The 216,340-nt window shown below is 48.5% G+C and carries 168 protein-coding genes, 1 rRNA gene and 4 pseudogenes (1 of these 173 only partly in view); 83 read left to right on the top strand and 90 right to left on the bottom strand.

The genetic code is table 11. From position 1 onward, the window contains the following. Positions 1-52: 52 nt before the first annotated feature. Positions 53-1,585: ribosomal RNA gene (locus BFC17_RS18430) — 16S ribosomal RNA — on the bottom strand. Between the two features lie 622 nt (positions 1,586-2,207). Here BFC17_RS18430 and BFC17_RS18420 point away from each other — a divergent pair. After that, positions 2,208-2,693, top strand: a complete 486-nt coding sequence (locus tag BFC17_RS18420; protein ID WP_070177935.1) for an RNA recognition motif domain-containing protein — start codon at positions 2,208-2,210, stop codon at positions 2,691-2,693. 21 nt (positions 2,694-2,714) lie between these two features. Here the strand turns inward: BFC17_RS18420 and BFC17_RS18415 are convergent, their stop codons facing one another. Further along, positions 2,715-3,971 carry a DUF5610 domain-containing protein gene (locus BFC17_RS18415; RefSeq protein WP_070177934.1) on the bottom strand — a complete coding sequence of 419 codons (1,257 nt, stop codon included), beginning with the start codon at positions 3,969-3,971 and terminating at the stop codon, positions 2,715-2,717. Positions 3,972-4,118: 147 nt separating this feature from the next. On the opposite strand from BFC17_RS18415, the gene trmA reads away from it, so the two are divergent. Further along, on the top strand, positions 4,119-5,216 hold the full coding sequence (trmA, locus tag BFC17_RS18410; protein ID WP_070177933.1) for a tRNA (uridine(54)-C5)-methyltransferase TrmA: 1,098 nt from the start codon (positions 4,119-4,121) through the stop codon (positions 5,214-5,216). Between the two features lie 11 nt (positions 5,217-5,227). Here the strand turns inward: trmA and fabR are convergent, their stop codons facing one another. Then, positions 5,228-5,842 carry an HTH-type transcriptional repressor FabR gene (fabR, locus tag BFC17_RS18405; protein ID WP_070177932.1) on the bottom strand — a complete coding sequence of 205 codons (615 nt, stop codon included), beginning with the start codon at positions 5,840-5,842 and terminating at the stop codon, positions 5,228-5,230. Between the two features lie 119 nt (positions 5,843-5,961). Between fabR and BFC17_RS18400 the strand changes: the two genes are divergently transcribed. The 4 genes from BFC17_RS18400 (at position 5,962) to sthA (ending at position 12,973) form a co-directional block, all read left to right on the top strand. Further along, positions 5,962-7,089 (top strand): acyl-CoA desaturase, encoded by a 1,128-nt coding sequence (locus tag BFC17_RS18400; RefSeq protein WP_070177931.1) that lies wholly within the window; start codon positions 5,962-5,964, stop codon positions 7,087-7,089. A 215-nt stretch (positions 7,090-7,304) separates the two neighbouring features. Continuing rightward, positions 7,305-9,542 (top strand): EAL domain-containing protein, encoded by a 2,238-nt coding sequence (locus BFC17_RS18395; protein WP_070177930.1) that lies wholly within the window; start codon positions 7,305-7,307, stop codon positions 9,540-9,542. 115 nt (positions 9,543-9,657) lie between these two features. Continuing rightward, on the top strand, positions 9,658-11,409 hold the full coding sequence (locus BFC17_RS18390) for a sensor histidine kinase (protein WP_139142124.1): 1,752 nt from the start codon (positions 9,658-9,660) through the stop codon (positions 11,407-11,409). A gap of 136 nt (positions 11,410-11,545) precedes the next feature. Then, the gene (gene sthA / locus BFC17_RS18385; protein WP_070177928.1) at positions 11,546-12,973 is read left to right on the top strand and encodes a Si-specific NAD(P)(+) transhydrogenase; all 1,428 of its coding nucleotides are present in this window, start codon (positions 11,546-11,548) and stop codon (positions 12,971-12,973) included. A 93-nt stretch (positions 12,974-13,066) separates the two neighbouring features. Here sthA and BFC17_RS18380 read toward each other — a convergent pair whose 3' ends face one another. Next, positions 13,067-13,375: a hypothetical protein gene (locus BFC17_RS18380; protein ID WP_070177927.1), complete on the bottom strand. Its 309-nt coding sequence runs from the start codon at positions 13,373-13,375 to the stop codon at positions 13,067-13,069. A gap of 143 nt (positions 13,376-13,518) precedes the next feature. Then, a complete protein-coding gene (locus BFC17_RS18375) occupies positions 13,519-15,750 on the bottom strand; it encodes a two-component system response regulator (RefSeq protein WP_070177926.1) in 2,232 nt (743 codons plus the stop codon). A gap of 127 nt (positions 15,751-15,877) precedes the next feature. On the opposite strand from BFC17_RS18375, the gene BFC17_RS18370 reads away from it, so the two are divergent. After that, positions 15,878-16,780: a TIGR03899 family protein gene (locus BFC17_RS18370; protein WP_083271824.1), complete on the top strand. Its 903-nt coding sequence runs from the start codon at positions 15,878-15,880 to the stop codon at positions 16,778-16,780. 12 nt (positions 16,781-16,792) lie between these two features. Here the strand turns inward: BFC17_RS18370 and BFC17_RS18365 are convergent, their stop codons facing one another. The 19 genes from BFC17_RS18365 to BFC17_RS18280 form a co-directional block, all read right to left on the bottom strand. After that, complete coding sequence (locus BFC17_RS18365) at positions 16,793-17,542, bottom strand: phosphoadenylyl-sulfate reductase (protein WP_070177925.1); 750 nt, start codon at positions 17,540-17,542, stop codon at positions 16,793-16,795. Next, positions 17,535-19,247, bottom strand: coding sequence for an assimilatory sulfite reductase (NADPH) hemoprotein subunit (gene cysI / locus BFC17_RS18360; protein ID WP_070177924.1), 1,713 nt, complete (start codon positions 19,245-19,247; stop codon positions 17,535-17,537). The genes BFC17_RS18365 and cysI overlap by 8 nt, the downstream gene beginning before the upstream one ends. After that, positions 19,247-21,088: an assimilatory sulfite reductase (NADPH) flavoprotein subunit gene (locus tag BFC17_RS18355; protein WP_070177923.1), complete on the bottom strand. Its 1,842-nt coding sequence runs from the start codon at positions 21,086-21,088 to the stop codon at positions 19,247-19,249. The genes cysI and BFC17_RS18355 overlap by 1 nt, the downstream gene beginning before the upstream one ends. A 90-nt stretch (positions 21,089-21,178) precedes the next feature. Then, the gene (locus BFC17_RS18350; protein WP_070177922.1) at positions 21,179-21,937 is read right to left on the bottom strand and encodes a TIGR04219 family outer membrane beta-barrel protein; all 759 of its coding nucleotides are present in this window, start codon (positions 21,935-21,937) and stop codon (positions 21,179-21,181) included. A 3-nt stretch (positions 21,938-21,940) separates the two neighbouring features. Beyond that, positions 21,941-22,933 (bottom strand): DUF2333 family protein, encoded by a 993-nt coding sequence (locus tag BFC17_RS18345; RefSeq protein WP_070177921.1) that lies wholly within the window; start codon positions 22,931-22,933, stop codon positions 21,941-21,943. Positions 22,934-23,058: 125 nt separating this feature from the next. Continuing rightward, positions 23,059-23,385 carry a hypothetical protein gene (locus BFC17_RS18340; protein ID WP_070177920.1) on the bottom strand — a complete coding sequence of 109 codons (327 nt, stop codon included), beginning with the start codon at positions 23,383-23,385 and terminating at the stop codon, positions 23,059-23,061. After that, positions 23,385-23,588: a PspC domain-containing protein gene (locus tag BFC17_RS18335; protein WP_070177997.1), complete on the bottom strand. Its 204-nt coding sequence runs from the start codon at positions 23,586-23,588 to the stop codon at positions 23,385-23,387. The genes BFC17_RS18340 and BFC17_RS18335 overlap by 1 nt, the downstream gene beginning before the upstream one ends. Positions 23,589-23,648: 60 nt before the next feature. Next, positions 23,649-24,317, bottom strand: a complete 669-nt coding sequence (pspA, locus tag BFC17_RS18330) for a phage shock protein PspA (protein ID WP_070177919.1) — start codon at positions 24,315-24,317, stop codon at positions 23,649-23,651. Positions 24,318-24,885: 568 nt separating this feature from the next. Continuing rightward, a complete protein-coding gene (locus tag BFC17_RS18325) occupies positions 24,886-25,164 on the bottom strand; it encodes a hypothetical protein (RefSeq protein ID WP_070177918.1) in 279 nt (92 codons plus the stop codon). 532 nt (positions 25,165-25,696) lie between these two features. Beyond that, positions 25,697-25,975, bottom strand: coding sequence for a hypothetical protein (locus BFC17_RS18320; protein WP_070177917.1), 279 nt, complete (start codon positions 25,973-25,975; stop codon positions 25,697-25,699). Between the two features lie 187 nt (positions 25,976-26,162). Beyond that, on the bottom strand, positions 26,163-27,179 hold the full coding sequence (dusA, locus tag BFC17_RS18315) for a tRNA dihydrouridine(20/20a) synthase DusA (protein ID WP_373287139.1): 1,017 nt from the start codon (positions 27,177-27,179) through the stop codon (positions 26,163-26,165). A 232-nt stretch (positions 27,180-27,411) separates the two neighbouring features. Further along, positions 27,412-28,305 carry a DMT family transporter gene (locus BFC17_RS18310; protein WP_070177915.1) on the bottom strand — a complete coding sequence of 298 codons (894 nt, stop codon included), beginning with the start codon at positions 28,303-28,305 and terminating at the stop codon, positions 27,412-27,414. Positions 28,306-28,398: 93 nt separating this feature from the next. Further along, on the bottom strand, positions 28,399-30,672 hold the full coding sequence (locus BFC17_RS18305; protein WP_070177914.1) for a response regulator: 2,274 nt from the start codon (positions 30,670-30,672) through the stop codon (positions 28,399-28,401). Between the two features lie 18 nt (positions 30,673-30,690). Continuing rightward, positions 30,691-31,962, bottom strand: a complete 1,272-nt coding sequence (locus BFC17_RS18300; RefSeq protein ID WP_070177913.1) for an ABC transporter substrate-binding protein — start codon at positions 31,960-31,962, stop codon at positions 30,691-30,693. Between the two features lie 191 nt (positions 31,963-32,153). Further along, positions 32,154-33,644 (bottom strand): aldehyde dehydrogenase family protein, encoded by a 1,491-nt coding sequence (locus BFC17_RS18295; protein ID WP_070177912.1) that lies wholly within the window; start codon positions 33,642-33,644, stop codon positions 32,154-32,156. 25 nt (positions 33,645-33,669) lie between these two features. Beyond that, positions 33,670-35,346, bottom strand: coding sequence for a GMC family oxidoreductase (locus BFC17_RS18290; protein WP_070177911.1), 1,677 nt, complete (start codon positions 35,344-35,346; stop codon positions 33,670-33,672). 567 nt (positions 35,347-35,913) lie between these two features. Beyond that, positions 35,914-36,099 (bottom strand): hypothetical protein, encoded by a 186-nt coding sequence (locus BFC17_RS22455; RefSeq protein ID WP_139142123.1) that lies wholly within the window; start codon positions 36,097-36,099, stop codon positions 35,914-35,916. 81 nt (positions 36,100-36,180) lie between these two features. Next, positions 36,181-36,507: an MATE family efflux transporter gene (locus BFC17_RS18285; protein ID WP_083271823.1), complete on the bottom strand. Its 327-nt coding sequence runs from the start codon at positions 36,505-36,507 to the stop codon at positions 36,181-36,183. Beyond that, the gene (locus BFC17_RS18280) at positions 36,446-37,525 is read right to left on the bottom strand and encodes an FUSC family protein (RefSeq protein ID WP_070177996.1); all 1,080 of its coding nucleotides are present in this window, start codon (positions 37,523-37,525) and stop codon (positions 36,446-36,448) included. Before BFC17_RS18280 ends, BFC17_RS18285 begins: the two co-directional genes overlap by 62 nt. Positions 37,526-38,267: 742 nt before the next feature. On the opposite strand from BFC17_RS18280, the pseudogene BFC17_RS23005 reads away from it, so the two are divergent. From BFC17_RS23005 to BFC17_RS18255, 4 genes and pseudogenes are all read left to right on the top strand, one after another. After that, positions 38,268-40,064 (top strand): annotated as a pseudogene (locus tag BFC17_RS23005) (SUMF1/EgtB/PvdO family nonheme iron enzyme). A 170-nt stretch (positions 40,065-40,234) separates the two neighbouring features. Continuing rightward, positions 40,235-41,119, top strand: a complete 885-nt coding sequence (locus BFC17_RS18265; RefSeq protein WP_070177907.1) for an acyltransferase — start codon at positions 40,235-40,237, stop codon at positions 41,117-41,119. Positions 41,120-41,122: 3 nt separating this feature from the next. Then, positions 41,123-42,019 carry an acyltransferase gene (locus BFC17_RS18260; protein WP_070177906.1) on the top strand — a complete coding sequence of 299 codons (897 nt, stop codon included), beginning with the start codon at positions 41,123-41,125 and terminating at the stop codon, positions 42,017-42,019. Then, a complete protein-coding gene (locus BFC17_RS18255) occupies positions 42,020-43,327 on the top strand; it encodes a mechanosensitive ion channel family protein (protein ID WP_070177905.1) in 1,308 nt (435 codons plus the stop codon). It abuts the gene before it with no gap. Between the two features lie 68 nt (positions 43,328-43,395). Here the strand turns inward: BFC17_RS18255 and BFC17_RS18250 are convergent, their stop codons facing one another. Then, on the bottom strand, positions 43,396-43,587 hold the full coding sequence (locus tag BFC17_RS18250; RefSeq protein ID WP_070177904.1) for a hypothetical protein: 192 nt from the start codon (positions 43,585-43,587) through the stop codon (positions 43,396-43,398). 259 nt (positions 43,588-43,846) lie between these two features. Here BFC17_RS18250 and BFC17_RS18245 point away from each other — a divergent pair, with 259 nt between their 5' ends. After that, on the top strand, positions 43,847-44,650 hold the full coding sequence (locus BFC17_RS18245) for a YggN family protein (protein ID WP_083271820.1): 804 nt from the start codon (positions 43,847-43,849) through the stop codon (positions 44,648-44,650). Between the two features lie 59 nt (positions 44,651-44,709). Further along, positions 44,710-45,543, top strand: coding sequence for an NAD-dependent epimerase/dehydratase family protein (locus tag BFC17_RS18240; protein WP_070177902.1), 834 nt, complete (start codon positions 44,710-44,712; stop codon positions 45,541-45,543). A gap of 14 nt (positions 45,544-45,557) precedes the next feature. Here BFC17_RS18240 and BFC17_RS18235 read toward each other — a convergent pair whose 3' ends face one another. The 3 genes from BFC17_RS18235 to BFC17_RS18225 all read right to left on the bottom strand — a co-directional run bounded on the left by BFC17_RS18235 (position 45,558) and on the right by BFC17_RS18225 (position 48,295). Continuing rightward, on the bottom strand, positions 45,558-46,979 hold the full coding sequence (locus BFC17_RS18235) for a sodium-dependent transporter (RefSeq protein WP_070177901.1): 1,422 nt from the start codon (positions 46,977-46,979) through the stop codon (positions 45,558-45,560). A gap of 195 nt (positions 46,980-47,174) precedes the next feature. Continuing rightward, positions 47,175-47,891, bottom strand: a complete 717-nt coding sequence (locus tag BFC17_RS18230) for an SDR family NAD(P)-dependent oxidoreductase (protein ID WP_070177900.1) — start codon at positions 47,889-47,891, stop codon at positions 47,175-47,177. Next, a complete protein-coding gene (locus tag BFC17_RS18225; RefSeq protein ID WP_070177899.1) occupies positions 47,888-48,295 on the bottom strand; it encodes a thiol-disulfide oxidoreductase DCC family protein in 408 nt (135 codons plus the stop codon). Before BFC17_RS18225 ends, BFC17_RS18230 begins: the two co-directional genes overlap by 4 nt. 94 nt (positions 48,296-48,389) lie before the next feature. Here BFC17_RS18225 and msrA point away from each other — a divergent pair, with 94 nt between their 5' ends. Continuing rightward, positions 48,390-48,926: a peptide-methionine (S)-S-oxide reductase MsrA gene (gene msrA / locus BFC17_RS18220; protein WP_070177898.1), complete on the top strand. Its 537-nt coding sequence runs from the start codon at positions 48,390-48,392 to the stop codon at positions 48,924-48,926. A 47-nt stretch (positions 48,927-48,973) separates the two neighbouring features. Here the strand turns inward: msrA and BFC17_RS18215 are convergent, their stop codons facing one another. Beyond that, the gene (locus BFC17_RS18215) at positions 48,974-50,113 is read right to left on the bottom strand and encodes a hypothetical protein (protein ID WP_070177897.1); all 1,140 of its coding nucleotides are present in this window, start codon (positions 50,111-50,113) and stop codon (positions 48,974-48,976) included. A gap of 151 nt (positions 50,114-50,264) precedes the next feature. Between BFC17_RS18215 and BFC17_RS18210 the strand changes: the two genes are divergently transcribed. The 5 genes from BFC17_RS18210 (at position 50,265) to BFC17_RS18190 (ending at position 57,186) form a co-directional block, all read left to right on the top strand. Continuing rightward, positions 50,265-52,169 carry a DUF7800 domain-containing protein gene (locus BFC17_RS18210; protein ID WP_139142122.1) on the top strand — a complete coding sequence of 635 codons (1,905 nt, stop codon included), beginning with the start codon at positions 50,265-50,267 and terminating at the stop codon, positions 52,167-52,169. 3 nt (positions 52,170-52,172) lie between these two features. Beyond that, on the top strand, positions 52,173-52,715 hold the full coding sequence (fldB, locus tag BFC17_RS18205) for a flavodoxin FldB (protein WP_070177895.1): 543 nt from the start codon (positions 52,173-52,175) through the stop codon (positions 52,713-52,715). A gap of 32 nt (positions 52,716-52,747) precedes the next feature. Then, positions 52,748-53,779 (top strand): AraC family transcriptional regulator, encoded by a 1,032-nt coding sequence (locus BFC17_RS18200; RefSeq protein ID WP_070177894.1) that lies wholly within the window; start codon positions 52,748-52,750, stop codon positions 53,777-53,779. Positions 53,780-54,173: 394 nt separating this feature from the next. Continuing rightward, positions 54,174-56,195, top strand: coding sequence for an acyl-CoA dehydrogenase family protein (locus BFC17_RS18195; RefSeq protein WP_070177893.1), 2,022 nt, complete (start codon positions 54,174-54,176; stop codon positions 56,193-56,195). A gap of 37 nt (positions 56,196-56,232) precedes the next feature. After that, on the top strand, positions 56,233-57,186 hold the full coding sequence (locus tag BFC17_RS18190) for an alpha/beta fold hydrolase (protein WP_070177892.1): 954 nt from the start codon (positions 56,233-56,235) through the stop codon (positions 57,184-57,186). A gap of 87 nt (positions 57,187-57,273) precedes the next feature. Here the strand turns inward: BFC17_RS18190 and fadA are convergent, their stop codons facing one another. The 3 genes from fadA to BFC17_RS18175 are packed head-to-tail and all read right to left on the bottom strand — an operon-like array spanning position 57,274 to position 61,143. Continuing rightward, positions 57,274-58,455, bottom strand: a complete 1,182-nt coding sequence (gene fadA / locus BFC17_RS18185; protein WP_070177891.1) for an acetyl-CoA C-acyltransferase FadA — start codon at positions 58,453-58,455, stop codon at positions 57,274-57,276. A gap of 14 nt (positions 58,456-58,469) precedes the next feature. Beyond that, on the bottom strand, positions 58,470-60,629 hold the full coding sequence (gene fadB, locus BFC17_RS18180) for a fatty acid oxidation complex subunit alpha FadB (RefSeq protein WP_070177890.1): 2,160 nt from the start codon (positions 60,627-60,629) through the stop codon (positions 58,470-58,472). A gap of 58 nt (positions 60,630-60,687) precedes the next feature. Then, positions 60,688-61,143 carry a MarR family winged helix-turn-helix transcriptional regulator gene (locus tag BFC17_RS18175; RefSeq protein ID WP_070177889.1) on the bottom strand — a complete coding sequence of 152 codons (456 nt, stop codon included), beginning with the start codon at positions 61,141-61,143 and terminating at the stop codon, positions 60,688-60,690. 212 nt (positions 61,144-61,355) lie between these two features. On the opposite strand from BFC17_RS18175, the gene BFC17_RS18170 reads away from it, so the two are divergent. Together BFC17_RS18170 and BFC17_RS18165 are read left to right on the top strand one after the other, a co-directional pair. Beyond that, positions 61,356-62,813, top strand: coding sequence for an alpha/beta hydrolase domain-containing protein (locus tag BFC17_RS18170; RefSeq protein ID WP_070177888.1), 1,458 nt, complete (start codon positions 61,356-61,358; stop codon positions 62,811-62,813). 103 nt (positions 62,814-62,916) lie between these two features. Continuing rightward, positions 62,917-64,389 (top strand): serine hydrolase domain-containing protein, encoded by a 1,473-nt coding sequence (locus BFC17_RS18165; protein WP_083271819.1) that lies wholly within the window; start codon positions 62,917-62,919, stop codon positions 64,387-64,389. Between the two features lie 85 nt (positions 64,390-64,474). Here the strand turns inward: BFC17_RS18165 and BFC17_RS18160 are convergent, their stop codons facing one another. Next, on the bottom strand, positions 64,475-65,878 hold the full coding sequence (locus BFC17_RS18160; RefSeq protein WP_083271818.1) for a spinster family MFS transporter: 1,404 nt from the start codon (positions 65,876-65,878) through the stop codon (positions 64,475-64,477). Positions 65,879-66,112: 234 nt separating this feature from the next. Here BFC17_RS18160 and BFC17_RS18155 point away from each other — a divergent pair, with 234 nt between their 5' ends. The 5 genes from BFC17_RS18155 to BFC17_RS18135 all read left to right on the top strand — a co-directional run bounded on the left by BFC17_RS18155 (position 66,113) and on the right by BFC17_RS18135 (position 73,231). Next, positions 66,113-67,873, top strand: a complete 1,761-nt coding sequence (locus BFC17_RS18155; protein ID WP_070177886.1) for a CocE/NonD family hydrolase — start codon at positions 66,113-66,115, stop codon at positions 67,871-67,873. Then, the gene (locus BFC17_RS18150) at positions 67,873-68,928 is read left to right on the top strand and encodes an MBL fold metallo-hydrolase (RefSeq protein ID WP_070177885.1); all 1,056 of its coding nucleotides are present in this window, start codon (positions 67,873-67,875) and stop codon (positions 68,926-68,928) included. Before BFC17_RS18155 ends, BFC17_RS18150 begins: the two co-directional genes overlap by 1 nt. Positions 68,929-69,018: 90 nt before the next feature. Continuing rightward, positions 69,019-70,776, top strand: a complete 1,758-nt coding sequence (locus BFC17_RS18145) for an AMP-binding protein (RefSeq protein WP_070177884.1) — start codon at positions 69,019-69,021, stop codon at positions 70,774-70,776. Between the two features lie 20 nt (positions 70,777-70,796). Further along, positions 70,797-71,984 carry a 2-hydroxyacyl-CoA dehydratase subunit D gene (locus BFC17_RS18140; RefSeq protein WP_070177883.1) on the top strand — a complete coding sequence of 396 codons (1,188 nt, stop codon included), beginning with the start codon at positions 70,797-70,799 and terminating at the stop codon, positions 71,982-71,984. Next, complete coding sequence (locus BFC17_RS18135; RefSeq protein ID WP_070177882.1) at positions 71,984-73,231, top strand: 2-hydroxyacyl-CoA dehydratase family protein; 1,248 nt, start codon at positions 71,984-71,986, stop codon at positions 73,229-73,231. Before BFC17_RS18140 ends, BFC17_RS18135 begins: the two co-directional genes overlap by 1 nt. Positions 73,232-73,300: 69 nt before the next feature. On the opposite strand, the gene BFC17_RS18130 is transcribed toward BFC17_RS18135, so the two are convergent. The 5 genes from BFC17_RS18130 to BFC17_RS18110 all read right to left on the bottom strand — a co-directional run bounded on the left by BFC17_RS18130 (position 73,301) and on the right by BFC17_RS18110 (position 80,029). Then, positions 73,301-75,160, bottom strand: coding sequence for an AMP-binding protein (locus BFC17_RS18130; RefSeq protein WP_070177881.1), 1,860 nt, complete (start codon positions 75,158-75,160; stop codon positions 73,301-73,303). A 98-nt stretch (positions 75,161-75,258) separates the two neighbouring features. Beyond that, positions 75,259-76,494, bottom strand: a complete 1,236-nt coding sequence (locus BFC17_RS18125; RefSeq protein ID WP_070177880.1) for a CaiB/BaiF CoA transferase family protein — start codon at positions 76,492-76,494, stop codon at positions 75,259-75,261. After that, entirely contained in the window at positions 76,491-77,522 is a 1,032-nt protein-coding gene (locus tag BFC17_RS18120) for a CoA transferase (protein WP_070177879.1), read from the bottom strand. Before BFC17_RS18120 ends, BFC17_RS18125 begins: the two co-directional genes overlap by 4 nt. A 78-nt stretch (positions 77,523-77,600) precedes the next feature. After that, complete coding sequence (locus BFC17_RS18115; protein ID WP_083271816.1) at positions 77,601-78,905, bottom strand: 2-hydroxyacyl-CoA dehydratase family protein; 1,305 nt, start codon at positions 78,903-78,905, stop codon at positions 77,601-77,603. Further along, a complete protein-coding gene (locus tag BFC17_RS18110; RefSeq protein WP_070177878.1) occupies positions 78,902-80,029 on the bottom strand; it encodes a 2-hydroxyacyl-CoA dehydratase family protein in 1,128 nt (375 codons plus the stop codon). The genes BFC17_RS18115 and BFC17_RS18110 overlap by 4 nt, the downstream gene beginning before the upstream one ends. Before the next feature lie 368 nt (positions 80,030-80,397). Here BFC17_RS18110 and BFC17_RS18100 point away from each other — a divergent pair, with 368 nt between their 5' ends. The 7 genes from BFC17_RS18100 (at position 80,398) to BFC17_RS18070 (ending at position 88,557) form a co-directional block, all read left to right on the top strand. After that, on the top strand, positions 80,398-81,567 hold the full coding sequence (locus tag BFC17_RS18100; RefSeq protein ID WP_070177876.1) for a 2-hydroxyacyl-CoA dehydratase subunit D: 1,170 nt from the start codon (positions 80,398-80,400) through the stop codon (positions 81,565-81,567). Then, positions 81,564-82,760: a 2-hydroxyacyl-CoA dehydratase family protein gene (locus BFC17_RS18095; RefSeq protein ID WP_070177875.1), complete on the top strand. Its 1,197-nt coding sequence runs from the start codon at positions 81,564-81,566 to the stop codon at positions 82,758-82,760. The genes BFC17_RS18100 and BFC17_RS18095 overlap by 4 nt, the downstream gene beginning before the upstream one ends. Positions 82,761-83,216: 456 nt before the next feature. After that, the gene (locus tag BFC17_RS18090; RefSeq protein WP_070177874.1) at positions 83,217-84,362 is read left to right on the top strand and encodes a 2-hydroxyacyl-CoA dehydratase subunit D; all 1,146 of its coding nucleotides are present in this window, start codon (positions 83,217-83,219) and stop codon (positions 84,360-84,362) included. Positions 84,363-84,364: 2 nt separating this feature from the next. Continuing rightward, on the top strand, positions 84,365-85,708 hold the full coding sequence (locus BFC17_RS18085; protein WP_083271815.1) for a 2-hydroxyacyl-CoA dehydratase family protein: 1,344 nt from the start codon (positions 84,365-84,367) through the stop codon (positions 85,706-85,708). 13 nt (positions 85,709-85,721) lie between these two features. Beyond that, the gene (locus BFC17_RS18080) at positions 85,722-86,948 is read left to right on the top strand and encodes a CaiB/BaiF CoA transferase family protein (protein ID WP_070177873.1); all 1,227 of its coding nucleotides are present in this window, start codon (positions 85,722-85,724) and stop codon (positions 86,946-86,948) included. Further along, entirely contained in the window at positions 86,945-87,757 is an 813-nt protein-coding gene (locus tag BFC17_RS18075; protein WP_070177872.1) for a maleylpyruvate isomerase family mycothiol-dependent enzyme, read from the top strand. Before BFC17_RS18080 ends, BFC17_RS18075 begins: the two co-directional genes overlap by 4 nt. Beyond that, positions 87,754-88,557, top strand: a complete 804-nt coding sequence (locus tag BFC17_RS18070; RefSeq protein ID WP_070177871.1) for an SDR family oxidoreductase — start codon at positions 87,754-87,756, stop codon at positions 88,555-88,557. The genes BFC17_RS18075 and BFC17_RS18070 overlap by 4 nt, the downstream gene beginning before the upstream one ends. A gap of 141 nt (positions 88,558-88,698) precedes the next feature. On the opposite strand, the gene BFC17_RS18065 is transcribed toward BFC17_RS18070, so the two are convergent. Continuing rightward, positions 88,699-89,145 (bottom strand): MarR family winged helix-turn-helix transcriptional regulator, encoded by a 447-nt coding sequence (locus tag BFC17_RS18065; protein WP_070177870.1) that lies wholly within the window; start codon positions 89,143-89,145, stop codon positions 88,699-88,701. A gap of 703 nt (positions 89,146-89,848) precedes the next feature. Between BFC17_RS18065 and BFC17_RS18060 the strand changes: the two genes are divergently transcribed. Then, entirely contained in the window at positions 89,849-91,084 is a 1,236-nt protein-coding gene (locus BFC17_RS18060) for a CaiB/BaiF CoA transferase family protein (RefSeq protein WP_070177869.1), read from the top strand. A 1,226-nt stretch (positions 91,085-92,310) separates the two neighbouring features. Here BFC17_RS18060 and BFC17_RS18055 read toward each other — a convergent pair. After that, the gene (locus BFC17_RS18055) at positions 92,311-93,771 is read right to left on the bottom strand and encodes a spinster family MFS transporter (RefSeq protein ID WP_175439595.1); all 1,461 of its coding nucleotides are present in this window, start codon (positions 93,769-93,771) and stop codon (positions 92,311-92,313) included. 401 nt (positions 93,772-94,172) lie between these two features. Next, entirely contained in the window at positions 94,173-94,787 is a 615-nt protein-coding gene (locus BFC17_RS18050; protein ID WP_083271813.1) for a 2-hydroxychromene-2-carboxylate isomerase, read from the bottom strand. A gap of 1,029 nt (positions 94,788-95,816) precedes the next feature. Here BFC17_RS18050 and BFC17_RS18045 point away from each other — a divergent pair. From BFC17_RS18045 to BFC17_RS18015, 7 genes are all read left to right on the top strand, one after another. Beyond that, positions 95,817-98,522 carry a TonB-dependent receptor plug domain-containing protein gene (locus BFC17_RS18045; protein ID WP_070177868.1) on the top strand — a complete coding sequence of 902 codons (2,706 nt, stop codon included), beginning with the start codon at positions 95,817-95,819 and terminating at the stop codon, positions 98,520-98,522. A 58-nt stretch (positions 98,523-98,580) separates the two neighbouring features. Further along, on the top strand, positions 98,581-99,027 hold the full coding sequence (locus BFC17_RS18040) for a MarR family winged helix-turn-helix transcriptional regulator (protein ID WP_070177867.1): 447 nt from the start codon (positions 98,581-98,583) through the stop codon (positions 99,025-99,027). A gap of 552 nt (positions 99,028-99,579) precedes the next feature. Further along, the gene (locus tag BFC17_RS18035) at positions 99,580-100,026 is read left to right on the top strand and encodes a MarR family winged helix-turn-helix transcriptional regulator (RefSeq protein WP_083271812.1); all 447 of its coding nucleotides are present in this window, start codon (positions 99,580-99,582) and stop codon (positions 100,024-100,026) included. Between the two features lie 220 nt (positions 100,027-100,246). Further along, positions 100,247-102,973, top strand: a complete 2,727-nt coding sequence (locus BFC17_RS18030) for a TonB-dependent receptor plug domain-containing protein (protein ID WP_070177865.1) — start codon at positions 100,247-100,249, stop codon at positions 102,971-102,973. 214 nt (positions 102,974-103,187) lie between these two features. After that, a complete protein-coding gene (locus BFC17_RS18025) occupies positions 103,188-103,997 on the top strand; it encodes a CLCA_X family protein (RefSeq protein WP_070177864.1) in 810 nt (269 codons plus the stop codon). A gap of 228 nt (positions 103,998-104,225) precedes the next feature. After that, complete coding sequence (locus BFC17_RS22640; RefSeq protein WP_175439594.1) at positions 104,226-104,396, top strand: hypothetical protein; 171 nt, start codon at positions 104,226-104,228, stop codon at positions 104,394-104,396. Between the two features lie 135 nt (positions 104,397-104,531). Continuing rightward, complete coding sequence (locus BFC17_RS18015; protein ID WP_070177862.1) at positions 104,532-104,933, top strand: ExbD/TolR family protein; 402 nt, start codon at positions 104,532-104,534, stop codon at positions 104,931-104,933. 65 nt (positions 104,934-104,998) lie between these two features. On the opposite strand, the gene BFC17_RS18010 is transcribed toward BFC17_RS18015, so the two are convergent. Together BFC17_RS18010 and BFC17_RS18005 are read right to left on the bottom strand one after the other, a co-directional pair. After that, a complete protein-coding gene (locus tag BFC17_RS18010; protein WP_070177861.1) occupies positions 104,999-105,736 on the bottom strand; it encodes a tRNA1(Val) (adenine(37)-N6)-methyltransferase in 738 nt (245 codons plus the stop codon). Positions 105,737-105,741: 5 nt separating this feature from the next. Further along, entirely contained in the window at positions 105,742-106,374 is a 633-nt protein-coding gene (locus tag BFC17_RS18005; RefSeq protein ID WP_070177860.1) for an NAD-dependent epimerase/dehydratase family protein, read from the bottom strand. Positions 106,375-106,512: 138 nt separating this feature from the next. Here BFC17_RS18005 and BFC17_RS18000 point away from each other — a divergent pair, with 138 nt between their 5' ends. Beyond that, positions 106,513-108,717 carry a S9 family peptidase gene (locus BFC17_RS18000; RefSeq protein ID WP_070177859.1) on the top strand — a complete coding sequence of 735 codons (2,205 nt, stop codon included), beginning with the start codon at positions 106,513-106,515 and terminating at the stop codon, positions 108,715-108,717. 217 nt (positions 108,718-108,934) lie between these two features. After that, positions 108,935-110,788 (top strand): S8 family serine peptidase, encoded by a 1,854-nt coding sequence (locus BFC17_RS17995; protein WP_070177858.1) that lies wholly within the window; start codon positions 108,935-108,937, stop codon positions 110,786-110,788. 56 nt (positions 110,789-110,844) lie between these two features. Here BFC17_RS17995 and BFC17_RS17990 read toward each other — a convergent pair whose 3' ends face one another. After that, positions 110,845-111,066, bottom strand: coding sequence for a hypothetical protein (locus BFC17_RS17990; RefSeq protein WP_139142120.1), 222 nt, complete (start codon positions 111,064-111,066; stop codon positions 110,845-110,847). Positions 111,067-111,310: 244 nt separating this feature from the next. Here BFC17_RS17990 and BFC17_RS17985 point away from each other — a divergent pair, with 244 nt between their 5' ends. Further along, on the top strand, positions 111,311-111,955 hold the full coding sequence (locus tag BFC17_RS17985; protein WP_083271810.1) for an MBL fold metallo-hydrolase: 645 nt from the start codon (positions 111,311-111,313) through the stop codon (positions 111,953-111,955). A 2-nt stretch (positions 111,956-111,957) separates the two neighbouring features. Here the strand turns inward: BFC17_RS17985 and BFC17_RS17980 are convergent, their stop codons facing one another. Beyond that, positions 111,958-113,046, bottom strand: a complete 1,089-nt coding sequence (locus BFC17_RS17980) for an AraC family transcriptional regulator (RefSeq protein WP_070177855.1) — start codon at positions 113,044-113,046, stop codon at positions 111,958-111,960. 208 nt (positions 113,047-113,254) lie between these two features. On the opposite strand from BFC17_RS17980, the gene BFC17_RS17975 reads away from it, so the two are divergent. After that, positions 113,255-115,654 carry a TonB-dependent receptor gene (locus BFC17_RS17975; RefSeq protein WP_070177854.1) on the top strand — a complete coding sequence of 800 codons (2,400 nt, stop codon included), beginning with the start codon at positions 113,255-113,257 and terminating at the stop codon, positions 115,652-115,654. A gap of 148 nt (positions 115,655-115,802) precedes the next feature. On the opposite strand, the gene BFC17_RS17970 is transcribed toward BFC17_RS17975, so the two are convergent. The 5 genes and pseudogenes from BFC17_RS17970 to BFC17_RS17950 all read right to left on the bottom strand — a co-directional run bounded on the left by BFC17_RS17970 (position 115,803) and on the right by BFC17_RS17950 (position 123,636). Continuing rightward, complete coding sequence (locus BFC17_RS17970) at positions 115,803-117,977, bottom strand: M3 family metallopeptidase (RefSeq protein WP_070177853.1); 2,175 nt, start codon at positions 117,975-117,977, stop codon at positions 115,803-115,805. Positions 117,978-118,265: 288 nt separating this feature from the next. Continuing rightward, a complete protein-coding gene (locus tag BFC17_RS17965) occupies positions 118,266-119,174 on the bottom strand; it encodes a MipA/OmpV family protein (protein ID WP_070177852.1) in 909 nt (302 codons plus the stop codon). Between the two features lie 291 nt (positions 119,175-119,465). Beyond that, a pseudogene (locus BFC17_RS17960) lies at positions 119,466-119,984 on the bottom strand (flavin reductase family protein); the annotation flags it as partial. A 227-nt stretch (positions 119,985-120,211) separates the two neighbouring features. Next, a complete protein-coding gene (locus BFC17_RS17955) occupies positions 120,212-121,879 on the bottom strand; it encodes a long-chain-fatty-acid--CoA ligase (protein ID WP_070177850.1) in 1,668 nt (555 codons plus the stop codon). A 5-nt stretch (positions 121,880-121,884) separates the two neighbouring features. Then, positions 121,885-123,636, bottom strand: a complete 1,752-nt coding sequence (locus BFC17_RS17950) for an acyl-CoA dehydrogenase family protein (protein ID WP_070177849.1) — start codon at positions 123,634-123,636, stop codon at positions 121,885-121,887. A gap of 316 nt (positions 123,637-123,952) precedes the next feature. Between BFC17_RS17950 and BFC17_RS17945 the strand changes: the two genes are divergently transcribed. Together BFC17_RS17945 and BFC17_RS17940 are read left to right on the top strand one after the other, a co-directional pair. Then, on the top strand, positions 123,953-125,047 hold the full coding sequence (locus BFC17_RS17945; protein ID WP_070177848.1) for a PAS domain-containing sensor histidine kinase: 1,095 nt from the start codon (positions 123,953-123,955) through the stop codon (positions 125,045-125,047). Continuing rightward, on the top strand, positions 125,044-125,679 hold the full coding sequence (locus BFC17_RS17940; protein WP_070177847.1) for a response regulator: 636 nt from the start codon (positions 125,044-125,046) through the stop codon (positions 125,677-125,679). The genes BFC17_RS17945 and BFC17_RS17940 overlap by 4 nt, the downstream gene beginning before the upstream one ends. Positions 125,680-125,685: 6 nt before the next feature. On the opposite strand, the gene BFC17_RS17935 is transcribed toward BFC17_RS17940, so the two are convergent. Beyond that, positions 125,686-126,297 (bottom strand): TetR/AcrR family transcriptional regulator, encoded by a 612-nt coding sequence (locus BFC17_RS17935; RefSeq protein ID WP_070177846.1) that lies wholly within the window; start codon positions 126,295-126,297, stop codon positions 125,686-125,688. Positions 126,298-126,405: 108 nt separating this feature from the next. On the opposite strand from BFC17_RS17935, the gene BFC17_RS17930 reads away from it, so the two are divergent. Then, entirely contained in the window at positions 126,406-128,451 is a 2,046-nt protein-coding gene (locus tag BFC17_RS17930; protein ID WP_070177845.1) for an NADPH-dependent 2,4-dienoyl-CoA reductase, read from the top strand. Positions 128,452-128,510: 59 nt separating this feature from the next. On the opposite strand, the gene BFC17_RS17925 is transcribed toward BFC17_RS17930, so the two are convergent. Further along, entirely contained in the window at positions 128,511-129,527 is a 1,017-nt protein-coding gene (locus BFC17_RS17925; protein ID WP_070177844.1) for an alpha/beta fold hydrolase, read from the bottom strand. A gap of 191 nt (positions 129,528-129,718) precedes the next feature. On the opposite strand from BFC17_RS17925, the gene BFC17_RS17920 reads away from it, so the two are divergent. Continuing rightward, positions 129,719-130,084, top strand: a complete 366-nt coding sequence (locus tag BFC17_RS17920; RefSeq protein WP_070177843.1) for a nucleoside-diphosphate sugar epimerase/dehydratase — start codon at positions 129,719-129,721, stop codon at positions 130,082-130,084. Between the two features lie 52 nt (positions 130,085-130,136). On the opposite strand, the gene cysE is transcribed toward BFC17_RS17920, so the two are convergent. Beyond that, a complete protein-coding gene (gene cysE / locus BFC17_RS17915; RefSeq protein WP_070177842.1) occupies positions 130,137-130,952 on the bottom strand; it encodes a serine O-acetyltransferase in 816 nt (271 codons plus the stop codon). Positions 130,953-131,277: 325 nt separating this feature from the next. On the opposite strand from cysE, the gene uvrD reads away from it, so the two are divergent. The 5 genes from uvrD to BFC17_RS17890 all read left to right on the top strand — a co-directional run bounded on the left by uvrD (position 131,278) and on the right by BFC17_RS17890 (position 141,583). Further along, on the top strand, positions 131,278-133,446 hold the full coding sequence (gene uvrD, locus BFC17_RS17910; protein WP_070177841.1) for a DNA helicase II: 2,169 nt from the start codon (positions 131,278-131,280) through the stop codon (positions 133,444-133,446). A 9-nt stretch (positions 133,447-133,455) separates the two neighbouring features. Beyond that, positions 133,456-134,694: a GGDEF domain-containing protein gene (locus tag BFC17_RS17905; RefSeq protein WP_070177840.1), complete on the top strand. Its 1,239-nt coding sequence runs from the start codon at positions 133,456-133,458 to the stop codon at positions 134,692-134,694. A 193-nt stretch (positions 134,695-134,887) separates the two neighbouring features. Further along, entirely contained in the window at positions 134,888-136,966 is a 2,079-nt protein-coding gene (locus tag BFC17_RS17900; RefSeq protein ID WP_070177839.1) for a M13 family metallopeptidase, read from the top strand. Positions 136,967-138,169: 1,203 nt separating this feature from the next. Further along, a complete protein-coding gene (locus BFC17_RS17895; protein ID WP_070177838.1) occupies positions 138,170-140,401 on the top strand; it encodes an autotransporter outer membrane beta-barrel domain-containing protein in 2,232 nt (743 codons plus the stop codon). A 246-nt stretch (positions 140,402-140,647) separates the two neighbouring features. Beyond that, positions 140,648-141,583, top strand: coding sequence for a hypothetical protein (locus BFC17_RS17890; RefSeq protein WP_139142119.1), 936 nt, complete (start codon positions 140,648-140,650; stop codon positions 141,581-141,583). A 90-nt stretch (positions 141,584-141,673) separates the two neighbouring features. Here BFC17_RS17890 and rarD read toward each other — a convergent pair whose 3' ends face one another. Both rarD and BFC17_RS17880 read right to left on the bottom strand, forming a co-directional pair. After that, complete coding sequence (gene rarD / locus BFC17_RS17885; RefSeq protein WP_083271809.1) at positions 141,674-142,588, bottom strand: EamA family transporter RarD; 915 nt, start codon at positions 142,586-142,588, stop codon at positions 141,674-141,676. A gap of 15 nt (positions 142,589-142,603) precedes the next feature. Continuing rightward, entirely contained in the window at positions 142,604-143,941 is a 1,338-nt protein-coding gene (locus BFC17_RS17880) for a magnesium transporter (RefSeq protein WP_070177835.1), read from the bottom strand. Between BFC17_RS17880 and BFC17_RS22955 the strand changes: the two genes are divergently transcribed. Both BFC17_RS22955 and recQ read left to right on the top strand, forming a co-directional pair. Continuing rightward, positions 143,940-144,065, top strand: coding sequence for a hypothetical protein (locus tag BFC17_RS22955; protein ID WP_268235971.1), 126 nt, complete (start codon positions 143,940-143,942; stop codon positions 144,063-144,065). The genes BFC17_RS17880 and BFC17_RS22955 overlap by 2 nt on opposite strands. A 34-nt stretch (positions 144,066-144,099) precedes the next feature. Further along, positions 144,100-145,980, top strand: coding sequence for a DNA helicase RecQ (recQ, locus tag BFC17_RS17875; RefSeq protein WP_083271808.1), 1,881 nt, complete (start codon positions 144,100-144,102; stop codon positions 145,978-145,980). A gap of 6 nt (positions 145,981-145,986) precedes the next feature. Here the strand turns inward: recQ and BFC17_RS17870 are convergent, their stop codons facing one another. Both BFC17_RS17870 and BFC17_RS17865 read right to left on the bottom strand, forming a co-directional pair. After that, on the bottom strand, positions 145,987-146,664 hold the full coding sequence (locus BFC17_RS17870) for a glutathione S-transferase (RefSeq protein ID WP_070177834.1): 678 nt from the start codon (positions 146,662-146,664) through the stop codon (positions 145,987-145,989). Between the two features lie 118 nt (positions 146,665-146,782). Beyond that, positions 146,783-147,169: a MerC domain-containing protein gene (locus tag BFC17_RS17865; protein WP_070177833.1), complete on the bottom strand. Its 387-nt coding sequence runs from the start codon at positions 147,167-147,169 to the stop codon at positions 146,783-146,785. Between the two features lie 191 nt (positions 147,170-147,360). Here BFC17_RS17865 and BFC17_RS17860 point away from each other — a divergent pair, with 191 nt between their 5' ends. The 4 genes from BFC17_RS17860 to BFC17_RS17845 all read left to right on the top strand — a co-directional run bounded on the left by BFC17_RS17860 (position 147,361) and on the right by BFC17_RS17845 (position 151,334). Further along, complete coding sequence (locus BFC17_RS17860) at positions 147,361-148,773, top strand: protein adenylyltransferase SelO (RefSeq protein ID WP_070177832.1); 1,413 nt, start codon at positions 147,361-147,363, stop codon at positions 148,771-148,773. Beyond that, positions 148,761-149,105 (top strand): DUF3630 family protein, encoded by a 345-nt coding sequence (locus BFC17_RS17855; RefSeq protein WP_070177831.1) that lies wholly within the window; start codon positions 148,761-148,763, stop codon positions 149,103-149,105. Before BFC17_RS17860 ends, BFC17_RS17855 begins: the two co-directional genes overlap by 13 nt. Positions 149,106-149,259: 154 nt before the next feature. Further along, positions 149,260-149,880 (top strand): GTP cyclohydrolase II, encoded by a 621-nt coding sequence (gene ribA, locus BFC17_RS17850; protein WP_070177830.1) that lies wholly within the window; start codon positions 149,260-149,262, stop codon positions 149,878-149,880. 116 nt (positions 149,881-149,996) lie between these two features. Beyond that, positions 149,997-151,334 carry a DUF3300 domain-containing protein gene (locus BFC17_RS17845; RefSeq protein ID WP_070177829.1) on the top strand — a complete coding sequence of 446 codons (1,338 nt, stop codon included), beginning with the start codon at positions 149,997-149,999 and terminating at the stop codon, positions 151,332-151,334. Here BFC17_RS17845 and BFC17_RS17840 read toward each other — a convergent pair. Together BFC17_RS17840 and BFC17_RS17835 are read right to left on the bottom strand one after the other, a co-directional pair. After that, entirely contained in the window at positions 151,318-152,187 is an 870-nt protein-coding gene (locus tag BFC17_RS17840) for an ATP-grasp domain-containing protein (RefSeq protein WP_070177828.1), read from the bottom strand. The two genes, BFC17_RS17845 and BFC17_RS17840, sit on opposite strands and share 17 nt — an antisense overlap. 22 nt (positions 152,188-152,209) lie before the next feature. Then, positions 152,210-152,731, bottom strand: coding sequence for a hypothetical protein (locus BFC17_RS17835; RefSeq protein ID WP_070177827.1), 522 nt, complete (start codon positions 152,729-152,731; stop codon positions 152,210-152,212). A gap of 188 nt (positions 152,732-152,919) precedes the next feature. On the opposite strand from BFC17_RS17835, the gene BFC17_RS17830 reads away from it, so the two are divergent. The 5 genes from BFC17_RS17830 to BFC17_RS17810 all read left to right on the top strand — a co-directional run bounded on the left by BFC17_RS17830 (position 152,920) and on the right by BFC17_RS17810 (position 157,959). Next, positions 152,920-153,843, top strand: coding sequence for a bile acid:sodium symporter family protein (locus tag BFC17_RS17830; protein ID WP_070177826.1), 924 nt, complete (start codon positions 152,920-152,922; stop codon positions 153,841-153,843). A 133-nt stretch (positions 153,844-153,976) separates the two neighbouring features. Further along, complete coding sequence (locus tag BFC17_RS17825; RefSeq protein WP_070177825.1) at positions 153,977-154,855, top strand: mechanosensitive ion channel family protein; 879 nt, start codon at positions 153,977-153,979, stop codon at positions 154,853-154,855. Further along, positions 154,855-155,826 carry a zinc transporter ZntB gene (locus BFC17_RS17820; protein ID WP_070177824.1) on the top strand — a complete coding sequence of 324 codons (972 nt, stop codon included), beginning with the start codon at positions 154,855-154,857 and terminating at the stop codon, positions 155,824-155,826. The genes BFC17_RS17825 and BFC17_RS17820 overlap by 1 nt, the downstream gene beginning before the upstream one ends. Before the next feature lie 127 nt (positions 155,827-155,953). Then, positions 155,954-157,432 (top strand): methyl-accepting chemotaxis protein, encoded by a 1,479-nt coding sequence (locus BFC17_RS17815; RefSeq protein WP_070177823.1) that lies wholly within the window; start codon positions 155,954-155,956, stop codon positions 157,430-157,432. Then, positions 157,390-157,959, top strand: a complete 570-nt coding sequence (locus BFC17_RS17810) for a DUF6436 domain-containing protein (protein ID WP_139142118.1) — start codon at positions 157,390-157,392, stop codon at positions 157,957-157,959. Before BFC17_RS17815 ends, BFC17_RS17810 begins: the two co-directional genes overlap by 43 nt. An 11-nt stretch (positions 157,960-157,970) precedes the next feature. Here BFC17_RS17810 and BFC17_RS17805 read toward each other — a convergent pair whose 3' ends face one another. The 4 genes from BFC17_RS17805 to BFC17_RS17790 form a co-directional block, all read right to left on the bottom strand. Next, positions 157,971-158,903 carry a histone deacetylase family protein gene (locus tag BFC17_RS17805; RefSeq protein WP_070177821.1) on the bottom strand — a complete coding sequence of 311 codons (933 nt, stop codon included), beginning with the start codon at positions 158,901-158,903 and terminating at the stop codon, positions 157,971-157,973. Next, complete coding sequence (locus BFC17_RS17800) at positions 158,900-160,774, bottom strand: bifunctional acetyl-CoA hydrolase/transferase family protein/GNAT family N-acetyltransferase (protein ID WP_070177820.1); 1,875 nt, start codon at positions 160,772-160,774, stop codon at positions 158,900-158,902. The genes BFC17_RS17805 and BFC17_RS17800 overlap by 4 nt, the downstream gene beginning before the upstream one ends. A 209-nt stretch (positions 160,775-160,983) precedes the next feature. After that, complete coding sequence (locus BFC17_RS17795) at positions 160,984-164,115, bottom strand: efflux RND transporter permease subunit (RefSeq protein ID WP_070177819.1); 3,132 nt, start codon at positions 164,113-164,115, stop codon at positions 160,984-160,986. A gap of 33 nt (positions 164,116-164,148) precedes the next feature. Then, on the bottom strand, positions 164,149-165,285 hold the full coding sequence (locus BFC17_RS17790) for an efflux RND transporter periplasmic adaptor subunit (RefSeq protein WP_070177818.1): 1,137 nt from the start codon (positions 165,283-165,285) through the stop codon (positions 164,149-164,151). Between the two features lie 125 nt (positions 165,286-165,410). Here BFC17_RS17790 and BFC17_RS17785 point away from each other — a divergent pair, with 125 nt between their 5' ends. Continuing rightward, positions 165,411-166,019, top strand: a complete 609-nt coding sequence (locus BFC17_RS17785; RefSeq protein WP_070177817.1) for a TetR family transcriptional regulator — start codon at positions 165,411-165,413, stop codon at positions 166,017-166,019. Here the strand turns inward: BFC17_RS17785 and BFC17_RS17780 are convergent. The 4 genes from BFC17_RS17780 to BFC17_RS17765 all read right to left on the bottom strand — a co-directional run bounded on the left by BFC17_RS17780 (position 166,016) and on the right by BFC17_RS17765 (position 168,251). Continuing rightward, positions 166,016-166,465 carry a hypothetical protein gene (locus BFC17_RS17780; protein WP_070177816.1) on the bottom strand — a complete coding sequence of 150 codons (450 nt, stop codon included), beginning with the start codon at positions 166,463-166,465 and terminating at the stop codon, positions 166,016-166,018. The two genes, BFC17_RS17785 and BFC17_RS17780, sit on opposite strands and share 4 nt — an antisense overlap. A 65-nt stretch (positions 166,466-166,530) precedes the next feature. Further along, positions 166,531-167,094, bottom strand: coding sequence for a CBS domain-containing protein (locus BFC17_RS17775; RefSeq protein WP_070177815.1), 564 nt, complete (start codon positions 167,092-167,094; stop codon positions 166,531-166,533). Between the two features lie 71 nt (positions 167,095-167,165). Then, on the bottom strand, positions 167,166-167,474 hold the full coding sequence (locus BFC17_RS17770; RefSeq protein ID WP_070177814.1) for a hypothetical protein: 309 nt from the start codon (positions 167,472-167,474) through the stop codon (positions 167,166-167,168). A 204-nt stretch (positions 167,475-167,678) separates the two neighbouring features. After that, on the bottom strand, positions 167,679-168,251 hold the full coding sequence (locus tag BFC17_RS17765; RefSeq protein ID WP_070177813.1) for a YceI family protein: 573 nt from the start codon (positions 168,249-168,251) through the stop codon (positions 167,679-167,681). Positions 168,252-168,497: 246 nt separating this feature from the next. On the opposite strand from BFC17_RS17765, the gene BFC17_RS17760 reads away from it, so the two are divergent. After that, the gene (locus BFC17_RS17760; RefSeq protein WP_070177812.1) at positions 168,498-169,856 is read left to right on the top strand and encodes an 8-oxoguanine deaminase; all 1,359 of its coding nucleotides are present in this window, start codon (positions 168,498-168,500) and stop codon (positions 169,854-169,856) included. A 311-nt stretch (positions 169,857-170,167) separates the two neighbouring features. Here BFC17_RS17760 and BFC17_RS17755 read toward each other — a convergent pair whose 3' ends face one another. Continuing rightward, complete coding sequence (locus BFC17_RS17755; RefSeq protein ID WP_070177811.1) at positions 170,168-171,460, bottom strand: NAD(P)/FAD-dependent oxidoreductase; 1,293 nt, start codon at positions 171,458-171,460, stop codon at positions 170,168-170,170. 444 nt (positions 171,461-171,904) lie between these two features. Between BFC17_RS17755 and BFC17_RS17750 the strand changes: the two genes are divergently transcribed. The 8 genes from BFC17_RS17750 to BFC17_RS17715 all read left to right on the top strand — a co-directional run bounded on the left by BFC17_RS17750 (position 171,905) and on the right by BFC17_RS17715 (position 181,601). After that, on the top strand, positions 171,905-173,065 hold the full coding sequence (locus BFC17_RS17750) for a porin (RefSeq protein ID WP_070177810.1): 1,161 nt from the start codon (positions 171,905-171,907) through the stop codon (positions 173,063-173,065). A gap of 131 nt (positions 173,066-173,196) precedes the next feature. After that, entirely contained in the window at positions 173,197-174,714 is a 1,518-nt protein-coding gene (gene exaC, locus BFC17_RS17745) for an acetaldehyde dehydrogenase ExaC (protein ID WP_070177809.1), read from the top strand. A gap of 86 nt (positions 174,715-174,800) precedes the next feature. Continuing rightward, entirely contained in the window at positions 174,801-175,073 is a 273-nt protein-coding gene (locus tag BFC17_RS17740; protein ID WP_070177808.1) for a DUF4242 domain-containing protein, read from the top strand. 14 nt (positions 175,074-175,087) lie between these two features. Beyond that, on the top strand, positions 175,088-176,080 hold the full coding sequence (locus tag BFC17_RS17735; protein WP_139142117.1) for an ABC transporter substrate-binding protein: 993 nt from the start codon (positions 175,088-175,090) through the stop codon (positions 176,078-176,080). A 3-nt stretch (positions 176,081-176,083) separates the two neighbouring features. After that, positions 176,084-176,830: an ABC transporter permease gene (locus BFC17_RS17730; RefSeq protein WP_229680915.1), complete on the top strand. Its 747-nt coding sequence runs from the start codon at positions 176,084-176,086 to the stop codon at positions 176,828-176,830. Next, on the top strand, positions 176,821-177,552 hold the full coding sequence (locus BFC17_RS17725) for an ABC transporter ATP-binding protein (protein WP_070177806.1): 732 nt from the start codon (positions 176,821-176,823) through the stop codon (positions 177,550-177,552). The genes BFC17_RS17730 and BFC17_RS17725 overlap by 10 nt, the downstream gene beginning before the upstream one ends. Before the next feature lie 181 nt (positions 177,553-177,733). After that, a complete protein-coding gene (gene nosP / locus BFC17_RS17720) occupies positions 177,734-178,942 on the top strand; it encodes a nitric oxide-sensing protein NosP (RefSeq protein ID WP_070177805.1) in 1,209 nt (402 codons plus the stop codon). After that, entirely contained in the window at positions 178,911-181,601 is a 2,691-nt protein-coding gene (locus BFC17_RS17715) for a NahK/ErcS family hybrid sensor histidine kinase/response regulator (protein WP_070177804.1), read from the top strand. Before nosP ends, BFC17_RS17715 begins: the two co-directional genes overlap by 32 nt. Positions 181,602-181,612: 11 nt before the next feature. Here BFC17_RS17715 and BFC17_RS17710 read toward each other — a convergent pair whose 3' ends face one another. From BFC17_RS17710 to BFC17_RS17685, 6 genes are all read right to left on the bottom strand, one after another. Then, positions 181,613-182,020: a hypothetical protein gene (locus tag BFC17_RS17710; RefSeq protein WP_070177803.1), complete on the bottom strand. Its 408-nt coding sequence runs from the start codon at positions 182,018-182,020 to the stop codon at positions 181,613-181,615. A gap of 189 nt (positions 182,021-182,209) precedes the next feature. Next, positions 182,210-182,878 (bottom strand): response regulator, encoded by a 669-nt coding sequence (locus BFC17_RS17705; RefSeq protein ID WP_070177802.1) that lies wholly within the window; start codon positions 182,876-182,878, stop codon positions 182,210-182,212. Between the two features lie 110 nt (positions 182,879-182,988). Then, positions 182,989-183,780, bottom strand: a complete 792-nt coding sequence (locus BFC17_RS17700; RefSeq protein ID WP_070177801.1) for an ABC transporter permease — start codon at positions 183,778-183,780, stop codon at positions 182,989-182,991. Next, the gene (locus BFC17_RS17695) at positions 183,781-184,518 is read right to left on the bottom strand and encodes an ABC transporter ATP-binding protein (protein ID WP_070177800.1); all 738 of its coding nucleotides are present in this window, start codon (positions 184,516-184,518) and stop codon (positions 183,781-183,783) included. Continuing rightward, positions 184,515-185,471 carry a YVTN family beta-propeller repeat protein gene (locus BFC17_RS17690; RefSeq protein WP_070177799.1) on the bottom strand — a complete coding sequence of 319 codons (957 nt, stop codon included), beginning with the start codon at positions 185,469-185,471 and terminating at the stop codon, positions 184,515-184,517. The genes BFC17_RS17695 and BFC17_RS17690 overlap by 4 nt, the downstream gene beginning before the upstream one ends. 14 nt (positions 185,472-185,485) lie before the next feature. Beyond that, positions 185,486-186,535 carry an ABC transporter substrate-binding protein gene (locus tag BFC17_RS17685; protein WP_217494035.1) on the bottom strand — a complete coding sequence of 350 codons (1,050 nt, stop codon included), beginning with the start codon at positions 186,533-186,535 and terminating at the stop codon, positions 185,486-185,488. Between the two features lie 420 nt (positions 186,536-186,955). On the opposite strand from BFC17_RS17685, the gene pedF reads away from it, so the two are divergent. The 4 genes from pedF to BFC17_RS17665 all read left to right on the top strand — a co-directional run bounded on the left by pedF (position 186,956) and on the right by BFC17_RS17665 (position 192,626). Next, a complete protein-coding gene (gene pedF, locus BFC17_RS17680) occupies positions 186,956-187,402 on the top strand; it encodes a cytochrome c-550 PedF (RefSeq protein ID WP_070177988.1) in 447 nt (148 codons plus the stop codon). 20 nt (positions 187,403-187,422) lie between these two features. Next, positions 187,423-188,322, top strand: coding sequence for a substrate-binding periplasmic protein (locus tag BFC17_RS17675; RefSeq protein WP_070177797.1), 900 nt, complete (start codon positions 187,423-187,425; stop codon positions 188,320-188,322). A gap of 389 nt (positions 188,323-188,711) precedes the next feature. After that, a complete protein-coding gene (locus BFC17_RS17670) occupies positions 188,712-190,406 on the top strand; it encodes a PQQ-dependent methanol/ethanol family dehydrogenase (protein WP_070177987.1) in 1,695 nt (564 codons plus the stop codon). Between the two features lie 108 nt (positions 190,407-190,514). Further along, positions 190,515-192,626 (top strand): NosR/NirI family protein, encoded by a 2,112-nt coding sequence (locus BFC17_RS17665; RefSeq protein ID WP_070177796.1) that lies wholly within the window; start codon positions 190,515-190,517, stop codon positions 192,624-192,626. A gap of 28 nt (positions 192,627-192,654) precedes the next feature. Here BFC17_RS17665 and BFC17_RS17660 read toward each other — a convergent pair whose 3' ends face one another. The 8 genes from BFC17_RS17660 to BFC17_RS17625 all read right to left on the bottom strand — a co-directional run bounded on the left by BFC17_RS17660 (position 192,655) and on the right by BFC17_RS17625 (position 202,554). Beyond that, positions 192,655-193,668 carry a cytochrome-c peroxidase gene (locus BFC17_RS17660; protein WP_070177795.1) on the bottom strand — a complete coding sequence of 338 codons (1,014 nt, stop codon included), beginning with the start codon at positions 193,666-193,668 and terminating at the stop codon, positions 192,655-192,657. Positions 193,669-193,919: 251 nt separating this feature from the next. Further along, positions 193,920-194,207 (bottom strand): peptidylprolyl isomerase, encoded by a 288-nt coding sequence (locus tag BFC17_RS17655; protein ID WP_070177794.1) that lies wholly within the window; start codon positions 194,205-194,207, stop codon positions 193,920-193,922. Between the two features lie 53 nt (positions 194,208-194,260). Next, entirely contained in the window at positions 194,261-194,860 is a 600-nt protein-coding gene (locus BFC17_RS17650) for a pentapeptide repeat-containing protein (RefSeq protein ID WP_070177793.1), read from the bottom strand. A 23-nt stretch (positions 194,861-194,883) separates the two neighbouring features. Next, positions 194,884-196,146 carry a sensor histidine kinase gene (locus BFC17_RS17645; RefSeq protein ID WP_229680928.1) on the bottom strand — a complete coding sequence of 421 codons (1,263 nt, stop codon included), beginning with the start codon at positions 196,144-196,146 and terminating at the stop codon, positions 194,884-194,886. Between the two features lie 10 nt (positions 196,147-196,156). After that, the gene (locus BFC17_RS17640) at positions 196,157-196,831 is read right to left on the bottom strand and encodes a response regulator transcription factor (RefSeq protein WP_070177791.1); all 675 of its coding nucleotides are present in this window, start codon (positions 196,829-196,831) and stop codon (positions 196,157-196,159) included. After that, positions 196,809-199,973 carry an efflux RND transporter permease subunit gene (locus BFC17_RS17635; protein ID WP_070177790.1) on the bottom strand — a complete coding sequence of 1,055 codons (3,165 nt, stop codon included), beginning with the start codon at positions 199,971-199,973 and terminating at the stop codon, positions 196,809-196,811. Before BFC17_RS17635 ends, BFC17_RS17640 begins: the two co-directional genes overlap by 23 nt. After that, positions 199,973-201,190: an efflux RND transporter periplasmic adaptor subunit gene (locus BFC17_RS17630; RefSeq protein ID WP_070177789.1), complete on the bottom strand. Its 1,218-nt coding sequence runs from the start codon at positions 201,188-201,190 to the stop codon at positions 199,973-199,975. The genes BFC17_RS17635 and BFC17_RS17630 overlap by 1 nt, the downstream gene beginning before the upstream one ends. Further along, positions 201,187-202,554 (bottom strand): efflux transporter outer membrane subunit, encoded by a 1,368-nt coding sequence (locus tag BFC17_RS17625; RefSeq protein ID WP_070177788.1) that lies wholly within the window; start codon positions 202,552-202,554, stop codon positions 201,187-201,189. The genes BFC17_RS17630 and BFC17_RS17625 overlap by 4 nt, the downstream gene beginning before the upstream one ends. Before the next feature lie 214 nt (positions 202,555-202,768). Here BFC17_RS17625 and BFC17_RS17620 point away from each other — a divergent pair, with 214 nt between their 5' ends. Then, entirely contained in the window at positions 202,769-204,469 is a 1,701-nt protein-coding gene (locus tag BFC17_RS17620; RefSeq protein WP_175439593.1) for a GGDEF domain-containing protein, read from the top strand. On the opposite strand, the gene BFC17_RS17615 is transcribed toward BFC17_RS17620, so the two are convergent. Genes BFC17_RS17615 through BFC17_RS17605 form a run of 3 tightly spaced genes read right to left on the bottom strand, consistent with a single transcriptional unit; the run spans position 204,453 to position 207,074 of the window. Beyond that, complete coding sequence (locus BFC17_RS17615; protein WP_070177986.1) at positions 204,453-205,070, bottom strand: flavin reductase family protein; 618 nt, start codon at positions 205,068-205,070, stop codon at positions 204,453-204,455. The two genes, BFC17_RS17620 and BFC17_RS17615, sit on opposite strands and share 17 nt — an antisense overlap. A gap of 10 nt (positions 205,071-205,080) precedes the next feature. Next, positions 205,081-206,031 (bottom strand): hypothetical protein, encoded by a 951-nt coding sequence (locus tag BFC17_RS17610; RefSeq protein WP_070177786.1) that lies wholly within the window; start codon positions 206,029-206,031, stop codon positions 205,081-205,083. Then, positions 206,031-207,074, bottom strand: coding sequence for a 5'-methylthioadenosine/S-adenosylhomocysteine nucleosidase family protein (locus BFC17_RS17605; RefSeq protein ID WP_139142116.1), 1,044 nt, complete (start codon positions 207,072-207,074; stop codon positions 206,031-206,033). The genes BFC17_RS17610 and BFC17_RS17605 overlap by 1 nt, the downstream gene beginning before the upstream one ends. Positions 207,075-207,323: 249 nt before the next feature. Between BFC17_RS17605 and BFC17_RS17600 the strand changes: the two genes are divergently transcribed. Further along, complete coding sequence (locus BFC17_RS17600; RefSeq protein WP_070177785.1) at positions 207,324-207,767, top strand: Hsp20 family protein; 444 nt, start codon at positions 207,324-207,326, stop codon at positions 207,765-207,767. Between the two features lie 232 nt (positions 207,768-207,999). Here BFC17_RS17600 and BFC17_RS22330 read toward each other — a convergent pair. Then, a pseudogene (locus tag BFC17_RS22330) lies at positions 208,000-208,281 on the bottom strand (IS5/IS1182 family transposase); the annotation flags it as partial. A 73-nt stretch (positions 208,282-208,354) separates the two neighbouring features. Continuing rightward, positions 208,355-209,251, bottom strand: a complete 897-nt coding sequence (locus tag BFC17_RS17595; protein ID WP_070177784.1) for a LysR family transcriptional regulator — start codon at positions 209,249-209,251, stop codon at positions 208,355-208,357. 158 nt (positions 209,252-209,409) lie between these two features. Between BFC17_RS17595 and BFC17_RS17590 the strand changes: the two genes are divergently transcribed. Together BFC17_RS17590 and BFC17_RS17585 are read left to right on the top strand one after the other, a co-directional pair. Continuing rightward, positions 209,410-210,738 carry an aspartate aminotransferase family protein gene (locus tag BFC17_RS17590; protein WP_070177783.1) on the top strand — a complete coding sequence of 443 codons (1,329 nt, stop codon included), beginning with the start codon at positions 209,410-209,412 and terminating at the stop codon, positions 210,736-210,738. A 49-nt stretch (positions 210,739-210,787) separates the two neighbouring features. After that, on the top strand, positions 210,788-212,245 hold the full coding sequence (locus tag BFC17_RS17585; protein WP_070177782.1) for an alanine/glycine:cation symporter family protein: 1,458 nt from the start codon (positions 210,788-210,790) through the stop codon (positions 212,243-212,245). Between the two features lie 238 nt (positions 212,246-212,483). Here BFC17_RS17585 and BFC17_RS22190 read toward each other — a convergent pair. The 3 genes and pseudogenes from BFC17_RS22190 to BFC17_RS17565 all read right to left on the bottom strand — a co-directional run. After that, positions 212,484-212,893, bottom strand: a pseudogene (locus tag BFC17_RS22190) (IS5 family transposase); the annotation flags it as partial. 301 nt (positions 212,894-213,194) lie between these two features. Beyond that, a complete protein-coding gene (locus BFC17_RS17570) occupies positions 213,195-213,890 on the bottom strand; it encodes a Crp/Fnr family transcriptional regulator (protein WP_070177780.1) in 696 nt (231 codons plus the stop codon). Between the two features lie 455 nt (positions 213,891-214,345). Beyond that, a protein-coding gene (locus BFC17_RS17565) for a TonB-dependent receptor (RefSeq protein ID WP_070177779.1) crosses the window boundary here: on the bottom strand, positions 214,346-216,340 show its 3' portion. The gene runs 156 nt beyond the window's last position; the window shows 1,995 of its 2,151 coding nt (coding positions 157-2,151); its start codon lies beyond the right edge, outside the window — the gene reads right to left on this strand; it ends in the stop codon at positions 214,346-214,348.

Below are 216,340 nucleotides of genomic sequence, written 5' to 3'. Positions count from 1 at the left end.
ATAACAAAACAATCTGTGTAGGCACTACATCAAGTCGTCCAACGACTTTACGTAAGGAGGTGATCCAACCCCAGGTTCCCCTAGGGTTACCTTGTTACGACTTCACCCCAGTCATGAAACACAAAGTGGTAATCGTCCTCCCGAAGGTTAGACTAACTACTTCTTTTGCATCCCACTCCCATGGTGTGACGGGCGGTGTGTACAAGGCCCGGGAACGTATTCACCGCAGTATGCTGACCTGCGATTACTAGCGATTCCGACTTCATGGAGTCGAGTTGCAGACTCCAATCCGGACTACGACAAGCTTTAAGGGGTCCGCTCCACATCACTGTCTCGCTTCCCTCTGTACTTGCCATTGTAGCACGTGTGTAGCCCTACACGTAAGGGCCATGATGACTTGACGTCGTCCCCACCTTCCTCCGGTTTGTCACCGGCAGTCTCCTTAGAGTGCCCAACTAAATGATGGCAACTAAGGACAAGGGTTGCGCTCGTTGCGGGACTTAACCCAACATCTCACGACACGAGCTGACGACAGCCATGCAGCACCTGTGTCAGAGTTCCCGAAGGCACCAATCCATCTCTGGAAAGTTCTCTGCATGTCAAGTGTAGGTAAGGTTCTTCGCGTTGCATCGAATTAAACCACATGCTCCACCGCTTGTGCGGGCCCCCGTCAATTCATTTGAGTTTTAACCTTGCGGCCGTACTCCCCAGGCGGTCTACTTAGCGCGTTAGCTTCGCTACGCACGAATTAAATTCACACACAGCTAGTAGACAGCGTTTACGGTGTGGACTACCAGGGTATCTAATCCTGTTCGCTACCCACACTTTCGCACATGAGCGTCAGTCTTTGGCCAGGGAGCCGCCTTCGCCACTGATGTTCCTCCAGATATCTACGCATTTCACCGCTACACCTGGAATTCCACTCCCCTCTCCAAGACTCTAGTCTGCCAGTTCTAAATGACCATCCCAGGTTGAGCCCGGGGCTTTCACATCTAGCTTAACAAACCGCCTGCGTGCGCTTTACGCCCAGTAATTCCGATTAACGCTCGCACCCTCCGTATTACCGCGGCTGCTGGCACGGAGTTAGCCGGTGCTTCTTCTGTTGTTAACGTCACAGCTGGCAGGTATTAACTACCAACCTTTCCTCACAACTGAAAGTGCTTTACAACCCGAAGGCCTTCTTCACACACGCGGCATGGCTGCATCAGGGTTTCCCCCATTGTGCAATATTCCCCACTGCTGCCTCCCGTAGGAGTCTGGGCCGTGTCTCAGTCCCAGTGTGGCTGATCTTCCTCTCAGAACAGCTAGAGATCGTCGCCTTGGTAAGCCTTTACCTTACCAACTAGCTAATCTCACTTGGGCCTCTCTTTGCGCGGGAGCCGAAGCCCCCTTTGGTCCGAAGACATCATGCGGTATTAGCAGTCGTTTCCAACTGTTATCCCCCTCGCAAAGGCAAGTTCCCAAGCATTACTCACCCGTCCGCCACTCGTCAGCGATGTGCAAGCACATCCTGCTACCGTTCGACTTGCATGTGTTAGGCCTGCCGCCAGCGTTCAATCTGAGCCATGATCAAACTCTTCAATTAAATATATCGAAATTTTGAATTGTCGTTGTTGACACTCTTAATGAGTGCCCACACAGATTGTCTTGTTATAAATTGTTAAAGAACAGTGCAAAGCGTTGATTTAAGTTAACTTTGCGGCTTCAGGCTTTTCTGTTTAGCCCCGAAGCGGGATGCGCATATTACGCTTTTCGTTTTCGGTGTCAACCACTTTTTGAAACTTAATTTCGAAGAGCTGAAACTTAAAACCACATCAACGTTGTCGTTCAGACCTCGTTGAAGTGAGGCGCGCATTTTACGCTCTTGGCTTTCAGTGTCAATGCTTTTTTTGAAGTTTTTCAAACGTTGCATCTGGCTGGAAGCCGCTTCACATAAGGCTTTCGCATTATGCCGGTTGAGCCTGTTGGGCGTTCCCCGTTGAAGTGGGGCGCATTATAGAGAGAAGAGGATTTTGATCAAGCGTTTTTTTATGTTTTTAGTGCTTTTTTATCAAAACAACTTTCAAACGCTCATTTTTGCAGCAAAAGTCGTATTTAAAGTCATTCTTTTGTCTATACATGTGAATCAATATTGTTCATTTTGTTATAAATGAGTAAAATTTAAATGGCCGACCCTTTTTTTTCATAACAATTATTAAGGTAGCATTATGAAAGTCAGCTTAATGCAGTGTTTTTTAGTCAGTCTTGTTCTGGCTGTTTTAGGATTTATTATTACTCATCAGGTTTCTTTTGATGGGCAGGCGCCAGCGGTTGTTGCTTTATCTCTATTAATAAGCGGCATCGTCACACCATGGATAGCATCGTTAATTGGCACAAACAGCTCAACCAATTCTCAACCCTCCGAGACTTCCGTTCATTTATCTTCTGCAACTGCAGACAATGTCTCTACATTGTATGTGGGTAATTTGCCTTATAAGGCAAATGAAGCCGCGGTTAAAGCGTACTTTGAAGATCATATCCGGATTCAGTCAGTACGTTTAATGAAAGATAAGAAAACAGGAAAACGAAAAGGCTATGGTTTTATCGAGGTTATCGACGGTGATGTCGATGCCATTATTGGCCAGTTCAATGATTCGGTTTTTCAGGACCGGACCCTTAAGGTACGTCCGGCGAAAGATAAAATAGCTGAATAAAACAAAGGCCCCGTTCGGGGCCTATTCTGCTTCTTTCTTCATGGCGTTGATCCGGCCATTAAATAAGTGAAACCGATTAATAGCAGAAAGCACATCCGGCACGTGGACTTCTTTCATTTGATTAATCACGCCATTAACCAGCTCCAGATAACCCTCACCGTCTTTAAGTGTGGTATCAAGCAACTCATTTAGCGATTTAAGCTCATCCATGTACTCTTTTATCGGTCGCATGTATTGTTTGAGTTCGGATGAGTCACCATCACTCACTTCTTTATACGCCGAGATCTTTTCACTCAGTACCTGACGGCTATCCAGTCTTAATGCGAATCCAGCAAGCTCTTTGTCGTTATATCCAAGGTCTAATGCTTTATCCAGGGCACTATCCAAATCACCATCAAAAAATGATTTACTGACATCGGTGATTTGTTTAATTAAATCACTGATAGCGCCAACCTCATCTTTATCTAACTCGCCCTTAACCGAAAAGCTGATGCCACGGTACTCCGTAAACGCCATCGCTAACGATGTCTGGCTGGTAACGGATGTTTGTGCAGTTTCGACAGATTCGTTACCACTTACCGGTGCATTTGCTGCTGAAGCCGAGTACTGCTGCGCGGCGCTGTACTGATACTGCCGCGCCTGGCCAAAGTTTATCTCAACTTCATCGCCATCTCTGGTACGTATTTTTAATCCGGCGGATTGCGACTCGGCATATTGAGATGACAGAACAGCGCCTGCTTCCATAGTACCTCTGAAGGGAGATAATACTTCTTTCTCGATATTATCGATTCCTTCACCGATTGCTTGTTTACTATCGCGGATACCATCGGTTATCTGGGGATTCATAAACCCAGCCAAATCTTTTTCTGCCAGGGCTATTCCTTTGGCCACGCCGGAACGTGCCTGCCCCAACAGGTCGGTCAGCTTTTCTTCATCAGCACCGCTTTTTGCAGCACCGCGTACTACACTGCCAACAAATTTGAGTACATTCGTTGCGACTTCCCTGAAGTCAAAAGCCGATTTGTTTTCTTCTGCCTTATCATACCGTTCGTTATCAAAACGTCGCTCGCCAACCACGACTTCCTGTTCCAGAGAACTGACCATCACGGTACTGGCTACCCGGGTTTGTGAAACCGACACCTGGGTTGCCTGACTACTTTGTTGAAACTCACGCGCCTGGCGCAAGCCTTCTTGCTGAAGCTGCTTTTTAAGCGCGACATCGGGCTTTTCTACCGACGCCTGACCACCTTTAACAGCTGGAATTGATTCCAAAGCCATAATTAAATCCTCTCACACCTCACTACCGTTATCGGCAGCTAATGAGGATTGTTTAATTTTAATACATAATCAGGTAGTCGCCGGGTACATTGGAAGTTTTTTGAAAAGTCTCTACAATGCCGCAGCAAACGCGGTACGGGGAATAACATGAATACAGCATCATCAACAGAAGTCGCTTACCAGGCTCAGCTACAAACAAAAGTCGATACACTAGCGTCACTTTTAAGTCCGTTCTATCAACAGGATATGGATGTCTATCGCTCGCCTGTAGAACACTATCGCATGCGTGCGGAGTTCAGGGTGTGGCACGACGGCGATGATCTTTATTACATTATGTTTAATAAAGAAACCAAATCTCCTTACCGGGTAGATAGTTTCCCTGCCGCTTCTGAAACCATTAACACGCTGATGAGTCGCATTATCGAACTGGTGAAAATGTCTCCCGTGTTACGTAAAAAGCTTTTTCAGGTCGATTTTCTGAGTGGTTTATCGCAGGAATGCGTAATCAGTCTGCTATACCATCGCCAGTTAGATGACGAATGGCAAACTCAGGCAGCAGCGCTGCGTACCGAGTTGAATAAGGACTTTAAAGTCAGTGTGATTGGCCGCGCCCGCAAGCAAAAAGTTATCCTTGGTGAAGACTTTATTGTCGAAAAGCTCCCTGCCGACGGTAAAACTTTTCAGTTTAAGCATATCGAGAATAGCTTTACCCAGCCCAATGCTTATGTAAATACACATATGATTGAATGGGCGATTGCACAAAGTCAGGGACTGACGGGAGATTTACTGGAGCTTTACTGTGGAGCAGGTAATTTTTCAATTCCGTTAGCGGCGCACTTTGATCACGTGGTAGGTACAGAAATCGCAAAACCTTCGGTAGATGCTGCGCAATTTAATATTGCTATCAATAATATCGACAATGTCCAGATAGCCCGGCTATCGGCAGAAGAGTTTGTAGAAGCCCTCGCCGGTAAGCGCCAGTTCGAGCGCTTAAAAGGCATTAATCTCACCGATAAACAATTTAATACCGTTTTGGTCGATCCGCCTCGGGCAGGGCTGGATCCAGCAACTTGCAAAATGATTAGCCAGTTCGACAACATCATTTATATCTCCTGCAATCCGCATACGCTGGTAGATAATCTGCAGTCACTCTCCGAAACGCATACTGTTGCCAGAGCCGCGCTGTTTGATCAGTTCCCGTTTACCGATCATATGGAGTCTGGTGTTTTACTTAAGCGTAAGTAAGCACCAACTTTCTACTTGGAGTCTGGCATTATCTGCAAATACGCCAGACTGCCTAACTGAATAAAGCGCAGCTGGCGCTTAAGGCGTTCACTGATATCGTTTTTTAATATGGTGTCTGCTTCCAGCGCATCGGCACCGGCACTAAATACCAGTCGCACCATCGACTCGGCCTGCAACACCGCCACATCATGAGGAATACGCAGTTGTTCTATAATGTAGTCACTAAGTTCGTCGGTAAAATGTTGTATTTCGCGGGACACCGCTAATCGGTAGGCAGCAGAAGTGCCGGTGTGTTCCCTGAGTAACAGCCTGAAGACGTTGCTGTTGGCGGAAATAAATTCCATAAAGGTGTCTACAGAGGTATCTATCACACCGCCACCTGAAGCAATTCGGCGACGCGCCTGACGCATTAATTGCCGTAGCGCTAATCCGGCTTCATCCACCAGGGTTAAACCCAGTTCGTCCATATCTTTAAAATGACGATAAAAAGAAGTGGGCGCAATACCGGCTTCTCTTGCTACTTCTCGCAGGCTAATTGCCGACAAGGTGCGGTTTTCATTAAGTAATTGAAAAGCACCAGCAATTATATTCTGCCTGGTTTTTTGCTTTTGTTCCTGACGGCTCAATAGCAGTCCCTCTGGTCGCGGTTTAACTTATTCTTAAGGCTAATTCTAACGGTATTTTCCTTGCGAAACACCTCTTTTGCAGCTAAATTAGCGTACAGTTGTAAGCTGAGATGTAAATCATGAATAAGCCTCGTTTAATCGTTACCAATTTGCTGGTCTTTGTGGTGACCGGACTCATCGCACTGGTAGGAGCGCCACTATGGGCGGTCACATACGGATTTGATACCACAGAAATAATTACCACTGTTGTTCTGTTTTTTGTTACTGGCATGTCGATTACTGCCGGTTACCACCGTTTGTGGGCGCACAAAACCTATGACGCCCATCCGGTCGTTAAGGTGTTTTTGGCTATTGGTGGTGCCATGGCACTGCAAAACAGCATCTTGCACTGGTCTTCGGATCACCGTGTGCATCATCGCCACGTTGACGTGAACGACAAAGACCCCTATTCCGCCAAAAAAGGCTTTTGGTTTTCGCATATGGGCTGGATGCTACGTGAATACCAGGCAGACCGCTATGACGACTACAGCAACTGTAAAGACCTGCTGAAGGACAAAGTGGTTATGTGGCAACACAATCATTACCTTGCCATTATGCTCACCGCTAACTTTGGTATAACCGCGCTACTTGGCTGGATAAATGGTGATGTGTTAAGCATGGTTCTGCTTGCTGGCGTATTTCGTCTGGTAATGGTGCACCACGTAACCTTCTTTATTAACTCACTGGCGCATATCTGGGGCAGTCGCCCGTATACCGATACCAACACCGCACGGGATAATGGCTTTGTTGCCCTGTTTACCTTTGGTGAAGGCTACCACAATTATCATCATATATTTGAATACGACTACCGCAACGGAATTAAGTGGTATCAGTACGATCCAACCAAATGGTTAATTAAAGGGTTGTCGTACGTGGGATTAACCAAAAATCTGCGCACCTGCCCGGAAGAGCGCATCGAAAAAGCGCGGTTGGCAATGCAACTTAAATACGCTTCTCAGAAGGTATCAAAACACCCTAATGCTGAAGAAGTATTGCAGACACTGCACCACGAATATGATGTGTTAATGCAAAAAATGACAGATTACTACACCACTAAAAAGCGGATCATGGCGTTACGTAAAAAGCATTTGCTAAAAAGTGTTGAACGTCTTGAACTCGATTTTAAGTACAAAGAGCTTAAACAATCACTGCTGTTACAAAAAGAAAAATGGTTAAAGCTCAGTCAGATGGAGTTTGCGTTCCAATAAACCGTCTGCCTTCAGAGGGGCATCCAGGCCCCTCTTGTTAACCTCCTTCATTCCCTGCGCTCCCCGCTAAACTTGAAATTTTCAATTCTTCGGCAACACTAATAAGTAATACAAACGTTATTTATTACGACTCACATCCGCAGCAGTAATGGGTCCAGGGGTTACGTTAACTATAAGCTTGACTCATCACGTTTGCAGGAGGAGACGGAGACCTAATGACCGAGCTTTTTGAATTTAGCGGCGAGGAAAACACAACAATTTCTTCGGACAAAAGCTGGAAGATCCTCAGTGTAGAGGATAATCAACCCTATCAGGATGTCCTCGAACTGGCGCTTCACGGCATTACTTTTATGGGCCGCAAACTAGAGTTATTGCGCGCGTCTTCTGCGGCATCTGCGGCCACCATTTTATCCAAACGGCAAGATATCAGTCTTATTCTCCTTGATATCGTTATGGAAACCGACGACGCCGGCTTTTATCTCATTGATACCATCCGTAACGTGATTGGTGATGATATTGTGCGAATTGTCATCTTAACCGGACAGCCGGGAGTAAAGCCGCACGATAAAGCCATTAGCGAATATGATATTGCCGAGTACTGGAATAAAACCGACTTAAGTGCCGACAAGCTTAAAAGTGTCGTGATCAGCAACCTGCGTACCTGGCAAATGTCATACGAACTAAAGATTGCCCGTCGTGGCCTGCAAATGATTGTTGATGCATCACGAGCACTTACGGCTCGCCAGGACACCCAGGAGTTTGCCCACACCGTGTTAGAAGAAATATCCCGGGTGATTAACGTACCAAACTCAGGCGGAATCGTTTGCATTGTAAAATCCGGCATCGAAAGCATCCAACTCGCCCCGGTGGTCGCCGCGAGCAGTCATTTCAGAGACAAAATTAACGAACGCCTTGAAAGCGTTTTTGAATCCTACGACGCAAGTAAGAAGCAGCGATTACACAAGGCCGTGTTCTCTGCCTGGCAAAACCAGCAGCATTTTTTTGAAAGTGACTTTACCATGCTGTTTTTCGATACCAGCGAATACGACGGTATGCAGTACCTGATGCTGGTTGATTCCCCGCAAAGTCTGGACAGCAGCCACCTTAATTTACTGCAGGCGTTTGCCGAGAATATCAGCTCAGGTTTTGTCCATCAGGCACTGATGAGCAAACTGAATCAGTTAGCCTATCTGGATAGCCCTACGGGTATCTATAATCGAAACTGGCTGGCCAGAGAACTAAGCCAGCAATCTGCCTTTCATCTAAACAAAAGCTCACTGGTTCTCTTTCGACTACAAAATTACGAATCCACCGAGATGATTGCCGGTCACGATTATGCCACCAAGATGTTTAAAGCCTTCGCCGGGTTTATTAAACAAAAATTTGTGCATCATTACCTGCTTGGGGTATGGGACAGAGAGACCATCGCCTTAGTATTTACTTTGGATAAGAAGCCCACTGAAAATGAGTTAAATCTGATTCGGTCATCGACCATGGAAATGGACGACCTGGAGATTCAACTGCAATTTCATGTTGGCGTACTGGATTTTAAAGATACTCAGGAACTCAATCTCTCCGAGGTTCTGGTACTCGCAAATCTGGCATTAAGTAAAGCGCACCGTCGCGGGATTTATGTCTATCAATTCGACTCTGCCTTAATTCAACGCTTAGCATACCGGATGAAAATCCTCACCGAACTTAAAACTGCACTGGCTTCAGGCGAGCCTTTCTTTTTAGTATTACAGCCCAAAGTCAGTTTAACATCAGGCGAACCGATAGGGTTTGAAGCTTTGTTACGTTGGCGAATGGAAGATGATTCTTTATGCCCACCGTCTGAGTTTATCCCTATTGCCGAGGCATCCGGCCTGAGCCTGGAAATCTCTGAGATGGTGTTAAGCAAAACAATTCAAGCTATTAAACTGCTGAGTCAGGCAGGCTTTTTGTTACCGGTTTCGTTCAATCTCGCCAATAAAGATATTGCCAGCCCAAACATAGTAAACGATATTAACCGCTGCATTAATGAGCACGAAATCGACGCGACCCTGTTGGAAATAGAAGTGACAGAAACGCAGGCAACCGAAGACTACACAATGATCAATCCCATTCTGCGTGAAATGATTAGTCGGGGAGTCGGTGTCAGCATTGACGATTTTGGCACAGGATATTCCTCACTATCCCAGTTAGCCGATCTGGCCGCTACAACCATTAAGCTCGATCAGAAATTTGTTAACGATCTGTCTTGTGAAAACAACGAAAAAGCCTTGCATATCGTGCAGATGATCAGTCGTTTGGCTGAGCGCTTTCAGTTTAACCTCATTGCAGAAGGTGTTGAGACGGAACATCAGCGTCAGCTTCTTATTGATAATGGCTACAAATACGCACAAGGCTATTTGTTTGCCAAACCGATGCCACTGGATATGTTGGTAAACTGGCTTCAGTCTAACGATAAATAATTAGCAGAGGTTGCAATTGCAGATCCCCGCACGCTGGCGATATTTATCCGTTCTTTTTATTGTTTTTGTTTGTGTTCTGGTAGGTCATTTTACCTATCAGCAACACTATAACGACTTGAAACGACCGTTAGAAATTAAACAAAATGCCTTAACCGATCAAACCGCACTCCGGATCAATGCCAGATTAAGCCTGGTTGATACCCAAATCCGATTATTCAGGCACGAGCTGACATTACTCAATCCAGAACAATCAGAGCTGGAACAGGTCATGTTTTCGATGTTTCGTATTTACTCAGATTTGTTACAGGCACGCTGGATAGATTTAACCGGGAAAGAACAGGTCCGGGTAGACCGAACGCCCGATAACGAGGTAATAAAAGTTGCTACCGAAATGCTGCAAAATAAAAGTCGGCGCTATTACTTTACGGCGGGTATGGCACTCTCATGGGAGCAGGTTTTTATTTCTCAGATTGATCTTAATGTAGAGAACGGCCAGGTACAGAGACCTTTGCAACCCACATTAAGGGCTGTTATCAAGGCATCCTTACCCAGCATGGGGGAGGGATTACTGGTAATAAACTTTGATTTACGGTCGTTGCTGAGTCAACTTCAGGCACTTAATCAAGCAGATAATGAGCTACTCATCGGCGCCGGTGATTATCGTTGGATTGTTCATCCTGAGCCCGGCAAAACATGGCACGCAGACCTGGCTGAAAAGCGTGCTGATATTGTGACAGACTTACCTGAAATTGCCGCAAAGATAAAAGCCGGAAACCTGGTTCAGGGCGACGAACTTAATAATCAGCTATTCACTGTGCAAACTTTGCTAACTACCGCTAATAGTGAGGGCGGCCTGCAGGACATTCATATTATCGCCAGAACCCCTGCTGAATTGCTGCCAGCAGTAAAACGCCAGGCCATCGTTTTTGCTTCTATCATCACTTTTGTGACCGCATTAGGCGGACTAAGCATCCTTTACGCTTACTGGCGACACCTTACGCAACTGAACAAACTAAGTCAGTCTGTGCAAAACGAGCGAAATAATCTGCAACAGGCGCTGCAGAGACAATCCACTCTTATTGAAGAACTCGCCGAAGCAAAAAAATTGTCCTCACTGAGCGTAATGGTGGCAGGATTAGCACATGAGCTTAATACCCCGGTGGGTGCTACCCAACTGGCGCTTTCTAATCAGGAAAGGCTACTCGAAAAGCTCATTACGCAAAAGCAAACAGGTCTGACTAAAACGGCGTTTGAGAGTTTTCTGAGCGACTCGCAACAATCGCTGGAACAGGCTCAACATAATAATCGACGCGCCGTCGAACTTATACAGGGCTTTAAACGACTCACCTTTGAACGGGCCAATGACGAATTAAATACATTTAACGTAGGTCAACATCTCAACGATCTTTGCCATTCGATGAAGGGCTTACTGAAACGCAGTAATGTACGACTGGAATCCGATATTCCCGCTGACATTACCTTAACCGGTTATGCCGGGGCCTTTACTCAGATTGTGCAAATATGTATTTCCAATGCTATCGAACATGCATTTAAAGGCATGTCCGGCGCCTGCATTACCATTAAAAGCAAAGCGCAGAATGACAGAATACTGGTGACCATTGCTGATAATGGTGTGGGCATCGCTAGAGATGTGATGCCATTTATTTTTGATCCTTTCTATACCTCCCAACGCAATAATCAACATACCGGGCTTGGTTTACATATGGCTAAGGTCTGGCTGGAGGAAGCCTTTAACGGCACTATCAGCGTAGACTCAACACTCGGTAAGGGCACCGTGTTTACACTTTCATTTAACCAGTTAGACCAACTGGCCGCCGACATCAGAAAAGCCGGTTCTACAAATTAAACCGTTACGGGCTAACCGGTGAGCGGTAAAGATACCAGGACACATAGAAAAACCTAAACATATCAGTATTTTTTGCTACTATAATTTTTGATATCTCCCAATCATTCAAACAACCTACGTTGAATAGCGCATAATTATGACAACCAAGAAGAAAACAGCGAAACCAGCATATCAATTCGATGCGATTGTCATCGGAACCGGACCGGGTGGTGAAGGCGCAGCCATGCAGCTTGCCAAAGCCGGAAAGAAAGTGGCGGTTATAGAAAAATATCATGCGGTAGGTGGCGGTTGCACCCATTGGGGAACCATTCCATCCAAAGCGTTACGACACTCAGTGAGTCGTTTGATTGAGTATAATACAACGCCATTATTTGCTGATAATCACGTTTCACGTAACCTGACATTTTCAGACATCATGCAGCATGCCAGCGGTGTGATTAAAAGTCAGTCACGCTTACGTTCAACGTTTTATGATCGTAACCGTGTCACTCTTATTCATGGTGAAGCAAGTTTTATTGATGCGCACACCGTGGAAATTACCCGTAATGATGGTTCTAAAGAAATAATTACCGGTGAGAAAACCGCGATAGCGACAGGCTCGCGCCCGTACTGCCCGAAAGACATCGATTTTAATCATCCACGAATCTACAACTCAGATACCATCCTCAATCTTGATCATGAACCACAGTCGATCATTATTTATGGTGCCGGGGTTATTGGAACGGAATACGCCTCTATTTTTCGGGGTTTGGGTGTCAAAGTTGACCTGGTTAATATGCGCGACAGACTACTCTCATTTCTTGATGCCGAAATTTCAGATGCGCTGAGTTACCATTTGTGGAATAACGGCGTCGTTATCCGTCATACTGAAAGCTACAGCTCGGTTGAAGGACGAGAAGATTCCGTCATATTAAATCTGGAATCCGGCAAACGTATGCGGGCTGATTGCCTGCTGTTCGCCAATGGCAGAACCGGTAACACCGACATGCTAAATTTACAGAATGTTGGCCTTAAAGCGGACTCTCGCGGCCAGCTTAAAGTTAACCACAATTACCAAACCGAGGTAGATAACATCTATGCCATCGGTGACGTTATTGGTTACCCCAGTCTTGCCTCTGCGGCATATAACCAGGGGCGCTTTGCAGCCGAAGCTATGTTACACGGCAATGCCAACGCCCAATTGGTTGAAGATATCCCAACCGGAATTTACACCATCCCTGAGATCAGTTCGGTAGGTAAAAACGAACAGGAACTTACGCAACTTAAAATTCCTTACGAAGTAGGCCGCGCCCAGTTTAAGCATCTGGCCCGTGCCCAAATCGCATCAACCCAGGTGGGCAGTCTTAAGATCCTGTTCCATCGGGAGACCAAGGAGGTATTGGGGATTCATTGTTTTGGTGAGCGTGCATCAGAAATCGTCCACATCGGCCAGGCAATTATGCAACAGCAGGGCGGTGGCAATACCATCGAGTATTTTATTAATACGACCTTTAACTACCCCACCATGGCAGAAGCCTATCGGGTGGCGGCTCTGAATGGTTTAAACCGGGTGTTCAACGACTAAATCGTTGATACCCTGACCAGGCCAGGCAACCCCCATAACGAAAAAAACCGGAGAACATCTCCGGTTTTTGATATCAGCTGTTATTACTGACGGCTATTTTTGCTCTGTTGCATTACGAACGAGCAGTGCATCGCGGTGCGCGACGATATCGATAGTCATTTCTTCGACATTAAAAGTCATAGTTGCCATCGCATACTTGCTGCTGTTGGTGCCAGCAGCTTCAACAATATTCTGTTGTGCAGCCTGGAAGTCCATGTTGTTGCTGATTTTATCAACCATACATGTGCTATTTATTTCAAACGTCTTTGCATCCATACAAGAAAATGCTTTATCGCTACCTGTGTCCGCATGCGCCACACTAGCTCCAACAATAAGCAATGATGCTAATACAACTTTACGCATGAGAAAATCTCCTTTTGTTAACGATATGTTTACTGTACTGTATATCATGGCATTAAGCAAATGCTAAATCACAGCTTTATGACACTAATATGACACTATGTGAAACAAATCAAAAAAGATCAATTTTCTCGCAGGAATAGTAGTTATGCAGTTTCCCGCTCAGCAAGAAATTCCACAAGCTGAGTGAATGGCATGGGTTTGCCAAACAGGTAGCCCTGGGCTTCATCACAGCCGAGTTTAATCATAAAACTGGCCTGCTCACGTTTTTCTATACCTTCAGCGATAGTGGTAAGCCCCAGTTTTGTACCCAGCGTAACAATGGTTTCTGCAATAAATGCGGTTTCACCCGGGCGAATTTCGGCAACAAAAGAACGGTCTACCTTTAAACGATCCAGCGGTAACTTTTGCAAATAGCTCATCGACGAGAATCCGGTACCAAAGTCGTCAATAGCAATGGTAAAACCGTGTTGCTTAAGATCCGTCAACGCATCAATCACGATTTGCGGTTCATCCATCACCACACTTTCGGTGATCTCCAGTTCCAGTAAGTTAGGGCTTATGCCTGCTTTGGTGACTAATTGCTTAATACTGTCAACAAACTGAGGGTCTCGAAACTGCGGAATTGAAACATTTACGGCCACTCTTAATTTACTGTAGCCCAGTTTTGCCAACTCCTGAAGACGTCTGCAGGACTCTTCCACCACCCAGTAACCGATATCAACGATCAAGCCGGAATATTCGGCTAACGGCACAAACTCAGCAGGTGAGATGTAGCCACCATTGCCGTCCGGCCAGCGCAGCAAGCCCTCCATGCCGATGACATTTTCGCTGGATAAATCCACCTGTGGCTGAAACCACAGTTCCAGTTTGCGCGCCATAAAATCATTACGCAGGCGTCGAATCATATGCAGACGCCAGGTTGTTTGTTCTTCAATTTCCGGGGCAAAAAACTCAAAGTTGGTGGTGGGTATTTTCTTCGCCCGATTAAGGGCTATGTTAGTTCGCTTAAGAACATCCACACCAGCTTCGGGTTTACGGCCTAATACACAAAGGCCAATGGTCACGTTCAGCGGCATGGTGTTATCGCCAGCATTGAAAGGCTGTTGAAATGCCTGATTGATCAGTGCTGGGGTCACATCTTCCGCTTTACCAAAAATACCAAATACGTCAGCCGCAATTCGGCTTTTCTTCACTTCTACGCCAAAACATTGGTGCAGACGCCTGGCAACCGCTTTAAGCAATTCATTTCCGGCTTCCTGGCCAAGACCGTCATTAATATCGGAAAACTGATTAATATCTATCAGCGCAGCACAAAGCTGTTCTTTGCCATGATAGTTTTGTGGGTGGTCAAGGATATTGATAAATTCATTTCGGTTCGGCAATCGGGTTAACCAGTCCCTGAAGGCGGCATTGCGCAACTCATGAAACAGATTTACGTTTTCATAGCCAATGGAAATACTCGACAGAAATACTTCGAGCAGTTGTTTATCTAAGCCACTGATTTCGGTATGCAGGTTAAGGTACACCGCGGCTTCAAATCCGGAACTGTTTAAGTACAGCACCGACACTCCGCCTTCAAAAATGTGCTGTTTTAAGCGCAGGCAGCGCCCAACATTTTCGACAATAAATGTATTATGCAGTGACTCAATGCGTTCATTAATAAAGGGCGCATAATCCCCTGCCGCCCCTAACACATAGACGCCGTCGTCATCGCGGTCGATAACAGAGCCTGCCCGGGCACAGACAATACCTTCGGCTTCAAGCCCTATTAAGGAACTGATTTGCGTTACGATGCCTTCACAAAATCCTTTCACAGAATGTTCTTCGAGCAAATTAGACGCTGAATGAATAATTTTCTGTAAGCCAAGCCGGCTTTGGTTAATCGTTAAAATTTGTTGGTATGAACGTACCGATGAAATAACCGTGGTAAGCAGTTTGGCGCGGGTTAGCTCGGTTTTGGTTTTGTAGTCGTTAATGTCGTAGGTTTTTATCACCTCTTCTTCTGGAGCAAAACCGGGTTGCCCCGTGCGCAGGATAATCCTTGGCTCATGGTGATTTAAGGTTTCCCGAAGATACTGTACTACCGTCAGACCAGCATCATCGGTTTCCATCACAACATCTAACAAAATAATGGCAATATCACTGCCGTGCTCATTAAGCTTTGCTTTGGCTTCTTTGCCAGAATAGGCATGCAGGAAGTTAAGCTTGCGATCGTGAATTTCCAGGTCGGACAACGCCAGACGAGTTACAGTATGGATCTCTTCATCATCGTCTACGATTAAGATATTCCATTGTCTTTTATTTTTCTGCTCCAGTTCCTGATGGGTGTCTTCATCAAGAAATATCAGCTCATCGTTATCGTATTCCGCAGACATTTTGTGTGAGTTTTGACCAACGTAAAAGTATCCTACCGCTAATATACCGCTTTGCCTAGTAAACTTCCTTCACACTAAAGTAGAAACAGAGTATTTTTAGTTATGTGCTAAGTGGTAAAGTTATCGGATGAAAATACCTACGCAAACTTCGGCGCCTCAATGGGCCAGCGCAACCAGTAAAGAACGGAAGGCCGACAAACCTGCCGCTAAAACATCAGACTCGGCCAAACGACGCACAACTTCGCACAGCAGTTCAACACAGCAGCGAATCTCACACTGGTTTTCATCCATTGGTATTGAACAATCGGCGTTGGAATACCCCGCCCAGCAAAGTCAGCAACTGGCCTATTACCAGTCCCTTCGGGAACAAAAACGCTTAGCCAACTTACAGCAAATTATGTCGGTTGCCCTATCGGTATCAACCGGCGAACAAGCGCAGGAGCAAATAGACCCGGACTGGTTTCACTCGTTTATTTCTATGGCAGAAAACATCTACTCTTCGACCATGCAGGAGTTATGGGGAAAGATTCTGGCCGTCGAAGTGCAGCGCCCGGGCAGTTTTTCACTGCGCAGTTTAGAAACCCTTACCAAACTCACTCAGCGGGATGCCAGCTTGTTTAGCGTGGCCTGCCAGCTTGCATGCAGGCGAAACAATGATCCTGCACCAATAATCATAACCGGCTTTCATCAGCCTCCGGGGCTGCTCAACGCGCTGTTCAGCTCGCCATCTGCGCAAACGCAGTTAGGTCAGTTTGGTTTAACGTACACCGATCTACTGGCGTTGGGTGGAATGAAATTACTCTATTCAACCGAAATAGAAACCGGTTTAATGGAGAAAGGCACATCAATGGCCTTACGATTTGCTACTCAAAATGTGACAATGCAGGTGAAACACCGCAATCTTCTGATGACATACTACAAATTTACTACAGTGGGCAGTGAGTTAGCCCGTTTATTGCCGAAGCAAAATTCTCAGCCGTTTATTGAACACATCAAAACGGTGTTTACTCCACACTTTAGCGTGGAGTAAATCACTGACGCATCAGATACCGTCACCAAACTCATGCAGGCCACATTCGCGTTTAAGACCGAAGAAGCGGGTATCCTGCTCACTCATGCCTTCCTGCAACGATTGTGTCGTGTGCCAGTCGCCAATGGAGACATAGCCCTGGTCCCATAGCGGATGGTATGACAGACCATGCTCTTTAAGATAGTAATGCAGGTCTTTATTAGACCAGTCGATGATAGGGTACAACTTGAACTGCTTACCGGCACGTTGTAACACAGGCAAATGCTGACGCGTATCAGCCTGACTACGACGTAAACCCGCAAACCAGGTTTGTGCCCCGAGCTCTTTAAGCGCCCGTTGCATCGGCTCAACCTTGTTCATTTTGTTATAACGCTCGATGCCATCAATGCCCTGCTCCCACAGACGCCCGAATCTGGCTTCCTGCCAGGCTGGCGAGATATCCGCGCGATACACCAGTAGATTAAGCTTAAGCTGTTCTACCAATTCATCAACAAACTGGTAAGTTTCCGGAAATAAATACCCGGTATCGGTGAGTACCACCGGAATATCAGGTTTAGCACTGGTGAGCAAATGCAGCATTACCGCAGACTGTGCGCCAAAACTGGACGACACAATGTGATTACCCGGCAAATACTCCAGCGCCCAGCGGATACGCGCAGGCGTATCCAGCTTTTCCAGCACCTGATTAATCGTCGCCAGTTCCTCGTCGGTTGTCTCGAAGGTAACCGGCTGACGAATCGATTGGAGTTCGTGATCAGTCATAAAAATCCTGAGCGGAGTTGATCACCGGAGCAATCACGCCTGTGCGAACTACGAAATCGCCGAATGACTCATTCGCTTCACGCGAGCCGGCCCACTGGCCAAGAAGCTCGTCAAGGATCGCCATGATTTCCTGCTCGGTGATGTTTTCTTTAAACATACGAGGAATACGGGTCCCTTCGCGGTTACCACCTAAGTGCAGGTTGTAACGGCCCGGGCCTTTACCCACCAAACCGACTTCAGCCAGCATGGCGCGACCACAGCCGTTAGGACAACCGGTAACGCGGAAGATAACGCTGTCTTCACTTAAACCGTGTTTAGCCATCACTTCGTCAAGCTGATCGACTGCTCCCGGCAGGAAGCGCTCTGCTTCAGCCATCGCCAGCGGACAGGTTGGCAATGCAACGCAAGCCATCGAGTCCATGCGCTGTTTAGACACATCAGGCTGAATTAAACCGTGCTCACGAGCCAGCGCTTCAATCGCATCTTTCTGATCCGCAGGTACGCCAGCAACAATAAGATTCTGGTTAGCCGTCATGCGGAAATCACCCTGGTGAATCTTAGCGATTTCACGGCAACCGGTTTTCAGCGTTTTACCTGGGTAGTCCAGTATACGACCGTTCTCGATAAACAGCGTCAGGTGGAACTTACCGTCGATTCCTTCAACCCAGCCGATGCGATCGCCGCGGCTGGTAAATTCATAAGGTTTGCTCTCAGCAAACTTAACACCAGCGCGTTTTTCCACTTCTGCGCGGAAATTATCCACACCAACACGTTCAAGGGTGTACTTGGTTTTCGCATTCTTACGGTTAACCCGGTTACCCCAGTCCCGCTGCGTGGTCACAACAGCTTCGGCTACTGCCAGCGTGTGCTCCAGCGGAATAAAGCCAAAATCGTCGGCTTTACGCGGGAAAGTGGTTTTGTCGCCATGAGTCATGGCCAGGCCACCGCCCACTAATACGTTAAAGCCCACCAGCTTGCCGTTTTCAGCAATCGCCACAAAGTTCAGATCGTTAGCGTGAACGTCTACATCGTTCTGCGGCGGAATGACAACCGTAGTTTTAAACTTACGCGGCAGATAGGTATCACCTAAGATAGGTTCTTTATCCGTGGTTTCCAGCTTCTCGCCATTTAACCAGATTTCTGCATAGGCACGGGTTTTAGGCAGTAAGTGTTCACTAATCTTAGTAGCCCACTCGTAAGCCTGCTGATGTACTTCAGACTCAATCGGGTTTGAAGTACACAGTACGTTACGGTTAACGTCACCGGCGGTAGCGATTGAATCGATACCCACTGAGTTAAGCGTTTGGTGCATCAGTTTAATGTTCGGCTTTAACACGCCGTGAAACTGGAAAGTTTGACGGGTAGTTAAACGAATGCTGCCATACATGGTGTATTCATCGGCAAACTTGTCGATGGCCAGCCATTGTTCAGGATTACAAATACCGCCAGGCAAACGGGCACGCAGCATCACGTTATGCAGCGGCTCTAATTTTTGTTTGGTACGCTCGGCGCGAATATCGCGGTCGTCCTGCTGATACATGCCGTGAAAGCGGATCAACTGGAAGTTATCGGCAGTAAAACCACCGGTAAGCGGATCCTGAAGATCCTGCTCAATGGTACCGCGCAAATGGCGACTTTGTGCCTTAAGGCGTTCGTTGTCGGCCAGTTTGCCTTCAACAATAAAAGGAGACTTTGTATCGCTCATTAATAGACATCCTTCTGATATCGTTTTGCTTTGCGCAGTGCCAGTAAGTAAGCCTTGGCTTCTTCTTCGCTCTTACCACCGTGGGTTTTGAAGATCTCCAGCAGCGCACTTTCAACATCTTTTGCCATGTGGTTAGCATCGCCACACACATACAGGTGGGCACCTTCTTCTAACCATTCATAAACAGCCTTACCTTCTTCAAGCAGGCGATGCTGAACATAAATTTTGTCTTTCTGATCCCGTGAGAACGCCAGGCTAATTTTGCTAAGCAGACCACTTTTCACGTAGGCCTGAATTTCCAGCTGGTAAAGGAAATCCTGAGTGAAATTAGGGTTACCAAAAAATAACCAGTTTTTACCTTCGGCTTCCTGAGTATCACGTTCCTGCAAGAACGAGCGGAACGGTGCAATACCAGTACCCGGACCGATCATAATTACCGGTGTGTCAGGGTTTGCCGGTAAGCGGAAGTTATCATTAGGCTCAATAAACACCTCAACTTCACCGCCTTCTTCTAAACGCTCACACAAGTAGCCCGAAGCGCCGCCCTGATGGCGTTTGCCATAGGCGTCATAATCTACATGACCAATAGTCAGGTGCACTTCGTCTTCCACTTCTGATTGGCTTGATGCGATAGAGTACAAACGTGGTGTTAACGGACGACATGCCGCCGCAAACTGCTCAGCAGTCACCGGGTGTGGATGATCGCGCACGATATCGATGATTTGGCGATCGGCCAGATAATCACGCAAGGCCGCTTTGTCCTGCATTAATTTACCTAACGCCTCACAACCTGACGCCTGCTGGTAAGCCTTAACAAAGCCTGGATAGCTCAGCGTTAATTCCAGTTTATTGATCAGCGCGTCCTTAAATGAATGCTTATGACCGCCTACTTCCACTTCCTGATCGGCCGAAGCCTGAATGAGCGTGATGATTTCATCAGCCAGTGCCGCATCATTTTTAAACCATACACCCAGTGCATCACCTGCCTGGTAGGTGATACCTGAATCTTCCAGGCTGATTTCGATGTGACGGATGTCTTTTACTGAATCACGGCCGGTGATTTTTTGTGATGTCAGCAGTGTCGCCTGATAAGGCGCCTTTTTAGTGTAGGTTTGCGCAGCCGCAACCGCAGTCACTGCTGAGCCAGTTTGCATTGCAACAGCAGCAGAACCCACAGACGTGAAATCCTCTTTTAAGGTTTCGATCAGTTTCTCAACCCAGGCCTGGGCTTCTGCTTCGTAGTCAACATCACAGTCGACACGCGGCACTACTGCCTTGCCACCAAGCTTGGCTAAACGCTCGTCAAAGTCTTTACCGGTTTGGCAAAAGAATTCGTAGCTGGAATCACCTAACGACAATACTGCATACTTGAGTTTGTCGTTTTTCGGTGCCTTTTTACTACCAAGGAAGTCGTGCAACTCAATGGCATCATCAGGTGGCTCACCCTCACCATGGGTGCTGGCCACGATAGCCAGGTGAGTTTCAGCCTTTATCTGGCGCGGTTTGTAATCGGCCATGCTGACAAGCTTGCTGGAGTAACCAGCCGCTTCTACCTTGGCTTGTAAAGACTGTGCGATACCTTTAGCGTTACCCGTTTGAGAGCCAAACAGGATGGTTAGCACCGGTGCATCACCTGCTGGGGCTACTGCCGCTGCGGCAGCCTGGCCTTGCGGAAGTGCTTGTCCGGATGCCGCTAAACCAGCGATATAACCACTGACCCAGGTTAACTGCTGAGCATTTAGCCCAGAGATCGCCTGCGTGATCGCATTCCATTGTGGTTCACTCAGGATAGCTCCTGGCGCACCTATTGATGTAGTTGGGTTGTTAGAATTTGCTGACATAACTCATTAGCCTTATTTTCATACCATAAGGCTAAAGAGTTTTGTTTGTAACTGGAAAGAATTAAAATTACTTTTTTATATCTTAAAATACTAGAAGTGAATTTCAAGACCGGCAAACACGCCGTCAAAGCCCAGATCGGCGTAGATGTCGTCCAGATCTTCGATGTCGACACTGATGTCACGATAACCCACTTGCAGGGTCATATCGATAGCCAGATTCTCAACAAATGAATAAGTAATGGCTGCCTGAATGTCGCGCACCTCATGGCTGTCGAAAGACAGGTAGCTACCTTCAGCATAAACACCTAAACCAGTAAATGGCAGGCCAACCTGCACCCGGCTGTAGGCCATTGGGATGATGCCTTTAAAAGAAGCTTCGCCACTTTCGCCTGAATCCACGTCTTCAACATAGAAGGTACCGTCAATGTATTTACCGTTGATACCGATATCAAAGCTGACTAAATCGTTATCAAATATTTCGTAATACAAAATAATGTCTGCGCTATCAATGCTGGCATCGGTTAATAATGAAGTGTTCGCTTCATAAACCGTGCCTTCAAACTCAAAGGATGCACTGAGGTCTGTTACGCCATCGGTATCCAGTTGCAGGTAATTTACTTTTACGTTTGGTACCAGTGGCACAAAATGCTCGAAAGCAACGTAAACAGAGCCATTGGTTTTGCTGTCGAAATCAAAGTCAGCGGTACCTGCTGAGCTTTCCGAAAAACCGCCCGAAGTAGATGTGTTCCATCCCTGGGCGCCTGCATAAATACCGAGAAGCATATCGGCATGGGTTACCGGAGCAATACAAAGCGCCCCGATAGCGGCGGCAATTACACGTTTTTTCATCGTTTATCCTTGATTGAGTAATTCAGACAATTCAATTATGGCTGCATTTGCACGAGAAATATAGTTCGCCATGACTAACGAGTGATTAGCTAACATACCAAAGCCACTGCCATTTAAGATCATCGGGCTCCAAATAGTTTGCTGAGATGCTTCTAACTCTTTGATTATTTGTTGCAAACTCACTAATGCATTTTTATTTTCCAACACCCCGGAAAAATCCGCTTCAATTGCTTTTAATAAATGTAAAAGTGCCCACGTAGCGCCACGAGCCTCGTAAAACACGTTATCCAGCTGCCACCAGCTGGTACGGGTATGAACAGAATTTGGACGAGGAGTAGAATTAGACGCCGCTTTATCACCGGCCAGATCGGTATTTACCCGCTCCGATTCTACACTGGCACTTAAACGCTGGGACAGACTGCCTAAACGCTTTTCAACCTGTTTAAGGTATTCCCGCAGGTTATCGGCGCGGGTGTAAAACTGACTGTCACCTAAGGTTGGGTCGGCCAGTTCATCGCGATACTGAATTAAAAACTCAATAGCTTCGGAATATTGTGATTCGGCCGATGGAAATAGCCAGCTTCGGTTATCGATATTAAATTTGGGTTGGGCTTTAACCAAATGGGGGTTTTCAACAGACTGTGACTGAGATCGGCTAAAATCCTTACGCATGGACAATGACATATCCCGTACCATTTCCAGCGCACCAAACTCCCAACTGGGCATATTATCCAGAAAAACCGAAGGAGGCATCACATCGTTAGACAAATAACCACCAGGTTTATCCATTAAGGTACTGGCAACCGTAATCAGCGTGGTCGTTACCGTGTAACCCGGCACCGGCTGCGCATTGCTACTGATCATCTGGCTATGGGTATTTTCTTTTACATCAAAAGTATCTGGCTCAAAACTCCAGTAAAAACCCACCAGCCATAACAGCAGAAATAAAACCCCTACTAATGCACCGACGATTTTTACGTTCAAATACTGTTTCATAGTAATCCTTGTTAACGGTTGGCATTTCAGACAAACACCGGCCTTCGCTCTCAGTATGGCTTATTATGCTAAGTTGTTCATCTTGGAAAGTAAATCTGCGAATGGGATGGAGAGGGGGAACGCGCCTAGGCCGCGGCGCGATTTGATCTTCCCAGCAACAGCACTGCACCAACAATCAGTAAGACTGGCCAGAATATACCGATGCCGGCAAACACCAGTGAGCCCAGTATTGCAACAGCGGCGATGCCCAAAGCGGCGGCGATACTCATAGCAACCACAAAACCAATAACCACTAACAGTACTACAACACCGGCCATAATGATCCACTCTAACGTACCACTCACCAACTCATCTCCCATGACCAGGTGTAAATCAAACCAGTCGGATGCCACGCCGCCCAGTACCTTAGTCAGCACGATGGCAATCAGGATGGCAAGAATAAAGTTTTTCATTATGCTCTCCTTGGTAACAGGATCACCGCCGCGACATAAGCAGGCAGAGTAATCATTGGCATGAACACTAAACCTAAAGCTGCACCGGCGCGAACCCAAACCGGATCGATGTCAGCATAGCGGGCTACACCAGCACACACACCTGAAATAACCGCCCGGCTCAAATCTCTGGAAACACGTTTTTTTTCGTAGATAGTTTTCATGGCAAACTCCTGCTTATTTTGCTGTGATAATTTACTGCCCGCCTCTGCGGGCATGTCTGGTTAGGCTACTTGTTTCGCTTTAAGGGCAGCCAACTCATTTTCGATGGCATCGTCCTTTTCAAGGGCATCAAACTCTGCCTGTAATGAACTTTTTGTTGCACTGTCGGTAAGGTCGTAAGCCTCAACACGGGCTTCCAGCTCATCGACACGCTGTTCATAGTGATCAAAACGCCCCATAACACTTTCCAGTTTGTCGCTGTGTGTGGCCTGTTTAGCCTGCATGCGCACAACGGCAGAATCGCGGCGTATTGCCAGGGCCTTTTGCTTGGCTTTGGCTTCGTTTAACTTCTCGTTTAAACGCGCTGTATCATCCTGCACTTTAAGTAATGCTTCATCGATTACCGCCAGATGCTCCTGCAATTCAGCTTGCTTTGCCTCGATGCTCTTTTTCTCTTTCAGTGCCGCGCGGGCAAGATCATCTTTACCTTTAGTGACTGCCAGCTCTGCATTTACCTGCCAGTGAGCGGCGCGCTTTGCAAGGTTTTCAATTTGACGGTTGAGGTGTTTCTGTTCGGCTATATGCTTGGCTGCCAGGGTACGGATCTCAACCAGTGTTTCCTGCATTTCCTGAATAATCAGGCGAATCATCTTTTCTGGATCTTCTGCCTTATCCAGCAGCGCATTGATGTTTGATTGAATGATGTCGTTAATACGTGTGAACATTCCCATAATTAAATCTCCGATTGGCTATTCATTGTTAAACAAGTTATTTGTCTCTTGTCTAGATATAACAAATCGCGTGCCAATCAATAACACACTGAATTATAAAGATTTAATTCAATCCAATTTGAAATGAGTTATTATTAAAAGAGTTTAAAGCCAGATAGTGGCAGATTTGACCACTCATTTAGTTGTATTGACCACATCGAAAAATTGGGTGATGGCAGCTGCTATTTTTATTCGCAAGCCAGGTAGTTTGCTTAAAAGGAAAATCAGCATGTAAGACCGTCAATCAAAAAGGCAATCATGTCCGATATGACAGGGAATCACCTGCGTTTATGAGAAGATGGACCGAGAGTACTTTTGCGTTGCGCAAAAAAAAACAGGTAACTATTTATAGTTACCTGTACCTTCGAATTTGCCTTGCGGTGAGGTTCGGACGTTTAAAGCGAACCCGGTGTACGTATTTTCGTAGTGCAGCAGTGATGGCGGCAAATAAACCAACACTCATCAGCGGCAGCAAAACAACGTAACTCAGTAATAATGCATGGCTGAACATCATAGCCAGTGCAGCCCGTTACTCGCCGTCGGCCTGATTGTCTGCCGGCTTGTCAGCCTTGGCCAGGTCCTGCACAGACACTTTACCTACAGGCGCGTCATCCAGAGATAAATGGTAAGTCGCATTAGCAATGTTTTGCTGTACTTCACGGCTAATTTCCGCCTGGGTGATGGATACGGCATTGGCGATTAAGCTCGACATTAAACGTTCTACTGCATTTTCCTGGGCATTAGCCTGCGCACTAACAGACAGACCTAAAGCAACAAGTGAAGTAATGATGATTGGTTTAGTTTTCATGGTGTTTCCTCTATTAAGTTATACAAGTGATTTGTTGACTAATAGATAGCGAAAGCTGTGCCATTCTTTCAAATTATTTTAAGATACTGTTTTATATAAAATTTATTTAAATATCTGATTTTTAAATAACCCATAGCAAAATACACAAACTAATAGTTGGTCGATTTAACCACTCAAATAACAAATTTAACCAACTTCAAAAATCGGCGAATTAAGCCGACAGCTGGCCGGGTAACAAGATTGGTATTTGACGGGAATTTTAAAGAGAACTGGCACGGAAGTTTGCTAACCAATAGCACTGGGAGATGGCAGGAATGGATGATTTAACACATAAAAAAACAGGTAACGTTTGACGGTTACCTGTGCCTTCGGATTGGTCCTGTGGAGACCCGGGGTCTGATTGTACATCCCCTGATTTTGCAAATGTCTAATCGCGAGCCCTTAGCTGCACCACTGCCTGAACTGCGCCATGGTAAGACTGCGGCAAAACAAGTGAGTTGAGCGTGGCCGAACATCATAGCCAAAGCCCCTTTTACTCGCTTTCCACCTGCTCGCTTTGAGCCTTTTCAGTCGCAGCCAGTTCCTGAACAGATACTTTACCTACAGGCGCATCAGTTAATGAAAAGTGATGAGCAGCGTTAGCAATATTTTGTTGTACATCCAAGTTAATTTCGGCCTGTGTAGCAGATACCGCATTAGCAATCAGACTGGACATTAAACGTTCTACTGCTGAATCCTGCGCGTTTGCCTGAGCACTAACAGACAGACCTAAAGCAACAAGTGAAGTAATAATGATTGATTTGGTTTTCATGGTGATTCCTCTATTTAGTTGAACAAGTCATTTGTTGCATACTAGATAGCGAAACCTGTGCCATTCTTTCAAAAAATTTTAAGCGATTGATTATATTGGAATTTTTGAAAAGCGGCACGACAACCAAAAATTGTACAAAAATAGAACAAACTAACGAGTGGTTAAATTAACCACTCTTGTTGTGAAATTAACCAACATCCTTAGATTGGTACTCAATCGCCTTTTCCGCCGTTTCCTGCATTGCCGCCAGTGCGTTAGTAAGCAGATTAGGATCCGGGTTTTTACCGGTGCCATGCTGGCTGATATAACGGCGCCACACCCGGCCACCCGGTTGCCCCTGAAATAACCCGAGCATGTGTCGTGCAGCATGCCATGGTTTAAAATAAGGTGCGTCCTGACGTTCGATATAAGCCTGCATTAAACCCACGATCTCTGCACGGCTCGGAGTTGTTCTGTTATCGCTATAAAAACGATTATCCACATCGGCCAGAATATACGGATTCGAATAAACCTCGCGACCAATCATTACACCATCGACTTTTTCGAGATGAGCCGACGTTTGCTCCAGCGTTGTAATGCCGCCATTAATAGAGATATTCAGTTCCGGACGCTCGGCTTTTAACTGATAGACCCGTGCGTAATTTAACGGCGGAATGTCGCGGTTTTCCTTGGGGCTCAACCCTTGTAACCAGGCTTTTCGTGCATGCACAATGAAGGTATCACAACCAGCGCCAGCAACAATATCGATAAAGCGACTGAAATCTTCATATTCATCCATATCGTCAATACCAATCCGGCATTTTACCGTAACCGGAATATCAACCTCAGCCTGCATGGCCTTAACACAGTCGGCAACCACCTGAGGTTGCGCCATTAAACACGCACCAAAGCTGCCGTTTTTAACCCGATCAGAAGGACAACCAACGTTGATATTAACCTCGTCGTAGCCATATTCCTGAGACTTTACCGCGCAACGAGTCATATGCTCCGGGTCGCATCCTCCCAGTTGAACAGCAACAGGATGCTCCTCGCCGTTATAACCAAGGTAATCTCCCTTACCATATATAATCGCGCCCGTTGTCACCATCTCAGTGTAAAGCACGGTATGGCGAGAAATCAGGCGCAAGAAATAGCGGCAGTGTCTATCGGTCCAATCGAGCATTGGAGCGACAGACACTGAGCGGTTTAATGGGGAAAGGGACAAAATTTTTACCTTTATCAATTGATTAAAAAACTTACGCGCCCTGTTTAATTGATTTCGGCTAATCTAATGGGCAGATTGGCTTACAGCCAACCCGGTATTCTACTTACCTGCCAGCGAAAAACAAAGGCGCACCACATTTTTACAATCTGTTTTCGTACAATGTTACTAACGTTTTGAGGTTATTCTGATGGGGGTCATATCACAACGCCATCACTTCGCAATGCAAAAGTAATCACTCACAAACAGGCATTGCAGGCGTTACCGATTCCTTTTTTCTTCTGGCTTGCCCCAGCACCACACCAGAAAGAATGAGTCCGCAAGCCATGAGCTGCTGACTATTCAGGTTTTCATCCAGGATCAAATACGCGAAGCCAATAGCATAAACCGGTGTTAAGTTGCTGAAAATGGTTGCTTTGCTCAGCTCCATTTTAGCAACTGCCATGTTATACAGAAGATAAGCCCCCAGGGTAACGCAAACACCGAGAAATAAAATTGCATACATTGCCGGTCCGGGGTGAAAGTCTGGTACTCCCTGAGAAAAAGCCAGCGGCATAAAAAAGATCGAGCCGGAAAAAGCCTGAAGGGCTGTAAGTACTAATGGTGTGTAGCGCGTCGATAGTTTTTTGAGGCACAGGCAATATACCGCTGAGCAGGCCATCGCTATCAGCTCCAGGGTATTACCCAACAAGGGATTTAATGCATGTTCGTTAGCTTCTGCCGCCAGACTTAGCCAGATTAGGCCGCCGAAAGCTACGCCCAGGCCTAATTTTGCAGTAGATGCCATTCTCTCTTGCAGAAAGATATAGGCCAACACGGCTGCAATTGGCGGCAGCACCGCAGTAATCATGCCTGCTTGTGCAGCTGATGTGTACTGTAGCGCCATTGCCTCGAAGATGAAGTACAAACAAGGCTCCGCCAGTGACATCAGCAACAACAGTTTCCAGTCACCTTTTTTATACTTAAACTTATTCAATCCCTTCCACATTGCCAAAAAGCAGATACTGGCAATCAACATGCGCAAAAAGATAACCCACATTGGTGAATACTCTGCAAACGCGATTTTCAGGGCGATATAAGAACTGCCCCACAACATAGTGGCGACAAGTAGTAACAGAACAGGTAGCATAATTTTAAGGAAAGCATCTTTGTTAAAAACCTGGCAGATGCTATCAGAAAAGCCAGCGAACCCTGATATATTTTGTCACCTGAAAATAAGAATTTAAGCGCTGGTGAATTCAATGTAGCGGTTGAGAGCGGCGCTCAGCTCTTCCCGCAGCAGGGGTTTGCCAAGGAAGTCATTCATTCCTGCGTCCAGGCATTTTTGCCGATCCTCCAACATAACGTTAGCAGACAAGCCAATAATGTACTGCCTGTTTAACCGGTCATCTTCACGAATGGCTTTAGTTGCAGATATTCCATCCATTACCGGCATTTGCATGTCCATAAAAACAATATCAAACGCGCTGCTTTGCAAGGCATTTAAGGCTTCACGGCCATCCATTACACAGGTTACGGATTGTTGCTTAAGTGTGGCCAGTAAACTTTCGATAACCATCTGATTAATTTGGCTATCATCAACAATCAGTACCTTAAGCTGACGGTCTGGTATGAGTTCATCAACGGTTTGCAACACCGGATGTTCTGCGGCAGATTCAATAACTGGAGCCAGGGGTAAGCGAAGCGTAAAATAAAATGCCGCGCCCTCTCCCAGCCGACTGCTTATCTCCAGCTGAGTATTGAATAAATTCAGAATATTACTGGTGATTGCCAAACCGAGTCCGGTGCCACCAAAACTGCGAGTGATCGACGTATCAGCCTGAGTAAAAGCCTCTGTCAAAGAGTCAATTGCGGTAGATGGAATACCTATGCCGGTATCCCTAATTGTGATGGTGTAGGTAATGCTTTGCTCACTTCTGGCCTGCTCACTGATAATGACACTTACCGTGCCCTTTTCGGTGAATTTAATAGCATTGCTAAGCAGATTAATCATTACCTGTTTAAGCCTTAACTGGTCGCTCAATACTGTGGCTTGCAGGCTTCCCCTTGCGGGTAATTTCAGGGTTATGCCTTTTTGCTCAGCAACCGATGCAAACATGTTCTGCAACTCAAAGCAGATTTCATCAAGAGTAAAAGGCGCTGATTCCAACTCCACCTTGTGCGCTTCCAGTTTACTCAAATCAAGTATGTCGTTCAGAATGGCCAGTAAGCTTTTGCCCGATGAGTTGATTACGCCCAGCATTTCTCTTTGTTGGGGCGTTAGCTCGCTGTGCGAAAGCGTTTGCGCCATACCTAAAATGCCATTCATGGGTGTGCGGATTTCATGGCTCATGTTGGCCAGGAATTCAGATTTAATACGCGAGGTATTTTCTGCGTCGGTTTTGGCATCAATTAATCGTTGGCTCAGATCACGAAACTTAATAGCAGCCTGAGCAAGCAGACCAATTTCGTCGGGCCGCTGCCCACCGGCTACCGAAGCAGAAAAGTCCCCCTGAATAAATTGCTGAAAGGTATTGGCCAGACTTTTTATAGCCCGGGTAATATAAAAATGAAAAACTAACGCAAATAAAATACACAGCACAGCGGCTGCAATAAGCGAATTACCGAGCAGCTTATTATTCTCATTGGATAATTCGGTAATGTTTTGCTGCATCCGATTAAATTTGGTTGAGGTGTAATCGGTTAACTTATCAACCAGCGTGGTAAATTCAACGGCATCCCCGGCCATCACTACATTAACCAAAGCAGCATAGTTTCGATTTGCCTGTGTGGCTTTTTCAAAATTATTCTGGTAGTTCGTGGTAGCCTGAATAACCATTTCAGGCCACTCAGGATTTTGTTGTAAAAACGCTGCCGAGAGCTGCGCTGATATTCCCTCCATTGCGGCAATGTAAGTAACTACATTGCGGCGCTGACTGTATTCTTTATTCGACAAAAAGAGCGAAGCGGCATGATTTGCTTTGGCCCACAACGCCATGGATTCCAACAATAAGGCACGATCTCCTGAACCATTTGTTCTTTCCAGAGCCGAGGTTAACGTTAAATCAAAACTCTGGTAGGCCGCAGGCAATATCTTATTGGCAAAGTCAGATTTAATCTGGTATCGCTTGGGTAATACAGTCAGGTTTTCTTTGTAGCGAATCGTAAGAGAGAAAAGATCATCAATGATGCTCTTCATCTGCTCATCATCTGTCTGCTCGGTCAACTCCAACAGACGACGTTGAATAAGCTGATTATTATTAGTGAGTTTGTCAAAAATCGCCTTACTACCCGACACACCATACACTGATACATTTCGTTGCATCGACTCAACCGTCTTGTTGAGATCGAGCACATTCACATTGGTTCTGGCTATTTCTTCGGCACTGTTAACCTCTTCAAACAAAGCCTCAATGTCATTTTCGATGGTGTACAACAGAAACCCCACTAAAGCCAGGAGTAGCAGTAGCGCTACAACACTTTTGACTTCCAGGGAGTTCCTTGGGGCTATTTGCATGATTCAGGTTTCAGACAATCAGGCGATTAAAAATTCGTGCCAGCGATCCAGACTGTAGTCGTAGTTTGGCATCACCGTATTCCACACTGCAATGTTAGACAAGCGCTGTAAATAACTGCCGCCATGTCTCACTTCACCCGGTGCAACCGATACTTTGCCATCAGTTCCTGTAAGTGCTGCCTCTGCGGCTTTGCCAGCATACCAGTAACCCCATTCATCATCGGACATTAAATCCCGGCTGCGGCGGGGATTTGAAATGTAATAACCTTGCCTGGCAATAAATGCGCCGGGATAACCTGACAGCCACCAGTTCATATATTCATAGGCTGCGTCTTTTTCATGCCCTGTGGTTTGTGACGATAAACACATAACGCCATGCCAGGCGCGATAGCCCTCTTTCGGGGCAGCATAAATAACCGGAACACCTTCACCTTTACAGGCCGACACGCCTGGCGAAAACATGCTCTGTAAATGCACTCTTTGCTGAACCATAAAATCAACACTTTGTGGCACCGAAGTCCAGAAGCCGCCAAAATGCCCCTGCTGCTTTTTCTCAATCAAAATATCGAACAGCTGGTCAATTTCGCTGATGCTCAGATTACCAATATCCCTGAACTTCATCAGACCATTTGCCTGTGCCGCAAGGATTGCATCGAAAATACCAATTGTTGGTGCATTCACCAGACCAACTTTGCCTTTAAAGTCGTCTTTCAGCAGCCATCCCCATGACTCCGTACCATAAGGGGTGCCAGCAGGAATAAACTGAGTATTGTAACCAAAAGAATCCACATTATGGACGTAAGGCATAAAGGTAATTTTATCTGTCGGATTAGCACTCAGGCTACCATCGTCCTGAACGAAAAGGATTTTATTTGGCGCGTCGCCGGGAGCCACCGCCACATCGGGGTCTATACGCCCTTCTTTTGACAAACTGTTTATTTCTTTCCAGTAAGTTAACCTTTGCGTTTCTATAGGCTGAATCGCCCCTGCCTGCCAGAGGATGTTAATGGAGTCTGACCACTGTTCGTACAAATCAAAGGATTCCGGCGCGGCGGCGGCCTTTTGCAGGACCTTAGCGCTACCACCCGGCGAAAATTCTATATTGATACCGAGCTCCAGCATGGCCCGTTGGCGTAGTTCTTCCTGTAGCGTAACGTGGGTTCCGAGCACTCTGATAGTGACCCGGTTGCGGGCAAATACATAGGGGGCTTTAGCTACCAGCGCGCCTGTTGCGCCAGCAGACACTGCCCCTTTAATAAATCGGCGTCGGGACGAATTTAATGTAGACATAACACGAAAGCTTCCGGGTTGTATGTACAATCATATAACTACTGATTTTAGGCTACTTTCACGATTACGGTAGGAATTAACAGCAGGAATTGGTTTCAGGCTATTTTGGCTAGAATACAAATTTAAAACGCATAAAATAAAAAGCGCCCCGCGGCCAACTCCGGAGCGCCTTAACAATAAGATAAGTTACTTTAGTAGCGGATCATCACAGATTTGAGCTCGGTATAATCCTCGATAAAAGCAGAGCCGTACTCACGACCTATACCTGAACCTTTAGCACCACCAAAAGGTACGCCCGGGTCTACAATGGTGTGCATATTTACCCATACGGTTCCCGCTTCAACCTGTGGTACAAGACGCAGCGCTTTGGATAAATCATGGGTCCAGACAGATGCCGTTAAACCATAAGGACTATCGTTCATCTCCCGAATCAATTCTTCTTCAGTCTCATAGGTTGCCAGGGTCGCCACCGGCCCAAACACTTCCTCACGCCACGACGTACTCTCTAATGACTTAGGACGAATTACAGTAGGTTTAACAAAGTAACCAATGCGGTCGTAGGCTTCGCCCCCTACCACGAATCTGTCGCCTTCCTGTTTTGCAGTTGCAAAGGCTTCTAATACCTTGTTGTACTGATCTTCTGTCGCTACCGGACCAAATTGCGCATCTTCATCCATTGGATCACCCGCTTCTATGCCGGCAAGACGTTCGCGGATAGCCTCTTCCACCTCGTCAATCTGACTTGAGTGCACCAGAAAACGTTCTGCCGCCGCACAAATCTGCCCGGTATGCATAAAGCCCGCTTCAAACATGCCATCCACAATTTCCTGAACACTCATGTCTGGCAGGAAGCCTGCGGCATTTTTGCCACCCAGTTCCAAAGTGACATGTTTAAGATTGGCCTTCATGGCCTCTTCGGCAATGATCTGGCCTGTTCTCACCGATCCGGTTAGGGATACTTTGGCAATGCGTTTGTCAGGAATAATAATGTCACCAAGTTTGCCTGGCCCGTTAATCACGTTAAGTACACCATCGGGTAAACCGGCTTCTTTACCTAATTCTGCCACTCTTAACAGCGAAAAAGGCGTAGGTGATGCAGATTTAAGTAATGCGGTGTTTCCAGTCGCCAGTGCAGCGCCAAGTTTCCAGATTGGAATCATTACGGGAAAGTTCCAGGGTATGATGCCAAATACTACGCCGAGCGGCTCACGCAGTGTCATTGCAGTATATTTTTCACCATTGGCAGAAGCAATCGAAGGCGCCAGGGTCTGACCCGCTACCTTAGTTGCCCAGCCTGCATAGTAACGCAGAAACTGTGCAGCCCAGCCCACTTCAATCATTCGGGAAAGCGTTAAAAGTTTGCCCGATTGCAGGGTTTCAAGCTGCGCTATTTCTTCTCCGTGCTGTTCAATCAGGTCGGCAAACCGATACAAAATTCTTTCTTTTTCAGCCGGCAACGTTTGTGCCCAGGCGCCTTTAAAGGCGTTGTGAGAAGAAGCAATGGCTTCTTCTACTTCCTCGGGCGTGGCCCGGGCTACGGTGCCAATACGCTCACCATTAGCCGGGTTACGAATATCTTCGCGGTCTGTTGCCGAACCAGGAACGGCCTTACCGTTGATGAAGTGGCCTTGCTGGCGAGCAAGAAACGCTTTTACTGCAGGAAGTTGTTCTTTAATAGCCATTATGTCGTGTCCTTTTACGTTTTGATTATTCAACCGCTTCGACTGCGTTGGCAGTACCGCGGATGGTTGCAAGATTTTTCTTAACCAGCTCGACAATCGAATCAGTGGAAAGACCACAAATCAGGTCGCTGGCACGCTCTGCTATAGCAATGGTTGGTGCGTTGGTGTTACCCGACGGGATATGCGGCATAACCGAACTGTCGGCCACACGTAACCCTTTAACGCCATGCACTCGCAGCTCTGGGTCTACTACCGATGTGGCCGGATCCTGACCAATGCGGCAGGTGCCTACCGGGTGATACACCGTACGTGAGACTCGGCGTACATATTCTTCCAGACCCGCATCGTCATCGGCGGCACAAGCGGGGTTAAATATTTCCACCACGTGTTCAGCCAGAGCTGGTTGTTTAAAGAAATTAAGTGCCAGCTTCGTGGCTCTGATCTGCCCCTGAACGTCTTCTTCGTTTTCCAGGTAAGCAGCGCGAATGCGCGGTAGTTCAGCCGGATCCGATGAACGGATTTCTACTTCTCCGCGGGATTTTGGATGCAGATGGCCCGCTTTAATGGTGACACCATGGGTGTGGCCTTTTTGGTTGAGGTCCGGATCGTCCCAGGTATCCAGGATTGGCAAAAAGTGGAACTGCACATCGGGACGGCCCGAGCCGGTACTATCGATAAAAGCAAAAGCCTCCAGAATGGGCGAAGTTAGTACACCGGTCCGGGCAAATACCCATTCGATACCGTGGCGTAACGCCTTTAAGCCTTTGTCTTCGCCATACAAGGAAATCGGCTCCTTAATGGTGGCGTTAACCGACATATGCAGGTGATCGTGGAAGTTTTTACCCACAGGCAATTCGGCTTTTTGTTTGATGCCCGCTTTAGCAAGTACCGCTTTAGGGCCCACACCAGACAGCTGTAATACTTTGGCCGAACCGATAGCGCCAGCACTTACAATCACCTCTTTGCGAGCACTGACTGTTTTTTCATGTCCGTGCACTTTATACGTCACACCGGTAGCGCGGCCATTTTCAATTTCGATCCGACTGACCAGAGCGTTAAGCTGAAGCTTAAGGTTTTTGTCGTCGCGAACCTTTTTAAGATAAGTGCGCGAAGTCGATGCCCGTTCACCTTTGTGAGTAGTGGTCTGATAAAAGCCTACGCCTTCCATACGCGCACCGTTGTGGTCAACAATATAGTCGTAACCAGCTTGCTGGCCTGCTCGTACAAAGGCATCACTCATAGGATGACGATAGCGGTTTTCAGATACATACAAAGGGCCATGATTACCGTGATACTGGTTAGCCATGGCTTCATTGTTCTCGGCTTTTTTGAAATAGTGCATCATGGTGTCGCCATTCCAGCCAGTAGCGCCAAAGTCATTTTCCCAGGCGTCGTAGTCTGAACGTTGGCCGCGTACGTAAACCATACCGTTAATGGAAGAACCGCCACCCAGTACCCGGCCCTGCAGAACGTCCATAACGCGATTTTGCGTGTAAGGCTCTTGCTCCGCCTTATAAGGCCATGATTTTTTCGGGATTACCTGGGCCATGCCGCCAGGCGCTTTAATAAAAAGATTGTTGTCGTCGCCGCCGGCTTCAAGCAGCAGCACGGAGCCCTGGCCACGGGATAAAATATTGTAGGCAATTACGCAACCGGCTGAGCCAGCGCCAATGATGATGTAGTCACAAGAGTCTTTAGTCATTATTTCATTCCTTCGATGCGCCCGGGGCGCGGCCAATTAAGTAAAGTCTGAATGCCCTTAATCAGCGAGATGAGATACCCCGCGCGATAGCCTGACTAATTAAAATGTGTGCTATCTTCTGTCGGGTGGTCATTGCATTCGGCAATATTTAGTTGACTAGACAACTATAAATTTACCAGAACGCACAAAAGACATTGCATAGACAGTGCCGGGCGCAAAGGCTATACACATATAACAGCGCAAGGCAATTTCATTAACAGCAAAAAGGATTAAATAAATAACTGTTTTAAAAAGGAATTTACATCATAGAAAATGAGTATAGAAATTGCCTGAAAGGGGCGAAAAAAGATTGGCTTGGCGCCTTTTTTCCTCGCCGTCCTGTGCTGCTACTGCAAGTTACCGTGTAAAACTTTCAGGCTGTGTTCCCACATTGAGAAAATTATTCTAATCCAGCAAAAGAGGCGACAAATAAGCCAGCACCAGAAGGCATATGCGGTCAATATTGGTTAGTAGCAAACCTGAATCAACCCATCCGGGTAATTTATTTATGAGAAGCTGGCGGCGGATTTATTCGGGCTTCGGGTTTGAAGGCCGCGAGTCGCGACAAAGAATAGACTGGGTAGGGTCGGCACTGGCTGGCGCTTCAATAATCCGTCCGGCCGGCTCTTGATTACCGGCTTGTTGTACACGGGTAGTCGGTACAAAAGCGGATGTCTGACGCCAGTTTCCCCAAAAATAGTAGGATGTCGCCATTAACATGGTTGCTATAAAAGCAACCGGAAAGCTCCACCAGATGGCATCGCTGCCCAGTTCGGGCCTGAGTAGTTCGATGGTTCACAGACGCACCGGGTACAGCGAAATCGCCAGTATAATCATGGGCCAAACCACCTGCCCGGCCGCTCGCACCGTGCCAAACAATACCTGACTTATACCAAAGGCAATAAATCCCCAGGTGGCCAACTGAAAAATATGGCTGGCGATATCCATCGCATCACCTTTGTTTTCCAGAAAGATCCCCAGTGCCCAGCGATCGGTTAGCGTTAGCAGTGCTATCAGCCCGCCGGTCAGCAAAAAATTATAACCAATGCCAAACTGCGCCCTAATGCGCCTGTTGCCCCCGTGAGGCAGTACCCCGCAGTTGCGCCAGGAAGCGGCGATCATCCAGACTGGAAAACAACACCGCAATCACCATGCCGATACAAGCGCCCACAACGGTATCCAGCACTCTTTCTGGCACCATGGCCGCACTGGATACCCAGGGCGCAGCAAGGTGCATGGTTAATAACGCCATAGGAGCGATAAACATTTGTCCGAGCGCGTAATTGCTGCCAATAAAGATCTCCGTGAGCAGCTGAAAAATGCCAATCACACCAATAAGGGTCCAAATCGATGGTTCCTGAATTAGCAAAAACCAGGCAACAACGGCCCCTATGGTTGTACCCACCATCCGTTGCAACGCACGGTTCATGCTAAGGTGTAAATGAGCGCCCTGCATAACCGCCAGTGCGCCCATGGCTGCCCAGGCCGGATAGTGAGCCTGAAAACCATAACGCACCAGAAAAATGGCAAAGCAGGCGCCAATGGTTATGCGCAGTGCAGCCACCAGTCTATTGTGTAAAGGACGAATCTGCGCCGACGCCTCTTCTTCTTTCGGGACATGTCGCCAGATAGAAGTACAAAGACAAATAAACCAGCCCAGTAAAGCAGCCGCACCGGTCACCATGGTTCGGTCTACCACCTGCGGCCAGTTGGGTTCTGATCCTACACAAGCCCCGGCCGCAAAAACAAAAATCAGCGGTCCCGGCGCTCCCAGGGCGGTACTGCTACAGATAAACATTAACACCCCGCATACCACAGAAAGTAATCCCAGTTGCAAAGGCGCTGCCCATTCCAGGTAAGCAACCGATGACATAATAAATACCATACCGGTTTGTATCACAGCTGCCAGCAAGAGCATCCAGTGACGCTGCCAGTGCGAGGAGTGCCTTGCAAATAAAGCGATCAGCGCCCCTAAACCGGCAAAACCCACCATTTCAGACCACGGCGACAAGTAGGCCAGCGTTAACGCTATTACGGCTGTCAGCCCGGTTTGCAAGCCTGCCATAAAGTCGTTACGTAGAGACGGCTGAGGCGCCAGCTGAACACTTTCTTTAAACTGCTGAGGATGAACAAGATTCAAAAAAGCCCGCCAATGGCTGCTCGCAGTTGGATTGCCTGGTGTCGGGGCTTCGGCCCTGTTACTGCCCGCTTGGGTATTTCTGTTTGGGGTGGGATCGTACTTATCCATTGATTGATCACTTTGAAGGGGATTACGTCACGCACGAAGCGATGGTTTACGGCGCAAACATCAGGTGTTTGCTGACCGTAACTTAAAGCCCGTTTTCCCCCTTTTCAATGCTGCTCAGGATGTATATACAGATTTTCGGGATGTAGTGATTTTTACTCAAAACCACTTAAACTTTGTTTAAACAGGCAAGCTCAGTCTGCGATTGTATCCACCGCTTTTAAGCCAGAAAATGTTATTCCGGCCAACTCATATCACTCCACCTAGAGCCTGTTTTCTAACCAGCAGTTGTTGCATTGTGCAGTGATGCTGCTATTCTGACCTCGTGTGATCAAATTTTGACCACCCCAAACAACTCAACACGCTCGCGTACTATATCGGTCAGGTATTACCTGAAAGCAAAATTTACCGATGATTTTTGACAATGGATTGGCTGGCGGGATGCGTAAAACATCTCTCAAGAAAAACGTCTGACTACCTCATTAATGCAAGGCGCTACTCTCAATCCTAATTAAATGTCACGGTAATACATTCGTTTGCTGAGTGTTGTCAGAGGCTGAACCTGTAAAATTCACTATAAACATTCGGCGGGTTATTTCGTTATATACGTCCGGTGTTTTATTAAGTTGTTGTGCATATGCTGAAATTAAACATATTACTCACCTTAACCTTGTTTATTGCCCCGCTCTCTGTCTCTGAGCTTTTTGCTGCGACAGATGATGTCGATATCTCATCCCTTAAAGCGATCAAACTTTCTATTGTAAAAATGGAGCAGCAAAACAAAACGCTAAAAAGTAAGCTGTTTGATAAACAGGCCGAATACGTCGAGCTGGAAACCGCACTCAAAAAAATTAGCCGTGAGCAGGAAAGACTGGTTCTGGAATATAACGTGACTTCTAAACTGCTCGAACTGAACGAAAGCTATCAGGAAGTGCTTAACCGGCTACTCACCAGACAAGCCACAACAGCAAACGAGCTCAGATCCGCTAAACGTCACCTCGAAGAAAAACTCATTGATATAGAAAAACTCGCCAGCCTGATCGAGTTAAATGAAAGTCAAATCGACAATAATCAGTCGCAGTTTGAGGATGAACTCAAAATACTTATCGACACGACGGCCAGCACGATTGCAGCAGAAGGTATTAAACCTTTTACAGTTAACGTGGCCCATGAAGAAGTATGCGGCGCCGCCGAAACGCCAATTAGTTGCCAGGAACGGGGCATGATGGCCGCCAAGCGCAAGCTGGTTGAGAGTGCGGGGCTAAAAATTACTTCAGTAAGCCAGCTTGAGAACTTTGAAATTGTCAAAGACTCGGTTATTTCAGATGCCAGTCTGGAAATAAAAAACTTTAAGAGCGACTCAACGTTCGCCATTCAGAATGGCCAAATTGTTAATGTTCTTAAATTAGTCGGGGACGTCGTTGCAAAATCGCAAGGCAACATCGAACAATATGTTCTGGTGGCATCCAATATGATTAATGCAAAACTGCAAGACAGTGTTGCGGCTGAGCAGGCAAACACCCCAACAGTCGATACATCGTCTTCTGAAATAGCGCAAAACAACACTACTACGAAGCGGACCGGCCCTTCGCCAGCGCCCCAATCGGCAAAATCAACCAACTACGTAACACCAACTCCCCAAACGGCAACAGCAATTAACAACAATGACGTTCAGGTTACGTTGACAGATTCTTTTGAATCCGGTGATTCAACCATACCTAATTTCGTTGATATCGAAATTCAAAAGGCGGGTACGCCCGTTTCGCTTATTGTGAGTGATACAGAAATTACCGTCGCTCAGTTTTCTCAGTTCCAACAGGAAACCGGCTATACTACAGAGTCTGAATCTGCTTCTAAGTGCATGATCTATGATTATTCATCGAGAATATCGGTAACCGCAGATTCAACCCGTCCCGGTTACCCTATTTCTGATTCGCATCCTATTGTTTGCGTCTCTGTGATCGATGCCATTAACTATACAAAATAGTTATCTAAGAAACTGAAAGAAAATGTCAGGCTACCGACTATAGATGAATGGATGCTGCTGGCTTTACCCATGGAAGCGACCAAGCGGGAAAAATCCGAAGGTCTTTACACCAATTGCCTCTACGCCAATATTCGTGACAAAGCTTTTTCTGGCAATTTTGGCCAAACCTCACGTGAGCCCTGTAACGATGGCTCAATCCACCCTGAACCAGTTAAACAGAAAATTGCTAACCGTGTTGGCCTGTACAACATGTACGGTAATGTAAGGGAATGGACGCAATCCTGCATGAATGAAAATAATGCCAACCTGAAATTCTGCGATGATGTTTATATTGGCGGCAGCTCGGCTTATTACCGTTTTGATGCACATCGAAAAACCCGCGGCGGTGCCGATGCTACCGGCAGCGACTTGGGTTTCCGGGTCGTTATTGGCGAGCAGTCTCTCTAAGCGCCTTATCCTGCCAGCGTGTGCCGTAAAAAAGCGGCACTTCCGCCTTACCATACATTGCCACTTAGTGAAGTTTAACCTCATAGTTATCGGATTTTGCCGACATTTACGTTAAACTACCAACTGGTTAGACTTCTAGGGCAAGGACAGTTTTGAAAAACATTCCCGGTATGCTTAATGGTGCGGTGTCGGCATTTTTTTACGGGCTCAATACCTTTTTTTGGGTACCTTTAGTGCTCATATTAGCGGTATTTAAATTAATTATTCCTTTGCGCGCCTGGCGCACCTTTATGACCTACTTACTGGATGCTTGTGCTGTTGGCTGGATTAGCGTGAATAACCTGAATCAGCGTATGTTTAGCCGCACAAAACTGGAAGTCAGCGGGCTTGAAGGACTTTCCCGCAACGACTGGTACCTCGTGATCGCTAATCATCAGTCATGGGTCGATATTTTGCTGTTACAGCGCATTTTTAACCACCGTATTCCTTTTTTGAAGTTCTTTTTAAAACAGCAGCTTATATGGGTGCCGTTACTTGGCCTTGCGTGGTGGGCACTGGACTTTCCCTTTATGCGCCGCTACAGCAAATCGTTTCTGGCCAAACATCCGCATCTTAAAGGCAAAGATATGGAAACCACACAAAAGGCCTGCGAAAAGTTTAAATATAAACCAGCCAGCATTATGAATTTTGTGGAAGGCACGCGCTTTACACCGGCCAAACATGCCCGCCAGTCGTCACCGTTTAAACATCTGCTTAAGCCCAAGGCGGGCGGTATCGCTTTTGTATTAAATGCCATGGGCGGCCAGCTTCATCAGCTAATTGATGTCACCATTTACTATCCGTCGGGCACCCCGTCTTTTTGGGATTTTATCAGTGGTTCTGTGCAAAAAATTAAGTTGCATGTTGAAGTAAAACCCGTTCAGGGATTGTTTCCTGAAGACGTAAACATCATGGAATACTTTGAAAATCCAGAGCAACGTGTCCGTTTTCAAAAATGGCTCAATGAGCAGTGGCAGATAAAAGATCAGCGCTTAGAACAGTGGAAATCGGTGTAAACCATGTTAAGAGTAGTACTGGCACCACTAATTTTTATTGTGCATTTACCTTTGCAAGTAGCCAATCTGGCCCTGTGGGGAGGTCTGGTGATCTTGTTTGGCCTGGTGCGTATACTGCTTCCGGTGCCTGCCATCCAGCGTATGCTGGCACCGCTGATGAATACCTTCATGTTTTGCTTTGGTAAAGTGAGCCTGGCGCTGATCCGCTTATTTAACCCGGTGATTTTGGATTACCGGGTTAAGGGCAACCTTAGCAAAGACAGCTGGTATTTAATTGTAGCTAACCATTTAAGCTATCTGGACATTATTCTGCTGATCGAATTTGCCGCGTTTCGCATCCCCGCGCCTAAGTTCTTTTTAAAGCAGGAACTTATCTGGCTTCCTTTTGTCGGACTGGCTGCCTGGGCGCTGGAGATGCCTTTTATGCGCCGTTATTCGGCGGCCTACCTGCAAAAATTCCCCCATAAACGCGGTACCGACATCATCACCACCAAACGCTACTGCGAAAAATTCCGTCATCATCCCACAACGGTTATCAACTTTGTCGAAGGAACCCGCTACACGCCGGCTAAACATGCCAGTAAGAACAGCCCTTATCAAAGTCTGCTCCCCCCCAAAGCGGGCGGCATTGCTTTTACGCTGGCAACCATGGGCGAACTGTTTACCAATATCCTGGATGTTTCCCTGCTGTATCCTGACAACGAAAAACACCCGATGTTTGCTGCATTATCCGGCCAAATGCGACGAATCATTGTTGATGTCAATGTGATTGACATTCCGCAGGAGGCTATAGGCGATTATTATAACGACGCCGAATTCAGGACCGGGTTTCAGTACTGGGTCAATTCCCTTTGGCAAACAAAAGACTTCAATATCATCGGATTAAAAAAGGGTAATTAAATGGTCACAGCGGAAACGCTTCGTGAGAGTCTGGTGGAACTGCTCAAGCAGGTCGACACCAATGTCGTTTTAAATGGCTCCTTATACAACAGCTTTGCATTAATCCTGATTATCGTTCTGGCGATGAGTGGACTGTTGGTTAGCCGACTGGTACTTAACTCCGTTGTTTCCCGCTGGATCCTGAAAAGTAAAACCCACTGGGACGATGCCCTGCACAGCCACGGCTTCTTTAAACGCCTCATCCATTTAGCACCGGCACTCATTATGTTTGCCAGTACCCATGCGCTTTTAGTAACAGACAGTCTGCTTTACACTGTGCTGGTTAAAGCATCCTTACTGTATTTAATGGCTGTCGCCGCTTTGTCGGTCAGTGCGCTTCTTAATACCTTTGAAGACTGGTACAACTCAACGCCTTTTGCCTCTCAGGCATCCATCACCGGGTTTATTCAGGTAGCCAAACTCGTATTGTTTATTGTGCTGATGCTGCTGAGCGTTTCGCTTATCGTCGAGCGCAGTCCGCTGTTGCTGTTATCCGGGTTAACCGCCATCGCGGCAGTATTATTGCTGATTTTCCGGGACACTATTCTGGGCTTTGTCGCGGGCATTCAGATTACCGCGAATCGCCTGTTTACCAATGGCGACTGGATACAGGTCGACAAGTTTGGCGTTGACGGTGAAATCATCGAGCTTGGCCTGACCAACGTAAAGGTCAGAAACTGGGATAACACCATCTCCACCATCCCAACTTATTCGTTAACCAATGAAGCCATTAAAAATTGGCGGGGAATGCAGGAGTCCGGGGGCCGGCGAATCAAACGTGCAGTGTATATCGATATTCATTCGATTCACCTGTATGACGAGAAAAGCCTGCAAAAAGTGGCCAAAATCCGCTTTATTGCTGATTACATCCAAAGCAAAATCGAAGAGTTACAGCGCTATCATAAAGACCATTCCATTGATGAGGGCGACTTGCTAAACCGCCGCGCACTCACCAATATCGGTACCTTCCGCGCTTATTTAGAAGCCTACTTGCTTAAGCATCCCAAAATAAACCAGGACATGACGTTAATGGTCCGTCAGTTACCGCCAAACGAATTGGGCCTACCGCTGGAGATTTACTGTTTTTGTCGCGATAAATCCTGGGTGGCTTACGAAAAAGTCCAGGCGGATATCTTCGACCACATTATGGCGATGCTGCCGTTGTTTGATCTGCGTGCTTACCAGCGTGACAGCCACCTTGCGGCGCTGGCCGGCCCATCGGCACAACAGCGCGAGACGCCGGATACCCCGGAAGCCGTTAAAGACTAAACGGGTAACAATCGTCAGACACAAAAAAAGCGCTCTGTTGAGCGCTTTTTTTGTGTCTTTTTAGCAAGTTAGCTAATGAGATATACCATCAACAGGCTTACCACCAGGCCACTTACGCCCAGATAACCCATTTCGATACGCTCATGCAAAGCTGCACTGCCTTCTTTATTAGACATAAAGCCCATTACGATGCTGCTCATGCCTAAAGTAAATGCTACTAACGCAACACCAAATAAAATTGCATCAATCCAGTCACTCATAATCTTTACCCTATAAAAATTCTGCGCGTATTATGCACTAAGCAAATAAAAATGAACATGCGCAAAATCAATATTCCGATGAATAATGAACATGGTCAAATACGCTAATAATTAGTGTTACTTTAAAAACAATAGGCGAATCTATTCCAACAATGTCAGCACGAAAAACCTAACCTTTTGTTTTAATTAAATTTAACAAATTGGCCTGTGATTTGCGATAAGACATTCGTATTGTTAGAGCACCCTATCGAGGATTATTATGAAAATTGTTGCTGCATCACTGTTAATGACCACTGCCCTGATCGCTCAGCCTGCACTGGCCCATGTTGAAGTAGACAATCACTGCAATATGGAATTGCATGGCGAAATCACCTTTAATCACGGCGATCTCACCATCACCACCGACTCCGGTGAAACCGTACAAATCACTCCCGCTCATCAGCTCTTTGTTGACAGCCAGGCCGTGTCGTTAAATGCAGAGGAGCAACGCTGGGTATCAGACTATTACACCAGTATCGAAACCGCTATCCCGATGACTGTCGATATCGCTCGTGAGGGCGTAAAAATTGCCAGCTATGCGGTAACCGAAGTATTTACCGAACTGTTAGGTGCCGACAACGACCTCACCGAAGATTTCGACCAGTTGTTTACCGACCTTTCAAGCCAGATAGACGAACGCTTTTACGCTGCCGACGGCTCGTATAAGTTTGATAGCACAGGGCTGGACGGAGATTGGGCTGATGCCGCCTGGAGCCAGGAGTTTGACGATAAGGTGGAATCACTGATTGAGCGTTCAATGGGGCATATTTTAATGGCAATCGGCAGTGAAATGCTGTTTGGCGATGGTGATATGGATGCCTTTGCAAGCCGTATGGAAAACTTCGGTACCGCCATTGAAGAGCGTGTGGAAGGCCAGGCTGAAGCGTTGGAAGGTAAAGCAGACGAATTATGCACTGTGCTGGCCAAAGCCGACTATGCAGAAACACACATGCAGAAAAGCATCGCCGCGCTGTCTGGTCTGGACTTACTGGAAAGCAAAGGTAAATCGCCGCTTAAGCAGTAATACTGTTAACCGCTGTCGGGAATGCTACACTGGCGCAGAACTTATCACCGGTGACAGGTATGACAGCAAACCCCGATAAATTAGTGCTTTGTGGCTGTGGCTGGTTAGGTGGATACCTTGCCAGCCATTTTCGTTCAAAGTACACCATCTATGGCACTACTCGCAGCCAAGAGAAAACCCTTTCCCTCACAGAACAAGGCATCAATGCAATTCAATATACGCTGGGCGATGCGAGTGATGCACTGGCGGCTGTGGCTACAGGCAGTACCTTTGTACTTAATATTCCACCGGGCAGACGTAACACTGACTTATCGGATTTTACTCAGGCGGTAAAGCAACTCATCACCACCCTGTATCAGCAGGCACCGCCCAAACAGCTTATCTTTATCAGCACAACCTCGGTTTACGGCGAACAGGAAGGCGACATCACCACGGCAACGCCAGTTGCGCCCAATACCGCTTCGGGCCAGGCCCATGTGGAAATAGAACAGTTAATTAAAGATATCGCCCCGCAAACAGGCTACGTATTACGCTTGGCCGGTTTAACCGGGCCGGACCGCCACCCGGTTAACACCCTTGCCGGGCGCACGCTAAGCGGGGCCACCCAGGTAGTCAACCTGGTTCATATTAAAGATGTGGTGAGCGTGATTGAAGCAATGATGCAGCAACAGCCAGCAACAAAACTCTGGCAGCTGTGCAGTAATGACCACCCTATGCGCGGTGACTATTATCCACAAATGGCAAACAAACTGGGGCTGGATGAGGTTACCTTCACGGATGAACTCCGCCCTGATGCAGTGCCTTGTGGCAAAAGTATCAACCCGCAGGCAACCCTTTCAGGCCTGCAGATTGAGCTTGCTTACCCGTCGCCCTGGACGATGCTGCCGGCCTGACAGGCCGGCATGGGTTAGCCTATCAGGCTGACACCAAAGTACTTAAGCGCAACCGTATTAATAAAAATCACGGCCAGAATAAGCGGGATAAAAGTGCCTACCGAGATATCCACATAACGTTCAACCCAGCTGCCTTTATACGATGGGGCTCCCACCTGCAACGCCTGATTAAAGTTGTGTCGCTTCCAGCGATACATCACAAAAATACAAATCAACAGACCGTTAAGCGGCAGGATCGTGTCGTAAAACACGTCGTAAACCAAATCAAAAAAGGACTTGGGCGCATCAGCATAATTGGTAAATTCGGTAAGGAAAGGTACAAACCCAAAAGACAGCGCACATAACGCAGCAAACACGATTAGTAGCACACCCAGCACCACCAGAGATTTACGGCGACTGTAATCTTTCTCATCCATCAGTGCCGCAACGGGTACTTCAAAGATAGAAACTAGCGACGTAATGGCCGCAAAAAAGACCAGTAAAAAGAAGATACTGGCTACTACACTGGCGCCAACAAAGCCAATACTGGTTTGCAAAGCTAAGAAGATTTTAGGCAGAAACGAGAAAATCATCCCAATGGAAGACTCGCTTAATTCAGCCGGGTTGGTGTCTGGATTAAACGAGAAGATGGCCGGCAGAATCATCAGGCCGGCGGTAAAAGCGACTGCCGTGTCGGTTAACGCCACCAGCTTTGCCGAGTTAGGAATATCAGACTGGTTATCAATATAACTACCATAGGTAATCATAATCCCCATCCCCAGACTTAACGAAAAGAATGCCTGGGACAGCGCGCCATTAATCACCGACGCGTTGATTTTACTAAAGTCCGGGACCAGATAAAAACTGACGCCAGCCATCGCGTTGTCACGGGTCAGCACAAAAATCACCAGCAACACCAGCATGACAAACAAAGCAGGCATCAGCAGCTTAGCCGCTTTTTCAATCCCTTCTTTAACACCGCCTTGCAAAATGAGATACATTATCGCCAGCACCGCCGCCATGTAGGCAAAAATCACCGGCGAATTAATAAAGTTACCAAAGGTCTCGGGCTCGGCCAGCATTGCCAAATCGCCGCTCACGGCATAATACAGATAACCAAATATCCATACGGTGATCACCAGATAAAACACAGCAATCATAAAGGGGGTGATGATTGACAACCAACCGGCTATTTTCCATTTTGGTGAATTGTCGGTAAGTGCCGAGTAAGCACCTAACGGGTCTTTTTTAGCATGACGCCCCACCGACATTTCGGCCATCATTACGGGCAAACAAATAGCAAAGACAAAAATAGCGTACATCAATAAAAATGCACCACCACCGTTTTTTGCAGCCCCCACCGGAAATCCCACCAGATTACCAATACCAACCGCAGATCCAGCCGCGGCGAGAATAAAACCAAGGCGCGATCCGAACTGTTCTCTGGTCCCGCTCATATGAGTTCCTCTTGTCATTTTTATTGTTGTGTATTTTGCGATGATAAATTTGGCGCCGCTGACTTTACGTTTTTATTGTTTTAGACGATGAGACACAGACTAACGACCGAATTTTTCTAATGTGAATACTATCAATCCCATTAAAAAAAGTCTTGGATTTCGTTGGTTTCGGCTGGTGGCAGCGCAGTTTGGAAGCTACCAGGGGATAGTCAGGTTGGCCCAGTCCACAAAGTATGGACCGTGTTCAGCATTACAGGACTGGATAACCGCAACAAGTTGCTGCGCGGTAAACTGCGCGGTAAAGAGTTTTTCTGGTTTTACGTTACGCTGAAAAGGAGCCGACAACTGCGAATCTACGGTACCGGGATGATAACAAATCAGACTGGTGTGTTTTGCCCGGCGTTTGTATTCCACCGCCGCCGTTTTAACCAGCATGTTAAGCGCAGCTTTAGACGCCCGGTAACCATACCAGCCCCCCAGCCCGTTATCTTCGATACTCCCCACCCGCGCACTTAAAACAGTTAACGTAGAGGCTTCAGACGGAAAAAAGCCCACCAGGTGTTTAATCCATAGCATCGGCAACACGGTATTGACCTGAAAATAATGGTGCAGCGCCTCAGGTGAGACATCTTCCAGGCGTTTCTCGGGCTGAACCTGTTCATCATGCAAAATGCCAGTGGTACAAACCACATGATGAAAAACCAGGTCCTGACTTTTACACTCGTTCAGCCAGTTAACGATAGCGTCTTCACTGGTGGTATCCAGGCAAACGGGCTGCACTGCCGGCCAATCGTTAAAGGTTTGTTGTTGTCGCGAGACGGCAAACACCCGGGCATCGGGATAGGTATCCAGCATTTGCCCCACAACCGCTTTACCAATAGCGCCACTACTGCCGATCACTACAATGTTCATCGTTGTTTAAGCTCACACTGCTGGCAGCGTTTCTGCCCGGTAAGTAAATAAGAGATACGATACCGGTGTTTGGCAAACCACAAGTAAAACCGGTCAGCCAGTGGTTTCACCAAAGGCCAGCGAAGTGGCGCATACAGCCAGCCCTTGCCCACCAGTCGCCAGGCTTCGTAAGTGACATCAAGCCCGATAAGCATAGAGCCATCGGCGCGCATGGCGTGAATTCGATCGTTCAGTGCCTGCCAGTCAAGGGCTGGATAACGCTGGCTAAAATCGGCGGCCATAATATCTTCAAAACCAAGCTGCCCCTTTTCGTTAAGCCTTTTAAGATGACGCATCTCAATGGCACAAAGCGGGCAGCCACCGTCATAAAAAATGGTCAATTGTGGAGTTATTTTCGTATTCATGCAGGCTTATACGAACAATTTAATCACCCGGATGACTTGAAGTTCATTTAAAGCGCCACCACACTTCAGACAACACAAAATGCGGAGAATAACAATGACGACGACAGCTACAGCCACCCTCGCGGGAGGATGTTTTTGGTGTATTGAATCAGCCTTTAATCAGGTTCAGGGAATTGAACTCGCAACCTCTGGATATGCCGGTGGTCAGGTAGAATCACCAAGCTACGAAGCCGTTTGTAAAGGCGATACCGGTCATGCGGAAGTCGTTCGCCTGTCTTACTACCCTGATCAAATCAGCTATCGGGAAATTCTGGAAATCTTTTTTGCCTTGCACGATCCAACGCAATTGAATCGTCAGGGTAATGATGTGGGCACGCAGTATCGTAGCGCTGTGTTTTATCATGACGAACAGCAAAAAGCCGAAGCGCTGGCCATTATCCAGGAAATGACCGAAGAGAATGTGTGGCCGGATCCCATTGTGACCGAAGTCGTGCCTTTGTCAGCCTATTATCCGGCTGAAGACTACCATCAGTCGTATTTTAAAAATAACCCGCAAAATCAATATTGCGCAATGGTTGTTGCACCCAAGCTGGCTAAGTTTAAAAAGACCTTTGCCCAACGCTTGCGCTAATCAGGCCGGCGGATAAAAACGGGCTGGTCGTTGCCAGCCCGCCTATATCACTTAAACCAATCAGCTTGCAACGGCGTACTGAACAGCAGCGGCGCCATAGCTTCATAGCGTGCTTTGCTGGCCTCACACTGCAGATTTTTCATGTAGTTCACTTTCCATGGATCGTTAATCATCCATAGCGTACTGTCGATGACGGCCAGTCCCTCAATAGAGGCGTTATCCATTATCTCCTGCGCCGCACAGTTTTCGCTGTCGCCACCCGGTGCAGTAAATTGCATGGCAATTTTTTGAGTGGGCCGTTGCCCGGCTGCATCAATAATCCATAATTCGTTATCGTTACGCGCGGCAGCCAGTAAAAAGCCCGACGTTGCTCCTGCGGGCTGATAGTACTCCAATCCGTTAATAGGATGACGGCCACCTTCGAAAGACGGCACCGCTAACTCTGGCTCAGTTACCACGGCAAACTCACTGCTGTCCCAGAAGGTAGCATCGAGGTTGACCGAAAATATCCGCGGATTACCAATATTATCCCGCTCCAGGGCAATATACAGGGTGCGATTCTGGCCCAGTGCCATCCCTTCTATTCCATCATTAGGAAAATCGCCGACGGCGTATTCCAGCGGAAACTGCAAAGGGCGGACATGGGTCATGGTCGCGCTGCCATCAGTATGTTGCTGAATCCGCACCAGTAATGTGGGGTAATCGGTAGAACCGGTTGCTTCATAACGCTGCTGACAGCGATCGGACAACGCGCCGGTTCTGGTGGCATCTTCGGTCACCGTATAAAAAACACCCGGCTCATCGGGATCAGCCACCAGCGCTTCTAAATCCGGCTCGTCAGCCAGATACTGGGAAAAGCAGCTGCGGCGAACCCGACTCGCCATGTTCATGGCATCCGGGCGCGGCGCAAGCGTAGCAGAAGCCGGGTCAATTTGATGTAAGCGACGACGCTGAAAGTCCTTCGCGCTGCCGTCGGAAATGGTATAAAGCTTACCGTTAACCTGGGTCAGGCCGGAAGTTTGCGGGTCAACCATTACGCCGCCAGCAGCTTCGGAAATCCAAGTTCCCGCAACCACCAGTTCTTCAGGGGCCACGGCATTTTTCTGTTCGGCAGAGGGTTGTGGGTTATCTCCACAGGCGCTTAGTAAGCCAAGCGTAACCACACTTAACAGCCAGGCTGATTTCATCACAGTTCCAATCCTTAGTAATTTTTGCTTATCGTCGCTTACCCCTGCAAACGGGTCAAGCCCGTTGAGCTAACGGTGCACGCGGTTGAGCGCACTTGCCTGAACCCTTGCAGCACCGTATAGTCGTTCAGTAACCAATACAGGAGTCATTTTGAGTTCAGTTCCCCTTCCTCTTGTCATCGCAGGACCTATTTTACGCCATACTACCAGGGACAGTGTCACCCTGTGGGTTGTGACATCTGAGGCGGCGGATATTTCGGTATCTTTGCATCAGCAAAAGTCAGCTCTGGCCGCTACGGTGACCGACAGGATGGTTCAGGTTGGCCAACGGGCGTTTATCCATGTTGTCACCAGCACGCTACAGCAGTCACTGGAACCGGAACAACTTTACCAGTATCAGCTTGATTTTGGTGATCAGGCGCAGCAAACACGCTGGCTCGCTGAAGCTGAGCCGCTGGTTTATAGCGGCCAGTCAGATTTCAATTTTCGCGTACCGGGCACCTTGTCCAATGTGCTGCATGGCAGCTGCCGCAAGCCCCATCACCCGGCCAAAGACAGCCTGATTCGGGTGGACGAACTTATCGACAACGAAATAAAAGGCGGCCAAAAGCGGCCAGACCTGTTGCTGATGACCGGCGATCAAATATACGCCGATGATGTGGCAGGCCCGATGTTGCAGGCTATTCTACAGGTTATCAGTCGCCTCGGGCTTTTCCACGAGGAGCTGGAACAGGCTATAGTCAGTTCCACAGCGCAACTCGATGGTCACCCCTACTGTTACTATCATCGTCAGCAACTGTTACCTCAGGTAGCGACTAACACCGCCTTATCCAAACTGTTTTTTGCGGCAAAGAAAAAGCCGGTGTTTACTTCGGTAAACGCGCAAAACCACCTGATTGGCATGGCTGAGGTAATCGCTATGTACCTGCTGGTTTGGTCTGACTCGCTGTGGAACGACATTGAATTTGATGCCGGGGTAGCCGATCCTGCTCATCAGGCACAGTTTAATCGCGAAGCCATCATTATCCGGGATTTCAGCCAGACCTTACCCGAAGTCAGACGAGCACTTGCCCATGTGCCAAGCTATATGATATTTGACGACCACGATGTGACTGATGACTGGAATCTGACCCGCGGCTGGGAACAAGAAGTTTATGGTCATCCGCTGTCCCGCCGCATGGTGGGCAATGCGCTGGCCGGCTACTGGTTGTGCCAGGGCTGGGCAAATCAGCCAGAGGCTTTCGCTGACATTGAGCAGCAGGCACAGCAAAATTTCACCGCACAGGGACTTACCAATCATCCGGCATTTATTGACGCCTTGTTTGCCTGGCAGCAATGGCACTATCAGCTGGATACACAACCACCCGTACACGTACTCGACACCCGAACCCAGAGATGGCGTAGTGAATCGAGTCTGAATAAGCCCTCCGGATTAATGGACTGGGAGGCACTGTGTGAATTTCAGCATCGGCTTATTGGCAAGGATGCGGTTATCGTGGTCTCCGCGGCCCCCATATATGGCGTTAAGTTTATCGAAGTGATTCAAAAACTGTTTACCATGGCAGGTAAGGCGCTCACCGTAGATGCCGAAAACTGGATGGCCCATAAAGGTACAGCCAGCGTCATGCTGAACATATTCCGCCATTACAAAACGCCACCGCACTTTATTATCCTGTCGGGCGATGTGCACTACTCGTTTGTGTATGACGTTCGCCTGCGGTTTACCCGTAACAGCCCTAAGATAACGCAGTTTACCTGCAGCGGAATTAAAAACACCTTTCCGGATACACTCATCCGCTGGCTCGACAGGCTGAATCAGTGGTTTTACAGTGCCCGGTCACCGCTCAATGTTTTCACCCGCCGCCGGGACATGTCGGTACATGACCGTCATCCGGACAGTAACGATGACATCGCGTTGTTAAATCAGGCGGCTATTGGCCAGATGCTGATTGATCCGGACATTGAAAATGTTCGTTGTATTGCTTTGTGTAGTAACGGTGACACGGTAGAATTCCCGCCAGAACTTACACCTGACGATACCCCGGCAAGAGAGTAGTAAATGAGTGATACCGCATTAAAAATCGGCCTGTTTTATGGTTCAACCACCTGTTATACCGAAATGGCCGCAGAAAAAATCCAGGATCAGCTCAATGCGCTGTTCGGGGAAGCCGTGGTAGAACTGCATAATATTCAGGACGTTTCGTTAAGTCAGACCGCCGGGTACGACATTTTAATCTTCGGCATTTCCACCTGGGACTTTGGCGAATTACAGGAAGACTGGGAATCAAGCTGGGAGGACGTTCATCAGCTCAACCTGAGCGGCAAAATTGTTGCCCTGTACGGTTTAGGTGATCAGCTCGGCTATACGGACTGGTTTCAGGATGCGCTTGGTATGCTGCACGACGCATTGTTACCCAGCGGTTGTCAGTTTATCGGCTACTGGCCAAACACAGGGTATGAGTTTGCACAGTCAAAAGCCCTCACTGAGGATGGTTCACATTTTGTTGGCTTGTCGCTGGATGATGAAAACCAGTACGATAAAACCGATGAACGTGTGCTTAACTGGTGTACGCAGTTAGTCACCGAACTCAGCGAGCTGTAACAGCTGCATTATTAAACTAGCCGGAGGCGCAGGTGACTGACATTCCTAAACCCAAAAGAGGTACAGTTGCCAACCATTACGTCACCGCTATTTATAACACTGCGCAACGGCAAGGACTGAATGCTGAAAAGTTGCTTATCGACAATGGTTTTTCTTTAACCGATATCAACCAGCCCGATCTCAGACTGGACATCGAAAACCTGGCCGCCTTTCAACGCTCGGTTTGGGCAGCTTTATCCGATGAATCCATGGGGCACTTGCACGTCACCCTGCCAGCGGGTACCTATTACCTTATGGCTCGTTTAGCCGTTGCCCAGCCAACACTGCACGAGGCCCTGTTATGGGGTATCCGGTTTTACAACATTGTTACCCGCTTTGAGTTTGTCCGCTTAGAGCGAGAAGAACAAAATAGTGTGCTGGTTATTAACCTGCCGCAACCTGAGCGGGATTATCAGCATCTGTTTGGCGAAATTTCCCTGTTAGCATGGCACCGCCTGGCTTCCTGGCTCATTGCCGACACCCTGCCATTGTGCGAAAGCCGTTTTGATTACTCCGAGCCTGCCCACGTTGCGGAATATGCGTATTTGTATCCGGGCAAACACCGTTTTAATCACCGACAACTCGCCATTGTTTTCCCCTCATCTTACCTAAGCAGGCCAGTCCGCCAGAATGATGCGACCCTGGTTTCCTTTATGAATCGCTGTCCTTTAGTGCTGTTTCACCGGTATATCACTGACTTCAGCACCTCCTCTGAAGTCAAACAATTGTTAGAGGCCTATACCTTCGATGACGGATTTACCATTACAGACTGTGCCAGACAGGTTCATTTAACCACTAAAACGCTGATGCGCAGACTCAAGGAAGAAGGCACTTCATTCCAGCAACTCAAGGATATCGTCAGACGAGATAAAGCGGTGCATTTACTGCTGCGAAGCGATCTGTCGGTTTATGACATTGCCGAGCAAGTGGGGTATTCTGACACCGCCGTATTCTCCAGGGCCTTCAAGAAATGGACCGGTGAACCGCCTAAGCGCTATCGGGATAAACATCGCTCTGCCACTTAACCAGCTTAAAAACCTAACGCCCATATAAGCAAACTAAACGCCCGCACCATCCCCTGCCACAAAGTAATTTGCATCAATTCTACACCTTGCCATATTTGTCAATTTTTTTGACTTTTTATGCAATCGTCCAAGGTTAATAATTACCCTACCATTTGTTAATAACTTTCACATTTATACGTATGGTTGTTAGCCTGGAGAGTTTCAGCACAACGTTTTCCTTTTGTCATTCGCCACTCACAACTCCCCTACCGGGGATGAGTAAGCTGCCACTGCCTTTGGCAAACTTGCAATGGCAAATCATACCAAACGGCGTTGACACAACCCGAAGCGAAATACCCAACTGAACAGACAACCAGTGAATAGTACCCATAGTAAAACAAGAAGAGGATAAAAAGTGAGCGAAACAAAGCAAACTCTTTCTTCCAGTGCCGTGGAGGCACTCAAGGCTGCAGGAGACGTAGCGCAAGCCGAGGATGTTGCCGATCTGGAAGCAGCCCAATCGGGTTCGGATGCAAAACTCAAAAGCAACAAAGCCAGTCTTACCGAGCGCCTTATTTTTGGTCCGCCCCCCTCGCTGGATGAACTAAGCAGCGGTGCTGACTATTATGCCAGTATCGGCAAAGCAAAAATTGATGAAATGGTGTATGCATCGCGTGATGAAATGTTTGCTGGTAATGCTTTTACCGCCGACAACAAACTGTCTGATGAACTGCGCGCCAAGATTGCCAGTTATGGCGGCTATGGATTAACCCTGCCAAAAGAATATGGCGGCCTGGCCTACAGTTATAATCAGCTGGCCTATATGTCAGAGCAATTTTCGGCCAATGGTCTTAGCAGCGTTTCGATCGAAATTAGCGGCCAGCTGACCATTGGTGCCAGTGCCTTATTAGGTTATGGTACTGAGCAACAGCGCCAGACCTTTTTACCCCTGATCGCCAGTGGCGATTTAATTGCATTTGCCCTGACCGAAGTGGGTGTAGGCGTTAATGCCAAACGGGTTCAGACTTATGTGGAAGAAGATAAAGAGAACAATTGCTGGCGGCTGCATGCCGAGGGCGCTCGCAATAAACTGTATATAACCAACGCAGCGCATGGCGCACTTGCTGCGATTGTGGCGCGTAAAGGTAAAACAAGTAAAGAAATCGGACTGTTTATTGTCAGACTCCCCGACCAGGACGTTAGCGAAGGTGATTACCAGTTTAGTTGCAAGCCCTCAAACGTGTCGGCCTTCTCGCAAAATATCAACTCGCGGGTCAGTTTCAGCCATTTCCCGGTGCCTTTTGAAAATGAAATCAAAGGTAACGGCGTAGAAGTCCTGTTTTACTGCTTGCGGCTTGGCCGCTGCATTCTGGCTGCTCAATGTGCCGGTATTCAACGCTCTATGGCGGTTGATGTGATTAATTATGCGCGTCAACGGGAAGGCGTGGGCGGCAAGGTCATTAAGCATGAATTGCCGTTAAGTAATATCTGTAAAATATTGTCCGGGGCATTAATGTCTCGCGCGTTGTCGCACTTATCACTGGCACAGGACAGTACCGGCGTAAACCTCGCCGGTCTGCGTGATTTAACCAAATCAGCGAGTTCCGAAATGCTGCAGGAGTCGCTTTATGCTGCCGAAAAAGTGATGGGCGGGCGAACCCTCGATTTAGATGCCCGGCTTACCCAGCTGCGGCCGATATGTCATGCCTTTGGTATTGTTGAAGGCGAGAATGACCTGATTCGTCTGGGCATGGTTAAAGACGTCACCACCAATTTTACCAACGAACGTCTGGCTGGCTTACTGGCCGTTTTACAACAGGCTAATACCGATGCCGATGGCAAACCTGTCGCTGCCGATAAACGCATCGATAAATTAAACCTGAACACTTTTCTTCATATGCCGGTTCGCTCGATGAAAGCCTGTTATTCGCTGGTGAGTAACGAAAAGTTCTATCATCTTGTTGGCAGCTTAGTTCGCAGTGCGGCCAGCGATACAGGCGAATTAGTAAAAGGACTGGTGCCGGCTTCATTTTCCTCACGTTACGGCCACTTGCCTAAGTCTCTGCAACACTATGTAAAATATGCTGAGCGCGGATTGCGTCACTGTCGCTGGCATTACATAGGCCTCAACCTGAAGTACCAGTTAGAGTTAACCAGGGCGCAGGTGCCCATGTTGCAGCTTGGCAAACGCATCGAAACGCTTATGTGTATCCTGATTCTGGCCAGTCATGCCAGTAAACAGGACAAAGTAACCCAGGCGCTGGCGGTTTATCGCTGTGCAGAAATGGTGATGAACCTTGATGGCGTGTGCGGCTCACAAACGCAAAAACAGCGAAAGGCTATCGAAGAGGTCGCACGAGCGCTGCAGAAGGATGAAGTTAGCTTACTGGATCAACTGATCCCGGAGCCTTTTGCCCATCAATGGGATGAGCAGTAATGCCGTTAAGTTTTAACCGCTTCACAGAGAGACGACTATGACCTCACCAACAATCAAGCCACAGTGGCAACCAGGGCAGTTTATCCTGGCACCCTATGAAGGTAAGCACCCACCTACCGAACAGTGGGTTCAGGACGCACTTGACGATAACCCGGTGCGTACTTCTTTTGAGATTGACGGTTTATCCATTGAGCTGTTGATCTGGGGCGATGAAGGCAAGCCTGGTTTACTGTTTTTACACGGCGCGGGGGCACAAGCCGACTGGTGGAATGTTATTGCGCCTGCATTCGCAAAAGAATACCGGGTGGCGGCTATCAGTTGGTCAGGTATGGGGCGCTCAGACTGGCGACCGCGATACACTATCGATAACTGGGGCAAAGAGGCGTTAAAAGCCATTGAAGTCGCTGGCCTCGATAAAGCTGGCAAGCCAATGGTTATCGCGCATTCTCTGGGTGGCTCACCGCTGTTTTATCTGAGCGCAAATCACAGCGAACAAGTTCACGCCGGGATCCTGGTAGACAGCTTTATTCCTAAATTTAAAGCAGGGGGTTCCCCTCCCAAAAGGGAAAAGCTTCAGCGTTACGCCACGGTAGAAGCGGCGCTGGCGCGCTATCGTTTCATGCCGGAACAGGGCACTGACTATCCCGAAATTGTTGACTATATCGCCCGCCAGTCATTGCGCTGGGTCGAAGAAGATGGCGAGGATCCTGCGGGTTGGACCTGGCGATTCGATCCGTCGATGTTCGCGTCTTTAGATGTTAGCGGCGTTGCAGACTTAGTCCCTGAGGCAAAAATCCCACTGGCACTGATTGCCGGCGAGCAATCAGGATTAGTCCGCAACACCAATCTGGCATCAATCAGAGAAACGCTGCCAAACTGTCCGGTAGCAGTGGCGATCCCCCAGGCCCGTCACCACATAATGATAGATCAACCGTTGGCCTTAATTGCCGCACTGCGTGTTACTTTACAAACGCTAAGTGCCAGCAGTTAATTCAGAAAAGACCAGCCAGAGACAGATACTTTAACCAAAAAGCCCGGTAAACCGGGCTTTTTAGTGCTTTAGGAATGTATCTGAGCGTTATAAGCGCTCAAATACAGTAGAGATACCCTGCCCCATTCCGATACACATTGTGGCTAAGCCGATACTCGCCCCTTGCTGATCCATGGCATTAAGCAAAGTCGTGGAAATGCGCGTGCCAGAGCAACCAAATGGATGCCCCAGCGCAATAGCGCCGCCCAACAGATTAACCTTGCTGTCTATCTCAGACTCAATACCCAGCTCGCGTAACACCGCAATGCCCTGTGCCGCGAACGCTTCATTAAGTTCGAATACGCCTATATCTGACAATTTCAGGTTTGCCCGGGCCAGTGCTTTTTGCGTGGCTGGCACAGGACCAATCCCCATCGTTGCTGCCGGGCAACCCGCTGATGCCATGGACAAAATTCGGGCAATCGGAGAGATGCCAGCCTCCCGGGCAGCCGCACCGGACATGACTAACATCATAGAGGCACCATCAGCAATCGCCGACGCATTGCCAGCAGTAACACTGCCTTTGCGTGGAATGAACACCGGTGGTAACCCGGCCAGCCCCTCAATGCTAGCGTCATTACGGATCACTTCATCCACAGCTACCTGAGTTAATACGCCTTGTTCATCATGCCCTTCAACGGCAACGATCTCTTTGCTAAAACGCCCGTTCCGGGTTGCCTCATAAGCTAACTGATGAGATCTCAGAGCAAACTCATCCTGTTGCTCACGAGACACTTTGTACTGGGCCGCCAGATTTTCTGCGGTCAGACCCATATTCATCGAATGACTTGAGATACGTCGGCTCAGCTCCGGGTTAATATCCATCCCCTGAGTCATTGGCAAATGACCGATATGTTCGACGCCGCCAACAATAAAACTGTCGCCCATGCCGGCTTTAATTGATGCTGCCGCGGTATGTAACGCTGCCATCGATGAACCACACAAGCGGTTCACCGTTTGCGCAGCAACCGTTTCTGGCACGCCAGCGAGGATCGCAACGCCTTTGGCAATATTCAGACCTTGCTCGTAATACTGGTTTACGCAGCCCCAGATTAAATCTTCAACCCGTGCAGGATCAAACTTTGGATTGCGCGCTAATACCTGCTCTACCATACTGGCGGACAGACTATCTGCCCGGACATGGCGAAACACGCCCCCTTTAGAACGGCCCATGGCAGTACGGGCGGCATCCACAATAACAACGTCAGTATCTTGAAAAGCTTTAGTCATGTGAAGTCTCCTTACTACTTGATAACCGGGGATGAAAAGGCATAAAAACTGTCACCGGATTCGGCCATTTGCCTGATAGTATCGGGCGCCGCGTAGGCTTCGCCCAACGATTCGTAAGTACTTGAAAGTGCCAACAGTTGCTCAGCACCAATTTGATCCATATAGCCGAAAATGCCGCCCAGATGACGCGGGAATCCTACGCCGCTAACAAGTGCAATATCGATAGTCGCTACCGACTCAGCCACTTTTTGTTCCAGACAACGTACAGCCTCAAAACAGAACGGTAACATTAACCGTTCGACTATCTGTTGATCGGTTAACTCAACCGGATCAGTTACTAACGGCGCCAGTAGCTCGCTAACAGCAGGGTCGGGTAATTTCTTTTGCTTGCCGCGCTTGTCCAGTTCGTAACGATAAAAACCAGCCCCGGATTTTTGCCCTAAGCGCCCGGCTTCCAGCAATATATGCGTAGCATTGTGTACATCACTCATGCGATCCGGATACGCTTTGCCCACAATGGCTGAGGCATGCACGGACGTATCCATGCCAACCATATCGGCCAGTGTCGCCGGCCCCATTGGCCAGCCGAATTTTTCCATCAGTTTATCGATGCGAACAAAATCTATTCCCTGATTAACCAGTACCGCAAAAGCACGAATATAGGCAAACAAAATACGGTTAACCAGGAAACCGGAACAGTCCTTCACCACTACCGGCAGCTTGCGCATTGAAAGGGCATAATTCACCGCTTTGGCAATGGCTTCATCGGAGGTTTTTTCACCTTTAATCACTTCAACCAAAGGCATAAGATGGACCGGATTAAAAAAGTGCATTCCACATAAGTTTTGTGGCCGCGTTACGGCATCTTCCATTTCGGCGACAGTCAGGGTAGAGGTATTGGTAGCCAGCACACAATCTTCCGCTACCTGCTGTTCCACGTCGGCTAATACCGCTCGTTTTACCGCAATATTTTCAACCACTGCCTCGACAACAAACTCAACCTTGTCAAAACCGTAGTAGTCCAGCCGAGGCTGGATCAGGCGGGTTGTCTTTAGCGCTTGTTCGGGTTTCATGCGCCCTCGTTTAAGCTGACCAATCATCAATCGGTCCGCTTCGGCCAGTCCGGCATCGATGGCTGCGGAGTTAATATCCTTCATCAGGATCGGAGTACCGGTAGAGGCGGTTTGATAAGCCACCCCGCCGCCCATTATACCGGCGCCGAGTACCGCAGCCTGTTTGGGTGCCTTGCCATCCCCGGCATAGTTTTTATTATCACGACGGACCTCACGGTCACTCATGAACAGGTTAATAAGACTACGCGCGGTAGGCGTTGAGGTTAAATCTACAAAATCGCGGCACTCCCTTTCCTGCGCCGCCTCACGTTCGAGATTAACGGTAGCCTTAAGTGATTCAACGGCTTTAGAGGGAGCCGGGTAATGCGCCGGGTTTTGTCCGCCAAACAAACCTAAACCCGCGCTGGTCGCCATTTCCAGTTCACCCTGACTAATGCCCAGAGGTTGCGTTTTCATCGCGCGTTTTTTGCGGTAGTCAATTTCACCACTGGCTGCCCGTTTTATTAACTGCAATGCCGCATCTTCGAGCATGGCATCAGCAACCAGGGCGTCGGCCGCGTGGACTCTTAACGCTTCGGCAGCCTTGAACGGCCGCGCTTGTAATATCCACTGTAAAGCGTTATCCAGACCAATGAGTCGTGGTAAACGTACCGAACCTGCCCAACCAGGCATAATGCCTAATGACACCTCAGGTAAACCCAGTTTGGCGTTGTCGCTGACCACCCGAAAATCGGTGGATAATGCCAGTTCAAAACCGCCTCCCAAGGCATCACCACGGATCGCGCACACCGTAGGAAACGGTAAGTCTTCGATGGTATTTAAAATGGCGTGGACACTCATCGCATAGTCATAAACTGCTTGCTTACCACTGGCAAAGGTGGCGCAAAACTCAGTAATATCCGCGCCGGCCACAAAGCCGCGTTTGGCACTACTTATGACCAAACCACGTATCTGATCAAGCGGTAACTGCGTAAGCACTTCACCTAAAGCGTGAGATGCATTCTGGCTCAGCACATTCAGTGGTGCTCCGGCAAAATCCAGCACCAGGCTGTAGTAACCTTGTTCAAGCTCTTGCAACCGCACAAAGCTTTCCGTATTCATAAGCAAAACTCTCCCGCATTTAAGCTTAATTAATAATGTTCAGTCTTTTGGCAGCACGTTATCGGATACGTGCGTTAACCTTGAGTAATAACGCAATAAGCATTTGCCTTTCCGGATCGCTCAGGCAAGCCGTAAAGCTAGCTTCCTGCTCAGAAATTTCTTCGAGAACGGATTCCAGTACTTCACTTCCTTTCGGTGTAATCGTTGCCACTTTCGCTCGCTTATCTATCTGGCATTGCTGGCGTTCTATCAGCCCCATTTCTTCCAGACGAGCCAGCGTTTCACCAAACGCTGCGCGTTCGGTAGAAAGCACATTGGCTAACTGACGCTGATTAACGCCCGGGTTTAGGCTTATCACATAAAGCACACCAAATTTTTTGGGGCTCAACCCTGTTGCTGAGAACCAATCGACAAAGTGGTTGTAGACTCCCATCTGTGCAGAACGCAGTTGGGCGGCGAGAAAATCTACTGTGCGCCCCCAGTTAATTTTGTTCTTTGTTAGCTTCTTATCCACACAAAACCCTTTGAAAGTATGGGCCACGCAAAGAGATCAAGGCCTGGTCCAATTCACATATTTAATAAAGTTACCATACAATTATAACAATATAAACATCTACTAAACATTGATCTGTTAACATTTTTGTAATAGAACCATACTTAAGGTCAGCCTTATTCCGACCTGTTTACATTTATCAACAGCAATGACTACCAATCAGGAACACAAAAATGAAAAGACGCCAGTTTACTAAAGGACTTGTTGCCAGTGTCCTTGCAACACCACTACTTCCTTCGCTTGCGCAGGCCATTCAGACAAGTCAGTCAATTAAGGTTAGCGGCCCTATCACAGGCGGGAGGCATGGCTATCCTTTCTGTTCTTACGCGGGTGATCTCAGCCATTTTGGCTATGTTGAAGAAGAGTACTTCATCGAGGGTACAGCCACTCGCTATCAGGCAAATGGCGAGTTGGGTTTTGATGGGAAATGGTCGGTAGAACCCATGGGGACCTATCCGTTTAAAACCCGGTTGCTGGTTCGCCGGCCTCAGGATCACAGTCGGTTTAATGGCACAGTTGTTACAGAATGGTTAAATACAACTGCCGGTCATGACACCTGCACAATAGGTATGGTTACCAACGGTTTATATCAAAACGGCTTTGTGTATGTAGGCGTTAGTTGTCAGGAAGTTGGCATAACAGGCGTTACCGACAAACCACAAGGTTTGCATGCCTGGGATCCACAGCGCTATGGCAGCTTGTCTATTCCGGGCGATTCCATTTCGTACGATATTTTTAGTCAGGCGGGGAAAGCCGTCGGACCAAACCGCTCGCGCCAGGGTGTTGACCCTCTGGCGGGCTTAAAGGTTAAACAAGTTATTGCCACAGGCGCATCGCAATCGGGCGGCAGATTGCGCACCTACATAAACGCTATCCATCTGCGGGATAAAGTCTTTGATGGCTTTTTACCTACCATTCAGTTTGGTGCCGGTTACGCATTTTCTGACATCACTGTCGATAAAAAGACCGGTGCTCCGGCTAAAAACCGTGAACTTTATGCCTCGCTCATTCGGGATGATCTTAAAACACCGGTATTTATGGTTAACTCAGAAACAGAAGTACTGGTTAACAGTCGCGCCCGCCAGCCTGACAGCGATTACCTGCGCTTTTGGGAGGTCGCCGGCGCTTCTCATGTGCCAGCAGGATGGGACCGAATTATTAACAAAATTCGTGAGCGCGATGGGCTGTATGATAGCGGCCCGGCTGAACTGGGCAGCGAAGTACTCTGGCAGGACGCCGCAGATGCCGCACTGATGCACCTGATTAGCTGGATAGATGCCGGAAAGCTTCCTCCTGTGGCCGAGCCCATTAAGCTATCGACCGCCGAGGGCAAACCGGTGGTAATGCGCGATGAATTTGGCAATGCCAAAGGCGGCTTACGTTTACCCGAACTGGAAGCGCCGATAGCGACTTATGACAGTGCGCTACAAGCACTCAATGCGGCCAATGGTTTGCGCGGCACGACAACACCGCTAACCGCCGGGACCCTGAAAGCACTGTATCCCACTCATCAGGATTATGTGGATAAGGTAACCGCCGCGGCCAAAGAATGTAAGTCCAGTGGCTATATTCTGGCTCCTTGTTTGGGACGCTATATTGAACAAGCAAAACAAGCGTCTTTAGCCAGCTAAATGGCAGGCTACTGATTCACCGCGAGAAACCTTTTCTGGCAGCTTTTTGTCATTAACAAGTGACAAAAAGCTGTCCTGTCTCTGCCCAATCTGAAGAGAACCTATGTTAACTATAAAATCGTACAAGTCTTTACTGCAAACCTTACTACTATTCGTACTTTGCTGCGGCCTCTTAGCTTCATTGCAAGCGCATGCCAGCGAGGACCGCTTAACCGGTCGGTGGAACGGCGTCGGGCTGATCCAGAATACTGCGGTGAGCCTGCCTTCACTGATAGATTTCGAATTCAAACGAAATAGCGAAGGAAAACTGGTTGCCATTGATCTGACAAAACCCAAAGCAGGCGAGTTTTTGGTTGCCGTTAGTGGCAATACATTTTCCTTTACTACTGAATTTCCGGTTAGTCCACAACGCAAAGCCCGGGCCGAAGTTTCAGGTACCCTGGCTGACGATGAGCAGACCATTAAAATCTCCGTTGGCGCTTATGGTTTATCAGGCAAAATAGAGGATGTAAGGGTAGCGACGCTAAGCCATAATAATGCAGCCGCTAAAGCCTTCATGTATCCACGGGTCGGGGATAACGGTGAGCCTGTACTTACTTACGCTTATCGTAAGCCGATTGACCAAACCAATACGTTTACCACCGTTACCCCGGAACAAGCCGGTCTTGATCGCACAAAACTGGAAGCCATGGTTAATACCATACTCAGGCAAACGGCAGAGTCTAAAACAGAAAGTGTGCTGATTTTACGGAATGGTAAACTGGTCATGGCCGAATACTTCTGGGGGCATGGTTCTGATGATGCACACCAGACCTGGTCCGTGGTTAAAAGTATCTCGGCCATCGTGGCCGGAATCGCCTGGGATCAAAACAAATTTAATCTGGACGCCACTTTTGCGTCTTATTTTCCGCAATACCGGGCAACGAAATGGGCCAAGGAGAATCTGGCCATCTCAGTTCGACAGGTCTTATCCATGGCTTCCGGCGCCTATATTCCATCGCCAATTACCATCAGCACTGCAGCGGATTTCATTCAGGCTATGCTCGATCAGCCTTTGGTGCATCCTCCCGGTATGACTTATGCCTATGACAATGGCCTGCCTTCACTGGCAGGGCAATTGGTAGCTAAAACAACGGGTAAACCTTTCGACCAGTTTGCCGAACAATATTTGTTGCAACCCCTGGGGATTAAAAAGCAGCGCTGGACCTACTTTGCTGACGGCACGCCAAACGGGGCAGGCGCCTTTTTCATTACCCCTCTCGACTTTGCGAGAATAGGCCAGATGATGCTGGACAAAGGCGTATGGCAGGGCAAACGAATTGTATCAGAGGCCTGGATTAAAGAATCGACCCAACAACAAACCGCCAAAGGTGATTATCCTTACGGATTCTACTGGCACCTCAATACTGAGTCATACGAACATTTTAAAGGTGCCACCGCTTTCATGGCGCGCGGCGCTCTGGGTCAGACAATCACCGTTCTGCCCGACGAAAATATGGTGGTAGTCGTTACTTCGACCAATGCGAAATATGATGCTTTTCTTAGCGATTACATTGTGCCTGCCATAATACGTTAATCAGACAGGCACGAATTACTCAGAAAAAAGGGGGACTTACCGCAAGTCCCCCTTTTTTAATCCTTAAAGCGCCACTCCACAGTACTTAGTCGAGTTTTAGACGAATAAATTTGGCAGCCACAAGAAACAACGACACCGGCAGCACATAAAGCACCGCATTGAATCGCAATGCCGATTGCAAGCCATTGGATGAAGCTCTGGTACAGGCTTGTTTTAATTCGCCAGCCAGGTCTGAACCGCCATGGCAGATTTCTGCATAGTCGCCCAGTGCAGCAGGAAATGCATCTGACGCCGCCCAATCACTTAATACCCCAACCAATGGAGGACCTAACGACGTGCCGACCAGGGTAATGGCTAACATCAGTACCGCTATACCAGTGGCTCGCATGTGAGCCGGTACCAGCGTCTGCACCGAGGCAAAGTTAGGGCCATTTTTCAATGAACTGAAGATGCTGGCAATAACCACAAAAATGCCGGCGACCGCCCAGGTTTCAACACCATAGGCAATAAAATAACTCACCCCACCGCCTAATGCGCCAAGGCAGGGAACCAGCATATAGGACTGACCATGGGCACCGGAAAACCGGTCCGCCAGCCAACCACCTAACAGCGTGCCAATAACACCGCCAAAACCCAGGCCGGTAGACAACACGATGGCCGCTTCCTGCAACGACAACTCAAATTTACGCAGAAAAAACGACGCAGTGAACATTAACGCGGATGTCATGACCATGGATGCCGACGCACTGGCAATAAAGATCAGCATAAATCCCTTATTGGTAAACAACCATTTAAGGTCGGCCAAAAAGTTAGGCTTTACCGGCGTCGATGCGTTTGTCCCTGATGAGGCATTTGCTTGTTTACGAGGATCTTTGTTACTCAAGCGAAACAGGATAGCCAACACAATTCCCGGCGCCCCCACACAAACAAAAGCCCAGCGCCAGCCATACACATCGGCAATATAGGCGCCCGCTAACGGCGCCAGAAATCCAGCAAGAGGCATTGCCATACCCAGTAAGGCTGTTGCCAGTCCGCGCTGGCGCGGCGGGAACGTATCGGCTACCAGTGAATGGCAGGCAGGTTGAGCACCAGCTTCTGAAATACCGACCCCCATACGCACGATAACAAGTTGTGCATAGGAGCCTACAGCGCCGCATAACACGGTTAAGCTCGACCAGATCGCAGCAAAGGCTCCCAATAGGGTAATACGATCAAACCGCTCCGCCAGCCTGGCCATCGGGATTGTAGATAAACCATACAATAAACCAAAGGCCGGACCGACTATAAGCCCTAGTTGCAGGTCCGACATACCCAAGTCCTGCTTAATGGGCTCCTGTAAAATAGTCATGATAAGACGATCAAGATAATTTGACATCATGATCAACATTAACATCATCAAGACCATTATCTTTTTAACAGTCCACCCATTAATTGTTGATATATCTGGATTTACTTCTGATTTTTCAGGTTCAACAGTGTGACTTGTCATAAGTTTTAAGTCCTTTATCAATCACGCTAACCAGTACTTATTTAGTGAGTAACGATTAACACGACAGAAGTTAATTAATTATTGAGGTTAATGTTAATATAATGTAATTTTAGGATGGTAGCCATATTAATTTATCGTTTACTGGTGTTGAAAGCTAACTTATTCACTCCAGCCATCAAACCAACAGTGATGCGCAGGGGAGCACAAATCATCAGCTACAAGGAATGCACAATAATGAATATCCTCAGAAAGCCGTTGCTTGCCATGCTGACTGGCGTAGTTTTATACAGCACGGCGCTCACTGCTGAACCGCTCAAACGGATCTCCAGCCCCAATCATTATCAGGGCTATTCAGAGGTACTTTATGACGGCTGGCAACTGTCATCGCGTTATGTCGCTGTTCGCGATGGCACCAGACTGGCAGTAGACATCATCCGGCCAACGCAACAAGGCAAAGTAGTTGAGAAATCCCATCCCGTGGTTTGGATGCACACCCCCTATAACCGACGAATGAAAGGGGGCAAGTCCGCGGCCGAGACTTATCCGAGCGGGCCTATCAATCTGGTTAAATATGGCTATGTAGTCGCAGTTGTCGATTTCAGAGGGCTGTACGGTTCTTTTGGCAAAAATCGCTTGTTTAACTTTGGCAACTTTGTCGAACCAGCCTGGAACGATGCCTATGACATCACCGAATGGCTGGCAGACCAATCCTGGAGCAGTGGTGATATAGGCATGTGGGGATGCTCAGCAACCGGAGGCAGTCAACAACAGGCCGCTATTACCATGCCACCAGCACTGAAGGCTATTTTTCCACTCAGTCCTAACTTCGATGCCTATGAGTTTATTAATTACGGCGGCGTCAGTACCCAGGTGCCTTACCAAACCAAGAGCATGGCAGATATGGACAAGGAAGCGTCCGCCGTAGATGGTCCGCAAGCGGCTACTTTATTAGCCAAAGCCCAGGCTGAGCATATTGACGATCCGATTAACCAGCGTGTCGGTATGCCGTTTCGGGACAGCCCCTCAGCAGAACTCGGCGATAACTGGTGGCAACGAACCAGTATGTACACCTACATAGACAAAATAAAAGAGTCCGGAATAGGCGTATACAGCGGAGCAAACTGGGATGAATCCCTGACCAAGGCTGGCCCGCTACTGATGTTTGGTAACGTTCCTGAAGCTCAGGGCAAACTGATTATTGGTCCTCAGGAACATTGCCGCTGGTCAACCATCGCCGAACAAAATGATTTCTCGCTGGAAACTGAACAGCTGCGATTTTACGACTATTGGTTAAAAGGCATCGATAATGGTCTGATGGATGAGCCAGCAGTAACCTATTACACCTACAATGCCCCCGAGGGAGAACAATGGCGTCAGTCTGAAACCTGGCCTTTGAGCAATGAACGCCCTACCCGGTATTACTTTTCTGCCGACAGTTTAACGCCGACACCACAAGCCAAAGCAAAAGCGCTGACTATCGCTATGGGCGAGCCTGCCAAAGTTAACCCGGTGCAAATTACGCCGCAACAAAAAGGACTGCAATTCGACACCGCACCGCTGACACAGGACCTGGAGATCACAGGCTACCCCGTTATCGATTTATGGATAACCAGTGATCAGCCCGATACCGATGTGGTAGCGCAATTACTCGATGTCGCTCCGGATGGCAGTACCCGCACTTACCAGATGGTGGGTCGTCTGCGCGCCTCGCACCGAGTACAGGCCGAGGCACCTTACAATAATTTTGGCCTGCCCTATCACTCGCATCTGCAACAGGATATAGCACCAATCCCGGCAGATACGCCGGTGCGTCTGGAGTTCGCCATGCTTCCCATGTCCTATAACTTCCCAGCAGGCCATAAAATCAGACTGGCAGTGTCTTTTTCTAATCCCGATGGCGAACCGGGCGAAATTACCGTATTGAGCGGGGATCAGTATGCATCCTCAATTTTGTTGCCGGTGATCCCGGTCACCACCAGCGGCGGATTACACTAATGACCGCCACTGTGAAAGCCAATAACACCGCCCTGGTTTACGCCGATTATGCTGAGCCAATACCAGGCAGTGGTCTGGCAACGCCAATCACCGCTGAACTGCACTGGTTACGCATGCCACTGTTTTCCGACAGCATGGCAATTAACTGTTGGGCACTTAATGAAGGTGAACACTGGGCGATTGTCGACTCAGGTTTACACAATGCAGCGACCATCAGCGCCTGGCAGAGCACCATAACGCAAACCTTTAAAGACCAACCGGTTTCCCGTGTTTTTGCAACCCACATGCACCCCGACCATGCTGGTATGGCGGGCTGGTTAACTAAGCAACACAGCACCAGTTTGTGGATGACCAGGGACGAATACAGCATGTTGCAACAGTTCTCTGAATCTGATGCTGAGGCCGCCGAACAGGAAAAAATCTTTTATCAACGGGCCGGCATGCCGGCAGACTGGTTTAATGATTTTAGCGCACGAGCCCAATCCTTCTGCAAGATGGTGGCCCCGGTTTCAGCCCCGTTTAAACGAATGCAGGATGGTGACCTGATAGCAATCGGCAACCGTGAATGGCAATGCATTGTCGGCCGGGGGCACTCACCCGAGCACGCCTGCTTATGGAACCGCGAAGACGGTCTTCTCATCAGTGGCGATCAGGTTTTACCGGAAATATCGTCAAACGTCTCCGTGTTACCCGGTGCCCCAGCGGCCGATCCCTTATCTGACTGGCTGGCGTCTTTAGCCCGTATCCGGCAACTGGTGCCAGACAGCGTACTGGTGCTGCCTGCTCACGGTCGTCCTTTTTATGGCCTGCATGCCCGCATAGATGCTCTTATCGCAAGCCACGAAGGCAAACTGGACAGACTGCTAAAAGTACTGAATACGCCGCAACGAGCGGTAGATGTTTTTTCGCAGTTGTTTCGTCAGGTACCACCCAACTTTATGAGCCGTAGCCTTGCCACCGGCGAAGCCATGGCGCATTTAGCCTGTCTGAAGACACGCGGGCAAGCGGTTAGCTTTACCGATTCACAAGGAGTGCTGTGGTGGCAACGAAATTAATCCGGTCAACACGCTTTGCGCGACAACGTCAGCCTTCAGAGCTACCGACCGCTGCTTTTGTTCATTTTAAATAGTTTGGAATTATCAACTATGTCTACTCTTGCAACCGCACTAAAGCCTGATTTATTTCAGTGTATTGCCGATATGGCCGCGTCTCAGCCGGATGCTCCCGCACTGGTCCATTTAGACAATCCGCTGGATACCTCGGCCACGACAATCTCTTACGGCGAACTGTTCAGCTTTATTTCTGCACTGGCCGCAGAACTTGAAGCAGCCGGCGTCACCGCCGAACATTCGGTAGCTATTTTGTTACCTACCATACCTGAAAGCTTAATGGCATTTGTTGCAGCCGCTACTGTTGCCACCGCTTTTCCGCTGAATCCATTACTCACACCACAAGCTTTAGCTGAACAACTCTCACTGGCAAACGCCCATACCTGTATTGTTTTTGAACCCAGCGAGCTTATGCCTATACAGAAAAAGTTACTGGCCGCACTGGATTATCCGCAGCCAGTTAAGCAGATCGTAGAGGTGAGTAGTGGTTTTCCTCAAGCGTCATCCTCTTACCCGGAACATATCCCGGTTCGCTCGTGGCAGGAACTGGTGCAGTCAGAACGCCGCTGGCAGCCGAAAAGACCGGCCGCCAGGCGAGTAGCGGCTTTATTTCATACTGGTGGCACCTCTGGCTCGCCCAAATTAGCCGAACTGGGTGAAAGTGCCTTAGCGGCAGGTCCACAGTTATCTGCCCAGGCCAGTCATTTACAGGCAACCGATCGTATATTGAATTTTTTACCCTACTTTCATGTGGGCGGAACGCTGTCGATGGGTATTGGCTTATTAACCCGCGGTGGAGCATTTTACACTTGTGGCCTGTTAGGCGGACGCAACCCGGATCTGATCAAACAGATCTGGACCCTGTGTGCTAACCATCACATCACTATGCCCACCATGGTCCCTACCAGTTGGTCAGCCGTGTTAGACAACGCAGAAGGGAAGCCTCCAGCCTGCCTGCGTGGCATTATCACCGGCGGTGCAGCCGCTCCTCTCGAACTGGTAGAACGAGCGGAAAGCATCACCGGCGTTCCAATGAGTCAGGTGTTTGGTATGACCGAATTTGCCGGCATATGCACCGCGCAACCAGTTGATGGTAAATTTCGCGCCCATGCAGTTGGCTATCCACCCCATGGTGTTGAACTTAAGCTCAATGCAATAGGTGAAGACCTGTTTGAGGTCCATCTCAAGGGACCGAATTTATTTTTAGGCTACCGTACCAAAGACGGGCGGGTTAACGCGCCGGATGAGTGGCTGGCGACCGGCGATCTGGGCCGTTTGGATGACAGCGGGCAGTTACAACTGGTAGGCCGCTCCAAAGACGTCATCATTCGCAGTGGCCATAATATTGATCCGGCGATGATTGAAGAAGCCGCTTACGCCCATCCCCATGTATTGTATGCCGCCGCTATCGGTTTACCCGATGCCTATGCAGGCGAAGTACCGGTGCTCTTTATTGTAAAAACCGCTAATGGCGATCTCAGTAACCTGCAGGAAGTACTTGAACAAAACATCGCCGACGCCCCGGCTAAACCAAGGAGAATAATAGTGGTAGACGAACTGCCACAGACTCCGGTGGGCAAAATCGAACGTTACCGGTTACGTCAGCAAGCGGCTGTCATTTGCGCCCGCGAACTCCTGGCCGACCTTGTCCCTGCTGAGATCCAGTGTACCGATAACGCCGCACGCACAATAACCATTACCTGGCCGGTGAATACCAGCCAGAAAGTGAAACAGGATGCCGAGCAACGGCTGCGCACTGCTGGTCTGCAAAGTCAGCAGACAGAGCAACAATAACTACCCTACAGGAGCCCAGAATGAACCCCTTAGAGAGGCTAAAAAATGCCTATTACAACCGCGAGGAGTATGCCCGTCAGTGGCATGCATCGGGTCGCAAGGTCGTTGGTTACGTTTGTGACAACGTTCCTGCTGAACTCTTTACCGCCGCCGGAATGCTGCCCTACCGACTAAGCGGTAAGCCACAACGAAACGTAAAGGAAGTAAACTCACTGTTGGGCAGCGTGCATACCAGCCGCCTGGTAGGTACAGAGTTTATTGACACAATTACGGCTTCTTTGGTTGCTGGCGAGCTGGACTTTATTGACTATCTGGTGGTGCCACATAATCGCAAAAATGTGCAGGCGCTGGGGGCGCTGTTATTGTCCACTAAACAGAACTTACCGGATATCCCGGTACCCGAATTTTACTATCTGGATCGCACCTATTTACGCAACTACCTGACCAGCGGGTATAACCGCAAATCGCTTATGCAGCTGGTTAGCAAGGTAGAGTCATGGACGGGCAACGCTATTGATGCAGCGACCATGCGCAAGACTCTTGAAGACGCTGCGCAAACCCGTTCGCTGCTGCGGGAAGTTAATGCCCTCAGAGGTAATGGCGCGCCAAAAATTACGGGGGTTGAAGCACTGGAAATTTACGGTGCTGCGCATTTTATGCCGACCGAAGAGTTCCAGCAAACCGCCCGCGCGTTTATCGAAGAGGCCAAAGCCCGGCCAGTGCTTACAGGAAAACGCCTGTACATGGGTGGCAGCCCGCTTGATAACCCCGCGTTATATGCCCTGATTGAACAGCAAAACGGTGTCATCGTAGCGGAAGATCATTGCTGGGGAGCCCGCTGCGCTGAACAGGATGTCAATGACCATGACGATCCTTTCGAAGCGTTAGCTGCAAGGTTTGTGGCACAGCCCGCCTGCTCGTTACTGGCATCCATTGATGATACCACTGCCGCAGTCGTACGGCGGGCGCTGAACAGCGGGGCGCAAGGTGCCATCTTTAACGTGATTAACGGTGACAAATCACAAATGTGGGAAACCCCGTCGCAGTTTGATCAGTTAAGAGAGCAAGGATTGCCTTGCCTGCACCTGAAACGCCAACCCTATAACATTGTGGATCCGGCGCCTGTGAGCGACGCTGTCGCTCAGTTTCTTGAGCAAGTAGCATCCCCCGGGGTGAGCCAAACCATTCCAACGGTGGAGAAACATTAATGTCAACTTTTACACCGCAAACCGGCCGTCTGGCCATTGTTGAAAAAGTCCGTAAAGAGCAGGGCGAATGGCTCGCCGGCTTAAAATCCGGCGTTGAGCAGGGCGGCCGCTTCGCTATTTCGGCCAGTGATGAATTTGAAGAAATTTTTAACCTGTTTGGTATTCCCGCCTTAATTGTTAATTACTGGCATAACCTGGTGCTGGCAACAGGTCATGGTGATCATTTTGCCGACGTACTTAATAAACGTGGCTACGATGTTGACGCCATCACTATGGGACCTTTGGGTTACGCCGCCGCACTTGAGCCAGAATTAGCCCCATGGGGTGGCCTGCCCCGTCCTACTCTTATGCTCGGCTCAACCCGCGATGAAGCGGAACTGCGTTTTATGGAGCTGTGGTCTAAAGCGCTGGATTGCCCGTTTATGCCTCTCGACTACAATTTGGCAGGGCCCTACAAAACACTGGTTGATGATGACTGGTGGAATCACATTCGTCGGGACTGGCCCCGTTATATCGACAGCGACCAACTCGATTTGCGCGTAGCAGAATTGCAGGATGTCATTGCGCTGCTCGAACGGGAAACCGGTCAGACTATTACCACTGACGACATCGCCCGTTCACTGACCATGTGTAACGAGCAAATCGACTTGTTTATGGAAGGTTTGCGCCTAATCGCCGACGCCGAGCGTTGCCCGGTAACCCTGCGCGATCAGCTGGCACTTTACGTGACGTTATGGCACCGCGGTACGCCTAAAGGGTTAGATTACGCAAGAGCGTTCAGAGATGAGGTGAAGCAACGAATTGAGGACGGTATTCAGGCCTATCCCGAAGAAAATATTCGCATCCTGTACTGGACGGCCATGCCAGAGCCACGCTGGCATCGTTATTTAAATGAGCAATACGGTGCCGTGTTTGTCGCCAATAATTACTCGGTGACCCCGGAGCTGTATGCCCGCAGTTTCGACCCGGCAGACCCACTCAGAGCACTGGCCGGGCGCAGTTTATTTTTGCTCTCGACCCTCAATAATCCGCAATGGATGATTGAAACCGCCCGTTTTTATAAGTGCGATGCGATTATCGGCTTTGAGCAACCTTACCCGGTAGAAACGCCCCATGCCATAGCCTGTAAAGAAGCGGGAATTCCATACATTAACGCGCCGGTACTGGCCGATAACGATAAGATCCGCGCTAAACTGGATCGCTTTATTCAGGATGATGTAATCCCTTCCATGCAACAATCAACCTGATAACAAATAAAAAAGCGGCCAGTTCTTTGCACTGGCCGCCGCTTTATTCTCTGGCTTTACTCTGACTATCTACAAATCAGCGCTTACCGCTGCTGGCAGTGGCTCGTCCGCATAAATACGCTCAACGATATCAGCGCGATATTTTAATACCGCCCGCTGGTTTATATATTGTTTATCATTCACCTCGCCTTTTTCCTGACAGGCTGGCTCAGCTAACAAAATTAAACGCTCGATTCGCCGGCTTGATGCGCTGTTGATCTCGTTCCATGCCGCGATCTTTTGCGTTAGTTTTTCACGCAAAGCCGGGGTTGGCAACAAAATACCATTGTCAGTCTCACAACCATCCGGCACCGACCGCAGCCAGCCCATAGCAGCAACGAAGGGTTTACGATCGCCAGTGATCACCAAATCACTGAATAAACCGTCGAAAGATTCCAGCAATTCGGTGCGGATCTGGCCAACATTGACCCAGTTACCGGTCTCCAGCTTAAAGTCCTCACTCACCCGGCCGTCATAAGCAATCCCCGCCGCGGGGTTTTCGCTATCTAACAACCGACAAACGTCGCCGGTTTTAAAGAACCCCTCGTCATCAAACACTTCGGCATTTAACGCAGGCTCATTTAAATAGCCCGGAAAAATACTTGGGCCACGCAAGCGAATTTCCAACCGCCCTTCGCCTAATTGCACTAACTTCATTTCAACACCGGGCAACGGCACTCCTGCACATGCCGCGCTGTCAGTTGGCCAGTGCAGAATGGCTGCTGCTGGCGATGCTTCGGTCATTGCGTAAGCGGTGACTGTTGGCACACGCTGACCTGAAACAGCCTCACAATGACGCTGTAATTTTTGATAAACCGTATCCGACAATCCGGCACCACCATAACGAAGCACACTGAGTCGACTGAACATAGCTTCACGCAACGCCGGGTCTGAGTCCATCGCGTCAGCTAACATCCCAAGGCCTGCGGGTACACAGTTATAAACAGTGGGTTTAATCGCTTTAATAGCATCAATGGTTCGCTGCATCATAGGCCCGGGTATCGGTTTACCATCGTCAATATAAAAGGTCGCCCCTACCATTATCGCCTCGGTTAATACCACATTACCGCCGAAAGTGTGATGCCAGGGTAACCAATCAAGCAAAATACTGTGCTCATTGCGGTCACGCAGATTTACCATTGCCATCATCGCCAGATTGCTGGCCATCATGCCATGGGTGTTTATAACGGCTTTCGGGTTACCCGTTGAACCAGAAGTAAATAGCAATTTACCAATCCAGTCCGGCTGTATTGCAGCGTACGCCTCGTCAACGGCGGCGGTCACCGGCTCGTTGGTAAGTGATGCAAAGGTGGTGGCTCCGGTTGCTTCTGCCGCTGAGATCAGTTCAGCACCGGATAAATCAAGATCAGCCAGAGCCTCTGCTATTACGTTAGCATCCTGCACAAACAGTATTTTCGGAGCTGCTGTCGTGTAGGTACTCACCAGTCTGGCCCGCGCTGCCGGGAACATGGCATAAGAAAGTGAAATGGGAGACACCGCTGCGCCTACTGTCAGCGCAGCAAACATGATGATGGCCTGCTCGATACTATTTGGCGCAATGATGGCCACCACATCGCCTTTACCGATGCCCCGGTTCAATAGCGATTGCGCAACACTGTTTACCTGTGACATGGCTTCTGCGTAGGTAATCTTGCGCCAATCGTCAGTCATAACACGATCTGCCAGCATGACCCGGTCGGGCCATTGGCTTGCACTGGCCCGCAGATATTCAACTACGGTGCGCTCCGGAGAGCTTAATGTCAGCGGAGACGTTAACAAAAACCCGTCATCATGGACGGCAAGTTCTGCCCGCGGTTCAACAAATTGCTGTGTGCCAAACGGTGGAACATGCCGTGTCACACGTTCTGCCTTACTGGTTTTAATCGTCATAGCTTGTTCCTTTTTTTACCAGGCTGCCCCAGCCCTGCAAAGACAAAGGGAAACGCCTGCGTCTCCCTTTTATAATCAGGTGGTCAATGTCGCTGCGATTAGCCCGGATTACCGAATACGCCGTCAGCCGCCAGAGTGGCAATCTCTTCGTCACTCATCCCCAGAATCTCTTTACAAACCTGTTCGGTATGTTGTCCAAGTAATGGGGAATGAGTCATGGAAGAGGCACCATCGGTTAAGGTAATTGGGGTGCGCTGATGACCAAATGTCCCCATAACCGGATGCGACAACTCGCTTAAAAAGCCGCGATGTTTAAGTTGAGGATCCACGTCGACCAAATCTGCCGTATGCCGCACAACACCGGCAGCAATTCCCGCCGCCTGCAGACTGTACATTAACGCTTCACCATCCTGTTCCCGGGATGCCGTCCACTGGGCAATAATACTGTCCAGTTCGTCTTCATTGGCTTTACGCAGAGAGACGCTGGCAAAGCGTTTATCAGTAAATAACTCTGGCCTGTCCATAGCTTCGCAAAGTGCCTGCCATTCCTGTTCGTCCCACACTTCGATTGCCAGCCATTTATCTTCGCCACGCAACGGATATACATTATGCGGAGCGGTATCCGCATGCCGGTTTCCTGTTCGCCAGCTATCTTTGTTACCTTTTAGCGATGCATCAATTAATGGCCACATCTGCTGAACCAGCACTTCTTGCATGGCACCGTCTATCCAGCAGCCCTGTCCGGTTCTGTCGCGCCGCTCGAGAGCGGCCATAACACCCGAAGCAATAAAAAATGGCAGCACACTGTCGCCATATGTCAGCCCGGGGACCAACGCCCTGCCATCAGGATAACCGCTTGCTGCAATGCGCCCGGAACGAGCCGCCCCGGTGGCATCCACCCCTGGAAACCCCGACATTGGACCACTTTGGCCAAATATACTGCCGCTGGCTAAAATGATTTTCGGGTTTAACTCACGTAATACGTCGTACCCAAAGCCCATACGCGCGAGGGTACCCGGTGAAAAGTTTTCCACCACGACATCGGCTTCCCGGATGAGATCCTCGATGATTTTGCGACCACGGGGGTCTTTCAGCTCTGGCGTTATACTTTTTTTCGAGGTCGCGATATGCGCAAACCACAATTTGTTGTCTGGCGACGTTGGGTTGTCGTTAGCAACAATATCGCGCATTCTTTCCATCGAACGGCGTGACCAGCTTTCCACTTTGAGAATTTCAGCACCAAAGTCACCCAGCAGTTTGGTTGCCGTGTTGCCCACAATAGCCCAGGAAAAATCCACAACTCGAATACCGTCAAGAGGTCGCTGCGTGCTCATTGAGATTCTCCTGTGGTCACCTTAATAAAATAGCCCGGCACCTGTTCGCCTTGCTGCTCGGTGTAAAACCCTCTGGCTTTTAACTGAACATCGGCAGCCACGGCCTCTGGAGACGACACCGACATTACACGAATGCGTCGTTTACGCGCCTCTTCAACCGCTTGTTCGGCCGTCATCGAGGCCAGAAACTGCTCAACCGTGGCCATGTCATGGGAAGGCGTAACGGCCTTACCCGTGACTTCTTTAATCCATTTATCCATGTCGTCTGCGCCCGGCGTGCCGGGTCTGGCCTCCATGTAGAAAGCTTCGCCATCGGCTAATGGCCACAGCAGGCGGTTATATCCGCCGCCCATATTGATCGACTGACCATTACGATGCGGGACTTCGTCACCAAACTGATGCTTTATCACTGCCACGGTCCCGCGACCGGCGCCCATTTCCTGGGCGGATATATCCACCAACTGCCCTTTGCCGGTTTTATTGCGCATACGTTCAGCCAATAAAGCACCGGCGATACCGGCGCCGCAGGCATGAAAAAAGTTAGCGTTGCCAGGTTCCCGGACAGGTTCGCCATCGGCTTCTCCCATCTGAGATATCGTGCCAGCCAGCGCGGCAACCACCAGTTCCCGGCCTTTAAAGTTTGCATAAGGTCCGTTCTGACCAAATGGGGTAATAGACACCTGAATCAGCCGCGGATTGATCTTCGCCAGTGATTCATAGTCCAGACCAGCTTGTGCCAGCGTCCCCGGCAAAAATGACTCGATTAACACATCGCATTTAGCAATGAGGGCTAAAAACGTGTCCCGCCCCGCCCCCGGATAATCGATAACTATGGAGCTTTTGCCAATATTGCCAAACGACCACTGCGCGTCGTCCTGCACCGCAGAGGTGTCCACGCGAATAACCTCAGCCCCCATCGACGCGAAAAAGCGACCACAGTCGTAGGCCAGAGGGGTGGTGATATCGACGACTCTCAGATGACTGAGCATCTGTGAAGCAACCGAACCTTTTGCTGTATTTTCTGACATTGTTTCACTAACCTTTTTATAACCAGATGATGATGCAGAAGAGAGGGCACCGGCCGACTCTTCGTCACCAGTCCGTGATTAGCCGGCTTTCTGCTCAGCTAATCGCGCTCTGCGCGGTTTTACCTGTTCTTCAATAAACTTACCCATGGCCTGTTTTACCGCTTCTTCATCCCAGGTACGGCCATCTACTAAATCGATGTCCAGTACCAGTAAAGGAATATCAGCTCGTTCTAATGCCGCTCGCAGAAGTCCGTTAACACTGGCTTTTACGGTTACTATGCCTTCACAACCATGGGTTAAAGCCTCGTGTACCTGCCAGTCCATGGTATATAAACCAAAGGCACAGTAACGGCTCGCCAATGCCCGCACAGTATCTGCGCCGTAGCGTGGATACGCATCTATTGCCAGCGACATATAAATACTTTGCACAAATACCGCACCATAGGATTCTTCGAACATGCGGTAAAAAGCGGTGTTTTGCCATAAGCCGGGACCGTACCAGGCAAACCGGTATTCTTCGTTGGGGCAGGTATATTGCTGGGCATCTACCCGGGCACGAATTTCGTCGCGTAACGAAGTAGCGGCATCTACTGCCCACTGTGTACCACGTTGCCACTGAATAGCCATTACGTTACCCAGCATTTCCGACAGCGCTACCGGTGACTTCGGCGAAGTGATAATCATGTTGCGGATGTCTTCAAAAATTCGCTGCTGCCGATTTGATAATTCATTTACCTCGCGCAGTTTTTCGCTGTCGAACTTACGGCCGGTGATTTCCTCGAGCTTTTTAATTAACTCACCATACTGCGACTGCAGGTAATCAATTTGCCAGGCCGGGCACAATGCTTCCCAGCCATGGCGGGACGTTTCCCACCAGCGCAGCGGCATAGGCTTACCGGTTAGCGGTTGCGCCAGACTAATAAACGGAACACCCATTTCAGCGGCATTACGCTCACCAAATTCAACCCGGGTCGCCTCAGGCATTCCCTGCACATACATTGCAGGCTTAGGCAAACCGCCCCACGCAGGCTCTGGGTGCGCGCCATTATCGATAGCGCCAGCTAACGACAATGCACAATAGCGCTCAAGTCCTTTCGAAAACCCTTTTTGTTCCAGCAAATCAAAGTAATACGGCGACAAACGTTTGGCCGCTACAATGCCCGACCACCATTCGTTAGTAACAAAGGGAATATCAAAGGATTCAAAGATTTCATGGGGCGTCATCGCCTCAACTAACAGAAAAGGCTCTCCTCCCTCTACCCGCTGGCGGAGGTTGGCATACCATTCTTTTTGATAGCCACGGATCTTCGGGGTACATTCAAGTTCGAATTTTGACTTACGCCCCTGCGCTGCTGATGACGTTGAGTTAGCTGACTGGCTCATGCCGATACCCTCGCAGTAAGTGTTTGAATGAATTCGTTTAACTGTTGACTAACAGCCTGTTGCTCGGCAGGTATTCTTACATCTTTTAACACCGTCAATGACGGTTTACCGGCGGCTTTAGCGGCCTCCCTCATCGCAGGCACATCCCATCCCCAGATGGGATCCTCGGCATAAAAAATAACGCCGTCGATATCTGCGCGGGTCACTTGTTCAAAGTACCAGCGGCGACGTAATTCCAGTGGCGAAGTACGCTGCAATGGCTGGTTGTCGTGATAGAAGCGGCCAATGGCAGCGATGGGATCGGCGCTGTTTTCAGCTATCTCGCCTGCCGCATAACAGGAACCATAAATATCATCTTCAGCCACGATATTAGCGCCAGCCGCTTCAACCAATGCATGAATACGGTCATCGCCAAGCACACTGCTGCTCACTAAAAGCAGTCGTGGCAGCCCGCTCAGGCGGGTAACACTGGCCATAGCCTTTTCTGCCAACTCAGCATGTTCACTAAAGCTCAGCCAGTTTCCTGCCCCAATAACATTAAGTAGTTCACTGCCTGCCGGGATCGAGTCACCCGCGCGTTCAGCCAGAAGCTGTTTTACCTGCCTGCGCACCGCGTTAGCAGCTACGATTTGCTGCTCTAGTGCACCTGAGGTCACCGGTGTCCCACTCGCCGCACTTAAGCGGCGAACCAAGTCCCGGGTGCGCTCAATCGCAAAATCGCACTGCACTTCGCCGCGCAACATTGGCGTTTCAAAATAGTGGATTGGCGGTAATGATTCAGCAACCAGTGCCATGCGCCGTAGCTCTTCCGTCTGCGCTGCAATAGGCGCATAGGGCGGCGCAAACACCAGCAAATCACAAAAATCCAGCTCACCGCTCAGCACCATTTGCAGTAATGCCCGAACAGGTGGCCGTGCATCAGCAGAAAGCAGTTCATCAGCATCAGGCGTGGGTAACGATAAATCAGGACTGATTGTGACCGGAAAATACCCTGCGGCAAAAACAGGTTCAACGGGCACTCGCCATCCGATAATGCCAACAATACGTTCACCCGTTGCAGCAAGCCGTTTTCCTTCGGCCAGTGATTTGGCCACTGCAGCTTGAGCGGTTGTGCTAGTGCTCATATGATTCTCCAACTATTGTTAATTTTCGCTGCCTGTGCAATTACCCCGAGCGCAGTATTAATTTGTATTGGTAAAACAGTCCTTTTCACCTCACAACACCATCGCTTCATAAGCACACTAAAGTAATGCAGCAATACATTATTTCGGCAATATATCACCGAAAGTTAAATATTGTGAAGAAAAAGTTAAAAAATATTGTTGTACTTACATACAATATTGTGTTTTATAAAAAGAGTTACTGGCTCAGAATTTATGATAATTCCGGCAGCCTCCAAACGCGTTTACCTTTAACGCTCTACGATTGACATAGCCATGGCATGCTCTGCTAACGTGCCCAGGCCCATACAAATATACAAAGAGATAACATAATGTCAGACAGGTTTACCGCATTATTAAATGATTGCCAGGACCCTATCACACTGGCACACAGTATAGTTAACGCACGTTATGATACAGCTAAAGACTGGCATGCTGCTGGTGGTAAGGTCGTGGGCTATTTGTGCGATAATGTGCCAATTGAATTGATAACCGCCGCCGGATTTTTACCCTGTCGGCTGGGTGGAACTGACCTGCCTAAACGCGAGAAATACGCCCAGTTAATCAGCACTCAGGGCCGGGTTTCTGGTTTCGGACTGTCGGTTGCCATACTCGAGTCTTTGCTTAACAGCGAATGTGACTTCGTTGATCACCTGGTTATACCCCATAATCGTAAGGCAATAGAAGCCACTTTCGGCCAGTTATCCCGAGCGTGTGCCCGGGATGCCGATATAAAAGCCCCCGACACCTGGTTGCTGGATCGCACATGGCTTGCCAGCGGCACCAGTGAACGGTTTAACACCAAACAGGTTCTGGCGTTTCGGGCAGTATTGGAAGAATGGCGGGGGAAACCCATCACCGAGGAAGAATTACAAAGCGCTTGTCAGACACACAGTGATAACCGCCAGCTTATCTCAACGCTAATGCAATTGCGCCAACAACAACCCGCCAGTCTGAAAGGCAGCGATGCTTTAGCCATTATCCGGGCCGGCCAGTTAATACCGGCAGAAGACTACAATCAATTGCTAAAGCGTGTCCTTGAACACGCGACGAGCCTGCCCCCCTTAAGCGGTCCCCGGGTCTTTCTGGCCGGCAGTCCTTTTGACCATAACCAGCTCTATCAGACAATTGAACAAGCGGGCGGCATCGTGGTTGGCGAAGACCATTGCTGGGGCATGCGCTGCGTTGAACATGAACTTGGCAACGCCGGTGATGTAATGCAGCAAATATGTGACCGTTATGATCGTACCCCTGGCTGCTCTGTAACCTATCCGCTGCAGCGCAATGTTGATACCTGTTTACTCCGGGCGCAGGCCAGTAATGCTGAAGCCGTTATTTTTGCCGTTATGCAAGGTGATGAAACCCACTTGTGGACCACCGTAGACGAAAAGAAAGCAGCTGAGCAAGCGGGTTTAACAACACTGCAGGTAAGCGAATTAGATTATAACGTCAGCACAGACGCGCAGGCCGTGGTCGCCAATTTTGTTAGGAGTCTTAAATGAAACAAGAACGTCTTGCATCCGTTGACGCAATCCGGACTCTGCGCCGCGCTCAGGTAGCAGCTTCACGCGATGCGGCCCTGGCTGGAGCGCCATTTGCACTGGTTCACAGTGATGAAGCTGAGGAGATTTTTGCCTTAATGGGTATTGATGTGCAGGTGTATAACCCCTGGAACTTTATTATCGTGTCCGAAGGCAAAGCCCCCCACTTCAATCAGGTACTGAACGATCATGGCTACCCTGGACAGCATTTTTTTGCTTTTGGCTACGCCTCTACTTTAGCACCCGAGCAGGCACCCTGGGGCGGATTGCCCAAACCAGCCATAGTGATTGGCAGCACACGCGAAGACCTGGAGCTCAGAGTCACCGAACTTTGGGCGCGGGAATATGGCTGTGAGTATTTTCCACTGGACTTTAATTTTGCCTCAGCAGCTAAAAAATACCCTGGCGCAAACTGGTGGCTGAATATTCGTGAGAACTGGCCGGACATGGTCGACAGCGACCGCCTCGAACTTAGAGTCAGTCAGTTGAAGGAGCTAATTAAGCGGCTGGAAAAATTAAGTGGCAAAACCTTTGATGAGAGCGCTTTGGCAGCGCTGTTAGAGCGGATAAATGTGCAAATGGATGCCTGGGGCGAGGTTTGTGATTTAATTGGTTCAGCTCCCGATTGCCCGGTTAGTTTCAGAGACCAACTGGCCTGTTACCAAATGATGTGGAGTCGCGGCACTGAAGAATCATTGCGCTCTATTGAGGCCTACCGGGACGAAGTGAAAGCCCGGGTAGAAAATGCTGTTGGCGCTTACGGGCCGGTAAAAAAACGTATTTTTTATGCCAGTATGGAAAGCGACCCCAGATTTCACGAACATTTGCGCGTTCAGCACAGCTCAGCCATTGTTGGCGGCCCATATACGACTTGTCCTGACCTGTACGCCAGAACGATTTATGGCGACTCACTGAAAACTCTGGCGGCCCGAAACCTGCTGCTGTTCGCTATTTATGATACTGACTGGTGGATAGCTCAGGCACAGCGTTTACGTGCAGACATTATGATAGCAATAGAGCCACCTAATAAGTACCCCTCTATGCTGGAGCTGGCCTGTAACCGGGCAGGCATTCCCTTTTTATCGCTCCCCTCATCAGCGGCCAGTGATAAAAACCTGAGTAAAATTGATACTTTCTTTAACGCCCTGGACTAATGAGTCATTCAATGTAGCGGGAGTCGATTCCCGCTACACGACCTAATCCAATACCCAGGCGCCTTTCTTTGAGTTTGAGCCCGCATCTGATTCGCAAAATACCTTTCTCAACCCAGAAATTAATAAACAAACCATATCAATAATCACAAATCCAATTCGCTAAAATTGCCGCCAGAAGGGCCTTCCTAGCAAATTAATCAAATAAAAAAGCAGTTCCACCGCCTTCCAAAAACAAACTCAAAGCATTGATATTAAACAATATTATTAAATTAATAATATCTAATAAAATAAAAAATCAATTTTTTAGTCAGCTATACCCGTGTTCTAAATTGACAACTTACAATCTCACATTTATGATTGGTACCATACTATTTTACATAGCATTCACATTATTAGTGTAATATTTTAACTCGGTTATGCGGACTGATTAGAATCAACGTCAAAAGGTAAATAGGGATGAGCGAGACAACAATTAAAGACTTTCACGCTGCCTTTGCCGATCCTCACACTGCGGCCAGAGCCTGGAAGCAGCAAACAGGTGGGCAGGTTGTGGGATGTATAGGTGCAGACGTACCTTACGAACTGATAACCGCAGCAGGTATGCTGCCCGTTCGTATTGTAGGGGAGCCCTGTGCAGCAACAGACACTATAGCGCCTTACGTTGGTGACGGGGTTGACCCCGCAGTTCGCTCTATCGCTGAACGCCTGATTTCAGGTCAGTACGATTATGTGGATCACGTCATTATCTGCAGCAGTCCCTTCATCTACAGTTCACTTTATGAGTTTTTATTAGAGTCGCGAAGAATACACGGCGATATTGGTTTACCCACGCCGGTGATGTTTGATTTTTTCCGCTCTCAGCGCTTAACCGCCAGTTTATACAACCGCGAAACCGTACAACGTTTTAAAGGCCAGCTTGAAGAGTGGTCTGGTAATACCGTCGACGATGACAAAATTCGCGCGGCAATTGCAACCTACAACGAACAACGCAAACTCCTTGGCCAGGTTAACGCATTACGTAGTGGCGATAATCCAACCCTTAGCGGCACCGACGCATTAACCGCAAACGCCACCAGCTTATTACTGCCTGTTGAAAAACATTGTGCAATGCTGAGGGAATTGCTCGCGGCTGATTTACCGAAGGTATCAGGTACGCCGGTTATTTACAGCGGCTCTAATACCGAAAATTGCACGGTATACCAGGCTATCGAAGCGGCTGGCGCGCTTATTGTCAGCGACGATCAGGAGTTTGGCTCAAGTGCATCCGAAGCTCTAGTCGATGAAGCGGCAGAAAACCCAATTGATGCCTTGTGTGACAGGTTGCAGTTTGGACCGCCTCGCGTGCTAGGCAATCAGGTGCATGACCGCGCTGATTACCTCATTAGTAAAGCCAGCCAAACCAATGCTAAAGCCGTAGTCTTCCATATTTTGGCTATCGATCATCCTGCTGCACTGGATTACCCGCGTTTACGTGATCGCCTGCATGGCGCTGCTATCGGTACCACCGAATTTGGCCCGCGCTTATATAACGAAACCGACTTCACCCCAGTAACGACACAAACGCAAGACTTTCTGTCTGAACTGACGACTGCAGAGAAATAATTATGACCAATTCAGCCAAACCAACTGAAATACCCACAAAAAAACCGGCCTACAGCCAGAATTTTGCCCGTGAAAATGCGGCTTATAACCGGGAATGGTTTAAGGATCTGCAACAACGCGTTAAAGGCGGAGAACCTTTTGCCTATGTCCATATAAATGTGCCGCTGGAAATTTTCCGCGCAATGGGCATCAATGTGGTTGTCAACCAATGGTGGTCGTCAGTAGTGGGAGCCAAACGTAAAACGCTGCGCTATAAAAACATGCTTAAGGAGCGGGGTTACCGCGACAACATGTGTGACTACTGCTCAAGTGGTTTAGCATCATTAATGGAAACCGATCCGGAAGAAGCACCATGGGGCGGCCTGCCTAAACCCACCGTTATAGTGTCGGGTAAAGGGTGTTCTGCGGTAGAGAAAATCTTTGATTTATTCTCTGAGGAATACGGTATTCCGCACATTTCTGTAGATGTCGCTGCCAGCCCAATCAGTATTTCTGATGTTGTATCAGACCTGTCTGAAAACTGGGATAAATATTACGATCAGCGACAGATTACCGCATATGTTGAGCAATACCGTGACCTGATTGCCTTTTTAGAACAACACACGGGACAAGTTTTCTCTTACTCCAAGTTTAGAGAAATCATGGCATTAGCCAATGAACAGGAAACCTATTATCAAAAAATTCGTGACTTGATTTTGCAATCTCAGCCAACGCCATTAAACATTGCTGATCAGTTGCCTGCCACGGTAATTCCACAGTGGCACCGGGGGACCGAATGGGCCCGCGATCGCGCCAAACTGTTTTATGACAATACCAAAGCCATGGTTGATGCCGGTGAAGCCGCCTGTAAGGAAGAAAAATTCAGACTGATGTGGCTGGGTGTTGGCTTATGGCAAAACCTCGGCTTTTACGATCATTTCCGCGATAACTACGGTGCCGTCTTTTCCTGGAATGAATACCTGGCATTAGCCGCAGACGGTTATCGAGTTGCCAGCAACGGCGACCCATTAGAAACCGTTGCAGCCCGGATGGTTAACGTGATGACAGTGGTGCGAAACGACCAGTGGTATCTGGACCAGGCTATTGCTGGCGAACTGGACGGTGTTGTACTGATGGGCCTTGGCAGTATTTCCGAAGGTGGCACCTGTGGTTACAGCTTTTCCCGCCCCGCTACTACCGTCAGTCTGTTGAAACGAGCAGGCATTCCGGTCTGTGAAATTCAAGGGGATCCGGTTAACCCTGCCCGCTTTGATGAAGTGGGATTAAAGGCCCAAATTGGCAAATTTATCGAAGAAGAAGTCGCGCCATGGCAAGCAGCCGGCCGTCCACTGAATAACCTGAAATAATAAGGAAAATAGTATGACCAAGCCACTCGAAGGTATCCGGATTGTTGAATTCGGCCATGTATTTGCTGGCCCATTCGCCACCTTTTATTTGGGGTTACTCGGCGCTGACGTGATTAAGATTGAAGCCACCGGACGCGGTGATGCGATGCGTTATTATGGCAACGATCGAACCTATCACGGCATGGCCCCCCATTTCGTAGCTGCTAATACTGGCAAGCGAGCCATTAGCCTTGATTTAAAATCCGCCGAAGGTAAAACCATTGCCGAAAAGCTGATTGCCAGTGCCGATGTGGTGATTGAAAATTACCGTCCGGGTTCGATGCGCCGTTTGGGTCTGGGTTACGAAGATGCCAAAAAGCTTCGTTCAGACATTATTTACTGCTCTGTTTCAGGCTATGGTCAAACCGGTGCCAAACGCGACAATGCCGCCATAGACAATATTGTGCAGGCCACCAGCGGCATGATGGATCTTAATGGTGGTGGCGATATGCCCCATCTTACTACGTACACAGTGGTAGATAGCTACACCGCCACCATGGCAGCGATGTCGGTATTAACGGCGGTACTGCAACGCCAGAAAGACGGCAAAAGCCAGTTTATTGATGTGGCAATGCTGGATTCTGCGGTTACTCTCATGGCAAGCGCAGTTGGCCCTTACCTGGTTACCGGCCAAATGCCTACCGTGTCGAAAGGGCGCGGCATTTCAAACTCGCCTGGTACCGGTCTGTTTCAGACCAAAGACGGTAAATTTGTGTCTTTAGGGATTGTACAGGATGGCCAGTTTGCTGGTTTCTGTAAGGCCGTAGGACGCGAAGACTTGCTGCAAAACCCTGAATACAACTCTACCGTAGGCCGCTCTGAACACCGTGACGTACTGGTGCCAGAGTTTGTTAAGGAAGTCTCCTCCCGCACTGCCGCAGAACTCGATAAATTGCTAAATGATGCCCGTTTACCAGCGGGTATCGTAAGACAATTGGATGAGGTTGTTGATGACCCGGATGTACGGGAGCGCGGATTGATTAAACCAATTACCGTACCGGGTTTACCTAATAACGAAAACGTTGCTGTTGTCGGTCTGGGTTTCCAGTTTGAACATGATGGTCCTGAGCCAAGTCGCCCTGCCCCCTGGTGTGGCGAGCATACTTTTGAAATTATGCAGGAACTGGGTTACTCCAGCGAACAGTGCGCACAAATGCGAAATGATGGCGTTGTCGAACAATACGGGGATAAAAGCGCATGAACCCTGAAGTCGTCGACTTTAAGAATGAGTGCCTCTCGATAGCGGACATTATTAAAGACCTGCCGTCTCAGGCTTACCTGACGCCGACCGGTTTTAAAAACTGGACCATCGAAAATATTTTGTGCCATTTGATTTTAGGTAATCAGGGCGCGGTGTTGTCGCTACAGGATCCAGAAGCCTTTCAGGCACGCTTTAAAGAAATGCGCGCAGAACGTGCTGCCGGTGTCCCCAACGCTGAAGTAGAGCGCGCCCGGGTAGGTGATGCACATGGCGAGGCATTACTTAAGCAATGGCTGCAAAGCGTTGACGAAATCGTTGAAGCCTTTGGTGAAATAGACCTTAAGCAACGTGTTCCCTGGGCTAAAACCATGAGCGCCCGCTCGTCGGTATCCGCCAGATTGATGGAAAACTGGGCCCATGCCCAGGCCATCTACGACATGCTGGGTATCGATCGCCCCGATACTGACAGAATTAGCAGTATTGTTTATCTGGGCGTGAATACCTTTGGCTGGACTTTTGAAAATCAGGGAGTTGCAGCGCCAGGCCCCCGGCCAGCCGTACGACTAAGCACTGGCTCAGGTACAACATGGGAATTCGATGCCCAGGAAGACAGCCAAGATTTAATAGAGGGATCGGCACTGGCGTTTTGCCAGGTTGTTACGCAGGTCCGCAACATTGCCGACACAGATCTGACCGTTATCGGTGAGGTGGCACAAACCTGGATGCAACAAGCCCAGTGCTTTGCAGGCCCGCCACATCCGGTACCCGCCCCCGGCACCCGTCATAAAAAACTGGAGAATATAGAATGAAAGATTTAAGCGAATTTAAAGGAAAGAACGTTTTTGTTGCTGGCGGTACCAGCGGTATTAACTTAGGCATTGCCGAGCAATTTGCCCAAGCTGGTGCCAATGTGGCAGTAATGAGCAGAAATCCGGAGCGGGTTGAAGACGCGGTTAAAGCACTGCTTGAAATCTCGGAAGGCCATCTGGGCTTTGCAGCCGATGTTCGCGACCGTGAATCCGTTGATAAAGCACTGGCCGGTGCTGCCGAAGCACTCGGCCCTCTGGATATCGTGGTTTCTGGTGCGGCGGGTAATTTTGTGGTGGACGCCGCCTCGATTTCTGCGAACGGTTTTAAAACCGTTGTAGACATTGATCTGATCGGAACGTTTAACGTCTTCCATGCATCCCGCCCTTATCTGCGCACACCGGGCGCATCATTAATTGCTATTTCAGCGCCTCAGGGTACCCATCCGCAAGTTGGCCAAATCCATGTTTGCGCCGCTAAAGCAGGTGTGAATATGGTAGTTAAATGTTTGGCGCTGGAATGGGGCCCATTAGGCATTCGGGTTAACGGTATTTCACCAGGCCTGATAGGCGATACCGAAGGCAGAAAACGTCTGTTCCCATCGGCAGAAGCAGAGCAAACCTTTATTACTAATTTGCCTATCGGACGCATGGGCCAAAAACGCGATATCGCCAACGCGACTATGTATCTGTCCAGCGAATTTTCGTCGTTTGTTACCGGTGTTATTCTGGATTGTGACGGCGGTCTGGCGCTGGAAGAAGGAGGCTATACCTTCCGCGATGCGTTGCCACCGGCAAAATAACTTAAACCCGGAGCTTGCTTTGATTTTGATTACATTCAATATGAAATCAGAGCAGGACACCGGGATGGTATGACTAAAATAATTTCTTGCCTTACCCTACAATAATAATCACCACCGTGATCGTTATACAGGCAATCGCTTTTAGCTTTCGCGGTGGGGCATATTTACTTTAAGTAAAAGCGCCAAAAGCATATGGCGCTCGGCATCGTTCAGATTTGCGGTAAATGCGCGCTCTTGTTCGTCAATTCCTATCAGGATCCGCTTTAAGACGTCCTCCCCTTTGGCGGTTACCGAAGCAACCTTCGCACGCTTGTCAGTTTTTGATGCTTTACGCTCAATCAGCCCTTTCTCTTCCAGTCGCGCTAAGGTCTCACCAAATGCAGCCCGCTCGGTGGAATGAACATTGGCCAGCTGACGCTGGTTAACTTCAGGGTTCAGACTAATCACATATAATACCGCGAACTGTTTCGGGCTTAACCCCGTGTCATCAAACCACTCGGTAAAATGCGAATAGATGTTCATTTGAGCAGCGCGCAACTGGGCGGCAAAGAAGTCCCGCGTGCGACCCCATTTAATTGAGTTTTCCATAATGCACCTTTAATTTAGTGACCATACAAACCGGGCACCATTTTTGGCGCAAAGTAACGGTTAGGCCTGACAACCTTTCACCACTCCGATTTTGTTTCTTGTTATTTATCGTTTCGTGTTACTGGCAATACCGATAATCGTCACTAGCACAGTATTGCTGATTCGGGATGCTACCAGATTACAACGGCTTTTACACTTAGATACGTCATGACAAAACATTCTCTGCTTTAACATAACCCTTCACCAGTAAACAAGTATCGCCCGCAGACTATTCACTCGCTGCCATACTGACGGCTTAGCGGTTTGGTAACCTAACCTTTAGGGTAGACCATTACTCGACATAAGTTATGGCGTTACTCAATTTAAAGTCTATCTTTAACGCAGCAGTTCCACGGTTAATTTTTTCCTGAAAGCACCGTTAAATCAGTATTAATTATAGACAAACACCGCCATCACACTTATGATGGTTGCCATACATTATTTTACAAACCATTGGCATTTTTGTTGGTAAATATAAACGTTATTGCAACAATCAAACGGCTTAATTAAGCGTTTACCAATTAGAAATCCAGGTTAATTATTATAAGGACAGCAATGCGAGTCAGTGTTGACACAGGCGGTCACACGCCCGGATACGCTTATCGCGATAATGTATTTTACCGCTGTCCAAACATATAAACCGCAAAGATAAAGGATATACCTAATGCCTCGTCCCTTAGAAAACCTTCGCGTTGTTGATTTCACTCATGCCCTGGCAGGCCCCTACGCGACAAATGTGCTGGCTCAACTTGGTGCTGAAGTAATCAAAGTCGAAAGTCCGCATGGCGATCTTTTCCGCGCCTATGGTGATGACCGAGAGTTGGCAAAACTAGGAATGGGAATTCCATTTGTGGGCTCTAATGCGGGCAAGAAGTCCGTATCATTAGATCTCAAAAAGGAAGAAGCCCGCGAAATAGTGCGTAAACTGATTGCCGAAAGCGACATTGTGGTAGAAAACATGCGCCCCGGAACCATTAAGCGTTTAGGGTTTAGTTACGAGGTATGCAAAGAATTACGACCTGACATTATCTATTGCTCCATTTCAGGTTATGGCCAGGAAGGTCCAATGCGTGATTATCCGGCGATTGATAACGTGGTTCAGGCTACCAGCGGGATGATGATGGTGAGTGGTAGTGAGGAGGATCCGCCAATTCGAGTAGGTGTTCCTGCCGCTGATACTTACACAGCCACCATGGCCGCGTTAGCAATATTGGCCGCAACGACCCAACGTGCACGTTTTGGCACTGGGCAATTTATCGATGTCGCCATGATGGATGCATCATTAATCTTTATGTACGGTTCAACAGCCCAGTATGCGGCAACCGGTGCAGAGCATAAGCGTACCGGTAATATGGGCTTTAGTGGTCAACCCACCTCCGGCTTATTCCGTTGCAGCGATGGCCACCTGGTCTCACTTGGCGTTGTGCAACACAATCAGTGGGTTACTTTTTGTAAAGCAGCCAAGCGCGAGGATTTACTGGAAGATCCGCGCTTTAACACGATTTATGACCGAATCGACAACGCACCGGCCCTGGTGGAAATAATTGAACAGTTATTCCTGACCAAGACGGGTGAGGAATGGGAACGTCAGCTGAGTTTAGGCGGCGTACCCTGTGGCATGATCAGAACCGTGAGTGAAGCAATGGAACTGGAACAGGTTAAACAACGCAATTTGCGTGTTCCTCTTAATATTCCGGGTATGCCAAATGCAGACCTTGGGGTTTTAGGTACCGGCTTCCTGTTTGCCGAAGATGGTCCGGCTGTAGATGGACCTCCTCCGTTTTTAAGTGAGAACGGTGAGGAAATCCTGTCCATGCTGGGTTACAGCAACCAACAAATAGCCGATTTTCTGGCCTCTGGCATTTTACAACCAAGTAAAAAACCGGAAACCGCTAAGTAAACCTTGCCACAAGCAAGTGCTTCCTGTTTTGCGCATTAACCATGCGCAAAACAGGTTTTTTTATTGAACCATCTCACGCACCAACAGCAAACGCCTCGACCTCAAAACCACTCAACTGTGAGCAAAGAATAAAGTTTCCAAAGCAAGTTTTTAATAGCTATAAAAACGGAAATTGCTAGACGCTCTTTGATGGTTATATGAAGACTAAGAGCGGACTTTCCCATAAAGACCGCACAACTCATTCCCGAGCTAATAAATTCGATAAAGCGCCCATCAACGCCCCGCTTAAGGGCAATAACAACAGGGTTAAAACTTGGAGCAAAGCAAGGGAGCCTACGTGTTTCTACCCTTGTTTAACAGCTTGTTATATTACTATTGATACCAAACACTTATCACGATTGTTGAAGGCATCCATGAACCACCACTTTGAGTTTGAATTACTTCTTTTACTTCAATGGAAGGATTTAGTGATAACCAGGTATTAATGTCATCTTCTAACCCACAATCGATATTTTCTAACGGCTTCATCCAGAAATTTAATTTTGGTTTTAAGGTTTTAAGGTTTTAAGGTTTTAAGGTTTTAGTAAAAATTCTAACTTCCATGATCGAAGTAAACTCCATTTTGATTTAGTTATACAACATCTTATTATTAAGAATTCATAGTAACACGCAGTCTTACTTATCCCTAAACTCTCTGCATAATTAATTGATAACAATAGCTTACATCTGATACGAAGCCAGTTTCCAATGATTTTTTGGGATGAATGAAAGAGGGCTGATTAAGGTGAACCAGCCTCTTTAGGAGATCCCTGATATCGCGCTGCGATTCAGGGATGACAAACAGGGGTTGTTTCAGGTTTTGGATAGGGTACTGAAAATATATACTACTCGCTCATAGCTACCATTAGCAGTGCAACAAGCCAATGACCAGTTTACGAACCAACTCGTCTTCCAGAAAGAACATGCATGACTGCTTTTGCGCGTTGGCAAATCCCTGTGTCATTAACCTTTCCCCGCTATTTATCTAGCGCGGAGCCTTCTTAGCTAACTATCAGATATCTGTTTACCCTGCAGGACTTAGCAAGTGCAGGTAAAGCCTAATTATTCGTGCGGTGGGCGATGCAAATAAGACATAGTGATTCAAAAGCAGTTAAAAGGAGGGTGTTTTGGTGGTCTTAAAAATAAGCAACGGAGCATGTTTTCACACTCCGCTGCTCTGATACGACTTAGTCCATTTTAAGACGCATTGTTTTAGCTGCCATACCGTAAAGAACTACCGGTACGATATACAAAACAGCAATGGTACGTAATGCCAGCTCCAGGCCTTCTGATGAAGCCGCGTTACAGGCTTGTTTAACTTCAGCAGCAAGATTAGCCACTCCCGGGCCAGAGCATTGCTCTGAAAACTGTCCGAAGGCTTCCGGAAATGCGCCTACTGCGATCAGGTCACTGATAAAACCAACTAAAGGTGGGCCACTTGAACTGCCAATCATAGTCACGGCAATCAATAATACCGCTGACGCTGTTGCCCGCATTCTGGCTGGCACCAGTGTTTGAATAGCGGCAAAGTTTGGCCCGTTTTTCATGGTTTGGAAAATAGTGGCTGCAATAACCAGCGCCGCCGCCATTTCCCAGGAATCCACCGAATAGGCAAAAAAGAACAGGATACCGGCCCCTAGTGCACCCACCGCAGGAACAACCATATAAGACTGACCATGGGCACCAGAGAAGCGATCTGAAATCCAGCCACCTAACAGCGCACCGGTGAGTCCACCAACACCCAGGCCAAGTGACAGTACAACACCCGCTTCTTGCAGTGTCAGACCAAATTTACGCAGTAAAAATGAAGCCGTGAAAAGCAGAGTTGCCACCATTACCGTGGCACCAGTAGCGGTAGCAATAAATATGGCGACAAATGTTTTGCTGGTAGCTAACCACTTCATGTCTTCTATAAATGTAGACGGAGTGGAATCCTCAATTTTAGCTTTTACCTCTTCTGCGTTAGTTGCAGCAGTTTCGGTACTGGCAGCAGCATCAGCCTCTTTCTTGGCCGCTTTACGCGGGTCTCGAACCAAAATTCGAAACACCACAGCCATAATAAGACCAGGAATGCCTACCGCGATAAACGCCCAACGCCACCCATATTCGTGCGCTACATAGGCTCCCACTAAGGGGGCGATAAAGCCAGCCAATGGTGTGGCCATACCTAAAACGGCAATGGCAAATCCCCGTTGACGCGGCCCAAAATAGTCTGAAGTTAAAGAGTAGACAGACGGCGCACCGCCCCCTTCACTTACACCAACGCCCATCCGGGCCACAAATAATTGAGCATAAGAACCTACTGCTGCACATAACATGGTGAACCCCGACCATACTGCCAGGCTAACACTAAGAATAGTAATCCGGTCATACTTATCAGCTAACCGGGCAATAGGAATTGCAGAAAGACCATACAGGATGCCAAATGCAGGCCCTGTGATTAAGCCCAACTGAAAGTCAGTCAGGCCCATTTCTAATTTTATTGGCTCCTGAACAATAGTCATAACCAGACGGTCGAGATAATTTGACAGCATGATTAGCAGGAGCATCACCATGATGAATATTTGTTGACCTGTCCACTTACCCGTATCGCTACTTAAGACGCCGGCGTTGGGTGAAACCTTCGGCAGTCCCGATTGAATAGTCATGCGGTAATCCTTTCGCTCAAAATAATAGTTTGTCTTTGCGATAGTTAGCATCACACGTGAATGCCAAACACCTGCAACCCCAAAATAATGTAAAGTTACAATACAAAGTTATAACACGAAAAGAATAATTAACAATAGCTTTACAAGATAATTAACATAAAAATAAGATTAATAACATTTAAGGAATTAGCCGAAAAAACAATCTAACCACATGATTTATATATATTTTAAGGCTGCAAAAAAAATATCAGCCATAAAATGATACAAAAATATAAATATCAGTGATAATGGTTAGGCGATTCACAAATATGTCAAAACTTACAACAATTCACCGCTATAACAGCAATGCCCAAGGTGGTTGTGCTGAACAGTTACAGGCTGGATTTTCTGTCTGTTCGCCATTACCAGCCGCCTTGTTCAATCCATTCAAATACCTGATCAACCCTATCACTACCCCAAAACAATTCGTTGTTCACAACCATGGTCGGAGAGCCAAAAACGCCTTTGCTTATGGTTTGTTCTATGTTTTGTCGCAACAACTCTTTACGCTTGGGATCCTCAAGTGCTGCTGCCAGTGCCTTTTGCTCAATACCTGAATCTGCCGCTACCGACACCACAGCTTCAGCGCTGGCAATTTCTTTACCTTCGCACATCCAGCGTCGATAGAGCGCTAACACCAACTCCTCAACTAATTCAGGATGATGCTCTTTAGCCCACAACACGGCTTGCGCGGCGGGGATCGAATTGAAAAGTTGACCCGAGCCTGCCGCCTCGCTCAATTTTAAACCGTAATACCTGGCCTGGCGCCTGGCATCATGCAGTGCATAAGGTCCCTTAAGGGGTGTTTGTAGCAATGGCTTAATCCCCATCGCATCAACTACCGTTGCTTTTAATAAAAATGGCTGCCAGTTTATTGTGCACTGATGTTGCCTGGCTAGTTCAACAATTCTTTCCGCAGCAATCCAACCAAACGGCGAAATGAAGTCAAAGTAAAAATCTATGTTTTGTTTATTCACTGGCTTGTGTCCTTATTTATCAGTTCTCTATTGCTACTAAGGCAATATCACTTTATGTCTTGCCTGCCTTAACGGGTATGTCTCTTAACCAGGTCTACTGCGATAAACCAGACCACCTTGTTAATTAATGGTAAAAGTCCCACCCCAACAAATTAGTACCACAACCATACATAAAACAAAATCACTCGAAAACACTTTCTGATTAAACAGGTGTGTTTTGAGATGAACAGACAGAACTCATAAAAAATGAGCGGCCTCAAAAGAGACAGACACTTATTCAGACGCACTAATATCCGCCTCTTTGCCGACTTCTGACATTAGCAGTCTCAAGTCACCTTGTTTACAGTATCTATTCGAATCAATACAGCGCTGTTTGTTTTAGCATAAGCAAGAAAGCTATCCAGCCTTTCAGACACGGTATAAGTTTTGGGTAATCGCCATTAATTTTTTCTATTTAGCTTAGAGCGATCCAACACAACCCGGCACTCATTTTCAGGCTGATGTTCAGCCCATATTTCTTATTACAACAACCACACATCATCTATCTCAAATTAATCTCTTTAAAGATAGTTGGCAAAACCAACCAAATATCCTTTTCCTACCTTATGCTTACTGTCAGTCACCTGTAGACCAACTATGTAATCTGCATTCAACGGTTTTCTGCCTCACCAAGGAAAGCATTCTCCCTCTCAGTTAAAACAAAAACCCCCCACAATTATAGTATGCAAACCATACATACCCACAAAGAGAAAACCTCCTGAATTTTTGTTAGGAAGCATAAAAAAATCTTCACAAATAAATTACTAAACCACAGCCAAAAAAACAAAAACCCCTATTTTTAAAGGGCCGCGCATATTAAAATTATGTAAACATATTGTTGACAAAGTGAACCTATAGAATCTAGATTAGCTACCAGCTAGAACACAACACAGTACAATTTATAAGCTTTATTGTATGGCTGCATCCACTAAAAGTATGGAAAGCCAACAGAAATAAAGTGATTTTGGACACACAGGTAGGAGACACATAATGAAGTTTACCCGTTCCACGCTATGCACCTCTATTTTGGCTATACTCGCAGCTGCTCATAGCGCCACTGGTATGGCGGCCCAACAAGATACGCAAGAACAACCAACCGATGAAGAAACCGAAGTCATCACGGTTTCTTTCACCGGTACGAGTATTCGTGGCGCAGCCCCGGTTGGTTCTTCATTAATTGAACTGGACAGATCAACCATTGATAACTCTGGGTCAATCAATACGGTTGATATTTTGCGTGAAACGCCACAAGTGTTTAGCTTAGGCGTAAATGATGCCTCGCGGAATGGTAATGGTGGGTCTTCTAATATCGTTTACGGTAACGCAGTAAACATTCGTGGTATCGGTCCCTATGCCACTCTTACCCTGTTAAATGGTCGTCGAATGGTGCCTCAGGGCTCAATTGGTGCAACCGTAGATCCATCAACTATCCCTAGCATAGCGCTAAAACGGGTTGAAATTATTGCCGATGGTGCCTCTGCTATTTATGGTTCTGATGCGGTTGCCGGGGTTGCTAACCTGATTTTACGCCGTAACGTAGAAGGAGCTGAAGTTCAGGCTCAATATGGTACAGGTTCAGACTACAACGAGTATCAAATCGGCGCTATCGCCGGTAAAACCTGGGATTCAGGTCAGGTGACTGTCGCTTTCCAAAATTCTTACCGCAGTAAATTAGAGGGTCGCGACCGTGACTTTTACCGTGCCGATCAAACTGATCAGGGCGGTGGCGATTACCGCGTAACCAGTTGTTCGCCTGGTAACCTTTATCTGGGGGGGGAGACTTATGCAATACCGGCAGGTGGTGCTACAGCCGATAACCTCGTTGCTGGCACACTTAATCGCTGTGATATCGCCACCAACTATACCGACCTGCTGCCAGAGCTGGAATTTTTAAGTGGCGTAATTACTTATAATCAGGACATTACGGATAATCTTTCATTTTTTACCGATGTTCTGATGACCCGTCGTGATGGCCAGCGTGATCGCACACCAAACGGAAGCACCTTCGCAGTACCAGAAACCAATGCATTCTTTGTTGCTCCGGCTGGCGTACCTTTGGATCCTTGCCCAGCAAGTTCAGGCGTAGGCGCTGATGTTGGCTGTGTAAGAGTAGATTATTCTTTTGATCAACCAGTCAGCAGTACCTACAATACCGAAACCTGGCAAATTACCAGCGGTATCGATTACTTGCTGCCGGGTGATTGGTTACTCAATGCATTCGTTACCTATGGCGAAAATACCGAAGATACGTTTGAAGAGTTTCGAGGCATAAATACCGCCGCACTGGTTCCTGCATTATCCAGCAGTGATCCTAATACCGCGCTAAATTTGTTTAATACATCTGCAACGAATCCAGCAGTAATTGACGACGTTCTGAACAGTCACTTTGTGCCTAATAGTGAAGGCAAGCTGTTTGAAGTTGGTGCCAAAGTAGATGGCACCCTGTTTAGCTTGCCAGGTGGCGACATGAAACTGGCTGCCGGCGTTAATTATGTAGAAAATGATGTTACGTTAATGAACGGTCGGGGACCCAGAGAAAATATTGCATTCCGCGATAATCCTCTTAGCCGGGACGTGACATCTTTCTTTACTGAATTGTATGTTCCCCTTATCGGTGACGGCAACAGCATGCCCGGCGTTCAGAGCTTAGTGTTAAACATAGCTGGTCGTATCGATGACTACAGCGATGTTGGTCGTACCGAAAACCCTAAACTGGGTCTTGACTGGGAAGTTAATGACAATCTGGCTTTTCACGCCAGCTATGGTGAGTCTTTCCGGGCACCACTGTTAACCCAGGTTTATTCGCCAAGCGGCTCTAATTTTTATGCCCAGAACTATTACGATCCAACTGTCGATGCCGTTGTAAGAGGTGTTGCATTTACGGGTAATAACCTGGATCTGGTACCAGAAACCGCCGAAACGTTCTCATTGGGTATCGACTACAAGTTTGAAGCACTGCCCGGAGCCACCATGTCTATCAATTATTTTGATGTGGTTTATGAAGGTCAAATCTCTGGTCAACTGGCTAATTTGAATATCTTACGTCAAGAAGATGTTTATGGTTCGCTTATTCTGCGCGGCGAGGCAGCAACTGCCCGTGTTAACGAGCTAATAGCATCCGGAACACGTGTATTAGGCCCTGTAGACGATGTGCTTAACACGCCGGTGTTGATCGATGGTCGTGGTAATAATTTGGGTACCACCGAAACCAGCGGTATTGATTTTAGTGTATCAGTTCCCTTCCAGACGGATGTAGGCGACTTTAAGGCTACTGTTATGGGTACCTGGTTTGAGTCGTATAAAGTTGCACAAACCCCTACTTCTCCGTTGGTTGACGAAGTTAATCACATCGAATATCCGATGCGACTTAGAACTCGTTCATCTATCAGTTGGATGCGTGACGGCTGGCACTTGATCGGCTATGCAAACTACATTAATGATTACACTAACACCTACACTGGTGACAGTATCGACTCCTTCACCACGTATGAGTTCTCTGCTACTTATACCTTTGATGGCAGCATGGGTGATTTCACTAAGGACTTAAAAGTGGGCTTATTTATCCGTAACCTGACGGATGAAGAGCCACCATTTGTTGATATCGCGCCATCTTTAAGTGGTGGTGGTGGTTACGACCCGCAGGTAGCTAACCCAATTGGCCGCGTAGCCACCCTGTCAGTATCAAAAGCGTTTTAACGACACAGAGGGGAGCTGACAAAACATCAGCTCCCCCTGCTTTATTAGCACGATTGATATGATTAGGGATGAACAATTAATTCTGGGCCGGTTGGGCGACTGCACCGGCTTTTTATTACGACGTGTACAATCACAACTGGCAAAGTCTTTTTACACTACCGCAAGTGAGCATCAGTTACGCCCGGGATTGTTTAGTGCTTTGTCGGTCATTGCTGACAATCCAGGCCTCTCTCAACGGGAACTTGCCCGAATAACGAGCCTCGATGGTGCAACCACGGTAAATATTATCGATGCGCTTGAATCCCGTGATTATGCTGTTCGTAAACGAGTAAAAGCAGACAGACGCAAACACGCATTATTTATAACGTCTGCAGGTGTTCAGTTTCTCGATGAATTATTTCCTCTGGTAGAAGACGCCGAAGCAAACGTAATAAACGAGTTAAGGTTAACGGAATTAAACTGGCTTAAAACAGTGCTCGACAGACTCCATCAGAACACCCTATAACCAAAAAATAACATTGGGAATTAACTACAGACTTCACCCTTTTTCAAAAAAGGGGTAAAAACCCATAAATATTAGCAACATAATATCAAGACAAAAAAGCAAAGTAGTATCACCACATTACAATAAATTGTTAACAAAATGTTGACAACACTAACCTTCTGATAATAGATTTAATTGTATAAAGCAGCTTACAAAACAATCCATATTCAGCAGCACACGGGTAATTACAGTTGAAAACCTGGTGATGAGTACATGTTGTAGATACCGGGACAAGAGCGCAGAGATAAGTGAACACAAAGATAGATAACAGAGTGGTAACCAGGGGCGCGGAGACAGACACTTTTATTCTTCAGCAGATTGCCCAGGCAACATAAGCCGCAGAGCATTAGCTTTAAATTCGACCAACTTAGCATTGCTTTTTGTGTTTGCAAGTTAATGAACGACATACGTTAAGAGCGCCATTATCTACAGATCGACAGTTTGCAGATCAAACTATTAAGTTCGATAAGAATGGCGCGAAATTGAAATATAAAGCGAGCAAAAGGTATAACCGTGACCAGAGAAGAATCAATAGAACTAGGCCGCCTGGGTGATTACATCGGATTTCGCATGCGACGTGTACAGAATCACTTGGTTAAAGCATTTGAAGCCGCAACCACGGAATACAATCTGCGCACCGGTCTGTTTAGTGCTTTAGCATTGATTTCTGCCAATCCCGGCATCTCGCAAAACCAGATATGTAAAATCACTAACCTGGACAAATCAAGCGCTGTACAAATTATTGATATATTAGAGGAAAAAGGCCATGCAGTGCGTAAACCCTCGAAAATAGATCGTCGAAGACACGCCTTATACACTACCCCGGCTGGCGAAGAGTTTCTCGACCTGTTATTCGCACGACTTAAAGAAACCGAAGCAACTGCATTAGCCCAATTGAGTGAAAGTGAACTTAACCTGCTTAAGGCTTTGCTAGACCGGATATTCACCGTGTTAAAATAAAGTGACACATTTGCACATTGTATTGCAACAATACAGTTGACATGACAAACCATTTAGCTTTCAATTAACACTTGAATAACAAAAAGGTGTTTTTCCTTTATCGTTTTTTTAATAAGCGTATTGGGTACTTCCTGAATCGTTGTATCGCCGTGTGGCATTTACAGGCAATGAAAGATAGGGAATGACACAGCAAGACAAGATGTTTGTCTGGAGGCTATGTATGAAAATCAAGCGAATTTCGCTTTATTCGTCACTTGTTGCACTTATAGGGACTCTGGCTACCCCGCTTTACGCCGTTGCCCAGCAACAATCCAACGATCCGCAACCGACCAAAGAGCCCGAGCCGGAGGTTATTACTGTTACGTCTACCGGAACAAGTATTCGGGGCGCCGCCCCTGTTGGTTCATCACTCATCGATTTAGACCGCGAGTTCATAGAGAGTTCAGGCTCGGTTAACACCATTGATGTATTAAGAGAAACTCCGCAAATATTCGGTTTTGGTGTATCGGATGCGTCGCGCAGCGGTAATGGCGGTGCGACAAATATAACCTATTCAAATGCCATCAATATTCGGGGGATTGGCCCCTACGCAACACTGACCATTATGAATGGCCGCAGGGTTGTTTCTACCGATACCGCTGGCGCCGCTTTCGACCCCTCAATGATCCCGTCTATCGCGCTGGAGCGTTTAGAGGTTGTAGCAGATGGTGCCTCCGCGGTGTATGGGTCAGATGCGGTTGCCGGCGTGGCAAATTTGATATTGCGCAGAGGATTCGAAGGAGCTCAGGTAGAAGCTCAGTATGGAAGCGGCGATAACTATAGCGAATACCAAATTGGTGCAATTGCAGGGAAAACCTGGGATTCAGGGCAAGTTACCGTAGCAATGCAAAATAGTTTTCGCAGTAATTTATTTGGTGGTGATCGGGATTTTTACCGCGCAGACCTAACCTCGTTAGGTGGAGAAGACTACCGCATCAATAACTGTGCTCCCGGAAACATTTTTGTTGGCGGAAACAGTTACGCGATCCCGTCTGGCGGGGCAACCCCAGATAACCTGGAAGCAGGGACAATGAACCTCTGTGACAACATGTCAAACAGTACTGATTTGTTACCGGAACGCGAATTCTCAAGCGCAGTCGTTACCTTAAACCAGGACGTTACTGACAATGTTGCATTTTTTGCCGACATGCTAATAGCAACTCGCGAAGGCAAACGATATTCGCAACCTTACAATGCTTTGTTGCTGGTTCCTGAAACTAATGCCTATTTTGTTGCCCCCCAGGACGTAACGCTTGATCCCTGCCCTGCCAGTGCAGGTGTCGGTCCAAACGTTGGATGTGTAAATGTTGGTTATACCTTCCCGGGCTTTAGTGGCAACAGCACTAAAAACACCTTTGAAAGTGATGTCTGGCAAGTTACCGGCGGCTTTGATATCTGGCTGCCAAACGATTGGTTATTAAGCACTTACTACACCATAGGTCACAGTGAGGATTCATCGCTTAACGAACGCAACAATCCGGTTGCTGGCAACCTTACTGCGGCACTGGCGAGCAGCGATCCAACCACGGCACTCAATCCGTTTGGCACCTCGGCAAATTCAACCGAACTGCTTGAGAATATCTTCGATCTGTATACTGATACTCCAGGCAAAACCGACATACAGGATTTTGGCCTGAAAGTAGATGGTACCCTGTTCAGCACAGATAGCGGCGATATAAAAATGGCCGCGGGTATTAACTACTACGCCATGGATCTGTATACCGGACAAGGACGCGGTCCTATCGAAAACATTCCTTATCGCATGAACGATTTAAGCCGGGATGTTAAATCTGCGTATATGGAATTTTACATTCCACTCATTGGCGAAGCCAATAGTATGACTGGCATACAAAGTTTGGTATTAAATTTAGCGGGTCGGATTGATGACTACAGTGATGTAGGACGTACTGAAAACCCTAAAATTGGTCTGGACTGGATTGTTAATGACAACCTGGCGATTCACGCCAGCTATGGAGAATCCTTCCGTGCTCCTCTGTTAACCCAGTTAATAAGCGCCGCTGGAGCCAGTTTGTTTGTTCAGCCTTATTTCGACCCCACTGTGGGTACAACCATTCGCGGCGTAACCCGCACAGGCGATAACCTTAATTTAGTACCAGAAACGGCGGAAACTTTCTCACTGGGTATCGACTATTCATTTGATTTCCTGCGTGGCGCAAGAATGTCCATCAACTATTTTGATGTAACCTATGAAGGCCAGATCAACAGACAACTAAGTAACCTCAACCTGCTTCGTGACGAGGCGATGTTTCAGTCTTTGATTTTACGTGGTGAAGAAGCCCGGGCCGAAGTTGCAGCTCTGTTAGACGAGGGCCTGGGCGTTCGTCGCGGGAGTGAAGACGAAGCCCGCAACACTACAGTATTAGTAGACGGCCGGAACCTGAACCTTGGGGTTACCGAAGCAAGCGGTATCGACTTCACCTTTGTTGCCCCGTTTAAAACTGACCACGGTTATTACAAAGCCAGTCTGATGGGTACCTGGTATGACAGTTTCAAAGTTGCGCAAACACCCGATGCTGAACTGGTAGAGCGGGTTAACGATCTTAACTACCCAATGAGCCTGCGTATGCGTGCTTCTCTTAACTGGCAACGGGATAACTGGAGCGTGACCGGTTTCGCCAATTATATCAATAGCTACACCAATACCTTCACCGGTGACACTATAGATACCTTCACTACGTTTGAATTTTCCGCGTCATATACCTTTGAAGATGGCTTAGGTGAAATGGGTCGGGATCTTCGCGTTGGCCTGTTTGTTCGAAACCTGCTGGACGAAGAACCGCCTTTTGCAGATATCGCACCGTCAGATAATGGTGGTGGTGGTTTTGATCCCCAGGTCGCCAGTCCCATTGGCCGGGTAATCACATTATCGCTCTCTAAAACTTTCTGATTGTTTTTTCAGTGAGCTTTGCCGGGGACAAGTGCATGGTGTCTCCCGGCTTTTTTTATTTACGCTAACTGCCGTTTACCGTGACAGCCAAGGTTTATATCCGATAACATTGGGAGTAAATAAACCAACAGACAAGATCTTACCGAGGTAACTGTAGCAAGCTGGTGTAATATATCGCTGTTAGCACCTTTACTCTGATTTGCTTTTGCTCCCTATGACTGCCAACTCCCAGCGACCATCAAGGCTATTTACTAAATTTTATCGTAATGGTCCCAGCCATCGTGATGGCGCGGATGTGACGTTTAACGACATAGTGAAAATATTTGGCTTCAGAACCGCCAGCGTTGGCCACTGGGTTTCCGCGCAGGAACAACAAGTGGCTGCTAATCTGTTTTTTGATGCATTATGCGACCTCATGGCCATTCTGGATGTGCCGGAGCAGGTCATCTCTTTGCGTGGTACCTTATCAATCGCCTTTGGCGTAGGTGGCCAAAAGCACAGCTCTGCACACTATAATTCTGCGACCCGCACCCTCGCGCTGGCTAAAAATGCCGGTGCCGGCTCACTCGCCCACGAATATTTTCATGCTTTTGATCATTTTATCGCCACCCGCTTTTTAAAAGCAGCCAGGCCGCAGGATTTCGCCTCTGCCCTGTGGTTGCAAAAACACGAGGTTGTAGAGCATCCGATAAATAGCCGCCTGGAAGATTGCTACCAGCATATTTTTTTAAAACCGCACAGCAGTAAGCCCAGTGATTTCTTTAATAACAGCGCCCAGGCAGACAAAGCGCTGGGCAGCTTTTATTACGCCATGCCCCAGGAAGTTGTCGCCCGCGCGTTTGAAGCCTACGTGCAGGATCACCATTATAAAAACGAGTTTCTGGTTAAAGGTACCAAACAAAGTATAGAGGCCAGACTGGGCATTTACCCTCAGGAGCATGAACGCGCTCGAATTGGCCAGTTCTTCGCAAGCTACTTCAGACTACTGGGAACCGCCGTAGAAAAAAGCCAGGACAGATCCTGATCGATCGCAACCTGTCTGAATTGCTGATTTAATCATCAGCCCGCCAGCAAACTGGTCTTATTTCACCCCATTCCCGGATCCGCCGGGCATACTAAAATACGCCCCCGGGATCCGGAAAAAATGAAATCTACAGCACTGTGTAGATTCAGAATGAAAACAAAAAGGTACTGAAAAATAAAAACTTTATTGGGATTCTAAAAAATCAAACCAGCTGTACCGGTGCCAAAGGTGCAAGGTATTACGGGTGGGATCGCCAGTGCAAAAATTGCCGATCCAGACACAAAAATGTCGGTAGAGGCTAGACTTGGCATTTGTCATCATGGTATTTTGGTTTTGCAGCTAAATAACGCTTATAAGTTGTATTTCTTCCAACTGGGTGTAGCGCTGTCCGCAAAATGATGTTGCTTTCTAACGAAAGTAAACGACTATGTCAGTAAGTTTATCGCTTTTGGTATATTTGTTTGTACAAATTACTACATATTTTTGTTACAAACAGTATACTAGGCAGACAAGTGTTAGAGACAAGAAAACGAAATGAAAAGAAAAAAGCATACTTCTGGGGATGACGAAGCCCAGGTCGACATGACGCCCATGTTGGACATTGTGTTCATCATGCTGATCTTCTTTATCGTAACGACATCATTCGTTAAAGAGAAAGGTCTGGATGTTAACCGTCCTGAAAACAAAAACGCATCAAACCAGCCGAGTAAATCTCTGTCAATCCGTATTGACGAGACTGGCACTATCATGATGAATGGCCGTGAAGTGGACATTCGCCGTGTTATTGCAAACATTCAGACTTACTTAGCTGAAAACCCAACTGATACCGCAGCAATCCAGGCTCACAAAAATACTGAGCACGGCGTTGTTGTTGAAGTAATGAACCAGGCTAAAGAAGCTGGTATCGACAAAGTATCCGTTCTGGTTAAGTCTTAAGCTCTCACGAGCAATAAAAAAGCGCGTTTATCGCGCTTTTTTTGTGCCTGTTTGCCGCCATCGCATTAAAAATTCAAATAAAATTCCTGACACAGCGCTTTATACTTAGGCGTGTACTGGTTGTCTTCCGCGCGAATGATGAGCTGACTATCACTACACTGACCTGCCTCACGACTAAATTCGTAAATCACTAAGTAGGGCGCAACATCACAGCGATGCTGAACCTGCATCCGGGCAACACAATGCCAACCATGATGGGCAGCGACAGCCAAGACTTCCTCATGCCGCAACCAGGGATACATACAATAAAGTTTACCACTGTCGTTGCTAAGTCGTGCCGTTTCGGCAAAAAACCGGGCTACTGACAGGGTTTGCTCTGTCCGTGCTATTCCCCGCGCGTCGGCCATTGTGTCGTAAGCCTTAGTTTGTCCGTTAGCATCGGCAAAATACGGGGGATTTGAAACAATAAGGTCATATACTCCAGCGCCGGATAGCGACTGCAACGCACAATGACTAACGGTTATGTTTTCTGGCCAGGGACTTAATCGCACATTCTCAAGCGCCTGAATAACAGCGCTCTGGTCAATATCGATAGCCTCTATATGCGCCTCAGGCACCATTTTTTGCGCCAGCATTAAAGCCAGGATGCCAGAGCCGGTGCCAATGTCCAGAATACGAGTGGCCTTTGCCGGGGAAACAAAACTGCCCAGGATCAGGCTGTCGGTTGAGACTTTCATGGCACACTGATCATGTGCCACAAAAAACTGCTTACACTGAAAACCCTTTGGTTTGCGATTACTCATTACACTCAGAAGACCTGATGACGCATCATTTCCCGCGCTACCTGATGAGGATAAACGGCCCGGTATTTCTTTAGCGGCCCTACTAACAAGGGCTTTAACAGTTGCAACAGGCCCGCACTAAAACGCTCCAGAGGCCGATCGTCATTGGCGCGCTCGCCAATTAATACGCCCGGACGAACGGCCGCGGCATTAGGTAACTGCGGCATACGCATAATGGCATTTTCCAGCTCCCCTTTTACCTTCAGATAGTAATTGTTACTGGCGGCATTGGCACCAACCGACGAAATCCAGACAAAGCCACCAGCGCGTTGTGCTCTGGCTAGCTGCGCAGCGACGTGCACATATTCAAAATCCACCTTACGAAAGGTTTTCAGATCACCGGCCTTTTTTAGCGTGGTGCCCAGGCAGCAGTACACATGATCCACCGAAAAATAGCCCTGGTAGTCATCCAACGCCGCAAAGTTAATCACCACCGGCCGCAGCTTGTTTTGCGGATCCTGGTAGTTCTGCTGCGCTAATGGCCGTCGGAGTAAGCAAGTGACCGTTTCGTAACGGGGATCAAGCAGTAACAGGCGCAGCAGGTTTTGCCCTACCAACCCACTGGCTCCTAAGATAAGTGCGCTTTTTAATGCTGCCAAATTGTGTCATCCTCTAGCTTTAAATAAGAACCCACTGTTGCTGCGGTTCTCACTATAACAACAACTTGTTTATACCGGTATTTCAGAGCAAATACACAGGGTAAGCAAGCCTTAATAACGACAGATAATAGCGTATCCATGAAAAAAGCTTTATTACTTGGAGCCCTTATGCTCACTAATACGGTTGCCGCTGAAAAGCTGACCATTGAACGGATCTATGAATCTCCCTCTTTGGATGGCAGTTCGCCCCGCAATTTACAGGTTGCCCCCGACGGTAAACGGGTTACTTTCCTGCAAGGCAAGCAGTCTGACTACGAACGCCTGGACCTGTGGGAATACAACATTGCCTCGGGCACATCCCGTTTACTGTTTGATTCAGATGAATTATCCACAGGCGAAGAAGCCCTGTCTGACGAAGAAAAAGCCCGCCGCGAACGTATGCGTTTGTCCGGTAGTGGCATTGTCAGTTATCAGTGGTCAGCCGACGGTACAGCGCTGTTATTCCCCATGGGCGGCGATGTTTTTTACCACCAGTTAGGCAAGCCGGGCGCTCGCCAGCTGCTGGACACCGACGCCTTTGAAACCGATATTAAGCTGTCGCCAAAAGGCAATTATATTTCCTTTATCCGCGACCAGAATCTGTACATCAAACACATCGAATCGGGCAAGGAAACTGCCATCACTACCGAAGGCGCTGGCAATATCAAATACGGCATGGCTGAGTTTGTCGCCCAGGAAGAAATGAACCGGATGACCGGTTACTGGTGGTCGCCGGATGAGTCGTACATTGCTTTTACCGAAGTGGATGAATCGCCGGTAGAGGTAATTACCCGTTCAGAAATTTACGCTGACGACATTAAGATGATTGAGCAAAAGTACCCCAAAGCCGGTACGCCCAATGTCACCATCAAACTGGCTGTTCAGCACATTAACAGCGGTAAGCGTCAGTGGATTGATATCGGTGAGGAACAGGATATCTATATTGCACGTGGTAAATGGATGCCGGATAGCGAACACTTTACCTATCAGTGGCAAACCCGCGACCAGCAACAACTGGAATTACGCAGCTTTGACGTCACCAGTCAAAAACAACATCTGGTGCTAAAGGAGCAATCCAGTACCTGGGTTAACCTGCATGATGATTTTACCTTTTTAGATGACGGTGAACATTTCATCTGGGCTTCAGAGCGTGACGGGTTTAAACACCTTTACCTGTTTACCAACGAAGGTAAACTGGTACGCCAGCTAACCAAAGGCGATTGGGTAGTAGATGAACTGGAAGCGGTGAACAGTGAGACCGGACAGATTTACTTTACCGGCCGCATGGATACCCCGCTGGAACGTCATCTGTACGTAACCGACCTGCAAGGTAAAACGCCACAACGTTTAACCAAACGTGACGGCATGCACGGTATCAGCTTTAGTCACGACGCATCGATTTATGTGGATAGTTCATCCACCGTTAATCGCCCTACCCAGGTGAGTTTGCATAACGCCGATGGCAAACAGCTGACCTGGCTGGAAGAAAACGCACTGGATGAAAGCCATCCGCTAACCCCGTATCTTACTGACTGGGTTGAGCCTGAGTTTGGTACCATTACTAACGATGAAGGCATTGACCTGTATTATCGTTTGTATAAGCCGAAGAAGATTGAGGGCAAACATCCGGTTATCGTTTACCTGTATGGCGGCCCCCATGCTCAGGTGGTTAACAATGCCTGGGGCGGTAATCGCGGTCTGCTGATGCAGTACTGGGCAAGTAAAGGTTATGTGGTATTCAGTATTGATAACCGCGGCTCTAATTACCGTGGTAAGGCTTTTGAAGAACCTATCTATAAAGCCATGGGCAGTGTTGAGGTTGACGACCAGGTGACCGGCGTTAAATTTTTACATACCCTGCCCTATGTGGATAAGGAACGCATTGGCGTACACGGCCACAGCTACGGCGGTTACATGACTATCATGAGCATGTTTAAGGCCGGTGATTACTTTAAGGCGGGTGTATCCGGTGCTCCGGTAACAACCTGGCGTTTGTATGATACGCATTATACCGAGCGCTACATGGGTAACCCGAACACCGACAGCGATGCTTACGATGCATCATCGGTATTTCCGTATTCAGACGGACTGAAAGGCCCGCTGCTGATTTATCACGGTATGGCTGATGACAACGTACTGTTTACTCATAGTACCAAGTTGTATAAACATCTGCAGGACGCAGCCAAACCTTTCGAGGTGATGGATTACCCGGGTAAGAAACACAGTATCCGTGGTAAACAGACAGGTATACATTTATATCACACCATCACTAATTTCTTTGATAAACACTTCGGTGTTGAGTAAGAAAATCATTAAGTGACAGGGACTTCCTGTCACTTGCCTGTTTGTCCAAAAAAACATACGGATGAAAAATTATACTTATTGTTCATTCATTGTGCTTGCACCTGCCTCATTAATTTCATAATTTCTTAACAGGCTCCGCGCCTGATAATAATAAAACGTAGTTTGGCCGAATCGAATTCGGCTCCTTCGAAGTAACACAAGTGAAGTGAATAATAATATGATTAAAACAACGATAAAACCTACACTGGCAGCAATCCTGCTTGCCGTGAGCGCCTCTTCCGTAGCGGCCGACGACAGATATATCATTCAGGTAGACAATCACTCAAAAGGCATCATTAAAGCACTGGCGAAACAATCCGGTGCACAGATTCATATTGATGCTGATGGCTTTATTGCCGCCACGTTCAGCGGAAAATCTCTCGATGAAGTGAAAGGATTGATGAACAATCCTCACGTTAAGCTGATCGAAGCTGATCAAAAGCGCTACCCAGCGGCTTTATTTAACGATGATACCGGCAATCCGATGCAAACCCAGATCACCCCTTATGCGGTGTATCAGTCCCAGGCTGATCAGGTTACCTTTAACCCTAATGCCGGTATGAAAGTGTGCGTTATCGATTCTGGCCTTGATGACTCTAACCCGGACTTTGTTTGGTCTAACATTACCGGCGACAACGACCCGGGTACCGGTAACTGGTTTGATGCAGGTGGTGAGCACGGTACTCACGTTGCCGGTACTATCGGCGCAGCAGACAACACCTACGGTGTGGTGGGTATGGCACCAGGTGTTGATATGCACATTATCAAAGTGTTTAACGAATCCGGTTGGGGCTATTCATCGGGTCTGGCTCAGGCGGCACAACTTTGTCAGGCTGCTGGTGCTAACCTGATTAACATGAGCCTGGGCGGCGGCGGTGCTTCAAGTACTGAAGACAACGCCTTTGCCGATTTTACCGCAGCAGGGGGTCTGGTCGTGGCAGCAGCGGGTAACGACGGCAATTCAGTGCGCTCTTATCCTGCAGGCTACTCATCGGTAATGATGGTAGGCGCTAACGATGCTGACAATAACATTGCTGATTTCTCGCAGTATCCGAGCTGTTCATCCGGTCGCGGTAAGCGTGTTACTACCGACGAAACTATTTGTGTGGAAGTTACAGCAGGTGGTGTAGATACCTTATCAACTGTTCCAGCAGGCATTTCTACCTCTTCAGGTTTAGTGGCAGATGGCAGTAACTTTGCCTCTTCCGGCATGGAAAATATGGGCTCAGCAGCGGGCAATACCTACTTTATGGGTACCGCAGAAACCACCGATAGTGGTGCAGCAGGTAATATCTGCGTGATCGACCGTGGGGTTATCAGCTTCCATGACAAAGTGGCAAACTGTGAGGCTTCCGGTGGCATTGGCGCCGTGATTATCAATAACGTGGATGGCATGCTCTACGGCACTTTAGGGGATCCTAACTCGACCTCTATTCCGGCAGTAGGTGCTGCTCTGGCCGACCGTTCTGCATTAGTAGCGGCTTCCTCGATAAGCATTAGTGTAGAAGCCAGTGACTACGCGTACTTAAGCGGAACCTCCATGGCTACTCCAGCCGTAGTTGGTGTGGCCGCTTTGGTTTGGTCTAACCACCCAACCTGTACCGGAACTGAGATTCGTGAAGCACTTAAAGCGACGGCGTTGGATGGCGGGGCTGCCGGTAAAGACGTTTACTTTGGTTACGGTATTGTGCAGGCGGCAGATGCCAATGCTTACCTCACCGCCAACGGCTGTGCCGGTGGAAACGGTGGCGGCGACAATGGCGGTGGTGATAACGGCGGCGGTGATACCGGCACTGATTTAACCCTGACTGCCAGCGGTTATAAGAGTAAAGGTTCACAATTTGTTGACCTTAGCTGGTCTAACAGTACAGCTGACATGACCATCTACCGCAACGGCAGCGAAATCCAGAGCGTTAGCGGCGTTACCAGTTACACCGACGCCCTAAACACCAAAGGTGGTGGGGTTTACGATTACCAGGTTTGTGAAACCGGCACAACGACTTGCTCAGCAACCGTTACCGTAGTGTTCTAAACCTTTAAAATCAAAGGGGCTGGTTAGCCAGCCCCGGTTTATCTGCAGTGAATTAGTCAGGCTTCCCTGGCAAATCCATAAAATACATAACCCAATGCATCATAAGCCCGCCCGACGGGACAGTCTTCCTGATGTATAATATCCAGCCCTGCCCTGACCGCGGTTTGTTTGCATACCCGGCAGTTATCCGCTTCGCCCGCCACTTCGTCATTAATAAACTGACCCGCGTCGAGTAAATCCATGATGATAAGTTTGAGGTCTTCCCGAGAAACGTCCACTTTCGCCTCCTGTTTACGATGTGACTGCATTTATTATATTGGCGAGGCGGTGCAGGCCTGCATATCAGCGCCGATAATCAGGTATTACCAAATACACTCTCGACTCAGTCAAAAATCGAAGCAATGGGTAAAAAAATTCGATAAATCAATTGCCATTTTATTCCTGCCCGAAGTGTCTCTGGCACATGACAGCGAGGATTTTTTACTGTTAACATAACAACAAATCACCAAGGCAGACATCACCGTGAAAATACTTGTTATTCCTGTTACGCCCTTTGCTCAGAATTGCTCACTAATCTGGGATCCCGCCACCATGAAAGGCGCTCTGGTTGATCCCGGTGGTGATGCAAACAAGTTATACAGCGCCGTGACGGCGAATAATGTCACTATCGACAAAGTGATCCTGACCCACGGCCATCTTGACCATGTTGGCGCAACCATTGAGGTGGCCAAACACTATGATGTGCCGGTTATCGGCCCGCACATTGGTGATAAGTTCTGGCTGGACGCATTGCAGCAGCAAAGCCAGATGTTTGGCTTTCCGCCCACTCAGCCCTTTAGTCCAGACCAGTGGTTAACCGGGCAGGACACTATTGCATTAGGCAATCTCACTCTTGAAGTTCTGCACTGTCCGGGGCACACGCCGGGTCATGTGGCCTTAGTTGAGCGGCAGAGTAACACGGTGATTGTTGGTGATATTATTTTTGCTGGCTCAATTGGCCGCACGGATTTCCCCCAGGGCAATCATCAACAGCTGATAGACTCTATTCGCGAAAAGCTGTTTACGCTGCCAGAGCAAATGACGGTGTATCCCGGTCACGGCCCGACAACCACTATCGGGCATGAACGCGCCACTAACCCCTTTGTCGCCGACGCTAAATTCGGCTAGTGTTAAACGGTATGAAGCTCCCAGTCATTGCGGTATTCCATGGGAGTTTGTCCTGTCCAGCTTTTAAAAGCGTGGCGAAAGTTTGAGGTGTCCTTAAACCCCAGGGACTCGGAGATATCGTCATAAGATAACTTGGTGTCCCGCAGGTATTTTTTGGCGAAGCCTTTTTTAATGGTCAGACAAATTTCTGAAAAGGACGTACCGTTTTCTGATAGTTTGCGCCGTAGTGTTCGCTCCGATACGCAAAGTTCTTCGGCCACTTTTTCAATTTTCAAATCATTATGAATATTCTGTGAAACCCAGCTATAGACTTTCTCTACGGTTTCACTTTGATTCATAAAATCAAGAATTTGCTCATTACACACTTTCAGCAGTAGCGGTACTGCCAACGGGTTTGTTTTTGACGGGGCGCGCTGCACATCTGCCATACTCAGTTCCACACCGGTTTTGCTCTGCTGATACAGCACTTCGCACTTGGCATCTTCTTCTAATAATTTGTGATGCTTTGGCTTAGGAAAAGCATAAAAAACCCGCCGTGGGGCAAAATCAGGGTCGCCCAGAATATCGCGGAACAAACGGAAGTTAATCGACATCTGCAATTCAAGGTTAAAGTCGATGAGTTCGGGTTGAAAAAGAATATCCTCACAGCCGAAGAACACCGTATCATCGTCTTCCTGGGTTAGCACAAGACTGGTGGTGCGGGTTACCAGGGTTTGATATTTCACCGCAAATCGCAGGGCATCAATAAGCTGACGTTTGCACAATAAAGTACAACCATATAACCCGTAATCACCACATGAAATACGTTTGCCAATTTCCAGGGCTAATGCAGGAACGCCACATTCAGATAACTCTTCATATATACGGACAACATCGCTGAGCTTTACCGTAGGTTGGTAATTAGGGGTAATGTCCAAACGCTTAACCATCGAGCTTAGTAAATCTTCACAAGGCAGATTCAGCTCTTTAACGACCCGGTAAAGAAACTGAATTTTTTGTGCACTGACCCGGGTTTTTCGCCCTGAGCTTAAACTGTCATCCTGCATTGAATTCACAAACTTTTGATGTTTTTCAGGTTGATATATTGTCATCCTCTTGACCTCCAAAAAATCCCAAAAACCACAGTTGGCCGAATATCACACTCATAATGACCGTTTATAACACAACCAGCTTGTTACTCAAGTGTTAATGTATTGTGAAGGCGCAATGAGAGGAACGTAGTTGAGTTTTGCTCTCCACGCGCATCGTTCATAGCAACAACATGGCCGAACAAAGAAGTCGTCGCCAGGAGAACACAAGATGAAATTAAACCCTATAGTTAGTGCTTTATCTGCAGCTTACCTAGCCTCTGTACCGATGGCTATGGCGCAGGAAAGTAACCAGGCTCCTCAACAAGGTGAAACCAGTGATTCACCTAAACTGGAATTAATCGAGGTTACCTCGCAACGCAGAGTGCAGAACATTCAGGACGTACCTATTTCTGTGCAGGCCTTTAGTGGCCCGCAAATGGAAAAAGTCGGCATTGATAAAATTGAAGATCTGCAAATGTATGTGCCAAACCTTAATCTGACCGAAACCGGTATCAGCACGCAAATGTTCGTTCGTGGTGTTGGCTCAGGCAACAACCAGGGATTTGAACAATCCGTTGTTCAATTTGTTGATGGTGTTTCTTATGCCCGCCAGCAACTCAGTCGTGCTCCCTTTTTCGATATGGAGCGGGTAGAGGTACTGCGCGGCCCGCAAAGTATCCTGTTTGGTAAAAATGCCATTGGCGGCGCGCTCAACTTCACAACGGCAGAGGTGCAGGAGTACACTGCTGGAAAATTCTCTGCTCACATTGGTGAGTTCGGGATCCGCGAATACCAGGGAATTCTCAATGGCGAGCTGTATGACGGCAAACTCTTTGGCCGTATCGCGCTGCGTCACTATGAAGAAGACGGCTATATTTACAATCAGACTCTGGACCGTGATGAACCTAATCGTTCTGATCAGACTGTCAGGGTAAAACTGCTTTATCTGCTTAACGATGACTGGAAACTAAAACTTAAATACGAGAAAAACGATTTTGAAACCATTGGTCGTCAAATCGAAGTTTTACAGGACATCGGCAACCCCGGCAACCCGTTTGGTACCACCCTGACAGCAGGCTTTGGTCTTAACGAAGCCATCCCCGAAGCCGAGCTCAACTATGTAAGAGCCGGTAGTGGCGAAGAAAGCTTTAACCACTCCGACAATATTACCTTTGAAATCACAGGATTGCTTGGCGACCTTGAGTTTGAATCCAGAACGGCCAGTCTGCAATACGATTATCAGGAAATCTGTGACTGCGATTTTATTGATGCCAATATTTTAACCCTGCCTATGGATGAAGATTACGAGCAATTCAGTCAGGAATTCAGGGTTGCATCGGATCCCAGACAGACTCTGTCATGGCAGGCGGGTGTGTTTTACCAAAAGAGTGAGCTGGACTTTAAAGACGCCACTACCCTACCCGAGGCTGCGATAGGCGATGCCAACACTGGTGTATTACCCACGGCTCTGTTCGCACTAAGTGGCAGTACCGCGGTTGGCCAGGCGGTTTCTGGTATTAGTTCATCACGGGTATTTGCCCAGGATACCGAATCCTACTCAATATTTGCGCAGTTAACTTATCAGCTAACCGATGCAACCCAGATTATGCTTGGTGCCCGTTGGTCTAACGAAGATAAAACCGGTTTCCGGTCGATCAATATTCTGGATTTGGATACCAATGCGCCAACCACAAATCCGCTCTCTTCTGCGGTACTGTTGGGTAATTTTGGTATAGACAGCGAACAGGCGAACGGCCATTACCTGACAGGCGAACGTTCAGAAACGGCATTCGATCCGAACATTACCGTGCAACATTACCTGCAGGATGACTTCATGTTGTATGCAAGTTGGTCGAAAGGCTCTAAATCGGGTGGCTATGATGCCCGGGCGAATCAGGTAACGTCTTTCGAGTTTGATGAAGAAGATGCCTCTGCATTTGAAGCCGGTTTCAAAAGTACCTTCTGGGACCAGCGAGCAAAACTTAACGTTGCTTTTTACCACACTTCTTATGAGGGCTTACAGGTCAGTCAGTTTGACGGCACGCTTGGCTTTGTAGTGGGTAATGCCGATGCGGATATGCAAGGTGTGGAAATTGACGGTTCATTTGCCTTAACTGACGACCTTACACTGTCATACTCAGCCGCTTATCTGGACCATGAGTTTACCGACTACACCAACGGTAACTGTTACTATCGCCAACAGTTTGATACCGAAAATCCGGATCTGGCTGCCCGCTATAACGCCGAAACAGGGCTGTGTGATTACACCGGTTTACGCGGTCAGTACGCGCCTGAATTCACAGGTAACATGAATATTAACTACTTTGTGGATATCTCAGATGATGCCGTAATGAACATCAGCCTGAACTATAACTACTCAAGCGAGCAAAAGGTGCATCAGAACCTGGATCCTGACTTTGTTCAGGATGCCCTTGGCCGCGTAGACTTGAATGTGTCCATTGATTTTGAAAACTGGGGTATAGAATTAATGGGCCGTAACGTAACTGATGAGCAATACATTACCACTGCTGGTAATGCCTCGTTGTCCGGTGCATTTGGCGCAGACACAGTATACGGCTTTGTTGCACCGCCGAGAATCTGGTCTCTGCGTGGTTATTACACTTTTTAACCCTTCCTCCTGCTTTGTAAGGCATGACCCCGCTTTACTAAGTTAGCTTGCACTCCGGGAGCGATCCCGGAGTTTTTTTTACCACATAATCGCCGCCAGTATACCGACAGACCCTGAGTCTGCCGGCATATAACAGCACAGCAAAGAGCTAGTCTATTTTTTGTTTCAGGCCACGACGAATCAGCAGTGCATCAGTAGTAGGCTCTTTCCCCCGGAACGCTTTATACGATTCCATGGGCGGACGCGAATTACCGACCGACAAAATATGCTTACGGTATTTCATGCCGTTTTCCAGCGTAAGACCGCCGGTATCCTGCACATAAGCAAAGGCGTCAGCGGCAAGAATTTCACTCCACATGTAGGCGTAGTAACCTGCTGAGTAACCTCCGCCCATGGAATGAGCAAAGAACGCAGACTTATACCGCGGCGGAACGTAGCTGATATCAGCACCGTGTTTAGCCAGTGCGGCTTTCTCAAACGCGTTAATATCGCTTGGCACTTCGTCAGCTGACAGGGTATGCCATTCCATATCCAGCAGTGCTGCCGCCATATACTCCAGCGTATCGAACCCCATATTGAAGGTGCGCGAGCGGATAACCTTATCCAGTAACTCTGGTGGAATAGGTTCGCCGGTCTGATAGTGTTTGGCGTAATTAGCAATCACTTCCGGATACGCCGCCCAGTCCTCCTGGAAAGTAGACGGGAATTCCACAAAATCACGGGATACTGACGTTCCCGCCAGTGAAGGATAAGTAACATCGGAGAACATTCCGTGTAAACCATGACCCAATTCGTGGAACATAGTTGTGACGTAATCGTAGCTCACCAGCGTTGGCTCACCCTCAGGCGCTTTGGGGATATTCATCACGTTTACCACGACTGGCTTTTGCTTGAGCAATTTAGACTGGCCCACAAATGAGCTCATCCAGGCACCACCACGCTTACCTTTACGGGCAAAGTAGTCGGCATAAAAAATCGCCAGGCTCTTACCGTCTACGTCAAATAACTCGTACGCTTTTACATCAGGATGATATACCGGCAGATCAGGGCGTGGTTCAAAACGGATGCCAAACAAGCGGTTCATGGTAAAGAACACACCGTCCTGCAATACGCGGTTAAACTCAAAGTATTCTTTTACTTCACTTTCGTCCAGATCATAGCGTGCCTGACGTACTTTCTCGGCATAGTAAGCCCAGTCCCATGGCTCAACGTTAAAGTCCTTGCCGTCGGCGTCAATCAGTTGCTGAATATCCGCCGCTTCTTTCTTCACGTTTTCAACCACCGCTGGCACCATGCTGCCCAGCATGTCAAAAACTGCTTTTGGTGTACCCGCCATTTGCGTATCCAGACCATAGCTGGCCCAGTTATCAAAGCCCAGCAAGGCTGCTTTTTGCGCCCGCAACTCGGCTAATCGCGTAATAATTTTAGTGTTATCAAATTCACCGGATTGTGCCCGATAGGCAGAGGCTTCCCATACGCGCTGACGCAGCTCACGGTTTTCCAGCGACGCCAGAATTGGCTGGCGTGTGGTGTTGGTGATGCTAATCAGGTATTTACCTTCGTGATCAGCCGCAGTCGCAGCATCCGCCAGCGATTTGATCTGACGGTCAGATAACCCGGCTAACTCAGCTACATCATCGACAACCACGGCGATATTGGCAGTTTCGGCCAGTAGGTTTTGTGAAAACTGTGTGGTCAGCGAAGAATGCTCTTCGTTTATCTTGCGGATTTTGTCTTTATCGGCATCGTTGAGAGTCGCTCCGGCACGCACAAAGCCTGAATAGGTTTGCTCCAGCAAACGCAGCGATTCCGCATCCAGATTCAATGAGTCCCGTTGGTTATACAAGCTTTCAATACGGGCAAACAATGCACTGTTGAGGTTAATATTATCGCGGTGTGCAGCCAGTTTTGGCGCCAGCGCTTTTTGCATTTCACGCCGCTCAGGGGTACTGTCGGTACCAACAAGATTAAAGAACACCCGGCTTGCACGAGTTAACAACTCACCGCTGGTTTCCAGCGCTATCATCGTGTTCTCAAAGGTCGCTGGCTCTGGATTATTAGCGATTGCGGCAATTTCTGCCGCTTGTTCTGCCATGCCTTGTTCAAAGGCCGGCATAAAGTGCGCATCCTGAATTAGATCAAAATTCGGCGCGCCGTAAGTTAGCGGACTCGGGGTCAGCAGGGGATTAGTTTGTGTAGCCGTCATCGTGTCTTTTGCACTTTCTTGTTGAGCTGTCTGTTCTGCCTGAGTCGTTGCGTCCTGCGAACAACCCGACATGATAAGAGCAGTAAAAACTGCCGCTGCCGTTAGCGTTTTTTTCATCATTTTTCCCGGATTTATAGTTGTAATTTATGCGGCCGTAATATTACCTACGGCACTTTACTGAGCCACAGCTGTCAGCCAGTAAAGCTGGTCTGCGTTAAATGGTATTGATATTGAACTCCGCAGTCGACCCCGGTTAACGCATGTTATTTAACAGTCATCGTGTACCATAAACAGCAGGTCCCGGGCCGAATGGGGAAAACGTGCTCTATTTATAATTTGTGCAAGTTGATGCCAATAATGGCTTCGTGGGTTCTGATGCGTTACGCCAACGATTAGCTAAGTACGTTACCAGTTTGCTTTGGCGTCACTTTTATAAGCCCGCCAGACAAACCCGACACCAATACTGTAAGTGATGTCTTTTTCATAAAGTGGACTGTCTTCGTTAGCCGAGCCAGCATTAAACTGCACCGAGGTACTGACAAAACCGCGGACGTTTTTAATGACCGGAAATGCCAGTCCGGCAGAAAGTTCGGACCCAAGATAACCTGATTTTGCGTTATAGGCTGGTCGTACTGCGGTTTCAAATTCAGGCGTTACCTGATAAAAATAATCGTGTAATTTTTCGGTTGCCCAGGTCATTCTGAAGGCCAGGCTAAAACCGGTTTCGGGCAGAAAAACACCGCGTTGCTGGTAAGTTAGCGTTGGCTCAAACACAAAGCCCCTGGCATCCAGCCGCTCAAAATCGGTAGAAAATACCGCTCGTGCCTGAATTCTGCCGTTAAGACGCGCATTACCACCGCCGGTAAAAGAAAAATCCTTAAGTTTATAAATCAGCTGTGGCCCCACCTCTACCAGATAATCCAGTTCAGGCATGCCTTCCCGGGCGGTGTTATCGTCACTATCAGCGGCAAAAGCGCCGCCAAAGCTCATATCCAGCTCAAGCTTATCATTTTCAACAAATACCGCTCTTGCGCCACCTTGTCCGCCAAGGCGAAAGATATCGCCCCGATAGATCACGTAGGGTAACGCCAGCGCCACAAAATTGCGCTCTGCCGAGGCCGGATAATTGGGCGACTCTATCATGCCACCGCCCAGGCCCGCCTCCCACAGCGGCTGCTTCTCATCCAAATCCTCAAACCCGGTGAGATCCCGGTTCGGCGATTCCTCGATAGCAGCCGCTTCTGGCGTTGCCTGAGCCACGGAGCTCCACATAACAACCAGAGCTATCATCCATAATTGTTTAATAATACGCATGGCGTAATCCTTAAAGAGAAAAAACCGCACTCGAATACAGTTGGCAGCACGCTGGAAGCGGGATAATGACGCGCTGTCATGACGATATGGATACATTAACAAGCCGTTACAGGATTACATTACGCATTAATTCATACGCCAACAAGTACTTAGGTGTTGCAGGATGTAACAGATTACATTTGGGATAGGGCAAAATACTCAGGGGTCAGGCCATGCGGATGGACACAGGAAAGTATCGATCCGCATGACCGAGATGCAAACTCTTCCCCCATTGTGGGGAAGTGTTAGCGGCTAGTCGTTTTCTGCCGCTGTACCAGGAAGGCCAACTGACATTTTTGCACTACCGGGGATTTTCATTTCAAACACAGAGTCTACCGTGGTGTAGTCGTAATAGCCCATGCGCGCCAACGGCCGCAACTTGAGGATATCCCGTTTACCGTCAGGGGTCAGCGCCTCGTCATCGATATGAATCATTTCTACCTGACCAAATACCACATCGGCGGAGCCCATGGTGCCGTTGCCCTGGAAATGGACCGTCTTTAAATAGCGGCATTCAAACTGCACCGGCAACTCTACACCCCGCGACACTGGCACCACCAGCCCTTCAGCTTTAGTTAACCCGGCTCTCTCAAACTCATCAATGTCACGGGGCAATTCCTCTGCAGAAGCATTCATGGCATCTTTAAGGGCATAAGTCGCCATATTCCATACAAAGTAGCCTGTTTTCTCGGCATTGTAAGCGCTGTCCTTTTGCTCTCCGACGGTGCTCTGATTAGCCGAAAACATCACAATAGGCGGGTCAAAGGTAACGTTAGTAAACTGACTTTAAGGTGCCAGATTATCCACACCGTTTTTCGTCTCGGGTGGATATCCAGCCGATTGGGCGCGGCACCACACAGGATTTAAACGGATCGTAAGGTAAGCCATGCGGCGTTTTTCCGGGTTGATAATGCATTATTACTACCTCTTATTACGAGTTAAAGTTTGTGTGTTTGCCGTTGTGAATAATCAGTATAGGCACTAGCCCGCAATGATGATTACCCGGTACGCTGATTTTCTGCCTCCTGTAACTGCCGCCACAGCACTTTGTTACTGCCCGATTTCGGCAATGAATCAACAAACTCTATACAGCGGGGTATTTTATAGGCCGCCATGTGTTCGCGGCTCCACAAAATAATGTCATCTGCGGTGACATCCTTATATTGTTCAGCCGCTACAATCAGCGCCTTCACGGTCTCACCCCGTTTGGGATCCTTTGAGGCAATAACGCAAGCTTCAGCAATCGCGGGATGGCGGTACAATATCCCTTCTACCTGAGTAGGCCATACTTTGTATCCCGACGCATTGATCATGCGTTTGAGGCGGTCGACGATAAAGAAATAGCCGTTTTCATCGGTAATACCCAGATCGCCGGTTCGGAAATAACGCTTACCTTCCAGCATAATAAATGCGGTTTTATTGGCTTCGTCATCCTGCCAGTACCCTTGCATCACCTGCGGCCCATGAACCACGATTTCACCCAGTTCGCCGGTTGCAACTGGCGTGAAGGTTACCGGATCCACAATTTGAATCAGCGTATTAAAGTGGGCAATTCCCCCACACTGGGGTTTCGGCGCCTGGGGAGGATTGGTCGTTGCCGGACAACAGGTTTCGGTAAGGCCATAGCCTTCCAGAAAGGTAATTCCCCACTGTGCTTTGAGTTTTGCTGCCACCGCTTCGGGCATACTGGAACCACCACCCAGCATCAGACGCAGCGAGGAAGTATCATAGTCATTGAGGTCGGGCATATTCATCAGGTCGATAACCATGGTGGGCACAGTTGGCCACACAGTTACCTTATAATTATGTATCGCATGGGCGGCTACCTCACGGTCCCAACGCGGCAGAATAACCATCGTGCCGCCTGACGCCAGAGTGACATTCATGCCCAGTTGCATACCCACCACGTGGAACATGGGCGCAATGGCCAGCACCGTATCACCATGGGTGTAGTCAAACCATTCCCGCAAAGCACTAATGGCGTGCTGAACACTGACGTTAGTATGAACGCAACCTTTGGGATGGCCTGTTGAACCTGAGGTGTATGGCAATAACACCATGTCGTCCATTGCGGTTTCAACAACCGCTGCATCCAAACCAGCAGCAATCACATCCTGCCAAAAGGTAAAATGAGCATGGCTGGTAAGATTATCCGGATGCGGTTGTACCGCGATGGAGTCGGGTATGGGTAAGCTGGTTTCAACTTTCAGGTAATCGCTGTACTTAACACCCACTACCTTAATATCACGCCGGTCCATCACCCCAACAAAAGCGTGATGCAGGTCTACCGCAGCAAAGACCACCTTGATATCGGCGTTGTCCACAATATATTCAAGTTCTTCTTCCACCAGCATAGGATTAATGGGAACAACTACCGCTCCTACTCGTAATGCAGCGTAGTAAGCCATTACAAACTGAGGACTGTTCTGGGTGTAGACACCGACTCTGTCGCCGCGTTTAACCCCTTGCTGTTGCAACCAGCCGGCCAGATGACGAACATCCTGCTCCATCTCTGCATAGGTGATGGTGGTGTCGTAAAAAATAATGGCATAACCTGAAGGATGCTGCTCCAGACTGCGCTGAAAATTCTGATAATGAGTGGTTTGTGGCAACGGCAGTTCATAAGGTTTGCCGGTTGGCCAGACATTGAAGTTTTTCTCAAACATGATGACTAAGCCTCTTCTACAAAGTTTGCTATGATGCGTTGGAACCCTGCCACTTCGGCCAGTGTATAACGGTGGTAAAAATCAGCTGCCGCCAGCCATTCCGCCAGCTCAGCCTCGCTGTACTGACCGCTTCCCTGGTGCTGATTTGCAGCGATGGCACAACGCGCCAGTAACCACGCACCGGTAACATTACCCACCATCATCAGATAGGGAACGGAAACCATCTGGGCCGCATAGAAATCCTTGGTGCTGGCTGCCAGTAATTGTTGTGAACACGCAGCAAAAGCATTAACGCCCTCTTCGAGTCTGCCCGCCAGCCCTGTCATGCCTGCGGCGGTGAGTTGCTGCACGGTTTCGCGCATGTCGCTCACCAACCGGCTAACGCTCTCGCCCTTATCGCGTAACAGTTTGCGACCGACCAGATCATTTGCCTGGATCCCCGTGGTTCCTTCATAAATGGAGCTAATCCTTACATCACGCCAAATTTGTGCCACGCCGGTTTCTTCCACATAGCCCATGCCGCCGTGAATTTGCATACCTAAGGAGGCGATATCGACCGCAGATTCGGTGGCCCAGGCTTTAAATACAGGCGTAAGAAGGTCGATAAAGCCTTGCTTTTGCTGCACTACCTCAACATCGTCACTGCTGTTAATTATGTCCTGCGCTTCGGCAATTACCATGGCCATAGCGCGCATCGCCCGGGTCCGGGTAGACATGCTCATCAGCATCCGTTTCACATCGGCATGTTGAACAATAGGTACGCCCTGCGGGCTTTCTTTGGTTGCGCCCTGAATACGCTCGGCAGCATAAGCCCTGGCCTGCTGAACAGCGAGTTCAGCCGACCCCAGGCCTTCCACGCCAACGTTAAGACGAGCCATGTTCATCATAATAAACATGGCCGCCAGACCTTTATTTTCTTCACCGACCAGATAACCCACTGCACCGTCATTATCGCCATAAGACATCACAGCTGTAGGACTGACATGAATACCCACTTTGTGTTCAATGGCGGTACAGATAACGTCATTACGTTCTCCTAACGAACCATCGTCATTTACCAGTATTTTAGGCACCAAAAACAGCGAAATGCCTTTTACCCCAGCCGGCGCATCAGGCGTACGGGCCAGCACTAAATGAATAATATTTTCAGCTAAATCATGCTCGCCGAAAGAAATGAAGATTTTCTGACCTTTGATCCGATAGCTACCGTCTTCTTGCTGAACGGCACGGGTTTTCAACGCGCCCACATCAGATCCTGCCGACGGTTCGGTAAGATTCATGGTACCCGTCCATTCGCCACTGACCATTTTTGGCAGATAGCGTTGCTTGAGCTCGTCTGAAGCCGCGATAAGTAAGGTTTCCGCTGCGCCCTGAGTCAGACTCGGACACATCACAAAAGCCTTATTACCTGAACTGAACATTTCTTCAGCGACCGTTGAAATGAGACGAGGAAGTCCCTGACCACCGAACTCTTCAGGCAGCCCCATATTATTCCAGCCATTAGCCCGCATTTGTTGCCAGACGTCATGAAATACCTCAGGTACTGTTACGATTCCGTCTTTATACGACAGGCCCTGTGTATCACCGGTCTGATTGGTTGGCAGCAACACACCTGAGGCAAATTTGCCGGCCTCTTCCCAGATTGCCATGGCCAACTCACTGTTAAAGGTATCGGGATCGTCCACCGCTGAGGACAGGTCGACCAGCTCATTGAGTAAAAATCGCAGTTCTTCTAAAGGGGGCGTGTAGGTTTGCATGGTATGTCGGGCTCCATCAGACGTTAAATCATCTAATTTTGTAAAATACAAAACATGAATTTCACAATAATTTAAACAATGTCAAATTAAACGTCTGTAGGATTTATCTGAAATTAACAATTATTTTACTGCCGGTCGGCAATTCCCTGTGCCTTTGCCCGCGCCGAAACGCAAGGCAGTCAGGCCCGCCGCTGCAAATAAGCCACAAAGCTGTGCTCAATTACCCGCAATAAAACATCTTTACCAACAACATGGGCTTATATTACGGTATTAAGCGAATAACCCCGGCGGCCCAACGGCAATACAACGGTATAAAATGACAGCCAATCACAATAACAAGCCCCCTTATGATGTCCTTGATGAAATCCCCTATCAATTTTTAGTGGAGCAATCGTTAGTAGGTATCTACCTGATTCAAAGTGACATTTTAAAATATTGCAATGCTGCTTTCGCCGGCATTTGTGGCTACACGCCAGAGCAGGTAATGGGCAGAAAAATTACCGAGATGGTTGCCCCGCCAAGTGTTAATACGGTCCTGTCGAAAGTGCGTGAACGTATTGAAGCAGGCTATGGCACCAGTCAGAGGTACCTCATGCAAGCCAAACACGCAGACGGCTATATTGTTAGTCTGGAGGTTAATGGCAGAGCCGTAATGTACCAGGGTGAGCCCGCCATAGCGGGTGTGGCTATAGACGCCACTCAGCGATTGCAGTACGAACAGGAGCTGAAAGCCTCACACCATCAGCTCCAGCAAGTTGCTCGCAGCGCTATTAAACTTCGCGAACAGCACCGTCAGGAAATTGCCCGGGATATACACGATGTGCTTGGTGGCTTGCTGACTTCCATTAAAATGGATGCCACCCGGATTGTTGAACGCGAGCCACAGTCCGATATTGTCGAAATTGCCGAAGACATTATTCATTTGAGTCAGGAAAGTATTAACTTTGCACGCAATAAGTCAGAAGAGTTGTATCCATCAACATTAACGCTGGGCCTTATTCCCACTATTGAAAATCTGTTACAACAGCAACAGCTTCGCAGTGGCATAAAGTGTGAATTCACACTGGGCGAGCTGCCCCCCCGCTTAAGCAGTGACAGAGAAATCATGATCTTCCGCATCGTTCAGGAATCGCTGACCAACGTAATTCGTCATGCTGACGCTTCCGCCGTGGACGTACAATTAGACTACCGCAATGGCCAGTTATTCCTCACCGTGGATGATGATGGCGTTGGCTTACAGGCGGTACCTCCACGTGATGGCGCGTTCGGCCTGATGTACATGCGCGAACGAGCAGCTGACTATAACGGCGTGGTAACGTTGGGATCGAATGATTATGGCGGCACCCGGGTCAGCTTAACCCTGCCGTTACCCATTGCCGCTGATAATTTTACACAGCAGGAGGGACTATGAGCGAAAACATTGCCCGGATAATGCTGGTAGATGACCACACTATTTTCAGAAGCGGTCTGGCCCGCTTACTTTCGGAATTTGCCACCTTCACCGTTACTGCTGAAGCCGCAACTATAGCGGAAGCGTGTCGGGAACTGGCAGAAAAACCAGACTTGCAGGCCATTATTCTGGATATCAATCTGGCCGGACAAAATGCGCTGGAGCAGATCCCCGCACTAAGAGCCCAGCGCAAGGATGTGCCTATTCTCATCATGTCGATGTATCCGCCCCGCCAATTTGCGCCGGCGGCATACCGAGCCGGGGCGAATGGTTATGTCACCAAAGACGCTTCTCCTGCCACACTGCGGCAGGCACTGAGTACGGTACTGACAGGCCAAATCTGGCAGCATCCCGACTTGCTTACCGCAGAGCCCGTAGCCAGAGGCGGTTACCCGCACGAAAGACTCACCGAGCGCGAGCTCGAAATTTTAAAGCGTATCGCTCAGGGGGAAGCGCTGACAGACATAGCCAACGATATGTTTTTAAGCAATAAAACCGTGAGTACTCACCGTAAACGGCTACTCACTAAAATGGAGATGAGCAACAACGCTGAGCTAATTAAATATGCCTTGCTGCATGGTCTTACCGTGTAACAACACTTATGCCTGAATAATTAACTCCAGTGCACAGTCGCACATGGCATCCAGGTGGGTGGCATCGGCGTATATACCATCCATTAATAGCCGCACCATACCATGCACTGTAGCCCAGATAACCTGGGTTAAGCGCAGCGGATCAGCATTAGAGTTAATATTACCGCCCCGCTGCCAGCGGGAAATCATCCCTAGCATGGCCTGAAATGCCGGATACGCGACTTCTTTCAGATGCTCATCGGCGAGGCCTTTTTTCCAGATTGAGCTGCCAAACATCAAATCGTATAACTGTGGATGACGACGCGCCCAGTCGACATAACCAAAAATAAATCCTCGAAGACGCTCTCTGACCGGTAAGCCTTCGTCATCACCGTGGCTTAAAGTCATTTGCGTCCAGGCTGCAAAACCTTGTGCTGCGATCGCATTTAACAATGCACTCTTGTCTTTAAAATGATGATAAAGCGCGGTTCTGGATACACCGATATCCTCGGCCAGCTTACGCAACGACAGCCCTTCAAGCCCATCGCGCTCAATGCGCAGTGTCGCCGCTTCTAACAATGCTTTACGTAAATCGCCATGATGATAGGCCGTTTGTGATTTTGCCGGTGCAGTAGCCATAAACTTACTCAAAATATCTGAATGGCTATCTTAATGTTTATCTTGACAGTGTCAAATTAAGCGCTAATCTTGACACCTGTAAGTTTACTAAATAAACAAGGACCACTCATGAGTTCAGCCACTACTGATAGCAAGCACGCGCTGTATCCGCACCTGCTGACACCGCTCGATTTAGGCTTTACCCAGTTAAAAAACCGGGTATTAATGGGCTCGATGCACACCGGGCTGGAAGATATTCCCGAAGGGCACAAGCACATGGCAGCGTTTTACGCGGCCAGAGCAAAAGGCGGTGTTGGTCTGATCGTAACGGGTGGTATTGGCCCTAATAAAGCTGGCTCGCCCTATGCCAAAGCCAAAGGACTCGATACCGACGAGGCGGTGCAGGAACACCGTGAAGTAACCGATGCGGTGCATCAGCATGACAGTAAAATCTGCCTGCAAATTTTGCATACTGGTCGCTATGCTTATCACCCGAATCTGGTTGCACCCTCAGCTATTCAGGCGCCTATCAGTATGTTTAAGCCACGGGAAATTAACGCCGAAGAAATAGAAGAACAAATTGAGGCCTTTATTTTTACTGCAAAACAGGCTCAGCGCGCAGGTTATGACGGCGTTGAAATCATGGGGTCGGAAGGTTACTTCATTAATCAGTTTATCGTGCAGCGCACCAACAAACGCACTGACGATTGGGGCGGTGACTACGAAAACCGCATACGTCTGCCAGTTGAAGTGGTACGCCGGGTGCGTGAAGCCTGTGGCGAAAACTTTATTATTATCTACCGCCTGTCGATGCTGGACCTGGTGGAAGGCGGCTCAAGCTACGACGAAGTGGTAACCCTGGGTAAAGCTATCGAACAAGCCGGTGCGAGTATTATTAATACCGGCATCGGCTGGCACGAGGCCCGCATTCCCACTATCGCCACCCAGGTGCCCAGAGCGGCATTTACCTGGGTGACAGCTAAATTTAAAGAGTCACTGTCTATCCCTCTGGTTACCTCAAACCGGATTAACACGCCGGATGTCGCCGAAACCGTGCTGGCCAGGGGTGATGCTGATATGGTCTCCATGGCACGTCCATTCCTGGCTGACCCCGACTTTGTGATTAAAGCAAAACAACAGCGAGCCGACGAAATAAATACCTGTATTGGCTGTAACCAAGCCTGCCTGGACCATATCTTCGATGGTAAACTCACCAGCTGTCTGGTTAACCCCTATGCCTGTCATGAACTGACCTATCAGTTAACACCGGTTACAGAGGTTAAACATATCGCTGTGGTAGGCGCTGGTCCTGCCGGCCTGGCAGCTGCTACCACCGCAGCCAAACGTGGACATAAAGTTACTTTAATTGATGCTGCCAGCGAAATTGGCGGGCAGTTTAATATTGCCAAGCAGATCCCCGGTAAAGAAGAATTTTACGAAACCCTGCGTTACTTTAAGCGTCAGTTAGAACTGCTCAATGTGGATGTTCGTTTAAACACCCGGGTAACGGCCGGCGAATTAAATGATATGGGCGTGGATGAAGTCTTGCTGGCCACTGGTATTGCGCCTCGCACACCCGCCATCGAAGGCGTAGAACACGCCAAAGTACTTTCTTACCTTGATGTACTGAAAGAGAAGAAGCCAGTAGGACAAAAAGTCGCAATTATCGGAGCCGGTGGTATTGGCTTTGATACCGCTGAATATCTGAGTCACGGTAAATCTACACCCAGTAAGGATATTAATGCCTTTATGCAACAATGGGGCGTGGATATGGCGCTGTCATCACGAGGCGGGGTGGAAGGCGTAACAGCCAAATTTGAGCCATCAGCCAGAGAAATTGTGCTGTTACAACGTAAATCTTCCAAGGTAGGCGCCGGGTTAGGTAAAACTACCGGCTGGGCACATCGACTCAACCTGCTGAATAAAGGCGTAAAAATGCTACCGGGTGTGGAGTATGTGCGGATTGATGATGAAGGCCTGCACATTCGTAAAGACGACCAACCCATGGTGCTGGATGTAGATAACGTGATTATCTGTGCCGGTCAGGATCCTCAGCGTGAATTAACCGATGGCCTCACTGTTGCTTATCAGCTGATTGGTGGTGCTGATGAAGCCCGCGAGCTGGATGCCAAACGCGCAATTGCTCAGGGTACCAAGGTGGCCCTTAAACTCTAAGAGTAAACGATCAGGACCGTCAGCAGACGGTCCTGATGCATTCTCATACTGCTAAAGGGCTAGTCAGCCAAAAAACCGGTTAAGGCCGCACTAAACCGCCCGGCATCACACCAGGGATCGCCGTGTCCACAATCCTTATCTAACTCGACCAGCGTTGCCCTGGTTAACCCGGCCAAATCTTTTACCGGCTGCGGGGTAACCACCCGATCATCAGCGCCCACCACGACCAGCAATTTACCCCGAATAGCTTTCGCGGCGGCTGCCATATCATTATTAAAGGGGTCGGCAATGTTGTGAGTAATCATGGCTTGTGCCTGCCTGATTTGATCCCATACCTGACCTTCGGTTAACCGGATGCCCTGCGCTTTCTTCACAATTGTACTTTCAACTTCGTCCCGGGGCAGTGATTCGCTCAAAGCTGTGGGAACGCTGTTTAGCATTTGCATTCCGGTCATTATTTCCAGTGGTGCCTGGCAACGACATTCTAAATACCATTTAAGCAGGCGGTTGCGGGTAGACCATCGGGCAATATCAAATGATGGCAATCGAGGCGAACCAATAATCGCGGCATAACGGGTAGTGAAATCCGGATAAGAGACCGCCCATTGCAAGGTTTGCATGGCACCCATCGACAGCCCGACAATGGCGTATAACTGCTTAATGCCTAAAGTGTCGGTTAACAGCCGGTATTGTGAATTCACCATATCGGTGATGGTAAAAACCGGAAAACTGGCTGCCGGTTGCGATGGACTGTTAGAAGGGGATACCGACACACCATTGCCAATGGCATCGATAATAATCACATAATATTTATCCGGGTCGAGATACTCGCTGTCGGCCAGATAAGCGTGGCCTTTGGAGTTACCGCCGTACCAGGTGGGAACCAGCACGGCGTTGCTTTTATCCTCGTTAAGTCTACCAAAGGTACGGTAGCCTATTTTACAGGGGGGTATGCTCTCGCCGCTGGCTAACTGGCAGGATGAAAAATTAACAAACAATTGCTCTGCCCTTAAGGGCTGCGCCAAAAAAATTACCAGTGCACTAAATGCTACAACAACAAATTTAAGATATGTCATGGTTTATCACCTGCTTGTTGCTGGTTGGATAATCTTTTCCTATACAACCTGCTGTTGCGGTGAAAGTCAAAAGAATTACGCCATCACCAATACCTGAAACAAACCCGGATTAATACTTCAATGCTGTATTATTTGCGTTAAGAATTTGCGATAAGATACGCATTATTTGCATAAGGTTATGGTAATAGCTGATGAGGTGGTTGCAGCGTGTAAAACAATGGTTTCAGCCAGCACCGATACCGGTGATTGTGGTAGGGACGGATATTGCTTCGTACCAGCTTACCGATGCGCTACGAAACAGCAGACATTTTCAGCCCTTGTTTATACTCAACGAGGAACCCTGGCATCACAAAACCTATATTCTGGAAGCACAGTTACGTTATGCCAGCGAGCTTATTGCTCTGGTGGAGCGGAACAAGATAAAAGCCGTGCTGTGCGTCTGCGCAACGGATTACGCAACGATTCGCGATTCCTTTAGCCCTGAACTTAACCAACGAGGGTGCCAAATACTACTCGTTGAGGGAAACCGTCTGCCCGACCGCCATCTGATGGAGTGACTCGCCCGGAAGCAAAAGACCGCCATTTGGCGGTCTTTATTATTACGGTTAACTAAGCCTGTTCATATGGCTGGTTGTCTTCCAGCACGTTCTGGTTCATCGATTCACACGGCCGCGGACAACAAGGACGCCCCACCACTTTGGCCGGTACACCAACCACCGTAACATGAGCTGGTACATCGTTTAACACAACACTACCCGCGCCCACCTTAGAGCCTTCGCCCACTTCGATGTTGCCAAGGATTTTTGCCCCGGAGCCCAGCATAACGCCCTGACGAATTTTAGGATGGCGGTCGCCACTTTCGTTACCGGTACCCCCCAGGGTGACGTTTTGCAGAATAGACACGTTATCTTCGATTACCGCGGTTTCACCGACCACAATACCCGTAGCGTGGTCAAACATGACACCTTTACCAATTTTGGCCGCCGGATGAATGTCTACCGCAAAGGTTTCCGAATTACGGCTTTGTAAAAACAGGGCCAGTTGGTGACGCCCCTGTTGCCACAGGTAATGCGCCATGCGGTGGACCTGTACCGCCTGAAATCCCTTAAAGTGAACCAGCACGGTAAGGTAATTCGTTACCGCCGGATCCCGCGTGTAAATAGCGCGGATATCTTCGATAGCAGACTCAACAATTTCAGGTTCCAGCAAATAGGCTTCGTCTAAAATTTCTCTGACACTCAGCGCTGGCATCACGTCGTCGGCCATTTTGTTAGACAAAATAAAGCTCAGTGACGATTCAAAGTTGTGATGAGTTAAAATACAGGCATGCACAAAACTCGCTAACAGCGGTTCTTTATCTGCGATTTCACGTGCTTCTTTTTTAAGCTGCAACCAAAAATCAGCGGTATCGGTTAATGCATGCATGGAGAATTCCTTTGTATTTGCTGTGCGGCTTACACTGAGTAAAATTAAATCAGTCAACGCAGGTAGCGGTAACATAATGGTTTATCGATTAAATTCAAGAGTAAGCTGACTAAAATTTCGATAGCCGGAGAGTTCAGCGGGATACACAACACCGGAAAGTGAATACTACCATATAAGAGACCCGGGTAATTCAGGATCACTTTCATTTACCTCTTCCGGGCAATAATCCGGCATTATTGTGCAGGCGCGGTTTATCGCTTTAGGCTTTAATGGCATACTCTGCTTTTTATGCCCTGAATAAAAATACAGGTGTTTTTGTATTGTTATGGATGTTTCTGAGTTACTCGACGATTTAAACGATAAACAGCGCGAAGCCGTAGCTGCGCCTTTGTCTAATATGTTGGTGCTGGCGGGTGCCGGCAGTGGAAAAACCCGTGTGCTGGTGCATCGCATTGCCTGGCTTATGCAGGTCGAAAACATTGCCCCTTACAGTATTCTGGCCGTTACCTTTACCAACAAAGCGGCCCGGGAAATGCGTGGCCGCATAGAAAAAGTGATGGGCAGGCCGCTTAATACCATGTGGATTGGTACTTTCCATGGTTTGGCGCACCGCTTGTTACGTGCTCACTACGCTGAAGCCAATTTACCCGAGAACTTTCAGATCCTCGACTCAGACGACCAGTATCGCCTGATCCGCCGCATCCTTAAGGCCATGAATCTGGACGAAAAACACTGGGCGCCACGGCAAATTCAGTGGTACATCAATGGCAATAAAGATGAGGGCTTACGTCCGCAGCATATCGAAACCCATGGCGATCACACTCAGCAAAAAATGCGCGATATTTACGCCGCTTACCAGGAAGCCTGCGATCGCTCAGGTTTAGTGGACTTTGCCGAACTATTGCTACGCGCCCATGAACTGTGGGTAAAAAATCCCGATGTACTCGCCCATTACCAACGCCGTTTTCGTGCTGTTCTGGTAGACGAATTTCAGGATACCAACAACATTCAGTACGCCTGGCTGCGTTTGCTGTGCAGCCACGACAATAACATCATGATTGTAGGCGACGATGATCAGTCTATTTATGGCTGGCGCGGCGCTAACGTAGACAACATTCAGCACTTTTTAAAAGACTTTAACGGTGCCACTACTATTCGTCTGGAACAGAACTACCGTTCTACCGCCACCATTCTGAAAGCCGCGAACACGGTGATAGATAATAACCAGGGTCGCTTAGGCAAAGAACTGTGGACCGATGGTGACGACGGCGAGCCGATTTCAATTTATGCTGGCTTTAACGATTTGGATGAAGCGCGGTTTATCGTGTCACAAATTAGTGACTGGCATAATCAGGGTAATCAGCTAAAAGAAGTGGCTATTCTGTATCGTAATAACGCTCAGTCGCGGGTGCTTGAAGAAGCACTGCTGCATCAGAGTCTACCCTACCGCATTTATGGTGGCTTACGCTTTTTCGAGCGTCAGGAAATCAAAGACGCGCTGGGTTATATGCGCCTGGTTAATCATGCCCACGATGACGCCGCGTTTGAACGCGTGGTGAATACGCCCAGTCGCGGATTAGGCGAACGTACCCTGGCCACTATCCGTGAACAAGCCAGAATGCAGGATTGCTCGATGTGGCAGGCCAGCTTACAGCTGTTGCAGGATGGCGGACTTAAAGGCCGCGCGGCGAACGCCTTAACTTCGTTTATCGACCTGATAAACCAGCTGGCGGGTGAATTTGACACCCTGCCACTGGAGGAACAGGCTAACAAAGCCATCAACCACTCTGGTTTATACGCCATGTACCAGGCCGAAAAAGGCGAGAAAGCCCAGGCTCGTCTGGAGAACTTAGAAGAGCTGGTTACCGCCTGTAAACAGTTTGTCATTCCCGAAGAAGCGGACGAAATGACTCCGCTGCAAGCCTTTCTGGCCCATGCTTCACTGGAAGCTGGAGAAACTCAGGCCAGCGGCGATCAGGATGCGGTGCAAATGATGACCATTCACACCGCTAAAGGGTTAGAGTTTCCTTTGGTCTTTATTGCCGGGGTGGAAGAAGGCATGTTCCCCAGCCAGATGACCAACGACGAGCCCGGGCGCATGGAGGAAGAACGCCGCTTGTGCTACGTGGGCATGACCCGGGCAATGAAGAAACTGTACATGACCTACGCCGAAATGCGCCGGGTATACGGACAGGAAAAATATCACACGGCATCACGCTTTTTACGTGAAATTCCCACCGAATGTGTGGAAGAAATCCGTCTGACGTCTACAGTTTCTAGACCAGTCCCCAGTCGCTTTAGCAACGCCGCTTCCCACGAACGCATGGAGCAAAGCGGATTTACTCTGGGTCAACGTGTTAAACACCGCAAATTTGGCGAAGGCGTAGTCCTTAATTACGAAGGCAGTGGCGACCATGCGCGAGTTCAGGTTAATTTTGATGAGTTCGGCAGCAAATGGCTGGTTCTTAGTTTTGCAAAACTCGAGGCGTTATAAGGAACCTCAATGCAGCAGAAGGTGCTGATAATTGAAGACAGTGTAAGTAGTATCAGCCTGCTGAAGAAGCTGGTTGAAATGGCTCAACTTGAGCCGGTACTCGCCACCACGCTAACCGCTGCAAAACACCTTTTTATGCACAGTGAACCCGAGGATTATCTGTGCGCTATTGTGGATTATGATTTACCGGACGCCATTCACGGCGAAGCTATCGACTTTGCCGTGCAGAGCTACCTGCCAACCATTGTTACCACCGCCAGACTGGATGAGGATATCCGCAAATCGGTTTTATCGCGTGATGTGGTGGATTACATTCCCAAAGAAAACGCGCAGATGTTCGACTATCTGATGCGTTTGCTTGGCCGCCTGGAAAAAAATAAAACTATCGGGGTGCTGGTTATCAACACCAAACGCGCCGAACGCAATGCGATTGCCGCCTTATTGCGCCGGCATAATTTTATTACCTACGAATGTGCCACCGCTGCCGATGCAGAAACCATTTTGGATAAACACAGTCACATTAAATTAGTGTTTGTAGACAGCGAGATTCAGGATAAACCCGCCACACTGTTTATATCCTGGCTGCGTAAACAGTACGCCAAAGAAGATCTGGCGATTATTGGCCTGGCATCAGATCGTAATAATCTGTTGTCAGCGCGGTTTATTAAAAGCGGGGCCAACGATTTTGTGCGCAAACCCTACCATCTGGAAGAATTCCTCTGCCGGGTTAATCAAAATATCGAATTAATCGAGAATGTAGAAACCATCCGGCGGACAGCCAATACCGATTACCTCACTGGTTTACCTAATCGCCGTCATTTTTTCTATACGGTAAATAAAATGCAGCGCAACCAGCCAGCACAACAGGCGCTGGCGCTGCTGGATCTGGACTTTTTTAAATCCATTAATGATACCCATGGCCACGATGCCGGCGATGAGGTACTCAGGGTGGTCGCCAAACGATTAGGCGTAATTTGCAGCGACGTAATCATCGCGCGCTTTGGTGGTGAGGAATTTTGCGTTTACCTGCCCGATTTTACTCCCGAAGAAGCCATTCAGCGACTCCAGCACATATGCCGTAAAATTGCTGAAAAACCGGTGTTATTTGAACAAACTTCAATCCCTGTTACGGTAAGCATAGGCCTTACCACTCAAAATGATCACAACATACAGTCAATGCTAACAACCGCCGACAAACTGCTCTATCAGGCCAAACATAATGGCCGCAACCGTGTAGTACACGATTAATCCAAACCTACCGGTGTCCGCCACAACCAGACGAAATGATAATTAGTTGCATTGTACAAATAATGTGCGATAGGCTGAGACCACTGATATCGCCAGCCGTATCCGACGATTGAGGCAAGATGCCGTTTATCAGCCGTTAAATAACACGGCTCTACTGCTAACGGTAATTTCACTCTCATTAAAGGAAAGAGATATGAATCGCCTTTCTATGCTTAGTCCACTGCTGTTAGCACTGGCACTAACAGGCTGTAGTAAACCAGAAGAAGCCACCACACCCGCAGCAACAGAAACCACCAGCGATAGCACAGCCAGCGGCGCTGCCGAAGTAGGCACGTGGGGCATCGACCTGGACCAGATGAATACGGCTATCCGTCCGGGCCAGGATTTTAATAAGTACGTAAACGGCCACTGGATGGAAACCTTCGAGATCCCTTCAGACCAATCCCGTTATGGTGTGTTTATGGCACTGAGGGAACGCTCCACAGAGCAGGTTAAGGATATTATTGAATCGCTACGCGAAGAAAGCGGCGCCCCAGGCTCTCTGGTGCAAAAAGTAGGCAGCTACTACGGTACCTGGATGAATGTCGAGGCACTGAATGATAAGGGTACTACCCCCATTGAGCCCTGGCTGGCAGAAATTGCAGCGATAAAAAGCAGTGACGATCTGGTGAACTTTGTTGCCTCTTTACACCATGCGTCTCCCATTGGTTTTGGTACCTTCCCGGACCCGGCTGATACCACCCGTTACACCGCCGGTATCTGGCAGTCTGGTTTAGGTATGCCCGACAGGGATTACTACCTGAAAGATGAAGAAAAGTTTGTAAAGTATCAACAAGCCTACAAGGACTATATGGTAAAAGTGATGACTCTGGCCGGGATAAGTGATGCCGAAGCGAAAGCACAAAGCATCTACCAGATAGAATATGAGCTGGCTAAGGTGCACTGGAGCCGTGAAGAAAGCCGGGATATCAAGAAGATCTACAATCCTATGACACCGGCAGAACTAAAAACGCTGGCACCAGAGTTTGACTGGCAGGCCATGTTTGCCAAGCTTGGGCTATCCGAAATAGAAAGTTTTGTGGTAATGCAACCTGATGCCATTCAGGCCTCAGCAACTTTACTGCAGGAAATTCCGGTAGAGCGGTGGAAGGAATACCTGACTTTCCACTTTATCGACGCTAATGCCGCTTTACTCACCGCCGAAACCGATCAGGCGCAGTTTGATTTTTACTCTACCACATTACGGGGTGTACCAGACCAACGCGCACGCTGGAAGCGCGGTTCGGATCTGGTCAACCGCAATCTGGGCGAAGCCGTAGGCAAAATTTATGTGGATCGCCACTTCCCGCCCGCCGCCAAAAAACAGATGGACGATCTGGTAAAAAACCTGCGTATTGCCTTTGAGGCGAGAATTAAAGACAACACCTGGATGGATGATGAGACCAAGCAACAGGCGCTGTTAAAACTCAGTACCTTTGAGCCCCACATTGGCTACACCAATAAGTGGATAAACTATGACAAGCTCAATATTGTTGAAGGCGATATGGTAGGGAATGCAGCCCGCATTACTGAATTTATGTGGCAGCAAGATGTAGACAAACTCGGCGGCCCGGTAGACCGCGAGCAATGGCCCTATCCACCGCAAACAGTGAATGCCTCCTACAACCCACTGATGAACCAAATCACCTTTCCGGCCGGTATTCTGCAACCCCCGTTTTTTGATATGAATGCCGACCCCGCCGTTAACTATGGCGCTATCGGCGCGGTTATCGGCCACGAAATTGGCCATGGCTTTGACGACCAGGGACGCCGCTTTGACGAACTTGGCAAAATTCGTGACTGGTGGACAGGCACAGCTGACGAAAACTTTAAACTACGCTCCGATAAACTGGTGGCGCAGTACGATACCTTTTCACCCATAGAAGGGCAGAACGTGAATGGCCGCCTTACGCTGGGCGAAAACATTGGTGATTTAGGCGGACTGGAAATGGCCTACTCTGCTTATCAGCTGCATAAAGAAAAACACGGCGAGCCCCCGGTACTCGACGGCTTCACCGGCGACCAACGGTTCTTTATGGCCTGGGCACAGGTATGGCGAATGAAAATCAGAGACGATGCACTGCGCCAACAACTGCTATCAGATCCACACAGTCCGGCGCAGTACCGGGTTAACGGTGTAGTACGCAACATGGATGCCTGGTACAGCGCATTTAATGTGACAGAAGATGACCTGATGTACCTGCCCCCCGAAGAGCGGGTATCAATTTGGTAAAGATAAAGGTGAAGCGGGCACCAGCCCGTTTCGCTTTTCCATAATGGACAGGCACTCTGAGTCCAACAGCCCTTAGTAAAGGACAGTCACAGCATTGAGTCATAGACAGGTACAATGTAGTGGACAGTCACTACGCCTGAAAAAACAAATTTACTTCAGCATTAAAATTTATCTGTTGGGCATTGTGCTAGTGCTTTTAGATGTCTGAAACGCAACGTTGAAGCTGATGCGCTGCGCTAAAAATAGTGATTATATTTAGATAGTGATGTTTGACTTAGCAGGCTAGTAAGTTATATCTATACCCCTGCGTTTTTCTGCGTTGATTTAAGTGCTTTTCTATACTTATCGAAGATTTAAAGTCAGTCTCGATTCCGGTTATCATCTCGTTCCAATCACAGTGCTCTAGCCCGACTCTTGTTAGAATGGGGAAGCTGTATTAACAATCTTCCCATTTTTGTTGGGTTGTAAATGGCGACCTGACAGTTCAACCAGTTGAATATAATCCTCTACCCGAAAAGGGAGGCCGTCAGGCATGTTGTTCCTCGGATTGCCAACAAAAGAAAATAATGGCACGGGTTGTCTATTCGACCTGGCTGCCTAAGCGCAATCACTTTTACACACAAACTACCCAGCCGTTTGATAATGACAAAGAAGACCTTACGCTTTTTACCTGTTAGTTTTGAATTAACAACTGCTTCTGACTAAAAGTGCTTTTCTAGCGCCTTTTAAGACTCTTACAAACGAAGCGGACATAAAGGTTCGTTCAGCAGTAATTCTCTTGATTCCTACTAGATTGGGAATTGCAGTTGGTATGAGAAATGTCCTAGCGCAGGCGAATGCAATTTAACGAAAAAACACAGGTATGCCGTTAGTTCACCGAAACATTTAAGCTTTTTATAATTCGGTGGAAAGGCCAAGCACTCTATTTTTGCCATGAATGCGTATTGACTTGAAGCATCCTTCAATTTAAGCAAATGTATAGATCATGTCTGATTTCTTTACACTTTATTTTATTTAACAATAATAGTATCCATTTAATATTTTGAAATTAAAGAATTAAATACAGTTGGCCAAAAGATTGCTAAGCTAATAGAGTCAAGTTGGTTAATTATTTCAGAAGTAAAGAAAAGAAGTTCTTTAACACAACGAATTTACTACGCATAAAATAGATTAAAGTAATACCACTTTGTTGAAGGACTAAAAATGACAACCAAATGTAAAAAAAAATTTTATATTATCACTCTTCTATTAAATATCCTCATTTTTAATACTGCAAGTTCCAGTGAAGGAAGCATAAATGTTGAAGCATTTATATGGTCAGGTAGTGGAAGTTTTACTAACCCATACAATTGGTACACTGACCCGTTGCTAATCGGAGGCCCCAAAGAACAACCACAGTTACCTATTGTGTTTGGTCCAGTTCCATCTTACGTAAATGGAAGTTTTGTAGGGTATGAAGGGTCTGGTAGCCCGGCATACTTAAATGAAAATCTTGAGACTAAAAGCACATTAATAATGTATGCTGGATACGGCAACGAATTTAGTATCGAAGATTCTAATTATACTATTCAGAGTTTCCAAATTGGTGTTACACCTGGCAGTAGAGTTAACCCTTATCTACCTAAGCCAGACCCTTTTACGGGAGATGAAGACCTATACAATTCTAAAATAATCTTAAAAAACTCGACTCTTAATTCGCGCGGTACAATTGGAGTTAACAAGGATGCCACTGGTGCTCTCCATGTCGTTGCTGGAGATGAATCGAGCCTATCAACATTGAATGGTGATATAAACATCGGTTATTTTGAAGGTTCATATGGTGAGTTGGTAGTTGATAGCGGCGCATCATTGATTCTCAATGGGCAAATTTACACAAGGGCAGGAGATGCGAATATCGTAGTTAATGGAAATTTGCAAATTAACGATAAAATTCTAGATGATTATAGTGGCCTGGGAACTAATACTATACATGTTGGTGACGGAGGTGAACTTTCAATTAATGATTTCGCTAATTTCCAGCTAATAAATACCTTAAGTGATTCGCTTATTACTATTGAAGAAGGCGGGACACTGAAAAAAAAGGGAGAATACAATTCAGTTATTTCGTGGGATATTGAAAATAACGGTAAAATAGAGGTAGCAAAGGATAGTAGTCTTTACTTTACTAGAAATTTAAATAATTCTGGTGATTTATTAGTCCGTGAAAAGGGTTCATTATCTATTACAGGTGGATTTGAAGGAAATGGGGATTCTGAAATACTCGACGGTGACAGTGGCACAATAATTTTGGGGGGAGGTGCAACCCTAACCGGAAATGCATCAATAAGCTTGAATGAGGGAACTCTCGACTTAAGAAGTTTAAAAAATCCAGCTAGTTACAATTTAACTTTATATGGAAGTTTTTCAACAGATTTCGAGAATACAGGAGATATAGAAGGAAATATATACAATGCTGCAGATGTAGTATTCAATCAAAAATTGCGCGCGAGAAGTGAATCTGCAACATGGAGAAATGTAGCAGGCAGTTCATTGAAAATAGTCAATACATCTAGTTTTAACATTGGTCCATTTAATTCTCAAGGGAATGTCATTAATGATAAAGATGCTTCATTAATAGTAGCCGAAAATGCGATGCTTCATCTATCATGGAACTTGGAGAATGATGGAACAATTAGAATAGAGAAAGGTGGTTTTATTTCTTCTAATGGTGGCATTCAGAATTCTGGGAGTATTTTAGTCGAAGAAGGGGCAACTTTATTTTCATACAGTAAAGCTTCTAATATTACTTCTACAGGACTAATAAAGATAGATCTTGGAGCATCATTATCTGGCACTTTAGTAAGTCAGAATGGCGGTGAACTAAGAGTAAATGGTATTATTGAATCTGAAGAAATAAATATTTATGGTGGATTGTTATCAGGTTCAGGGGTTATTGATTCAAATGTAAATATTTTCGGAGGTTCTGTTTCTCCCGGCAATTCACCAGGAACCCTTCAGATACTTGGAAATCTAACATTTGGTGATAATACCGAATTAAACATAGAAATTTCTGCCTTAGAAGAGGGCTTCTTTGATCAATTAATCATAAGCGGAAATTTATTTTTAGGAAGCGAAGTTTTATTTAACATTAGCCTGTTAGACAGCTTTATGTTGATGGAGGGTGATATTTTTGAGTTACTAAGAATCAATGGTGAAGTATTCGGAGATTTCTCATCCATCATTTGGAACATATCGAGTGACTATACGTTCGATTTTCAAACATATTTTGACAGTGGGATGCTTTACCTTGAAATACTAAGTGACGGTGTTTTAATTGTCCCACCTAATACTAATGTCCCTGAGCCAAGACTTGCATTGACGATGCTTCTTTTGATTCTAGCTATGATATTTAGTAAGACTTATAGAAAAAGTAATTCTCACACTTTTTTGATTTAAGTAATGCTAATAGAAGTAGACCTGTTCATTAGATAACTTACCTTGTAGAGTAGGTTGTTAATTTGGGGGCTCTATTTGGTCAGATTAGCCTTTCATTTATGAGGCTAACTGGCCGAATGTGCCTAACTTTCAAACAGCTGCGCCCGGAGTTGCTGACGATACAAGCACTGGAAATGCCTGAAAGCCATAGCTGAACTTGCTGTATTTTCTGTGTTCTTAACTGACAAGTTATGGATATTTTTATGCTTGCAAAGGATGCAACTCAACAAAATAAAACCTTTTGTCCTCTCTTTATTCATTCATATGGCAATGATTATTTTAATTATTGCCATCGACTCACCGCACCCAAAGCAAGTTAACAAGCGAGCGGGTATACAGAGTTACTTGTATACCAAGCCAGCGGCGCTCGAGCCGACGGTTAAAGAACCTGAATTAATAAAACCTGAGCACGCTAATTCACCCCCTCAAGTCGAAAAACCTTACGCAATAGAACAAACTATGACTGTCCAAAACCAGGCGCTACTCAAAACAAAAGTTAAAGAGCACGACTTAGTAAAACCTGAGCACGCTAATTCACACCCTCAAGTCGAAGAACCTTACGCAATAGAACAGACTATGACTGTCCAAAACCAGCCGGTCGAAGAACCTTACGTGATAGAACAGACTATGACTGTCCAGAACCAGCCATTACCAGAAACAAGGGCGATTGAAAGAGTTGACGAGCAACCCAGGCAAAACGCACAAATGGAACAAAGGTCGCAGCAAAACAATGCCAAGGCTGATTTGAACGAAATATCCACGATCTTGAGCAACACAACACACTTCATCACAGAGCTAAATTCAAAAAAGCTTAATGAATTATCACAGCGGTCTGCACATGCGTACCGCCAGCCAGAACAGCTCATCGATAAATCGAAAAAGCAAAGTAAAGATGCGCGATTAGAAGTGCAGAGTGCAGACTTCGCCCCGCCAGGCTCTGGTATTATCGTACTATCAGAGTTTGGACCAAACGAAACAACAATTATGGTAGAAGACTCGTGCATGACGGTAACAAAAACTGACCTTCTCGACCCCATAAACCGTGGCGTCTCAGTATGGCGTTTGGGCGGCGCTGGCTGTCAGAAGTACGATAAGTTTAATGGTCAGCTACAAAAATCGCTGGATAAGTATTTAAAAAATTAACGCCCTAATAATGGCCCGTCTTCCAGTGCTAACTTTTCAACGCTTGGGAAGTCGCGGGGGCTATTTGCGGAGCAAACTGGCCGAGTATATTTAACTCTCTAACAACTGCGCCTGGCGCTGCTGACGGTATACTTTTAACGAGTCCAGACTAAACAGCAGCAAACCACACCACACAAAGCCGAATGTCACCAGACGTGCAGGCTCCAGTGGTTCGTTGTACATCCCTACCGCAAACACAAACATTAGCGTAGGGCCGATATACTGAATCAGGCCCAGAGTGGTATACATAATGCGTTTGGCGGCCGCATTGAATGCCAGAAGTGGCAGGGTTGTTACTATACCAGCTGCCATCAGCCAGGCATTTAAAGACCAGCTGTTGGTCAGCATATTCGCCGCATCTGAGGCAAACCACACCCAGTACAAACCGGCAAAGGGCAGCAACAACAAGGTTTCCATAAACAAACCCGGTAAGGGTTCTACCGGTATTTGTTTACGCAACAAGCCATAAATTGCAAAGCTTCCGGCCAGTAGCAATGCCACCCAGGGCAGCGTTCCATGGGCAATAATAATGTTTGCCACACCAATTACCGCCAGAATGACCGCCACTTTTTGCATGCCGCGCAGACGCTCATTTAAAAACAAGCGCGCCAGAAATACGTTTAGCAAGGGATTAATGTAATAACCCAGGCTGGCTTCCAGCATCAGGTTGGCGTTAATAGCCCAGATAAACAACAACCAGTTGCCCGCCAACAATACACTGGCTACTACCAGCAAGCCCATCACTTTGCGGGAACGAAAAATCGCCCGCACCTTGTCAAACTGGCCCAAAGCCAGTATCAGGATAGCCAGCAACGCAGACGACCAGACAATCCGGTGCATTAAGATGTCGGGAGCTGGCACCGCAGCAATCTGCTTAAAGTACAGTGGAGCAATACCCCACATGGTGTACGCTGCTACCGCGTAAAGTATCCCGGCGGTGGCCTTTCGTTGTTGTTCGGTATCCAAGCTAACCTCTTATTCTTACAGCAGAAACAAACTGCCCAGGCCCAAAAACGCCACAAACCCGACAATATCGGTCACCGTTGTCAGGATCACCGAGCCTGAAAGAGCCGGGTCAATTTTAAGTTTTTCCAGGATCACTGGCAGTACCACGCCAGCCAGTGCGGCTGCAAGAATATTCAGGAATATCGCCAGACAAATCACCACACCCAACAGCGGATCGCTGAACCACATAAAGGCCACAATCCCAATCACCAGCGCCCAGATAACGCCATTTACACCGCCCACTTTGAGCTCTTTAGTCATTAATGCCTTTAGGTTAGCGCTGGTGATCTGGCCCAGCGCCAGACCGCGCACAATCAGAGTCAGGGTTTGGCTTCCGGCAATCCCGCCCATGCTGGCTACTACTGGCATTAATACCGCTAACGCCACTACCTGTTGCAAGGTCGCTTCAAATAACCCAATAAACCAGGACGCCATAAACGCGGTAAGCAGGTTAATACCCAGCCATAGCGCGCGGTTACGAGCACTTTTTGCTACCGGCGCGAATAAATCCTCGTCTTCATCCATACCGGCCGTTGCCATTACCTGCCGTTCGTAGTTTTCGTTAACCAGCTCACTGGCACTTAATATGTCGTGACGCCCTAACAATTTGTTGTTGTCATCGATAACCGGCAGTGCGGCGTAGCCACTGCGCTGCACCAGCAGCGAGGCGGTGGTTGAATCATCGGTGCCTTTTATCACCGGCATGGATTCCTCGGTTAACTCAACCAGCGGTAAATGCTCGGGAGCACCAAACACTGATGTTAACTTTACCGCTGCCGAAAAATGCCCTGAACGGTTTACTAAAAAGATACTGTCGCAGTGATCCGGCACATTACGGCGAATCAGACGCAAGCCATCCCGCACCTTAGCATTCAGCGGTAACACCAGCATTTCGTGGGAAATCCAGTGGCCCACCTGTTCATCAGGAAACTGGGTTGCGTCGCGGAAGTACGCCTCTTGCTGTTCGTCCAACGCCTGAATGGCTAAATCCAACAACTTGCTGGGTAAAGAGTCCATCAGTTCCAGCAGGTCTTCCGCATCGATACCCAGTAATATTGCGCTCCATTTGTCGTCAGGCGTGGCTGAAATCAACACTTCACGAGGATCGCTCCGCATCTCAACCAGCACGTCGAGTTTGCGTACATCAGGTAACACTTGCCACAGCGACATCCGCTCTTCAACCGGCAACGATTCAAGCAGTGTGGCAATTTCCACGTCTTCCGCTGGTAACAGCTGCTCGGCTACCGCCTGAATATCATCGCTGCCGTTGTCAGCAACAATTTCTTCTATGAGATCAGGTAAGGGTTCGGCCATGATATTCACCCAAAAACAAAATTTGCGTCATCATAGCATTGATGCCGACCCGGCAGGAATGGCTCTGTCGCACTACATCAATGAGTTATGGCAGCAGACAGAAAAAGTCAGGCAAAACCCGTGAACCCATAGCAAAAAACGCGTAAACTCTGCACCTCATGACTGCAACACCAGATACCCCTTTAGCCACCAACACAGCCGATAGCCAGGCCGCTATCGCGGTTAATGGTGCCTGTCCACAACCCCGGCGTAACGCCCAGCAGATTTTAGAAGATGTGTTTGGTTACCGGGAATTTCGTTCAGGCCAGGCCGAAGTAATTAACCACGCCATTGAAGGCAAGGACGTACTGGTATTGTTACCAACCGGTGGCGGCAAATCACTGTGCTATCAAATTCCGGCTATGGTTCGCGAGGGCACCGGCATTGTGGTATCACCACTGATTTCCTTAATGCAGGATCAGGTTGAGCAGCTCCGTGAAGCAGGAGTAAAAGCCGCCTATCTGAATTCGTCACTGGATCAGGACGACTATCAGGCCACAGTGCAGCGGCTACAGCAAGGCCATTATGACATTATTTATGTGTCGCCGGAGCGCCTGCTGCAGCGCTACTTTTTAAACATGCTGGCGCAAACCAAAATAGCCCTGTTTGCGGTAGACGAAGCGCACTGCGTATCGCACTGGGGGCATGATTTCCGCCAGGATTACCGGGAACTGGGTCAGTTAAAGCAGCGCTTTCCTGATATCCCGGTTATTGGTCTGACTGCCACTGCAGATACCACCACCGAGCAAGACATCCAGCTTCAGCTTAGTCTGGATAACCCGCTGGTGTACAAAGGCTCCTTCGACCGGCCCAACATCCGTTACCGGGTAATGGCCAAATACAAGGCCTTTGAGCAAATCGTCACCTATATTCGTCAACAGGACGGCAGCGGCATAATTTACTGCAACTCACGGGCGAAAGTGGATGAGCTTAGTGCCAAGCTGCACCGCCAGGGGTTTAAGAGCGCCGCCTACCATGCTGGCATGGATGCGGATGAGCGTGCTTATGTCCAGCGCCAGTTTATTACTGATAAAATCGATGTCGTGGTAGCCACGGTCGCTTTTGGTATGGGGATTAATAAATCCAACGTTCGCTTTGTTGTTCACCATGACGTACCGCGCAGTATTGAAAGCTACTATCAGGAAACAGGTCGCGCCGGTCGGGACGGTCTGCCTGCCGAGGCATTGTTACTGTTTGACGAAAAAGACAGTGCCCGGGTAAAGCAATGGATAGATCAGGGCGCCATGGCCGAGCGCAACGCTATCGAACTGCAAAAATTTGCCGCGATGGAAGCCTTTGCCGAAGCCCAGACCTGTCGACGCCAGGTTCTGCTGAATTATTTTTCGCAATTCAGTGATACTGCCTGCGGCAACTGCGATATCTGCCTTGATCCGCCCCGCCCCTTTGATGGCCTGGAAATCGCGCAAAAAGTGCTGAGCTGTATTTTACGACTGCAACAGCAGGTCGCTACCCAGTACGTCATTGATGTGTTACGCGGCAAGAACTTAAAACGGCTGCAGGAAGCAGGGCACGACAAGCTCTCAACCTGGGGCATCGGCAAGGATCACAGCGACCAGTACTGGCATAACATTATTAATCAGCTTATCCACCGCGGCTACATTCGGGTGGATATCGCCAGCCATGCGGTACTGCGCCTTACCGAGGCCGCCCGACCGGTGTTAAAAGGCGAAATTGCGGTCGAACTGGCAACCCCAAGGCTGGAAATTAAAGCCGAAAAACCGGCCAAAACCGCCCTTAAAAATTACGACAAAGCGCTGTTTGCCCGTCTCAAGCATTTACGTAAAGTGCTGGCCCAGGAAAACGATGTGCCGCCTTTTGTTATCTTTAACGATGCGACACTGGCCGAGATGGCCGCCAGCAAACCCACTAATACTCAGGGACTGCTGGCAGTCAGTGGCGTAGGATTAACTAAGCTGGAACGCTACGGTGCCCCGTTTCTGCAACTAATTAATGATTATCTCGAAAAAGACGACGACTGAGTTTTATCAGGCGTAGGCGTATTCCCCGCCCTTTTCCAGCCCCCGTTGATAGGCCTTCCGGGCATGGATTTTTTGTACATAGGCATCGATAGCCGCGTACTGCCCTTTGCCAACCCGCCCCTGCATGGCCTCCAGCGGAAAGCTCATCTGAAAATCGGCGCCTGTTAATGTATCTCCGGCAAACCATTCATGTTCGCTAAGGTAATCGTTAACATAGTTCAGGCTGGCTTTAAGATTAGGTCCGTAATAGGCAGCGGTAATGGCATCCACAATTTTAGCTACCACCGGCTTCATAAAAAACGGGCTGGCTTTTTCCTTGGCCTTACTCAGTACGAGGCGTGCCACCAGCGGCGGCATTAAGCTGCCTTCAGCAAAATGCATCCAATACCGGTACTGATTAAGCGCCGCAATGTCGCCTGCCGGTTTAAACTGAGTGCCAAAGGTGTCGATGAGGTACTCGATAATGGCACCAGATTCGGCCAGCGCCTCGCCGTTATGGGTAATAACCGGAGCCCGCCCCAACGGATGAATCGCCTTTAGCGAGTCCGGAGCCAGATTAGTAGTGGCATCCCTTTGATAATGCTTAATCTCATACTCCACCTGTAACTCTTCCAGCAACCACAAAATGCGTTGCGAGCGAGAATTATTGAGATGATGTAGTATTAAACCGTTGCCTGATGCCATAAATATTCCCTGTCAGGGCTGCCTGGATATCAGCAGCCAGAAAAAGTGATAGTCTGACATCAATACGTAAATTGAGTAAGTTGGATTATATTTTTCAGAAACTTGTGGCGAATTTGCACTAAACCGTTAATCGGCGACTGTGCCGGAAGTTTTGAATATGCGCCAAAACAATCATCAGTGAGCCACTCACCGACAATATCAACTCGCCGTTACCGCCAAGGCTATCATGCCCCAGCAATACCGCCAGGGCCAGCAGCGAAAGACCCGTAAGCCCCCCCGCAAGCACCACCAGGCTCCGGTGATGGCGATAACCCAGCCCTAATGCAACAAGCCCGACAGGTACCACAAAAAACAGCATAAATTCGTGAAACTGGCCATGATCAAGCGCAATCACGCCGCCAATGGCTGGCATGATAATAACCAACGGGGTAATAAGGCAGTGCAAAAGACACAGCACAGATAAGGCAATGGCAAACTTATCACCCAATACTTGCGAACGGTTCATAAAAACTCCGGAAGACAACAAAGCAAGAACTGTTATATTATAACAAAACATATATAGGGTCGGGCAAATAAAAAGCAATTGTAAGCCAACCGATTTATTTTACTCTGTCAGCCAGAAGTGATTCATCGCTTTTGCGCTTACCACCGTACCTGATGTTACACTTTGTTCATCGCGTTAATTGTGAGAGTCCAATGCAACTAAGCCATAGCTACGCCACCGAACTGGCCGATACTGTCAGCCCGGTTAAACCGCGGCCATTAAGTGGCATGACAATGCCGATGTATAACGCAGAGCTGGCAGGTCAGTTTAATCTCCCCGACGCCGACGCGTTAATGGCAGCGATTTTTGACCAACAAGGTGATCTGGCAGTACGTTCTGTGGCACAAAAATACGGCGGCCATCAGTTTGGTCAGTGGAATCCGTATTTAGGCGATGGCCGGGGATTATTGTTAGGCGAAGTAAGCGACTCCAACGGCAGCCGCCTTGACCTGCACCTGAAAGGCGCGGGCCAGACGCCTTATTCACGCCACGCCGACGGACGCGCCGTGCTGCGCTCCACGCTGCGAGAATACATTGGCTCTGAAGCACTGCATCATTTACGCATTCCAACGTCACGGGCGTTGTGTCTGATGGCCAGTGACGAATCGATTTTACGCGAGTTGCCGGAGCCGGGCGCTATGATGATCCGTATGGCTCCCAGTCACCTGCGTTTCGGCCATTTTGAGTTCTATTACCATAACAAGCAAAAAGACACCCTCGATAAACTGATGAACTACACCTTAGCGCATCATTTCCCTGAGTGTCTCGACGAGCCTGCGCCACACAAAGCACTGCTTACGGCAATTACCTTACGTACCGCGCGTATGGTGGCACTCTGGCAGGCCTATGGATTTGTTCATGGTGTAATGAATACCGACAATATGTCGATTCATGGCATCACCTTTGACTATGGTCCCTACGCCTTTATCGAGCAATTCAAACAAAATGCGGTGTTTAATCATTCTGATTACGAGGGCCGCTATGCCTTCGACCGCCAGCCCGGCGTAGCGCTGTGGAATCTGAATGCTCTGGCTTACGCGTTTTCGGACTACCTGAGCACCGACGATATTCGCGCTTGTCTGATGCTGTTTGAACCTACGTTTTTAAGCCAGTACCGACACCAGATGCTAAGTCGCATTGGTTTAACCGACAGCACCGAAAATGAGGGCTGTTTAAATACCTGGTTAAGCCTGCTAAACGCCGAAAAGCGCGATTACACACAAAGCTTCAGGCAACTGGCCGAAGCCGATGTGAATTTGCCGCAGTCACCACTACGCGATCATTTTATCGACCGCGCATCCTTTGACTCCTGGTGGCAGGATTACCGCGAACGCCGTTTATCAGCGGATACTGAAGGTGACGACCTGCTAACCTTAAACCCGTTAGTGATCCCTCGAACCCATTACCTGCAAGAAGCTATCGAAGCGGCTGAGCAGGGTGATTTTGGCCCGGCTCATCAGTTGATGGAAGCAATACGCCAGCCATTTACCCTTAACGAGGCCACCCGTAATTATCAACAACCCGGTACCAGCGCATCCGCAGTGAGTTTGTCATGCAGCAGTTAACCTTAACCACCATTGCCAGAAATTGGGTTTGTGAACCCAACGTCATTCGCTGGACAGGCACTATGCCGGCCACCCAGCAACAAGCGGTTGGCCTTTGTCATAATATCGCCAAAGTGCTGAACGCCCGTCAGGGCGAGAGTGACTGGGGCGCTGACCGACTGCAGGTGCGACTCAGTGCCGACGATTTTGAAGTAGTATTAAATGTGGAATGGCTATGCGAAGCCGTGTGGCTGGAACCTGTTGGTGCATCATCAGCCCTACTAAGCAAATCGCAGATGATACAAAATGTGCACCAGCGCCTGTTACAGGTGCTAGAGGAAGCGGATCTTTAGTATGCAAATTTAGTTATACCCCAGCATTAGACTAGTAACCCTTTTAGGCGGTATAATCGCCGCCCCTGACGGCCTTAGGGCTTGTAAACACTTAACCGTGGCCTTATATAGACTTTCTATTTGGCAGTACACAACACAATCCGGCTCGAGTTTCATGACCAGTACATCCCAGCAATACCGCTTTGTCAGCGCAGCAAAACTTCCTACCCGCAAGGGCGAATTCACTATCCACGGTTTTGTCCAGGATGGTACTGGGGTTGAACATGTTGCCCTGTCTTACGGTAGCTGGCAGAGCGATGATGTGGTACCGATTCGTATCCACTCAGAATGCCTTACTGGCGACGCGCTGTTTTCGACCCGTTGCGACTGTGGCTTTCAGTTGGAAAGAGCCATGGAAAACATTGTCGAGAATGGCTGTGGCGTATTGCTGTATCTGCGTCAGGAAGGTCGGGGCATTGGCCTGATTAACAAGATCCGCGCCTATCATTTGCAGGATCAGGGCATGGACACCGTAGAAGCCAACGAGCATCTGGGTTTTGACGCCGATATGCGTACCTACGAAATGTGTAAGGTGATGCTGGACAAACTTAACGTAAAAAATGTTGAGTTAATGACCAACAACCCGCGCAAAACGGCAGCATTAAAAGCTCTGGATATTAACGTGGTAGCCCGTAAGCCTATTGATCACGGCATTACCAAAGACAACAAACACTACATCAAAACCAAAACCGAAAAACTCGGTCACGCGTTCGATCCGCATTTATTGGGTGACTAACCCGGCACATCCAGGCTGAACAACCTGTTCAGCTTGATTCAGCCAGAATTAATTTGGCGCAGAGTATAACCATACAGACATAACATCACGCGCAAAACCTGCGCACGAGAGTCTGTATGAAAAAGCGCATTGTATTAGCCCTGTTGCTACCCTTAATCTGTGGTGGCGAGGCACTGGCCAGAACCGCCCCCGAACAACCAACCGAAGCCACGGTGGCCCACCTGAACCAGGAAACCCTGGATAACCTGCTGGCCCCCATCGCGCTTTATCCCGACACACTGGTAACCCACATCCTGATTGCCAGTACCTATCCATTTCAGGTAGTTGAGGCTGACCGCTGGCGACAGGACAACCCGTCACTGGCAGGAAATAGCCTGGAACAGGCCTTAACAAAATTTGACTGGGACCCCAGCATAAAAGCCCTGGTGCCATTTAACGATATTTTGCACCACATGAGTGACGATTTAAGCTGGCTACAGCAACTTGGCGATGCCGTACTCACTAATGAAGACTGGGTGCTGGACCGGGTTCAGGCGCTGCGTCTGCAAGCTATGCAGAGCGGTAATCTGCAAAGTAATGACTACCAACAAATCTCCGCTGAAGAAAAAGTAATTGTTATTGAATCACGTCAGCCTGATGTAGTGTACGTGCCCTATTACGATCCCCGCTACGTTTACGGCCACTGGCACTATCACAGCACACCGGTATTCTGGCCTGCGGCAGTAAAAATAGCCCTTGGCCATCGAATCTACTGGGGGCCACACGTAAGTATTTCTGCGGGCTTTTATTTTAGTAATATCTGGTGGCCGGAACGTCATATCGTTATCCGCAGTACACCGGTTCATCGTTACGTTCGCCCGGTTTACTCCGTTAAACACGCACGGGTAAAAGAGTATCATCGCTGGCAACACAATACGGCCAGCCGCCATGCCCGCTATTCACGCAGCATAGTGACAGAGAAGCCCGCTCTGGCCAGACAGCATCGTTCTGTCACCACCGTAGCCAGGCACCGCGAGCTCTACAACAAAACCCGCGCAGTAAGTGCACACTCGCAACAAAAAACTTTAAATAAAAGGTCTGTGGATAATAAACCAATTCGCAAAGAAGGCCCCCGGCAGGATGCTAAAGGTTTTGAGCAACGGCTTAAACGTGATGAAACGGGTAAGCAACGCTTACACCAACAGGCGGATAAAAATGTCCAACCGCATCGCTCAGCGGGTAACTCAGGGTCTAAAGCAAAAGAATTTACCCGCCCAGAACGCCCGGACGCTGTTGCCAGGCACCCTAAAGAACGCCAGCTTAACAGTGAGCGGCAGAGGGTAAGTAAACGCGCAGAGCCGGGCGAAAAACGTCAAAGCCATGAGGCTCGTGTTACCCGCTCAGGCAATGGTGCGCACAGTAAACCTTCACGGCCAGACCATGCGCAACAGGGGCGCGCTAGTCGAGAGCATTAAAATAGCGTAAATAAGCGTCGACAAAACGCTCTGGCGATTGCTCATCCAAATTAAAATAGAGTGAGGGCTCAATGAGCTCTAACTCTATAATTCGCCACTGCGCATCAAACCACAGTAAATCTACACGGGCGTAAAGATAACCGTCTGGCATGGCCGCGAGGGCAGCTTCGGCATTGTTTAACATGGCCGCTTGTGGGGTAATGGCCTGCAAACTTCCGCCATGTTCTTCCTGTACTCTGAAATCACCGTCTTTAGGGCGTTTCAAAATGGCATGACTTAATTGCCCGGCAAAATAAAATAATGACACTTCACCGCGCTCGGTCACACTTGTAACAAACGGCTGAACCATACATTCACGCTGGTTAAAACACGCCGCTAATTGTGGGGCCTGGTCAGCCAGCTGTTCCGCCGTCAGACGAAAGGTGTCATCCGCGTTAGCGCTAACGCAGGGTTTAATAACGATTTCATCACAGGCAAACTCAGCAAACGTCTTTTCGACAGTTGCCTGCTCAAATCCATCCAGCCAAAGGGTAGGCAACACCGGTACCTGTTGGGCGGCTAAATCCTTAAGATACCGCTTATTCAGATTCCACAGCATCAGGGGAAGTGAATTCATCAGGCGGGTTTGCTCGTTTATGCGGGTTAAACAGGCAACAAATTCCGCTTCATACTGCTGATAATCCCAGGGGCTGCGTACTATTACCGCTTCGTAGGAGCTAAAGTCAAAGCCTGACAAATGCCAGGAAACCGTATCTACCTGATACCCTTTATCGGCAAAAGGGGCAATCAGCAGTTCGTCATAAACAAAAAAGTCCTGTAGATCGTCCATCGACAGGAAGGCGAGTTTTTTCATTACAATCTCGGTAAGCTTGTCGTTATATTTCTATCAACAAACCCTTAGGGGTAATATCGATGCGCTTAGGTTTTTGAATGCCAAAGGCAGCCATGTCCAGCTCTTCAAAGTCGAGCAGCAAAATCACTGGCATCCGTTTGCCTTCTAAACGTTTGATGCCATTCACCAGGCTTTCAGGTACCACCGCCTGATTATCCAGCACCTTCAGTTTATCGAGTTGAGGCTCTATCAGGCGTAGCTGGGCCAGCTGATAGTGATAGGCCACCTTGCCGGAAATCTCGGCTTTGGCTTTGAGTTGCTGACCATTCTGTTCAGCCAGAATGGTGACTTTAACGTTAACCTCATCATCCAGCGGATCAAGTTCCACATAGGGTTCGGAAAACGTAAATATGACATTGTCGAAAGTGCGTTGCTGGGGGAATACCGCTGTCACCATGGCGTTTAACTGACTTTCAGAAAACGTCATGATAAATGCGTTGCTCACTGGTGAATACAATACCAGCATGGCTAACAGGCTGGCGCCCAATCGACGAAGATACTTCATTTTATTACTTCTTTTAGCTAAGACCCGGCTAAGGCTAGCAGACTTTTAGCTGCCAGGCACGATCCTCGGTGCAAACAGGGTGTGACCAGAGATACCTAAATATTTTAACCCGAAGTGCCTGCCAGGTTAACTCATCTGCGCGCTCAATGATAAACTCTCTCGTCTGTTGCAAACTATATTAGTACCCCATGGCCTTAATGTTATTCCCCATCCAGGCATTTGTCGTCAGTCTTGTCGCTTATCTTTATCCGCCGGTTTTTATGGCGTTAAAGCCCTCTATTTTACCGCTGTTGATGCTGGTGATGCTGAGTATGGGACTTACCCTCAACTGGCGTGATTTCCTGCAGGTCTGGAATTACCGGACCAGTGTGGCAACAGGAGTGGCGGTGCAGTTTGTCATCATGCCCCTCGCCGCCTGGCTTATCTCATTGTTACTTGGGTTATCCGAAGCGCTAACCGTAGGCATGATGCTGGTCGGGGCTACGGCCGGTGGCACTGCGTCCAACGTCATTACTTTCCTGGCTAAAGGCAATGTGGCCCTGTCGGTAAGCATGACCATGGTATCGACGCTAACTGCCGTGCTAATGCTACCTATACTGACGTGGTTGTATTTAGGCCACAGCGTGGACGTTCCTGCGCTGGCGATGCTGGGAACACTGCTAAAAGTTATCGTGCTCCCCGTTTTTGCGGGAATGCTGCTAAATCACTTCTGGCGGACTGAATTAGCCTCCTTTTCCGCTTGGTTTACCACCTTTTCCATGGCTGCTATTTTGCTGATCGTTGCCATAGTGGTGGCGTTAAACAGTGAAAATCTGAGTACCGTCGCCTGGCCGGTGGTTATTGCGGTTATCCTGCATAATCTGATTGGGTTAAGTAGTGGTTATTTCGTTGCCCGGCGTTTGGGCTGCGATTCAGTGATTGCGCGCACCGTCGCCATTGAGGTCGGTATGCAAAACTCCGGGTTAAGCGTGGCACTGGCGCTAAAGTATTTTACTGCCGCCAGCGCTATTCCCGGCGCAATATTCAGCATCTGGCACAATCTGTCTGGTGCCCTGTTTGCCAGTTACTGGTCCAATAAAACCGACCAGACAAACGAGCAGCAAAAACCTTAAGGGCCTGCGGGCCGCATCAATATTTTTCATCGTCAGGACAAAATAAAAACAGGCTTGTTTCGGGCCGACCTATTTGCATTAATAAATATCACACTTATTATGTGCCGGTCGTAATAAATACGGGGTTAACCCATTGGAAACTACATTAACGCAGGTAAAAGGCTTTCTGGCCAAAGAGCTTTTTACCCTGTTTGACATACAGGTCACCGTTGGTGATTTAATTGCCGTGCCGCTTATCTACATTGTGGGCATCTGGCTGTTTAAAAAGCTGGCGCACATGGCAACTTACCGACTGCGAGCGTCCGGGGCCAGTGCTGATACTGTACATCTGTTTAAACGCCTTTTTTATATTGTCGCCAGTGCAATTCTGATCATTACCACGCTGGACGTAATGAATGTGCCGTTGACAGCCTTTGCGTTTTTGTCCGGTGCAGTCGCTATCGGAGTAGGTTTTGGTGCCCAGAACATCATTAACAACTTTATCTCTGGCTGGATTTTAATGTGGGAACGGCCCATTCGAATTGGTGATTTTTTGGAGGTGGATGGCAGCCGGGGCACGGTGGAAACTATCAATACCCGTTCTACCCGTATTCGCCGGATAGATGGCGTGCACATGCTGATCCCTAACAGTAAGCTGCTGGAAAACACCGTGGTTAACTGGACCCTTATCGATTTACTAACCCGAACCTCAGTGCGAGTGGGTGTTGCTTACGGCTCAGACTGTAACAAAGTCGCCGCACTGATTGAACAGGCAACGGTATCTCAGGAAGATATCCTCAGTGACCCCAAGCCGGTGGTTATTTTTGATGATTTTGGTGACAACGCACTGATGTTTGAGACATTTTTTTGGGTTAATGCCACCAAAGAACGTGACCTGCGGGTGATCCGCAGTCAGGTCCGCTTTGCTATAGATGCCCTCTTTAATGAGCATGATATTGTTATTGCCTTCCCACAGCGCGACGTTCATCTGGACGGCACGTTACAACTGGTTAAACCGAGCAGTAATTCTTAATGGCTGAATCACATAAAGCCCTTTTATGGGCCTATGACATTAAAGCAGATGGCAGTGCCGAGTCGCTAACCACGTCTCATTTAACCAGCCCGGTGCCACAGGGGGGCTACCGCTGGGTGCATATTCAGTCTGATGCACCGGAAGCGCCGGCGTTACTGCATGCGCTAAACTTATCCGAAGATGTCAGCGACAGCCTGATGGCATTGAAAACCCGGCCAAGAGTTATCACCATCAGCCGTGGCGCGCTGGTATTTTTGCGCGGTATTAACGTTAACCCTGGCGCTGACCCGGAAGACATGGTGTCGCTACGCCTGTGGTTAACAGACTCGTTAATTGTGACTGCCCGTCGCCACGAACGAAAGCTAATGAGTGTTCAGGACACCCGGTTACAAATAGAACAAGGCGAAGTGCCGCCGACTACCGCCGAGATGCTGGTCGCCCTGGTCAGCCGGATTGCCGATCGTATTCACGACAAGGTCGAAGATATTGACGAGACACTGGGTGACTACGAAGCCTTTGAGACGTTAAACAAGCAGGACCGTAACCAGCTCGCCATGCTGCGCCGCCAAACCGCCAGTATCCGTCGTTATCTTGCCCCGCAGCGGGATGCGTTGGAAGCCCTGGTGCGGTTAGCCGGCCTGATTTCAGAATCACTAACCTTCGATTTACGCGACCAGTCTGACCGCATGACCCGCTCTATTGAGGATCTCGATTTAGCCCGAGAACGCGCCATTGTTTTACAGGATGAACTGCGCAACCAGATTGCCGATAAACAAAACATCCGCATGTATGTTTTGTCTATGATCACGGCAATATTTTTACCCTTATCGTTTTTAACCGGTGTCTTTGGTATGAACGTGGGCGGCTTACCCGGTACTGAAACGCCGAATGCATTTGCAATATTGATGACAGCCATGGGCGGACTGGCAATTTTTATGTTAATTGCCATGCTGTGGAAAAAATGGCTGTAAATCTTTGTTAAATCGATAGTCCCGCCAGCTCTGACCAGATCAATAAAAGCCCCGTTTATTGAGCTGTTTGGCTGGCAGGATTACAAACCTCTCCTACACTTATCAAAAAAATGGGGAGTTTTTTGATATGTATTCTTGGGTTTCAGGGGCACATAAAATATTTCGGGCGATACTGATCGTCCAGTTAATCGTTTCCATTGTCATCGGTTTAATCACTGGCGAACTGCTTATTGCGTTCTGGCTTGGACTGCCTATTATTCTGTTGCCGCTGTATCTGAGCTTTACTAACCCGGAGTCGGAAATTAGCGGTCATGCCATGGGCATTGGTACTCAGCTCATGACTGCTTTGCACATTCACCAGGCCTTTGGCCTTATTGAAATGCATTTTGAGATATTTGCTCTGCTGGCTATTCTGGCCTATTTCCGTAACTGGAAAATTATCGCCTCGGCGACCGTAGTGATTGCGGTGCATCACATCAGCTTTTTCTTCCTGCAGGCCACCGGCGTTGGCATTTACGTGTTTGAGGAAGGCCATGTCACCTTTATGATTTTGCTGCTCCATGCGGTGTTTGCGCTGGTCGAAGGCTTTACCCTGATGTACATGACCAAACGCAGTTACGAAGATGGGGTTGGCGGAGCGGCCCTGGCCACAGCCATTAATGCTATTTTGCAGGATAGCCAGCATATCAATTTACGCACCGAAGTAGATAAATCCATTCCCATGCTAAAACGCTTTGACGAACTAATGACAGCCTTGCGTCAGCTGGTTCACGATGCCTCATCACTGGCAAACGATGTAGCCAGTACCAGTGCATTTATACAGTCGTCAACCCAGGAGCTCAACCAGCACGTACAGCAAAGCAGCAATGAAATAGGCAGTATTTCAGCAGCCTCAGAAGAAATAGCCGTAACCCTGCAAGACTCATCAGAGCGCACAAATTCTGCTAATAATATTACCCAGGAAGCGCGCCAGACTACCGGCGAATCCCGCGCTTCGGTAGAAAGTGCTAAAAATACCATCAATTCATTGCGCGACCGTCTCAACAACACTGCTAACACCAACCAGGAACTGAACGAGCGATGCTCCAGTATTTCCGAGGCCATGCGCTCAATTACCGCGGTTGCTGAACAAACCAACCTGCTGGCGCTGAACGCGGCTATCGAATCGGCCCGGGCAGGTGAGCATGGCCGGGGCTTTGCGGTAGTGGCCGACGAAGTACGTACCCTGGCGATTCGCTCTAAAGAAAGTGCCGATGAGATTACCACCATTACAGAACAGTTGGTCTCCAGTACCGCCTCATCGGTGACCCAGATGAATCAATGTATCGAGTTAGTGGATGAAGCAGTAAGTGCATCCGATAGCGCGGCGTCCTTTATGCACAATATCGAAGCCAGGATTCAGTCCGCCAGCGATAATATGGTGGAAGTGGCGGCTTCAGCCAGTGAACAAAAAGTCGCTTCCAGCAATATTGCCCAGGGCACGGCTAAAATTCACGAACTGGCAAACCTGGAATCCAAAACCGCACAGCAACTGGAAGCTAAGTCCACAGAACTGGCACAAATGTGTCAGCGTATGCTGCAAACCGTGCAGCGCTTTGTGGTGTGATGTCGACCCGTTCCACCACCATTGCCGTGGTTGTATGGGCGGTGGGGATTTTAAGCCTGCTGGCCTTTGCCAGTGTTAATCAGATTAGCGCTTTTGATCCAGAGCACAGCCTGGCTCAGGCCGCCGCCCAACCTGATTTTGACCAGCGCTTTGCTAATGAGCTAAAAGCCGCGGGCATCGCCGCCGGCACTTTGGTGCACATTAGTTCTGCCGGGCGCTGTTATTGCGACGAGCTTACCGAGTCTCACCGCGATGAGTTATCCGCGGAATTAAAACAGCAAGGTTATCAGCTGGCGCAACTGTCGTTGGCTGAACACCCGGCAATTACCCGCTTTGTTAATCATTATCCGGCATTAGCGGTAGTCGATAACGCCGGGCAGCTACGTTATCTTGGCCCCTACGCCATCGGCTACGGCTGCATCACCGGTAAAAATCTGGTGGCAGAAATCCGTCAGTTGGCAACTGCCTCACGCTACTATGGCGCCAGTATTAACAGTGATGTCAAAGGCTGCTTCTGCGCAGCCTGAATCCGTTCACGTTAATGGCTTTGCTCGTCGCCATGTAACCCTTTAATGTGAGCTACCACGCTACGGCCTAAAGCACTGTGATTGTAACCGCCCTCCAACATACTGACGATGCGCCCATGGCAAACCTCGTCGGCGACATTGCGTAGTTGCTTGCTGATCCAGTGATAATCGTCTTCGCGCAGCCTTAGTTGCCCCATGGCATCTTCGGCGTGAGCATCAAACCCGGCGCTGATCAATATCAGCTGTGGCATAAAGTTTCGCAGCGCATCAAACCAGTAGCTGACTTTTTTTCTGAACTCTTCGCCGGTGGCACCGGCTTTAATGGGCGCACTCAGAATATTACTGGCCGAAACAGGTGAGCCGGTATGCGGGTAGAAAGGATGCTGAAAAGACGAACACATCATAATTTGTTTGTCGCCAGCAATGATATTTTCGGTTCCGTTACCATGGTGTACGTCAAAATCGATAATAGCGACCCGCGACAATTCGTACTGCTTTAAGGCATACCGAGCCGCCACGACAATATTGTTAAACAGACAAAACCCCATAGCATTGTCATACTCGGCGTGATGACCCGGCGGTCGCACCGCACAAAACGCCTGGCGATCCTCACCTTCCATAACCCAGTCCACTGCATCACAGCCGGCACCCGCGGCGTACAAAGCGGCACTCAGGGTTATGGGCGTCATACCGGTATCCTGTTCCAGCCAGATCACCCCGGTGCGAGGAGAGCGCTGAAAAATACTGTCTACATAATAAGGGTCGTGTGCCAGAGCGAGGTTTTCACGCTTTACCTGTTTTGCATCGCCGTGCTGGCAGATCATTTCGAGTCCCGATGACAACAGCTGATCGTCAATCGCATACAGACGGTCAGGATGTTCCGGATGCTCAGCAGAAACATCGTGATGGACACAATCTTTGCCCCGATAGATTTTTATGGTCATGCCTCAACCTCCTTTTCCGCCTCAGATGACGCTTGTGGCTCCTGTAACGGCAATTCCAGTTCTACTTCACTGGGGTCTCCGCTGAACAAGCGCTTAAAGCCATGATGTTCGAATATGGCAATCATGGGTTTATTGTCAGCCCGACAAAATGCCAGCATTTTGTTGATTTTACGCTTGCGCGCAATATCGATAAGTTTAATTAACAGGCTGCTGCCCATGCCCTTACCCTGCTGGGTTTCGCGGGTAACAAAAGCCGCTTCACAGGTGTTGTCATGCTCGTTGTAATAAAAACGTCCAACCGCATGAATCGTGATCCGCGAACCTTCCTGACGCACAATACACAGGGCTGCATCGGAGTTCTGGTCAACACTTACCAGGTTACAGGATTTCTCCCGGGACATTTGTTTAGGGTCGTAGTTATAGCGCAGACGCAGGGTTTCTTTGGTATGAGAATAGAAAAATTCCTGCAGGCGACGTTCGTCAGCCGGATTTAACGGTCGCAGATAGAAGGTTTCGCCCTGAATAACCATTTTTTGTAACTGAATAGCTCCCAGCTCCGGAATGTCGGTGGGGTATTTTTGCTGGAAATGCGGCACCCAGTAATTTTTGCGGACTTCCGCCAGCAGGTGCGCACGGAATTTAGGGTGTGCCACCCGAATCAGTTCAAGCGCCCGCTCACGAATACTTTTACCCCGCAACGAAGCGATACCGTATTCGGTGACAATGTAGTGTACGTTACCGCGCGATGTGGTTACGCCAGCCCCTTCAGCAATACAAGGTACAATACGTGAAACCGTTTCGTTCTGAGCCGTTGAAGGCATGGCAATAATTGGCTTACCGCCTTTACTCATGGAAGCGCCGGACACAAAATCCACCTGCCCGCCAATACCACTGTAAAAATCATAGCCTAAGGAGTCAGCCACTACCTGCCCGGTTAAATCCACTTGCAGCGCGCTGTTAATCGAGATCATATTGTCATTTTTGGCAATATTGGTGGGCTTGTTAACATAACTGCTGGGATAAAACTCGATATGCGGGTTGTTGTGGACAAACTTATACAACCGCTCGCTGCCCATACAAAAACTGGTTACGATTTTACCCGGGTGAAAGGTTTTCCTGCGGTTGGTAATCGCGCCTGAGGCTATGATATCGATAATGCTGTCAGACAACATTTCGCTGTGGATCCCCAAATCCTTGTGACGCTGCAGATACTTGAGGGTAGCGCTGGGAATTTTACCCACACCAAATTGCAAGGTTGCACCATCTTCCACCAACATTGCCACATACTGCCCAATCCGTTCGGTTACACTATCGATAGCTGGTGCTTCGATAGCCTGTAATGGCTCGTCCGCTTCAATACAGGCAGTAAATTCGCTGATGTGAATAAAGGAATGCCCGGCTGTACGCGGCATCTGCGGGTTGATTTGCGCAATGGCAATACCGGCATTTCGCACCGCCGACATGGAGATATCCACAGATACCCCCAGCGAACAATAGCCAAACTCGTCCGGTGGACTTACGGTTACCAGTGCCGCATCCAGTGGCAAGGTACCATCACTAAACAGGCTGGACATTTCAGATAAAAATACCGGGGTGTAATCGGCCCGGCCTTCATCCACCGCCCGGCGGATTTCATCACCCTGAATAAAAAAGGTATTAACCTTAAACAGCTGCCGGTACTCTTCTTTTGCCCAGCGCGTGTCGCCCAGTGCCAGCATATGCACCAGTTCGATATCACTGAGTCCCTTACTGTGCTTAATTAAATCGTCGATAAGGGCATAAGGCACACCGGCATTACCGCCCACAAATACCCGGCTTCCTGATTTAATCAGATGCGACCAGTCCGGTCGCGGCGGCAGAGTAACGGTCATAAAAGAAGCTCCCAAACTAACTTGGTTTAATAATGCCACAGATATGCACCGATAGCAGAATCAAACGCCGGTTATTTGATCTGGTTGGTATTTGCAGGTTTCACGAACACAACAAACGTATTAACGCTTTTGCAAGGGAGATAGAGCAGCGGGATGTTAATGGCGGATATAAAAAACCCCGCGGCTAAGCGGGGTTTCATTTTACAGCATTACTGCTCTTGTGGGTTTTCCTGATGTTCGTGAGGATGGCGTTTGGAGCCAAACCAACTCACTACTATCACGTAGAACATCGGCACAAAGAAAATCGCCAGGAAGGTCGCAGCAAACATACCGCCCATTACCGCTATACCAATGGCGTTCTGACTCTCGGAACCCGCGCCAGAGGCAATAGCCAGCGGGGTTACCCCAAGAATAAAGGCCATAGAGGTCATCAGGATTGGACGGAAACGTTGTTCGGCCGCAGAAATAACGGCTTCATACAATGGGGTGCCTTCGTCGTACAGATCCTTCGCAAACTCAACAATAAGAATGGCGTTTTTCGATGCCAGACCCACCGTTGTTAAAAACGCAACCTGCAGGTAAACGTCGTTTGGCAAACCAAAGATATAAGCCGCAACAACGGAACCGAAGATACCCAATGGCACCACCAGCAGTACGGCAAATGGTACTACCCAGCTTTCATACAATGCTGCAAGACACAGGAATACAACAATAATCGACAGACCATACAGCAGCGGTGCCTGAGAACCCGCAGCCTGTTCTTCATAAGACATGCCCGACCATTCCAGTCCGAATCCTGGCGGTAACTGGGCAACTAAGCGCTCAGCTTCGGCCATGGCTTCACCGGTTGAAATGCCAGCCGCCGGGCTACCCTGGATATTTACCGACGAAATACCGTTAAAGCGTTCCAGCTTGGGCGAACCGTAGTTCCATTCCACGGTGGAGAAGGCACTGAAGGCTACCATGTCACCGTCGCTATTGCGCACAAACCACTTATCCAGATCTTCCGGATCCATGCGGTAAGGGGCATCAGCCTGCATGTATACCCGCTTAATCCGCCCCTGATCGATAAAGTCATTCACGTAAGCAGAACCCCAGGCAATGCTCAACGTGTTATTGATATCACTTAAGGCCAGGCCCAGAGCCGACGCTTTTTCGTTATCAATGTTAATTTTAAATTCCGGTACATCACTTAAACCGTTAGGACGTACTCCCACCAGCTTAGGATTCTGCGCCGCCATGCCGAGGAACTGGTTACGGGCATTCATCAACGCCGCGTGACCATTACCAGCACGATCGACTAACTGGAAGTCAAAACCGGTCGCATTACCCAGCTCACGAATAGGCGGTGGCAGAATCGGGAATACACTGGCATCCTGAATTTGCGACAGCGCGCCAAAGGCTTTGCCGATAACTGCAAACGCACTTTCTGATTCATCACGTTCTGCCCAGTCAACCAGGTGAACAAAGCCCATACCCGAGTTTTGTGCCGCACCGGCAAAACTAAAACCAACAATGGTAAAGATATCTTTTACTGCTTCGCCTTCCGCTTCCAGGAAATAATCTTCTACCTGTTTAACCGATTCCAGCGTTCGACCAGCCGTTGCGCCGGAAGGTGCGTTAACCAGTACCATGATGTTGCCCTGGTCTTCATCTGGCAGGAAGGCTCCCGGTAGCTGCATAAAGATAGCAGCCATACCACCCACTAACACCACATAAAGCAGCAGCGAACGTTTTACTCTGTGCACAATACCATTCGAAATTTTGGCATAGCCGTCACGTCCGGTATTGAACACCCGGTTAAACCAGCCAAAGAAGCCTTTATCGTTTTTGTTTTCAACATCCTCTCTGCGCAGCAGCGCCACACACAGCGTAGGTGAAAGAATAATGGCAACCAGCACCGAGAAGGTCATTGCCGATACAATGGTAATGGAGAACTGACGATAGATAGAGCCAGCCGAGCCGCTAAAGAAGGCCATTGGGATAAATACGGTAGACAGCACCACCGCAATACCAATAAGTGCGCTGGAGATTTGCGTCATGGATTTTTTAGTGGCTTCTTTGGCGTCGAGGCCTTCTTCTTCCATTAAGCGTTCGACGTTTTCCACCACCACGATGGCATCATCCACCAGCAGGCCGATAGCCAGTACCATGGCAAACATGGTGAGTACGTTGATACTGAAACCAAAGGCATATAAAACCGAAAACGTGCCCAGCAATACAACGGGTACCGCAATGGTTGGTACCAGTGTGGCGCGCCAGTTTTGCAGGAATAACAGCATGACAAAAAATACCAGCACTACCGCTTCAACCAGGGTTTTAACCACCGAGGTGATGGACAGTTTAATAAACGGTGAAGTATCAACCGGATATACGATTTCCACACTGTCAGGCAGGTTAACCGACAGTTCTTCAACGCGTTTTTTAACCGCTTCGATGGTTTCCAGTGCGTTGGCACCACTGGCCAGGCTCACCGCCATACCGGACGCAGGCCGCCGCTTGTAACGCGCAATGTAACTGTAGTTTTCTGAACCCAATTCAACCTTGGCCACATCCCGCAAGCGCACCTGGGAACCGTCCGTATTTACCCGAAGAACGATATTTTCAAAGTCTTCGGTGGTTTTGAGTAATGACTGAGCAGTAATGGTTGCATTAATTTGCTGACCTTCAATTGCTGGCATGCCGCCGAGCTGGCCCGCTGAAATATCGGTATTTTGTGTTTGCACTGCAGCACGCACGTCTACTGGTGTTAAGTTGTAGCTGTAGAGTTTATCCGGGTCTAACCAAATCCGCATAGAGCGCTGCGCACCGAACACCCGCAGATTACCCACGCCGTTAACCCGGGCAATCTGATCCTGAAACTGTGACACCAGCATATCGCTTAAATCAAACTGTGAGAGACTGCCATCTTTTGAATAAAAACCCACTACCACCGCAAAGGCGTCGTTAGACTTGTTAACCGTCACGCCCTGCTGTTGCACCTGAGTAGGTAACAGTGACATGGCCGATTGCAGTTTATTCTGGGTTTGGACCTGAGCGATGTCCGGATCGGTACCCGGCTCAAACGTCAGGGTAATACTCATCCGCGCGTTTTCGCTGCTGGAAATAAAATAGCGCAGGTTATCGATACCAGTAAGACTCTGCTCGATAACCTGAGTCACGGTATTCTCTATTGTTTCTGCTGATGCGCCCGGATAGCTTGCGCTAATGGTAACAGAAGGCGGCGCGACCTTTGGATACTGCTCAATGGGTAGCCCTGAGATTGACAGAATACCAGCCATCATTACGATGATAGCCAGTACCCAGGCAAAGACCGGGCGGTCGATAAAAAAACGTGCCATAAAAAATGATTTCCTGAATTAGTTAAACGCGCATTAGCCCTGAGGAGAACCCGCTTGCCATGGCTTGGTATTAACCTGTGCGCCAGGCTTCACTTTTTGATATCCAGCCACAATCACAATATCGCCGGCACTAACACCGCTGGTCACAATATATTTATCCTGGAAACTACCCGAAATAGTAATGGTGCGTGGTTCCACTTTGTTTTGCGCATTCACTACCATTACTATTAACGATGAGTCTGGTTGACGAGTAGCAGCACGTTGCGGTACCAGCAGCTCAGGCGTATTGGAAATACTCACGCGAGCCTTGGTAAACATGCCGGGCATTAACAGTGAATCCGGGTTTGGAAACTCCGCACGCAGCGCTACCGCTCCGGTAGTTTCGTCTACGGTTACTTCAGAAAACTTGAGTTCGCCGGTATGTTCGTAGCTTTCACCAGTCATATCGTCCAGCACCAGTTGTACTGGCAGTGTACCGTTTTTCTGCATAGCACGGCGTAAGGTCAGCACACCTTTACCTGACTGCTGCATGTCCACGTAGATAGGATCCAGCTGCGTGATAGTGGCCAGCTGCTGTGCCTGGTTAGCCGTGACCAGTGCACCAACGGTTTCGTAAGAACGGCTTATTTGGCCACTGATTGGCGCATAAACCTTGGTAAAGTCCAGGTCAACCTGTGCCAGCTCTACCGCGGCTTTTGCTACGCTGATTTGCGCATCAGCCTGCTCTGCCTGTGCCACCGCATCGTCGTAATCCTGTTGACTAACGGCGTTTTTCTTAAGCAGGTCTTTGTAACGCTCGGCCCGGGCAACAAGAGTTTTGCGATTGGCTTCGGCGCTTTTCACATCGGCCTTAGCACTGGCTAGCTGCGCCGCGTAACGCGAATCGTCAATCTGATAAAGCTGCTGCCCTTTCTCGACATAAGCGCCTTCTTCAAAAAGTCGTTCAGTGATAACACCTTCAACCTGCGGTCGAACCTGAGACTGGCGTAAGGGACTAACCCGGCCAGGCAGAGTAACGGTGTTTTCGACTTGCTGGCGTTTTACTTCCAGCACAGAAACTGTTGGAGGTGGTTGTTGCGCTCCGGCGGGGGCCGCCTGAGTTGCAGAGTCCTGTGAACAACCTACCACTGTGATAATGGATATTGCTGCTATTACCAAATTTTTGATCATAAATACTTTACTTTATTAATTCCTGAGAACGACTTTAACAGGAAAGCTAGACAAACGGCTTTTGAAGTTATAGTTTAAAATACATTCGTGAATGTATGTTGTCAATCCGCCCAAAAAGTCAGAAAATGCGACGAACTAAAGAAGAAGCCGAACAAACCAGAAATGCCATTCTGGAAGCTGCTGTAGATGTCTTCACCGAAAAAGGTGTCGCCCGTGCAACACTGGAACAAATAGCCAAAGCGGCTAACGTTACCCGTGGTGCTGTCTACTGGCATTTTAAAAATAAAACTGACATTTTTATGGCCCTACACGATGAGCTTCATCGCCCCTTTGTACAAGACTTAGTAGACGGGTTGGAGAATGCCAACGATGACCCGTTGAATCACCTGCAAAGCTTTTGTGTCGAACTACTCAGCCGCCTGGAAGATGACCTGTATCTTCGCCGTTCGCTTTCACTGTTTTTACTTAAATGCGACTATACTGGCAGCCTGCAGGTTTGTCAGGAACGCACCTTCGAAGCTAACCTTGAGAAAAGCGCCGCACTAGCGAAATTTTTCGAAAAAGCTCAAGCTCAGGGAACGTTATCTAAAGACTTGGATCCGAAGACATTAACGCTTGCGCTGAGCTGTTTTGTCAGAGGCATCGCCACTGAATATCTGGAGAACCCTGACAGCTTCTCTATACGTAAGGAAGCACCCAAATTGTTCAATGTTTTTTTCAGAAAATGGAATTAAATTGCGGTTTGGAAGAATTTATCAATAGCGCCAGCATCAGGGTTAAATCCCTGCCGCTGACAGCCGTCGATCGCATCAGTCAGGTTTACAACAAATTCCACTGCAAGAGGTAAATCCTGGTAGATCCCACGGAGCTGTTCCATGGCCTTTGCGGCCACACTGGAGGAACCGGTAACAACAAATACGGCAGATAAGCCACCACCGACCGCCCTTTCAATGCGCGGGCGCAACGCAAATTCGGCCGCTGCCTGCAACAAACTTTCGCCGTTGAGTACCACTATGTCAGCCCACTTTGTGTTTCCACTTTGATACACCGTGTTAGCATAAGTGAGCCCAAAGCTTTCTACACACTCGTTGTTCCACGGGCCCAGCGCGTTTATCAGAACAATGTCATTTACCATAACCAGAGCAAAATCACCGCATTGCTCTGAAGCATTTATCGCCATAAAACAAACCCCGGAACAGACCGGGGTTTAGTGTATAACAGTGTTACCAGACAGACCAGTTAAAGTCAGGCGGCAATGATGTGAGACAACGCCGCAAAGGAAGGCTGGGATTGTATATCCAGCGGTATCCGCAGAATGCGGGCAATGTCACTTACGCTGATAACGCCGCGAATGTCGTGGGCCACGCGATCAATAACCAGACAATGCATTGCACCGTTTTCCTGTAAGGCATTTACCACATCGGCCACGGTAGCCGCTTTCAGCTCATTATAGTCAAAGGCCTGTAACAACGCTTTAGGCTGCATCATGTCTACCACCAGCAGTTCATTACGGGGGATGCCGAGTTGCACCACACGCTGGAGAATTTTTTGCTCGGTAATGTCGGCCAGGGTCACTATGCCGACAAACTGTTCACGTTTGTCCAGTACCAGTTTCATTTTAACGTGGGACTGGCGCATCAGGCGTTCCAGCTCAATGGCTTTAACATCACCATCAATCACCAGCGGCTGCTGTTCGTGAAAGTCGGTAAAAATGCTCAACGCAGAGGACTGCAATTCAATGTGTTCGTACACTGCAGGATGGGCAAGAGTATCAATAGCTTCGGTTTTGCACAGCGTTAAATTATGCATGGGTCTTTCCTCAAATAAGTTAAATTTTGGGCGTCTGATGTGCACCATTGCACGACGCGATAAATAAAAAATTAACTTACTGAAGGGGGTGCCCGGATATTGCGATAGCCATAAGTACTGCTGACAGCACGGCTGTGATAACTAAATACACCGTGATAAAACTCGATGTTGAGAATGGTTACGGTGGCGGGAAGATAGCTGTCAACATCGTCGTCGATGTCATCTGATAAAACCGAACTATCGCCAGCACTCAGATCAACGATAGAATCCTGCAGGTCAACGGCATGAACCTTAGCGGCGTTATCGTTATGCAGCACAGTGCTAACAGCGGGACAGCCCACCATTGCAACCATTACTACTAACAATCTTAACCAGTTCATTTGTTATCGTACTCGCAGAAATTCACATTTGTATAGAGTCAGCATGGTCCGCTTTAGTTCCACTTTAAAGAGCAATGCCGACCAATTCTTTGTTTTTTGCGTCGATTCACTTATGGCTACCCGACATAAAAACGGCAGCAAGGGCGCTAACCAATGCTGCCGCCCGGAGTGTCCGGGAAGAAAAAAGACACTCCATGGATGACCTTACTTAGCCTGAGCTTCAGTAGTTAAACGCAGGGTGATTTCATCGCCTACGTAAGGCACATACTGGTCAATGCCAAAATCAGAACGTTTGATAACCGTTTGCGCATCAAAGCCAACCGCTTGCTTTTTGCTCATTGGGTGCTCACCGGCACCGTTCAGCGTGGCGGCCATGGTGACAGTTTTGGTGGTGCCCTTGATGGTCAGATCACCGGTAACGCTGAATTTGTTGTCGCCTTTAGCAACCACTTTCTTACTTACAAATGTCGCTTTAGGATATTGCGCAGCATTGAACCAGTCTGCGCTTTTGAACTCTTCGGTCAGCTTATCGACAAAAGTATCAACGGTGTCGATGCTAACTGAAATAGCGATGCTGCTGCTGGCAGGCTTATCAGCATCATAAGTAATGGTACCTTCGGCACCAGAGAAAACCGCAGTCGGAGAAGAAAAGCCAAAGTGATTCCATGACGCTACCGCGAAAGTGTGGGTTGGATCCACCGAGTAAGAAACCGGAGCAGCGAAGGCAGAAACACTAAACAGAGTACTTAAAAGTACTGCAGAGATACGTTTGTTCATAACAGAGTCCTTTTGTTTAAGGGAGAAAAATTGTGTTGGTAATATTTTTACGTGAAAACAGCAAATTGGCTCTATCTAATAATTTAACGAATCATTCTGTTTTATAGAATCAAGCAAATCGACGGCGTTGGGGCTTTCCATTTTCAATCACTCAGGTAAACTTGTTGCTGAGTTTATTTCTCTCCTGGATCAGCAGACAGGGCATAACTGAGCTGGCTTTACCATTATCTATTTTGGAGCCACGCTATGTCTGAAAATCACCGTATCTGGATTAAATCCCCCCTGTTTGTTTTTGCCCCTGACCACCCGCAGCCGGTGACTGGTCTGGTAATCAACAACCAGATTATTGAAACCCTGTTGGTCAACAATGAGCAGCCAGAAGTGTCCTGCGACTCAGTATTTGACGCCACCGGACTGGTTATTCTGCCGGGACTCATCAATACGCATCACCATTTTTACCAAACCCTGACCCGGGCCTGGGCTCCGGTGGTCAACGAGCCGTTATTTCCGTGGCTGAAGACACTCTATCCGGTATGGGCCCGGTTAACTCCCGAGGCACTGCATCTGGCCACCCAGGTCGCCATGGCAGAATTGCTGTTGTCAGGCTGTACTACCGCTGCAGACCACCACTATTTATTCCCACAGGGATTAGATGATGCCATTGATGTTCAGGCCGATGTCGTTCGCCAGCTGGGCATGCGGGCCATGCTCACCCGCGGTTCGATGAGCCTGGGCGAAAAAGACGGCGGACTACCGCCACAACAGACCGTGCAAACCGGCGAAACCATCATTCGTGACAGTGAGCGATTAATCGCCCGATACCATGAGCGTGGCGCAGGCGCGCAGATTCAAATTGCTTTGGCACCTTGCTCTCCATTTTCAGTGACCCGCGAAATCATGCAGGAGAGTGCCCACCTTGCTGAACGAGAGGACGTGCGCTTACATACCCATCTGGCGGAAACCTTGGACGAGGAAGATTTTTGTCTGCAAACCTTTGGCCTGCGAACAGTGGATTATCTCGACAGTGTCGGCTGGCTAAGTAACCGAACCTGGCTTGCCCACGGTATTCACTTTAATGCCGAAGAAATTGCCCGCTTAGGTGCAGCAGGGACGGGTATTTGTCATTGTCCGGTTTCTAACATGCGGCTGGCATCGGGTATCTGTCCGACGCTGGATCTCATTGAGGCGGGCGCTCCAATAGGTTTAGGGGTAGACGGCTCAGCATCCAATGACGCATCAAACATGATGTACGAAGCCCGTCAGGCGCTGTATTTACAACGCTTAAAATACGGAGCCGGCGACATTACCCCGGAACTTGTCCTGCGCTGGGCCACTGAAGGTTCTGCCCGTGTACTGGGACGCAATGACATTGGCCGGATTGCAGCAGGCAAACAGGCCGACTTAGCCATGTTTAGTCTGGACGATATTCGCTTTAGTGGCTCCCATGATCCGCTGGCTGCACTGATTTTGTGTGGTGCAGAACGCGCCGACCACGTAATGGTGGGAGGCCAGTGGCGAGTCACCGATGGTCAGATTAATGGTTTGGATATGCCAGATTTACTGGCCAGACACCGCCTCGCGGCTCGTCAGTTAATCGCTGGCTAAGGTTTTTTAGCCACCCGGAAAAGCAAGCCAGGCCTTTACTACTTGCGCTTAGTTAAGGCAGTACTTTGGTAGCAATTTGACTACTAGGCGAGCGTTCCTGACCTTTAATTGAGTGAAAATTGATTGTTAAACAGAGTTTACCAAATTGACAAACGACGGTTATTTTTTCGCTCAAAAAACAGTCACCAGCGAACATTATCGCAGTGCAAGCAAGCCGGGCATTTGTTACAAAAATCACATTTTATTAACTGACAAAAAAGCGGAACAAGTGAGGGGATAGCCCGGTAGCGTATATACCGGGCTGAGAGGTCTTAGTGGAGTTTTAATTTTGGTGTAACCAGATTGCTGACTTTACGCATCAACAGCATTAAAAAGCCTTTAAACCAGCCATGTACGGCAAATAAGTGCATATTATACAAAGACACGTAGACCATCTTAGCCAGACGCCCTTCGATAAACATGGAGCTGTTGCTGAGTTTCCCCATCAGGCTGCCAACCGTTGAATATTTACTTAGGTGTACCAGTGAACCGTAATCGGTATAGGTATAGGCCTGCATCGGCTTGTTTAAAAACAGGTTTTGCAGATTTTTAGCCAACAAGCTGGCCATCTGGTGCGCCGATTGCGCTCTGGGTGGCACCCAGCTACCATCCTTCTGTAATACCCCACAACAATCGCCAATGGCAAAAATTTTATTATCAACCGTACTTTGCAGGGCTGGCGTTACCAGTATCTGATTCGCTTTGTTGAGTTCAAACAGCTTTAAATCCGTTAAGAAATCCGGAGCTTTAACACCGGCAGACCACACCATCAAATCGGCCTCAATCAATACGTCATCCGCAGTAACAAAGCCTTCTTTATCAACACGTTGCACACGGGTATTTTCACGAACTTCAATCCCCAGCCGGGTCAGTGCACGGCGCGCCGAACCCGCGATACGCTCCGGCAGGGCGGGTAAAATTCGCGGCCCGGCTTCCAGAATTGAAACCTGTAACTTATCCGCTGACATCTCCGGCATACCGTAGGCCCGGGCCAGATTACTCACATGGTGAAGCTGTGCCGCAAGCTCGGTACCGGTTGCCCCTGCACCAACAATAGCGACATGGATTTTCTCTTTGGTTACGCCATCCTGATTAATCTTAAGCAGTTGATTTAAAAGAGCTCTATGAAAGCGCTCCGCCTGATTCAGGGAATCCAGACAATAACAATGTTCGCTAACTCCCAGAGTCCCGAAATCATTGGTAACACTGCCTATAGCCATGACCAGATAATCGTATTCCACGGTCCGTTCCGGCAGGATTTCAAGGCCATCTTCATCGTACAGCGGATCGAGGTAAATACTTTGATTGTCGCGGTCAATAAAGCTCATATTACCCAACTGAAACTGATAGTGGTGCTGAGCGGCGTGCATTCGGTAATCCACGCCGTCTGAGGCTTTATTAATAACACCCGCGGCGACTTCGTGAAGGAGCGGTTTCCAGACATGAGTGCGGCTGCGGTCAACCAGGATAATCTCAGCCAGCTTGCGTTTACCCAGTGTTTTACTTAACCGGGTAACCAGCTCCAGGCCACCAGCGCCACCGCCTACAACTACGATTTTTTTCATAACAGACCTACTTAGTAAATGTGAATTGGTCTGCACAATGCGTGTGATGTGCACAGATCAATCAACACTCTGGTCAGCCGAGGGTATTTTGCCTGGTTTTCAAACTGCCCTGGGATGGCTAACGCACTGGTAGTTTATGTTAACAGAATCGGGCGTGACTACTCTCAAAACTGCCACTTTACGCTGGTATTTAGTAGCACAATATCGAAGTGGTAAAAACGCCTTCCCTGACAGCACTTTGGTACTAGTACTTTAGATTGATTTCCAGTGAAGACTAAAGTTGGACTCAAAAGGCTCCATTGAGGAGTACTCAAAAAAGGGCCGCTCAACAATACTCAATGCAAAGAGCAACGGCAAAGAATCGTTGCCAATTAACGTGAGTGACAGTGGGACGCAAGATAAGTGTTACTCCACGCAATAAAACACAAAATATGAGGGTTACACATGAAAAATAATAAATTTGCGTGCAAACCGCTAGCCGTTGCCTTACTTGCACTCTCTTCAGCGTCTGCCAACGCTGCGATTACCATTTACGATGATGCCGAAGTAGCCACTGTATCGGTTGATGCATCATTTAATACGTTTTACACGACTACCTCTGTAGATAACGGTCCGAATGGCGACCGGGATCAATCACGGGTAAAAATGGGCTTTCTGCCTAACTGGCTGGGTATGAACTTCAGCAAGCAGGTTGGCGACATGAAAGTGGGCGGCCGCTCATCTTTCTGGGTAACCATTAACGATTCAAACAGCGGCGTAACGTCTACAGGTATCGACGTTCGTCAGTTTTATGCCACGCTGGACGCTGACTGGGGTCAGGTTCTGATTGGTAAAGATTTCACCTTGTTTAACCGCAACAATATTTTCTTGGACGAAATTCTGATCGGTTACGGTAACGTCAATGACACGCTTGGCCTGGTAGATGGTCAGGGCGTATCGTTTGGTAACATTGGTAGTGGTTACACCTACCCGTTCCCAGCGTCACAAATTCGTTATACCTCGCCTTCTTTCGGCGGTGTCAAAATTGCCGTAGCAGCCATCGATCCTTCACCTGTTAACGGTGCACCGGATCGTGAAGAATCTGCGCCACGCATTGAAGGTGAAATCACCTACAGTGGTACCTTCGATAACGCCACCATCACATCCTGGGTAGGCTTCCTGTCTCAGACCTCAGAATCTGATATGGGTGATGTGGACTCAACCGGTACTTCTTACGGTGTGAAAGTAGGCTTTGGTGGTCTGTCTTTGCACGCTTCAGGCTACAGCGGTGAAGGTATCGGTATCCTGTTAGGCCCAACTGAAGCCGCTCTGGGTCTGGCTGGTGTCACGATGTATGACCCGGCTACTTACAACGAACTGGACAGCGAAGGCTACATCGTACAAGCGTCTTACAAAATGGATGCCCACCGTGTAGTGCTGTCTTACGGTGAAAACGAAATCGAGTCCAGTGACTACATTGGTCACGAAGGCATGCAGGCCGCCTGGTTCTATGGTTATAACAGTAATGTAACCTTCGCAGTGGAATATTCTACCAGCGAGTTCTCAGGCATCCTGGGTGCAGAAGAAGCTAAAACAATTGCCGTTGGTGCGATTGTAAACTTTTAATAACTGACTGTTTACCTGCCAGAAAACAGTCTTTTCTTACGGTCGTCGGTACCGTGTGGGAGATGCCTTCTATTTCCCACAATACCGACTGTCTGGCAACGCTTTTATAATTGATTACCGGAGTAAGCAACATGATTTATGCAGCACCTGGAACAGAAAATTCTGTCGTCTCTTTTAAACCAAAATACGGAAACTTTATTGGCGGCGAGTGGGTTGCTCCCGTTAAAGGTCAGTATTTCGAAAACGTATCACCTGTAAATAACGAAGTATTCTGTGAAATTCCACGCTCAACAGCTGAAGATATCGAGTTAGCGCTGGATGCAGCACACAAAGCTAAAGCAGCCTGGGGCAAAACCTCTGTTGCCGCTCGCTCTAACATCCTGCTGAAAATTGCCGATCGCATTGAACAAAACCTGGAAGCATTAGCCGTAGCAGAAACCTGGGACAACGGTAAAGCGGTTCGTGAAACACTGAATGCTGATGTCCCACTGGCCGCTGATCACTTCCGTTATTTCGCAGGTTGTGTACGCGCACAGGAAGGTTCTATCGGTGAAATCGATGAAAACACTATCGCTTATCACTTCCACGAGCCTTTAGGTGTTGTTGGTCAAATCATCCCTTGGAACTTCCCTCTGCTGATGGCAGCATGGAAACTGGCTCCGGCACTGGCTGCGGGTAACTGTATCGTACTGAAGCCAGCAGAGCAGACGCCTGCGTCAATCCTGGTTCTGATGGAAATCATTGGTGATCTGTTACCACCGGGTACACTGAACGTGGTTAACGGCTTCGGTAGAGAAGCAGGTGAAGCACTGGCCACCAGCACTCGTATCGCGAAGATCGCGTTTACCGGTTCTACCCCAGTAGGTTCACACATCTTAAAATGTGCTGCTGAGAACATCATCCCATCTACTGTAGAGCTGGGCGGTAAGTCTCCAAACATCTACTTCAGCGACGTAATGAAGCACGAAGACGAATTCCTGAGCAAATGTGTTGAAGGTACAGTACTGGCGTTCTTCAACCAGGGTGAAGTATGTACTTGTCCTTCACGTGCCCTGATTCAGGAAGATATGTACGATGACTTTATCTCTCTGGTAATTGCCCGTACTCAACAAATCAAACGTGGTAACCCGCTGGATACCGATACTCAGGTTGGTGCGCAGGCATCGGCACAGCAGTACGAAAAAATCCTTAGCTACCTGGAAATTGGTAAGAAAGAAGGCGCCGAAGTACTTATCGGTGGCGGTCCTGCCAATGTTGAAGGTTTCAGCAACGGTTTCTATGTACAACCAACACTGCTGAAAGGTACTAACGACATGCGTGTGTTCCAGGAAGAAATTTTTGGACCGGTTGTTGGTGTAACTACCTTTAAAGACGAAGCGGAAGCTCTGGCTATCGCTAACAACACCGAGTTTGGTCTGGGCGCTGGTGTCTGGACGCGTGATACTAACCTTGCATACCGCATGGGCCGTGGTATCGAAGCCGGTCGTGTATGGATGAACTGCTACCACGCATATCCTGCTCACGCCGCATTCGGTGGTTACAAGAAATCTGGGGTTGGTCGTGAGACCCACAAGATGATGCTTGATCACTATCAGCAAACTAAAAACCTGCTGACCAGCTACGACATCAACCCACTGGGCTTTTTCTAAAAGCGTTGCCATAACTGGCGTAAGCGAGGTTCCCGCATCTGCGGGGACCTTTTTCCTTTCTGTATAAGCTCATACAAGGAGTCGTCATGCCAAAGTTTATTATCGAACGCGAGATTCCCGGCGCCGGCGAACTGACTGGCGAACAGTTACAAAATACCTCACAACAATCCTGCTGCGTTTTACGTGACGCTGGTCCACACATTCAGTGGCTCGAAAGCTACGTCACCGACAACAAAATTTACTGTGTTTATATTTCTCCGGACAAACAGGCCATTGTGGATCACGCCGAAGCCATGGGCATTCCGGCTAACCAGATTAATCAGGTTAAAGCGATTATCGACCCAACCACTGCTGAATAGCCTTGCGTGTTTCTATGATAAGAGTTGTCGTCAGTTGTATTCTCTTGTGCTGTTTCACGCTGGTCAGCGCGACACAGGCCAGTACCCTGCCCGAAATAAAAGTGGGCGTGCTTAAGTATGGCACCCTGAACTGGGAGCTGGATTTAGCCGAAGCCAGACAATTACCCGAACAATATGGATTCAAACTCACCAGAGTTGCCTTAGGTTCTCCCCAGGCGCTGTCGGTCGCGCTGCAAGGCGGTGCGGTGGATATGATAATTGGCGATTGGCTGTGGGCAGCCCGCCAGTTCGAAGAACAACGGTTTTACCATTTTTATCCCTATTCCACTGCCGCCGGTGAACTGGTTATTCAGGGTGATAGCAGCGCCACCACAATGGGCGACTTAAAAAATAAAACCATTGGTTTTGCCGGCGGTAAAGGCAATAAAAACTGGATCCTTTATAACGCCTACGCCAAACAACATTTCGATTTTGATTTAGCCACTCAGGCCAATATTAAATTTGCTGCACCGCCTATGCTTAATCAGCTTATGCAGCGTGGCCAGCTAGATGCCGTGGTTAATTTCTGGCACTACGCCGCCGAACTTAAAACCCATAACATGCAGTCACTGCTCACCATGGATAAAGTGCTTGAAAGCTGGCAGATAAGTGCTGATGTACCGGTGATTGGCTGGCTGTTTAAACAACAGTGGGCCAGCCAGAATAAAGCCGTAATAGATGCCTTTTTTAGCATGTCTTTTCACACCCGCGCCTTAATGGATAAAGATGATGCGGTATGGCAGCTTATCCCATCTTTTATGAACAAATACTCAGCCGAGGCCCGGCCCGTGTTGATGGCACATTATCGCGAAGGGATCCCGACTCGCTTTGACGAGCAAATCAAGACCGATTTACAGCACCTGTTTAAAGTGATTAAAGCCAACGAAGGTGCTAGTAAGGTAACCGGCTCACTAACCGCTTTGCCGCCCGCTCTGTTCTGGCAGGGTAATGCGTTAGGAGAGCAATAACCTGTGGAAACACGTCATCCGGCCATGATCCGCGTGATGTCGATGATAGCTTTTATGCTGTTCTGGCAACTGGCCGTGATGCTGTTTAAACCCGATTTACTGCCAGCCCCCTTAGCGGTAATGCAAAACCTGTTCGGTCATATCAGCAGTGGCGAACTCCCTCACCACCTTGCCATTACCCTGCGTCGCATTGCTATAAGCTTTGTGTTTGCCATGCTGTTAGGCAGCGCACTGGGCTTATTGATGGGCCATTTTAAACGCTTTGATTTGTGGGCAGACAGCCTGATGACACTGGCGTTGAATGTACCCGCTCTGGTCACAATTATTCTTTGTTTTATCTGGTTTGGGCTCAACGAAACCGCTGCACTGATAGCGGTTATTGTTAACAAAACACCAAATATAGCAGTCACCATGCGCGAAGGCGCCCGGGCCATCGATAAACGGTTACTCGACGTTGCCAAAGCCTATCAGCTCCCCGCGCTACGCACCTTTGGCAAAGTGTATCTGCCCCAGCTTTATCCGTATTTTTTAGCGGCGGCCCGCGGCGGCCTGGCACTGGTGTGGAAAATTGTTCTGGTAGTGGAGTTACTGGGCTGTAGCGACGGTGTGGGATTTCAGCTGTCGTTATTTTTTCAGTACTTTGATATCACCAGCGTGCTGGCTTATACCCTGGCATTCGCCTGTATTATCTTTGCTATCGAGGGCGGTATTTTACGCCCCTGGGAACGGCGGGTACTACAATGGCGCTAACCTACCCCATTCATATTCACAGCAAAACCTTCAGCAATGAAAGCACACCGGTGATCCGGGACCTGGAGGTAGCGTTACCCGGTGGTGAGTTTGTGTCTTTACTGGGTCCCTCAGGCGCGGGGAAAAGTACCTTTCTGAATATCCTCGCCGGACTGGATAAAGATTTTGAGGGTAATGCTGCCCTTAAACAGGAAAATGGCCAGCCAGCGCGGATTTCGCTGATGTTTCAGGAGCCGAGACTGATGCCCTGGTTAACCATTTGTGACAACATCATGCTGGTGTGTGAGGGCACTAAAACGCAGCGCAAACATCAGGCGCTGCACTGGCTGCAACAGGTTGGTTTAAGCGGTGCCGAAAATCAGTATCCGGCTCAGCTGTCCGGCGGCATGTTAAAACGCGCGGCCCTGGCCCGGGCATTTGCCTACGAACCCGATGTGTTATTAATGGATGAGCCCTTCTCCTCACTCGATATACCCGCCGCCGATTCACTAAGAGCGCTGCTTACTCAGCTCCATCAGGCGCGGCGCATCACCGTGGTCTATGTCACTCACGACATTAATGAAGCACTGATGTTGTCGGATCGGATACTGCTGTTAAGTAGTCACCCCATGCAGATTATCCGTGATGTCGCTATCACCGAACCGCATCCAAGAAACGTCCAGTCTCCGGCACTTTTAGCCCTCTCCCAAGGTTTTAAGCAGGCGTTAACACATCCGGCCTGATCGAAGGTGGTATAACCGCTGCACTATTTATGCTACTAATGGTGTATATAACGGGTTGAAAGTCCCTGCAAAACTTGTTAAACAATTGTGAATTATATAAAATCGACAGCGGTGTACGGTTTCTCAACTCCAAGGCATAGCGCTTTCGCAACCTCAGTGCACCATACCTTAGGGAGTATTCATGCTGTCGCAATCAATTAGTCAACCTGTAGAAGTATTCGATTCGCCTACCGTAGCCCGTGCGGGCTCGGAAAGTCTGGATCCGGTAGTTGCTGCACGAGACATCTACCAGGCTCTCGCTCCCTGCGAGGCAGCGTGCGTGGTTTTTTATTGCTGCACCCGCTATCCCCTCGAACAATTGTCTAAGGAGCTCAATCACTATTTTGGTGATATTCCGGTCATTGGCTGTACCTCAGCTGGCGAAATTACGCCGGATGGATGCCGTAAACATTGCATTAGCGCTTTTGCCCTAAGTAAGCATCATTTTGCGGTAGAAACCGTGTTGATCGAGAAGCTATCGTCTTTTTCAGAAGACGACGCCGATAACCTCGTCAGTTCGATGCTCGACAAATTGCGGGGTAAGGCGGTCTCGCCGGGGCCAGTAGAGCAACACTCCTTTGGCATGACCTTACTGGATGGCTTATCCATTCGTGAAGAACTGGTCATCGATGCGTTGAACCTGAGTATGCAGGATATTCCGCTGGTAGGCGGCTCCGCCGGTGATGACCAGCACTTCGTCGATACCCAGGTTTACTGCAACGGCCGTTTTTACAGCAGCGCCGCTGTGTTTATGCTAATCAACACCAACTGTTACTTTGATGTGTTCAGCCATCACCATCTGGCCTCAGACAACGAAAAACTGGTGGTTACCCAAACCGCGCCCGGTCAGCGTGTAGTAGAAGAATTTAATGCCGAACCCGCGGCGTTGGAATACTGCCGTATCAACGGCTTAAAACTGGAAGAACTTAACTCCGAAGTGTTCGCCATGCATCCGCTGGCGGTGCAGATTGGCGATCACCTGTATATTCGTAGTATTCAGCAGGTGAACGACGATCTGAGTCTGACCTTTTTCTGTGCTATCGATGCCGGTATCGTCCTGACTAAAATGAAATCCAGCGGTCTGCATTCACATTCAGCGATGATCCTAGATGATATTCGCCGTAGCGTGGGTGACATCGAACTGCTGATTGGTTTCGACTGTATTCACCGGCGTGCCGAGATTGATAAATATAACCTGGAAGATTCCATGTCTGAGCTCTACCGGGCTAACCATGTCATTGGTTTTAATACCTACGGTGAGCAGATTAATGGGTTACACTTAAACCACACCTTTACTGGCGTAGCGATTGGAGCGCCCATTGAAACCGACCTCAAGTCCGTTAAACGCTGAAGTAGCCGTTGAGCCGCCGGAATTATCCGGCGATGACGAACTGGAACGCTTGCGCTACGAAAACGAAAAACTACAAAAAATTAACCGTGTACTGATGCGCCGGGTCGAAATGGGCTGGGGCAATCACAGTGATGCCTATCAGTCTTTTGAAGACGCCGCCATGCTGGCCGACAAAGTAAAAGAGCGTACCTACCGCCTGCAGCAAACCCTGCACAGGCTTGAGGAGTCTAATCAGCAGCTCGAACAGGCCCGCCGCGAAACCGAAAAAAGCCAGATCCAGGCAGAACTGGACCGTCAGCGCCTACGCGATGCCATAGAAAGTATTTCCGATGCCTTTGCCCTGTTTGATGCCGACCGCAAAATGGTGATGGTAAACAGCCGCTGTGCGGAATTTTGGCAACAGCATAATATTACCTACGAACTGGGTGTCACAACCTTTCAGGAGATTACCGCAGCCTCGCTGGTGCTGGTAGATCACAAAGCCAAAGCGCAGAAAAAAGTGGGGGTTTATCCGGATCCTATCGCTCAGACCATTTTTAAGTTACGCGACGGCACCTGGATTCAGATGCAGGAACGTAAAACCAATGATAACTGCCTTGTTGTGGTTTACACCGATATTACCAATATCAAAATGGCCGAAGAAGTACGCTACGAAACGGCCATGGCAGAACAGGCTGAATTATTAAAAGCCACATTGGAAAACATGTCCCAGGGTGTAGTGCTGATAAACGCCCAACGTCAAATCGAAACCTGGAACCAACGCTTTTTTGAACTGCTTTCTCTCTCTGATGCCGGGGCGCATCGCGGCGACGGATTTGCCGAGTTAATGCAGCAAAATGCCTACGCCAGCGCGATGTTTGATGCCATTTCTTTCGACGTCGCACCAGACAAAGACTTCCTTGAAGTCGAAATGATGCTCGACGAAGACCTGGTGTTGTTGGTCAGGCGCAATCTGGTGCCCGGCGGTGGCATTTTGATTACCTTTGCCGATATCACCGAGCGCAGTCGCAATCAGGTCGCCCTGCGCGAAAGTGAACAGCGCATACGCCTGATTACCGATGCCATGCCAGCGCTGATTTCTTATGTGAATAAGGATCTGTGCTACGAGTTTGTAAACCAGGAATTTGAAAAGTGGTTTAATCGCACCCGCGACCAAATTATCAATCATCACCTTAGCGATGTACTGGGTGAGAAAGTTTATCAAACCCTGACCATCCACATAGCCCGGGCCATGCTGGGCCAGACCGTTAACTTTGAGTTAGAGCACACCCGCGATCAGGATAACGTCAGGATCTCCAACAAAACCTATATTCCTCACTTTGATGAGAACCGCAACGTTATCGGCTTTTTCTCGCTGGAGCAGGACGTTACCGAGCAACGCCGCACTGCCCGCGCACTTAAACATGCCTACGATTACATGGAACAGCGGGTTAACCAGCGAACCAAAAAAATCTCTGAGATTAACCTGCAGTTGCGTAACGAAATTGAAGAGCGCCAGTTAGCGGAAATCAAGTTGCTGGAGGCTAAACGTGAAGCCGACCGGGCTAACGAATCTAAGTCCAAATTTTTGGCGGCAACCAGCCACGACCTGTTGCAACCAATGAACTCTGCCCGGCTGTTTGCTGATGCACTTAACGATTTAACCTTAAGTGACGAGGCACAGAAACTCATTCGTTCGCTGAGTTATTCACTGGAAAACCTGGAATCACTGATCAGTGCACTGGTGGATATTTCTAAACTCGAAGCAGGCTTAATTGAGCCGGTACTGGACGATTTTGAAATTAACGATTTAATCAGCAATATGGTTAATGAGTTTACGCCCCAGGCTGAAGCCAAGGGCCTTAAGTTAAGAGCCAAGATCACCCATACCCTGGTTCACTCTGACACCTACCTGTTAGCCAGGATACTGCGAAACCTGCTGACTAACGCGATACGCTACACCAACGAAGGCAGCATATTAATTGGGGTAAGACGACGTAAAGCCGGTTTGCAGATCCAGGTATTTGATACCGGGATTGGTATTCCGCAGGATAAACTGTCAGAAATTTTCCGCGAATTTAATCGCCTGGATGCGAAAAAGCGTCGTCATGATAAGGGTCTGGGTTTAGGTCTTGCCATTGTAGAACGACTCGCAAGTGTGATGAATCACCAGATAACCGTGCGTTCTGAAGAAGGCAAAGGTTCCTGCTTTAGCATTATGCTGCCCTACGCAGACACCTCTGCCAGTGTGAAAAAAATCCCTAAAGCGCCCCTCATCGACCGCTTTAACGATAAGCTTGAAGGTGCGCGAATCCTGCTCATCGACAACGATGAAGAGATTTGTAAGGGTATGGAAACCGTGCTGGGTAGCTGGAACTGTAATATTACCTCGGTACAAACCTTAGAAGAGCTTCAGGAACCAGAGTTTTTAACCGAGCTGAACCCGCAACTGATTATTGCCGATTATCATCTGGATGACGGTGACACCGGTTTTGATGCGCTGGAAATTACTCACCAGCACCTTAATCCGCACCCGCCGGTTATTATGATAACGGCCAATTATACTAATGAGCTGCGGCAGAAAGTGCGGGAGAAGGGCTACTCCCTGCTGAATAAGCCAGTGAAGCCGCATAAGATGAAACTGGCATTATCTAATCTGTTGCTCAGCGCCCAATCTTAGTTAGTGGGCGCTTACCACCAAAATCTGCTCAACGAAATTAAGACCAAAACAGCATAGGGATACATAACCGTAGGACGCAGTGCCTGTTTAAGATACTCAATAATCAGGCTTAAGCCGCCATTAGCATTTTGCTGATAAGCCTGATTAAACTGACACCCCGGCTGATTATGATTTGCCGCCAGCGCCGCCTCGATAGCCAGCAACCGGGTTTCGAAGCGCCCTTGAAAGGTTTTCCAGATACCATCCTGCAACCACAACACTGCGATACCAGCGAGCATAACCGGTACTTCAAAGCTCAGGCCCATACCGCTAATGGTGATTACAATAGCCACCAGCTTAATTATCAGACTGTATTTCTCGTAACTGTCATACTGGTTCTGCAAAGTTTGCCACTCCAGTGACAAATAATCAGTGGTCATCTAATTTTCCCTTTAAATCCGTTTTGTAGCCTGAGTTGCAGCCGCATCTTAGGCTATGTCACAGCAAACTACCAGCCGTTCACTAAATCTGCCACAGATTAAGCTTATCAGGGAAGAGACTAAACAAGTCCCGGCGCAGTAACACTGCCCCAGGATTCAAGACGAGTTGGTTAACCGTGCTCGCAGATCTTAGTTGCGCATTAAATACTGATTAAAGTCGATGCTTGCTGCGCACAAAGCCGCCTGAATACGGTTGTGTACATTCAACTTAGTCAAAATGGCCGATACGTGGGCTTTAACCGTGGTTTCCGCAATGTTCAGTTCATAGGCAATTTGCTTGTTAGACTTACCTTTGGCAATACATTCAAACACCAGTAACTGACGACGAGTTAACGCCCCAATCAGTTTAGGGTCGATTTGCTGTTGTGCTGATTCATCCTTGGGCTTACTGCTACCGCCATTGCGAATGATGTCAGGCGGCAGGTATACCTGACCAGACAAGACCTGCTGCAGCGCGCCTACAATCTGCTCACAGCTGGACGACTTGGTGATAAAGCCTACCGCGCCATAAGTAAATGCTTGTAATACAACATTTTTATCTTCTTCGGCAGACACAATTACAATCGGAATTTCAGGAAACTGATTACGAAAACGAACAATACCGTTGAGACCGTCCATACCCGGCATGTTTAAATCCAGTAACACCAGATCAATGTCAGGGTTTTCCTCAGCCGTGTTCAGCGCTTCTTCAAGGTCGATACAGCTAATGGTTTTAGTGTCCGGAATATTCCGCTCAACGAAATCGGTGATTGCATACTGAAATAAGGGATGGTCATCAGCGACGAGAATTTCTACCATTTTTATCACCTGTTAATGCTATGTTAATTATTTTAGTGGAACTGCCGCCGTTCGGCCAGCCATTTCGCTCTCTACGCAGCGTTACCTTATCCACTGATTTATTATCGTGCCTAACCGCCCACTTTACGTTTTACCATGCCGCGTTTCGGGTCATAACCCCAAATAGCCAGGCTGGTAAACACAAGCGTGCAAACACCAGTTACTAAAGCCGCTTGCCCGTTAAACTGACCGTACAAGGCAAAGCGGATTAGCTCTACTGCATGAGTAAACGGATTAAACTGGCATATCCAGTACAACCACTCACTCGACTCTCTCATTTTCCACAGCGGATAAAGTGCTGAAGAAAGAAAAAACATGGGGAAAACCACAAAGTTCATCACCCCAGCGAAGTTTTCCAACTGCTTAATAAAGGATGACAGCAACAAGCCTAGCGCCCCCAGTAACAATGCGGTTAGCAGCAAAGCGGGGATAACCAGCAAATACCCCAAAGGCTCGGCCTGCACTTCCAGCAGCCAGGCAATCGCAAAAAATGCATACACCTGCAGCATAGAAATAAACGCGCCGGCCAGCAGCTTACTCACCAACAGAAAAGGCCTTGGCATCGGGCTGGTTAGCAGGACTTTCATGCTGCCCATTTCACGGTCGTACACCATAGAAAGGGAGCTTTGCATCCCGTTAAACAGCATGATCACGCCGGCCAGACCCGGAATGATGTAGACCTCATAGGTAATATAGGTTTCATAAGGCGGAATAATCGCCACGCCCAACGCCGCCCGAAAGCCCGCTGCAAATACCACCAGCCATAACAATGGCCGAACCAGCGCACTGATCAGTCGCGAGCGTTGCTGCCAGAACCGCAGTAATTCGCGTTTTAACACGCCAACAAAACAGGTCCAGTACATTTAGCGCTCTCCCTGTTGATGAAAATGGCGGTACAGTGCCTGCACAGAATCCAGTTGCAGGGATGCCATAGCATCGGCACAGCGTTGTTGAAGTTGAATCTGGCCGTTAATTAACACCAGTAGTTCATCGGCAGGGCGCACTTCATCAATCAGGTGGGTCGAAGATAAAATAGTAATGCCCGACTCACTGCACAGCTTACGCAGGTGATCATTCATTGTGTCCCGCGTGGACTGATCCAGACCAACGGTCGCCTCATCCAGCAGCAGAATCGCGGGCTGATGCAGCAAGGCGCGGGCAATTTCGACCCGCCGCCGATGACCACCGTTTAACGAACGCACCTTGTCCTGGCGGCGATCGCTCATATCAAACCGCGCCAGTTCTTCGCTGATACGCTGTTTGGTTACCGCGCCGGGTAAACCATGCAGGCTGGCATGATAAGCCAGGTTTTGTTCTACGCTCAGATCCAGATCCAAAGTGGGCTGCTGAAACACAATACCAATTTGCTTTAGCACCTGGCGCGGTTGCCTGGCGGCATTGATGCCATTCACGGTAATCGTGCCCTGTGGGGCCTGCAATAGTTGGCATAAAATGGAAAACAGCGTGCTTTTACCCGCGCCATTGGGGCCGAGCAGCGCATAATACTGCCCCGCATCCAGCGCAAAGGAAACGTCCTTCAGCGCCTGTTTCGGCCCGTAGTAATAGCCTAATTGTTCTACCGTCAGTACCGGATTACTCATGGTTTTACTACTACACCCCAGGGGTAACGACCCACTTTAACCGTTTTAATTACTTTTAAGTCATCCACGTCGATAACCGATACGTCGCCACTCACGCCATTCGTGGTGAGTAACAGCGACTGCTCCTTAGCAAACGCCAGTTGCCATACCCGACGACCAACCAGCAAATAATCCAGCACCTCGTAGGTGTTTGCATCAATAACCGCCACATGGTTAGCCGGGCCCAGGGCCACAAATGCATACTTGCCATCGTCGGTCAGTTTAATGCCTACTGGCTGGATTTTATCGCGGTGCACACCGGGAATTTTAAAGGAAATCTTCTTCAACAACTGGCGCGATACGGTATCAATAATATCCACTGTGCCACCGATTTCTGCCGAGGCCCAGACCTTGTCGCCGGATTTACTAAACTCCACATGCCGTGGACGCTGGTCTACCAGGGTGTTATCCACCAGTTCGTGGGTCTGGGTATCAATCCAGTGCAACATGTTTGTGGTTTCGGAGGTATTAATAACCCACTTTCCGTCCGGACTCACCGCCATGCCCTCCGGTTCAATACCGACGTCAATTTGTGCAATCACAGAACGGTCAACCGTATCAACCACGGTAACCACCGCGCTGTCTTCATTAGCAATATACAGGTGGCGATTATTGGGGTGCAAAGCAAACTGTTCTGGATCCTCGCCGGAAGGCAGATTGTGAATGATCTGATGAGTCGCCAAATCCATTACCTGCACCGCATCCGATTCACTGGCACAAATGTACAGGTATTTATAATCGTGGCTAAAAATGATGCCCCGGGGCCGCATTCCCACATCGATAGTATCGATAACCTTTAGGCTGTCCATGTCAATTAATGTCAGCGTATCGCTCTTTTCGTTAGAGACATAAGCAACTTCCGCGTGACTCGCCAGTGCAGTCAACAGACCCGCCAGTAAAACCCATACTCGCATACTTCTATACCACCTTATTCGTAAGCCATATCACAGCGTGCTTCCGGCTTGTCAAAACCCAGCGTGTCTAAATCAGTACTGGGATGAAGATACCCTTCCTGCGGTGACAGTGAGGTTAACCCCTGGGGATGAACCAAAGGTATCGGTTGCCGAAGCTGACCGTTCCAGGGCCTGAAACTCAACTTGCGCCCTTTAAATGCAGCAAGTTCAAAGTTGCTGCTAATCAAATAGTTATAAAGCACTTTAGGATTATTGCTGGCGGTTCGTGTCACCGCTTCGCTGATACTGCGAACGGCCAGCCACGCAGCATAATCCTTGTCCAGCATTTCCCGCCCAAACTGTTCGTAAAAGCGATTTTGTAATTGTGTCGCGCCCCACTGCTCCAGCACCCAGTGCCAGGTTTTCGGCGTTAAACCATGGGTGCCAGCTACGGGGCGCGGCAACCACGTATTATTGGGCACATAGTTACCAAACAGATCAGACTCATCGGCCACCAAAACCACATCGTAATCATCGCCCTGCGTAAACAGCGGTACTTCACGCTGAGCGCTGCGGCGTAAATCCGTATCAAAGCTCCACTCTTTACGTTCTACAATTTTTGCCCCAAAGCGTTTAGCAGAGCGCTCAACAGATGCAGCAAACGCTTTATCTTCGGCTGATTCGCCACTGATTAAAAACCATTCACGCCAGCGTCTGGCCATAAAAAACTGAGCCAGCGCATCGGTTAACATTGCCCGACTGGCCAGCGTATGTAAAAGGCCTCCGCGGCACTGAGATAACCTTAAACTATTATCAGCGTTCCCGGCATTTATGATCACACTACCATTTGACAACGCTAAATCAGCTACTACTTTTAGCGTAGTCGCGGATACATCGGTTAGTAGAATAGCGGGCTGTCCATTTAAGCGCGCTGTTAGTTCACTCACTAACTGCTGTTCATTATCTGCCACGATGCCGGACAGCTTGTAATGATGTTGTAAAAACCGGCCGGTGGTGTTGCTGTCTTTTATGGCCAGTTCGGCACCGGCAAGGGTAACGTTAACCGGTGTTTTTTTAAGCAGCAAGGGCTGTGCAGAGTCGTTTGATGATTGTTGAACATAAATTATGTCAATATTTAGTGCTTCCGAACGAGCTAAAGCAGGCCAAAGCATAGTCAAGACCAAAAGCATTGATCTGACGCAAACATGACGGCAAAAGTGCGTTAAATGCGTGTAAAAATTGTAATTCTTGCGTTTTTTTATGTTCAAAAACAGCACCCTTTTTTAACTTATGCTGCAATAGTAGAGCATGATTGTACACAGTTGAAATGAGCAAAAAGGATGAAAGGTTTACTACCTAAGTACAATTGGAAGGAATCCACAGATCTCCTAACTTTCACCCTGTGCTTTGTTGTAGGCATGAAAACACATTGATGACTATTTTTACCTCACTGCAACATTTAATAAGCATGACAATACTATGTGGCAGCTTTTGGAGAAACCAACATGAAGAAGTATTTAACAATTTTGCGTAGCGCTATGCTGGCGGCACTGGCCCTGGTTACTGCTAATGCAATGGCCCACGGCGACGTAACGCCGCAGGCAGTGGACACCAGCGAGTTACCACAACTGGGTGACGAATGGCGCAAAACCAACCCTTTCTCAGGCAACGAACTGGCGATCAAAATTGGTGATTCAGCTTATAACCAGAACTGTGCTCGTTGTCACGGTCTTGAAGTAATTTCTGGTGGTATCACACCGGATCTGCGTAAACTGAATGACGAGTTTGAGTTCTTCAGCAAAGAAGAAGCCGATGGTTGGTTCTTAACCCGTATCCGTGGTGGTGCTGTGGTAGACGGTCGTGTTTACATGCCTCCGTTTGAAGGTATCCTGTCTCAGGAAGCGATGTGGGCAATCAAATCTTACATCGAAACGCGCGGTACACCAGAGTAAGTCAGTAACAAGGGGCAGTAATGGTTTTAAGAGTAGTTTTATTAATTTGTAGTTTGTTGGCCGCGCCAACATTTGCCAGAAGTTATGAAGACATTCTTGAGCAAGGCCAGATAACCATTGCTGTCTACAACAACTTTCCTCCCTATTCCTATCTGAGGGATGGCGAACCAGCCGGCGTCGATATCGAAGTCGGCAAGAAAATCGCGGCGGGTTTGGGCGTTGATCTGGAATGGATGTGGATTAACGCCGATGAAAACCTCGAGGACGATCTGCGTAACGCCATCTGGAAAGGCCATATCATTACCCGCAAGAAAGCCGATTTAATGCTGCGGGTGCCATACGACCGCAAATTTGCCTATGCCATCGACGGCTACGGACTGCCTAAAAACGAACTCGTTGTTATGTTTGGCCCCTACCAGCAGGAAAGCTGGGCACTGTTGCGCGACCATGAGAAAACCAACGATATTCGCACGCTGGCTATATTTCAGTACGAGCCAGTTGCGGTAGAACTCGATTCACTCCCCAGTTTCTTTTTAGGTGCCACAATTGGTGGCCGTTTACGCGACAAGCTGGTGCATGTAGATTCGGTTTTTGACGGCATTACCCGTTTACGAAATGGCGAAGTCGCCGCCGTAGCTGGAACACGCGGGCAGTTGCAGTGGGGAATGAGTACCGGTGGTGATGTCAATGTCACTGAGTACAACCCTCTGCCGGACCAGTACGATATCAGCGCGGACGGATTGGCGGCGATGAGCATCAAATCCTGGGACATCGGCATGGCGGTTAAGCAGGATTATCGCGAACTGGTTTACGAAATTCAGGCAATCGTTGAGCCGATGATCAAAAACGGTGAAATGGAGGCGCTGTTCTTACAGTACGGTCTGAGCTACGAAATACCCGATTATCACCGTACAGAGTAAGCAATTTCTTTCCCACTTCACAAAAAATTCACAAAAAGCCCGCGTTTTGCGGGCTTTTTTATTGTACTAAGTACCAGCATTGACACGGCTTTTAGCGAAGTATTACTACTAACGAACTAAAAATGATAATCCAAGGTTTAATGGTTGTTAACATTTTGATGACAGATACTTTATTCGATGCTTCTTAGGCTACGGTGTTGTTATGCGCTTAGCCCGGGGGGATAACAACAACACTCAACCTGTCGCACACTTATCTTTTTCAAGTCGCGCGCGTTGTGAACAAAGGGTAATAAACCCCGTTGAAACACTGGAGAAATCTGATGAAAAGTAAAAGAGTTTCAGGCCGCTTACTCAGCTCTGCGTTCTGTTTAACACTGTCACTGGGCGCTATGTCTGGCGTAGCACAAGCCAAAGTAACAGATAAAGATATCGTCAATGACCAGGCTACCCCGGGTGACGTAGTAAGTTATGGTCTTGGCCCTCGCGGTCAGCGTTTCAGTCCTATCGACACAATGAACACCAAAAACGTGAAGAAATTGGCGCCGGTATGGGCATTCTCTTTCGGTGGTGAAAAACAACGTGGTCAGGAATCTCAGCCACTGGTGCAAGACGGTATCATGTTTGTTACCGCTTCATATTCTCGTATCTACGCTATCGACGTAGCCACTGGTGACGAATTATGGCAGTGGGAAGCACGTTTACCCGACGGCATCATGCCTTGCTGTGACGTTATCAACCGTGGTGCGGCACTGTACGGCGACCTGGTAATCTTCGGTACACTGGATGCCAAACTGGTCGCCCTTGATCAGAAAACCGGTAAGCCTGTATGGCGTAAAACCCTTGGCGACTATAAAGCAGGTTATTCATTCACTGCAGCGCCAATGATTGTTAAAGGTAAAGTTATCACCGGTATTTCAGGTGGTGAGTTCGGTATCGTTGGTAAAGTAGAAGCCCGCGATGCAGTGACCGGTGAACTGGTATGGTCTCGTCCTACCGTTGAAGGTCACATGGGTACCCTGAACGGCAAAGACAACGGTATTACCGGTGGCGAAGCTAACAAAACCTGGACTGGCGACCTGTGGAAAACCGGTGGTGCGGCAACATGGTTAGGCGGTACTTACGACCCGGATCAAGACCTGATCTTCATGGGTACTGGTAACCCTGCACCATGGAACTCACATTTACGTCCTGGTGATAACCTGTACAGCTCTTCACGTCTGGCTATCGACCCTGACACCGGTAAGATCGTATGGCACTTCCAAACCACACCACACGATGGTTGGGACTTCGACGGTGTTAACGAGCTAATCGCATTTGACTATAAAGATCGTGGTAAAACAGTTAAAGCGGCAGCAACTGCTGACCGTAACGGTTTCTTCTACGTACTTAACCGTGAAAATGGTGACTTCATTCGTGGCTTCCCATTTGTAAGCGGCATCACCTGGGCTAAAGGTCTGGACAAAAATGGTCGTCCGATTTACGACGAAGCAATGCGTCCGGGTAACCCAGCTGACAGCGAAGATGGCAAAAAAGGTAAAACTGTTTGGGCTGTACCTTCATTCTTAGGTGGTAAAAACTGGATGCCTATGGCGTTTAGCCAGGACACCGGTCTGTTCTACGTTCCTTCTAACGAATGGGGTATGGACATCTGGAACGAGCCAGTTAACTACAAAAAAGGTGCTGCGTACTTAGGTTCTGGTTTCACCATCAAGCCAATCTACGACCACATTGGTTCACTGAAAGCGATTGATCCTAAGACGGGTGAAGTAGTTTGGGAATTTAAAAACAATGCGCCTCTTTGGGGTGGTGTGTTAGCCACTGCGGGTAACCTGGTATTTACCGGTACACCTGAAGGCTACCTGTATGGCTTCAACGCAAAAACGGGTGAAGTGGTTTACAAGTTCAATACTGGTTCAGGCATCGTTGGTTCTCCAATCACTTGGGAACAGGACGGTGAGCAATACCTGAGCATCGTATCTGGATGGGGTGGCGCCGTTCCTCTGTGGGGTGGTGAAGTTGCCAAGAAAGTTAAAGACATTAACCAGGGTGGTACTGTCTGGACGTTCAAATTGCCTCGTAGTTAAGAGGCACCGCGACAGACCATTCTGGTCCCACCAGGTTTGTCGCGTTTTTTCTCCTCGGGGTAGGCAGTTTAGTCATCGCTGCCCGCCCCACCCAATACAGGGAGTCCAATGAAACGCTTCGTCTTATTTCTCTGTGTCCTGTTGGTTAACTGTATTTTTATTGTCTGTGAATGTCGTGCCGACACCGCAGTCACCCCCGAAAAAATTCAGCAACTGTTTCCCAAAGCCACGGTAATTGGCGACAAGCAAGACGACTACCCCGTATACCCCGTTTATCAGCTCCAGGAACTGTTAGGTTACGCTTTTGAGAGTAACGACCTGGTAGAACTGCCCGGTTTTTCCGGCGACCGGATTAATCTGCTCATTGGCATGGATGTGCAGGGCAATATCGTGGGTGTGGATATTCTGCATCACCACGAACCGATTTTTTTGCATGGGCTCGGACCTGAACCCATGCGTAAGTTTCTCGACCAGTATATTGGCCAGAACGTATCTAACCGCGTTATCGTGGATAGCGCCGCTAATGATACCAACCCCGACGACAATACCGTGCACGTGGATGGCGTCACCAAGGCTACTGTGTCCGTTATCGTGATGAGTGACACCGTGTTACTCTCTGCCCTGCAAGTAGCCCGAAATAAGCTCACAGGCTTTGCCAGCGCGCCTGCTGCTACCGCAAAGCAGGATAATTATGCGCCACTCAGTAGCGCCGAACTGTTAAACCAGGGCTATCTGAAGCACTGGCAACTAAGCCGGGATGAATTTGAAGACAAGCTGGGCAGCAGTCTGGACGATTATCCTGCAGGCACCTTTGATACCGATTTTAACGACACCTTTGATATCTATTATGCCTACCTGAACTCACCGCTGATTGGCAAAAATTTGCTCGGCGAAGAAGCCTTTGCACGTTTACAGGCAATGCTGAAACCGAATGAGCAGGCCTTTATGGTGATGTCGAAAGGCTTTTTCAGTTACCTCGACCCGGATTTTAAACCCGGCACCGTGCCCAGTCAGGTGAGCCTGATTCAAAACGAGCTGCCCTTCGCTATGCGCGATTTAAACTTCTTTAGCTCACTGCCACAGGCGTTACAGGGTGATCTCGCCGCTACGGATGATTTACAGCTGTTTGCCGTCAATACCCAGTCGGGTTTTAACCCCAGCGTACCTATGCAGCTCAATTTGAACATTGAGGTAGCCAGAAATCACTTAATTAAGCAACAGGCGCAATTCAGTAACGATTACGCATTGCCCGAGAGCCTGTTTGATATCGCCGAAGTTGAAGTAATGGAAAAACCCTTACCAGCCTGGGTACGCGTTTGGAAAATGCGCTGGCATACCATCACCATTCTGGTGTTGAGTTTAATTGCCGTTACCGCCATTTTTGTTTATCAGCATAAGCTTTCAGCTAACGAGAAGTTATTTCGTAAGGTACGTTGGGGCTTTATGTTCTTCACCCTGATATTTATCGGCTGGTATGCCCAGGGGCAGCTTTCTATCGTCAATATCTACCCTATCCTGCAAAGTGTTATTAACGGCTTTGATTTACAGGTATACCTGATGGATCCGGTGCTGTTTATTCTGTGGCTGTATGTGTTTATCAGTTTGTTTATCGTGGGCCGGGGCATTTTTTGTGGCTGGCTGTGCCCCTTTGGCGCTTTACAGGAAATGGTCGGTTGGGTGGCCAAGCGTTTCCGTATCCGCCAGTACAAAATTTCCTTTAACGTGCACCGCCGGCTGTGGTGGATTAAATACGCCATACTGATTGGCCTGGCTGGCACATCCTATTACTCGCTCTCTGCCGCCGAAGTACTTTCTGAAGTAGAGCCCTTTAAAACCGCTATCACCCTGCATTTTGTACGCTACTGGCCGTTTGTGCTGTATACCCTGGTGTTACTGGGACTCGGATTGTTTATTAATAAGTTCTATTGCCGCTACGTGTGTCCGCTGGGCGCAGGTTTAGCAGTACTGGGTTATTTTCATAAATTTGAGTGGCTGACCCGCCGAAAAGAATGCGGCAAACCCTGCACCATGTGTTATCACAAGTGCGATATCAAGGCGATAACGCCAGAGGGCGACGTAGACTACAACGAATGCGTGCAATGCCTTGAATGCATCGTTTATTACAACAATGACGACCTCTGCCCGCCGCTTAAGAAAGCCAAAAAAACAAAGCGAGCCAAACCGGACATCGCCGATTCGCTCGCTGTGGAAGTGAAGTAACGGAAAAGTGGTTCAATCCCGCCAGGGATTAATGGCCAACACCCGCATCGCTGTTGAGGTATTTAACCGTAATGGTATGGGTATCTTCCAGTGCGCCCAGGAAAGCGACAATCTCTGCCAGTTCCTGCTCGCTTAACTGACGACCCAGTTGCATCCAGGCCATTTTAGAGACTGCCTGGTCGAGCTCAGCCACGGCACCATCATGGAAGTAAGGCGCCGTTTTAGTAATGTTACGCAGGCTTGGCACCTTAAATACAAACTTATCTGCCGGGTTATTGGTAACGGCAAAACGGCCCATGTCATGAGTGTTTTCATAGGCGTTAACCAGACCCATTTTCATATACATAGAGCCGCCGAAGGTCGCGCCATTGTGGCATGAGGCACAGCCTGATTGTACAAAGGTTTGATAACCTTTGGCTTCAAGGTCCGTGATAGCGGTATCGTCACCGGCCAGAAATTTATCAAACCGGTCTACGGTAATGAGGGTACGCTCAAAGGCACCAATGGCTTTGGCCAGATTGTCATAAGTCAGCGGGTCGGCTTCGCCTTTAAACACCTCGGCAAATAACGCCTCGTAGCCTTCTTTCTTAAGGTTACTGATAGCAGTTTGCTCATCCGGAATAGCCATTTCTACCGGATTTAAGATAGGACCTTTGGCCTGAGCAGCAAGGTCTGCCGCACGACCATCCCAAAATTGCGCCACATGAAAACCGGCGTTCCATACCGACGGCGAATTACGATCGCCGCGTGAGCCTTTTACGCCCAGCGAAGTCGCTTCGTTATCCACACCGCCGCGTCCACCATCGATACGGTGACAACTGTTGCAAGACTGAGTGCCATCGGCAGACAGTGCCGTTTCAAAATATAAACGTTCACCTAAATCAATCAGTGCAGGCGTGTCATTTTCTGCACCAGGCATAGCGGCAGGCAGCGGCCCATGCATCATTTTAGCCTGAGAACGCACGGCGTTTTTATCAACCGCCAGAGCTGTGGTGGCAACGCTGCCTAAAACGACAGCCAGGACAAGTTTTTTAAAATCCATAGTGATAGCTTCCGGGAAAGAGTAAAGAAAACTATTACTACACAGCAACCTTTATGCCTGTTCAAGCAAAACTTAAAAAAGGCTTAAACTTTTGGCTAAAGATGCTAAAAAACAAACAAGGTGAAACAAATTTGTTTCCAAATCAACAAATTATTTACATTTAAAAAGAAGAGTAACCTGTCACAAATGGCAAGAAGAATGACAAAAATGTCAGGTCATAGCAGAGCACGCTGCGTTTTAGTGCGACCCTGTTAGCCGTTACGATAAAGGGTTTTAATCAGGTGATAACCAAACTTGGTTTTCACCGGACCATGAATGGTGAGAATCTCTTTTTTAAACACCACATCATCAAACTGCTTAACCATCTGGCCGCGACGAAACTCGCCTAAATCACCGCCTTTTCTGGCTGACGGACAAATCGAATACTTTCGCGCCAGTGTCGCGAAATTCTTACCATGGGCTTTTTTAAGGAGCGCTAAAAGCTGTAAGGCTTCTTTTTCGGTTCTGACCAGAATGTGTAATGCTGCTGCGGTTGCCATGTATTTTCCTGTGCAATACGTTTACGCGGAGTATAACGATTAACGGCGGTTTATCAATCGACTAACTCTATGCCCAGCGACGTTAGCAAATGAATCGCTTCCTCCGTGGAAAACTTTGCGCCTTTTATCTCGTTGGCCAGCACATCGATTGCGCAACCGGTTGAATCACTAAAATCCACCCGCGTAAGATTGGTGTGCACAAACAGGCTGCGGTCAAAAGTGCAGTGAGTCATCTGACTATCGGTAAAGTCGCCTTCACGAAAATCCGCGTCATGTACCTTGCATTCCTCCAGCACCAGCTCATTGAGGGTAAGCCCGTAAAAGGAGGAATCATTGAGCATACAACGGGTAAATTTAAGCTCAAAATCACGATAGTATTGTGGCCAGTCGGCTCTGGTCCAGTCCACGCCCACCAGCTTGCTATCTTTAAAGTTCACACCAAAAAACTGGCTGTTGGCCATATCGGTTAAACTCAGGTTACAGCGGGCAAAATCACAGTTGGTGAACTTACACGCCCGAAACCAGCTTTCAGAAAAATCACAGTCGAGAAATTCACATTCCTCAAAGGTGATCCCAATAAACTGCTGCGCGGCGTTATTCAGCCCTTTAAAAGTTTCTTCAAAATATTCTGTCGAATCCGTTAATATTGTCATAAGTCCTTCTGGCAGCTTAATTGTTACGCTGGCAATGTAATGACCACGGTATATTTACCGTCCTCGGCCTTACCATGTTGGTAGGACCAGCCCAGCAAAGCAGTTAACTCACTTACCATTTGCAGCCCCAGTCCAAACCCCAGTTCTTCTTTGCTGTCAGGTATATCCTGCGCATTAGCTTCCTGATTGATGATGGTTACGGTGGCGCCGGTTTGCTGAATCAGCACAATGCCATGCTGGGTATGCTGGAATGCGTTACGGATAAGGTTACCCAGCACAATCCGCAGCGCTGTGGCATTTTCAGTAATCTCACAGGGCTGGGTTGCTATTGTCAGTTCAATGTCCTTGCCCTGAAGTAAATAGCCCAGTTCCTCGGTGACTTTTTGCAGCAATTCGTCCAGCGCGATGTCAGACAGGGCAAGCTCACCTTTGTCGACTTTGGTCAGCCACAGCAGGGTTTCGGTTAAGTCCACCATGGTGTGTGACGCATTTTCGATTCGTTGCAGCGGTCGCGATAGTTTATCCGCCGGAGCTTCCTGCCTCACCTTGCCGATGAGATCCATACTGCTTCTGATCACCGCAATGGGTGTACGCAGTTCATGACTGGCGTGGCGTACAAATTCCTGCTCCCGTTTTACGCTTTGTTTAACTGCCAGCATACCCTGATAAAACAGGCGTGCCAGGGTATTCAGTTCGGCATAACGAAACTGCGGTGGCGGAGTTAACTCATCACCTTTACCTACCCCGTCTGCCCAGCTCTGCAACCGTTCTACCGGGCGCGCGATAGTGCGGATAACAATAAGTACTAACAGGGTAAACCCGAGCAGCACGCCCAGGCCCAGAATCAGGATCCAGGCTTCGCGGGACATCCGAAACGGCGGTTCATCTCCAGGGTCACGGGGATTAAAGGACTGGGACACATAGCGCACCGGCTCATTGTCAAACTTCACTGCCAGCAAGAAATGGGCTTCATCGGGGCGGTGAAAAATCGTTTTGCGCTTCACTTCTTTGTATAATTGAAAAGGCTTTGGTGTTACACCATTAAAGACTTCGCGGGTCTTCGCGGGTAGGTCCTGCCAATCGGCAGCAATGGTAAAACTGAACTCCTTTACCGGGTTACCCTGTGTAACCTCGGTGTGCCGGGCAATGTGTACCATGGTGCCACGCAGCATGCCGTCCATACCCGCCAGAAACTGCTTGGCCGACATCAGCGAAAACACAATTACCATCACGCCCACCACAGCAAGCAGCGATAAGACCACGTAGCGACGTAAACTCAGTTCCATAGCAGCCAATTTACTTCTCCTCACTCACGTCTAACTGAAAGCCCACATTGGCGGTAAAGCTAACAGTGGCATTGCCAACACTATCCAGCGCCTTACGCAGGTTATGCATATGCACTTTAAGACTGTTGCTATCAGGGCTTTCTTCGCCCCACACGCTGGCAATCAGGCTCTGGCGATTAACCGGGTGCGGATAAGCGCGCATAAGCTGCTCCAGTATCGCCATGGCCGTGGGCGAACATTTTAGTGGCTCACTGCCATAGAGCGCGGTTTTCTGATTAATATCCAGCTGCAACGGCCCCACACTTAACTGGGTATGCTGGCCACTGCGCCGCTTCGCCAGTGCTTTAACGCGCACCACTAGCTCTTCCATGGCAAAGGGTTTTACCAGATAGTCATCAGCGCCTTGTTCAAAGCCGGCGACTTTATCGCTTAACTGGTCGCGGGCGGTAAGCATAATGATGGGCGTATCGTTGCCGATGGCTCTGGCCCGGGCACATACCTGCAGGCCATCCAGTTTGGGCAGGTTAATGTCCAGCACAATGGCCTGATAGTGCCCTTCTGCCATCAGCGAGAGTGCGGCCACGCCATTACTGGCGTGATCACACAGCATATCTTCAAGCTCCAGGTAATCAATAATATTACCGGCTAAATCAAGGTCATCCTCAACGAGTAACAGTTTGATCATGTACCAGACTTTCCGTTGATTTACTGAAGCGGGCGCTGAAGCGCTGAATCAATGCGCTGGCATCTTCGTTAATTAAAATTAACACCGGGATCAGTAACAAAGTAATAAAGGTTGCAAACAGAATACCATAGCCTAAAGAAACCGCCGCAGGGATTAAAAATTGCGCCTGTTTGGAGGTTTCACCCAGTATGGGGTACAAGCCTGCAAAGGTAGTAAAAGACGTTAGCAAAATAGCCCGTAAGCGCCCGTGGCAGGCATCCATAATGGCCCCTTTGGCTGGTCGGCCAGCCCGGCGCAACTCGTTAAAGCGCGACACCAGCAGCAGTGAGTCATTCACCACCACCCCGCTTAACGCCAGTATTCCCTGCATTGATAACAAACTGATCATCAGGCCATTACTCCAGTGACCTAATATCGCGCCCACAATACCAAAGGGAATGGCCGCCATAATAATCACCGGCTGAATATAGGATTTAAGCGGAATCGCCAATAGCGCATAAATGGCCAGTAGCGCCACGATGGTCAGCGTTTGCATGGACGAGGTAGTTTCTTCCTGCTGCTCGGCTTCTCCGGCAAAGTGGATAGAAAGGTCCGAATGCAGGCTGGTTAACTGCGGCACCAACGTGGTATTCATCAAATTAACCAGTTCCGTAGCCGTGACCACATTAGCATCCACTGATGCCGAAACGGTAAGGGCCCGTAAGCCGTCGATGCGGGTGATCTGCTTTTGCTGGGTATCCGGAATAATTCTCGCCACCACGTTGAGCGGCACTACGGTACCATCGCTCAGGCGCACCCGTGCATTTAAAATATCCGCAGGGTTACTGCGTTTTTCTTCCGGATAACGTACCCGAACCTTGATCTCGTTTTTGTTGCGTAGGTAACGCTGCACTATGTCACCACCAAAGGCCTGTAACAGCTGCTGCGATAAACTCGCCGTATCCATGCCCAGTGCACGCCCTTGTGGTGTGAGTTCAAAGCGCATCATGGCTTCACCCGGCGTTAAGGACGACTCCACACTAGTGACACCCGCGGTATCGCGCAGGGTATTTCTAAATGCCTCTTCGGCAATTAACAGGGTTTCATCGCTAACGCTTTTCAGCTCGACTTTAAAGGCATCTACCATTTCCCGGCGCGACTGTATTTTAAGCTGTTTCACACCTTCCGGCGTTCCTGCAATAGCACGCCAGGTATTGGCCAACTCATCCAGCGAATACACTTTGTCTTTTTGCAGCTCAACGGTAATCGAGCCACTCTGATCGCCACTTGCCATCACCTGCAGGCTGCTGATACCCGATGTGGCAGAGCCGTATTTTTCCATCAGTTGCTGATCGGCCTGATTGAGCGAAGCTTCCAGCCACTGCATATTTCGTTCGTTCTGCCCATAGCTGGCATCACTTTGCAGCGTCATTGACGCACTAACGGTATCGCCCGGTAAACTCGGAAAAAACCCAACGCGCACGGTGCCGTTCAGAGGCATGCCAATCACTAACACAAACAAGGCGATAAATAACAGGATTACCGCGTAACGGAAGTTCAGCGCGTATTTAAGCACCGGCCGATAAACCACCAGACTAAACCAGCGCAACCCCTTAGTTGCCCCATCCTGAACTCTGGCCCAGGCGCCGGCAATACCATCGGTTTTGCGAGATTGAGTAGGTAAATGCGCCAGGTGAGCAGGCAGAATAAGCTTGGACTCGACAACCGACAGCAACAAACAGATAGTCACCACCATGCCAAACTGCGAGTACAGGTTACCCAGGCCACCGGAAATATTAGATAACGCAGCAAAAGCCGCCACCGTGGTGAACACGCCAAACAAAGTAGGTACGGCCACTTTCATGGTGCCAAGAATGGTATTGTGCAGCGAGTCGCCGTATTTTTGCCGGGTGGCATATACACTTTCCCCCACCACTACCGCATCATCCACCACAATGCCCAGTGCCATGATAAAACCAAAGGTGGTCATCTCATTTAAGGTTAAGCCGGTGAAACGGTCGGTCATAAAAAACAGCGTACCGAACAGAATAAAGGGTAAGCCCGCGGCTACCCAGAAAGCCACGCGCAGGTTAAGAAAGATAGCCAGCACCACAAACACCATGGCAATACCGGTAACGGCATTTTTGGTGAGCAGATCCAGTCTTTCGGTAATAAGCGTGCTGCGGTCGTACCAGGTTTCAAGTTCCACGCCCTGAGGCAACAACCCACGCTCGTGCCAGTCGGCCACCAGCGCATTGGTTTGTTTTACGATGTTTTCCACATCGCCGTATTCATCCATGATCACCTGAATACCATAGCCATTTTTGCCGTTGTAACGCGACAGGGAATAAGCATCATCGGCAAACATGTCATCAATATTGGTCACATCACCAACGGTAAGATAGGTACCCGAGGCATCGGCCAGCAGTGGGATACGGGCAAAATCGCCGGTGTAATAGGCCTGCTCAGAAGCTTTCAGGCGAATCACTTTTTCTTTGTTACGCAAACTGGTAGTCAGCGCAGTGGAAGATTCTGCATTAATGGCCGCGGCCACGTCGTTAATAGTCAGGCCATAAGCCTGCAGTCGGGCCTCGTCGATTTCTACCGACATCATGTGGTCAACGTAGGAGCTGGCCTCCACCTGACTAATACCACTTTTGGCCAGTAGTTCTCGCTCCAGTTGTTCCCCTAACTGTTGTAGCGTGGCCTTATCGGTATCGCCGTATAGCTGTACCCAAATCACGTGGTCCTGACGACGCCCTTTGGAAATCACCGCATTTTCCGCGTCAGACGGAAAGTTAAAGATGGCATCCACCTTGTTTTTTACATCACTCATTAAGGTGTCGAGGTCGTAGTCGGTTTCTTTTTCAATTTGGACATTGCTGCCAGACGCTGTTGAGGTTGAAGTCATGCGTTTTATGCCCGGCACCGACTCCAGCGCGTTTTCGATTTTAATCGCGATGCCTTCCTCGGCTTGCTTGGCATCACCGCTGTCGTAGGTCATGGATACGTTTATAAAGCGCGGTTCCATACTGGGAAATGCTTCTTTACGCAGCTCCCCCGCCGACAACACACCGGCGATGATAATGCACAGCATTAATAAATTGGCGGCAATCGGGTTTTGCGCAAACCAGGCAATAATGCCCCGTTGAGAATCGGCCATTACTGTACTCCTTGCGCTTGAGATGATGTTTGTGAGTGCGCCTGAATTTGATGACGCACTTTGGTGCCCACCAGATAACTGTTAAGCGGGCGGGCCACAATTTCGGCTGCCGTCATACCATTAACCGGCTGGATATAGGCGTAGTCTTTGTCCTGAAACAGTATGTCAGGGGTCGCCTTAGACAGCGCGTTGTCGGCATCGACATACCAAACTTCCTGCTTTTGCGACACGGCGCTGGCCGGGATCTGCCAGATGTTGTTCCAGGTTTTACCCGCAATCTGCGCGGTTACATAGGTGCCAAAGTACAACGGCACCGGCTGGTCCAGCGGTTGTTGTACCTGCACAATTGCCGCGCGCTGACGGCTGCCGGTATCCAGGTGCTGCTCGATCCGCACCACAGTGCCCCGCCAGTGATTCAGACCATCCATATCGGTAATCGCTACGTTTAAACCACTTTGTTGATTTTCCGGCAGATTACGCCATTGGGCTGCCGACAAGGGTATGGCGATTTCGGCTTCACTTACCGAATACAGGTTGGCGATAGCAGTACCGGCCTGAATATAACTGCCCGGCTGAACATCACGGCTCACTACCACCGCATCAAAAGGCGCCACGATTTGGGTTAAGGTCAAATCCCGCTCGGCGCTGCTTAGCTGTGCCTTAGCGTCGTCCAGTGCCGCCTGCGCAGCTTTTAAATAGGGCTCGCGCAATACCAGGGCGGAGGTGGGTTCGCCATCAAGGCCCGAGCGTTCCCATTCCTGCCGGGCTTGCAGGCCTTGCAAGCGTTCTTCTTCCAGCGCCACGCGCGCTTCTTCCACTCTGACTCTGGCGGCAGCTACCGCTTGCTGATAAACCGTGTCGTTCAGGTAGGCCATCACCTCGCCTTTACGAAAACGCGCGCCGGTTTCAAAATGGTCGGCCAGTCGCATCACTTCGCCACTCACCTGAGAGGTAAGCGATAACACAAAACGTGAAGTCACCTCACCATAACCACTAACTACCGCCTGGTGGGTGCCTGCAGATACATCCACCACGCCAACCCTTGCCGCACTGGCTTCAGGCTTTGGCGCTCTGCCGGCGATTACCGGCGGCTGAGAACCACCGGCTTTAGGTGCCGGACCAGTCGGCGCCGCCTGACCGAATACCGACATAATGGTGATGCTTAAAATACCTGCGGCAAGGGCAGTGCCCAGAATACGTTTTTTAGTCGGTGTCATGCGTTTACTCCCAGGCCCAGCGCCAGGCCTAAATCGATTCGGTTATTCAGTTGGTTAAAGTGAAGCTGCAGTAACTGCGCTTTTAGGTTGTAGGTTTGTTGATAGACCGACAGCAGGTCGAGCACATCGGCCAGTCCCTGACGATATTTGCCGGTGTAGTTGTCGGCACTGCGCCGGGCATTGGCCAGCGCCTCTTCAATGGCGGCGGTTTGGATAATCAGGCTCTGTTCCTGCGTCAGTGCGTCTTCTACTTCCTGCACCGCCGACAGCAGCGTACTTTGATACCCCCACCAGCTGTTAAGAATTGCCAGCTCACTGCTCTCAATATTGGCGCGCAGTGCACCGCCCTGAAACAGCGGCGCGGTAATCTGGCCAAGCAGGCTCCACACCGGGTTAGTCAGTAAGGCCTGAGCAGGCGTGCTGGCAACATCGTTTAATGCAGCGGATAAACTAATGGACGGCAATAAGGCTTTATAGGCGGCTTTCGACTCATACTCGCGGGTGCGGATATCGGCGTAGGCCGACATGAGATCCGGCCGTTGCGACAGGTCCTGTTCGGGGACGCCGGGCAGTGGCAGCAGAACATCAGGTAACGCCGACGGCAGCTTAATATCGGCAACCGTAAGCTGTGAGCGACCAAGTAGCACGCCTAATGCCCGCACTGATTCACCAAGCGACTGCTGATACGCAGCAATATCTGCCCGACTCGAAGCCGATGAGGTTCTGGCCGTATCCAGATCGTCCAAAACGCCTAAACCGGAACGGTAGCGCTGTTTAATTAAGTCTTCGTTGTTTTGCAGCAACGCCAGGCGGCTGTGTTCAATATCGATAAGCTGCTGATAGTAGCTCACCTGCAAATAGGCTCGAATGACCTGCGCCGCCAGCTCATTTTGCACCGCCTGCACATCCGCTTCGCTCGCGGCAATGGCCCAGTCGGCAGCCGCCACGTTATCACCCAGTTTTTGCCACAGATCCAGTTCCCAGCTCACACTTAAACTACCGGTGTAGCTGGCGTCATTATTTTCCTGTCGACTTCCGTTGAGCCCTGCGGAGACACTGGGAATGCGATTAGCGTTGACGCTTCGCCGCGCTACCTGCGCGGTTTTAAGCGCCAGATATTGCTGTTGCATGCCGGGGTTATGAGCCAGTGCCTCGTTAATTAAACGGGTAATTTCTGCTGAGCTGACTAAATCAGTGATGGCAGAAACGCGCTGTGCGCCATCAACCGGGCCCTGCCATGCGGCAATGTTACTGGTTTGCTGTTGCGCCCTGGCACTGTAGCTGTCGGCACTGTCTGCAGAACCGAAACTAGCGCAGCCTCCAAGGGTAAAAGCCAGCGTTATGGCAAAAATGGAACGTCGCATGAAATCACCTTAATTTCTATCATGCGAGCAGTTTACAAAGCGCAGGGTTAAGGGCGGGTTAACGGTAAAATCCGACTCAACTAAGATGCCGCCGGAAACAAAAGCTGATATTCAGCATGTATTGCGCTCGATTAATAAATCCCGTTTTGCGTTTCCCCGCTCAATGGTTATATTTATTACAAGAAAACAGCGCGTTAAGCAGCATCAGGAAAATGTGACATTGATAACCCGGGGATTATTACTAGCAGGCTTACTTTGCTGCCTGCCTGTGTCACAGCCATTGGCAAAAGATTGCCTGAGCGCAAGTGAATACCAGCGTCAGCTTATCGATAATACCACCACACAGGATCTGCATGCAGTGGAAGCGCTCAGCCAGAGTATCTTGAGTTCTTGCCCGGCGCCATTGGATAACCGTTTAGGCAGAGTCGTCGATGCGGCCACTATTTACATCAGCTTATTTAAGCTCCAGACCGATGCTAACGACGCTCAGGCAAGGTTACTGACTCAGGATTTCAGCCAGTCAGGCGTTGCCGAACAAGCCTTTTATTACCAGTTACTGGCCAGCTATTCGTTACGTCAGGGTCAGACCAAACAAGCCTTGTCGCTCACTCATCTGCTTACTAACGACATGCTGAAAAACCTGGAGCCACAGGAGAGTGCATCATTGCAACTGGCGGTTGCAACCATTCACTTTGATATTGAATTTTACCAGTCGGTACGAGAATTACTCAGCCCGCTGCTGGACCATCCGCAGCAAGCGGTAAAAATGCGGGCGGCAATATTATTGTGGTATACACCGCAAAGTCAGCAACAGCTTAATCAGTCTCTGGCTATTGTGCGCCAGTATCAACAGCTCCCCGATACCCTGTTAAAGGTTAGCGCACTGGAAGTACTGGCCCGCGATGCCTCAGCCAGGAATAATTTGCAGCAGGGAGAGCAATATCTGAGTGAAGCCATTAGTCTGGCGCAAAAACTGGGCGCAACCTCACGAGAGATCGATTTAAAACTGATGGCCGCAGAATTATTTGCTTCCACCAGCCCACAGACCTCACTTATAACAGTGCCTGTTACAGCGTTAAACAGCAGTCAACAACTGGCGCTCACCGAACAAGAGATAGCCAGCGCAACCCAACAACAACAATGGCAACGTGCCAGTATTTTGCATGAACAGGCGCTGAAATTACGTGAAATCATTGATAAGAACAAATCGCTGGCCCGTGAATACGCCAGCTTTGAGCTGGTAGAACAGGCACGGCAGCTGGAACAGGCTCAACAACAAGCCCGCCTGCAGGCGCTGGCAGCAGAAAAACAAGAGCAGCAGCGCCTGATCTATATTCTGGCCCTAATTTGTGCCGTGCTGGGACTGACCATGGTAAGCCTGCTGTTTATTAAAAAGCGCCGTGCCGCGGATCATTTTGAAAAACTGGCCAACACCGATGGCCTGACCCAGGTGCTTAATCGCCGGGCAATCCAGCATTTTGCCGAGCAGGTAAGCGCTAACAGTAAACTGCGTAAGCAGCCGTTTGTGGTGGCGCTTGCTGACATCGATCATTTTAAATCAGTCAACGACACTTACGGCCATGATGCTGGTGATGTAGTTCTGACAGAATTTGCCCAGCGTACTAATAAACTCATCCGCCAGCAGGACAGGCTGGGCCGCTGGGGCGGTGAGGAATGGCTGATCATCATGACCAATACCGAGCTTAAAGCAGTGAATGCCTTATTTACACGTATGCAGTCTGCTATCCGAACGGTTTCAGCTGCCGGACACGAACTCACGATAACCTTTAGTATGGGCGCGGTGGCGGGTGACGGCAGCGAGCCGGTGGAAGCACTTATTCAGGCCGCCGATGCCTTATTGTATAAAGCCAAGCACAACGGCCGAAATCAGCTGGTAACTACGGTCGCCCCATAATAAATTTGGCGTCTTCGCTAACACTAAAATAATCACCCAGACCACCAGCCCGCATAATAGAAGCGGCTCCGGCGGTATCAAATACACCGTCTGTAAGAAACGCCTGCTGGATATGCACGGCCACAACCTGGCCTAATACCAGCCACGTATCGCACTGCTGACCATGCATATCATTAAGCTGAATAATCTGGGTTACTTTGCACTCCATCGACGCGGGGCTTGCCGCCACATGGGGAACACTCACCAGCGTTGATGCGCGTTTTTCCAATCCGGCCAGTTCAAACTCATCTATCGAAGCGTCGACGCTGGCACTGGACTGATTCATCGGCAGGGCCAGTTCGCGGGTGGCCAGACTCCAGCAAAACTCGCCGGTGGCCTGAATATTCCTTACGCTGTCCTTAAAACCTACGCTGGCAAAACCAATAATGGGCGGCGCCCCATTAAAGGCGTTAAAAAAGCTGTAAGGCGCTAAGTTAGCGATACCAGATTCACTTTGTGACGCAATCCAGCCAATAGGACGCGGCGCAATAATGGCTTTAAACGGATCATGAGGTAAACCGTGCCCCTTGGCTGGCTGATAAGAATAAAATGGTGCAGACATAAAAAACCCGTTATTCCGGCCAACCATCAATGCAGTTGGTTGGCTCGCCCAGTTCGTTAATTTCGGCAATGAAGTCGTTAATAAAGTCGGCTTCGTCCGGTTTTGTTGCCCTGGCCTGCTGCAGCCAGTGTAACGCTTGTTGGCTTTGCCCATTACACGCGAGGTAGTTGCCCCACCAACGCTGAGCCCGGAAACTCCCCTTTTCTGCCGCTTCATTAAACAGCGTTATCGCCTTGTCTTTATCAACCCGTCTGGTGCTGTTAGCCAGTTCATAAAGATCGCTGACTTGCTGCGACCTTGCATAGATTTTCTCCCGCAACGATACCGCCGCTGGCAGGTTCTTCACTACGTTGTCGGAAAATACCAGCATGCTGTAACGGTACAGGCCACTTTGCAGCGCGCCGGCCAGCCCACGCAGCTCATCTAATGACAACTCATCCGCTTTCGCGAGTTGATGAGCAAAGACCTTGGCCAACTGGTCGTCGCTTGGCGCGTTCATGGTGAGCCCCATGAGCTCAGGCAGCTCCTTAAGCTTAGCAATGGTGGGCTCAAGCATATTTTGCTGCATCCCTTTAAACCACTGGTTTACTGCCTCCTCCTCGCAGCCGCCAATGTCATTCAGCGTACTGCTTACCAGCTGCTTCACCAGTTTGGCTTCCTGAGCGGGATCGCTAAACTGCTTACGCCACTGAAAAAAACTCACGTTTGTCTGCAGGCGAAGCGCATAATCGATATCTGAATAAGACTCGCCTGGCAGGCCTACCTCCATATCACAGACATCCGACATAGAGGCAAACAACCAGTCTACCAATGCCAGTTTGCCAACAAGCTCAGCATAATATTTTGCCAAAGCGTGTTGCGATGTTTCATCCACGGCCTGGCTTTCGGCCTTGGCCGCTAAGGCGCAGGGGGCTACTGTGCCGCCCAGCAGAAAAATCAGAGCAATAACGTAGCGCCGCATTATTGCGCCGCCAGTTCATCGAGCACAGCAAACAAGGCGTTAGCGCCAACCCGCGAGACTTCTTTATCGTAAATATGTTCTACATTTACCCCTTCCTGACCACCGGCTAAATCGCTGATCGCCCGAATCACGACCCAATCCACTTCGTTTACCGTGCAAACCTGCCCTATTGCCGTTGACTCCATCTCGGTCACCTCAGCCTGAAACACCTCGCGGGTCCATTTTCGGTACTCACGGTTATCCAGAAAAACCGAGCCGGATACGCCGTTACCGCCCACGCTTAAGGTGGCCTCGCGCTCTCCCAGAATAAGTTGCGGTGGCATAGCAGCCAACGCAGATTTGGCCGCCGCCAGCAAGCGCGGTGTAGCGGAGAAATAAGGGGTATCCTGGGGCTTCTCCATACCGTCTTTAATAATTAACACTTCATCGGGGTGAATAAAATGAAACGGCTTGTAATGAGGGTAATTCGGATCCGCTGCACGGCGATCCGGCTGTTCAGCCATAAACCGGGCGTAATAAGCCGGTAGAATCGACTCACCGGGATTGGCCGGGTCCGGATTAGCGTAGACACTTTCGTCATGGTAATACCAACGCGCCGGAACTATCACATCGCCGGGCTGCCACGCAGGGTTCACCGCCCCGGCGATCCCCATATAAACCACCTGTTTTACCGGAAAATAATCCAGCGCCATTTGCATACTCATTGCCGCATTGGCAATGCTCATGCCGGTAGCAAAAACCAGTATCGGCTCATCGTGATAACGGCCAATGCGATATTGAATGCCTTTATAGGTTTGCATTTTCGTTATACTGGCATTTGGGTCGGCTTCTATCCGACCTAAAATACCTTCCATTTCCGGTGCATAAGCCACCACGATGGCGGTGAATCCCGCTTCATGTTCGCTAAAGCGCGGGCCATAAGCATCTTGCGAAGATGGTGTGTAGGTTTGACACCCGGCGCTTATAAATAATAACGCGACAACCAAAACAGGTCTTGTCAGTCGCTGGATCCGGGTAACTACAGAACGGTTAAAATATGTCATGTGTGAATCAATCCCTGCACAGGCTGATAATTTACTTATACCTTATGCTAACAGGCTTTAACCCACAAAGGGGAGTGAGTTTCTCGTGACTTATGACGGTCTTGTCGAAAAAATTTTTATTTTTGTCTTGAATTCGGTTGCCGTGTCCTTACTTAGTTATTGTCGGTGCTTAACAGTAAGGCCGACATAACCGCCGCCGGATACCGGGGCAACTAACTTAAAACATATTGCTTAATAAAGGGTATGACTATGCGTTCTATCGATCTATCTCCACTTTACCGTTCATTCATTGGTTCTGACCACCTGGCATCTTTAGTTGATGCAGCCAGCCGCGCCGAAAAGCAAAGCACTTATCCGCCTTACAACATTGAACTGCTGGCGGAAGACAAATACCGAATTACCATGGCGATTGCTGGGTTTAGTAAAGACGACATTAATATTGTGGTGGAAGACAACACCCTGTCGATTACTGGTACTAAAAACAGCGATAGCGATAAAACAGAACGTAAGTTCCTGCATAAAGGCATTTCAGAGCGTAATTTTGAGCGTAAGTTCCAGCTTGGCGACCACGTAAAAGTGCTCACTGCCGACCTGGAAAACGGCCTGCTCCATGTGGATCTGGAAAGAGTGATCCCGGAAGCTAAGAAGCCACGTAAGATAGAAATAGGTGGACGCATGTTCGATAACGAATAACGTTCCCCCTCACTTTGTGTTTTCAACCTTCGGCGCCTTCGGGCGCCGTTTTTATGCCCGCAGATTTTTAGGAAAGTAGTAAAGTCTCATTCTCAAATGGCAACTATCGCTGAAACTGCACTTACTTGTCACTGGTGATGAATATCCAAATTTAGAAATCTTCGAAGAAGATTTCGATCCCGATTTTTTTACAGCACCTTAATTTATCAAGGACGAGTCAAAATGAGAGAGCTTATGCTTCTGTGATGGCTTTTGTTAGTGCTTGTAGGCCCATAATCGCAATCATTCTCTTCATGTTGTAGGCAAGAACATGGAGACTCATCTCGGTACTGACGTTTTTGAATCGTCTTGTCAAAAAGTGAGTTGCGCCCATCCACATTTTGATCGTCCCGAAGGGATGCTAAACAGTTTGTTTTCTGATCAATGGTGTTTCGGGGGCGTTTGCGAGACGTTCTAGCATGGCCTCTGCTTCTGCTTCTGCTTCATGAATCCAGCGTTCCATATTTCTGGTTTTAAGCAATCTGGCTTCGGGATCGGTTAGTGATATATCCACTTCCCCTTTAATGGGACAGCTCTATGGTGAGAGTTTAAAAGAGTGATTGTTGAGACAGCGCCTCACTCATAATACTGATCGCGCGGGTTGTCGTGGCATTTTTGCGGGTCACTAAATAGATATCCCGGGAAGCTAGCGGTTTAATATTCACTATACGGATGCCTGGCACAGAGTTAATGATAGCCAGTTCCGGCAGAATACCAATGCCCAATTCGGCGGCAATCATCGAGTGCATTGAAAGATAGCTTTGTACTACGTTAACCACATTTGGTTCAAACCCGGCCTGGCGACACAATTGCTTGGTTTGCTCACGCAGGTACGTACCCTCTGGCTCCAGTATCCACTTTTCATCTTTTAGTTGCTCCATATGGATTTGCTTTTGTGTGGCGAGAGGATGCTGTTCACTCACTACAACCTTCAGGTCATCTGTACCGAGTTTAATTACCTGCCGGTGACTGGACTCCAGTAAATGTGGTTTTTCAGAATATGCCACTATGGCCACATCAAACTGATAGGTATCCAGAGCAGATAAGCTGCTCTCAGGCTCCATTTCGGTTAAACGGATCTGCAGTTTAGGATGAGTGCTGGACACCCTGACTGTGGCAGGGATCACAATTTTCTCCAGAGCACTGGTAAAAGCCGCTACTCTGACAGTGCCCTGAACGTCTTCGGCATTATCTTTTATCGAATGTTCAATGTCGGCTAACTGGTTTAATACAGGCCTGACTTTGTCCACCAATGCCAAGCCTTCGTGGGTTAATTGCACTTTTCGCCCGACTTTTTCAAATAAGATCAGAGTGGTTTCCTCTTCCAGCAAGCTCAGTTGCTGCGAGACAGTCGCAATACTGGTGTGCATGACTTCACTCACCCGTTGCATGGTGCCAAGGGTTTGAAATTGAACGAGTAGCTTTAGGCGCCAAATGTTGAGCATATAGAATCCTATTCAGCACTGTGTTTAGGGCAGTGGATAATACACACTATAATACTTCATAAAAAATGAACATATTCTTTAAAAACATTTGATTGTTTTAAATTGTCTGGCGCTTTAGATTCAAAACACTAACAAGTGTTTGATGAGCAGAACCAGAAATGATTGAACCGTTTGAGCAAAGACCGGATCCCTGGGGGGACACCCAACGACATGTAGGCCGGTATGGTGCACCTTATTTTGTACCGGAAGTCATTGATCGCGCTAAAGGGAGTTATATCTATACTGAAGAGGGGCGGAAAATTCTCGACTTTACCTCCGGGCAAATGTCTTCGACCCTTGGTCACTCGCATCCGGATGTGGTGGCAACCATGCGTGAGGCCTGCGACCGACTCGACCACCTGTTTAGTGGCATGTTATCGAGACCTAGCATTAACCTGTGTACTCACATCGCGCAAACCGTGCCCGATCCGCTTAATAAAGTAATCCCCTTATCAACGGGCTCAGAGGTTAATGAGGCCGCATTACGTATGGCAAAAATTGTGACCGGCAAATTTGAAGTCGTCTCGTTCAGTCGCTCCTGGCATGGTTTAACCGAAGCCGCCGGCGGAGCAACTTATTCTTCTGCGCGCAAAAATACCTATCCAACCGTACCCGGGCAACTGGCCATTCCAACACCTTACGAATATCGCCCGGATTTTGTTGATGAGCAGGGTAATCTCGACTGGCGTAAACAGCTGGATTATGGCTTTGAAATGGTCGATGCCCAGTCGGTTGGAAGCCTGGCGGCCTGCATTGTTGAGCCGATCCTGTCTGGCGGAGGGATCCTGGTGCCGCCTCCGGGTTACCTGGCTGCGCTAAAACAAAAATGCCACGAGCGCGGCATGCTGTTAATTTTTGACGAAGCGCAAACCAGTTTCGGACGCACCGGTAACTGGTATGGTTTTCAACATGATGATGTGACACCGGATATTCTGACGCTTTCTAAAACGTTAGGAGCAGGCTTACCGCTGGCAGCACTGGTCACCACAGACGAGATAGAGCAACAAGCTAAAGATAACGGATTTGTATTTTTCACCTCTCATGTTAACGACCCTTTGGTCGCGGCGGTAGGTTGTACGGTGATGAACGTCATTGAGCGGGATAACCTGATTCAGGAAACCCGCGAAAAAGGGGACTATCTGGCTAAAGCGCTTAAAGCAATGGTGGAAAAACATGAGGTCGTCGGCGATGCCAGAGGACGCGGGTTACTTCAGGGGATCGAAATTGTGCGGGATAAAAAGCGCAAGGAACGTTCAGAAGAAATAGGCGATCTGATTACACAAGAGTGCTTCAAGAGGGGTTTACATATGAATATAGTGTGCTTGCCGGGCATGGGCGGCGTGTTCAGAATCGCGCCACCACTTACGGTCACTTATGCCGAGCTGGATGAGGGGATCCAGATCCTGGATAACGCTATCAGTGAAGTTGAAAAAACCTTATTAAATTAGGCATTAAGCCCCTTGTTAACCCAACAACATCAACGCAGGATTTAACCCCATGGACACTATCATCACTACATTAAATGGCGTGCTGTGGGCTCCCCCGGTCGTGTATCTGATATTGGTACTGGGTCTGTTTTTTTCATTGCTTACCCGTTTTTGCCAGATCCGCTTAATTAAAGAAACCTGGTATCTTTTGCGGGATAGTCACGGTTCTGACGCTGGAGTATCTCCTTTGCAGGCGCTATGGATTTCGGTTGGCAGTCGGGTAGGTACGGGGAATATTGCCGGTGTAGTAACGGCCATTGCACTGGGCGGGCCGGGTGCGGTGTTCTGGATGTGGGTCGTTGCGTTTATCGGTGCGGCGAGTGCCTTTATGGAGTCGACACTGGCGCAAATATATAAAGTCAATTATGGCGGGCAGTATCGTGGCGGACCGGCTTTTTATATCGAAAAGGGAATCGGTTCTAAAGGGTTTGCCCGGTTATTTGCAGCGGCGGCTATTGTGGCTCTGGCTATTCTGTTGCCGCAGATTCAATCCAGTACAGCCGCGATGGCAATAGACAATGCCTTTGATATTGAGCCCGTAATAACGGGGAGCATATACACCCTGGTATTTGCGGTCGTCATATTGGGCGGGGTAAAACGCATCGCGCGTATCTCTCAGGTGGTGGTGCCTTTCATGGCCTTCGGCTACATTCTGGTTACTCTTTTCATGCTGGTGGTGAATAGTGAGTCGTTTCCAGCGGTAATGAGGTTGATCATCAGCAGCGCGTTTGCGGTGGATTCTACCTTTGGAGGTATTGTGGGGGCGGCTATTGGGTGGGGCGTTAAGCGAGGGATCTACTCTAATGAAGCTGGTATGGGGACTGCAGTACATCATGCGGGCGCGGCGGAGGTCTCACATCCGGTAAAACAGGGGCTGATTCAGGCGTTTTCTGTCTATATAGATACACTGTTTGTGTGCACAGGAACGGCTTTTATCATTTTATCGACCGGCATGTATAACACTTTCGCTGCCGATGGCTCATTACTGGTGAATAATCTTGAGGGCGTCGAAATGGGTCCGGCCTATGCTCAGGCTGCCATCGATACGGTTTTTGCCGGGGGTGGCTCAGCTTTCATTGCTGTTTCACTACTGTTTTTCACGTTTACCTCGGTGATTGCTTTCTTTTATATAGCTGAAACCAATCTGGCGTTTTTAATCCGGGGTAAAGGCTTTACGGTTGGCAACCTACTCTTAAAAGCGGTCATTATTCTGTGTACTTTTTACGGCGCTTCAATCACTGCGTCTGAAGCCTGGGCTATTGGTGATGTGGGAATGGGGTTAATTATCTGGATCAACTTTGTTGCCATGGTGATGTTAAGTAAGCCTGTGCTGATCGCATTAAAAGATTACGAACAGCAACGCAAGCGAGGAATTGAGCCGGTGTTTCATCCCGCTAAATTAGGGATAAATAACGCAGAATTTTGGGACAATCGCCTTCATGTCACTTCGCGATGTTGTGGTGAGTAGCCTCATCCAATCGCTGAAAGCAGCAGGGCTTAGCCTATTGCGGCGGCATGACTTTTAATAAATCCTGAATGCGCCCGTTGCAATAATGCGCAGCCTGAAGTTGAAGAGTAAAGCCCTCGCCGCCAGCAGCCAGCAGCCAGAAACCAGATGGACGATCCCGTAAAAACAACCTACATATTGCCTTTACAGCCAGAATACGTATAAGAACGATGAAAACTATAAAATTGAACGTAAACTTTTTCATCAGCCCTTTATAACGTGCTTTGATAAAGCCAAACTGACATTTAATGATGCGAAACGGGTGTTCAACTTTCGCCCGGATGCTGGCTTTTAAATATTCGATGTTGATGGCCGTTTTGTTTTTACGGGGATGCTTTTTCAGTGCCCGGACTTTACCGGGGCGTTCGGCAATCAGCCATTCCACATTCGTATCTTGCAACTTTCCCGTTTCTCTGCTCCCTGATAACCGGCATCGCCGGAAGCGAATTATTCTTCGCCATGCAACAGGTTGTGCAAATGATTCAGGTCATGCTTGTTAGCGGCGGTGGTCACCAGCGTATGGGTCAGGCCACTCTTGGCATCCACACCAATATGGGCTTTCATGCCGAAGTGCCATTCATTGCCTTTCTTGGTCTGATGCATATCCGGGATGCCGGCTTTGAAGTATTAAAACTGGCCTACCAACAAATCGCTAATAATGAACCAACCCACCAGGAAGTGCTTACAGCGTTAGCATCAGAGTTTCAATTGTCTTATCAGGCGTCGGTTAGAAAATACAACAGCTTGCTCAAGCAGAGTTCATTATAAGAAACACGATAGTGGTTGTTTTAACCACTATCGTTCAGCTGACTAATACCATTCGCTAACCTACAACGGACGCACCTCTAACGTCTGCTTCACGCTCAAAGCCCTCTAAGACAGTATGAAACTTTATTACTCTCCAACAAGATTACTGAATATTGGCAACCGCTTCGAGCTCTTCTCTGTCTAACACCCGAATAGACGTAGAGGTTGGCGTAGCAATCAGTCCGTCTCGCTTTAACTTGCTCAGGGAGCGACTCACGGTTTCCACCGTTAAACCTAAATAATCGGCAATATCGGCCCGGGTCATGGGTAGCTCGATACAGTCATAAGTCGCACCAGGAATTCGGTGTAGTAACTCGATAATCATAAAGCAAATACGCTCATAGGCTGTCATTTGCCCCAGCATGTAAAGCTGGTCGAAGGTGAGCTGCTGTACCAGTGCCCGGATAAACTTTAAGTTGGCTTTCAGCGATGGAATTTTTTCTGACAGCAAATACAAGTCACGGCGATTAAATTCGCACACCGATGCGCCTGATAAACAGCGAATGCCGTACTCGAAATAGGGCGAGTTGGATAACCCAATAAAATCGCCCGGAAACACAAACGCCAGCACCTGACGACGTCCGGCGGTAGAAATACGCTCTACCATAGCCACGCCAGACACCATATTAAATACGCGGTCAGACGGCGAATGCTGCATGCACAGGTATTGATGACGCTCCTGGATACGTAATCGCGAATGCTGAGCAAGATCCTGCAACTCGGCATCGGTGAGGTTTTTAAATAGCAAATACTGACTGTTTAGCGCACTGGTTGCTACCGGATTAGTAAGACTCAGCATGTTGGTAAACTCCTGATGGAAATACAACTGTTCTTAACAAGGAAAGACTTCATGTCTTGCCAGAATCGACGTTTCGTCGGGAAAGCTGAATAACACCGCTAAAGCTGTGCAAAAATCGTGCAGGTTTTTCTTATCGATTTATTATTTTTGACAAGATTGTCAGATTCGCTGCTTTTTTAAACGCTCAACATTAACATCATTTTTACGATAGAATTATTTTAATGATATATCAATAGTATAAATTAAATAAAAATGACCCTTTTGTGAATATTTAAAGAACGTGAAAATTGAATAGACGAAGATAAAAAACCAGATTTAGCAAAGCGTATGACAACTGCACCACCACTAACGCGACTTACTGGCCGATATCGGTGCACCCTCGCACAACAACGGCGCAAAAAAAAGGTAGTCAGTGTGACTACCTTTCTGGCAAAGGGAGACTATCCGATTAATCGTTACTCAAACAAATAGGAAACCGATAAACGCCACATGCGTGGATCCGCCATAAAGCGCGGCTGTACCACACTGAAACCAAATCCGGTAAACCAGTATTTCTCGTCGGTCAGGTTTTTACCAGCCAGTTTTACCGTCCAGTTTTCATATTCATAAGACATGTAGGCATCGTAGAGTGTCAGTGCCGGAACATGGCCAATCTCTGCGTTATCCGCCGTTGAATAGTAATCACCTCGGCGGTTCATGTTAGCGCCAACACTAAACACACCATCGCCAATGTCTATGGTGTAATCGCCACCGGCAGCATACTGATAATCAAAAGCACCGGTCATGCTGTTACCCAGCAGCGCACCTGAAGGCTGCCCTTCGGAAGCATAGGTATTCGTGTATTCGTTAGACTGATAAACCCCATTGGCCCACAACGAGAATTCGCTGCTGACGCGGTACTGCACTTCCGCTTCAAGCCCTTTATGTTCGGCATCGTAGTTTTCGGCAATAAACACACCTTCGTTAGTCACAACACCTTGTTGCAGTTTCTCGTAGTCATTGAAAAACGCTGACAGGTTGACCCGCAGGCGACCTTTCATCCAGTCTGACTTTAAGCCCACTTCGTAGGCATCCATTAACTGCATGGCCACCACCGTGTTAAGCGCATCTGCGGTGCTGGCCAGTCCGTTATAACCGCCGGCTTTAAAGCCACCGGTATAGCTGGCGAAGATCAGCATCTTGTCATCTACTTTGTAGTCCACACCCAGTTTTGGCGTAAAACGGCTAAAGTCGTCATCGCGGGATACCACCGTGCCGCTAACTAATGCATCCAGCTGTTTATCATCCTTGGTGTAACGTCCGCCCAGAGTCACATCCAGCTGTTCGCTGGCGTGCCAGGTAACCTGACCAAATCCGGCATAGCTATCGGTAGTGATGTTAAATTCGGTATAACCCGGTGCAAAAAACAGCATGCTGTTAATGTATTGCGAGCCCGACTCATTAAAGTAATACAAACCACCAATGTAGCTCAGGTCACCATCCAGAATATCGCCCTGTAACTGCATTTCCTGAGTAAAGGAGTCCTGATCACTGGCCGACTCGCGGTAGAACAGCTCAATAGGCTGGTCACCAGGCATACCCAGAAATGCAGGCTGCACACCACCAGAAAAACCCACCGCCCAGTCGTCTTTCAGCTTGTTCCATGCTGTTATGGTAACCAGCTCGGTCGTTTCGTTCAGCGCTGCGGTTACCTTCAGATTGGCACCATACTGCTTATCTGATGTATCTGATTCTTCCGGTGATGAAACCCGGTCGATGCTGCCGGATACAAACGGAATGTCAGCATAAGGCTGGTTCATTTGGGTAGGATCCAGCGCTGATGCATGCAAACCATCACTGTCGTAATCAGTGTAATAAGCTTTAAAACGAATATCGTAACCTTCACCAACGTAATACAGGTCGCCCTGCATACCAGCAAAGCGTTCTTCGCCTACGTCTTTGTTTAGGGTTTCGTTGTACTGGCGGCCGCCATCGCGGTCGCGGTACATGGCAGAAAAGCCACCGCGCAGCGCACCGTCATCGGTTAACGCACCACTTACCACCAGCTTGTTGTACACTTCGTTCCAGCTACCCACACCGGCTTCGTTTTTAAAACGAAACAGTTCATCCGGGGTACGGGAAACAAATTTTACCGCACCGGCAGAGCTGTTACGGCCATACAAAGTACCTTGCGGACCGCGCAGTACTTCAATGCGTTCCAGATCCAGCATTTCGATAAACGAGGCCGCCGAGCGTGGTTGATATACGTCATCAATGTAAATACCCACTTCAGCTTCAGAGGTAATAATTGCCGTATCGCGCACACCACCACCACGCACGTAAGGAGCGATACTGGCGCTACCACCGGTTACCGGCTGAATGGTTACGTTAGGCGCTACCTGACTTAAATCTTTAGCGTTATCGATTTGCATACGCTCAATGTCGCGTGCACTCAGGGCAGTTATCGACAC

The sequence above is a fragment of the Marisediminitalea lipolytica genome (assembly GCF_001758465.1).
GTDB classification, from domain to species: Bacteria; Pseudomonadota; Gammaproteobacteria; order Enterobacterales; family Alteromonadaceae; genus Alteromonas; species Alteromonas lipolytica.
Note: the sequence above shows the minus strand (reverse complement) of the source record. Positions and strands in the feature narration are given on the sequence as shown.

Bases quoted from the DNA above. Each gene is read 5' to 3' on its own strand.
- pedF (WP_070177988.1), top strand. From the start codon at position 186,956: ATGAAGAAGTATTTAACAATTTTGCGTAGCGCTATGCTGGCGGCACTG.
- BFC17_RS17755 (WP_070177811.1), bottom strand. From the start codon at position 171,460: ATGAAAAAAATCGTAGTTGTAGGCGGTGGCGCTGGTGGCCTGGAGCTG.
- BFC17_RS18375 (WP_070177926.1), bottom strand. From the start codon at position 15,750: ATGTCTGCGGAATACGATAACGATGAGCTGATATTTCTTGATGAAGAC.
- BFC17_RS18040 (WP_070177867.1), top strand. From the start codon at position 98,581: ATGATTAGGGATGAACAATTAATTCTGGGCCGGTTGGGCGACTGCACC.
- BFC17_RS17780 (WP_070177816.1), bottom strand. From the start codon at position 166,465: ATGGCGATAAATGCTTCAGAGCAATGCGGTGATTTTGCTCTGGTTATG.
- BFC17_RS17820 (WP_070177824.1), top strand. From the start codon at position 154,855: ATGGCTGAATCACATAAAGCCCTTTTATGGGCCTATGACATTAAAGCA.
- BFC17_RS18065 (WP_070177870.1), bottom strand. From the start codon at position 89,145: ATGGAAAACTCAATTAAATGGGGTCGCACGCGGGACTTCTTTGCCGCC.
- BFC17_RS18125 (WP_070177880.1), bottom strand. From the start codon at position 76,494: ATGAGCACGCAGCGACCTCTTGACGGTATTCGAGTTGTGGATTTTTCC.
- BFC17_RS17660 (WP_070177795.1), bottom strand. From the start codon at position 193,668: ATGGATTTTAAAAAACTTGTCCTGGCTGTCGTTTTAGGCAGCGTTGCC.
- cysE (WP_070177842.1), bottom strand. From the start codon at position 130,952: ATGCATGCATTAACCGATACCGCTGATTTTTGGTTGCAGCTTAAAAAA.
- BFC17_RS17925 (WP_070177844.1), bottom strand. From the start codon at position 129,527: ATGACATATCTTAAATTTGTTGTTGTAGCATTTAGTGCACTGGTAATT.
- BFC17_RS18240 (WP_070177902.1), top strand. From the start codon at position 44,710: ATGACAGCAAACCCCGATAAATTAGTGCTTTGTGGCTGTGGCTGGTTA.
- BFC17_RS18170 (WP_070177888.1), top strand. From the start codon at position 61,356: ATGAAAAGACGCCAGTTTACTAAAGGACTTGTTGCCAGTGTCCTTGCA.
- BFC17_RS18250 (WP_070177904.1), bottom strand. From the start codon at position 43,587: ATGAGTGACTGGATTGATGCAATTTTATTTGGTGTTGCGTTAGTAGCA.
- BFC17_RS18155 (WP_070177886.1), top strand. From the start codon at position 66,113: ATGAATATCCTCAGAAAGCCGTTGCTTGCCATGCTGACTGGCGTAGTT.
- BFC17_RS17665 (WP_070177796.1), top strand. From the start codon at position 190,515: ATGAAACGCTTCGTCTTATTTCTCTGTGTCCTGTTGGTTAACTGTATT.
- ribA (WP_070177830.1), top strand. From the start codon at position 149,260: ATGACCAGTACATCCCAGCAATACCGCTTTGTCAGCGCAGCAAAACTT.
- BFC17_RS17950 (WP_070177849.1), bottom strand. From the start codon at position 123,636: ATGCAAACCTACACGCCCCCTTTAGAAGAACTGCGATTTTTACTCAAT.
- BFC17_RS17675 (WP_070177797.1), top strand. From the start codon at position 187,423: ATGGTTTTAAGAGTAGTTTTATTAATTTGTAGTTTGTTGGCCGCGCCA.
- BFC17_RS17595 (WP_070177784.1), bottom strand. From the start codon at position 209,251: ATGCTCAACATTTGGCGCCTAAAGCTACTCGTTCAATTTCAAACCCTT.
- BFC17_RS17610 (WP_070177786.1), bottom strand. From the start codon at position 206,031: ATGCGGCGCTACGTTATTGCTCTGATTTTTCTGCTGGGCGGCACAGTA.
- BFC17_RS18090 (WP_070177874.1), top strand. From the start codon at position 83,217: ATGAGCGAGACAACAATTAAAGACTTTCACGCTGCCTTTGCCGATCCT.
- BFC17_RS18135 (WP_070177882.1), top strand. From the start codon at position 71,984: ATGTCAACTTTTACACCGCAAACCGGCCGTCTGGCCATTGTTGAAAAA.
- BFC17_RS17895 (WP_070177838.1), top strand. From the start codon at position 138,170: ATGACAACCAAATGTAAAAAAAAATTTTATATTATCACTCTTCTATTA.
- fadA (WP_070177891.1), bottom strand. From the start codon at position 58,455: ATGACTAAAGCTTTTCAAGATACTGACGTTGTTATTGTGGATGCCGCC.
- BFC17_RS17830 (WP_070177826.1), top strand. From the start codon at position 152,920: ATGGCCTTAATGTTATTCCCCATCCAGGCATTTGTCGTCAGTCTTGTC.
- BFC17_RS18045 (WP_070177868.1), top strand. From the start codon at position 95,817: ATGAAGTTTACCCGTTCCACGCTATGCACCTCTATTTTGGCTATACTC.
- BFC17_RS17725 (WP_070177806.1), top strand. From the start codon at position 176,821: ATGGCGCTAACCTACCCCATTCATATTCACAGCAAAACCTTCAGCAAT.
- cysI (WP_070177924.1), bottom strand. From the start codon at position 19,247: ATGAGCGATACAAAGTCTCCTTTTATTGTTGAAGGCAAACTGGCCGAC.
- BFC17_RS18370 (WP_083271824.1), top strand. From the start codon at position 15,878: ATGAAAATACCTACGCAAACTTCGGCGCCTCAATGGGCCAGCGCAACC.
- BFC17_RS17815 (WP_070177823.1), top strand. From the start codon at position 155,954: ATGTATTCTTGGGTTTCAGGGGCACATAAAATATTTCGGGCGATACTG.
- BFC17_RS18165 (WP_083271819.1), top strand. From the start codon at position 62,917: ATGTTAACTATAAAATCGTACAAGTCTTTACTGCAAACCTTACTACTA.
- BFC17_RS18350 (WP_070177922.1), bottom strand. From the start codon at position 21,937: ATGAAAAAACGTGTAATTGCCGCCGCTATCGGGGCGCTTTGTATTGCT.
- BFC17_RS17860 (WP_070177832.1), top strand. From the start codon at position 147,361: ATGCAACTAAGCCATAGCTACGCCACCGAACTGGCCGATACTGTCAGC.
- BFC17_RS17940 (WP_070177847.1), top strand. From the start codon at position 125,044: ATGAGCGAAAACATTGCCCGGATAATGCTGGTAGATGACCACACTATT.
- BFC17_RS18145 (WP_070177884.1), top strand. From the start codon at position 69,019: ATGTCTACTCTTGCAACCGCACTAAAGCCTGATTTATTTCAGTGTATT.
- BFC17_RS18320 (WP_070177917.1), bottom strand. From the start codon at position 25,975: ATGAAAACCAAATCAATCATTATTACTTCACTTGTTGCTTTAGGTCTG.
- BFC17_RS17735 (WP_139142117.1), top strand. From the start codon at position 175,088: ATGATAAGAGTTGTCGTCAGTTGTATTCTCTTGTGCTGTTTCACGCTG.
- BFC17_RS17640 (WP_070177791.1), bottom strand. From the start codon at position 196,831: ATGATCAAACTGTTACTCGTTGAGGATGACCTTGATTTAGCCGGTAAT.
- BFC17_RS17635 (WP_070177790.1), bottom strand. From the start codon at position 199,973: ATGGCCGATTCTCAACGGGGCATTATTGCCTGGTTTGCGCAAAACCCG.
- BFC17_RS18140 (WP_070177883.1), top strand. From the start codon at position 70,797: ATGAACCCCTTAGAGAGGCTAAAAAATGCCTATTACAACCGCGAGGAG.
- BFC17_RS18260 (WP_070177906.1), top strand. From the start codon at position 41,123: ATGTTAAGAGTAGTACTGGCACCACTAATTTTTATTGTGCATTTACCT.
- BFC17_RS18290 (WP_070177911.1), bottom strand. From the start codon at position 35,346: ATGACTAAAGACTCTTGTGACTACATCATCATTGGCGCTGGCTCAGCC.
- BFC17_RS17700 (WP_070177801.1), bottom strand. From the start codon at position 183,780: ATGTACTGGACCTGTTTTGTTGGCGTGTTAAAACGCGAATTACTGCGG.
- BFC17_RS17880 (WP_070177835.1), bottom strand. From the start codon at position 143,941: ATGGCCGAACCCTTACCTGATCTCATAGAAGAAATTGTTGCTGACAAC.
- BFC17_RS18265 (WP_070177907.1), top strand. From the start codon at position 40,235: ATGCTTAATGGTGCGGTGTCGGCATTTTTTTACGGGCTCAATACCTTT.
- BFC17_RS18325 (WP_070177918.1), bottom strand. From the start codon at position 25,164: ATGAAAACTAAACCAATCATCATTACTTCACTTGTTGCTTTAGGTCTG.
- BFC17_RS17975 (WP_070177854.1), top strand. From the start codon at position 113,255: ATGAAATTAAACCCTATAGTTAGTGCTTTATCTGCAGCTTACCTAGCC.
- BFC17_RS17740 (WP_070177808.1), top strand. From the start codon at position 174,801: ATGCCAAAGTTTATTATCGAACGCGAGATTCCCGGCGCCGGCGAACTG.
- BFC17_RS17980 (WP_070177855.1), bottom strand. From the start codon at position 113,046: ATGACAATATATCAACCTGAAAAACATCAAAAGTTTGTGAATTCAATG.
- BFC17_RS17920 (WP_070177843.1), top strand. From the start codon at position 129,719: ATGAGGTGGTTGCAGCGTGTAAAACAATGGTTTCAGCCAGCACCGATA.
- BFC17_RS18365 (WP_070177925.1), bottom strand. From the start codon at position 17,542: ATGACTGATCACGAACTCCAATCGATTCGTCAGCCGGTTACCTTCGAG.
- BFC17_RS17600 (WP_070177785.1), top strand. From the start codon at position 207,324: ATGCGTTCTATCGATCTATCTCCACTTTACCGTTCATTCATTGGTTCT.
- BFC17_RS17765 (WP_070177813.1), bottom strand. From the start codon at position 168,251: ATGAACAAACGTATCTCTGCAGTACTTTTAAGTACTCTGTTTAGTGTT.
- BFC17_RS18345 (WP_070177921.1), bottom strand. From the start codon at position 22,933: ATGAAACAGTATTTGAACGTAAAAATCGTCGGTGCATTAGTAGGGGTT.
- BFC17_RS17945 (WP_070177848.1), top strand. From the start codon at position 123,953: ATGACAGCCAATCACAATAACAAGCCCCCTTATGATGTCCTTGATGAA.
- BFC17_RS18115 (WP_083271816.1), bottom strand. From the start codon at position 78,905: ATGAGCCAGTCAGCTAACTCAACGTCATCAGCAGCGCAGGGGCGTAAG.
- BFC17_RS17585 (WP_070177782.1), top strand. From the start codon at position 210,788: ATGGACACTATCATCACTACATTAAATGGCGTGCTGTGGGCTCCCCCG.
- BFC17_RS18150 (WP_070177885.1), top strand. From the start codon at position 67,873: ATGACCGCCACTGTGAAAGCCAATAACACCGCCCTGGTTTACGCCGAT.
- BFC17_RS18380 (WP_070177927.1), bottom strand. From the start codon at position 13,375: ATGCGTAAAGTTGTATTAGCATCATTGCTTATTGTTGGAGCTAGTGTG.
- BFC17_RS17615 (WP_070177986.1), bottom strand. From the start codon at position 205,070: ATGTCTGCACCATTTTATTCTTATCAGCCAGCCAAGGGGCACGGTTTA.
- BFC17_RS18230 (WP_070177900.1), bottom strand. From the start codon at position 47,891: ATGAACATTGTAGTGATCGGCAGTAGTGGCGCTATTGGTAAAGCGGTT.
- BFC17_RS17690 (WP_070177799.1), bottom strand. From the start codon at position 185,471: ATGCGAGTATGGGTTTTACTGGCGGGTCTGTTGACTGCACTGGCGAGT.
- BFC17_RS17750 (WP_070177810.1), top strand. From the start codon at position 171,905: ATGAAAAATAATAAATTTGCGTGCAAACCGCTAGCCGTTGCCTTACTT.
- BFC17_RS17790 (WP_070177818.1), bottom strand. From the start codon at position 165,285: ATGATCAAAAATTTGGTAATAGCAGCAATATCCATTATCACAGTGGTA.
- BFC17_RS17760 (WP_070177812.1), top strand. From the start codon at position 168,498: ATGTCTGAAAATCACCGTATCTGGATTAAATCCCCCCTGTTTGTTTTT.
- BFC17_RS18245 (WP_083271820.1), top strand. From the start codon at position 43,847: ATGAAAATTGTTGCTGCATCACTGTTAATGACCACTGCCCTGATCGCT.
- BFC17_RS17965 (WP_070177852.1), bottom strand. From the start codon at position 119,174: ATGCGTATTATTAAACAATTATGGATGATAGCTCTGGTTGTTATGTGG.
- BFC17_RS17705 (WP_070177802.1), bottom strand. From the start codon at position 182,878: ATGGTAGAAATTCTCGTCGCTGATGACCATCCCTTATTTCAGTATGCA.
- BFC17_RS18085 (WP_083271815.1), top strand. From the start codon at position 84,365: ATGACCAATTCAGCCAAACCAACTGAAATACCCACAAAAAAACCGGCC.
- recQ (WP_083271808.1), top strand. From the start codon at position 144,100: ATGACTGCAACACCAGATACCCCTTTAGCCACCAACACAGCCGATAGC.
- BFC17_RS17845 (WP_070177829.1), top strand. From the start codon at position 149,997: ATGAAAAAGCGCATTGTATTAGCCCTGTTGCTACCCTTAATCTGTGGT.
- BFC17_RS17630 (WP_070177789.1), bottom strand. From the start codon at position 201,190: ATGACACCGACTAAAAAACGTATTCTGGGCACTGCCCTTGCCGCAGGT.
- BFC17_RS18160 (WP_083271818.1), bottom strand. From the start codon at position 65,878: ATGACAAGTCACACTGTTGAACCTGAAAAATCAGAAGTAAATCCAGAT.
- BFC17_RS18110 (WP_070177878.1), bottom strand. From the start codon at position 80,029: ATGAGCACTAGCACAACCGCTCAAGCTGCAGTGGCCAAATCACTGGCC.
- BFC17_RS18060 (WP_070177869.1), top strand. From the start codon at position 89,849: ATGCCTCGTCCCTTAGAAAACCTTCGCGTTGTTGATTTCACTCATGCC.
- BFC17_RS18075 (WP_070177872.1), top strand. From the start codon at position 86,945: ATGAACCCTGAAGTCGTCGACTTTAAGAATGAGTGCCTCTCGATAGCG.
- BFC17_RS17855 (WP_070177831.1), top strand. From the start codon at position 148,761: ATGCAGCAGTTAACCTTAACCACCATTGCCAGAAATTGGGTTTGTGAA.
- exaC (WP_070177809.1), top strand. From the start codon at position 173,197: ATGATTTATGCAGCACCTGGAACAGAAAATTCTGTCGTCTCTTTTAAA.
- BFC17_RS18300 (WP_070177913.1), bottom strand. From the start codon at position 31,962: ATGTCTACATTAAATTCGTCCCGACGCCGATTTATTAAAGGGGCAGTG.
- BFC17_RS17710 (WP_070177803.1), bottom strand. From the start codon at position 182,020: ATGACCACTGATTATTTGTCACTGGAGTGGCAAACTTTGCAGAACCAG.
- BFC17_RS18225 (WP_070177899.1), bottom strand. From the start codon at position 48,295: ATGAATACGAAAATAACTCCACAATTGACCATTTTTTATGACGGTGGC.
- BFC17_RS18335 (WP_070177997.1), bottom strand. From the start codon at position 23,588: ATGAAAACTATCTACGAAAAAAAACGTGTTTCCAGAGATTTGAGCCGG.
- nosP (WP_070177805.1), top strand. From the start codon at position 177,734: ATGCTGTCGCAATCAATTAGTCAACCTGTAGAAGTATTCGATTCGCCT.
- BFC17_RS17655 (WP_070177794.1), bottom strand. From the start codon at position 194,207: ATGGCAACCGCAGCAGCATTACACATTCTGGTCAGAACCGAAAAAGAA.
- BFC17_RS18215 (WP_070177897.1), bottom strand. From the start codon at position 50,113: ATGAAATCAGCCTGGCTGTTAAGTGTGGTTACGCTTGGCTTACTAAGC.
- BFC17_RS18030 (WP_070177865.1), top strand. From the start codon at position 100,247: ATGAAAATCAAGCGAATTTCGCTTTATTCGTCACTTGTTGCACTTATA.
- BFC17_RS17695 (WP_070177800.1), bottom strand. From the start codon at position 184,518: ATGAGTAATCCGGTACTGACGGTAGAACAATTAGGCTATTACTACGGG.
- BFC17_RS17770 (WP_070177814.1), bottom strand. From the start codon at position 167,474: ATGAACTGGTTAAGATTGTTAGTAGTAATGGTTGCAATGGTGGGCTGT.
- trmA (WP_070177933.1), top strand. From the start codon at position 4,119: ATGAATACAGCATCATCAACAGAAGTCGCTTACCAGGCTCAGCTACAA.
- BFC17_RS18080 (WP_070177873.1), top strand. From the start codon at position 85,722: ATGACCAAGCCACTCGAAGGTATCCGGATTGTTGAATTCGGCCATGTA.
- BFC17_RS17590 (WP_070177783.1), top strand. From the start codon at position 209,410: ATGATTGAACCGTTTGAGCAAAGACCGGATCCCTGGGGGGACACCCAA.
- BFC17_RS18285 (WP_083271823.1), bottom strand. From the start codon at position 36,507: ATGATCGCCGCTTCCTGGCGCAACTGCGGGGTACTGCCTCACGGGGGC.
- BFC17_RS18130 (WP_070177881.1), bottom strand. From the start codon at position 75,160: ATGACGATTAAAACCAGTAAGGCAGAACGTGTGACACGGCATGTTCCA.
- BFC17_RS17835 (WP_070177827.1), bottom strand. From the start codon at position 152,731: ATGAAGTATCTTCGTCGATTGGGCGCCAGCCTGTTAGCCATGCTGGTA.
- BFC17_RS17805 (WP_070177821.1), bottom strand. From the start codon at position 158,903: ATGACCATAAAAATCTATCGGGGCAAAGATTGTGTCCATCACGATGTT.
- BFC17_RS18015 (WP_070177862.1), top strand. From the start codon at position 104,532: ATGAAAAGAAAAAAGCATACTTCTGGGGATGACGAAGCCCAGGTCGAC.
- BFC17_RS17970 (WP_070177853.1), bottom strand. From the start codon at position 117,977: ATGAAAAAAACGCTAACGGCAGCGGCAGTTTTTACTGCTCTTATCATG.
- BFC17_RS17840 (WP_070177828.1), bottom strand. From the start codon at position 152,187: ATGAAAAAACTCGCCTTCCTGTCGATGGACGATCTACAGGACTTTTTT.
- BFC17_RS18255 (WP_070177905.1), top strand. From the start codon at position 42,020: ATGGTCACAGCGGAAACGCTTCGTGAGAGTCTGGTGGAACTGCTCAAG.
- BFC17_RS18340 (WP_070177920.1), bottom strand. From the start codon at position 23,385: ATGAAAAACTTTATTCTTGCCATCCTGATTGCCATCGTGCTGACTAAG.
- BFC17_RS18010 (WP_070177861.1), bottom strand. From the start codon at position 105,736: ATGAGTAATCGCAAACCAAAGGGTTTTCAGTGTAAGCAGTTTTTTGTG.
- BFC17_RS18025 (WP_070177864.1), top strand. From the start codon at position 103,188: ATGACTGCCAACTCCCAGCGACCATCAAGGCTATTTACTAAATTTTAT.
- BFC17_RS18095 (WP_070177875.1), top strand. From the start codon at position 81,564: ATGAAACAAGAACGTCTTGCATCCGTTGACGCAATCCGGACTCTGCGC.
- BFC17_RS17645 (WP_229680928.1), bottom strand. From the start codon at position 196,146: ATGGAACTGAGTTTACGTCGCTACGTGGTCTTATCGCTGCTTGCTGTG.
- BFC17_RS18400 (WP_070177931.1), top strand. From the start codon at position 5,962: ATGAATAAGCCTCGTTTAATCGTTACCAATTTGCTGGTCTTTGTGGTG.
- BFC17_RS17865 (WP_070177833.1), bottom strand. From the start codon at position 147,169: ATGAACCGTTCGCAAGTATTGGGTGATAAGTTTGCCATTGCCTTATCT.
- BFC17_RS18305 (WP_070177914.1), bottom strand. From the start codon at position 30,672: ATGCAAATAGCCCCAAGGAACTCCCTGGAAGTCAAAAGTGTTGTAGCG.
- BFC17_RS18420 (WP_070177935.1), top strand. From the start codon at position 2,208: ATGAAAGTCAGCTTAATGCAGTGTTTTTTAGTCAGTCTTGTTCTGGCT.
- BFC17_RS17870 (WP_070177834.1), bottom strand. From the start codon at position 146,664: ATGGCATCAGGCAACGGTTTAATACTACATCATCTCAATAATTCTCGC.
- fldB (WP_070177895.1), top strand. From the start codon at position 52,173: ATGAGTGATACCGCATTAAAAATCGGCCTGTTTTATGGTTCAACCACC.
- BFC17_RS18295 (WP_070177912.1), bottom strand. From the start codon at position 33,644: ATGGCTATTAAAGAACAACTTCCTGCAGTAAAAGCGTTTCTTGCTCGC.
- BFC17_RS17785 (WP_070177817.1), top strand. From the start codon at position 165,411: ATGCGACGAACTAAAGAAGAAGCCGAACAAACCAGAAATGCCATTCTG.
- fadB (WP_070177890.1), bottom strand. From the start codon at position 60,629: ATGAATACGGAAAGCTTTGTGCGGTTGCAAGAGCTTGAACAAGGTTAC.
- BFC17_RS17900 (WP_070177839.1), top strand. From the start codon at position 134,888: ATGAATCGCCTTTCTATGCTTAGTCCACTGCTGTTAGCACTGGCACTA.
- BFC17_RS18000 (WP_070177859.1), top strand. From the start codon at position 106,513: ATGAAAAAAGCTTTATTACTTGGAGCCCTTATGCTCACTAATACGGTT.
- BFC17_RS17800 (WP_070177820.1), bottom strand. From the start codon at position 160,774: ATGACCGTTACTCTGCCGCCGCGACCGGACTGGTCGCATCTGATTAAA.
- BFC17_RS17935 (WP_070177846.1), bottom strand. From the start codon at position 126,297: ATGGCTACTGCACCGGCAAAATCACAAACGGCCTATCATCATGGCGAT.
- BFC17_RS22955 (WP_268235971.1), top strand. From the start codon at position 143,940: ATGATATTCACCCAAAAACAAAATTTGCGTCATCATAGCATTGATGCC.
- uvrD (WP_070177841.1), top strand. From the start codon at position 131,278: ATGGATGTTTCTGAGTTACTCGACGATTTAAACGATAAACAGCGCGAA.
- msrA (WP_070177898.1), top strand. From the start codon at position 48,390: ATGACGACGACAGCTACAGCCACCCTCGCGGGAGGATGTTTTTGGTGT.
- pspA (WP_070177919.1), bottom strand. From the start codon at position 24,317: ATGGGAATGTTCACACGTATTAACGACATCATTCAATCAAACATCAAT.
- BFC17_RS18100 (WP_070177876.1), top strand. From the start codon at position 80,398: ATGTCAGACAGGTTTACCGCATTATTAAATGATTGCCAGGACCCTATC.
- BFC17_RS18235 (WP_070177901.1), bottom strand. From the start codon at position 46,979: ATGAGCGGGACCAGAGAACAGTTCGGATCGCGCCTTGGTTTTATTCTC.
- BFC17_RS18190 (WP_070177892.1), top strand. From the start codon at position 56,233: ATGACCTCACCAACAATCAAGCCACAGTGGCAACCAGGGCAGTTTATC.
- BFC17_RS17905 (WP_070177840.1), top strand. From the start codon at position 133,456: ATGCAGCAGAAGGTGCTGATAATTGAAGACAGTGTAAGTAGTATCAGC.
- BFC17_RS18355 (WP_070177923.1), bottom strand. From the start codon at position 21,088: ATGTCAGCAAATTCTAACAACCCAACTACATCAATAGGTGCGCCAGGA.
- BFC17_RS18055 (WP_175439595.1), bottom strand. From the start codon at position 93,771: ATGACTATTCAATCGGGACTGCCGAAGGTTTCACCCAACGCCGGCGTC.
- BFC17_RS18120 (WP_070177879.1), bottom strand. From the start codon at position 77,522: ATGTCAGAAAATACAGCAAAAGGTTCGGTTGCTTCACAGATGCTCAGT.
- BFC17_RS22455 (WP_139142123.1), bottom strand. From the start codon at position 36,099: ATGGCGACATCCTACTATTTTTGGGGAAACTGGCGTCAGACATCCGCT.
- BFC17_RS17605 (WP_139142116.1), bottom strand. From the start codon at position 207,074: ATGACATATTTTAACCGTTCTGTAGTTACCCGGATCCAGCGACTGACA.
- BFC17_RS17930 (WP_070177845.1), top strand. From the start codon at position 126,406: ATGAGTTCAGCCACTACTGATAGCAAGCACGCGCTGTATCCGCACCTG.
- BFC17_RS18070 (WP_070177871.1), top strand. From the start codon at position 87,754: ATGAAAGATTTAAGCGAATTTAAAGGAAAGAACGTTTTTGTTGCTGGC.
- BFC17_RS18415 (WP_070177934.1), bottom strand. From the start codon at position 3,971: ATGGCTTTGGAATCAATTCCAGCTGTTAAAGGTGGTCAGGCGTCGGTA.
- BFC17_RS17625 (WP_070177788.1), bottom strand. From the start codon at position 202,554: ATGCGACGTTCCATTTTTGCCATAACGCTGGCTTTTACCCTTGGAGGC.
- BFC17_RS17650 (WP_070177793.1), bottom strand. From the start codon at position 194,860: ATGACAATATTAACGGATTCGACAGAATATTTTGAAGAAACTTTTAAA.
- BFC17_RS18310 (WP_070177915.1), bottom strand. From the start codon at position 28,305: ATGCTACCTGTTCTGTTACTACTTGTCGCCACTATGTTGTGGGGCAGT.
- sthA (WP_070177928.1), top strand. From the start codon at position 11,546: ATGACAACCAAGAAGAAAACAGCGAAACCAGCATATCAATTCGATGCG.
- BFC17_RS17570 (WP_070177780.1), bottom strand. From the start codon at position 213,890: ATGCTGAGTCTTACTAATCCGGTAGCAACCAGTGCGCTAAACAGTCAG.
- BFC17_RS17795 (WP_070177819.1), bottom strand. From the start codon at position 164,115: ATGGCACGTTTTTTTATCGACCGCCCGGTCTTTGCCTGGGTACTGGCT.
- BFC17_RS18395 (WP_070177930.1), top strand. From the start codon at position 7,305: ATGACCGAGCTTTTTGAATTTAGCGGCGAGGAAAACACAACAATTTCT.
- BFC17_RS17955 (WP_070177850.1), bottom strand. From the start codon at position 121,879: ATGTTTGAGAAAAACTTCAATGTCTGGCCAACCGGCAAACCTTATGAA.
- BFC17_RS17670 (WP_070177987.1), top strand. From the start codon at position 188,712: ATGTCTGGCGTAGCACAAGCCAAAGTAACAGATAAAGATATCGTCAAT.
- BFC17_RS17995 (WP_070177858.1), top strand. From the start codon at position 108,935: ATGATTAAAACAACGATAAAACCTACACTGGCAGCAATCCTGCTTGCC.
- BFC17_RS17775 (WP_070177815.1), bottom strand. From the start codon at position 167,094: ATGCATAATTTAACGCTGTGCAAAACCGAAGCTATTGATACTCTTGCC.